The sequence below is a fragment of the Candidatus Doolittlea endobia genome, from assembly GCF_900039485.1.
Taxonomy (GTDB): domain Bacteria; phylum Pseudomonadota; class Gammaproteobacteria; order Enterobacterales; family Enterobacteriaceae; genus Doolittlea; species Doolittlea endobia.
Genome location: NZ_LN999833.1, coordinates 403699 through 634384 on the forward strand (window position 1 = coordinate 403699; position 230686 = coordinate 634384).

The 230686-nt window shown below is 44.3% G+C and carries 131 protein-coding genes, 19 tRNA genes, 3 rRNA genes, 1 other RNA gene and 17 pseudogenes (2 of these 171 running past the window's edge); 85 read left to right on the forward strand and 86 right to left on the reverse strand.

Annotated elements, in window-relative coordinates; genetic code table 11:
* Nucleotides 1-320, reverse strand: the 5' portion of a protein-coding gene (gene rsmC, locus A4A68_RS01445; RefSeq protein WP_067565759.1) for a 16S rRNA (guanine(1207)-N(2))-methyltransferase RsmC. It extends 727 nt beyond the left edge of the window; 320 of the gene's 1047 nt are visible here — the first part of the coding sequence; its start codon is at nt 318-320; its stop codon lies beyond the left edge, outside the window.
* 1328 nt (nt 321-1648) lie between these two features.
* Here rsmC and rnt point away from each other — a divergent pair.
* The 3 genes from rnt to A4A68_RS01460 all read left to right on the forward strand — a co-directional run bounded on the left by rnt (nt 1649) and on the right by A4A68_RS01460 (nt 5943).
* Nucleotides 1649-2353: a ribonuclease T gene (gene rnt, locus A4A68_RS01450; protein ID WP_067565762.1), complete on the forward strand. Its 705-nt coding sequence runs from the start codon at nt 1649-1651 to the stop codon at nt 2351-2353.
* Between the two features lie 1294 nt (nt 2354-3647).
* Nucleotides 3648-5054, forward strand: coding sequence for a replicative DNA helicase (gene dnaB / locus A4A68_RS01455; RefSeq protein WP_067565765.1), 1407 nt, complete (start codon nt 3648-3650; stop codon nt 5052-5054).
* 361 nt (nt 5055-5415) lie between these two features.
* Entirely contained in the window at nt 5416-5943 is a 528-nt protein-coding gene (locus tag A4A68_RS01460) for a single-stranded DNA-binding protein (protein WP_067565768.1), read from the forward strand.
* A gap of 1003 nt (nt 5944-6946) precedes the next feature.
* On the opposite strand, the gene lapB is transcribed toward A4A68_RS01460, so the two are convergent.
* The 7 genes and pseudogenes from lapB to panB form a co-directional block, all read right to left on the reverse strand.
* Nucleotides 6947-8110: a lipopolysaccharide assembly protein LapB gene (gene lapB / locus A4A68_RS01470; RefSeq protein WP_067565771.1), complete on the reverse strand. Its 1164-nt coding sequence runs from the start codon at nt 8108-8110 to the stop codon at nt 6947-6949.
* Nucleotides 8104-8295, reverse strand: coding sequence for a hypothetical protein (locus A4A68_RS03680; RefSeq protein WP_231938064.1), 192 nt, complete (start codon nt 8293-8295; stop codon nt 8104-8106). The genes lapB and A4A68_RS03680 overlap by 7 nt, the downstream gene beginning before the upstream one ends.
* Nucleotides 8296-8646: 351 nt before the next feature.
* The gene (gene pgpB / locus A4A68_RS01480; RefSeq protein ID WP_067565774.1) at nt 8647-9396 is read right to left on the reverse strand and encodes a phosphatidylglycerophosphatase B; all 750 of its coding nucleotides are present in this window, start codon (nt 9394-9396) and stop codon (nt 8647-8649) included.
* Nucleotides 9397-10024: 628 nt separating this feature from the next.
* Nucleotides 10025-10858, reverse strand: a complete 834-nt coding sequence (gene truA, locus A4A68_RS01485; protein ID WP_067565777.1) for a tRNA pseudouridine(38-40) synthase TruA — start codon at nt 10856-10858, stop codon at nt 10025-10027.
* 389 nt (nt 10859-11247) lie between these two features.
* A pseudogene (locus tag A4A68_RS01490) lies at nt 11248-12251 on the reverse strand (DUF3410 domain-containing protein).
* A gap of 710 nt (nt 12252-12961) precedes the next feature.
* On the reverse strand, nt 12962-13819 hold the full coding sequence (panC, locus tag A4A68_RS01495; RefSeq protein ID WP_067565780.1) for a pantoate--beta-alanine ligase: 858 nt from the start codon (nt 13817-13819) through the stop codon (nt 12962-12964).
* A 16-nt stretch (nt 13820-13835) separates the two neighbouring features.
* A pseudogene (gene panB, locus A4A68_RS01500) lies at nt 13836-14621 on the reverse strand (3-methyl-2-oxobutanoate hydroxymethyltransferase); the annotation flags it as partial.
* A gap of 363 nt (nt 14622-14984) precedes the next feature.
* Here panB and A4A68_RS01505 point away from each other — a divergent pair.
* The 6 genes and pseudogenes from A4A68_RS01505 to ruvB all read left to right on the forward strand — a co-directional run bounded on the left by A4A68_RS01505 (nt 14985) and on the right by ruvB (nt 20000).
* Nucleotides 14985-15056, forward strand: a tRNA-Arg gene (locus tag A4A68_RS01505).
* Nucleotides 15057-15812: 756 nt separating this feature from the next.
* A pseudogene (gene gloB / locus A4A68_RS01510) lies at nt 15813-16563 on the forward strand (hydroxyacylglutathione hydrolase).
* Nucleotides 16564-16925: 362 nt separating this feature from the next.
* Nucleotides 16926-17672 (forward strand): YebC/PmpR family DNA-binding transcriptional regulator, encoded by a 747-nt coding sequence (locus A4A68_RS01515; RefSeq protein ID WP_067565784.1) that lies wholly within the window; start codon nt 16926-16928, stop codon nt 17670-17672.
* Nucleotides 17673-17713: 41 nt separating this feature from the next.
* Nucleotides 17714-18235, forward strand: a complete 522-nt coding sequence (ruvC, locus tag A4A68_RS01520) for a crossover junction endodeoxyribonuclease RuvC (RefSeq protein ID WP_067565787.1) — start codon at nt 17714-17716, stop codon at nt 18233-18235.
* A gap of 107 nt (nt 18236-18342) precedes the next feature.
* Nucleotides 18343-18945, forward strand: coding sequence for a Holliday junction branch migration protein RuvA (gene ruvA, locus A4A68_RS01525; RefSeq protein WP_067565789.1), 603 nt, complete (start codon nt 18343-18345; stop codon nt 18943-18945).
* 8 nt (nt 18946-18953) lie between these two features.
* Nucleotides 18954-20000, forward strand: a complete 1047-nt coding sequence (gene ruvB / locus A4A68_RS01530; RefSeq protein ID WP_067565792.1) for a Holliday junction branch migration DNA helicase RuvB — start codon at nt 18954-18956, stop codon at nt 19998-20000.
* A 962-nt stretch (nt 20001-20962) separates the two neighbouring features.
* Here ruvB and A4A68_RS01535 read toward each other — a convergent pair.
* Nucleotides 20963-21877 carry an endonuclease/exonuclease/phosphatase family protein gene (locus A4A68_RS01535; RefSeq protein ID WP_082800150.1) on the reverse strand — a complete coding sequence of 305 codons (915 nt, stop codon included), beginning with the start codon at nt 21875-21877 and terminating at the stop codon, nt 20963-20965.
* A 581-nt stretch (nt 21878-22458) separates the two neighbouring features.
* Between A4A68_RS01535 and fpr the strand changes: the two genes are divergently transcribed.
* Complete coding sequence (fpr, locus tag A4A68_RS01540; RefSeq protein ID WP_067565795.1) at nt 22459-23205, forward strand: ferredoxin--NADP(+) reductase; 747 nt, start codon at nt 22459-22461, stop codon at nt 23203-23205.
* A 1927-nt stretch (nt 23206-25132) separates the two neighbouring features.
* On the opposite strand, the gene A4A68_RS01550 is transcribed toward fpr, so the two are convergent.
* A tRNA-Ser gene (locus A4A68_RS01550) sits at nt 25133-25222 on the reverse strand.
* Between the two features lie 1494 nt (nt 25223-26716).
* Between A4A68_RS01550 and tusD the strand changes: the two genes are divergently transcribed.
* A complete protein-coding gene (gene tusD, locus A4A68_RS01560) occupies nt 26717-27109 on the forward strand; it encodes a sulfurtransferase complex subunit TusD (protein ID WP_067565800.1) in 393 nt (130 codons plus the stop codon).
* A gap of 124 nt (nt 27110-27233) precedes the next feature.
* Here tusD and argS read toward each other — a convergent pair whose 3' ends face one another.
* The 4 genes from argS to A4A68_RS03685 all read right to left on the reverse strand — a co-directional run bounded on the left by argS (nt 27234) and on the right by A4A68_RS03685 (nt 34036).
* Nucleotides 27234-28964, reverse strand: coding sequence for an arginine--tRNA ligase (gene argS, locus A4A68_RS01565; RefSeq protein ID WP_067566548.1), 1731 nt, complete (start codon nt 28962-28964; stop codon nt 27234-27236).
* An 879-nt stretch (nt 28965-29843) separates the two neighbouring features.
* Complete coding sequence (gene dnaJ, locus A4A68_RS01570; protein ID WP_067565804.1) at nt 29844-30950, reverse strand: molecular chaperone DnaJ; 1107 nt, start codon at nt 30948-30950, stop codon at nt 29844-29846.
* A 115-nt stretch (nt 30951-31065) separates the two neighbouring features.
* Nucleotides 31066-32979, reverse strand: coding sequence for a molecular chaperone DnaK (gene dnaK / locus A4A68_RS01575; RefSeq protein ID WP_067565807.1), 1914 nt, complete (start codon nt 32977-32979; stop codon nt 31066-31068).
* 904 nt (nt 32980-33883) lie between these two features.
* A complete protein-coding gene (locus A4A68_RS03685; RefSeq protein WP_320409011.1) occupies nt 33884-34036 on the reverse strand; it encodes a polyprenyl synthetase family protein in 153 nt (50 codons plus the stop codon).
* A gap of 701 nt (nt 34037-34737) precedes the next feature.
* On the opposite strand from A4A68_RS03685, the gene ygfZ reads away from it, so the two are divergent.
* Together ygfZ and glyQ are read left to right on the forward strand one after the other, a co-directional pair.
* Nucleotides 34738-35724: a tRNA-modifying protein YgfZ gene (gene ygfZ / locus A4A68_RS01585; RefSeq protein WP_067565813.1), complete on the forward strand. Its 987-nt coding sequence runs from the start codon at nt 34738-34740 to the stop codon at nt 35722-35724.
* Between the two features lie 693 nt (nt 35725-36417).
* The gene (glyQ, locus tag A4A68_RS01590; protein ID WP_067565815.1) at nt 36418-37344 is read left to right on the forward strand and encodes a glycine--tRNA ligase subunit alpha; all 927 of its coding nucleotides are present in this window, start codon (nt 36418-36420) and stop codon (nt 37342-37344) included.
* Nucleotides 37345-37949: 605 nt separating this feature from the next.
* Here the strand turns inward: glyQ and rpoC are convergent.
* From rpoC to A4A68_RS01655, 13 genes are all read right to left on the reverse strand, one after another.
* Nucleotides 37950-42209, reverse strand: coding sequence for a DNA-directed RNA polymerase subunit beta' (rpoC, locus tag A4A68_RS01595; protein ID WP_067565818.1), 4260 nt, complete (start codon nt 42207-42209; stop codon nt 37950-37952).
* 86 nt (nt 42210-42295) lie between these two features.
* Nucleotides 42296-46324 carry a DNA-directed RNA polymerase subunit beta gene (gene rpoB / locus A4A68_RS01600; RefSeq protein ID WP_067565821.1) on the reverse strand — a complete coding sequence of 1343 codons (4029 nt, stop codon included), beginning with the start codon at nt 46322-46324 and terminating at the stop codon, nt 42296-42298.
* Nucleotides 46325-46644: 320 nt separating this feature from the next.
* Nucleotides 46645-47007, reverse strand: coding sequence for a 50S ribosomal protein L7/L12 (gene rplL, locus A4A68_RS01605; RefSeq protein ID WP_067565824.1), 363 nt, complete (start codon nt 47005-47007; stop codon nt 46645-46647).
* 59 nt (nt 47008-47066) lie between these two features.
* Nucleotides 47067-47564 (reverse strand): 50S ribosomal protein L10, encoded by a 498-nt coding sequence (gene rplJ, locus A4A68_RS01610; protein ID WP_067565827.1) that lies wholly within the window; start codon nt 47562-47564, stop codon nt 47067-47069.
* A 226-nt stretch (nt 47565-47790) separates the two neighbouring features.
* Nucleotides 47791-48495: a 50S ribosomal protein L1 gene (gene rplA, locus A4A68_RS01615; RefSeq protein ID WP_067565830.1), complete on the reverse strand. Its 705-nt coding sequence runs from the start codon at nt 48493-48495 to the stop codon at nt 47791-47793.
* A 1-nt stretch (nt 48496) separates the two neighbouring features.
* Nucleotides 48497-48925 carry a 50S ribosomal protein L11 gene (rplK, locus tag A4A68_RS01620; RefSeq protein WP_067565833.1) on the reverse strand — a complete coding sequence of 143 codons (429 nt, stop codon included), beginning with the start codon at nt 48923-48925 and terminating at the stop codon, nt 48497-48499.
* A gap of 118 nt (nt 48926-49043) precedes the next feature.
* On the reverse strand, nt 49044-49589 hold the full coding sequence (gene nusG, locus A4A68_RS01625) for a transcription termination/antitermination protein NusG (protein ID WP_067565836.1): 546 nt from the start codon (nt 49587-49589) through the stop codon (nt 49044-49046).
* A 1-nt stretch (nt 49590) separates the two neighbouring features.
* Entirely contained in the window at nt 49591-49974 is a 384-nt protein-coding gene (gene secE / locus A4A68_RS01630; RefSeq protein WP_067565840.1) for a preprotein translocase subunit SecE, read from the reverse strand.
* A gap of 916 nt (nt 49975-50890) precedes the next feature.
* Entirely contained in the window at nt 50891-52075 is a 1185-nt protein-coding gene (gene tuf / locus A4A68_RS01635) for an elongation factor Tu (RefSeq protein WP_067565843.1), read from the reverse strand.
* Nucleotides 52076-52185: 110 nt separating this feature from the next.
* Nucleotides 52186-52261, reverse strand: a tRNA-Thr gene (locus A4A68_RS01640).
* Between the two features lie 4 nt (nt 52262-52265).
* Nucleotides 52266-52340 (reverse strand) — tRNA-Gly (locus A4A68_RS01645).
* A gap of 169 nt (nt 52341-52509) precedes the next feature.
* Nucleotides 52510-52591 (reverse strand) — tRNA-Tyr (locus A4A68_RS01650).
* Between the two features lie 8 nt (nt 52592-52599).
* Nucleotides 52600-52672: transfer RNA gene (locus tag A4A68_RS01655), tRNA-Thr, on the reverse strand.
* Between the two features lie 352 nt (nt 52673-53024).
* Here A4A68_RS01655 and A4A68_RS03555 point away from each other — a divergent pair.
* A pseudogene (locus tag A4A68_RS03555) lies at nt 53025-53746 on the forward strand (hypothetical protein).
* Between the two features lie 373 nt (nt 53747-54119).
* On the opposite strand, the pseudogene A4A68_RS03690 reads toward A4A68_RS03555, so the two are convergent.
* The 4 genes and pseudogenes from A4A68_RS03690 to A4A68_RS03695 form a co-directional block, all read right to left on the reverse strand.
* Nucleotides 54120-54918 (reverse strand): annotated as a pseudogene (locus A4A68_RS03690) (ornithine carbamoyltransferase); the annotation flags it as partial.
* A 490-nt stretch (nt 54919-55408) separates the two neighbouring features.
* A complete protein-coding gene (locus tag A4A68_RS01670) occupies nt 55409-58264 on the reverse strand; it encodes a valine--tRNA ligase (protein ID WP_067565853.1) in 2856 nt (951 codons plus the stop codon).
* Between the two features lie 22 nt (nt 58265-58286).
* A pseudogene (locus A4A68_RS03215) lies at nt 58287-58655 on the reverse strand (DNA polymerase III subunit chi).
* 152 nt (nt 58656-58807) lie between these two features.
* Nucleotides 58808-59253: pseudogene (locus A4A68_RS03695) on the reverse strand (M17 family peptidase N-terminal domain-containing protein); the annotation flags it as partial.
* Between the two features lie 249 nt (nt 59254-59502).
* On the opposite strand from A4A68_RS03695, the gene lptF reads away from it, so the two are divergent.
* The gene (gene lptF / locus A4A68_RS01675; RefSeq protein ID WP_067565856.1) at nt 59503-60588 is read left to right on the forward strand and encodes an LPS export ABC transporter permease LptF; all 1086 of its coding nucleotides are present in this window, start codon (nt 59503-59505) and stop codon (nt 60586-60588) included.
* Nucleotides 60588-61658 (forward strand): LPS export ABC transporter permease LptG, encoded by a 1071-nt coding sequence (gene lptG / locus A4A68_RS01680; RefSeq protein WP_067565859.1) that lies wholly within the window; start codon nt 60588-60590, stop codon nt 61656-61658. The genes lptF and lptG overlap by 1 nt, the downstream gene beginning before the upstream one ends.
* A gap of 352 nt (nt 61659-62010) precedes the next feature.
* On the opposite strand, the gene glyS is transcribed toward lptG, so the two are convergent.
* The 5 genes from glyS to envC all read right to left on the reverse strand — a co-directional run bounded on the left by glyS (nt 62011) and on the right by envC (nt 68022).
* Entirely contained in the window at nt 62011-64083 is a 2073-nt protein-coding gene (glyS, locus tag A4A68_RS01685) for a glycine--tRNA ligase subunit beta (RefSeq protein ID WP_067565862.1), read from the reverse strand.
* Nucleotides 64084-65114: 1031 nt separating this feature from the next.
* Nucleotides 65115-65191: transfer RNA gene (locus A4A68_RS01690), tRNA-Met, on the reverse strand.
* A gap of 118 nt (nt 65192-65309) precedes the next feature.
* A tRNA-Gln gene (locus A4A68_RS01695) sits at nt 65310-65381 on the reverse strand.
* Between the two features lie 22 nt (nt 65382-65403).
* Nucleotides 65404-65485 (reverse strand) — tRNA-Leu (locus tag A4A68_RS01700).
* Nucleotides 65486-66726: 1241 nt separating this feature from the next.
* Nucleotides 66727-68022 (reverse strand): murein hydrolase activator EnvC, encoded by a 1296-nt coding sequence (gene envC, locus A4A68_RS01705; protein WP_067565865.1) that lies wholly within the window; start codon nt 68020-68022, stop codon nt 66727-66729.
* Nucleotides 68023-68999: 977 nt separating this feature from the next.
* On the opposite strand from envC, the gene pitA reads away from it, so the two are divergent.
* Complete coding sequence (pitA, locus tag A4A68_RS01710; RefSeq protein ID WP_067565868.1) at nt 69000-70562, forward strand: inorganic phosphate transporter PitA; 1563 nt, start codon at nt 69000-69002, stop codon at nt 70560-70562.
* A gap of 391 nt (nt 70563-70953) precedes the next feature.
* Here the strand turns inward: pitA and cydX are convergent, their stop codons facing one another.
* From cydX to cydA, 3 genes are read right to left on the reverse strand one after another with little or no spacing between them, the layout of a single operon-like run.
* On the reverse strand, nt 70954-71052 hold the full coding sequence (gene cydX, locus A4A68_RS01715; protein WP_067565871.1) for a cytochrome bd-I oxidase subunit CydX: 99 nt from the start codon (nt 71050-71052) through the stop codon (nt 70954-70956).
* 17 nt (nt 71053-71069) lie between these two features.
* Nucleotides 71070-72209 (reverse strand): cytochrome d ubiquinol oxidase subunit II, encoded by a 1140-nt coding sequence (cydB, locus tag A4A68_RS01720; protein ID WP_067566549.1) that lies wholly within the window; start codon nt 72207-72209, stop codon nt 71070-71072.
* Nucleotides 72210-72256: 47 nt separating this feature from the next.
* Nucleotides 72257-73780 (reverse strand): cytochrome ubiquinol oxidase subunit I, encoded by a 1524-nt coding sequence (gene cydA / locus A4A68_RS01725; protein ID WP_067565874.1) that lies wholly within the window; start codon nt 73778-73780, stop codon nt 72257-72259.
* An 857-nt stretch (nt 73781-74637) separates the two neighbouring features.
* Between cydA and gap the strand changes: the two genes are divergently transcribed.
* The 7 genes from gap (at nt 74638) to efp (ending at nt 83050) form a co-directional block, all read left to right on the forward strand.
* Complete coding sequence (gene gap / locus A4A68_RS01730) at nt 74638-75636, forward strand: type I glyceraldehyde-3-phosphate dehydrogenase (RefSeq protein ID WP_067565877.1); 999 nt, start codon at nt 74638-74640, stop codon at nt 75634-75636.
* A 1792-nt stretch (nt 75637-77428) separates the two neighbouring features.
* A 16S ribosomal RNA gene (locus tag A4A68_RS01735) occupies nt 77429-78970 on the forward strand.
* 70 nt (nt 78971-79040) lie between these two features.
* Nucleotides 79041-79117: transfer RNA gene (locus A4A68_RS01740), tRNA-Ile, on the forward strand.
* 329 nt (nt 79118-79446) lie between these two features.
* Nucleotides 79447-79522: transfer RNA gene (locus tag A4A68_RS01745), tRNA-Trp, on the forward strand.
* Nucleotides 79523-80032: 510 nt separating this feature from the next.
* Nucleotides 80033-80326: a co-chaperone GroES gene (locus tag A4A68_RS01750; RefSeq protein WP_067565880.1), complete on the forward strand. Its 294-nt coding sequence runs from the start codon at nt 80033-80035 to the stop codon at nt 80324-80326.
* Nucleotides 80327-80371: 45 nt separating this feature from the next.
* Nucleotides 80372-82021: a chaperonin GroEL gene (gene groL / locus A4A68_RS01755; protein ID WP_067565883.1), complete on the forward strand. Its 1650-nt coding sequence runs from the start codon at nt 80372-80374 to the stop codon at nt 82019-82021.
* Between the two features lie 462 nt (nt 82022-82483).
* Nucleotides 82484-83050: an elongation factor P gene (gene efp / locus A4A68_RS01760; RefSeq protein ID WP_067565886.1), complete on the forward strand. Its 567-nt coding sequence runs from the start codon at nt 82484-82486 to the stop codon at nt 83048-83050.
* Between the two features lie 258 nt (nt 83051-83308).
* On the opposite strand, the pseudogene A4A68_RS01765 reads toward efp, so the two are convergent.
* The 4 genes and pseudogenes from A4A68_RS01765 to gyrA all read right to left on the reverse strand — a co-directional run.
* Nucleotides 83309-84284: pseudogene (locus tag A4A68_RS01765) on the reverse strand (NAD(P)H-dependent glycerol-3-phosphate dehydrogenase); the annotation flags it as partial.
* Nucleotides 84285-84322: 38 nt separating this feature from the next.
* A complete protein-coding gene (gene secB, locus A4A68_RS01770) occupies nt 84323-84793 on the reverse strand; it encodes a protein-export chaperone SecB (protein WP_067565889.1) in 471 nt (156 codons plus the stop codon).
* A gap of 266 nt (nt 84794-85059) precedes the next feature.
* On the reverse strand, nt 85060-85491 hold the full coding sequence (locus tag A4A68_RS01775; protein WP_067565892.1) for a rhodanese-like domain-containing protein: 432 nt from the start codon (nt 85489-85491) through the stop codon (nt 85060-85062).
* A 560-nt stretch (nt 85492-86051) separates the two neighbouring features.
* Entirely contained in the window at nt 86052-88697 is a 2646-nt protein-coding gene (gyrA, locus tag A4A68_RS01780; RefSeq protein WP_067565896.1) for a DNA topoisomerase (ATP-hydrolyzing) subunit A, read from the reverse strand.
* 707 nt (nt 88698-89404) lie between these two features.
* On the opposite strand from gyrA, the gene nrdA reads away from it, so the two are divergent.
* From nrdA to kdsA, 3 genes are all read left to right on the forward strand, one after another.
* On the forward strand, nt 89405-91684 hold the full coding sequence (gene nrdA, locus A4A68_RS01785; RefSeq protein WP_067565899.1) for a class 1a ribonucleoside-diphosphate reductase subunit alpha: 2280 nt from the start codon (nt 89405-89407) through the stop codon (nt 91682-91684).
* 48 nt (nt 91685-91732) lie between these two features.
* Nucleotides 91733-92863 carry a class Ia ribonucleoside-diphosphate reductase subunit beta gene (nrdB, locus tag A4A68_RS01790; RefSeq protein ID WP_067565904.1) on the forward strand — a complete coding sequence of 377 codons (1131 nt, stop codon included), beginning with the start codon at nt 91733-91735 and terminating at the stop codon, nt 92861-92863.
* Nucleotides 92864-93050: 187 nt separating this feature from the next.
* Nucleotides 93051-93905 carry a 3-deoxy-8-phosphooctulonate synthase gene (gene kdsA, locus A4A68_RS01795; protein WP_067565907.1) on the forward strand — a complete coding sequence of 285 codons (855 nt, stop codon included), beginning with the start codon at nt 93051-93053 and terminating at the stop codon, nt 93903-93905.
* 660 nt (nt 93906-94565) lie between these two features.
* On the opposite strand, the gene A4A68_RS03700 is transcribed toward kdsA, so the two are convergent.
* Nucleotides 94566-94745, reverse strand: coding sequence for a hypothetical protein (locus tag A4A68_RS03700; RefSeq protein ID WP_231938050.1), 180 nt, complete (start codon nt 94743-94745; stop codon nt 94566-94568).
* Between the two features lie 785 nt (nt 94746-95530).
* On the opposite strand from A4A68_RS03700, the gene sufA reads away from it, so the two are divergent.
* Genes sufA through sufE form a run of 6 tightly spaced genes read left to right on the forward strand, consistent with a single transcriptional unit; the run spans nt 95531 to nt 101130 of the window.
* Nucleotides 95531-95905, forward strand: coding sequence for a Fe-S cluster assembly scaffold SufA (sufA, locus tag A4A68_RS01805; protein WP_067566551.1), 375 nt, complete (start codon nt 95531-95533; stop codon nt 95903-95905).
* A gap of 13 nt (nt 95906-95918) precedes the next feature.
* Complete coding sequence (sufB, locus tag A4A68_RS01810; RefSeq protein WP_067565913.1) at nt 95919-97418, forward strand: Fe-S cluster assembly protein SufB; 1500 nt, start codon at nt 95919-95921, stop codon at nt 97416-97418.
* Nucleotides 97419-97463: 45 nt separating this feature from the next.
* Nucleotides 97464-98204 carry a Fe-S cluster assembly ATPase SufC gene (gene sufC / locus A4A68_RS01815; RefSeq protein ID WP_067565915.1) on the forward strand — a complete coding sequence of 247 codons (741 nt, stop codon included), beginning with the start codon at nt 97464-97466 and terminating at the stop codon, nt 98202-98204.
* Nucleotides 98185-99471 carry a Fe-S cluster assembly protein SufD gene (sufD, locus tag A4A68_RS01820; protein WP_067565919.1) on the forward strand — a complete coding sequence of 429 codons (1287 nt, stop codon included), beginning with the start codon at nt 98185-98187 and terminating at the stop codon, nt 99469-99471. The genes sufC and sufD overlap by 20 nt, the downstream gene beginning before the upstream one ends.
* A complete protein-coding gene (gene sufS / locus A4A68_RS01825) occupies nt 99468-100694 on the forward strand; it encodes a cysteine desulfurase SufS (protein ID WP_067565922.1) in 1227 nt (408 codons plus the stop codon). Before sufD ends, sufS begins: the two co-directional genes overlap by 4 nt.
* Nucleotides 100695-100713: 19 nt before the next feature.
* Nucleotides 100714-101130, forward strand: a complete 417-nt coding sequence (gene sufE / locus A4A68_RS01830) for a cysteine desulfuration protein SufE (RefSeq protein WP_067565925.1) — start codon at nt 100714-100716, stop codon at nt 101128-101130.
* A 118-nt stretch (nt 101131-101248) separates the two neighbouring features.
* Here the strand turns inward: sufE and A4A68_RS01835 are convergent, their stop codons facing one another.
* Nucleotides 101249-101485 carry a major outer membrane lipoprotein gene (locus A4A68_RS01835; RefSeq protein WP_067565928.1) on the reverse strand — a complete coding sequence of 79 codons (237 nt, stop codon included), beginning with the start codon at nt 101483-101485 and terminating at the stop codon, nt 101249-101251.
* A 2114-nt stretch (nt 101486-103599) separates the two neighbouring features.
* Between A4A68_RS01835 and A4A68_RS01840 the strand changes: the two genes are divergently transcribed.
* Together A4A68_RS01840 and A4A68_RS01845 are read left to right on the forward strand one after the other, a co-directional pair.
* Nucleotides 103600-103673, forward strand: a tRNA-Cys gene (locus A4A68_RS01840).
* Between the two features lie 16 nt (nt 103674-103689).
* Nucleotides 103690-103772: transfer RNA gene (locus A4A68_RS01845), tRNA-Leu, on the forward strand.
* A 504-nt stretch (nt 103773-104276) separates the two neighbouring features.
* Here A4A68_RS01845 and thyA read toward each other — a convergent pair.
* The 3 genes from thyA to grxD all read right to left on the reverse strand — a co-directional run bounded on the left by thyA (nt 104277) and on the right by grxD (nt 109160).
* Nucleotides 104277-105071 carry a thymidylate synthase gene (gene thyA / locus A4A68_RS01850; RefSeq protein ID WP_067565931.1) on the reverse strand — a complete coding sequence of 265 codons (795 nt, stop codon included), beginning with the start codon at nt 105069-105071 and terminating at the stop codon, nt 104277-104279.
* A 6-nt stretch (nt 105072-105077) separates the two neighbouring features.
* Nucleotides 105078-105944, reverse strand: coding sequence for a prolipoprotein diacylglyceryl transferase (lgt, locus tag A4A68_RS01855; RefSeq protein WP_067565934.1), 867 nt, complete (start codon nt 105942-105944; stop codon nt 105078-105080).
* Between the two features lie 2874 nt (nt 105945-108818).
* Nucleotides 108819-109160, reverse strand: coding sequence for a Grx4 family monothiol glutaredoxin (grxD, locus tag A4A68_RS01860; RefSeq protein ID WP_067565936.1), 342 nt, complete (start codon nt 109158-109160; stop codon nt 108819-108821).
* Between the two features lie 787 nt (nt 109161-109947).
* Between grxD and tsaD the strand changes: the two genes are divergently transcribed.
* Nucleotides 109948-110970, forward strand: a complete 1023-nt coding sequence (gene tsaD, locus A4A68_RS01865) for a tRNA (adenosine(37)-N6)-threonylcarbamoyltransferase complex transferase subunit TsaD (RefSeq protein WP_067565939.1) — start codon at nt 109948-109950, stop codon at nt 110968-110970.
* A 173-nt stretch (nt 110971-111143) separates the two neighbouring features.
* Here the strand turns inward: tsaD and hns are convergent, their stop codons facing one another.
* Nucleotides 111144-111551, reverse strand: a complete 408-nt coding sequence (gene hns / locus A4A68_RS01870; RefSeq protein WP_067565942.1) for a histone-like nucleoid-structuring protein H-NS — start codon at nt 111549-111551, stop codon at nt 111144-111146.
* A 1181-nt stretch (nt 111552-112732) separates the two neighbouring features.
* On the opposite strand from hns, the gene ybeY reads away from it, so the two are divergent.
* Together ybeY and lnt are read left to right on the forward strand one after the other, a co-directional pair.
* Nucleotides 112733-113215 carry an rRNA maturation RNase YbeY gene (gene ybeY, locus A4A68_RS01875; RefSeq protein ID WP_067565945.1) on the forward strand — a complete coding sequence of 161 codons (483 nt, stop codon included), beginning with the start codon at nt 112733-112735 and terminating at the stop codon, nt 113213-113215.
* A 345-nt stretch (nt 113216-113560) separates the two neighbouring features.
* Nucleotides 113561-115099 carry an apolipoprotein N-acyltransferase gene (lnt, locus tag A4A68_RS01880; protein WP_067565947.1) on the forward strand — a complete coding sequence of 513 codons (1539 nt, stop codon included), beginning with the start codon at nt 113561-113563 and terminating at the stop codon, nt 115097-115099.
* Nucleotides 115100-116147: 1048 nt separating this feature from the next.
* Here the strand turns inward: lnt and uvrD are convergent.
* From uvrD to A4A68_RS01910, 6 genes are all read right to left on the reverse strand, one after another.
* The gene (gene uvrD / locus A4A68_RS01885; RefSeq protein WP_067565950.1) at nt 116148-118310 is read right to left on the reverse strand and encodes a DNA helicase II; all 2163 of its coding nucleotides are present in this window, start codon (nt 118308-118310) and stop codon (nt 116148-116150) included.
* Nucleotides 118311-118524: 214 nt separating this feature from the next.
* Complete coding sequence (gene zur, locus A4A68_RS01890; protein ID WP_067565953.1) at nt 118525-119046, reverse strand: zinc uptake transcriptional repressor Zur; 522 nt, start codon at nt 119044-119046, stop codon at nt 118525-118527.
* A gap of 279 nt (nt 119047-119325) precedes the next feature.
* Nucleotides 119326-119402 (reverse strand) — tRNA-Asp (locus tag A4A68_RS01895).
* Between the two features lie 92 nt (nt 119403-119494).
* A 5S ribosomal RNA gene (gene rrf, locus A4A68_RS01900) occupies nt 119495-119610 on the reverse strand.
* A 183-nt stretch (nt 119611-119793) separates the two neighbouring features.
* Nucleotides 119794-122714, reverse strand: a 23S ribosomal RNA gene (locus A4A68_RS01905).
* A gap of 305 nt (nt 122715-123019) precedes the next feature.
* Nucleotides 123020-123095, reverse strand: a tRNA-Glu gene (locus A4A68_RS01910).
* A gap of 1479 nt (nt 123096-124574) precedes the next feature.
* Here A4A68_RS01910 and A4A68_RS01915 point away from each other — a divergent pair.
* Nucleotides 124575-125930: an Nramp family divalent metal transporter gene (locus A4A68_RS01915; RefSeq protein WP_067565957.1), complete on the forward strand. Its 1356-nt coding sequence runs from the start codon at nt 124575-124577 to the stop codon at nt 125928-125930.
* 392 nt (nt 125931-126322) lie between these two features.
* Here the strand turns inward: A4A68_RS01915 and mepM are convergent, their stop codons facing one another.
* On the reverse strand, nt 126323-127648 hold the full coding sequence (gene mepM / locus A4A68_RS01920) for a murein DD-endopeptidase MepM (protein WP_067565960.1): 1326 nt from the start codon (nt 127646-127648) through the stop codon (nt 126323-126325).
* An 815-nt stretch (nt 127649-128463) separates the two neighbouring features.
* Nucleotides 128464-130923 (reverse strand): glycerol-3-phosphate 1-O-acyltransferase PlsB, encoded by a 2460-nt coding sequence (gene plsB / locus A4A68_RS01925; protein ID WP_067565963.1) that lies wholly within the window; start codon nt 130921-130923, stop codon nt 128464-128466.
* Nucleotides 130924-131189: 266 nt separating this feature from the next.
* On the opposite strand from plsB, the gene lexA reads away from it, so the two are divergent.
* The 4 genes and pseudogenes from lexA to rppH all read left to right on the forward strand — a co-directional run bounded on the left by lexA (nt 131190) and on the right by rppH (nt 135601).
* Complete coding sequence (lexA, locus tag A4A68_RS01930) at nt 131190-131783, forward strand: transcriptional repressor LexA (RefSeq protein ID WP_067565966.1); 594 nt, start codon at nt 131190-131192, stop codon at nt 131781-131783.
* Between the two features lie 406 nt (nt 131784-132189).
* Nucleotides 132190-132360 carry a hypothetical protein gene (locus tag A4A68_RS03610; protein ID WP_197651226.1) on the forward strand — a complete coding sequence of 57 codons (171 nt, stop codon included), beginning with the start codon at nt 132190-132192 and terminating at the stop codon, nt 132358-132360.
* A pseudogene (cgtA, locus tag A4A68_RS01940) lies at nt 132357-133424 on the forward strand (Obg family GTPase CgtA); the annotation flags it as partial. The gene A4A68_RS03610 and the pseudogene cgtA, both read left to right, overlap by 4 nt.
* A gap of 1646 nt (nt 133425-135070) precedes the next feature.
* Nucleotides 135071-135601, forward strand: a complete 531-nt coding sequence (rppH, locus tag A4A68_RS01945) for an RNA pyrophosphohydrolase (RefSeq protein ID WP_067565971.1) — start codon at nt 135071-135073, stop codon at nt 135599-135601.
* 675 nt (nt 135602-136276) lie between these two features.
* Here rppH and A4A68_RS01950 read toward each other — a convergent pair.
* The 4 genes from A4A68_RS01950 to A4A68_RS01965 form a co-directional block, all read right to left on the reverse strand.
* Complete coding sequence (locus A4A68_RS01950; protein WP_067565974.1) at nt 136277-137074, reverse strand: metal-dependent hydrolase; 798 nt, start codon at nt 137072-137074, stop codon at nt 136277-136279.
* Between the two features lie 18 nt (nt 137075-137092).
* Complete coding sequence (gene holB, locus A4A68_RS01955; protein ID WP_067565977.1) at nt 137093-138088, reverse strand: DNA polymerase III subunit delta'; 996 nt, start codon at nt 138086-138088, stop codon at nt 137093-137095.
* A complete protein-coding gene (gene tmk / locus A4A68_RS01960) occupies nt 138085-138726 on the reverse strand; it encodes a dTMP kinase (protein WP_067565980.1) in 642 nt (213 codons plus the stop codon). The genes holB and tmk overlap by 4 nt, the downstream gene beginning before the upstream one ends.
* A gap of 932 nt (nt 138727-139658) precedes the next feature.
* Nucleotides 139659-139733: transfer RNA gene (locus A4A68_RS01965), tRNA-Gly, on the reverse strand.
* 521 nt (nt 139734-140254) lie between these two features.
* Here A4A68_RS01965 and asd point away from each other — a divergent pair.
* The 5 genes and pseudogenes from asd (at nt 140255) to recB (ending at nt 154680) form a co-directional block, all read left to right on the forward strand.
* Complete coding sequence (gene asd / locus A4A68_RS01970) at nt 140255-141142, forward strand: archaetidylserine decarboxylase (RefSeq protein ID WP_067565983.1); 888 nt, start codon at nt 140255-140257, stop codon at nt 141140-141142.
* Between the two features lie 2759 nt (nt 141143-143901).
* A pseudogene (locus A4A68_RS01975) lies at nt 143902-145517 on the forward strand (class I adenylate cyclase); the annotation flags it as partial.
* 438 nt (nt 145518-145955) lie between these two features.
* The gene (gene lptM, locus A4A68_RS03890; protein WP_408605382.1) at nt 145956-146123 is read left to right on the forward strand and encodes an LPS translocon maturation chaperone LptM; all 168 of its coding nucleotides are present in this window, start codon (nt 145956-145958) and stop codon (nt 146121-146123) included.
* A gap of 1185 nt (nt 146124-147308) precedes the next feature.
* Nucleotides 147309-150701 (forward strand): exodeoxyribonuclease V subunit gamma, encoded by a 3393-nt coding sequence (gene recC, locus A4A68_RS01985; protein WP_067565989.1) that lies wholly within the window; start codon nt 147309-147311, stop codon nt 150699-150701.
* A gap of 430 nt (nt 150702-151131) precedes the next feature.
* Nucleotides 151132-154680 carry an exodeoxyribonuclease V subunit beta gene (gene recB / locus A4A68_RS01990; RefSeq protein WP_067566552.1) on the forward strand — a complete coding sequence of 1183 codons (3549 nt, stop codon included), beginning with the start codon at nt 151132-151134 and terminating at the stop codon, nt 154678-154680.
* A gap of 297 nt (nt 154681-154977) precedes the next feature.
* On the opposite strand, the gene serS is transcribed toward recB, so the two are convergent.
* The 6 genes from serS to bamD form a co-directional block, all read right to left on the reverse strand.
* Complete coding sequence (gene serS, locus A4A68_RS01995; protein WP_067565991.1) at nt 154978-156270, reverse strand: serine--tRNA ligase; 1293 nt, start codon at nt 156268-156270, stop codon at nt 154978-154980.
* A 373-nt stretch (nt 156271-156643) separates the two neighbouring features.
* Complete coding sequence (gene lolA, locus A4A68_RS02000; protein WP_067565994.1) at nt 156644-157255, reverse strand: outer membrane lipoprotein chaperone LolA; 612 nt, start codon at nt 157253-157255, stop codon at nt 156644-156646.
* Nucleotides 157256-157943: 688 nt separating this feature from the next.
* Nucleotides 157944-158020 (reverse strand) — tRNA-Met (locus A4A68_RS02005).
* A 50-nt stretch (nt 158021-158070) separates the two neighbouring features.
* A tRNA-Leu gene (locus tag A4A68_RS02010) sits at nt 158071-158157 on the reverse strand.
* 52 nt (nt 158158-158209) lie between these two features.
* Nucleotides 158210-158503 carry a preprotein translocase subunit SecG gene (gene secG, locus A4A68_RS02015; RefSeq protein WP_067565997.1) on the reverse strand — a complete coding sequence of 98 codons (294 nt, stop codon included), beginning with the start codon at nt 158501-158503 and terminating at the stop codon, nt 158210-158212.
* 606 nt (nt 158504-159109) lie between these two features.
* Entirely contained in the window at nt 159110-159841 is a 732-nt protein-coding gene (gene bamD, locus A4A68_RS02020; protein WP_067565999.1) for an outer membrane protein assembly factor BamD, read from the reverse strand.
* Between the two features lie 124 nt (nt 159842-159965).
* On the opposite strand from bamD, the gene rluD reads away from it, so the two are divergent.
* The gene (rluD, locus tag A4A68_RS02025; protein WP_067566001.1) at nt 159966-160940 is read left to right on the forward strand and encodes a 23S rRNA pseudouridine(1911/1915/1917) synthase RluD; all 975 of its coding nucleotides are present in this window, start codon (nt 159966-159968) and stop codon (nt 160938-160940) included.
* Between the two features lie 351 nt (nt 160941-161291).
* Nucleotides 161292-161849, forward strand: a pseudogene (locus A4A68_RS03895) (aminotransferase class V-fold PLP-dependent enzyme); the annotation flags it as partial.
* Nucleotides 161850-162827: 978 nt separating this feature from the next.
* On the opposite strand, the gene cspE reads toward A4A68_RS03895, so the two are convergent.
* The gene (gene cspE / locus A4A68_RS02030; protein WP_067566004.1) at nt 162828-163037 is read right to left on the reverse strand and encodes a transcription antiterminator/RNA stability regulator CspE; all 210 of its coding nucleotides are present in this window, start codon (nt 163035-163037) and stop codon (nt 162828-162830) included.
* A 23-nt stretch (nt 163038-163060) separates the two neighbouring features.
* Nucleotides 163061-163196: pseudogene (locus A4A68_RS03490) on the reverse strand (DUF2627 domain-containing protein).
* A 1122-nt stretch (nt 163197-164318) separates the two neighbouring features.
* Here A4A68_RS03490 and recA point away from each other — a divergent pair.
* The 3 genes and pseudogenes from recA to A4A68_RS03900 form a co-directional block, all read left to right on the forward strand.
* Nucleotides 164319-165386, forward strand: a complete 1068-nt coding sequence (gene recA / locus A4A68_RS02035) for a recombinase RecA (RefSeq protein WP_067566007.1) — start codon at nt 164319-164321, stop codon at nt 165384-165386.
* A gap of 1305 nt (nt 165387-166691) precedes the next feature.
* The gene (gene accD / locus A4A68_RS02040; RefSeq protein WP_067566010.1) at nt 166692-167612 is read left to right on the forward strand and encodes an acetyl-CoA carboxylase, carboxyltransferase subunit beta; all 921 of its coding nucleotides are present in this window, start codon (nt 166692-166694) and stop codon (nt 167610-167612) included.
* Between the two features lie 194 nt (nt 167613-167806).
* Nucleotides 167807-168286: pseudogene (locus A4A68_RS03900) on the forward strand (bifunctional tetrahydrofolate synthase/dihydrofolate synthase); the annotation flags it as partial.
* Nucleotides 168287-168574: 288 nt separating this feature from the next.
* On the opposite strand, the gene A4A68_RS03495 reads toward A4A68_RS03900, so the two are convergent.
* Nucleotides 168575-168748: a hypothetical protein gene (locus A4A68_RS03495; RefSeq protein ID WP_158648177.1), complete on the reverse strand. Its 174-nt coding sequence runs from the start codon at nt 168746-168748 to the stop codon at nt 168575-168577.
* A gap of 1142 nt (nt 168749-169890) precedes the next feature.
* Between A4A68_RS03495 and A4A68_RS03715 the strand changes: the two are divergent.
* Nucleotides 169891-170710, forward strand: a pseudogene (locus tag A4A68_RS03715) (amidophosphoribosyltransferase); the annotation flags it as partial.
* Nucleotides 170711-171449: 739 nt separating this feature from the next.
* Here A4A68_RS03715 and A4A68_RS02055 read toward each other — a convergent pair.
* Nucleotides 171450-171671 (reverse strand): YheU family protein, encoded by a 222-nt coding sequence (locus tag A4A68_RS02055; RefSeq protein ID WP_067566553.1) that lies wholly within the window; start codon nt 171669-171671, stop codon nt 171450-171452.
* A 1199-nt stretch (nt 171672-172870) separates the two neighbouring features.
* A complete protein-coding gene (gene glnS / locus A4A68_RS02065; protein WP_067566021.1) occupies nt 172871-174538 on the reverse strand; it encodes a glutamine--tRNA ligase in 1668 nt (555 codons plus the stop codon).
* Nucleotides 174539-176481: 1943 nt separating this feature from the next.
* Here glnS and A4A68_RS02070 point away from each other — a divergent pair.
* Both A4A68_RS02070 and kdsB read left to right on the forward strand, forming a co-directional pair.
* Nucleotides 176482-176664, forward strand: a complete 183-nt coding sequence (locus A4A68_RS02070; protein WP_067566554.1) for a Trm112 family protein — start codon at nt 176482-176484, stop codon at nt 176662-176664.
* The gene (kdsB, locus tag A4A68_RS02075) at nt 176661-177416 is read left to right on the forward strand and encodes a 3-deoxy-manno-octulosonate cytidylyltransferase (protein ID WP_067566024.1); all 756 of its coding nucleotides are present in this window, start codon (nt 176661-176663) and stop codon (nt 177414-177416) included. Before A4A68_RS02070 ends, kdsB begins: the two co-directional genes overlap by 4 nt.
* 91 nt (nt 177417-177507) lie before the next feature.
* Here kdsB and tadA read toward each other — a convergent pair whose 3' ends face one another.
* The gene (tadA, locus tag A4A68_RS02080) at nt 177508-178020 is read right to left on the reverse strand and encodes a tRNA adenosine(34) deaminase TadA (protein ID WP_067566027.1); all 513 of its coding nucleotides are present in this window, start codon (nt 178018-178020) and stop codon (nt 177508-177510) included.
* A 667-nt stretch (nt 178021-178687) separates the two neighbouring features.
* On the opposite strand from tadA, the gene A4A68_RS02085 reads away from it, so the two are divergent.
* Nucleotides 178688-180028 carry a glycoside hydrolase family 10 protein gene (locus A4A68_RS02085; RefSeq protein ID WP_082800152.1) on the forward strand — a complete coding sequence of 447 codons (1341 nt, stop codon included), beginning with the start codon at nt 178688-178690 and terminating at the stop codon, nt 180026-180028.
* Between the two features lie 589 nt (nt 180029-180617).
* A tRNA-Met gene (locus tag A4A68_RS02090) sits at nt 180618-180691 on the forward strand.
* 791 nt (nt 180692-181482) lie between these two features.
* Here A4A68_RS02090 and A4A68_RS03905 read toward each other — a convergent pair.
* On the reverse strand, nt 181483-181587 hold the full coding sequence (locus A4A68_RS03905; RefSeq protein WP_408605383.1) for a hypothetical protein: 105 nt from the start codon (nt 181585-181587) through the stop codon (nt 181483-181485).
* Between the two features lie 1065 nt (nt 181588-182652).
* Between A4A68_RS03905 and A4A68_RS02100 the strand changes: the two genes are divergently transcribed.
* The 13 genes from A4A68_RS02100 to nuoN all read left to right on the forward strand — a co-directional run bounded on the left by A4A68_RS02100 (nt 182653) and on the right by nuoN (nt 197624).
* Complete coding sequence (locus A4A68_RS02100; protein WP_067566033.1) at nt 182653-183090, forward strand: NADH-quinone oxidoreductase subunit A; 438 nt, start codon at nt 182653-182655, stop codon at nt 183088-183090.
* Between the two features lie 16 nt (nt 183091-183106).
* The gene (locus tag A4A68_RS02105; protein WP_067566036.1) at nt 183107-183781 is read left to right on the forward strand and encodes a NuoB/complex I 20 kDa subunit family protein; all 675 of its coding nucleotides are present in this window, start codon (nt 183107-183109) and stop codon (nt 183779-183781) included.
* Between the two features lie 75 nt (nt 183782-183856).
* Nucleotides 183857-185656 carry an NADH-quinone oxidoreductase subunit C/D gene (gene nuoC, locus A4A68_RS02110; protein ID WP_067566039.1) on the forward strand — a complete coding sequence of 600 codons (1800 nt, stop codon included), beginning with the start codon at nt 183857-183859 and terminating at the stop codon, nt 185654-185656.
* Nucleotides 185657-185682: 26 nt separating this feature from the next.
* A complete protein-coding gene (nuoE, locus tag A4A68_RS02115) occupies nt 185683-186189 on the forward strand; it encodes an NADH-quinone oxidoreductase subunit NuoE (protein ID WP_067566557.1) in 507 nt (168 codons plus the stop codon).
* On the forward strand, nt 186186-187529 hold the full coding sequence (nuoF, locus tag A4A68_RS02120) for an NADH-quinone oxidoreductase subunit NuoF (protein ID WP_067566042.1): 1344 nt from the start codon (nt 186186-186188) through the stop codon (nt 187527-187529). Before nuoE ends, nuoF begins: the two co-directional genes overlap by 4 nt.
* A gap of 68 nt (nt 187530-187597) precedes the next feature.
* Nucleotides 187598-190327 (forward strand): NADH-quinone oxidoreductase subunit NuoG, encoded by a 2730-nt coding sequence (gene nuoG / locus A4A68_RS02125; protein WP_067566045.1) that lies wholly within the window; start codon nt 187598-187600, stop codon nt 190325-190327.
* Entirely contained in the window at nt 190324-191301 is a 978-nt protein-coding gene (nuoH, locus tag A4A68_RS02130; protein WP_067566048.1) for an NADH-quinone oxidoreductase subunit NuoH, read from the forward strand. Before nuoG ends, nuoH begins: the two co-directional genes overlap by 4 nt.
* 13 nt (nt 191302-191314) lie before the next feature.
* Nucleotides 191315-191857 carry an NADH-quinone oxidoreductase subunit NuoI gene (gene nuoI, locus A4A68_RS02135; RefSeq protein WP_067566051.1) on the forward strand — a complete coding sequence of 181 codons (543 nt, stop codon included), beginning with the start codon at nt 191315-191317 and terminating at the stop codon, nt 191855-191857.
* Nucleotides 191858-191867: 10 nt separating this feature from the next.
* Entirely contained in the window at nt 191868-192365 is a 498-nt protein-coding gene (gene nuoJ, locus A4A68_RS02140) for an NADH-quinone oxidoreductase subunit J (protein ID WP_067566054.1), read from the forward strand.
* 21 nt (nt 192366-192386) lie between these two features.
* Nucleotides 192387-192689, forward strand: a complete 303-nt coding sequence (gene nuoK, locus A4A68_RS02145; protein ID WP_067566057.1) for an NADH-quinone oxidoreductase subunit NuoK — start codon at nt 192387-192389, stop codon at nt 192687-192689.
* Complete coding sequence (nuoL, locus tag A4A68_RS02150) at nt 192686-194530, forward strand: NADH-quinone oxidoreductase subunit L (RefSeq protein ID WP_067566061.1); 1845 nt, start codon at nt 192686-192688, stop codon at nt 194528-194530. The genes nuoK and nuoL overlap by 4 nt, the downstream gene beginning before the upstream one ends.
* Nucleotides 194531-194632: 102 nt before the next feature.
* A complete protein-coding gene (nuoM, locus tag A4A68_RS02155; protein ID WP_067566065.1) occupies nt 194633-196150 on the forward strand; it encodes an NADH-quinone oxidoreductase subunit M in 1518 nt (505 codons plus the stop codon).
* Between the two features lie 19 nt (nt 196151-196169).
* Complete coding sequence (gene nuoN, locus A4A68_RS02160) at nt 196170-197624, forward strand: NADH-quinone oxidoreductase subunit NuoN (protein ID WP_067566068.1); 1455 nt, start codon at nt 196170-196172, stop codon at nt 197622-197624.
* Nucleotides 197625-198046: 422 nt separating this feature from the next.
* Here the strand turns inward: nuoN and aspS are convergent, their stop codons facing one another.
* From aspS to ftsY, 5 genes and pseudogenes are all read right to left on the reverse strand, one after another.
* Nucleotides 198047-199846 carry an aspartate--tRNA ligase gene (aspS, locus tag A4A68_RS02165; protein WP_067566071.1) on the reverse strand — a complete coding sequence of 600 codons (1800 nt, stop codon included), beginning with the start codon at nt 199844-199846 and terminating at the stop codon, nt 198047-198049.
* Between the two features lie 711 nt (nt 199847-200557).
* Nucleotides 200558-201412 (reverse strand): annotated as a pseudogene (gene rpoH / locus A4A68_RS02170) (RNA polymerase sigma factor RpoH); the annotation flags it as partial.
* A gap of 360 nt (nt 201413-201772) precedes the next feature.
* Nucleotides 201773-202018 (reverse strand): hypothetical protein, encoded by a 246-nt coding sequence (locus tag A4A68_RS03720; RefSeq protein ID WP_231938052.1) that lies wholly within the window; start codon nt 202016-202018, stop codon nt 201773-201775.
* A 52-nt stretch (nt 202019-202070) separates the two neighbouring features.
* Nucleotides 202071-202313: a permease-like cell division protein FtsX gene (locus A4A68_RS03725; protein ID WP_231938053.1), complete on the reverse strand. Its 243-nt coding sequence runs from the start codon at nt 202311-202313 to the stop codon at nt 202071-202073.
* A gap of 460 nt (nt 202314-202773) precedes the next feature.
* Nucleotides 202774-204246 carry a signal recognition particle-docking protein FtsY gene (gene ftsY / locus A4A68_RS03230; RefSeq protein ID WP_082800153.1) on the reverse strand — a complete coding sequence of 491 codons (1473 nt, stop codon included), beginning with the start codon at nt 204244-204246 and terminating at the stop codon, nt 202774-202776.
* 212 nt (nt 204247-204458) lie between these two features.
* On the opposite strand from ftsY, the gene rsmD reads away from it, so the two are divergent.
* Nucleotides 204459-205076: a 16S rRNA (guanine(966)-N(2))-methyltransferase gene (gene rsmD / locus A4A68_RS02190; protein WP_067566076.1), complete on the forward strand. Its 618-nt coding sequence runs from the start codon at nt 204459-204461 to the stop codon at nt 205074-205076.
* A gap of 248 nt (nt 205077-205324) precedes the next feature.
* Here the strand turns inward: rsmD and A4A68_RS02195 are convergent, their stop codons facing one another.
* Together A4A68_RS02195 and tusA are read right to left on the reverse strand one after the other, a co-directional pair.
* Entirely contained in the window at nt 205325-205645 is a 321-nt protein-coding gene (locus tag A4A68_RS02195) for a DUF1820 family protein (RefSeq protein ID WP_067566559.1), read from the reverse strand.
* A gap of 317 nt (nt 205646-205962) precedes the next feature.
* Nucleotides 205963-206217: a sulfurtransferase TusA gene (gene tusA, locus A4A68_RS02200; RefSeq protein ID WP_067566079.1), complete on the reverse strand. Its 255-nt coding sequence runs from the start codon at nt 206215-206217 to the stop codon at nt 205963-205965.
* 1255 nt (nt 206218-207472) lie between these two features.
* Between tusA and A4A68_RS02205 the strand changes: the two genes are divergently transcribed.
* Together A4A68_RS02205 and pta are read left to right on the forward strand one after the other, a co-directional pair.
* Entirely contained in the window at nt 207473-208675 is a 1203-nt protein-coding gene (locus A4A68_RS02205; protein ID WP_067566082.1) for an acetate kinase, read from the forward strand.
* Between the two features lie 74 nt (nt 208676-208749).
* On the forward strand, nt 208750-210894 hold the full coding sequence (pta, locus tag A4A68_RS02210) for a phosphate acetyltransferase (protein WP_067566085.1): 2145 nt from the start codon (nt 208750-208752) through the stop codon (nt 210892-210894).
* An 89-nt stretch (nt 210895-210983) separates the two neighbouring features.
* On the opposite strand, the gene topA is transcribed toward pta, so the two are convergent.
* Nucleotides 210984-213578, reverse strand: coding sequence for a type I DNA topoisomerase (gene topA, locus A4A68_RS02215; protein ID WP_067566088.1), 2595 nt, complete (start codon nt 213576-213578; stop codon nt 210984-210986).
* Between the two features lie 365 nt (nt 213579-213943).
* Between topA and dcd the strand changes: the two genes are divergently transcribed.
* From dcd to A4A68_RS02240, 5 genes and pseudogenes are all read left to right on the forward strand, one after another.
* Nucleotides 213944-214543, forward strand: coding sequence for a dCTP deaminase (gene dcd, locus A4A68_RS02220; protein WP_067566090.1), 600 nt, complete (start codon nt 213944-213946; stop codon nt 214541-214543).
* Between the two features lie 451 nt (nt 214544-214994).
* Nucleotides 214995-215258, forward strand: coding sequence for a DUF493 family protein YbeD (gene ybeD / locus A4A68_RS02225; RefSeq protein WP_067566093.1), 264 nt, complete (start codon nt 214995-214997; stop codon nt 215256-215258).
* A gap of 11 nt (nt 215259-215269) precedes the next feature.
* Complete coding sequence (gene lipB / locus A4A68_RS02230) at nt 215270-215938, forward strand: lipoyl(octanoyl) transferase LipB (RefSeq protein ID WP_067566096.1); 669 nt, start codon at nt 215270-215272, stop codon at nt 215936-215938.
* 84 nt (nt 215939-216022) lie between these two features.
* Nucleotides 216023-216990, forward strand: a pseudogene (lipA, locus tag A4A68_RS02235) (lipoyl synthase).
* Nucleotides 216991-217145: 155 nt separating this feature from the next.
* Complete coding sequence (locus tag A4A68_RS02240) at nt 217146-217772, forward strand: riboflavin synthase (RefSeq protein WP_067566099.1); 627 nt, start codon at nt 217146-217148, stop codon at nt 217770-217772.
* A 92-nt stretch (nt 217773-217864) separates the two neighbouring features.
* Here the strand turns inward: A4A68_RS02240 and lolE are convergent, their stop codons facing one another.
* The 3 genes from lolE to lolC are packed head-to-tail and all read right to left on the reverse strand — an operon-like array spanning nt 217865 to nt 220996.
* Nucleotides 217865-219109, reverse strand: a complete 1245-nt coding sequence (gene lolE, locus A4A68_RS02245) for a lipoprotein-releasing ABC transporter permease subunit LolE (protein ID WP_102135084.1) — start codon at nt 219107-219109, stop codon at nt 217865-217867.
* 2 nt (nt 219110-219111) lie between these two features.
* The gene (gene lolD / locus A4A68_RS02250; protein WP_067566102.1) at nt 219112-219801 is read right to left on the reverse strand and encodes a lipoprotein-releasing ABC transporter ATP-binding protein LolD; all 690 of its coding nucleotides are present in this window, start codon (nt 219799-219801) and stop codon (nt 219112-219114) included.
* Nucleotides 219794-220996 (reverse strand): lipoprotein-releasing ABC transporter permease subunit LolC, encoded by a 1203-nt coding sequence (gene lolC, locus A4A68_RS02255; RefSeq protein ID WP_067566567.1) that lies wholly within the window; start codon nt 220994-220996, stop codon nt 219794-219796. The genes lolD and lolC overlap by 8 nt, the downstream gene beginning before the upstream one ends.
* Nucleotides 220997-221210: 214 nt before the next feature.
* On the opposite strand from lolC, the gene mfd reads away from it, so the two are divergent.
* The 3 genes from mfd (at nt 221211) to A4A68_RS02270 (ending at nt 226290) form a co-directional block, all read left to right on the forward strand.
* The gene (mfd, locus tag A4A68_RS02260; protein ID WP_067566105.1) at nt 221211-224669 is read left to right on the forward strand and encodes a transcription-repair coupling factor; all 3459 of its coding nucleotides are present in this window, start codon (nt 221211-221213) and stop codon (nt 224667-224669) included.
* Between the two features lie 310 nt (nt 224670-224979).
* A complete protein-coding gene (gene orn / locus A4A68_RS02265; RefSeq protein WP_067566107.1) occupies nt 224980-225525 on the forward strand; it encodes an oligoribonuclease in 546 nt (181 codons plus the stop codon).
* A 441-nt stretch (nt 225526-225966) separates the two neighbouring features.
* Nucleotides 225967-226290: a PTS glucose transporter subunit IIA gene (locus tag A4A68_RS02270; protein WP_067566110.1), complete on the forward strand. Its 324-nt coding sequence runs from the start codon at nt 225967-225969 to the stop codon at nt 226288-226290.
* Between the two features lie 945 nt (nt 226291-227235).
* Here A4A68_RS02270 and dolP read toward each other — a convergent pair.
* The gene (dolP, locus tag A4A68_RS02275) at nt 227236-227811 is read right to left on the reverse strand and encodes a division/outer membrane stress-associated lipid-binding lipoprotein (protein WP_067566114.1); all 576 of its coding nucleotides are present in this window, start codon (nt 227809-227811) and stop codon (nt 227236-227238) included.
* Between the two features lie 726 nt (nt 227812-228537).
* On the opposite strand from dolP, the gene rsmI reads away from it, so the two are divergent.
* The 3 genes and pseudogenes from rsmI to A4A68_RS02295 all read left to right on the forward strand — a co-directional run.
* The gene (gene rsmI, locus A4A68_RS02285; protein WP_067566120.1) at nt 228538-229404 is read left to right on the forward strand and encodes a 16S rRNA (cytidine(1402)-2'-O)-methyltransferase; all 867 of its coding nucleotides are present in this window, start codon (nt 228538-228540) and stop codon (nt 229402-229404) included.
* Nucleotides 229405-229482: 78 nt separating this feature from the next.
* Nucleotides 229483-229861, forward strand: an RNA gene (gene rnpB, locus A4A68_RS02290) — RNase P RNA component class A.
* A gap of 580 nt (nt 229862-230441) precedes the next feature.
* Nucleotides 230442-230686: pseudogene (locus A4A68_RS02295) on the forward strand (FoF1 ATP synthase subunit A); it runs 525 nt beyond the window's last position.

The window sequence follows — 230686 nt, forward strand, 5'->3', positions numbered from 1 at the left end:
CAGCCCAACGGTAGCAGCGACAACAGATTAGTTAATTGAAACAGCGCTTCTAGCTTGTTTTTCGGCCAGTAATAGATAAGCGTATCGCACCCGCCGACCAGCTCGGTGTCAGCCACTGAGCTGAATTGTACCGCCTGTTCTCCAAGCGTGTTCACCAGAATTTGGTAATGATGATACCAGGTAGTATGCACTTTAACACTTCTTGCCTCGAGGCGGATAGGTAGAAAATCCTGTAAGTCACCTGCAATCACGACCCGTTTATTTGAAAGTGTATCTTGATGCCGGACTAAAAGTTCAGTGGCATGAGTTAAAGCAGGCATGCGACAAATGTTCCTCATTAAATCGAGCAAAATGCTTTACTGACCTGAATTCGATTGGTTTAATAGTATAACAACACAATAATGATAACAACAAAGCGCACCTGACAATTACAACAGCTTGGCATGGCACAATGCCTTTCCGGCGTCCAACGGTAATTTCAAGGAAAAGTTGCGATCAAATTATTGTAAATTCGTTTGTTGCTGGTGACTGACTTGATTCCGCAGGTGGAACATCCCTTTGTCGTCGATGTAGTGCGCAACATATCCTGAAGCAGCGCAACTATATGGGCTGACGCTAGCGCAGGTGATAACGCTACCGAGCAGCGTTCGTTGCCATTGCTGACGGCTTGGTCCTAAAGACACGCAAACAGACAAATCTTTTCATACGCCACTGCTGGTAGCGCTCTTGCAGAACGCTGACGCGAAACACCACTTATGGCACAGGATAAGTGATTCCGTATTACCAATGCTGATTGCTTCATCCGAAGCCTAGCGCATTGCACAGGCCAACTATGTGAAGCACCAAAACTTTTTTTTGGCCGTCTGATTCAGACAGTGCTAACTTGTCGCAAAAATTGACACAATTCCGCTTGGCGCGGTGCAAAGTTTCGTCAGTTATAAATCACTTTTTTATGCAATTATTAAAAAGCTGATTGGACACATGACTCTAAAATAGTCGCACTGCGGAGGAACAGAACGACAACGTTGTACTATCGGTTAATCTGAAATGGAGCGTTGCTGAAATCATCGGTATTTTGCAGACGTTACTGCTGGCGTTAAAAAATAGATGTCCATCGCAAATAATACGCCGATATTTGTCATGAGTGTTAACCATAACGCTTATGAGCTCCTTTTTTAGCACCAACTGTCTGGTTTTAGTGGTTGACATTGTCAATGACAACTTCGGAATTACTCTTACATTCTCGGCACGTCTCCTCCTCCATGGGCTGACAAAGTTATGATTCGCAATTAAGCTAATCCCGAACTAAGCCGTAAATTGATTGGCATATATTTCCGCGTGCCGACGCCGAACGATTCAGTGATCGCTCTGATCGCGTGTCTAAAAAACCGGCTTGCTATAAAAAGCATATAAGCAAAACTAATCAGATTAGTGTCTACTGATTTCAACGGCAATAAGCTAACCTCTGTATTCGATATCATAGCACATGGTACTTGCATGGTAAGTTTAACAACTTGGTAGCTTAGTCAGAACGGCCGGCACCCAAGAGTTCACGTCTGTTTTTCCGTCCCGACTGCACAACTCCACATGCAAGACGTGCCAAAATTTGCCATAATAGTTAATAAATTTGATGAACCCAAGAATAGGCATGGCTGCGCAAGACGATTTAACTACTCTCCGAGCCCGCTTTCGCGGCTTTTATCCTGTTGTTATTGATGTAGAAACCGCAGGCTTTAACGCTGCGACTGATGCTCTGTTGGAAATTGCTGCTGTAACCTTAAAGATGGATAACAGTGGCTGGTTGCAGGCTGACTCTACTCGGCATTTTCACGTCGATCCTTTTCCCGGCGCGCTGCTGCAGCCGGAAGCGTTGTCCTTTAACGGTATAGATCCGCATAATCCGCTCCGTGGCGCAGTTAGTGAGTATGAGGCTCTGCATGAAATTTTTAAAATGGTACGTCAGGGGATTAAAGATCAAGATTGCAACCGCGCCATTATCGTTGCTCACAACGCCGCCTTCGATCATGGTTTCCTAATGGCTGCAGCCTCACGCGTTGGTTTAAAGCGTAATCCTTTCCATCCTTTCGTTACTTTTGACACTGCGGCACTAAGTGGCCTGGTGCTTGGACAGACTGTATTGGCCAAAGCTTGCGCCGCGACCGGTATCGCCTTTGACAAAGGTGAAGCACATTCTGCGTTGTATGATACAGAACGTACCACAATACTATTCTGTGAATTAGTTAATCGTTGGAAACGTCTTGGCGGCTGGCCACTCGCACTATCCGAACAGGGCGACATCGGAGAAGAGACAATTGACGCACAAAATCACAAAAATTCGACTCTCGATTTATAGCGTCTCAGTTCGGTAATATTGCAAGCAAGAACTATCTGAAGCGTTGAATAGCTTTTTGTAGTGGTTAAGAAATTTGTATCGCGTTTATTATACGCTAAGTGCCGGATCACGGCCTGTGCTTGCTACAGGTTTTTACTAATCATAGCGCATGGACATGAACAAAATATTTAATATGGATCTTTATCCGCTGAGTATTTTGTTCACTCTCCGACTTTTAAGTTAAAGAAGACCTTATAAATGAATATGCATAATTACTAACAGTATTAATCATTTCTGTAGTGTCTATGAATTTCTTGCTCTAAAATATATACAAAGGCGCATTACCTGATTCAATTATAAGCATGGAATAATCAACGGCTCATTACATACATCAAACCATGCCTTCTCTATTTTAGAGCAAATCATAACTGCACCATTAGGGGCTATTATGACTTACAGATAGATTATAAAAAATCACCGTGTATCTTATGAAAGACCATTATAGAATGTAAGCTTAAAACAAGATTTTACTTATGTTTTGATAATTAATGCATAATCTATTTATAAGGTTTTCTCTGACTTAAGTGTCAGAGAGTGAACAAAATACTCAACTGGTATAGCGGTATAATTTGAATTTACATACCAATATCAAACGTCTTGGTTGTAAAATATTGCATAATTATACTAGTATTCAGGATATGTCGTGGTGTTTCATAGGACAAAAGGTAAAAAGAAAAAATTAAGAATAAGAGTCTACATCAATGATGACAATAAGAAACAGTAACATTACGAATTCCTCTTCACGCATATGCTCAGTGGGACATCCTTTTCGTCAAGCGCTGCGTGAAACGCTAAGCGTAACTAGGCAGCCCAGTTTTATGGGAAAACCTACCAAGTAGTAAGAGCGGAAATTATCGGGAATGGAAAGGATATCTCAGCCATTGAGCTTCTCTATCAGAGTCGAGAGAGCATCAATCGTCTGTGCGCGGCCTCGCGCTTACAATACTATCTAGTAGCGTGATAAGTACAGACTTTACAGAAAATCGCGCAGGGGATGATCCTGGCTGCGCTTAAGGTATAGAAATCACCGCACTAGCACCAACACTGGTATTAGTGCGAATTGAGTGAAAACGGCGCTGATATCTCAAAACCTGCGATCAAGTAAATTGTCACTTAATAACTCCTTCATTTCTCGAAAATGGCTAAATACGTTTATTACGTTCTCTTGAAATATTTTAATAATCATAAGCCTGCTGCGTAGTTTGCAAAGCACATAGGATCTTGACGGACTTTTAGATAGGTAAAGTATTCTTGCATGTCAGAAAAAAATCCGTTTAATAACGAAAATTTTGCCAGAGATCGCCAAGCTGAAGGCTTGAAGATGCCGCCTCATTCGCTGGAAGCAGAGCAGTCGGTGTTGGGCGGTTTGATGTTGGATAACGAACGTTGGGATAATGTTGCCGAACGGGTAACTGGCAATGATTTTTTTAATCGCCCCCATCGCCTTATCTTCGGTGAGATGCAGCGTTTATTGGAGCTGAATAAACCTATTGATCTGATCACGCTTTCGGAATCTCTGGAACAAAAAGGGAAACTAAATGCGGTCGGCGGATTCGCCTATCTGGCTGAGCTATCAAAAAACACCCCTAGTGCCGCTAATATTTCCGCTTATGCCGATATTGTGCGCGAACGGGCTGTAATACGAGAAATGATAAGTGTTGCTCATGAGATCGCAGATGCTGGTTATGATCCTCAGGGACGAAGTAGTGAAGCTTTGCTTGATCTGGCGGAGTCGCGAGTATTCCAGATAGCAGAAAATCATGCCAGCAAGGATGAAGGCCCAAAGAGCATCGACCGTGTTCTTGAGGATACAGTGGCACGCATTGAACAGCTTTATCAGAAGCCGCATGACGGCGTGACCGGCGTATCTAGTGGTTATCTCGATCTCGATAAAAAAACTGCCGGACTGCAAAAGTCGGATTTGATCATCGTAGCCGCACGCCCCTCCATGGGGAAAACGACCTTCGCTATGAACCTGTGCGAAAACGCCGCGATGACAGAGGCTAAACCAGTACTTATTTTCAGCCTAGAGATGCCTAGCGAACAGATTATGATGCGTATGTTAGCGTCGCTTTCACGTGTCGATCAAACTCGGATTCGTACCGGTCAGCTGGACGATGAGGATTGGGCGCGGATATCCAGCACCATAGGGATTCTTTTGGAAAAACGCAACATGTATATCGATGACTCATCGAGTCTAACCCCGACAGACGTGCGCTCTCGCGCACGACGGGTATTCCGCGAACATAATGGTTTGAGTCTGATTATGATAGACTATCTTCAACTGATGCGAGTGCCGTCGCTATCTGACAACCGCACGCTGGAAATAGCAGAAATTTCTCGTTCGCTAAAGGCGTTGGCTAAAGAACTGCAGGTGCCAATGGTGGCGTTGTCCCAATTAAACCGTAGCCTAGAACAACGAGCCGACAAACGTCCCGTCAACTCCGATCTGCGCGAGTCCGGTTCTATCGAGCAAGACGCTGATCTGATTATATTTATCTACCGTGATGAGGTCTATCACGAGAATAGCGATATGAAAGGTATTGCTGAAATTATTCTCGGTAAGCAGCGAAACGGTCCCATTGGCACCGTGAGACTAACCTTTAACGGACAGTGGTCACGATTCGACAATTATGCTGCTCCGAAATATGAAAATAGGTGATTATACTCGACGCTTTTCCTACGTTTTTATTAACTAATTTCATTCAAATCTCTTTATGTGATATTATAATGAGTAACATGAGAGAGTCATATTTTTGACAAAATGTTAATATGCTTCATATCCGATTTTCCATTAATGACGGAGATAGGCGAAAAGCGATACAACATAAGCAATTGTCTTTGTAGTTAACAAAATCGTACAGGGGGAGACGATAAACTAATATACATCTAGTATTGATTGAAGCAATCTGCTGCACAAGCTTTAAGATGATTAGTCCAAGTTGTAAAACTTGTTCTTTAAGCGTTACTAATAGTAGACTTGAACAATTAAACTTAGCCGTTCATCTTATCAGGAGACCCTCATGGCTAGCAGAGGCGTTAATAAAGTGATTTTAATCGGCAACCTTGGCCAGGACCCAGAAGTTCGCCATATGCCTAATGGTGGTGCGGTAACCAACATGACGCTAGCCACGTCAGAAAGCTGGCGTGACAAGCAGACCGGCGAAATTAAGGAGAAAACGGAATGGCACCGCGTGGTACTATTTGGCAAGCTAGCCGAGGTAGCAGGTGAATATGTGCGTAAAGGGTCTCAAGTATACATCGAAGGATCGTTGCAAACCCGCAAATGGCAAGACCAAAGCGGTCACGACCGTTACACTACCGAAATTGTGGTCAATATAGGCGGTACCATGCAAATGCTTGGAAGACGTCAGGACGTCGCGGTGTCCAGTAGAAGCCAGCAGAGCGGATGGGGCCAGCCTCAGCAACATCACAATCATAATTCACAATTCATCGGTAGTCATGAATTAGCGTCTCGCTGCACACAGAACAACGCTCCGGCGATCAGCCAGGAGCCGCCAATAGACTTTGATGACGATATTCCGTTCTGAAGTTAAGTGTAGAACTACATCCTTAGATTTTTTCTATACAATCCAGTCGTAAGTCAAATTTATTAAAAATGCAAACAGCATATCCTTTATTTATACTAAGACCGATGACGTTCGATATCTCATTCGGCCATCGAAAGCTTAATTTAATATCGTATTTTTTATTTTAGTTCAATAGTTCAATAGCAAGCGACTGGGACATCTCAATTTCTCAATCAAAGCTGATAAGCAAAACACACCTTTGACACCCGTGTCAAAGGTGTGTTTCATCCTCACCGCCAGTGCGGCAGCAGGATCGGTGACTTGGGCAATCGGATTTCAGATCAACATATAAGTCTGCACCTGCGTGCTTATCTGTAACGGTGTCATCACCCGTCACTGATCCCTTGCCTCGCTACTGGCGAGGTGGATACTCGACGTCACTACGAGGTTTTCAGATGCGCAGTTTCCAAGGAAGAACATACCGCCAGTATGGTCAGATACATACATCATGGTCCGCCGGTAATGTTTATCCCAGAAGATCCTCATCGTTCATACTAGCGAGTACTGTGACTGTGATGAGCGCAGGCGCGTCAGATATAAACAGTTTCAGCGCTTCCCTCGCCGCTTCCATCATACGTTAACCCCCGATGGGTATGACATTAATCATCTTACCACGAGTTCTGCTGCCGCGCTGACCGCTTTGGCTTACCTATAGAGGAGATCGTGAAACTTAAAGTCTAGAAAATTGTGAAACCATAGTGCTGGTAGGTCGCGCATCAGCGCCGGTCCAGCTTGGGTAGACATTTGCCGATTTTCAGCCGGCACTTGGAGGTTTCACACGGTCGGTAAACGCTAGCCAGTCAACATAAGCCAGCGATACAATCACAGGCTAAATAGCTTGTTTCGGGCAGGAGAAGATAACGCGTCATGAGACCTCTCTAGTTGGCAGTCAGTTAGCTCAGCCCTGTTAGGATTGAGACAGGGCAACACCATTTGACACTAATGAAGATTTACACTACCAGAATTACTGGCCGTCTAGACCGCGTATGGGTTTGACAGAAGCCCAGGATTTACACGACGGACAACGCCAATACAGGCTATGGGAGGTAAAACCGCATTTCTGACAGCGGTAACGAGGTTTGGTATGGATCTGTTCACCGACCATATCGCGTAGTGTCTGCAGACTTTCTTTAGCGCGACCGTCTTCCACCTCGATAAGATGAAAATTTATCAGCCGGTGAAACATACGCATTGTCGGATGTTGGCGCAACTGCTGGTTGATATAGCACTGAGCGATCTCCGACCCCTGTTCGCGCTCAATAATATCAGTTAACAACAGCTCTGCTGTCGAGCCGACATTTTCTTCTACGCAGAGTTTGAGAAATTTCACCCATTGTGCAGGTTGATCCAACATTTGATAACATTCCTGCAGCATCGGCAGCGTTTCGCTGACCATTTCACGATCTTGACTCAAGACCTGTGTAAGTTCTCTGACCGCGCCTGCATAATTTCGCTTCACCATGTAGATTCTAGCGAGCATAATAGACACCCGCGCGCTGTTTTTGTCAGCAGCCAATCCTTTTTGCAGCAGCGCAATGGCACGATCCATATCGTCACTACCTATTGCCTGTAGGGCCAGCTCACAGTAAAAATGTGCTATTTCCAGTCGGTGGTGCTCTTTACCGAGTTTAACCAGTTTTTCCGTAACGTCTATCGCCTTCGACCATTCGCTGGTTGCCTGATGGATTTGCAAAAGCAGATTCAATGCGCTCACCCGGAAATCATCTTCGTTCACTAATTGGGTAAACATATCTTCAGCGCGATCGTAAAAACCGGCTGCCATATAATCACGACCCAGTTGTTGAATGGCTAATAACCGCTGTTTTAGGGTTAACGACGTGCTTTCCATTAATGCCTGGTGGATGCGGATAGCGCGATCGACTTCTCCTCGGGCACGGAACAGATTGGATAGCGTCAGATGTGCTTCAAATGTGTTGCTGTCCTCCTTGTCAAGGAAAAGATTCACCGTCTCATCCTGCTGATTAGATAATAGAAAATTTGCTCCGGCGTCTTTCTCTCTAGAAAGACGATTTTCTGCCTGCTGTTTATCTTGCTGCACGTCTTTGCGCCCCATATGCCAGCCATAGACGACAGCTACTGGCAGCAACAAAAACAGCAATTCTAACATAATACGTTATTCCTTAGGCGCAACAGCAGAAATTCCTGCTGTTGCGTGATGGTCGTCGTGTCCAATTGTTTCACCTTGCGTTCAGTCCGCATTAGTAGAACGCGCAGGCGTAGCTTGGATAAGCCATAGGTGACCAAGCCGATGACAGGGCTAGCAGCGAATAATGAAGTGAATAAGGTCGACATATGACTTTGCACAAGAAAATAGTTGAAAGTCATCACTTGATTATTGTGCGCACCAAAGGCAACTTAGGTAATAAAAATCACTAACACTAGTAAAATTATCAGAACATATTTCACATGATTTCCTGCAAATCGTGTTAGTTGTATGTTTTAGACGTTTATTGCATCTGACATCAATGAAAACAATGCCCCTTTCCCTGTGAGAAATGACAGGTCCTCCGACGGAATACTTTGTTGCGGCGGTGAATATCTTGCGCACGCTGAATATAGATACTATAGGGGCGCTGAAGGGAAAACCCAACCTCGGCGGTACTTTCTCTTTGCAGGTCGAGTGCAAGGAACGCTTGGTCCTCTTTAACTGTAAGATCCGATATTCGTCCTTTCTTCCGGTGTTAGCGTGCCTATCCAACGCTGCACCAACCAGCACCCGAGGATTATTACTAACCAACTAACGGCGATACTCATGACTATATCCAACGGCCAATGCATACCGAGCACCATTCGGCTGACCATCACACCGTTAGCCCAAACCATCAGTACTACAGTGGGGATTATATACTGACGTGACCAAAGTAATCCCACAGCCAACAACGCCCAACTGGCGGCAAATATCGTGTGACCAGAAGGAAACGAAAAATAAGTTTCATTCCCCCAATGCTTTTGCAGCCAGGGCGGAATCATCTGCTGCTCTTTCAGCTTCCGTTTCATCGTCACGCTCCGATCTTTTTGTGGCATTGCGGAAAACACTTTAACGTCGATCGCATAATGTTTTTCCATCCATATTACGTAGGGTCTAAGTGTTTGCACCTGTTCTTTGATGAAAGATTTTATGCTTTGCCCGATAAGTAAGATCGCGGTTAAAATCACCACCAACCTCAAAGCTGACTTAAGACGATAACGCAAGCACCAGAGAAACAAGCTTATCAGCAGCGCGCTAGCCAAAGCTCCACATGTAGATGTAACGGTTTGCGTTATCCAATACCACTCTTTTAGCCAGCGGTAATTATTTTCCGCCCGCCACTTCCAGCCGCTAGCCCAGAGCAGTAGCGGAAATACCATCAGCATTAGCGCGCCTATGCCGGTGCGTTTTGCAATTTCAGCCATTGAATTTCCTTTATCTATGGATTAGCTTTTATGGCACGCAACGGCCGAAAGCAAGCTTAACAGAAAGCTCCTTAACATGGAAAATGGTGTGTTATAGGGTAATTTATGACATAGTATCGTTGCTTCCTGTCAGTTCAAATGTTCTCCCAACTATTCATCCTGCACTGCAAGTGCGGTTTCACCAGATTGCATTCTCCACCGGATATCGACATTCTGATACAAGCCAGAGGCATTGTATCGCTTGACACCAAATTTCAGGACATCATCTATTCACTGAACATAGAGCATATTGAGATCAGAGTTAATAGATACGCTCAAAGCTTCCGATAGTCATAGTTTTGACTTTTCGCCGCCTCATTGCGTCGTGACCAGCAGGAATTCCGTACTTATACCGTACTGCTGCAAGTATTGATGTAGTATTCCTTTGATAAACGACATCAGGATGATATAAGTTCCGATTACCGGATAACACAATACTAACCTATAAGATCGCAGGCCTTAATGGCTACTGCTTTAATGATTGAACAAGCACGGCACTCTCTCAGTCTATTAGCCATTGTAATATATAAGTCAGTGCCGACGAATCGATGTAATCACAACGCTAATCGATAAGAATAAACGTTTAATCTTAAAAACATAATGGCCCCGACGACGACGTGGGCAAGATGAAACGCGACGGATAATCTATCCCAACTAAGTACAGCCCCTCTGCACGGGCGGTGGGGCCAGCCTGTGTTCGGTCTCGGTATGCTAGCAAGTCGGAGACCCAATTTTCTGACTGGTTTCCAGATCCTACTATTAGTAGACTGCCTACAATATTACGAACCATATGATGCATAAAAGCATTAGCTTTGATATCGATCACGACATAGTATCCCTGACGCGTAACGTGCAGATAGTGCACGTTACGCCAAGGGCTAGTCGATTGGCACTGCAAAGAACGAAAAGATGTGAAATCGTTTTCGCCTAATAAACACTGGCCTGCACGCGCCATCGCCGGTGCATCGATCGGGTAATAACAATAGGTTAACCCGCGACTGAGTAGCGCCGAGCGCAGGGGATGATTATAAATAATATAACGGTAACGCCTAGCAGTCGCGCTGAAACGTGCATGAAAATCGTCCGGCACTGACGTTACCCAACGCACGGCAATATCAGCCGGCAGATTGGCATTAACACCGAGCGCCCAAGCGGCATATGATCGCCGAGATCGGGTTTCGAAATGAACGACCTGCCCCGTGGCATGCACACCGGCGTCGGTACGGCCGGCGCCATAAATCGAGACAGTTTCATCAGCGACAGTTGATATTGCATGTTCTAGGCACGCTTGTACGCTCGCAAGTTCTTTCTGACGCTGCCAGCCGTAATAAGCGCTACCATCATATTCAATCCCAAACACTAGCTTCATCGTTCCGTCATTATCTGTTACCGGCAATGCTACATCGCGCCGAAAGAGAGGCATCGTTTATAGTGTCATTATGCGCTGGTTTTGGCTGTTAAGTTCTCTGAGGTAAACACCGATATCGGGGTGACGCTAAAGCTAGTATTATCCACCACCGACCTCAGAATATCTGCTACCTCAATCATGTTGCAGTTACGGTAATCGAAAAGTGCGTCATTATTCACGCCAAGCACGTTCGTCAGAGTACACAAGCCGCTAACATCAACTGCCAGGCAGTTGATGAACGAAGGCTACAAAACATACAACACCAGGGCCTACATGCTGATGACACCGTTTCGCCGAAGTTGCACTTGCTAGACAAGCAAAAGCTTTTTGTTTTTATTGCTTGTGAACGGCCGAGTCTGGAACTCTAACTGTTGCAGTACATCCGCGCCAATGCTGTTGTCGGTTTACACGCACAGTAACGACCATTCTCTGCGCTGACAATAATTTTTGCGCAAGCGATCGACTACCATGCAGTCCAGTTATGCAGCGTAACTACATTTTATCTCGCCGAACATATAGACTAGATGTACCAATAGACGCAGCGCTTCTTCATCAATTGCTCCCAGCAAACGGATACGCTCCACCTCCGGTGGAGGCAATAGTTGCGCTAGGCGCGCGCTTATCATTGCCGATATAAGCGCTGTAGGCATCAAAAATCTGCGTTATACCGCATGACTTGCCTTCCAGAGTATATCGGCGATTGGACGATTCCAATATCAACGCGGCTAGCAGCGGCAACGACAGCGCTGGCTCTGCCTCCCAGACGTCCAGCACAACACTTAGCGATTTACCGCCTTTAGTGCCCGCAGTAATGCGACGGTATCCACTACCGCGCCTCGGCAATCGTTGATGATAATACGGCCGGCCGAAATAGCCACCAATAAAGCTTTATCTACTTGATGCAGCTAGCAGTCAGCCAGCACGCATGAAAGGCGTATGGAGCGTCAGCTCATTCGCCTCAGCCACTAGCGTTTCCAACAGTTTCCAGTTACCTGAGCGCCGGTCTCCGCCAGCGGCGGATCGTACAGTAAAGTGCGTACGGAGGCGTCGTTGTAGTAGACAGCCGCCGATATTTTCAGCATTCACAATACCGAAGGTTTTGTCGCGTAGAGAGAAACCGTCTCGCTGCACCGCCAGAGTAACGCAAAGGACATACTCTGCTACCGAAATGGTATTACAGATAGGGGCAAAAACCAATCCCCGCTTGTGCTAACCAGTCCACATCTTACATCCACATGATCGCTAACAACGGTAGCACCGTACCAACAAATTTCACCTGACTACCATTGAGTAGGGTGCTATCGACACGAATTACCAAACGCACTATTAGCGCGCCGGCCAGTGCCGGCGTAAAAATCCCTCTGCCAACCATAGTCTGTACGTTGTTAATACGCCCAAATAGCGTCACAGCATAAGGCGAATTTCATCCATCACATTGAATTCCGTCAGTACAATTCCATCAGGCGTTAAATGAAGGACCATAAGGTATTCCAGTTTATTATATACTTCACTTCATCATCGTTGGTATAAACTTGTTATTAAGCTCCCCGTTAGTGTCGCTCTCCTGGCGTTGCCTGACTTGCACTGTCTGTTATCCTGCCATGATGTGATAAAGATTGATGTGATCTGCCTTTATTGTAGTAGATAGAACGCAATACAATAATGATCATTCGGTATCGGGAGTGTAACTCTACGCCTGTACGAAGTGAAATTTTCCCTATGGAGGGCTTAAACTAAACAACATCATACCGTCAATATGACCTAGATGGTTCTAAATGCAGGGATTCTATCGAACTATCGATCATGCTTTCTATATTTCCGTGGTGGTATTACAATCTGTATTTTAGATTATTACCATGCTCTCAGTCTTCTAAAAAAATAGTTTGCATTTAATTCCTTGAGAAAATACAGAACGACTATTACTTAAGTAATAATAACCATAATGAAAGGCATATTAACAGTCAGATGCAGTTTTCCATTGTCGTGGTAGCAACTCAGCTATTACTGATAGTAATAGATGATTTTATGCTAACCAACAAGCTTTTAATGCATCGATCCTGATTAGGTGCAAGCCGTTTACTGTAGATACGTTTAAATCAGCTGAGTATGTTTCGCTTACTATTTCATTTGCCTTATGAAATAAGCGTTATCAAGCAACCGAACCTTACCAAGCCAGGCGGTGAATAGCACCACCACTCGCCGACTATCGGCCGTCAGAGGCTTTAGAGTCCGCGCGTCGAGAATGACTAGCGTGTCTGGCCTGAAGCCGATTTGATACAATTCTTTTTCCGCAGAGGTCAACAATGAATTGATGTGGTGTTCACCTTCGCGCAACTGCGCTACTAGTCGCATGAGCACCTGATTAAACTGTGGCGCCCGATAGCGTTCTTCAGCGCTCATATAACTGTTACGAGAACTAAGCGCCAACCCATCAGCGTCGCGCATTGTCGGTATGCTAATAATGTCGATGTCATAGCTCATGTCACGTACCAAGTGGTGAATAAGCGCGAGTTGCTGAAAGTCCTTCTCGCCGAAGCAAGCCACGTCCGGCTGAACCAGATTAAAAAGCTTGCTGACAATAGTAGCGACACCGCGAAAATGGCCCGGTCGGCTCTTACCTTCCAGAACATTGGCGAAACGGAGTACATCAACGACAGTCTGGTTTGAGAGACCGTCTGGGTAAACTGCCGACGTCGCAGGCGCGAACACCATGTCTACGCCGCGCCTTATGAGTCGTTCACAGTCTGCTCGTAGCGTACAAGGATAGGCCGCCAGATCTTCCGGCCGATCGAACTGCATTGGATTGACGAATACACTGACTACAATTTTATCTGCTAGAGCACGCCCTGCGTCAATCAGCGCCATATGCGCTTCATGCAAATTGCCCATGGTCGGGATTAGGGCAATGCGTTTATGTTCCTGACGCCACTGTTTGATCTTCTGACGTAGCGTTGGTGGCGTTTTGATAATCAGCACGGGAGTCTCCTTCGTAATTAAAGCTATGTTCAGACGCAGGAAACTGTCCAGTTTCCACCTCTTGGACGTAGAGGCGTACGGCAGTAGCAATATCCCCGCCTGCTGCCAAAAAATCTTTAGCGAAAGAGGGGGCGCTATTACCGGTAATACCGAGTACATCCTGCATGACCAAGATCTGGCCATCAGTCATAGCACCGGCGCCAATACCGATAACCGGAATGTTTAGCTCATGTGTCACGAGTCCTGCCAGCGTGGCCGGTACGCATTCCAGTACCAACAACTGGATGCCTGCCTGTTCCAGAACTTTCGCGTCGGTCAATAGCTGGTCTGCACCAACCGCATTGCGTCCTTGAATTTTATAGCCGCCGAAGATATTCACCGATTGCGGAGTCAAACCAAGATGACCGCAGACTGGCACTCCCCGCTCTATCAGAGCGCTAACAGTATCAGCCAGCCACGCACCGCCTTCAAGCTTAACCATATTGGCGCCCGCGCGCATTAGCGCTGCTGCATTATCAAAAGCCTGCGATGGCGTCGCGTAACTCATGAATGGCAGATCAGTCAGTAAGAGGCACGAGGGTGCGCCGCGGCGCACGCAGAGGGTATGATAAACCATATCTTGCATAGTGACAGGCAGCGTCGAGTTACGACCCTGGGTGCTCATACCTAGGGAATCGCCTACCAGCATCACCTGAATTCCCTGTTCATCGAACAGTCGGGAAAATGCAGCATCGTAAGCGGTAATAGAAGCGAATTTGTGTTTTTTCTGTTTCCATTGTCGTAAATGAAAAATCGTTGTCATGGTGTACAACCTCTGATAGAAGCGGCCGCTTCAGATTAAAGAACAACAAATTATTTTAATAAAAACTTTACCGTAAATATAGTATTTATCGTACAAATAAGGGAAACATTGCTGTCACGAGAGACACCTTATAAAATCGCAAAATAATTTTACTATAAAATAGTAACATAATAAAGATATAGATACCTATGTTTTAGGAATCGAACAAAGCTTCTGATTCTATTGTATGACTCACTCACAATAAAGCGAGACTTTTCTTCAAAAAACTGACCGCGCCACTTGTTTGATCAGGAATTAAGCAAAGTCGTCATCATATACTTACTTTTGTAGCTAAATAGGCTATAATAGTTTATTGTCTAGTGTGTCTCCGTAGTTAAACGGATATAATAAGCCCCTCCTAAGGGCTAGTTACAGGTTCGATTCCTGTCGGGGACGTTACCATAAAGAAATCTATCAAGATTCATAGCTGTCGTTATGAGTTAAGGGCGAAGGTTTTACACGTAAGACCCTGGTCTGTATACATTAACCGAGACTCAAGTTTAATGCATATAGCGAAAATCTTTTCCTTAAAAGATGTAATCACAACCTTGTTATAGTGAAGCCGAACATAACATTCATTTAACATCGTGACCTCCCTCGACATTACATCTGCAAGCAGATTTTGGAAAGCATTCCCGCTTTATTTGCGCTATGAGACGCTCATAGCTATCGTGAATATGGTAATACATGATTTTGATGCATTCTTGGCACGAATATTAAGAATTCTTATATAAGAAATGGCCGTTTTTGTGTTTTATTATGTTTTGAAGCAAGACAGGCACAAACAATAACGCCCGTTTATCAGTGGCAAACGGTAGAGCGGTATTTACGTACTTACATCAACCATCCTGACTTTCAGCAGGATTTTATGTTGAAAGCTAATTCCCAATATTCGTGCCAACACTACATCAAAATCATGTATTACCATATTCACGATAGCTATGAGCGTCTCATAGCGCAAATAAAGCGGGAATGCTTTCCAAAATCTGCTTGCAGATGTAATGTCGAGGGAGGTCACGATGTTATAGTAATTGCATCACTCTTTGTTAAAAGATCGATAAACATGAGCACATATTAACCATTGCCTACTTCTGACTCATAAAGAATATCACATCTTCACATTTTATGACAGCTAAAAATAACGAGATTACGATGAATCTTATTAGTATTCCCGCATTAGTGGATAATTACATTTGGGTTTACACAATAATGATAGGCGGTGCTTAATAGTCGATCCTGGTGCTGCAACACCAGTATTGCAGGTATCAGCCGCCAACCGTCTAACCCCTGTTGCTATTTTATTAACTCATCATCACCAAGACCATATTGGCGGCGTTAGGGAGTTGCTGCAGCATTTCCCAGTGCCTATCTATGGCCCAGCAGAAACCTGTTTTAAAGGGGCTACGAAAATAGTTAACGAAGGTGATAAGCTAACATTATTAAACTATACCTTTAGCATAATGGCGTTACCTGGTCATACGCTAGGTCATATCGGATTTTATAGCGCACCCTGGCTTTTTTTGCGGAGACACGATTTTTCCCGCCGGTTGCGGCCGCCTCTTTGAGGGTACCACCAAGCACATGTATCAGTCTTTTCAGAAGATCAATCAGCTTCCGTCAGATACTCTTATTTGTGCCGCGCATGAGTACACTTTAAGTAATTTAAACTTTGCTGCTGCCTTGCTACCACGAGATAACATTATCGCTGATTATCAGCGTAAAATTAAAGAGTTACAGTTGCAAAAAACCAAGTCTGTTGACAAAACTGTATTTAGAGCGACAAATTAATCTTTTCTTACGTTGTCATGACGTTGATTTACACAATCAATTAAGTATTCATCCTTCTCCTGGCGAGGAATGGCGCATTTTTGCGGCATTGCGCGAAAAAAAAGATCTTTTCTGAAGATTTAAAAGATATCGTCAATGCATTATAGACATTAGTTAATTGTTTACAAGGTCTTATTGAACTGAACTGACTATTTAATAAACAAAATATACTCTTTGAGTTGGATAACGTGGCTTAACTTGAATGCCACTACTTGAACAAACGTTTTTTTAAAAAACCATGTTTTACATAGCTATTAGCAAATATGAGTAATTGTATTCTAGACTTTAGATTATATTAAATTGCGCATCATGCTGGTATAGTTCTGCATCTAGATCTTAAATGTATTATCGATGTTTTCATCTTGTGACGACAGTCGCTAAAATAAGCGAGCAATTTCGTTATTCATCCGGCTTGAAAGGCTTCTTTCGGAGAGAAATATGGCAGGTCATAGCAAGTGGGCCAATACTAAGCATCGCAAAGCTGCACAGGATTCCAAGCGTGGGAAGATCTTTACTAAAATCATCCGCGAGCTGGTCACCGCTTCCCGTTTAGGTGGGGGGGATATTGACTCAAATCCTCGTTTACGTGCGGCGGTAGATAAGGCATTAGGCAGTAACATGACGCGCGACACTTTAAACCGCGCTATCGCCCGCGGCGTAGGAAATGATGATGATGCACAAATGGAAACTATCATTTACGAGGGATACGGCCCTGGAGGTACCGCGATCATAGTGAAATGTTTAAGCGATAATCGCAATCGTACCGTTTCTGAAGTACGACACGCCTTTAATAAAACCGGTGGAAACTTGGGCGCCGACGGCTCTGTATCATATTTGTTCACCAAACGAGGGATTATCTCCTTTGCGCCGGGTCTGAACGAAGACACGATCATGGATGTGGCCCTTGATGCCGGTGCCGATGACATTATCACTTATGATGATGGAGCAATTGACGTATATACCACGCCTGAAACATTTTACGATGTAAGGAACGCGCTGGAAACAGCTAAGTTGACGCCGGAAACGTCAGAGGTGACGATGGTACCATCAACCCGAACCGACCTGGACGCCAAGACTGCACCGAAATTACTACGTCTTATCGACATGCTAGAAGACTTTGATGATGTGCAGGACGTCTACCACAACGGAGAGATCTCCGACGAGGTAGCGGAAACCCTGCAATGACCGCATTCCCGCCTTATTTCATCTGCTTGGCTGTGTAAGGTATGACTATGATTCTAGGCATCGACCCCGGTTCTCGCATGACCGGATATGGTGTCATACAGCAGGAAGGGTGCAAACTGACTTACCTAGGAAGCGGCTGTATCCAAAGCAAAATCGACGATTTTCCCGCGCGGCTAAAACTGATTTATTCCGGTGTCAGCAAAATCATTATACAGTTTCAGCCAGATTGCCTGGCGATAGAGCAAGTTTTTATGGCTAAGAACGCGGACTCGGCGTTAAAACTGGGACAGGCGCAAGGCGTGGCTATTGTGGCAGCGATGAATCTAGATCTGTCAGTGTTTAAATATGCGACGCGGCAGGTTAAACAAACAGTAGTAGGCGATGGTGCAGCGAAAAAATCTCAGGTGCAACATATGGTGCGCACTCTTTTAATGTTGCCGGCTAACCCGCCGCCGGATGCCGCTGATGCGTTGGCTATTGCCATTACCCATTGCCATATTAACCAAAGTGCTTCACGCATAGGAAAAGGTGTGCTCAATCTAGTTCGCGGGCGTTTGCGTTAGCGGTTAGTATTAGCGTGTTAGTCTTAAGGCTGGATATCCATCCAGCCTTAATCATGTTATAAAGATAATCGTCATAAGAACTACCTGAGGGATAATGGAAGGTTAAGGTGATCGGACGTCTCAGAGGTATTATTTTAGAAAAGAAGCCACCGCAGGTGCTATTGGAGACTCATGGTATAGGATATGAGGTTTTTATGCCGATGACCTGTTTCTATGTCTTGCCGGAAACTGGCCAAGAAGCGATCATTTTTACCCATTGTTTAGTACGTGAGGATGCTCAGTTGTTGTTTGGCTTTATTCATAAGGAGGAACGCGTCCTATTTCTCGAGCTTATTAAAGTCAATGGAGTCGGACCAAAACTAGCACTGACAATTTTATCTGGCATGTCAGCGCAACAGTTTTTTAGCGATGTGAAACGTCAAGAAATCAACACTCTAATGAAATTGCCTGGCGTTGGTAAAAAAACTGCGGAACGACTGATGGTAGAAATGAAAAATAGGCTCAGGGGTCTGTCCAGCGTATCACAGGACGCGGAAGAGATACTTTCGGCTGCGCCGGCCATGTCTGACGATCCTGAAAGCGAAGCAGTAGCTGCTTTAGTGGCGCTGGGTTATAAGCCACAAGAAGCAAGCCGGATGATCAGTAAAGTAACTAACGCCAGCGCTGATTGTAAAATTCTAATCCGTGACGCGCTGCGTGCCGCACCGTGAGGTAAAGGATGATAGAAGCAAATCGACTGATGAGTAGTGCCATTGCGGTGACTGAAGAAGAGGTCATTGACCGTGCTATTCGACCGAAAAAACTGAAAGACTACATTGGTCAGCCGCACGTATGCGAGCAAATGAAGGTTTTTATTCAGGCGGCGAAAATGCGTGGTGATGCACTCGATCATCTGTTGATTGCTGGACCGCCTGGGTTGGGTAAAACTACGCTGGCGAATATTGTTTCTAATGAGATGGGTGTTAATTTGCGCACTACCTCGGGTCCAGTGCTGGAAAAAGCTGGCGATCTAGCGGCCATGCTAACTAATCTTGAGCCTTATGACGTTTTATTTATCGATGAAATCCACCGACTATCACCGATGGTGGAAGAAGTGCTATATCCAGCCATGGAAGACTACAAACTAGATATTATGATAGGCGAAGGGCCGGCTGCCCGCTCAATCAAGATTGAGCTACCGCCCTTTACGTTGGTGGGTGCTACTACTCGTGCTGGCTCGTTGACACCGCCGCTGCGTGATCGCTTTGGCATTGTGCAGAGACTAGAGTTTTATCAGACGGGGGATTTGCAGCATATCGTCAGCCACAACGCCGCCCGTTTGGCGCTAAATATTACTGAGGGTGGCGCACGGGAGATCGCCCGTCGGGCGCGAGGAACGCCTCGCATCGCCAACCGTTTGCTACGTCGGGTCCGTGATTTCGCCGAAGTGCAAGCTGCAGGCCTCATCACTGACGATGTGGCAGTAAACGCACTAAACATGTTGCATATCGATACTGAAGGGTGCGATTTTATGGATCGTAAACTTATGCTGGCTATTATTGATAAATTTGTCGGTGGACCAGTCGGGCTGGATAATTTGGCAACGGCGATCGGCGAAGAGCGAGAGACAATAGAGGATGTACTGGAGCCTTTTTTAATTCAGCAAGGCTTTATCCAACGCACATCGCGTGGACGCATCGCCACCGTGCATGCTTACCACCATTTCGGGCTCAAAGGACACGGTGATGATCCTGTATCGTGTCATTGGCCTGCGAGGACAGAGTGATCGGTGTCTTGCTGCGCAGTATAAACAACAGATTTTTCTGCATGAACGAATAGAACTAATTCTTTTTAAGACATTTATTGCTAAAGTTAGCAAGCAAGCAGAATAACGACTGTTTACCATCAAAACACGGGCGTTGATTGCAGAACTGACATCATCGGCGTGTCGACTGATGCTTTACAGAATTGATCGCGACTAGAAACTGCCATCAACTGGTACAAGTATCACGCCTGTTCTAAGTTTAATCAGGGTAATACTTTCTATTACGTCATACTGAAGACTCAAATAAAATTGAGGATATTGCAAAATTGTTGCAAGCTAGGTTTATCATGGTTAGTTCGCTCATTCACGGATCCGTTACGGGTTTTTTAGAGTGCTTTGTACTTAGGAAAAGTGTTCAGTTTGCTGCGTATCAAAGCATTTGAGAAAAGCCATTGCTTTTCCTCACATGAGACTTATATGCTGGATATTATGAATAAAGCTATACGAATTAGTAAGAATTTTTCTTTACAAGATAACCAAGAACTAATTTGATATTTCAAGAGATCTGTTCACTGCGACCGCATTAAAAATATTTACTCAATTCGCCAGATCAAGCGAAATTCCGCTCATAGAATGCAGCATGGGATTGGTACCGGCATTATCTTAAGCTATTATCAAGTCTAATATGACGATCACGACAATCAGTATGATTGTCATAAGGGGGACTCTATCTGCAACCTAGAGCTATTTGAATAAACGCACAGATCTAGAGTCGTGTGTAATTTTGCTAATAAAAGTGTAACACTAATTTGCGAAGCAAATGGTTCGATACGGGCACATTACATAATGTACTCTATCATCTAATACGGCTTTATTATAAAATAAATTGTGAACAATTTGTTACCGGAACTTAGTTTTGCGTTGTTCTTTAAATCAACACTACTCAAGGTAGTGTTGATCGTTTCCAGCAAACGCTATAACGTCTACTTTTTACATTCCATTCCACCTTCTATATCCTTCGATAGTATTGGAATATAGGCATTCATACGCTGAGAGCGTAAGTATCGATACCGACGATCTTCTGTTCCACAGAGTGGCGCCCGAGACGGAGAGGCAGATTCAAACTCGACGAGCAAGGGATTATGATCCGAAGCTTCGGTAACTAACACAGACGCTTCGCAGACGTTCATATCGCGGTAAAAAACAAAATCTAGCGGACGGCCAAACGCCCGTCGACGCTGATCGTTGATAAATCTCACTTCGTCTAAGCCCATTCGTTCTGAAAAACGGTAAAGTGCTAACATACGCTGTCGGCTCCAGGCATTAAAGTCCCCTGCCATAATAACCGGACCGCCATGATTATAGATTTGTTCTCCGATAGAATCTAATTGCTTACTATATACATCAATACCAAGACTGAAATTCACCGCATGAACATTGACCACCATTAGTAATTGGCCATTATAGATTGGATATACGGTAACAAGAGCCGATTTAGCTAACCGTAACAATGGTTCGCGTTTACGAAGAGGACAACAGTAGACAGGATGAACCGCGGATAAAGTCATGACTCCAGATGAATGCTGTGGGAAAATTAATGCAGGAACCTGATCTGTCGATAAGTAATGAGAAGTTGCAAATCGGACCAATTCAGGAGTCGTTTGCGCTTCCTGTAGCAAGACGAGTTTGGCTTCTTTACTAAATTCTTTCAAAGCAGATAGCCAATTGGCGCGCTGCTGTTTGAAAATATTCCATACCATCACTCTCAAAATACGCAAGCTTGGAAGAGCTTTTCCCGACGGGAACTCTTGACCTGATTGCCTAGAGGCAAAAGGTGGAAAAATATGCTCAACTGGCCGGCCAGCGATATACCTGACGGCATATGTTTTTTTTGGCACGCTTACCACCTTTATTCTCAAATTTTTACTCGTAGCAGTTGTTTGACGTTTTGCGTTCACAAGCACCTTACGGTCTTATGCGGTTATATGCTCTCCGACAGGCAACATATCACATATTCAAATACAGCTTGACTTAACTTTAAGACTAGTGACGTTCTGTATTATCCGTTATCGTAACTGTCTTTATGAGTTAAAGACAGGCATTGATTGCCCTTTTTAGGAAAAACAAATGCAAAAGGTAGCAGAACACCTTAAGTGTGATTAAATTACTCATCATGCTAGTATAATTCTGATCAAAAATTTTGATTTAAGTATACTATTTTCGATATTTTTGTTCTTATGACAACAGTCTCTAATGTCTCGTAAACGGACGGGGTAAATTTTTTTATGAAGAACCGTTTTAGGCTGCGGACTGGATGCGTTGATAAAATTAGTCAATAATGAATTATTTAAAGATAAGGGATATGGACTGTACTCTGCATACCGATGCGCCCTGAAAGATAATTTCAGCCGCTGTAATAGCACTAGGATAAATGCATGTTGTGAAGAACAAGCGCTAGGATCAAAAGGAGTTAAATATTATGGTTAAATGGGTAGCTGGTAACGTGGTGCAAGTAAAGCATTGGACTGACAGTCTCTTTAGTCTTATTATCCATGCTCCTATCGCCCCATTTACTGCCGGACAATTTGCTAAGATAAGACTGGAGATCAACGGAAAAAATATTCAGCGCGCCTATTCTTACGTCAATGCGCCAAAAAATAATAATCTTGAATTTTATCTGGTCACAGTGCCGGAAGGAAAAATCAGTTCGTTGCTACATAGGCTACAGCCCGGCGATAATCTAATGGTAAGCAAAGAAGCGGCTGGTGTCTTTGTGTTGGATGAGATCCCGCCTTGTGACAATTTATGGATGTTAGCGACGGGGACCGCGTTAGGCCCCTATTTATCAATTCTTGAACAAGGCGAAGGATTAGTGCGTTTTAACAAGATCGTTCTGGTGCACGCAGTGCGCTTTTCTCGGGATTTAAGCTATTTATCACAGTTACTGGATCTTCAGCAACGCTTTAGGGGAAAGCTTCGCTGCCAAACGGTGATAAGCCGAGAAAAAGCCCTCGGGTCGCTCACCGGCCGGGTGCCCACCCTTATCGCCGATGGTTCGCTGGAAGCGGCAGTAGGTGTCAAGTTAGAAAAAGCAAACAGTCACGTTATGTTATGCGGTAACCCGAAAATGGTGCACGATACGCAGAAGTTGTTAAAAGATACCCGCGGCATGCAGAAACATTTCAAGCGCAAGCCGGGTCATATGACTAGCGAGCACTATTGGTAAAGGTGATACAAAAATAACGACTGACTAGTCGCTGCATTTAATAAAGGAACTGGAAAATGAACTTTCTTTCGGTAGAAAGCGCAAAGAAGCAGGCCGTTTTTGCGAACGCTATTGCCTATATGAAATGACAACGCTCTTGCGTGAGTTTAAGCTAAAACAATACGCCATGTTTTTAGCAACAGCAGTTTCCTTTGTGATGTGATGATAGATAATTACAAAAGCCTGAATCCAGCAAACCTGTGTTAGCTAAGTCATAATTCATGCACGATCGATAGCAGAAAAACAAATCTATCTTAAGATCTGTAACTAATAAAAAGATGGCTATACACTTTAGGTTTGATTAACTCACTCATTCCCTATACTAGGGCATGGTGCAGTTTTATGTGTCTTAAATGTAACTACACTCCTATCTTTTAAGACAACGAACTCTTACTCATATTTTCGGTGAGCAATACACAGATGCTACAAGGTTAGGGTGTTGTCTTGTCGTTTTCTTTTATGCTACTTGATCTGCAAGTAAGCACACAGAAAACTGCACATAACGGTCGACGCATGCGATATGTTGCTCACAACAATACATACAGTTGCTCCGATGTACTCAAGCAGTTCACTGAATATTATTAGTTAGCCAGTTGTAGCTAGGTTCGATAGTAATTTTTTATAAAAGTTGCTATCTGGTAACCGCTGAAATTTGCCGGCCGCCGTTTGAGTCGAGAAGCGCGTCAGCCGTTGCCAACATTGATCACGACATTGATCGTCTGGCGGCTTTGGTTGAATAAGATACAACTTATCAAAGTCAAAAAAAGCTAGAAGTGATGCATCGAGCCTGTAAAATTCTCGTCTTGGCGCGCATCCAAAATAATAGTCTCTAGACCTGCATAAATATCTGTTACCGCATCAGTATTACTTGTCGGCATAGTGCGCTGTCTATGCGTTCATTCAGACGATGCTTAACTATATGTTTGAGCTCGGTGACATAGGCAATAAACATTCTATCGCCGTGCTCGGGAGACTAAGACAAATTAACACGCCTATGTCTGTGATAAGGATGACTATCGCTATTTTCGTCAGAAATATGCTCAGCGAGATGCTGGCGTTTTCTCTCAGACGACAGAAAACCATGATTATCCTGGATTTGATGCTCGCGTTATTGTCTTGTTACATGGCTCAATATCATTAGCTGACTGTCATTGGTTTTTGGCCAGCGTTGGCGTTTTGCCCCTGTTATTATCCAGATAGAGATAAGTGAATTCAGATCGCAATCGAAGATTATCGGTTACCAGCGTTGGGCATATTGTGAAGCTGTATGCAGCCGGTAAAAACCGTTCAATCTGCTGTGCGAAGTATCCGCATACGGCTGCATTGTCCAGCGATGACTTACGTGTCTCTTAGTCGTGAGCATGAGGGTGTGAGGATTATCCACCAATGCAGCTACGCACTGATACAAGGCACAGTGGCCTATGGTCCCTTTGGGGTTAGTAGGGAATTTGCATATATCTTGCATCTTATCCCTGATCATGGATGTAACTTTTCGTACTGTTTCGCCGGCATCGTCAGATGGATCAGACAGCTACCATTGGCTTCACCGACGGATTGGTCCGTCTGTTTCGACCAACTGTTACCTACTGTAAGTGGTTAGCCATATAGTCATAGCTCATATGCTATCTTTACGCGATGCCATAATACGCAAAATGCTGATTTGGTAGCTAGATGATCCTATACTCGTGTAATGTGATCTTGTTGCGCCTTAAATAGCAAAAACGAAGCTGAAATATTTTCAGCTTCTAATACCAAATTATCTTTATTACCAATCGGCTTCATACAACAAGGGCATTTGCTTTTTAAAAACAAAAGCGGAAAATGAGACACAACATGACAAAATTATCAAAGATGTATATAACACATCAGCAAGTCTAAGTCACGGAAATGGCGGAGAGACAGGGATTTGAACCCTGGAAGGGATTGCTCCCTTAACGGTTTTCGAGACCGTCCCGTTCAGCCGCTCTGGCACCTCTCCTTTTTTTTGAGGTTACTATTGTGCCTTGTTTTATAGCATTTTAACAGTACCAATCTGTGTCTCTAAAATTCAAGTGATGACTTATTGAGCAACATGATGATCGAACGGAATAGAGTACTTTAAAAAAGAAAATCGCGCAGAAAGATTAGTTCTTTATCAGAATCAGTATTAGTTGCATAGCAACAAGCACGAATCGTGTTAAGGGTTTCCTGGCATATGTCATGCAGTGTAAATAAATTGGAACAGTATTGAGAGGCTAATGCTCAATACTCCTATTATATCCCTACATTTAACATAATTCTATGTTAGATCGACAATCGTCTAGTCTATGTTTTGTTATAACGATAAAAAGGTAGAAAATCGATAAATTAAGTTACTGCTAGTATTAAACAAAAATAAATAAAAGAAAACTGCATATCTTATGGAGTATCATCGCAATAAAGTGATAAAATAGAAGGATTAGCTTTATTACACCGACACGGTATTTTGACTGTAGTCCTTAAATACTCGTTATCGGTTCGCTTTAAGCTGTTTAATCGCGGCCAGTTATAATGAGCGAAGTTGTTAATGACTTAATCCACCATCGCGCTGATCTGCTCGTTACTGCTTTCCACTTCGCTAAGCCATGTGCCAATCCAAAAATTGCGGAAATAGACTTTGCTACAGCAAAGCTTCTAATTATAAATAAGCATAAGCATCTCATATTTACAATAGATACCTGTATATCTCATGCACTACAAATGCGTGCATGAGTTGGGTTATTCTTTTACTTTCGGAGATATAAAAATAAGCATGGTTGGCGCTTTATCACATGACTAAACAGTTTACGCTGAACGTACAGAGGGTTATCACATTTTAAAAATGTTGAGTTTCATTCGCCCGATAAATTTACGGCATCATTTAGCGCAATAAGAGTAATTTTGTTATCACATTATTGATGGACGTTTTTGATCGCGGTTGGATAAGAGTCTTATCTTTACTGCTTAGTAAAAAAGTAAATGTGTTTCAAATATCTTTTTCAAATGTTTTGAAATCTAATAACAGGGCTTTCGGAGAAACTTGCATTTGATAACTACGGAAAAATACTCACTGTCGATTTTATCGTTAGGAAATAAGATATATGGGTACAGATTCTTAAAAATCTAACACATAGAAGATATAAATGGTCATGTTAAATGTAACTACATCTTCAGATATCAAATCTGTGGAACATTACATAAATCATTCGCTCGCACCGGCAAACGCGACACTAGTCAGACCTCAAAATAATAAAAATTTTTATCAAATACACGAACAGTATTTACTGGATTTGCTAGACTGACACCTAGTTCATAAGAACCCAGTAAGTGCTATCTTGCAGATTTACAGATACGGTCGGTATTGTTCTTATGTGTGCATCTTGTTTCGTTTTCATATTGATGCAGGCAAGCTAGCTTTTAAGCACACGGTGCATATCCATCAGTTTAAGAACAGTGATTTCGTTAGCAGGGGAAAATGGCTTTGGACTATTGTCTGATGGTCACAGGACCGGCTTATGGCAATCAGCGCGCTAGTAGCGCGCTGCAGTTCTCCCGTGCGTTGCTGGCGTGCGGTCACCGTCTAGGTACGGTGTTTTTTTACCAAGACGGCGTACATAACGCCAACCGCTTGACTTCACCCTCCAGCGATGAAGTGGATTTAGTACGTGCCTGGCACGAGCTAGCACAGCAACATCAGGTAGCGATGTATGTTTGTGTTGCTGCTGCCCTGCGTCGTGGCGTAATTGACTCCTTACATGCGTCACTGCTTAAGCTTAATGGAGAAAATTTTCAGCCAGGCTTTGAGGTGAGTAGCCTTGGAAAGCTGGCGCAGATGGCGCTTAGCTGCGATCGATTTATCCAATTCTGAAATCTATAATTAAAAATCAAAGACACACATTAATTTGTTCTTTTTGTCGCGTGACTCTTAAATCTGAGCACAACTTTACTTATGTTTTTGACGACAGCACCTACTTTCAAATATTGAGCGTTAACTACATCCGTTCCACGGTTTGAATGCCCAGTAGATCTAAACCTTGTTTTAGCGTACGTGCAGTAAGCAGTGCCAATTGTAAGCGACTTTGACGTTTCGCCATACTTTCAGCGTTCAAGATAGGGCAGTGTTCATAAAAAACGGAGAACAAGACGGCCAAATTGTACAAATAGGAACAAAGAACATGCGGTGTGCCATCTCGTGCCACGATCTCAATGGCTTCCTCCAGCTGTAACAAACGAACTGCCAGCTGGATTTCTTGTTTTGCTTCTAGATAAATGTCGTTGGTGAGCTGATGCTCACTCTGACCGCTACGTTTGAAAATCGAGGTGATGCGGGTATAAGCATATTGAATATAAGGCGCAGTGTTGCCCTCAAAACTTAACATATTTTCCCAGTTAAAAACATAATCAGTTGTACGGTTTTTCGATAAATCGGCGTATTTTACAGCACCGATCCCTACAACCTGTGCTAGTTTTGCTAATTCCTCAGCGTCCATAGTGGGGTTTTTAGAAGCAACTAGATGGCGTGCGCGTTCCAGTGCTTCATCCAGCAACTCCGTTAATTCAATAGTACCGCCGGCGCGGGTTTTAAACGGTTTACCGTCTTTGCCTAACATCATTCCGAACATATGATGTTCAAGTGGAACAGATTCAGGAACATAGCCAGCCTTGCGTACAATAGTCCAAACCTGCATCAAGTGCTGATGCTGACGTGAATCGATATAGTAGATAATCCGATCTGCCTTCAGCGTCTCATAACGGTATTTGGCGCAGGCGATATCAGTAGTAGCATATAGGTAAGCGCCGTCTTTTTTCTGGATGATTACACCCATGGGCTTACCTGCTTTATTTTTGAATTCATCGAGAAACACCACGGTGGCGCCTTTGCTTTCCACTGCCAGCCCTTTTGCTTTTAAATCCGCTACGATATTGGGCAGCATATCGTTGTACAATCCCTCCCCCATGACGTCCGCATGCGTTAACGTTACGTTAAGCCGATCATAGATTTTCTGATTCTTTGTCATGGTGATATCTACCATTTTTCGCCACATGTGTCGACAATACTCATCCCCGTCATGTAACTTCACCACATAGTTTCGGGCACGCTCGGCAAACGCTGGATCCTCGTCGTAATGCCGTTTAGCGGCGCGGTAGAAGCTTTCTAGGTTTGAAAGTTGCATTTCCGCTTTATCACTGTTCTGTACTTTTTGTAAATAGGCAATTAACATACCAAATTGTGTTCCCCAGTCACCAATATGATTGGCCCGAATAACCTTGTGACCCAAAAATGACAACGTGCGCACCGAAGCATCACCGATGATTGTTGAACGTACGTGACCGACATGCATTTCTTTGGCGACGTTAGGCGAAGAATAATCTACCACGATGGTTTGCGGCGCTACGCTTACAATGCCTAGTCGTGGAGAGGAAAGAGCCGTGAAAAGATGTTTTGCTAACCAACTCGCTTCAAGAAAAATGTTGATAAAACCGGGCCCCGCAATGTTGACTTTAGAAGCGATGCCGTCCAATTGCAGAAAACCAACGACATTTTCCGCTAGATTGCGAGGCGGAAGACCTAATTCTTTAGCAATCGCTATGATGCCATTAACTTGATAGTCGCCGAACTGAGCCTTTGTCGATTGACGCACTTGCGCGTCGAAATCGGCGGGCGCGCCTGCAGCCACTAGCGCCTGATGAATTCTTTCTGAAAGAAGGGTGTGGACGTTCACTGGCATACCTTTTATTATATGGATGAGAAGCAGGTAAGAGCACTGACATTTCCTGGAAATTGAACTACGCCACCGTAATCGGCAGACTCGGTGGTTAAACCCGATGATTATACCATAATTGGTAGCAGGAGCCAGTAGAGCGAATTTTATCGAAATATACACCAGTCTATAAAATGCATGATTCTCTGGATGCAGAGATACCGCACAAGTATTATGGTTTAGGCTTGCTCTAGTACATTGTAAAGAATTACACTAAAGCAGATTGCTGGTTAAATGAAGCTTAATGTTTGCAGTATCTCTGCGAAGCGGGCAAAACAGTCTCTTGTGCATCATAAGATGCATACCAACTTTTTAAAGCGAGATAAATATTGATGTCATTGCTGGAACAGCGCGCACCCACTATTCCAGCACACCACGCTGGTCGATGTACATAGCCGTTATCCACCATTATGTTATTGGTATTTTCTCCCATATGTCTGTAATTCAGCGATGCTATTGATTTCCAGCTAGCGTCCGTCGCGACAAAGCAAACCTGTGCGCTGATCTATCCAACGCTATACGCTCCGTATAGCTCCTTAAGCTTGTCTTGTAGCCTTCAGGCCTTTACTAGCCTGCGCTGCAAAGGCGCGGTACTTATCGAGCAAGGGGTAGCGTTTGTCTAAAACGCGCTTTATACCGCCAATTGAGGATATTTTTCCGAAGTTCTCTTTAAGAGAACAAGACCACGATAATTTTTTTTGTAGCATCTATGCATGTATTTTCTGTCTACACACATCAGTAAAGACTCATTTTTTTAGCTTTACATTTTCGATGATATCTACCTAAAATAGTGCGGCACATATATCGTCAATACCGTAAACATTTATAAAATCGTGTTGACTAATGGGTTAAATCGTCGAAGAATTTTTTTACTCCGTCGAGAAATCTTTTCGAGCGCGGGCTGTTCTTATCGCCGCTCGGCCCTACAAAACTCCTTTCTAGCTCCCGTAGAAGCTGTTTCTGACGCTCATTAAGTTTCACTGGCGTTTCCACCACCATCCGACATAAAAGATCCCCTTGCGATCCGCCGCGTACTGATTTTACGCCTTTGCCGCGCATGCGAAAAAGTTTCCCGGTTTGAGTTTCCGCCGGCACTTTCAGTTTTATTCGACCATCGAGTGTTGGCACTTCAAGCTCACCGCCCAATGCCGCCGTAGCAAAGTTGATCGGCACTTCACAACATAAATTGTTTTCTTCACGTTCAAAGATAGGATGTTTTCGTACCTGCACCTGCACATAGAGATCTCCTGCGGTCGCTTCGCCCGACAACCGGATACGATCTCCAGTATCCACGCCGGATGGAATTTTCACCGATAGCGTTTTATAATTTTCTACTTGACCATGGCCCTGGCACTTTATGCAGGGATTTTTTATGATTTTACCCTGTCCATGACAAGTAGGACAGGTCTGTTGAACTGCGAAGAAACCTTGACGCATCTGAACCTGACCCTGGCCATGGCATGTCGGACAGTTGACTGCCGATGTTCCTGGCTTTACGCCGCTGCCATGGCAAGTATCGCACTCTTCAAGTGTTGGAACGCGGATTGTGCGTGTTACCCCACGCACTGCTTCCTCAAGTGAAAGCTCCATGTTGTAGCGTAAATCCGTGCCCCGGTTGGTGCGCTGACGCCGGTTGCTTCCAAAAATATCGCCAAATACATCACCAAAAATATCACTAAAATCTGCGCCGTTAGTTCCTCCGCTGAAACCGCTGCTGCCCTGTTCAAATGCCGCATGACCACACTGATCGTAAGCGGCGCGCTTTTTCGGGTCAGTCAGTACTTCACAGGCTTCCTTAATTTCTTTGAATTTCGCTTCGGCTTCAGTATTTCCTGGGTTCCGATCTGGGTGGAATTTCATTGCTAAGCGTTTATAGGCCTTTTTGATTTCACGCTCTTCCGCATCCCGGGAAACGCCCAAAATCTCATAGTAATCTGATTTCGCCATCGTTGCCTTTTCCTGCCTTCAAAACGCCCGCACGGGCGCAGAGCGTCTCCGAGACCCGTGCTTGTTGCACGCCGGCGGGGTAAACCATACCCAGCGCTGTGTCCGTTTAAGGCGATTATTTTTTATCTTTAACTTCTTCAAATTCGGCGTCGACAACATCGTCGTCGACCTTGGCGCTGCCGTTCGCGCTACTTTCGCTCGCCGAGCGAGCCTTTTGCTGAGCCGCTTCGAAAAGTTTTCCGGACACCTGAATAAGCACTTGTATTTTTGTTTCAATGTCGGCTTTATCCTCACCTTTTAAAGCGGTGTCCAAATTTTTCAAAGCGTCTTCAATAGCAGTTTTATCATCAGTCGGCAGTTTGTCAGCCTCAACTTCTGATAACTGCTTACGGGTGCTGTGCATCAAATGGTCGGCTCGATTACGGGTCTGGACAAGATCCTCGAACTTACGGTCGAATTCAGCGTTTGCTTCTGCTTCTTGCACCATCTTTTGGATTTCCTTTTCGCTCAAACCAGAGGAGGCCTTAATCGTAATCTTCTGTTCTCGGCCACTATTCTTGTCTTTAGCGGAAACGTGTAGAATACCGTCGGCGTCGATATCGAACGTCACTTCAATTTGCGGCGTGCCGCGCATAGCTGGCGCAATGCCGTCCAGGTTGAACTGACCCAGTGATTTATTATCACCGGAACGCTTCCGTTCCCCCTGCAACACGTGGATAGTAACGGCGGATTGATTATCTTCTGCTGTAGAAAACACTTGGCTGTGCTTGGTCGGAATGGTCGTATTTTTAGCAATTAGCGGTGTCATTACGCCACCCATGGTTTCGATACCTAGCGACAGCGGGGTCACATCTAGTAGGAGCACATCTTTCACGTCACCGGCCAGTACACCGCCCTGCACTGCAGCGCCGATGGCTACCGCCTCGTCCGGGTTGACGTCTTTACGTGGCTCTTTGCCAAAGAAGTCGGTAACTCTCTTTTGCACGAGCGGCATACGAGTCTGCCCGCCAACTAGGATAACATCTTTGATATCGGAAACCGACAGGCTTGCATCTTTCAAAGCCACTTTAAGCGGTTCAAGCGTGCGATTGACGAGTTTTTCCACCAGAGACTCTAGTTTAGCACGGGTTACTTTTAAGTTCATATGCTTAGGACCAGAGACATCGGCTGTAATGTAGGGCAGATTGACGTCACTTTGCTGCGCGGAAGACAGTTCAATCTTGGCTTTTTCAGCCGCCTCTTTTAAGCGCTGCATCGCCAGAGAATCGTTGCGCAAATCAACACCCTGATCTTTTTTAAACTCATCGACTAAATAGTTAATAAGACGACTGTCGAAATCCTCTCCACCTAAATGGGTGTCGCCGTTAGTAGCTAGCACTTCAAAGGTTTTCTCACCTTCGACATCGTCGATTTCGATAATCGAAATATCAAAGGTACCACCACCTAAGTCATAAACCGCGATGGTACGATTACCAGTTTCTTTGTCCAAGCCATAGGCTAACGCAGCTGCGGTTGGTTCGTTAATGATACGCTTAACGTCCAGACCGGCGATACGGCCGGCGTCTTTAGTGGCTTGGCGCTGCGTATCGTTAAAATAGGCCGGGACGGTGATGACTGCTTCCGTGACAGACTCACCAAGATAGTCTTCCGCGGTTTTTTTCATTTTCTTCAAAATTTCAGCGGAAATTTGTGGCGGCGCCATTTTCTGGCCTTTGACTTCCAGCCAGGCATCGCCGTTGTCAGACGCGATGATTTTGTACGGCATGATGCTGACATCGCGCTGTACTTCTTCATCTTGGTAGCGACGACCAATCAGGCGCTTGATGGCGAACAACGTGTTTTTCGGATTAGTGACGGACTGACGTTTAGCCGGTTGGCCAACCAGAATCTCACCATCCTGCGTATAGGCAATGATAGAAGGAGTCGTGCGATCGCCTTCGCTGTTTTCAAGTACGCGAGGCTTACTACCTTCGATAATTGCGATGCAAGAGTTGGTCGTACCCAAGTCGATACCAATGATTTTTCCCATCTAAAACATCTCCACTAGAGTTCAATTTTGTTGTGGTTGTAAATCTGATGTGCGGTTGAAAATTACCTTTTCAAGTTTTCGCTGCCCAATAATTTTCCAGGTTTAACAATGTTGAATTCAAAGAAGATGGGGTCATGCCGTCCTTGCATCAAGGGGTCACGGCAAAAAAAACGACGTATTAGATAATGCATGTCATTATTAGTTAATTTTAACTTAATATGCTTAAAGTCAGGCGTTTCTTCGAAGGGAAGTTTTACAAAATCCTTGTCGGATTTGCATACGCTATCCATCTTTTTGAGAACACAGGACTCTATGAATCGCTCTGCGTCTCTACATGGGATAAGCTTTCCAGCGCATTACGATAAAATGATAAAGACAAGCAGTGAAAACAGACAAACAGGCGATAACTTTATTCACTTCTCCTTCTGTACAGCGACAAGTGTAGCGTAAAGAACCGCGTTGGTTCATCGTTTCTAAGGCTGTTTTTAGCAAGCAACGCCCATTATTCCCGTTCAATGATCTAACGGACCAGCGCTATCTATTCCGACATGCCGTTACACATGACGTGTAAACAAAGGAAGCGTTGACTTGTCTTCGTTAAGATTATCACCGATATCTTCCCTATCATTTTATTGTCTGTGCTATAATTCAGAAAATTGTTAATTAATTGAAAGCAGCTCCTAGATAGCGATCATAGTCGGCATAGTGGCGCTTCTTGGCGAACATCGGCTCCAGATAAAATAGTAGAAGATTGTGACGCCTATTCAAATAGGCGCACGGTTTTGCTGTAAATGATCCACATGTAGCTGTTAATTGTAATACCCGGATCGTTGTAGTTCATTAATCGTAAAACTTCGCCTTCAGAGAAAATATTAACTGCATTGGACATTAATTTTATCATCATCTAAAAAGTACAGGTGTAAATGAAACTACCGACCAACAACACACTAGCAGTGTTGCTGACATCTGCGTTAGACGTTGTTTTTCCACGGCGCGTATCAGATTTGTCTACTACATCGTCATACAGCAGAGTTATGATTACGAAGTCATATTTTATCCGCTGATTGCACTATTTTAATTTTACATATCATAGGTACGCACATTCAAGTAATATTGCTCTATCCGCTAAGTCTTTTTTCTTACGACGTGACTGAAGAAGAATGTGTCGAACTTGATTGATAGTATTAATAATTCTTGTTGTATCTATTCATTCTTGTGCTAAAACATAAAATGACCAGCTAGGGCTTGCTCCACAGCAGCACAACTTCAACATTAGACCTTATTAGACTCTGCTATCAACAATAGCAACCTGCTAGACGTTCTTTAAAATGTAGCAGAATAGTATTGAAGCTAGGATCCCTGCATCCAGCCCCATCCGAACAAAAATCCATCTGATCACTATTTATTGTTCGGATGGGGCTGGATACTCTCTGTAATGTAGTAAGACGTTAGACGTCGCTTACAAACGTTTATAGACGCCTATAAAGCAGTAGCTCTTTGGTATCATTATCGCCGGCATATTTTATTCTACAAGCAGTACAATCATAATAATTCTCCGTTTGACTGGGTCAATGTCGCTTAGCAGTTTGAAAAAAGCACCACAGGTAATTCAGAGAGTTAAAATCATGTTCAGATAATATAGACCTTAATATTCATCTAATCACCGATATACACACAACTTAACACATCTAAGTTACATTCTGTTCTATTTATTACATAATGGCAGATTGTTTTCAGAATCCTGATAAGGATTATCACATGTTATCTCAGATTCCTTTCTCTTCACGCTTACCCTCTCCTTCCAGCCGTCTGCCGCTGACGCTCATTTCTCTGGAAGATTGGGCATTGGTAACGCTAAACGGTGCGGACACCGCACAATATTTGCAAAGGCAGTTGACCTGCGATGTCGTTTCATTGGAGGCTGATCACTTCAGTTTCGCTGCCCATTGCGATCCTAAAGGCAAAATGTTCAGCCATCTGTGTGTATTTCATCATCATGACGGGATGGCATTTATCGAACGACGCAGTGTGCGAGACAAACAAGTCGCTGAACTAAGAAAATATGCTGTATTTTCTAAAACGGCCATCGTTGCCGACGATAACGCGATTTTATTAGGCATAGCGGGCTTTCAAGCACAGGTGGCGCTGAACGGACTTTTTACCAGTGTGCCGAATGCGGCTCATCCGGTTGTGCATCATCAAAGCACGACGTTGTTATACTTTAATCTGCCGGCGCCGCGCTTTTTATTGATAACAACGCCAGCTATACGCGGCGTTTTGCAGTTCAAGCTAAAAAATTATGCCCATCTTAACGACAGCCAGCAATGGCTGGCGCTAGATATCGAGACAGGCTATCCGGTGATTGATAGTGCTAACAGTATGCGATTTATCCCTCAGGCGGCCAATCTACAGATGTTGGATGGTATCAGCTTTAACAAAGGATGTTACATAGGCCAGGAAATGGTGGCGCGTGCAAAATATCACGGTGCAAACAAACACGCCTTATATTGGCTGGCAGGCAAAGCCAGCAAATCTCCTTCCGCCGGCGAAGATTTAGAACTCAAAATGGGAAATAATTGGCGGCGAACCGGTACGGTGCTGGCGGCGTGTCAGGTAGAGGACGGCAGCGTCTGGGTGCAAGCGATTTTGAATAATGATTTGACGCCAAACAGCCTACTGCGCGTGCGAAACGACAGCGTCGGCGCGTTATCTATTCAGCCGTTACCGTACGTTATTAACACATAAGCAATACGTGCAAGTGTCAACGGGGTTGAGTTGTGGTTTGCCATCTGCCGTGGTTATCTCTTAAAATCGCACTCGGCAATACGAATGCAGTTCCAGACTTGCTCTTCGTCTATAAGAGATAGCGATAAGCTTGCTTCGGTTTAAATGACAAACAGGAAAATCACCAGAAAGTGGTAAATGCTTCCTCCCAATATGAGTACAAAATGTTAAATTACTCTGCATTGAGTCTTTTCATATCAGCCTTATTGTCATAAGATGTCGAAATAGTATTTTAAGGCTTACACGATGGATCGTGACTTAAATATAATGATAACATCTATGTTCATTTTTGGCTCTACTGATACTTTATGCGCTGTACTACATACAGGTTTGTCTGAGCAAAAGTAAGATGACGCATAAACAATTTACTGTTTGCTAATCTGCCGAACTTGACGTGTGTTTATCTGTGCTTAAACACATCCTGTCTGTTGTGATCTGAGTTATGATAGTACTTAAGGTATACGGCTACGCATTATACTCTTCTATAGAGTAATGTTGTAACTAGTCTATAAAGACTTGTTGGACTCAACATGTCATATAATGAACACAGCTCGTAAAACTATTCGTCTTGCAAGATCAAAACCATGTATGAGAAAATTGGCTTAATTCTCATGAGGAGATTAAGTGCGGCGATAATTATCGTAATGAAATCTTATGCAAAAGTTTAATCCCAAGACTTTTCAGGGCCTAATTCTTGTGCTTCAAGATTACTGGGCGCGCCAGGGTTGCACTATCATCCAGCCGCTTGATATAGAAGTCGGCGCTGGAACGTCTCATCCCATGACCTGTCTGCGCGCGCTTGGCCCGGAGCCTATCGCTTCTGCTTACGTACAACCATCACGCCGTCCCATGGATGGTCGCTATGGTGAAAACCCAAACCGGTTGCAACATTACTATCAGTTCCAGGTTATCATCAAACCCTCTTTGGATAATATCCAGGAATTATATCTCGATTCGCTGAGAGAAATTGGTTTAGATCTCACTATTGAAGATATTCGTTTCGTGGAAGATAACTGGGAAAATCCGACGTTAGGCGCCTGGGGACTGGGTTGGGAAGTCTGGCTGAACGGAATGGAAGTGACGCAATTTACCTATTTGCAACAGGTGGGCAGCTTGGAATGCCGGCCGGTCACAGTGGAAATTACCTATGGGCTTGAGCGTTTGTCAATGTATCTTCAGGGTGTCGACAGCGTTTATGATTTTGTATGGAGCGATGGGCCGCTAGGTCGTATCACCTATGGTGATGTTTTCCATCAAAACGAAGTCGAGCAATCCATTTATAACTTTGAATATGCCAATGTGGATTTTCTGTTTACCTGTTTTGAACAGTATGAAAAAGAAGCGCAAAATCTACTTGCTCTGAAAAAATCGTTACCGCTGCCAGCTTATGAGCGTACGCTGAAGGCGGCGCATAGCTTCAATTTGTTAGATGCTAGAAAAGCTATTTCGGTTACTGAGCGCCAGCGCTATGTCCTACGGATCCGTAGGTTGACTAAGGCCGTAGCGGAAGCGTACTACGCTTCACGCGAAGCGTTGGGCTTTCCGATGTGCAAAAACATGAGAACTAAGAAGTCGCTATGACACGTGGTTGAGGAATTTGTCACAAGAATGTAGCGTGAGATAACAGCTAATACAAGATTTGGTCATGTGCTTATCGTTGGCCGCGTGCCAACCGATCTTGAAATAATATCCGCCGAGAGCACACAATAACGCTTATGCTAAGCAATAGCGTCATTATTTGGAGATGTGCTCAGCATTTTCGCCGATTGCATCGTACGCGATCATCCTGGAGCAAGCTATTCAGTATTTACTAAATTATCTTCGCTATCTGTTTATGCTTATATGAAGTGCAATACGTTATTGACGCTGCTATGCACCTTGCCAGGCAAGGTGCGTCTTTGAACTTAGTAGTACGTCCGATTAGCATGGGTTGAATAAAGAGATTTTAGCAAATAACAACGGCAAATTAAATAAGTTAATACAGGCATTCTGGTGTCAGGTTCCCCAGGTTTATGTGATGTCGTTTCGTTATAAGCAAACAGCTTCTATCTGAAGTCGCTTTAGTCGCTTTGTTTGCCTCTTTATATGTCAAATCTCTTCTCAATAACCGCCCGTTTCTGTCGAAGGACGCGAATAAACGAAACCCTCTCGATGGTTAACCGGCTAACAGCACATTTTTATACATACTAGGTTATAGGCGATGTGGAAAGATCTGGAACGCAAAGTTGTCCCTTGTTACCGCCCAGCCTTGCATTTAGCAATTCAGACAAGTTTGCAGAAGCTTCATCGGCAGTAATCTGCGGCATGGCCGGAACTTCACTTTGCTGACGATGGCATGTGCGTTTCTGATGATAAGCATAACCGGTACCTGCTGGGATCAATCGTCCGACAATGACGTTTTCTTTCAGGCCGCGTAGTTCATCGCGTTTTCCGGCTACAGCGGCTTCAGTTAGGACACGCGTGGTTTCTTGGAACGACGCTGCAGAAACAAACGACTCCGTAGCTAACGAGGCTTTGGTGATACCCAGAAGCTCGCGCATATAGGTCATCTTTACCTTACCATCGCTTTTCAACTGACGGTTAGCAATTTTGATGCGTGAATATTCCGCTTGTTCACCTTCCAGAAACTCCGAGCTGCCGCTGCTTATGATCGTTGCTTTACGTAACATCTGACGAACGATAACTTCAATATGTTTATCGTTGATCTTCACTCCCTGCAGACGGTAAACATCTTGGACTTCGTTGACGATATAACGGGTTACCGCATGGACGCCACGCAGACGAAGGATGTCATGTGGTGATTCCGGACCGTCAGAAATTATATCACCGCGCTCCACGCGTTCACCTTCAAATACGTTGAGCTGACGCCATTTCGGAATCATCTCTTCGTATGTGTCACTTCCATCCACCGGCGAAATAACGAGGCGACGTTTACCTTTAGTATCTTTACCGAAGGAAACGATACCGCTGATCTCAGCTAAAATCGCTGGTTCTTTCGGACGACGGGCTTCAAAGAGATCAGCAACGCGAGGAAGACCACCGGTTATATCCTTAGTCCCGGTGGTCTCCTGCGGTAAGCGCGCCAATATATCACCACCGGTGATTTTTGCCCCATCTTCCAGATGCACGATCGTTTTCCCCGGAAGAAAGTACTGTGCCGGTACGTCAGTACCTGCCAACAGCATATCGTTACCGTTAACGTCGACAATGCGCAGTGCAGGACGCAAATCTTTTCCTCCGCTGGTACGCTCCGCGGTATCCAATACAACGATAGAGGATAAACCGGTTAGTTCGTCGGTCTGACGAGTAATGCTCTGGCCGTCAACCATATCGACGAAGCGGACAAAACCGTCAACTTCGGTAATAACCGGCATGGTATGCGGATCCCAGTTGGCAACAGTTTCTCCGCCCATAATCTCCGCATTATCACCTTTGGCCATCACGGCGCCATAAGGCACTTTATACGTTTCCTTAGTACGGCCGAATTCGTCAATCAGCTTTAACTCCGTATTACGCGAAGTAATTACTAGATTACCGCTGCTGTTCACTACGAATTGCGCGTTAATAAGACGGATAACCCCTTTGTTTTTCACCTGAATGCTAGATTCTGCCGCAGCACGGGACGCAGCCCCGCCGATATGGAATGTACGCATAGTTAACTGCGTGCCGGGTTCGCCGATAGATTGTGCGGCAATAACGCCGATGGCTTCGCCTTTATTCACTAGATTTCCACGCGCTAGATCGCGGCCGTAGCAGTTGGCGCACACGCCGAAATCGGTGTCGCAAGTCACGACTGAACGCACTTTAACGCTGTCGACAGAATTTTCTTCCAATACATCACACCACTGTTCATCAAGAAGAGTATTACGTTGAACTAAAATATCTTCTGTGCCTGGTTTCAGGACATCTTCTGCCGCGACACGGCCTAAAACACGCTCGCGTAGTGGCTCTTTAACGTCACCGCCTTCAATAACTGGTGTCATTACGATACCAGTAAAAGTGCCGCAATCGTCCTCAGTCACTACTAGATCTTGCGCTACATCAACTAAACGGCGAGTTAGATAACCAGAATTCGCGGTTTTCAGCGCAGTGTCCGCCAGACCTTTACGTGCACCGTGAGTGGAAATAAAGTATTGTAGTACATTCAGACCTTCACGAAAGTTCGCGGTAATCGGTGTCTCAATGATTGAGCCATCGGGCTTGGCCATCAGGCCACGCATACCAGCCAGCTGACGAATCTGTGCTGCTGAACCACGTGCGCCAGAATCGGCCATCATAAAGATGCTGTTGAAAGAAACCTGACGCTCTTTCTCTCCGTCACGGTTAATCACATCTTCAGTAGACAGGTTGTCCATCATTGCCTTAGCGACACGTTCATTAGCCGCGGCCCAAATATCGATCACTTTATTATAACGTTCACCTGCAGTAACCAGACCCGACTGAAACTGCTCCTGGATCTCGGCAACTTCAGCTTCGGCCTCATTGATAATTTCGGCTTTCTTTTCCGGGATTACCATATCGTCAATGCCGACTGATGAGCCGGAACGGGCGGCATAGGCGAAACCGGTGTACATAATCTGATCGGCGAAGATGACGGTTGATTTCAAGCCCAACACACGATAGCAGGTATTAAGCATTCTAGAGATAGCTTTTTTGCCTAACGCCTGGTTTACCAGCGAGAACGATAGCCCTTTCGGTACGATCATCCACAGGATAGCGCGGCCAACGGTGGTGTCTACTAGATTAGTATTTTCTATCCATTCACCATTATCAAGTTTTTGGTGCTCGGTGATACGCACTGTAACTCGGGCATGTAGTTCAGCCACGCCGGTGCGATAAATACGTTCTGCTTCTTTCGGCCCGGTCAGCACCATGCCTTCACCCTTACCGTTAACACAGTGGCGAGTCATATAATACAAACCCAGCACAACGTCTTGAGACGGTACAATAATCGGCTCGCCGTTGGCAGGCGACAGGATGTTATTGGTTGACATCATTAAAGCACGTGCTTCCAGCTGGGCTTCTAGCGTCAGCGGCACATGGACCGCCATTTGGTCGCCGTCGAAGTCGGCGTTATATGCTGCACACACTAGCGGATGCAGCTGAATAGCTTTACCTTCAATCAGTACCGGCTCAAATGCCTGGATCCCCAGGCGGTGCAGAGTCGGCGCACGGTTCAACATGACCGGATGTTCGCGGATGACCTCATCAAGGATATCCCACACTGCTGCTTCTTCGCGTTCGACCATTTTCTTGGCCGCCTTTATGGTGGTTGCTAAACCACGCATCTCCAGTTTGCCGTAAATAAAAGGCTTAAACAACTCTAGCGCCATTTTTTTCGGCAAACCACACTGATGTAGGCGCAAATATGGACCAACAGTGATAACTGAACGGCCAGAGTAGTCGACGCGCTTACCAAGCAAGTTTTGGCGGAAGCGACCTTGCTTACCTTTGATCATATCGGTCAGGGATTTCAACGGACGTTTGTTAGAACCGGTAATGGCACGGCCCCGTCGGCCGTTATCCAGCAGCGCATCGACCGCTTCTTGCAGCATACGTTTTTCGTTACGCACAATGATATCCGGCGCGGCTAAATCCAATAAACGCTTCAATCGGTTGTTACGGTTGATTACCCGTCGATACAGATCGTTGAGATCCGACGTCGCAAAACGACCTCCGTCCAACGGTACCAACGGGCGTAGATCCGGTGGTAGCACCGGCAGCACTGACAGGATCATCCATTCTGGCTTGTTGCCAGATAGCACGAAGGCTGACAGCAATTTAATGCGTTTAGTCAGTTTCTTACGCTTAGTTTCAGAGTTAGTTTCTTCCAGTTCTTCGCGTAGCTGTTTGCATTCTTGTTTCAAATCCATGTTTTTTAACAGATCCTGGATCGCTTCAGCACCCATTTTGGCCTCGAATTCGTCACCGAACTCTTCCAGCGCGTCTAGATATTGCTCTTCGGTCAGAATCTGACGGCGTTCAAAATTAGTCATGCCGCTTTCAATTACGACATAGGATTCAAAATACAGTACGCGTTCAATGTCGCGCAACGGCATATCCAAGAGCAAACCAATACGGGACGGTAGCGATTTCAAAAACCAGATATGCGCAGTTGGCGAAGCTAACTCGATATGACCCATACGCTCACGGCGCACTTTAGTCTGTGTCACTTCAACACCGCATTTCTCACAGATAACGCCGCGGTGTTTCAAACGTTTGTACTTACCGCACAGGCATTCGTAATCTTTGACCGGGCCAAAAATACGGGCACAGAATAAACCATCACGCTCCGGTTTAAAAGTTCGATAGTTAATAGTTTCCGGTTTTTTTACTTCACCGAACGACCAGGAACGAATCATATCTGGCGAGGACAGAGTAATTTTGATCGCATCAAACTCTTCGGTTCTAGTTTGCGTTTTCAGAAACTTAAGTAAATCTTTCACGGATTGGCTCCTGTCGGAGTTAGAGCTGTTAGGCCTTTGAAAGGCTCAGGCGCTTATTGCCAGTGCGAATTGCCATGGACGGGAAATTAGTCTTCTTCCAGATCGATATTGATGCCTAGAGAACGGATTTCCTTTAACAAGACGTTGAAAGATTCTGGCATACCTGGTTCCATCATGTGATTATCATCCACGATGTTTTTATACATCTTGGTGCGACCATTAACATCATCCGATTTAACGGTAAGCATTTCCTGTAAGGTGTAGGACGCGCCGTAAGCTTCCAACGCCCACACTTCCATTTCCCCGAAGCGCTGGCCGCCGAATTGCGCTTTTCCGCCTAGCGGTTGCTGGGTAACCAGGCTGTAAGAGCCAGTAGAACGCGCATGCATCTTGTCATCAACGAGATGGTTTAGTTTTAGCATATACATATATCCCACCGTAACCTGGCGCTCGAATTGTTCGCCAGTGCGGCCATCAAACAAGGTAATCTGACCGGAAGTCGGCAGGCCACCAAGCTGCAGCAGCTCCTTAATTTCTTTTTCTTTGGCGCCGTCAAATACCGGCGTGGCGAGCGGTAGACCTTTCTTTAGATTTTCCGCTAAACGTAGCACTTCCTCATCGGAAAAAGTATTAAGATTTAATTTCTGGCGAATATCGTCACCTAAGTTGTACGCCTTCTGAATAAACGCGCGTAATTTTGGCACCTTTTCGTGCTGCTTTAGCATGGCGTTAATTTTATCGCCGATACCTTTTGCCGCCATGCCTAAATGGGTTTCTAAAATCTGTCCGATGTTCATACGAGACGGTACACCAAGTGGGTTCAAAACGATATCCACCGGCACACCATGTTCATCGTAAGGCATATCTTCGATCGGGTTGATCTTGGAAATAACACCTTTGTTACCGTGACGACCTGCCATTTTGTCGCCTGGTTGAATCTGACGTTTCACAGCTAGATACACCTTAACAATTTTCAACACACCTGGCGCCAGGTCATCTCCTTGAGTAATTTTATGGCGCTTTGCTTCTAGTTTCTTTTCGAATTCGCGTTTAAGTTCATTATACTGCTCAGCAAGCTGCTCAAGCTGGTTTTGTTTCTCTTCATCGACCAGGCCTAGTGCCAACCAGCTCTCTCGAGTCAGCTTATCCAGCTGCTCTTTTGCTAGGCCGCCGGAAATCAGTACATCGTGAATACGGGCAAACAAACCGGTTTCAAGAATCTGTAGTTCTTCGGTGAGGTCTTTTTTGGCCTGCTTAAGCTGCATGTCCTCGATTGCCAACGCCCGCTTGTCTTTCTCCACGCCATCGCGGGTAAATACCTGCACATCAATAACGGTACCGGAAACACCATTTGGTACACGCAGAGATGAATCTTTCACGTCGGAAGCTTTTTCACCGAAGATAGCGCGCAGCAGTTTTTCTTCTGGCGTCAGTTGTGTTTCCCCTTTCGGCGTCACTTTGCCTACTAAAATATCGCCGCCGGTCATTTCTGCGCCAACATAGACGATACCGGACTCATCCAGTTTGGAGAGCGCGGCTTCACCTACATTCGGGATGTCAGCGGTAATTTCTTCAGGGCCTAGTTTTGTGTCGCGAGACACGCACGCTAGTTCCTGAATATGCACAGTGGTAAAACGATCCTCCTGCACTACGCGTTCGGAAACTAGCATTGAATCTTCAAAGTTGTAGCCGTTCCACGGCATAAATGCGATACGCACATTCTGCCCCAGCGCAAGTTCACCCAGATCGGTAGACGGACCGTCAGCTAGCACGTCACCACGCTCGACTGGCTCACACAGCGAAACGCAAGGCGTCTGGTTGATGCAAGTGTTTTGGTTAGAACGGATATATTTAGTCAAGTTGTAAATATCGATGCCCGCTTCGCCAGGATACATCTCATCTGCGTTAACGTTAATCACAATACGCGAGGCATCCACGTACTGCACCGTTCCGCCGCGTTTCGCTACGACGGTAACGCCGGAATCAACGGCGACCGCACGTTCCATACCTGTTCCAACCAGCGGCTTGTCGGTACGCAATGTTGGTACCGCCTGACGTTGCATGTTCGCGCCCATCAAGGCGCGGTTAGCGTCGTCGTGCTCCAGGAATGGAATCAGCGAAGCACCGACAGAAACTACCTGCTGAGCGGAAACGTCCATATAATCAATCTGATTTCGGCTGAATAGACTCGATTCGCCTTTACTACGGCATGTCACCAAATCGTCAATGAAACGGCCATTGTCTCCGAGGTTAGTGTTGGCTTGCGCGATAACAAAGTTACCTTCTTCAATCGCCGACAGATAGTGAATTTCGTCAGTAACTACGCCGTCTTGCACGCGACGGTAAGGTGTTTCTAGGAAACCGTACTCGTTGGTTTGTGCATATACGGACAGCGAGTTGATCAGACCAATGTTCGGCCCTTCCGGAGTCTCAATGGGACAAACACGTCCGTAATGAGTCGGATGCACGTCACGCGCTTCAAATCCCGCGCGTTCTCGGGTTAAGCCACCTGGTCCTAACGCGGAGATACGACGCTTATGGGTAATCTCGGACAGCGGGTTGTTCTGATCCATGAACTGAGATAGTTGGCTCGAACCAAAAAATTCTTTCACTGCTGCTGAAATTGGTTTAGAATTGATCATATCCTGCGGCATCAAAGTATCTAGAGCACCTAAAGACAGACGTTCTTTTACCGCACGTTCCACACGAACTAGACCGACGCGGAACTGGTTCTCCGCCATTTCACCCACCGAACGAATACGGCGATTGCCCAGGTGGTCAATATCGTCGATTTCACCTTTCCCATTACGGATATTGATGAGTTTTTTTATCACTTCAATGATGTCGTTTTTGTTGAGGATACCGGAACCTTCAATGTCTTCACGCATCAGCGAACGGTTGAACTTCATTCGGCCAACTGCGGAAAGATCGTAACGTTCTTCCGAAAAGAACAGATTTTCAAACAAATTTTCGGCCGCTTCGCGAGTCGGTGGCTCACCGGGACGCATCATACGGTAAATTTCCACCAACGCGCTAAGACGATCGTTAGTTGGATCAATACGCAGCGTCTCAGAAATATAGGCACCGTGATCCAAATCGTTTGTGAACAATGTTTCAATATGTTTGTAGCCAGCCTGTTTCAGCTTGTCCACTAGATCTAATGTCAGCGCCATGTTAGCTGGAACGATAAGCTTGCCAGTCTTCTCATCAAAGTAATCTTTTACCACTACTTTGCCAACAATATATTCGACAGGCACTGTGATCTGTGTAACGCCGCTTTTTTCCAATTGTCGAATATGACGCGCGGTGATGCGACGGCCTTTTTCGACATAGACGATGCCGTTAGCTTCAATATCAAATGAAGCGGTTTCACCACGCAAGCGCTCAGGCTGCAGATCCATCTGCAGCTTGTTATCGCAAATTTCATAAATCACTTTCTCGAAGAATGTATCCAAGATCTGACTGGTGCTGTAATTTAACGCACGCAAAATGATGCTCGCCGGTAATTTTCGGCGGCGGTCGATACGGACGAATAAGTGGTCTTTTGGATCAAACTCGAAATCTAGCCAGGAGCCGCGGTATGGAATAATACGCGCATTGTATAACACTTTACCTGAAGAGTGCGTTTTACCCTTGTCGCTGTCAAAAAATACGCCAGGACTGCGGTGTAACTGGGAAACAACAACACGTTCTGTGCCATTGATGACAAAAGTGCCGTTATCAGTCATAAGCGGGATTTCTCCCATATAGACTTCCTGTTCCTTGATGTCTTTTACTGTACCTTCTGGCGCTTCGCGTTCGTAAATAATAAGGCGCAATTTGACGCGCAACGGTGCGGAAAACGTCACACCGCGGATCTGGCATTCTTTGACATCAAAGACAGGTTCGCCAAGGCGGTAACTAACATATTGTAGTTCAGAGTTGCCGCTGTAGCTCTGTATTGGGAATACGGAACGGAAAGCCGCTTCCAGACCGTACTGACCTTCAGGATCTTGCTCAATAAACTTCTGAAACGAGTCAAGTTGGATGGATAGGAGATAGGGAACATCCAAAACCTGCGGACGTTTTCCAAAGTCCTTACGAACACGTTTTTTTTCGGTATAGGAGTAAACCATAGGGTTCCTCAGCTAGCTGACAAGTTGACTTACTCTATCCGCCCTACTAGGACAGTGCATGCAACGCTATTTATCACGATCGGAGAATCTAATTCTCTTCGTAATACTTGATGCTTGTTGCTATTATTATTGAATCATTTCGCTGAACTTTTCTAAACCTGGAAGACATCAGCAAGCGATGCAGAATATTAAGTCGTCGATGGAAAATATCGAAGTAATCAGTGACTCAATGGTGCCTAATCCCTACAGACAAAAAGGCTGATGACGACCTAAAAGTCACCAGCCACTAGCCTAATTCAGGCTGTAAATTTAAAGGTAATTTATTTAACCTCAACAGAAGCGCCTGCTTCTTCAAGGACTTTCTTCAGTGCATTGGCGTCATCTTTACTCACACCTTCTTTCAAGGTGGCAGGTGCGGATTCAACCAAGTCTTTAGCTTCTTTTAAGCCAAGACCAGTAGCGCTACGCACAGCTTTAATGACAGCAACTTTATTTACGCCGATTGCGCTCAAAACAACGTTAAACTCAATTTTTTCTTCTTCAGAGTCAGCTGAGCCACTTGCAGCAACGGAAACAGAGGAAGAAACGCCGAACTTTTTCTCCATCATGGAGACCAATTCAACCACGTCCATGACAGACATTTTGGCAACTGCGTCTAAAATTTTTTCTTTAGTGATAGACATAACAAGTGTTCCTAGTATTTATGTACTTGCAAGCAATTGCATTAGGATAAAGACGGCGATTATCCCGTTTCTTTCCGATTTTGCATTGCAGCCAGCGTGCGGACCAGTTTACCTACAGAGGCATCCTTCATAATCGACATCAGTCGTGCGATTGCTTCTTCGTAAGTTGGCAGAGCAGCTAAAAAGTCGATCTGCGACGCTGATATTACTTCGCCTTCAAAGGCTGCAGCTTTAACTTCAAAATTAGCATTGTCTTTAGCAAAAGACTTAAATAAACGAGTGGCCACACCCGGGTGTTCATGAGAAAATGCAATCATAGTTGGCCCGACAAACGCATCTTTCAGGCATTTGAAAATAGTACCTTCAACGACACGTTGCATCAACGTATTGCGAACAACACGCATGTGAACACCGGCTTCACGACCTGCTTTGCGCAGTTTAGTCATTTTATCTACCGGTACACTACGGAAACTTGCAACAACGGCAGATATAGCGTCTTTGGCTACTCCGCTGACTTCATCAACAATCGCTTGTTTGTCTTGAAGATTTAATGCCACTAATTTGTACTCCTGGATTTGACCCGGGTATCCCGGAACTCACTTCATACACTATCACAGCAACGGTAAGCGTTGACATATGGTGAACAAAATACAGCAAATAAATAAGTACTTCTACTACTTTCTGTCTCCGGCAGAGGCTTTAATATGCCCAAAAAAGAAACCTTCCCGATAAAACTTTGAGCGTTGGATTTTAGACAAACCTAACGCCTTCGTAAAGTAATAATTAAGCGGTTGTAGCAAATAGGACCCCTTGATCTATTGCAATACCTGGTCCCATAGTGGTGGACAGGCTGACTTTTTTGATATAAACGCCTTTAGCTTGCATTGGTTTAGCTTTTTTCAGCGCGACTAGTATAGCTGCTAGGTTTTCTTTCAATTTGTCAGACTCAAAATTCGCTTTACCAATAGTGGTGTGGATGATTCCATTTTTATCGTTGCAATAGCGCACTTGACCGGCTTTCGCGTTTTTAACCGCGTCAGCAATATTCGAAGTTACAGTGCCGACTTTCGGGTTGGGCATTAAGCCTCGTGGACCGAGAATTTGTCCTAGATGACTGACAATGCGCATCGCGTCAGGAGAAGCGATAACTACGTCGAAATTCAATTTTCCCTTTTTGACCTGATCTACTAGATCATCCATGCCTACAAGGTCTGCACCGGCGGCTTTCGCTGCTTCCGCGTTGGCACCTTGAGTGAAAACAGCGACACGTACGCTGCGACCCGTGCCGTGCGGCAGCACAGCAGCACCGCGGACGTTTTGATCTGATTTACGGGCATCGATGCCAAGATTGATGGCGACGTCGACGCTTTCAATGAATTTGGCAGTGGCGAGTTCTTTCAGCAGCGCTACAGCTTCGCTGATATCGTATTGTTTGCTAGAATCAACTTTATCGCGGATGACGCGCATGCGCTTAGTCAGTTTGGCCATTTTAACCCTCCACTACCAAGCCCATAGAACGTGCAGTGCCCACAATAGAGCGGGACATTGCGTCCATATCGGCACCGGTCATATCATCTGCTTTGGTCTTCGCAATTTCACGGATCTGTTCAGTAGTCACTTTACCGACTTTGTCTTTATTTGGATTACCGGAACCGGATTTGATGCATGCAGCTTTTTTCAGCAATACGGCGGCTGGCGGAGTTTTGGTCACGAAAACAAAAGAGCGGTCTGAATACACAGTAACAACAACCGGAATCGGCAGCCCTTTTTCAATGTTCTCAGTTTTAGCATTATAGGCTTTGCAGAATTCCACAATGTTAACGCCATGCTGACCAAGGGCCGGGCCTATCGGTGGACTCGGATTTGCCATGCCTGCAGCAACCTGCAACTTGACATAGGCTTGTATTTTCTTAGCCATGTCATTTCCTCGAATTGGTGCTAGCGCCGTTAACGTAAGGCTCTAGGTCTTATACGTAAAAACGCATCAAAAAGAAAACGCGGAATTATAAATTAATTTCTTGCCTAAAGCAACCATGTTAACCTTTTTCGACTTGACCGAAATCTAATTCTACCGGTGTAGCACGACTAAAGATCGAGACCGACACCTTCAATCGACTTTTTTCGTAATCTACCTCTTCCACGCAGCCATTGAAATCAGCAAACGGACCATCGTTAACGCGCACCAGCTCGCCCGGCTCAAAAAGGGTTTTCGGTCTTGGCTTGTCGCCAACCTGCTGTAGTCGACTCATAATAGCGTCGACTTCTTTATCGCTAATAGGCGCAGGCCGCTCCGAGGTTCCGCCAATAAAACCCATAACGCGCGGTATGCTACGTACAAAATGCCAGCTTGTGTCGCTCATCGCCATCTCCACCAGGACGTAGCCCGGAAAAAACTTGCGTTCACTTTTATGACGCTGTCCGCCACGCATTTCAACTACCTCTTCTGTCGGTACTATAATTTTACCAAACAGCTCTTTCATATCATGAAGATTAATATGTTCGCGAAGGGACTGAGCTACTCGTCCCTCAAAACCGGAAAACGCCTGCACAACATACCAGCATTTCTTTAGAACTTTGGGCATATTAGAACCTCAGACCAGTAACGAACGATACTACGCGAACTAGGATACCATCCAGTCCCCACAGAATCAGTGACATCACAGCGGTTACCGCAGCGACGATTAACGTAGTGCGTAAAGTTTCCTGACGGGTCGGCCAAATCACTTTACGTATTTCTGTACGTGCTTCACGTGCAAATGCAACAGTGGACTTGCCTTTTGTTGTCATCATGGCTACACCGATCGCGATAGCGATAATATGTACAACAGCCAGCGCTCGTAGCAGTAAATGGTAATGCTGGTAGTAATAATTACCGACGATAGCTACGACTAACAGAATCATGACGACTAACCATTTACCCGCTTCCAGACTGCGTCCGCTCTTTTGATTTTCGGTATTCGCACTCATAAAAAACCTGTTAGATAGGATTTAGACAAACAATTTCTCAGACCCGCAAAGCGCGTAAAATTACCAATTGAAGTATGCTCTGTATAAGCAACATTGTATAAGAACACTACCTAAAAGTTTTACATCTTAGAATAAGAATCTCTTTTATCAAAGATGATACTTTAAAATTTCAAAGTAATAGGTTTTTATCACGGAGTAAAGGGCGTTAAGTGATGCCCTGTAATCGGGTCGTAACTCAAATGTTCACGTTATATTTTAAAAAAAAATATATGGTAGCGTTATTTGTCCACGTTGAATCAAATTCGATGGAATTTGATGTAACAATCATTTGGCATCGAGAGCTTAACACTACATCTATTTGTCTGTTTAAAACGTTCCAATTACGTTATATGAGAGACACTTAGCAGATATACATTGTCGATATGACAATAAACAGTTTTAGATACAGAGATATCGCAAGATTATTGAGAATTATTACCTCAATATTGTTTTGCCATAAAAAATTATGCCAAAGTAGGATGCTGATATCGTTGGGCTTAATGCTGAAATACTTTTACATACGTAAAATGCTCAAAGTAAGCAAACTCACTCATATTTTTTATAATGAGCAACGTACAGGTGTCACAGAAATTAAGCTATTACAGCAAAGCTAACATAGCATGCTACATGACTCATGTATGACCCGTTTATAACGATCCTATGGTATACCAGTCATGTAGTAAGCATATTCATTAGGGTAAAGCGCATCGCTTTAATATTTTATTCGTAAAATATTTTCTTTTAAATGCTTTTCAAAATCAGCAATGGTCCATGACAAAACATTAAGCCCATACACTACTGTCAGTAACTCTAATTCATGCCCATTCACTGAACCGCATATTGCGTCGGAAAATATAATTCGACGACATTTCTCAGCTCAGGTAATAATTTTAGCAACAACGCCGGCGCCAACGGTACGACCACCTTCTCGAATCGCAAAACGCAGCCCGTCGTCCATGGCGATTGGTGCAATTAATTTAACAACCATCTTGATATTATCGCCAGGCATGACCATTTCGACTCCTTCAGACAGTTCAATAGTACCGGTCACGTCAGTCGTACGGAAGTAGAACTGCGGGCGGTAGCCCTTGAAAAAGGGCGTATGGCGGCCGCCTTCATCTTTACTTAAAATATAAACTTCTGCTTCAAACTGTGTGTGTGGCTTAATTGAGCCGGGTTTGGCTAGAACCTGACCACGCTCCACATCGTCACGCTTAATACCGCGTAGCAGAACCCCCACATTCTCACCGGCACGGCCTTCATCTAGCAGTTTACGGAACATTTCAACGCCGGTGCAGGTAGTTTTAATGGTGTCTTTAATACCGACGATTTCCACTTCCTCACCCACTTTGATAATGCCTCGCTCTACACGACCGGTAACAACGGTACCGCGTCCGGAAATTGAGAATACATCTTCAATCGGTAATAGAAACGGCTTGTCAATGACGCGTTCTGGTTCCGGAATATAGTTGTCCAGAGCTTCTGCCAGTTCGATAATTTTGTCGGTCCAAACTTCATCGCCTTCTAGCGCTTTCAACGCTGAACCGCGGATAACTGGCGTGTCGTCGCCAGGGAAGTCGTACTGAGATAGCAGTTCACGTACTTCCAATTCAACTAGTTCTAACAGTTCTTCGTCATCGACCATGTCACATTTGTTCATGAATACGACGATATACGGTACACCGACTTGGCGACCCAGAAGGATATGTTCGCGTGTCTGCGGCATCGAGCCGTCTGTCGCGGCAACCACCAAAATAGCACCGTCCATCTGCGCTGCGCCGGTAATCATATTTTTTACATAATCAGCATGTCCTGGGCAGTCTACATGCGCATAATGTCGGGTAGGAGTATCGTATTCAACATGCGATGTGTTGATGGTAATGCCACGAGCCTTTTCTTCCGGTGCGTTGTCGATTTGATCAAATGTGCACGCGTTCCCACCGTAAGTCTTGGCCAGAACAGTAGTAATAGCGGCGGTTAGAGTCGTTTTCCCATGGTCAACATGGCCAATAGTACCGACGTTAACGTGTGGTTTTGTGCGTTGAAACTTTTCTTTAGACATTCATTGTCCCTCTAAGACACAAATATATCGGTGATATCACCACATCAACCAGGCAACATGCCTGCTGAATTTGCTTTTTACAGAAAGGGCGCCAGGAGGAAGACTAGAAGTGGTGCTAATAGGCAGATTCGAACTGCCGACCTCACCCTTACCAAGGGTGTGCTCTACCAACTGAGCTATATCAGCACATTGGAGCGGGCAGTGGGAATTGAACCCACATCATCAGCTTGGAAGGCTGAGGCAATAGCCATTATACGATGCCCGCATCTTGAAACTCGGCTACCTGGTTCTATAAGAACATGCTTTTTGGACTGATGTTACACATCCTTGTCTCGCTTTACGCAACCCAAATCTTGGTTGAAGGTTCTTATCTGCCACTTGTTGAGCTTTATTGTTTTACAACAAAGTGTGTATCGTACTTGATACAAACTTTGTGATGGGGGAAGGATTCGAACCTTCGAAGTCTAAGACGGCAGATTTACAGTCTGCTCCCTTTGGCCGCTTGGGAACCCCACCAGATTTTGTGCCGACAGAAGGAGTTGAACCTTCGACCTACTGATTACAAATCAGTCGCTCTACCAACTGCGCTATGCCGGCATTAAGTGCTTGCATTCTAGATAGAGCAGATGCCTTATGCAACAAAAAAATCGCGTAATTTGCACTTTTGATTAAAAATTGCTCGATTGCACGACGGTATGCGCAAAACTAACGATTATTCATTTTTGAAGAAATGCAAGCTTATGCTTTCGCCGGCATGATATCGCTATCAGCGAAATAGTACATCTAGCGTAGTTCTGTTTACTTATCAAGAATCTACACCGATAACATCCATGGCAACGGTATCCGAGGGTTGCACATCAGCCCACAATTCCTCACTTGCGTCAGAAAAATATTCTACGCCTCTTGTCATTTTATGCCTTGAATAGAATGTACAACAAGCAGCTTCGTTATGATTAATAACGTACAATCTCCTTCACGCCATACTTATTCCACAACTTACCTGTGCTTCACCCGAAAACAGTGGCCACGTTGCGTTATTCTGTTCGTTGATTCTCAGAATCGGACACTGTTAAACTCAAAGGAATAAATGAAGATTTATCCCTTGAAGCAAGAAAGGAAATTTGTCTGCCGATGTCGCGTTTGCTCAACTTTTATATCAGTTCCAATCTGCACCGCCAGATCGTACTCAAGCAGTTCTTTGGTACCAACAAACAGATAACGTTATTCCCTATATTATCGACATTTCTGGTGGCGTAGCAGTAAAAAAAGTACACCACGGCGCGCGTACTACAAGGCGTTGTTGAGCTTCTTACCCTAAATACCGCACGGTAGAACTAGTCACGATTGACAATTTTTACATCCTACCGGAATCCTATAACATCCGCGATTTGTTGTCTTGAAAGCGATCTTTCATCTATGTCGATGCGCCTGAGACGTTATTACAAAACTAGTATATAAATAGTTTTTTAAAGTTTCTCCAGAGTCATCTTCTAATGCCGACTCCTATTTTACTGTTATTCTCAACTTTCCGAGAAAGAGATAGTTGCAGTCATCTTTGAAATTCATGGTCGTAATCTGCACTAAAACATTTTGACTACCTGCTATCTCGCAAATCTTATTTTTAGCAAAAGCACCAATCATTCGGTAAAGAGAGTCCAGCTACGAAAATAGGGTTGCCGAGACTGAGAAAGAGCACCTTACTCCGTTGCCGATATCGGAAACAGCGCTGTATCTTTACGATACCTACTAAACATGCTAATGCGTTTTGTCATTTATGCTACTCCGCTTATTTCGACAGATGTTCTCAAGCATAATATGTCATCGATCACCTTCCAAGCAGCAAAAGCTGGATACGGACAATCATAGCAACCCGAAGTAGACTTTTATCTTATCTGCCGATATCAAGTAATACTATTGTAAGTATAGACATCTATATCGTGATATTATTTCACAAGATAGTTTTGTGAGCATTTTACTGATAGTGATATTCGTTACATACCATCTGCGGCCTAGAGTCCAATGACCGCAGTTTATTGGTCACTGCCTACGACGCATAGATTACATAGCTGACGGTAGTGCGAGTGTCGCTATTATCCACAGCTTTGATCGTATACAGGCGATTTTCCGCCTGATTGAAGACCACGCTATGGCGGGACTAAAAAACCTCATTGGTTACTTCCATACCGATAAACAGGCCGTATTGTGTTGCTATCTGCGCGACAAATTTAGTCTGATTGTTATGAAACGCAGGAAAGTAGTGTCCCTTGTGGACTACCAGTTTGGTGAAACAAGTCCATTTTTACTTGATAGGCATGCAGCAGCGCGATATTTTCTTATCATGCCTCTTTGTCTCCCCTATGAGACCCATACATCGGTATAAACAAAGTCCACGGCTTTTATTCCGGCAACAATACCTTCAATCACGGTGATATCACCGCCGTTTTGTTGCACTAAACAGCAGCAGACAGTCACCAGCTCCTGATTTGGCCAACAGGCAACGGGACGACTAACCGCAAATCGAGATCGGTTAACGCCTCTGCCTCCAGCAGCGTGTTACCTATTTTATTGTTTGTATCTTCGATGTAAGCCAACTTCATTTGCTGAAAATCCTTTTCAGGTAAAGATTCCTCCATAGTTAGCAGATCAGCTAATAACTGAGTCGGATGAAACTCAGTTATCAGCCCATTCAACACTAGCACGCTAGCGTAGCGTGTGCTAGCATTTTAATATTTTTCTAGAATTCCGTCATATATGCGACTCAGTACTCTAGCAGTATCTTTAATGGATTCTTTATAACTAATTTGGCTTCCGCTTGGCTTCAAATAGGTCACGTGAGCGCCCTGTATATTTTGAACATTTCGATGGTAAAATAGATAAGATGACAAAGCCGACTCGGCACACCATACTGACTGTAGCAGTTAGCTGAAAAAGGGCATCAATTAGGCATGGGAAAGCTAGCTGTGTACAGCTTAAGGGCTAGCATTGCAGTTCAGAATGCGATAAAGCGCATCTGAATGCTCGCTAGATAAAGAAGACGCTTTATTACACAGCAAGTCGCCATGTTTTTATTACTGCTTAATGTAAATACACACTCACGTATTTTGTAGAGACCACGATCAACCTTTCGGTAATGCCTACTGTATTTTCATAATAACAGGCTATCTTTCCTATTCTTCGGTTTGTAGGTAACACTGTATGGCATACAACAGATGAAACCCAAACCTGTTGGGTGCTGATTCCAGCTAAGGCATGACGGCGTCTGATAATCCATGGCAGTCGATGAGTAACATGTGAGCATGCATAGTAATGCTTGCTCCCGTTGTGACATGCTCATTATAAACTAACGATAATCGCCTGTTGTTTTAGCAACCTCTCTCTAGATTGCTGATAACTTGCTAATTTCTTCCGCTCTTGCGCTATCACTACCTCCGGTGCGTGGCCAATAAAGCCTTCGTTAGCGAACTTGGCGGTAATACGATTGATTTCGCTGTCGATGCGCTCGATTTCTCTCTCCAAACGGTTCTGTTCGGTGTCTTTATCGACCAACCCCGCCAGTGGAATCAGCAATTCAGCACCGTCGATAATCTGGATGATGGAAACTGGCCCCTTATTGTCCGATGGCAGCAAGGTAATACTATCAAGCCGCGCCAAGGTGAGTATAAAATTTAGATTTTCTTTGACTCGACGCACTACTGTAGGAGACGCCTGGCGAAGTAGTACCGCCAGCGGCTTGGCTTTGGGGATGTTCATCTCGGCGCGAGTGGTACGCACTGCGATAATCGCTTGTTTGATCCATTCTAAATCAGTAAGCGCACTAGCATCCGCCAGCGCCGCATCGTAGGATGGAAACGATTGAAGCATCAAGGTGTCACCCAGGTTACCTGTTAGGGTTTGCACCTGCTGCCAGATGGTTTCTGTGATAAACGGAATAATCGGATGTGCTAATCGCAGCAGCGATTCTAGCACCGTAATTAGAGTATGGCGGGTACCGCGCAGCTCGGCTTCACTGCCGCTGCTCATTACCGGTTTGGTTAGCTCCAGATACCAATCGCAAAACTGGTTCCAGGTAAACGTATATAAAATGTTAGCTGCTAGATCGAAGCGATAATTATCCAGCGCTTCTCGGAACGTCTTCACCGTCTGATTAAACTCTGTCAAGATCCATCGATCCGCGAGCGACAACACTTTGTTACCATAGTGCAAACCACAATCCTGTTCCTCGGTGTTCATTAATACAAAACGGCTAGCATTCCACAATTTATTGCAGAAATTACGATACCCCTCTAGACGTTTCATGTCCCAATTAATATCACGACCGGTTGAGGCTAACGCTGCAAGCGTAAAACGCAGGGCATCAGTACCGTGCGGCTTGATGCCGTTGGGAAACTGTTTCTCAGTGCGTTTACGGATTTTGTTTGCCAGATGCGGCTGCATCATGTTTCCGATACGTTTTTGGATTAAATCAGCTAACGAGATACCATCTATCATATCCAGTGGATCAATGACATTCCCTTTGGATTTGGACATCTTTTGTCCTTCTTCATCGCGAATTAAACCGGTTATGCAGACTGTTTCGAAGGGGACCTGCGGCTTACCGTTGTCATCTTTGACAAGATGCATGGTCAGCATAATCATGCGCGCAATCCAAAAGAAAATAATGTCGAAGCCGCTTACCACTACGTTAGTGGGATGGAAAGTACGCAACGCATCAGTGTTTTCCGGCCAACCGAGAGTAGAAAAGGTCCAAAGTCCGGAAGAGAACCAAGTATCTAGAACGTCGTCGTCTTGGCGTAGCGTCACGTCATCTCCTAATTGATGCTGCTGACGTACTTCGTCTTCGTTTCGGCCCACATAAATCCGCCCTGCGGTATCATACCAGGCCGGTATACGACAACCCCACCACAGCTGGCGAGAAATGCACCAGTCCTCAATGTTGCGCATCCAGCTGAAATACATGTTTTCATACTGCTTCGGCACAAACTGAATCTCGCCCTTTTCTACTGCTTCTACTGCCACTTTTGCGAGAGGTGTTGTGTGGATGTACCATTGGTCGGTTAGCATCGGTTCTATGATTACGCCGCTGCGATCGCCGAAAGGAACGATTTGATCGTAGTATTTAACCTCGGCTAACAGGCCAAGACGATCGAATTCCTCCACGATTGCTTTGCGGGCGGTGAAACGTTCAAGGCCACGGAAAAGCGCCGGAATTTCGCCTGATACAACGTCGCTAACCTCGCCAAGAGTATTGAATACCTCGCCGTTCTGACGGATATTTCCGTCAAAAGTAAGGATGTTAATCATCAGCAGAGTGTGGCGTTTTCCGACCGCATAGTCGTTAAAGTCATGTGCCGGCGTAATTTTAACACATCCCGTACCTTTAGTTATGTCGGCGTACGTGTCGCCGACAATTGGGATGCGGCGGCCGACCAGCGGAAGAATGACAAATTGACCTATTAAATGGCGATAGCGCAGATCTTCTGGATTTACTGCCACACCGGTATCACCGAGCATCGTTTCCGGTCGCGTAGTGGCGACCACCAGATAATCTAAACCTTCGGCGGTACGCGCTCCATCAGCAAGGGGGTAATGCAGGTACCACATAGCGCCTTTCGACTCGCGGTGCTCTACTTCGAGATCAGAAATTACAGTGCATAATTTCGGGTCCCAATTCACCAGGCGTTTCCCGCGGTAAATTAAATCTTCTTGGTACAGGCGTACGAATACTTCTTTCACTGCGTTGGAAAGCCCTTCGTCCATGGTAAAACGCTCGCGTTCCCAGTCCACAGAGTTGCCAAGCCGGCGCATTTGATGGGTAATTGTGTCGCCGGATTGCGCTTTCCACTGCCAAATCTTGTCGATAAAGGCATGGCGGCCGTAATCGTGCCGGGTTTTGCCCTCTTCAACAGCAATTTTCCGCTCTACTACCATCTGCGTTGCGATGCCGGCATGATCGGTACCCGTTTGCCACAGAGTATTTTTGCCCTGCATACGCTGATAACGAATCAAGGTATCCATAATAGTCTGCTGGAAGGCATGCCCCATATGCAAGCTGCCGGTCACGTTGGGTGGGGGAATCATGATGCAATAACTATCCTGCAGGGTATTATTGTTCGGTTTAAAGTAGCCCTGCTGCTCCCAACGCTTATACAACGGCTGCTCGATATCTTTTGGATTGTATATTTTGTCCATGGATGCATCGTTAATCACTACATTACGGCACGGCCGTAATCAATTGAAAACTGACGTTGCGATATATTTTATAACGATCGCGCGCCAACTATTTTAAAGGATCTTCATCTGGGACGAAGTCTATCACTTCATAGAAAGCAGAAGCAAAATTCCGGTAGCAAGTTAATTAGTAGATCCCGTGACAAATTACCGCGTCGATGTGGCCAGCAAAGCTCTATCGGTGCACTGTAGTATGAACCTTTCCCCGCTAGGTTGTGAGGCGCAAACGCATTAGGGATTGTGTACCAATAGAGCATCATCAAACCTGATCGTTTGTATATCGTCTTCATAAGCGATAAGCTCCCGTTTTCCGCCATTGATTAGCCGCCAAATCGCAGGCAAGCTGTTTCATGACGGTCAACCATCGTTAATAGCATGTTGCTTGTGGAAAGTTGCGCCTTCATGTGCAGTTAAGTTAACAAAGGGTTACAGAAAACAGCGAACGGCAGCAATATCTTTTATGATTGCTTGTCACCGTTAAGTCCAGTGCAGTTAAACAAAATCGCGCGCGCCACTGTTCATCTCGCGTCGCGTTGGCACATTGAATACTATTTCGCGTAGCGATCGGCGTAGTTTGATTTTATTGCTTTCAGCTGATCGTATGTATAAAACGTCTCTTACGTCGTTTCACCACCTTTTAACGTGTAGATCTGTCAAAAAGCACACAGCCTACATGGAGCCCGATGTTATTCAGCGTTTGATAGTTTTGTTAATGACCGCTTATATTGTCATTCATCTGGTTCGCGCTCTTTACCGCAGCCGATAAGCTCGTTCAAACAATACATTCGAAATATGCTTCAAAAGCAGCGTTTGGCGGACTACCTTGTCTTCTAATGCACCACGGAGCAGCAGCATACTGATATATAACCATCGCTAATTTTATCGAGTTGTTCGATAATTAGAGGCAAACAACGTGGCTCAGATACCCCTCGATACAGGCTATACGTTATTTTTCTAAGCTACTACTTCTATATTTAACTTGCTATACACTCTCCTAAAAGACAAAGATGTCATTTAAGAAAAATAACCTTTCCGTCACCGTCTCGCCTTTATATTGGCTATATGTATTAATCTGGATGACGCAAAGGACTTAGTGTTGTTATGTTTTATCTAGCGATCGAAGTGACTATTGATCCGTATTAATAAAAGATAAGTAATGAAATCATTCCTCTAAAAACAAGTTTTAAGGCGAAATAAGCGTGATAATCACTAGATATCTTATTCGGGAGACTCTTAAAAGTCAGTGCGCCATTCTATTCATCCTGTTTGTGATTTTTTTCTGTCAAAAGCTGGGGCGAATCCTAGGTGCAGTCGTGAATGGTGATATCCCGATTAACCTGGTTTTATCTTTACTCAGCTTTGGTGTGTCTGAAATGACGCAACTAATCTTACCCCTGAGTCTCTTTTTAGGATTGTTGATAACTTTGAGCCGTATGTATATCGGAAGCGAAATTATAGTTATGCACGCCTGCGGGTTAAGCACAAGCACATTGATCCGTGCGGCTCTGTTACTTAGCCTATTTACCGCAATACTGGCGTCGGTAAACGTGGCATGGCTATCACCCTGGTCGTCGCACCATCAGGATATGATTATATCAGAAGCTAAAGCTAATCCTAGCATGGCAGCGTTGGTCAAGGGGCAATTTAAATCGGCAGAAAACGGCAATTCAGTGCTATTCGTTGGCAACGTTAAAGATAAAGGTTTTGAACATTTGTTCCTCGCACAGCTTAAGCCAAACGGCAGTGCACGTCCTTCCGTGGTAATGGGGAATAGAGGTCATATGAGTCAGCGGCCGGATAGATCGCAACTGGTTATTTTGGATAGAGGCACTCGCTATGAAGGAACCGCACTGCTTCGCGATTTTCGCATTACTGATTTTACACAATATCAGGCGATTATCGGTCACAAGGCAGTAGAAGTAGATGGCACCGACGCTGAACAGATGTCGTTGCGCCAACTATGGCACTCCGGAAACGCTGAAGCGCATGCTGAACTGCATTGGCGATTGACGCTGGTAGTCTCAGTGTTGATTATGGCGATAATGGTCGTGCCGCTTTCAGTAGTCAATCCAAGACATGGACGGTTGCTTAGCATATTGCCTGCTATGTTGCTGTATCTGATTTTCTTCCTACTACAAAACTCGTTACGTGTCAACGGCGCCAAAGGCAAGCTTGATCCGATGCTGTGGATGTGGATAATCAATGTCGCTTATCTGGCGCTGTCGCTAGTACTAAATTTATGGGACAGCGTACCGGCAAGAAGACTTCGAAGAAGTTTACATTAATGTTTAGTGTGTTAGATCGCTATATCGGTAAAACGATATTCAATACCATCATGATGATCCTGTTCATTCTGGTATCACTATCGAGCATTATTAAATTCGTTGAACAACTGCGCAAAGTTGGCCAGGGCGGCTATTCAACGCTAGGCGCGTGGTTGTTTACCCTGCTCAGTATATCCAAGGATATTGAGCTTTTTTTCCCGATAGCGGCGCTATTAGGCGTGCTTCTTGGGCTGGGTTCGCTGGCGACACATAGTGAACTGACGGTAATGCAAGCGTCCAGTTTCAGCCGTATACAGGTGGTTGGCTCGGTGATGAAAACCGCTATTCCTCTGGTTCTTCTGACTATAGCTATCGGTGAGTGGGTAGCGCCGGCAGGTGAGCAAATGGCTTACAATTATCGTACTCAAATGATTTACGGCAGCTCTATGATTTCAACCCAGAATGGGCTGTGGGCCAAAGACGGTAATACTTTTATTTTCATCGAGCGAGTAGTGGACAGCAATGAACTGGCCGGGGTTAATATTTATCATTTTGATAACGCGGAACGGCTAAAATCATTGCGCTATGCTGCTACGGCTACGTTTAGCAACGATCGTTGGAAATTGTCACAGGTAAATGAGTTAGATTTGACTGACAACAAGCAAATCACCTTTAAACAAATCTTAAACGGCGAATGGAAGACTAATCTTACGCCAAATAAACTGGAAGTTGTCGCGCTAGAGCCGAATTCGCTGTCCATTTCTGGACTGTACAATTATGTTAATTATCTTAAGAAAAACGGGCAGGAATTTAACCGTTGCCAGCTAAATATGTGGAAAAAGATTTTCTCACCGTTCTCGGTAGCGGTGATGATGCTCATGGCTTTGTCGTTTATTCTCGGACCGCTACGCAGCGTTTCTCTTGGAGTAAGAGTACTTACAGGGATAAGTTTCGGATTCTTTTTTTACGTTTTAGATCAAATCTTTGGACCGCTGAGTCTATTCTACAACATACCACCTGTGTTCGGAGCATTGATACCTAGCATGATATTTCTCATTATTAGCATTGTCATGCTGTTACGACATCGATGAGGCACTCGATATTACCTAGCAAGGCCTGTTATGATTCAGGCCTAAGGCAGATAGATAGAGCGACATCGCGAAGGATAACAGATTATTTTTTAACGCAGTGTTTTGGGTTTTAAACATGCTCTCTCTATGGAAATCTGTTGATTAATTATAGCGTCATAAATTAACGCTAAATCAGCAAGCTGTATTTGAAAACATTTCAACTTTATTTTCGCTATCGAAACACTCAGCCATACATGTATGTAATTGTGTCAAATGCTTTGCTCGCAACAAACCATTCGCTTTTCAAAATTAAACACGACATACACTTATATGCTGCTTATCTGACTAGCAAAAACCGTTAGCAATGCGTAGCCTATTGCAATAGTGAGATATCCGCGACCTGCAAAAATAACTTACGCAGTTGTACAAGCAATGTTAAACGGTTAATCCGAACCTGTGGATTATCCGCCATCACCATAACGCCATCAAAAAAAGCGTCCACCGGTTCCCGCAGAGAGGCTAGCGCTAGCAGCGTGTCCTGATAGCGACCAGCTTCAAATAGCGGTTTTAGTTTTCTGCGCAACACCACCAAATGATTTGCCAAGGTAATTTCCAGTGGATCCAGCAGCACTGATACCTGAAAGTCCTCATGGATTAGACCGTCAGCTTTAGCTAGTATGTTTGATACTCGTTTGTTAGCTGCTGTCAGTGATGCAGCTTCCTCCAGGGTGCGAAAATAGCTTACTGCGCGTACCCGAGCATCGAAATCCGCCGGACGAGTCGGACGTCGTGCTAGAACCGCTTGGATAGTATCGACGCTATGTCCCTGCTCCTGGTACCAGGAAGGAAAACGACCGAGCATAAAATTGATGATGTCATTTATCACGGCATTATTGGTCAGTTTCTCGCCGTAGAGACGTACTGCTTCTTCCGTTAGTGTCTGCAGGTCGAGCGTCGCAAGCTTTTTTTCCACAATAATACGTAACACACCGAGCGCGGCACGGCGCAGGGCGAAGGGATCTTTATCTGGTTTAGGATGCTGACCGATGCCAAAAATACCGGCAAGCACATCCATCTTATCGGCAATAGCAACTGCGCAAGACACCAACGTTGTGGGGAGCACATCTCCGGAAAATCGCGGCTGATATTGCTCTTTTTGCGCCAAAGCCACCGTTTCCGACTCTCCGTCGTGACGAGCGTAATGCATACCTATTACGCCTTGAGTATCGGCAAATTCGAATACCATATTAGTCATCAGGTCGCATTTAGACAACAGCCCAGCGCGGGCAGCCTGGGGTACATCCGCGCCAATCTTCCCAGCAATCCAAGACGCCAGAGCTTCGATCCGAACACTTCTGTCACGGAGCGTACCGAGTTGTTTTTGAAACAACATCGTATTTAACTGAGGCAGGCGATCTTCCAGCCGCTGCTTTCGATCAATATTAAAAAAGAACTCTGCATCAGATAAGCGTGAACGCACGACCTTTTGATTTCCGGCGATAATCTGCCAAGGAGATTTCGACTCGATATTTGCCACGAAAATAAAGTGCGGAAGCAGGTTACCTGCTGCATTGTAAACTGGGAAATATTTTTGGTCACACTTCATGGTACAAACCAGCGCCTCTGCCGGCACCGATAAAAACTTCTCTTCAAAACTGGCAGTCAATACTACTGGCCATTCCACTAGAGAAGTAACTTCTTCCAGAAGGGCTTCGTTCAGATCGGCTGTGCCGCCTAAACGTTTGGCAGTCGCTTCCACATTTTGGCGAATGTTTTCTTTACGCTGTAAATAGTCCGCCATCACTCGGCCTCGATCTAACAACACCTGCGGATACTGATCAGCGTGCTCCAGGCTGATTTCCCGTTCGCCCATAAAACGGTGACCACGCACAACGCGATCAGCCTTAATGCCAAGGATATTACCCGCAATGACTCTATCGTTTAGCAGCAGTGTTACGGTGTGTACCGGTCGGATGAATTTGGATTCATGATTCCCCCAACGCATTATTTTCTGAATCGGCAGTTTGTCCAGCGCGCGGCTGACTATAACGCACAGTAGCTCTTGCACCGGCAACCCCTTTACGCGAGCGCGATAAACTAGCCATTCTCCTTTATCGCTTGCAAAGCGTTCGGCCTGTCTGACCGTAATGCCGCAGCTGCGCGCCCAGCCTTCTGCCGCTTTGGTGGGATTGCCGGCGGCGTCAAACGCTTGTGCGATGGCGGGGCCACGTTTTTCCACATTGATGTCAGCTTGTGCACCACCGAGTGCGGTGATTTTGACCGCCAGTCGGCGAGGAGAAGCAAACCAGCTGACTGCGCCGTGGCGCACCTTAGTCGTATCGAGTGTAGCGCTAATACAGGAAGCAAATGCTTCAGATAACACGCGCAGCATCTTGGGCGGCAGCTCTTCTGTGCCAATCTCTACCAGAAAAGTGTGTTGCGTCATAGCTGACTCTTAGTTTTCATTTTTTGCACACCGGAAATCCAACATTTCGAATGAAGCATACTAGGTTTTCTCATTACAGCCTTAGTCAACCTGTGGATTCAAAGGAGATAGCGTGGCCCTCCTCCATAACCGAAATGTATTTGCAAGTGTTGAGCAGATTAAAGCTCTGCTTTCAGAATGCCTTATAGGTCGACAAGACCGTAAGTAGTACGATCCAACATCTCATTGCTTACATTAATAAACTCTCTCCACCAATCTACTACAAATAAGTAATATTGTGTCACTTTTATACTGTGTAACCAGACAGTTCAACCCATCCACTAGGCGCTCAATGTTATGTTTCCGGTTGCTCTCCACGAAACAAATACCTTGAATAGTGAAATTCAAGCCAATCGCTCTTAACGAACCGAAATATAATTTCTGAATATTATCTGGCGAAGCTTTGACTATAAGCGGGAACTAATAGTAAAAATGTTACAGTCAGTTGGACTTGTTACCATAGCGTCCATCTTTTGGATAATGTCGTACACAGCACTAATAAGTTTATAACAAAGTGCAGATAGGTTAACTGACGCCAATAGCCATTCAGCGACTAAGTGCAAATATACAGCCAAGATCTGGCAACAACTGCAGATATATGCCGCAAATTTAATCAAAAATGTCAGCGCCGCGTTAACTCAGGAGGCTCATAACGCCGATTTAATGATGGTCATATACCATTCAATAGATCTTATCTTAAAAAAATTGTTCGTCTGCTTCACGTTAATCTCTAATTGATAAAGAAAATACTCTTGCAGATTTCAGGCTATAGAAAAAATCATATGAGATAGTGAAGATTTTGCTATTAACGATATATATGATTAAGTTAAGTAAGGCGTCATCAACTTAATGTACTGACTTTATTGTCAGTGTTTCTTAGCGAGTTGGCTGAATGCAAGATTCACTCAGTGATTCGATAACCGGTGTGCAAGTTACGCGGTAAAGAGGCTGTTTATGCAACTACCTTACCGCTTTGGTGATACCTCAAAATATGGTGGCTACGACGGGAATCGAACCTGTGACCCCAGCATTATGAGTGCTGTGCTCTAACCAGCTGAGCTACGCAGCCATATCTTAACTAACTACTTTACAATAAATTGCGATATAGAGAATGTTATTTAGTTAGAACTCTCGGCTGTTCCCTGGAAACAGGGAGACTAATGCCTGATTATATCCACGCAGTTGAACTGGGGTACCAGGATTCGAACCTGGGAGTGGCGGGATCAAAACCCGCTGCCTTACCGCTTGGCTATACCCCATTTGCTATTCACCGAACGAGAGTGCGGGAGGCGAGACTTGAACTCGCACACCTCGCGATGCTAGAACCTAAATCTAGTGCGTCTACCAATTCCGCCACTCCCGCAAAATACACAAGCTACGATACAACCTTAACATTATCTAACTAGCTGAGCTACGCAGATAACTTTCCATATGATCTATATACTGAATTGCGAATTATATTATGCGAAGTTGGCGAATTTCAGTCAACCTTTTTTCGCTTTGGGTCAATAGGAAAGATTGCCAAAATGGCACCCCTTGATCAGCATAATAAAGAACGTCCGGCGAAAGCATGCTTAACGCCGGCGCCCCACAGAAACGAGGTTCTCATAACGATTTACCATCATGCCTTTAGCATTGCTAATCGAAAGCCAATATCTACGTCCTGTGACTATGAAGTCAGGTTAGGATTACGTCCGAGACACTCAATAGGACGTCGTGTACGCTTACTGTGTAACAAGAGAAATCGTCCATTTATTGAACAATGCGATGGCCTTATTGAAGGAGCAGGCAACAGACAGGATTTTAATACACACTCCTCAACGTTTAGTAGCAAAATAGCTCAAAATTTTCTAATATGGTATCTTCTTTTGACGTCTGCATTTTATAAGAAACGCGGCAGTGGTGTTGCCAACTGTTAAGTGTTAATTTCCTCTGTGATAACAATTTGCAGGCTGTTAATCTTGATGTATCTTATACTGTCAAAACACTGTTCCTTCTGTTGACAGCCAACGCTCTTCTAAAAATAATTGGCAAAGTACTTGCTAGTATGTATTTCTAAATTTTTACATATTGTGTCCTGTGGTTAAATACTGCATCCTGAGTGCAGGATAAGCATGGTTATTTCCTTTTGGACAAGAGCAAGGATTCTCTTTTAATATCAGGTCAGCATCTTCCTTTGACGTAATGTCTCGTTCATTTTGTGAAGTGCTCGATAGCGCAAATACAGTTGGAAACTTTTTTAAATTACCGCTTCGAGTTAAGTTCCTGACGCCGAATCAGCATCACATAAGATTCTGTTAGCTTACTACAATGACATCAGATAATATTCTATTCTATATGTATTTTAAAATAATAAAAGGATTAAACTGGTAAATTTAAACCATGAATCTAGACGCTATAGAAGTTATTAACTGATTAATAACTTGAAGATAGTATTCTGCCATTTATTAAGTCTTGTTAAAATTGACTCGTAATATAATAGGATAAATTTATGTACTTACATCAGACGTTTTTCTCATAAAGCCTTTTACTTTTCAAAAATCAAAAAAAAGATGCATGACAAAATTATCGATTAGCAAATATAATAACTCATTATAACAGCTTTTACTGTTTTAGCCAAGGTATGGGATTGACCGCCTGGCCCTGACGGCGAATTTCAAAATAAAGCGACGACGTGCCATGACTACTGTTAGCCCCGACCAGTGCAATAGGTTGCCCAGCTTTGACCTGATCTCCGACGTTAACCAACGCGCTTTGATTATAACCATATAGACTCATATCACCACTACCATGCTCGATAACAATCATTAGGCCGTAACCTTGTAGCCAGTCGGCCATCAGCACACGGCCGGCAGCAATAGTCTTCACTATTCTACCTTTTGGCGCTGCAATAACTAGTCCTTTATAGCGCAATTCGCCTTGCTGCAGTTCGCCAAAACGATGTAGCATGCGGCCCCGCACAGGCCAAGAATCCTGCCCTGTCGGTTGATTAAGTCCACCAATGTGGGAAACCAACGCACGCTTGCTTGTACTAAGTTTATAGGTACTACCGTAATTATTTTCTTGATTTTCTAATCTTCCCATGCGCTGCACCTTATGCTTTTCCTGTTTCGCACAGGTTTGTGCTTTTCGATTAGTGCAGGTGATAGTATCGCGTAATCGTCCCTTGTTTTGATAAATTTCCACTAAGCGTCGTTTGTTTTCCACGATAGATGAATGTAGGTGATTCAAGGTTTGTTGACATGCGGAACGGATACTTTGCAAAGTTTGTTGTTGCTTTTTTTGAAAGTGTAGCACTTGCTGCTGTTGTTGTTTCTGTTGTTGTTTTCGCTTTCGCTTCGTCAGAAAATCGATCCGGTTTTGCCGCAGGTCATTAATGGTTTTGGTGCGTACTTCGCTTAAGTAATTGAAATAGGCTAGAATACGTTCGTTGCGCAGGCTTTCTTCGTTATTGAAAATTAATGGCAGTTCGGAGTATCGTCCATAACGAAAAGCGGCGTTCAATTGCTGCGCTAGTAATTTCTGCTGCGCAGCTTGAGGGTTTTGTAAATGATGCATGGAACGTGTGAACTTATCAATATTACTTTGTAGTGTTTCTAGGCTACGCTGTGTATCCCGTAAGGCATAGGTCGAATGAACAATAGACTGTATTTGTTCTTGTAACTGGCTGAGTAAATCAGCGTGTTGTTTTTGCTGCTGAACGTTTTTTTCTTTGGCTAAAATAGATTGTTGCGCCGTTTTAAGCTGTTGTTTGTCATCCACATTGTGACCTTCAGCGGACAATGGCAGAATTGCGGCGCAAAACATGCTGACAAAAAGATAAAACCTGAATCCAGTGACGCGATACTGAGCACTTGCACGCGTAGGACATGGGTATTTTAAGGGTGCCTGTTTCCTCATGGCGGCGATTATTTCACGTTGAATAGCGGTTTACTAGTCATCTATTAGATGCATTGTCACTCAATGGAAATATTGTAAGTATTCTTGGCATTTTATATTAGGAGATATAACATTATTTGGTTGTGACCGAAAGTTACTAACAGTAGTATATGGTCACATGCTACTCAATGATCTTGTATCGTTTCTGATTTTATGTTGAAAACTCCAGTGGAGCTTAGTCTCCTTTCTTACTATATTGACTAATTAAGTTTTGCCATTGATTATATAAATAATATGTCAAATTTGATTAAAATATTAATTATTTCTGCAGCATCTGTGCATATCTAGTTTGAAAGTTAAACTTTCATAGATAAGAATTTTAGTATTAGGCCTGATCCTATCGGCAACTTGTTTGGTAAAATTTTTTCAATGTAACCAGAACAGTATTGAGAGCATTTCGGGTGAAAGTGAAGCTGAAACTTTTCTAATATCATTAGTAGATACTCTTAAACATCAAACTTCGTCAGCTTCATTACAACAAAATTTGATAACATCAATCTTTGTCATGTCAATTTTCAAATAAAGGATTGACAATCAATAAATTTAAGTTATGACAGAAATATATAAACACGGAAATTATTAATGCTGTTAATGAACATAACATATTCTTTTACACGACTGATGTATAGATCGTTCATCAGATTTTGTGGAATAATGTAAACACTCAACTAATAAAGTCGCGTTACTTAAATTTACGTATTTATATCAAATTTTTACTTATAAACCATTTTCTCTTCAAAATGAGTCTAACTGGACAAGCCTATGGTAACAAAATACTGGATTAAGTAAAAACGTATCTTGCTGTATTTGCAAGTTTACAGAAATAAATGCATGCTTGTCGGCGGCAAAATATTAAAAGGTCATATTTTCCTTTTTCCCCGCCCTTCTTGTCGCAGATAATGCGACCCGTTCATGTCCAAATAATGGCGTAACCCCCTATGCTACATCTATTTACTGCCCTAGAATGTCATACTGGTTTAATGTTGGCTCTTACATTAATTTTTGTTCTGGCTTATGAAGCCATTAACGGCTTTCATGATACGGCTAACGCCGTGGCAACTGTCATTTACACTCGAGCACTACGCTCCCAACTGGCGGTCGCCATGTCTGGAATATTTAATTTTCTCGGTGTTCTAATGGGTGGCTTGAGCGTGGCTTATGCTATCGTCCATCTCTTGCCAACTGATCTCTTGCTCAATGTCAGTTCAGCTTACGGTCTTGCAATGATGTTTTCTATGCTTTTAGCAGCAATTTTCTGGAACCTGGGCACCTGGTATTTTGGCCTGCCCGCTTCCAGCTCGCACACTCTTATCGGCGCAATTATTGGTATCGGCCTGACAAACGCGTTAGTAAGCAATAGCTCGCTAGTTCAAGCGCTTAATATTCCCAAATTGATTGAAATTTTCCTATCGCTAATTCTATCTCCGATAGTTGGTTTATTGCTGGCAGGCGCAATGGTGCTTGTTCTGCGCCGTTATTGGAGTAGCACAAAAAAGTGCTACCGCATTCATCTGACGCCGGCAGAGCGTGAAAAAAAAGACGGCAAGCGTAAACCACAGTTCTGGACGCGTGTTGCTTTGATTTTCTCCGCCGCCGGCGTAAGTTTTGCTCATGGAGCTGATGATGGGCAGAAAGGGATTGGACTTATTATGTTGTTACTGATAGGCGTTGCGCCGGCTGGATTTGTGGTAAATATGAATGCTAGCGGCTACGATATCAGCCGCACCCGCGATGCGGTGAATCATTTTCAGCAATATTATATGCAACATCCTGGCGCGTTTAGTCACGTGCTTAGTCAAGATGAACGACTTCTTCCTTCGTCTGAAGGACACGCCGTCTTCCTTTCCCCTATCAGCGCGCCGATAGAAAATAGCCAGAAGCGGATTCAAGGAGATGAGCCTTCACCACACGAGCCGCATTGTCACCTGTCTCAAACGCTGTCCGCCATTAATCGCGTATTGTTGTTATTAGACAATTTGAATAGCTATAAAACGCTTAACGCCGATCAGCGTTTGCACGTAAGACGCTTGTTGATATGTATTGCCGACACCGTTTATAAAGTAGCGAAGCTGCCTGAAACCGATTCTTCGGATAAGTGCTTTTTGAAGAACTTGCGCCGGGATCTACTGTATACAGTAGAGTATGCGCCGACATGGATCATTATCGCTGTAGCGCTAGCAATTTCGCTGGGAACCATGGTAGGCTGGCGCCGAGTGGCTACAACCATTGGCGAAAAAATCGGTAAGAAAGATATGACCTATGCCCAGGGCCTATCGGCACAGATAACAGCGGCAGTGTCCATCGGAGTCGCCAGCTATACCGGCATGCCAGTTTCTACCACCCACGTGCTGTCATCTGCGGTCACCGGCGCCATGCTAGCGGATGGCGGTGGCGTACAGGGAAAGACCGTGAAGAATATACTCTTGGGCTGGGTACTGACGTTGCCGGTAGCGATTTTTCTAGCCGGTAGTTTTTATTGGCTAGCGCTGAAATTGATTTAGCCGGCCGTCCGTATTATCTATCATCTACTGATAGATAACTAGAGTGATTAGTCTGTTATGATTAGACATACATAATGTGCCGGACAATATAAGTTGTTTACGCACACACTTACAACTACGGGACCGATTATATCATGCTATATTATCAAAGTGTGTACGATAAAACATAATAACAAACTATATTGGAGGCGGTAGTCACGAATTAAAATAGACATCAGTTGCTCTTGTTTTAAGCAAAATGCGTGAGAAAATAATTGTGTTGCCTTATAGTGTTATCATTCATCATTATAGTATTAATCTGAATGTACTAAGATTTATATCTTAAAATTATGCCAGATCTGTTTTTAACTTGCGAAGTCTTTATAAAACGAGACGCCTTAACCTTATCACTTCATGGTAAGGTTTTTTCCAGATGTTCAAAGGTAAGCGCGCTAATGATACCGAAGGTACAGGCCAGAAGCGTTCCTAAAATCCACAAAAAATACCACATCATTAATCTCCTGAAACTCAGTACAGAGAATGCGTGTTTTGTTCAATATGTTCTTTCGTGATACGACCAAACATTTTGTAGTAACACCAAATAGTATAAAGCAGTACAATTGGTACGAAAATTATTGCTACCACGGTCATGACTTTCAGCGTCCTCAGGCTTGAAGTCGCATCCCACATGGTCAAGCTAGCATTAGGCATTGTGCACGATGGGACAATGAACGGGAACAACGTAATTCCTGCAGTCAGAATTACGCAGGCCACAGTCAATGAAGAACAAATAAAAGCCCAAGCGCTGCGTTTTACACGGCTAAAAACAATTGTCATCAGAGGCAGTACTACGCCTAGCGCCGGCACGACCCATAATCTCGGACAAGCATGATAATTGTTTAGCCATGCCCCTGCCTGATGTGCTACTTCTTTATGCAGCGGATTCGACTGCGCGGTTCGATCGATAATAGAGGTAACCGTAAAGCCGTCGATGCTGTAAACGACCCAAATGCCAGCCAGTAAAAAGGTTAGCGCCGTTACCATCGCTGTAAGCTGGGTAATGCTGTACATTCGTACTTGCAAATCACCTCCGGTACGCATTTGCAAATAGGTGCTCCCTTGAGTCAGGAACATCGCCAAGCTGATAATACCCGACAACAAACCAAACGGATTCAGTAGCTGGAAGAAATTTCCGGTGTAATATAGGCGAAAATCCTCATCAACGTGGAATGGCACGCCTTGGAGCAAGTTACCGAATGCAATTCCTATGACTACCGGCGAAATAAAGCTACCAATAAAAATTCCCCAGTCCCATAAATTTCGCCAACGAACGTTATCGATTTTCGAGCGGTAGTCGAAACCGACCGGACGGAAGAATAACGAGGCCAACATTAGAATCATAGCGATATAAAAACCGGAAAATGCAGCAGCATACACCATGGGCCAGGCGGCAAACAACGCGCCGCCAGCAGTGATAAGCCATACCTGGTTGCCGTCCCAGTGCGGAGCGATGGTATTGATCATAACGCGACGTTCAACGTCGCTACGGCCAAACAAGCGCATCAGCATACCAACACCCATATCAAATCCGTCTGTGATAGCGAAGCCAATGAACAGTACGCCGATTAATACCCACCAAACAACTCGCAATACTTCGTAATCAAACATAGTCATTTGCTCCCATACTATCGTGTGTTCACCTAGGAAAGGGATGATTACCCAGTTTTCAGACTGCTCGGCCCCAATCTCGCGAATTTAAACATCAAATACATTTCTGCTACCAGAAATAACGTATAAAGCCCGCAGATCAAGCCCATCGAGAAAAGAATATCGCCAGCAGTCAAGGTTGAATGGGCGACAAACGTCGGCAAAATTTCATTAATAGCCCATGGTTGACGGCCATATTCAGCAATAAACCAACCTGACTCGATGGCGATCCAAGGGAGAGGAATTCCATATAGCATCGCTTGGTGCAACCAGCGTGGTTGACCGACGCGATTACGCAAAACAGTCCAAAAACAGGTGGCAATTAATCCTAGCATCAGTACACCACAGCCTATCATGATCCGGAAGGAGAAATATAGCGGTGCCACACGTGGTATAGAATTTCTAGTTGCTTGGCGAATCTGTTGCTCGTTGGCCTGAGTAATATCGTTTGTATAGCGCTTCAAAAGCAATCCATAACCCAGATCCTGCTTACTGTTGTTAAACGCTTCGCGCACAGCATGATCAGTGCTACCTTCGCGTAACTGTTGCAGTAGGCTATAGGCTTTTATTCCATTACGAATACGTACCTCATTTTGCGCCATCAAGTCTTTCAAGCCAGTAATCTGACGATCCATAGAACGGGTCGCAATTACGCCTAGCGCATACGGAATACGCACCGCAAAGTGATTAGTTTGCTCTTCTTGATTTGGTAGACCAAACAAAGTAAAGGAAGCCGGTGCAGGCTCGGTGTTCCACTCTGCCTCAATCGCCGCAAGCTTAGTTTTTTGGACGTTGCCCATTTCATAACCAGATTGATCCCCCAGTATAATAACTAACAGCACCGCCATCATGCCAAAAGAAGCAGCTATAGAGAAAGAGCGTTTAGCGAAGGCTAGGTCTCGCCCTTTTAATAGGTAATAAGAACTGATACCGAGTACAAACATCGCGCCAGTGCAGTAGCCCGCAGCTACAGTATGCACGAATTTCACCTGTGCAATTGGATTAAGTACCAGGTCAGCAAAACTAACCATCTCCATGCGCATAGTTTCGTAGTTGAAATCAGCCGAAATAGGATTTTGCATCCAACCGTTAGCCACCAAGATCCAGAGTGCAGATAAATTGGAGCCAATTGCCACCAGCCAGGTAACCGTCATATGCTGAACCTTACTCAGGCGATCCCAACCGAAGAAGAACAGGCCAACGAAAGTGGATTCTAGGAAAAAAGCCATTAACCCTTCAATGGCCAGCGGGGCGCCAAAGACGTCGCCGACGTAATGAGAGAAGTATGACCAGTTGGTACCAAACTGAAACTCCATGGTAAGACCGGTAGCTACGCCAAGGGCAAAGTTAATGGCGAATAACTTTCCCCAAAACTTAGTCATATCTTTATAGATCTGTTGACCTGATAGAACATAAACTGTTTCCATAATGGCTAGTAAAAACGCTACACCTAGCGTTAGAGGCACAAATAGGAAATGATACATTGCCGTTAAAGCAAACTGTAATCGTGATAATTCGACGACATCAAACATGATGACTCCTTGTTCTTCGCAGAAAGAATCCTACACCACCACGGCTGTCTTTCATGATTGGTTAGCCGGAACGGCACGGTAAGTAACAAAGGTTTATAGTGATCTTTAACCGTTTGTATCTTCTACCTTGAAGGGAGAAAAGCAAAACGGTGCTGCAAACAGCTTAACAGCATATCAACAGATCTGGTTGAAAATGCTCGTATAGTACCCTTCAAATTCTGCCAGATAAATATATTTTAGTAACGGGATGGCGGAATTGCCTCATGAGTAAATACAGGCACGTACTCTTTATGAGACATAATTATGATAATGAGATGACAGGTTAATTTCGTTAGTATATTATTTACACGACATTTTTGATTGCTGTTGAGAAAGAACCGAGCCTCCCAGTCCTGATAGAAAAAGCAAATTTGGCAGCGTCGTGAAGAATAAGAAACAACACATTTAAAACTCAAGTTCTAATTAACAATTATACAGAGCCTTACTCTTATGATGAGTAATTTTATCCAACATCATTAAGATAATCATCTACCTTTTGCTTAAAAAAGACTTAGCTGTCTTCAGCCTATGACAGATAACATGCAATTAATAATATTTCAGACGGTTTGCCATATACCTTGCAAAAAGGCATTTCGATGTGATGTCAATCACATCTTTTAACTGTCTACATTTATATTAGACATTACCGTCCCCATACAAGAGGTGATTGCGTCGACCTCAGTTACGTGCATATTGCACGTTGAGAGGAACCTAGATGAATCTGTCGAGACAATTGACACGACGTCGCTTGACGTTACGTAAGGTTTTATAAATTCACAAGTAATGTTTATTCATTTATTAGATAATTGGTAAAATATATGACTATCAAAGTAGGTATTAACGGTTTTGGCCGTATCGGCCGTACTATTTTCCGTGCTGGGCAAGAACGTCAAGATATTGAAATCGTTGCTGTCAACGACCTTTTAGATGCTGATTATATGGCTTACATGCTGAAGTATGACTCGACCCACGGTCGCTTTCACGGTACTGTCGTCGCAAAAGATGGTCATTTAATGGTTAACGACAAAATTATCCGTTGTACTTCTGAGAAGAATCCAGCTAATCTCAAATGGGACGATGTTGGTGTAGAGGTTGTTGCTGAAGCAACTGGCATTTTTCTAACAGACGAAACAGCGCGCAAACATATCACCGCTGGTGCCAAAAAAGTAGTACTGACTGGTCCATCGCAAGATAACACACCAATGTTTGTCATAGGAGTGAACCATAAAGCCTATGATGGCCAGGATATTGTTTCCAACGCCTCCTGTACCACCAATTGTCTGGCGCCGCTGGCCAAGGTTGTCAATGATAACTTTGGTATCGTAGAAGCCTTAATGACCACCGTTCACGCCACCACGGCTACTCAGAAAATTATTGACGGTCCATCTTATAAAGACTGGCGCGGCGGCCGCGGCGCATCCCAAAACATCATTCCCTCCTCTACCGGTGCAGCTAAAGCCGTTAGTAAAGTGATTCCAGAGTTAAGCAGTAAGCTGACTGGTATGTCCTTCCGCGTACCAACGCCAAACGTTTCAGTAGTCGATTTAACCGCGCGTATTGAAAAATCGTCTTCTTATGAAGACATCTGTGCCGCCATTAAAAAAGCTACACAAGGTGAGTTAAAAGGCGTGATGGGCTATACCGATGAAGCTGTGGTGTCCGCTGATTTCAATGGTAACAAATTAAGCTCTATATTTGATGCCAAAGCAGGCATTGCTTTGAATGACAAATTTGTCAAATTGGTAGCCTGGTATGACAACGAGACGGCTTATTCCAGTAGGGTGTTAGATTTAATCTTCCATATTACCGATAAATAAGCGTAGTAACCCGGATGACGCAAGGGCGGATGAATATCGCCCTTGCCGCCTTTGTTTAAGGGGCTGCTACAAAATGCAAACGTCAAGAGTAATATATTGAAATTCAAAACAAGATCAACATGGTAAATCGTGCTTAAAGTCTACCGATGGTGATTAAAAACAATCTACGTGAGTTATTCTAGGCTTGTGGCGTAGAATACCATTTTACATAGCTGACGCAAGATCTGCTACTAGCCTGTGGTAAGAAAATATACTTAGCGGATAAGTAAATTGATCGCGCGTGCCAATATTAAACGTCCTGCTCTTGTGAAATCATTCGCTTTTTTAAAGCCAGAAACAATACACTGGGAAAGTAGATATGCACATCGAAGCACGCAATATCACTTCATATATATAAATAATGTATAATTTTTATTACTTTCTGATTAAATAATACAGAAAATAAAGCTCAGCTTATGCCAGCGGAAATCACTGATCTGACGTATTGTATCGGTTATAAAAATTGCTTATCCACTGAGGTCACAAATTTTAATGAATGTAATAAATGACCTTTAAATAAAAAGATCTTTTTGAATTACTGTATCTCTATAGTAAACAGATAGAGTTCGACAATTTATTTGTGCTATTAAAGCGCATAACCAGACATATACTAAACCATTTCTGATATAGAAATATCAGTCTTTAGATACAGGAAACACTGTACAAGCATTAGCAATTAGCTTTAGTGTTGTTCTTGTATATCGAAGCACTAGTAAATAGTAAGTCAAATTTAATTCTTCATGCATCGATTCTGATTTTCGTAAATCACGCACACTCAAATCATGCGGCTATATTCGTTAAGTATATTTCTTGCTATACGAATAATTGAATCCAATAAGACCTTATACACGGACTATATGTTAGTCATGTCAAGGATATGTCTTAAACAATGTTGTCTGTAGTGTCTATGTATTTATCGTTTTTAAAAACATAAATAAGTACTCGTTTTCTTATAGGATCACATCGTATAAAATAGACAGGTAGATTATTTCCGATTACGTAAAATAAGACCATTGTGCCTTACCTTTACGACAGGTAAGGATATCAGTCGATGTAAGATCAAATGAATACTGTAGTACGACTTTAAAAAGAAAACAGATTATATCGATTTACCATGTGCTCTATTGAATAAAAAGATAAAAAATCAAGAAATTTAATTTATAATCTATAAATAAATTTCCGATAGCATAGAGTCCGATACTGAAGTTTCATTGTCTGTTTAGAGTTAAGATTGTATCAAAACAAGTGCTTGATTATATTTTGATCCGAAAATACATAAATAAAATTATTAACGTTATTAAGGCATGATCGGTGCAAAACCGTAAGGTATTGCTTAATGAGCAAAGAATTGTTTTAAGTAATCTATTGTACAGATAGATCTATAACGTTTTTCCCATATTCCATAAAAATTTAATGATGTTGTTCTATTTTATCGATTTTCCGAAACATAAATTAATTAGACCTTTTGCAATAGCGCTTATCATCAGCCGTAAAAGCTCCATAATGTCCTTTGCTGACCTGGAGAGGCTCGTTGCAACTTTACGACTTAGTCAGCAGCAGACTACTTGCGTCAAGTAAATAAAAGCTTGACTCTATAATAGAAAAGTGTAGTATACGATGATGAGTACGGCGAAGGTCGCCTCTCAGATACGTTCTTTAACAATATTCAGATAATCTGTGTGGGCACTTACAAGACGATATCGAAATGTCAAGTCTTGAAGAATGTAGCTTAATTCTTTGAGCATCAAGCTGTTAATTGAAGAGTTTGATCATGGCTCAGATTGAACGCTGGCGGCAAGCCTAACACATGCAAGTCGAGCGGCAGCGGAAAGAAGCTTGCTTCTTTGCCGGCGAGCGGCGGACGGGTGAGTAAAGTCTGGGGATCTGCCTGATGGAGGGGGATAACTGCTGGAAACGGTGGCTAATACCGCATAACGTCGAAAGACCAAAGTGGGGGACCTTCTGGCCTCACGCCATCAGATGAACCCAGATGGGATTAGCTAGTAGGTGAGGTAATGGCTCACCTAGGCGACGATCCCTAGCTGGTCTGAGAGGATGATCAGCCACACTGGAACTGAGACACGGTCCAGACTCCTACGGGAGGCAGCAGTGGGGAATATTGCACAATGGGGGAAACCCTGATGCAGCTATGCCGCGTGTGTGAAGAAGGCCTTCGGGTTGTAAAGCACTTTCAACGGGGAAGAAAATGAAAGCATAAATAATGCTGTCAATTGACGTTACCCGCAGAAGAAGCACCGGCTAACTCCGTGCCAGCAGCCGCGGTAATACGGAGGGTGCGAGCGTTAATCGGAATTACTGGGCGTAAAGCGTACGCAGGCGGACTGTTAAGTCAGATGTGAAATCCCCGGGCTTAACCTGGGAACTGCATTTGAAACTGGTAGACTAGAGTCTCGTAGAGGGGGGTAGAATTCTAGGTGTAGCGGTGAAATGCGTAGAGATCTGGAGGAATACCAGTGGCGAAAGCGGCCCCCTGGACGAAGACTGACGCTCAGGTACGAAAGCGTGGGGAGCAAACAGGATTAGATACCCTGGTAGTCCACGCTGTAAACGATGTCAATTTGAAGGTTGTGGCCTTGAGCCGTGGCTTTCGGAGCTAACGCGTTAAATTGACCGCCTGGGGAGTACGGCCGCAAGGTTAAAACTCAAATGAATTGACGGGGGCCCGCACAAGCGGTGGAGCATGTGGTTTAATTCGATGCAACGCGAAGAACCTTACCTACTCTTGACATCCAGAGAGCTTAGCAGAGATGCTTTGGTGCCTTCGGGAACTCTGTGACAGGTGCTGCATGGCTGTCGTCAGCTCGTGTTGTGAAATGTTGGGTTAAGTCCCGCAACGAGCGCAACCCTTATCCTTTGTTGCCAGCGATTTGGTCGGGAACTCAAAGGAGACTGCCGGTGATAAACCGGAGGAAGGTGAGGATGACGTCAAGTCATCATGGCCCTTACGAGTAGGGCTACACACGTGCTACAATGGCGCATACAAAGAGAAGCGATCTCGCGAGAGTCAGCGAACCTCATAAAGTGCGTCGTAGTCCGGATTGGAGTCTGCAACTCAACTCCATGAAGTCGGAATCGCTAGTAATCGTGGATCAGAATGCCACGGTGAATACGTTCCCGGGCCTTGTACACACCGCCCGTCACACCATGGGAGTGGGTTGCAAAAGAAGTAGGTAGCTTAACCTACGGGAGGGCGCTTACCACTTTGTGATTCATGACTGGGGTGAAGTCGTAACAAGGTAACCGTAGGGGAACCTGCGGTTGGATCACCTCCTTACCTAAATGATACGTTAAGTGATGTGCCCACACAGATTGTCTGATAGATAAGTGTAACGAGCAAGTGCTGTAGGCTTGTAGCTCAGGTGGTCAGAGCGCACCCCTGATAAGGGTGAGGTCGGTGGTTCAAGTCCACTCAGGCCTACCAGTTCTTCTGATATTCATAATTTCAGCAATATGATTTTAGAGCGTATTGAAGTGCGCTGAGAAATTCCCCTCTTTAGGGAAAGACATCGGAAGAGAAGTAGACCTGATGATGTTAAAGGTTGACGGGAGACCTGAGGGTCGAAGATTGACAGACGACTTGTACTAGGCTAAATAATGCCTGACTGTCAGAGAAGTTAGAACTGGACAGGCTGAGCGTATGAGCGCGCTAAGTTTACTATTTATTTTTCCTTCAGCTCATATCTGTTTTTATCGTGACGAAATAGATTAGCTCATTTGGCTGAAATACTTTATGTTATCCGACCCCAACTTAGGGGTGTAGCTCAATTGGTAGAGCGCCGGTCTCCAAAACCGGATGTTAGGAGTTCGAGTCTCTTCACCCCTGCCAGCCTATCCCATGGAGTTGCCATCGATTTAAATGCGTTAAATATTTTATTGATTGTATGGCGTTTACGCTATATCTGTAAATCAGTTTTACTCGAATTTACGTGTCACATCAAACGCCTTACTTGAGAATCTGAGTCTCTGTCAAGGTTTTTCAATACAACTTTGAAGCGTCGAAGTTCCTATGCTGCATGGATACAACGAGAGCAAAGTTAAGCATGCAGTAAGCATGCCGTCTTATCGCTGGACTAGGGTTATTGGCATTGTTGTATGCTTTCCAACTGGTCGTTTGCCTATCTGTTTATAGCCATGTTAGCAATATTCCTTAGATAAGGAAGCTCGACGTGTTTATTTATGGAGAGAAGTTGATCGCTTAAATGAAAAAATTGTTTTCATCCTCTTGAAGCTTCATCGAATACCCCCATCTTATATATCGTGAGGCCGAGCATGATGTTATGCTGGCATTCATCCCAGAAAAACTGATACGGACTTTCTTAAGGAAGGAGAGCTATCAATGAAAATTCGTCCATTACATGATCGCGTTATCGTCAAACGTAAAGAAGTTGAAGCCAAATCTGCGGGCGGCATCGTGCTGACTGGTTCCGCGGCAGGCAAGTCCACACGCGGAGAAGTACTAGCTGTGGGCCATGGCCGTATCCTAGAAAACGGCGAAGTGAAAGCGCTAGACGTCAAGGTAGGCGACATTGTGATTTTCAATGACGGATATGGTGTAAAGTCTGAAAAGATCGACAACGATGAAGTACTGATCATGTCTGAAAGCGACATCTTAGCCATTGTTGAAAAATAATTCACGCGTAATCATCTGAACTGAACGAATTTAAAGGAAATTAAAATGGCAGCTAAAGACGTAAAATTCGGTAATGACGCTCGCGTAAAAATGCTTCGCGGCGTGAATGTTTTAGCCGACGCGGTAAAAGTGACACTAGGGCCAAAAGGCCGTAATGTAGTTCTAAATAAATCCTTCGGGGCGCCGGCTATCACAAAAGATGGTGTTTCGGTTGCACGTGAGATCGAATTGGAAGATAAATTTGAGAACATGGGCGCCCAGATGGTAAAGGAAGTTGCATCTAAAGCAAACGATGCTGCGGGAGATGGTACCACTACCGCGACGGTGCTAGCTCAATCTATCGTCAACGAAGGCTTGAAGGCTGTTGCCGCCGGCATGAACCCGATGGATCTAAAGCGTGGCATCGATAAAGCTGTTATTGCTACTGTAGAAGAGCTAAAAAAACTGTCTGTACCTTGTTCTGATTCTAAAGCTATCGCTCAAGTAGGTACTATTTCCGCCAATGCCGATGAAACTGTTGGCACCCTAATTGCCGAAGCCATGGCGAAAGTAGGCAAAGAAGGGGTTATCACCGTTGAAGAAGGTTCCGGTCTACAAGACGAACTAGACGTGGTGGAGGGTATGCAGTTCGACCGTGGTTACCTTTCCCCGTATTTCGTCAACAAGCCAGAAACAGCTACTATCGAACTGGATAGCCCGTTTATTCTTCTTGTCGATAAAAAGATTTCCAATATACGCGAGATGCTACCAGTTCTGGAAGCCGTTGCCAAGGCAGGCAAACCGCTGTTGATCGTTGCTGAAGATGTTGAAGGTGAAGCATTAGCGACGTTGGTGGTGAACACTATGCGTGGCATTGTTAAAGTTGCTGCTGTCAAGGCACCGGGCTTCGGTGATCGCCGCAAGGCTATGCTGCAGGATATTGCTGTTCTAACCGCGGGTACTGTTATTTCTGAAGAAATCGGCCTTGAGCTAGAAAAAGCTACCTTGGAGGATATGGGTCGAGCCAAACGTGTCGTGATCACAAAAGACACCACCACTATTATTGACGGCGAAGGCAATAAAGCGCTGATTGATAGTCGAGTTGCGCAAATTAACCAGCAGCGAGACGAAGCTACCTCTGATTATGATCGTGAAAAACTGCAAGAACGCGTGGCTAAACTGGCAGGTGGCGTTGCGGTTATCAAAGTGGGTGCTGCTACCGAAGTTGAAATGAAAGAGAAAAAAGCACGCGTTGAAGACGCTTTGCACTCAACTCGCGCTGCAGTGGAAGAGGGTGTAGTTGCAGGTGGTGGTGTGGCGCTAATTCGCGTAGCCAACAGCATTGCTGAACTGCGTGGCGACAATGAAGATCAGAACGTCGGTATCAAAGTTGCGCGCCGTGCAATGGAAGCGCCGTTGCGTCAAATCGTCGCTAATGCTGGTGAAGAGCCGTCCGTTATTGCTAATAAAGTCAAAGCGGGCGAAGGTAATACCGGTTACAATGCGGCCACTGAAAAATACGGTAATATGATCGATATGGGTATTTTGGATCCGACTAAGGTAACCCGTTCTGCGCTGCAATATGCAGCTTCTATAGCCGGTTTGATGATCACTACTGAATGTATGGTGACCGATCTTCCGAAGGAAGATAAGCCTGATCTAAGTGGTTCAGGCAGCATGGGTGCTGGCATGGGCGGTATGGGCGGTATGATGTAATACCTTAGCACCGCTAGTCACTCTGAAACCCCCGGAGAAACGGGGGTTTTTTTTGGTAAAAAGTATTTGAGTATTAAGGAATGCCGGCAAGAGTCTTGAAAATTCTGCACTGTTTTATGTATTTTAATAAAATTACGTAAAATCAAGCAGCTGTTATCATAGCGCTAAGTGCTATATAACCTTAATTTTTTTCTGTAATTCTCGGAGAAGAAATGCGCAAACACTACAAAATCATTAATTCAATTAAACAAATTGCGTTATAAATTTGTATAGATTTATAAAGTTTCATTTGTTTATTTGCAAAAGATTGTTTGTAAAAATATATGCTTTCAAAATCAGAAAAGATATATGATATCGGATCCTATATAAACCTGAGTTACAATCCAAAATCCAGTACATTTTAAAAAGTAATAAGCAACGCCTATCTTTAATTTCTTATAACAATCCCTAAGGGAAGCAGCAATGGCATGCTATAGCACCAATGCATTCCGTTCCGGTCTTAAAATCATGCTTGATAACGAACCGTGCACGATCATTGAGAATGAATTCGTAAAGCCCGGAAAAGGTCAGGCCTTCAACCGGGTCCATTTACGCAAGCTAGTTTCCGGTAAAGTTCTAGAAAAAACCTTTAAATCCGGCAGCGTGGTAGAAGCCGCCGATGTAATGGATATCAACCTAACGTACCTATACAAAGATAGTGAATTTTGGCATTTCATAAATAACACAAACTTCGAACAGATGGCCGCCAGTGCTAAAGCAGTAGGAAGTAATACTAAATGGATAGTAGAGCAGGTCGAATATGTGCTAACCTTATGGAATGGTCAGCCGATTATCGTAACACCTCCTAACTTCATAGAGCTAAAAATCAAGGAAACCGATCCGGGCCTAAAAGGTGATACTGCTGGCACCGTCAGTAAATCAGCCATACTAACCACAGGCGCGATGGTGAAAGTACCGCTGTTTGTGCAAATTGGCGACGTGATTAAAGTCGATACACGCTCCGGCGTGTATGTTGCTCGGGTTAGATAACGCGGAAAATATTCAATCGTTGCGGAAGTTGCCGAACGAATAATCAATGAGCTCATTAATGATTAGATAGCATACGAACAGACATGTATGCTATCCGCTCTTTCGAGTCTGGTCTCGCCATTTTTTAAGGACCAATAATGGCGCACTGAATTTCTTGGATAGCATCAATGCGTTTCTTGAGTTCTTTATTGTTTTTGGATAGGACTGTATAAAAATACTTAGCAGTATGGCACAATCAGCCAGCAATCGCGCTTTGATTTAATATATTACGCTCATTTCATCTTTCTGAGCGCGACCAAGCAGCGTCAGCGTCGCCTGATGCGTGTTTTGCTTTGATAAAGCACCACTGCTCGGTAATAAGCGCCTCTACCCCGTAGCGGCCGGCCAGCGATAATACTTCTTTAGTATTGCAATATCTTTCTACTATCTGTCCGATCGTTTTCTGTGTCGCTTCGACGCCACCGCCTTGTCCAAGCAGTTTATCGAAACGACAATTACGTGACTGATGATCGGTACAGGTAAGTACCAGATCTTCCAATCCATACATACTCGTGAAGGAGCTTAGCTCTGCGCCCATCGCTGCTGCGCCTAAGCGCGGCATTTCAGATAAATCGAGGGTAATCAATGCAGTGTGCGCATTATCTCTAAAACCAATGCAATGCCGGCGCCGATGGCGATCACGTTCATTACTTCACCTAGCCAATTGGACGCCGATGAGATCGTAATTATTGTAAACTCGGAAATTTTTACTGCAGTGCAAAAGACTCTGTAAATCAGCACTAAACGTGGTGTCACGTATCCGCTAGCGCAACGACGGTGGCAGCCTGGCTGTTAGCTCACGCGAGAAAGTCGTCCCAGATAAAACAGCTATCGGTATCTGATCGTCTAGTACGTTCATCGCCACCTCTTTTAATAGCTTGCCGATTTTAATCCATTATTTGGCCAAGGCAATGCGAGCATCGCGGTACAAATGCGGTTTAAAATTAGTAAGCACAGATCTTAGTCATCTCAGATCTGACGTGGCTAGCAGCACTACAAGCACGTTTCGGCTAACAGAGCCAGTGCTGCTGGCCTCGGTGTCTCTAAACGCAACGTCTGTAAAGGGGCGTCTGGGGAGAATCTTGATTCAAACGCGTTGTTTCTAGCGCCTGAATATGAGCCATATTGTGTCTCACAGCAATGCCTTATGACCATTACACACTAGAGTGATAGCTCTAGGTCGTGTCGTCGAGCCGCACCAATAACAATCATTAAAACATTGCTAGGCATAGTTTATACGTCCTGATCCGACAGGCTACCTGTGCCGTCGGCTTGCCGACGCAGGTAATTCATGAACAGTGTGTCGAAATTGACCGGCGCTAGATTTAGCTGTGGGAAGGTACCGCGGGATACCTGGCTGCTAATGCATTCTCGAGCGTAGGGGAACAAAATATTCGGGCAGCACACACTTAGGCAATGCGCGATTTGTGTGCTATTAATGCCAGAAATGGTGAATATAGCCGCCTGCTGGACTTCACACAGAAACGCGATATCTTCGCCTAACGTAGTCGTCACGGTGACTCGTAGTACGACCTCATAGAGGTTTTCTGCCAACTGACTAGAAGCAGTGTCTAGATCTAGTTTAATTTTAGGCTGCCATTCCCATTTGAACACTTTGGGTGTATTCGGTGCTTCAAACGAAATATCCTTGGTATAAATGCGCTGAATTTGAAATACTATTTCGGCATCATGTTGTGCTGACATTGAAAATCCTTTGATTAAAGTTCCATATTCAAGCTGAAGCGCAGTCTGTCTCCTCTAATCTAGGTAAATGTCGTCATACACATTAAGCACATGCAAATTGTTCACCTATGTGCTTGCCATGAATTTGGCACTGGGATTCGGTTGCTGCGTTTTATCATCTCTTCGAGCAAATCCATATGTCATTAAGGGAATTACTTAAAAGTGACCCTGTCTTCTAGCTATGCATTTCAATATTAGCTATGTTTTTGCTTTTTGATGTAAATTAGTTATTTATCCTGAATCAGCGGTAAATTTTCTTTATTCCATCCAGATATCCCTTCTTTAAGAATATAAACCCGTTCAAAGCCGATTTTGATCAGATTTTGCGCCGGACCTCGCGAGAGGGTGCCGATAGAACAGACAATGATAACCGGTTTATCTTTTGTTTTTTCTAATACACCAAGTTTGCCGCATCTGATGTCTTCCTTTGTCAGATTTAAGCTGTTGATGATATGTCCTTGACGGTAATCATCTTGGTTGCGCAGATCAATAATCATCGCATCTTCCTTGTTAATTAATCGAATAGCTTCATCTCTAGTGATGTTGCCTAACTTGGAGAAACGACTTTGGCAAGTGATAAAAATTAAGGTACCCGAAAGGACTATCCACAGCAGAATAAGCATAGGATGATTACCAACAAATTGTATAATTTCTTGCATTGGAAAGAAGGTTCCTTATTAATAAGCAACCTAACGTCAAAGAGTTCAAATATATATTGCTCTACCATAAGAAACTGACGGGAATGTTCGTCACAGCGTCAAATCTCGAACCAACGTCGTCCGAATCAAAACGGACATTGGTTTTTCTTTTTTTAGGCAAAACAAATAGAAAAGAAACGCTTTCCGTGAGGTTGTGACTTATGATATCGGTATACAATCATATATTATCTGCATCAGTTGTATAAAGTTGTATAAAAGGACAGTGACTCGGCAAATCTAATTCTAGGCTGATAATTATATTTAAAGCACTGGATAGAACGAAATACTCTTACTTCCATTAGATATAAATTTAGCGAAGAGTTTATATAGGTTGTTAGCACGCGACGTGAAACGCTTAGTCGTAACAAGAAACGCGCTTCTCTAAAACGAAGAACATACTAGCGGCCTCGATTTCATCGCGCATCACACTTTAAAAGATATTAAAAGAAAATCAGCATGCAATAAAATGCAACCGCGACAGCTTTTAAATTACCGCGTTACTCGCCCGCCGACGCGATGCATTATGTATCGATATCACTATCCTCGACGCTATTATCCGCATTATTAGTCTCATCAGTCTCTGCGAGACTATCATTCACTGACGCGTTACAATTTTCCACCGGATTTAAATCATCATCAACCGGTTCGACTACACGTTGTAGACCCACTACGTGTTCGTTTTGTGCGGTACGAATAAGTGTTACGCCATGGGTATTACGACTTACGATGCTTACCTCAGAGACCCTAGTGCGCACCAGTGTACCGGCATCCGTTATCATCATGATCTGATCGCAATTATCCACCTGTACCGCGCCGACTACTGTACCGTTGCGTTCACTCACCTTAATAGAGATAACCCCGTGGGTAGCACGGGATTTAGTCGGATATGCTGCCTGCGAAGTACGTTTGCCGTAGCCATACTGTGTCACTGTTAATATTTGCCCCTCGCCACGTGGCACGATAAGAGATACCAGCCGATCGCCATCAGCTAGATTGATACCGCGTACACCGATCGCGGTCCGTCCCATATTACGCACCTGACTTTCCGGGAAGCGTACTACCTTACCGTAAGCGGAGAATAACATGATCTCGTTGTTACTATCGGTTAAATCCACACCAATCAGCTCATCTCCATCGTTAAGATTGAGGGCAATGATACCAGCACTTCGAGGACGACTGAATTCAATCAGTGACGTTTTTTTCACTGTGCCGTTAGCAGTTGCCATAAAAACATAGCGTCCTTGTTCATACTTACGCACCGGTAAAATAGCGGTGATACGTTCGTTAAGATCTAGCGGCAACAAATTGACTATCGGCCTCCCACGAACTCCGCGGCCAGCTTCTGGTAATTGATAAACCTTCATCCAGTACATCCGTCCTAAGCTGGAGAAAAGTAAGATAGTGTCGTGTGTATTCGTCACTAGCAGGCGGTCGATAAAGTCCTCATTCTTGATGCTGGCCGCCAATTTCCCTTTACCTCCGCGGCGCTGCGCCTCATAGGCTGTCAGCGGCTGATATTTCACGTAACCTTGATGGGACAGAGTAACAATAACATCTTCTTGATTGATCAGGTTTTCAGTATTGATGTCCGCCGTATTGTCGGCAATCTCAGTGCGACGCGGATCGTGATACTGATCTTTGATGACCGCCAGTTCTTCGCAGATCACTTCCATTAAACGGTTAGGGTTCTGCAGGATACAGGTAAGCTCAGCTATTTTTGTCAACAGCTCTTTATATTCATCTAGCAATTTTTCGTGCTCTAACCCAGTTAGTTTTTGTAGGCGCAAATCCAAAATCGCTTGAGCTTGCTGCGCGGTCAAGTAATATCGCCCATCGCGAATACCGTACTGCGGTTCTAACCATTCTGGACGCGCCACGTTGTTTCCAACACGCTCCAGCATAGTAGAGACAGCGCCTAGCGCCCATAAACGGCCAACTATGGCGGCTTTCGCTTCCGCTGGCGTTGACGCCTGGCGAATCAGCGCAATGATCGAGTCAATATTTGATAGCGCCACCGCGAGTGCTTCCAAAATATGCGCGCGCTCGCGGGCATTGCGTAATTCAAAAATTGTGCGTCGGGTTACCACTTCACGGCGGTGTTGCACAAAAGCAGATAAAATATCTTTCAGCGACAGGATCTTCGGCTGCCCTTGATGCAACGCCACCATATTAATACCAAACGATACCTGTAGCGGGGTCATAGAGTAAAGATTGTTGAGTACCATCTCTCCTGCTGCGTCTTGTTTGATTTCAATGACAATCCGCATGCCGTCCTTATCGGATTCATCGCGCAGAGTACTGACGCCTTCGATGCGCTTTGTTTTTACTAGGGAAGCAATTGTCTCAATTAAACGGGCCTTATTTACCTGATAAGGAATCTCATGCACAATAATTGTTTCCCTGCCAGACTTTGTATCCATTTCTACTTCGGCGCGTGCACGAATATGAATTTTCCCGCGTCCGGTGCGGTAGGCTTCTTCTATGCCGCGTCGGCCATTAATAATGGCGGCGGTCGGGAAGTCTGGCCCAGGAATGTATTTCATTAGGCCTTCGACGCTGATGTTCTCATCGTTGATATAAGCCAAACAGCCATCAATAACTTCTGAAAGGTTGTGGGGAGATATATTGGTAGCCATTCCCACTGCAATACCTGAAGAACCGTTGACTAACAGATTTGGGATCCTAGTAGGCATGACATCGGGGATTTGTTCAGTACCGTCATAGTTCGACACGTAATCGACGGTTTCTTTTTCTAGATCTGCCAGTAACTCGTGGGCGAGTTTGGCCATACGCACTTCGGTATAACGCATCGCCGCGGCAGGGTCACCGTCAACGGAGCCGAAATTACCCTGACCATCTAGTAGCATGTAACGCAACGAGAAAGATTGTGCCATACGCACGATAGTATCGTAAACAGCGCTATCCCCGTGGGGGTGATATTTACCGATGACGTCACCGACAACGCGCGCCGATTTTTTATAAGGTTTATTCCAGTCATTACCGAGTACTTTCATTGCGAACAGAATACGACGGTGCACGGGCTTAAGCCCGTCACGCACATCCGGCAACGCACGTCCAACAATAACAGACATAGCATAATCCAGATAAGAACGTTGTAACTCTTCTTCAATATTGACCGGTATAATTTCTTTGGCAAGGTCGCTCATGGAGCCGCTATCCTTCTGCTAATGAAGCTTTTACCCTGACTTGAAAATATTAAAGAATACCATCTTTTTTGCAAAATGGCACCATCACGTTAAAAGGCACGGTGGAATTATTTTATATCGTGGCAAGCGCTTTACAAGCGCGACATCGTTTCCGGAAAACAGACTGTCGAACGATCAAGTTGCGCGTATACTCGGCTGATCAATGGATATTTTGCAACGTTGATGTCCATGATATGTGTGCAACACGCGACGCAGACGAAAGGCGTCACGTCGCCTGAAATAATTAATGAAAAATATGCTGCAATGATCGCCGTTTTGATTGCCCTGTCGGTAATATCTGATTCTTAGCTCTGTCGCTTGATATGGCCGCAGTGATTCTTTCCTACCAAAACTATTTGTTTATTTGCCCTTATTAACAAATTCAGCAATTCCGTCTCCTCTGGCAACGATCGTGGTTACTGTCAGTAATTTTCATTCTTGCAAATTGACAATGGTGAGTGACTGCACTGTTTGGTGATAGTTTATTCACAATGTTATCCGCAAAACTAAGCTAGTTGCTCACTTGCATTGTACGGGTTTTGTCACTATCTTGTTCCCAAACTAACAAAAGACCCTATATATAAAGTGATTGCCATTTAGCAAGGCACTGTTTTGCTTACGCGTCAGTGCGGGGTAGTTGCGGGTCACTTAGACAGGTATATTGCTACATGAACCAGAGTCTGTTCGTTACAAAGCGCAATGGACGTAAAGAAATCATGAACCTTAATAAGGTCCACCAGGTTATCGACTGGGCGGCTGAGGGTTTGAAAAACGTTTCCGTTGAACAAGTAGAATCACGTTCCCATATTCAATTCTACGATGGCATCAAAACCGCCGATATTCATGAAACTATCATCAAAGCCGCAGCGGATTTAATTTCACGTGAAGCGCCAGACTACCAATATCTCGCCGCTCGGCTAGCCGTATTTCGTTTGCGTAAAAAAGCCTATGGACAGTTTGAGCCGCCAAAACTCTACGATCATGTGTCGCGGCTGGTTGCCATGGGCAAATATAATAAACATTTGTTGACAGACTACAGCGTTGAAGAATTCGAACAAATGGACGAATTTATCGATCATCAGCGCGATATGAATTTTTCTTACGCTGCCGTCAAACAGCTAGAAGGAAAATATCTGGCCCAAAATAGGGTGACCGGAGAAATCTATGAAAGTGCTCAATTTTTATATATGCTGATCTCGGCCTGCTTATTCTCCAGTTATCCGCGTACGACCTGTCTAGATTACATCAAACGATTTTATAATGCCGTTTCGACATTTAAAATATCCCTGCCTACGCCTATTATGTCTGGCGTACGCACTCCAACTCGTCAGTTCAGTTCCTGCGTGTTGATCGAATGTGGCGACAGCCTCGCTTCTATTAATGCCACTTCTAGCGCGATTGTGAAATATGTGTCCCAACGCGCCGGAATAGGCATCAATGCTGGCCGCATTCGTGCACTAGGCAGTCCGATTCGTAATGGCGAGGCTTTTCATACCGGCTGCATTCCGTTCTATAAACATTTCCAGACCGCAGTCAAGTCTTGTTCTCAAGGTGGCGTACGCGGCGGTGCAGCCACGTTGTTCTACCCTATGTGGCATCTGGAAGTCGAAAGCCTGCTAGTGTTGAAAAACAACCGTGGCGTAGAAGCTAACCGGGTACGACATATGGATTATGGCGTGCAGATTAATAAACTGATGTATCAGCGTCTGGTCAATGGCAAGGAGATAACCCTGTTCAGCCCTTCCGACGTGCCAGGGCTGTATGACGCCTTCTTTGCCGATCAAGACGAATTCGATCGGCTATATACCCTGTATGAGCAGGACAGCAGCATCCGCCAACGTCGCATCAAGGCGGTTGAGATCTTCTCACTAATGATGCAAGAGCGCACTTCCACCGGTCGCATCTATGTACAAAACGTCGATCATTGCAATACCCACAGCCCATTCGATGTTGCAGTAGCGCCGATTCGGCAGTCTAACCTATGCTTGGAAATCGCCTTGCCGACCAAGCCATTAGAAGACATCAACGACGATAGCGGCGAAATTGCCCTATGTACCCTGTCGGCTTTTAATCTTGGAATTATTGATAAGCTTGACGACCTGGACGAACTGGCTACGCTTGTAGTACGCGCTCTTGATGCATTACTCGACTATCAAGATTACCCAATCCCAGCCGCTAAACGCGGCGCTATCGGCCGCCGTACGCTCGGAGTTGGCGTAATCAACTTCGCGTACTATCTGGCCAAACATGGTGTACGCTACTCTGACGGCAGCGCCAACAATCTGACGCATCGCACGTTTGAAGCTATGCAATATTATCTGTTGAAGGCGTCGAATAATTTGGCCCGTGAGCGCGGTGCCTGCCTGTGGTTTAATGAGACCACTTATGCAAAAGGCATTTTGCCTGTCGATACCTACAAAAAAGCTCTCGACAGCATCGTTAGTGAACCCTTGCATTACAATTGGGAAGAGCTGCGTGTAGATATCAAGCAATATGGTTTGCGTAACTCTACTCTGTCGGCTCTAATGCCTTCAGAAACGTCTTCGCAGATTTCTAATGCCACCAACGGCATTGAACCGCCACGCGGTCTAGTAAGTATCAAAGCATCTAAAGATGGTATCTTACGCCAAGTGGTGCCGGATTCTATCCCGTTACAGAAAGCCTATGAGCTGCTGTGGGAAATGCCTAGCAACGACGGCTATCTGCATTTAGTGGGTGTAATGCAGAAGTTCGTCGATCAAGCTATTTCCGCCAACACAAATTACGACCCCTCCTGTTTCCCTGCCGGTAAAGTCCCAATGAAACAATTGTTAAAAGATTTACTTACCGCGTACAAATTCGGGGTAAAAACCTTGTATTACCAGAACACTCGCGACGGCGCAGAAGACGCGCAGGAAGACCTACAGTTGCAGCAAGACGATTGCGAAAGCGGCGCCTGCAAGATTTGAATATGGACGCGGTGGTAACGATGCCGTCCGCGTGTAACGGGAGCTACCATGGCCTATACTACCTTTTCACAAGTTAAAAATAATCAACTTCTGGAGCCAATGTTTTTTGGCCAGTCGGTTAACATTGCGCGTTTTGATCAGCAAAAATACGGTATATTTGAAAAGCTGATTGAGAAACAATTATCATTTTTCTGGCGTCCGGAAGAAGTCGATGTGTCGCGTGATCTTATTGACTACCAGGCACTTCCTGAACACGAAAAACATATCTTTATCAGCAACCTTAAGTATCAAACGCTGCTAGATTCCATACAGGGCCGAAGCCCTAATGTCGCGCTATTGCCACTGATCTCGATACCGGAACTAGAAACCTGGGTGGAAACTTGGGCATTTTCCGAAACCATACATTCGCGTTCCTACACTCATATCATCCGTAATATTGTCAATAATCCGTCACTGGTGTTCAACGATATCGTTACTAATGAAGAAATCTTGAAACGCGCTACGGATATCTCCAGCTATTACGACGAACTTATCGAGTTGACTAGCTATTACCATTTGGTTGGCGAAGGTACTCACCAGGTCAACGGTAAAACGGTGATAGTGAACTTGCACGAGCTAAAGAAAAAACTTTATCTTTGCCTAATGAGCGTCAATGCGTTGGAGGCAATCCGCTTCTACGTCAGCTTTGCTTGTTCTTTTGCCTTCGCTGAGCGCGAGCTGATGGAAGGTAACGCTAAAATTATCCGCTTTATTGCCCGCGATGAAGCTCTGCATCTAACCGGCACTCAGAGTATGTTGAATTTGATGCATTCTGGCGATGATGATCCAGAAATGGCTGAGATCGCCCAAGAATGTCAGCAGGAAAGCCATAATTTGTTTATGCGGGCGGCGCAGCAGGAGAAAGAATGGGCCAACTATTTATTCCGCGATGGCTCTATGCTCGGCTTGAACAAAGATCTCTTGTGTCAATATGTGGAATATATCACTAATATCCGTATGAAGGCGGTAGGCTTGGATTTACCTTTCTCAACCTTTTCAAATTCTATTCCGTGGATTAACTCATGGCTGGTATCGGATAATGTACAAGTAGCGCCGCAAGAAGTGGAGGTCAGTTCCTATTTAGTAGGTCAGATTGACGCTGAAGTTAATAGCGACGACCTGATCGACTTCCAATTGTAATATGCAATAACTTTTTGTAGTGCTTATCACCTGCTCTTGCTGACGGGTAAAATGAAAGACTACTAGGAGCTGCTAGCCTTTGTTGGCGGCGAAAAATCTAACTTCTGTTGCCTGTCGATTGATTTACATTAATCAATGACAAATGTTTGTCGACAGTTTCCGGATAATTTTAATTAAAAGGTGAAACATGAAACACTTTGTAGTTAATATTGACAAAATCGAAGTAGCGAACCATTTAGCCTTCGTGCTATTTGGAGGAATGAATGTGTTAGAGTCGCGCGATTTAGCGATGCGCATTTGCGAACATTATGTCAGCGTGACGGAGAAACTAAGCATTCCTTACGTGTTCAAGGCATCGTTTGATAAAGCCAACCGCTCCTCCCTCCATTCCTATCGTGGACCGGGTTTAGAGGAGGGGCTAAAGATCTTCGCCGAGCTGAAAGCACAGTTCGGTGTGAAAATAGTAACCGACGTGCATGAAGCTAGCCAGGCACACATCGTGGCAGACATAGTGAATGTCATTCAGTTACCAGCATTCCTTGCTCGCCAGACCGATCTGGTTGAAGCTATGGCTCGTACCGGCGCAGTAATCAACGTAAAGAAGCCGCAGTTTATCAGTCCGGGGCAGGTCGGTAATATTGTCGATAAGTTCCGAGCAGCCGGCAATCATCAAGTAATCTTATGCGATCGTGGCAGCAATTTCGGCTATGACAATCTAGTCGTTGACATGCTCGGCTTTAATGTAATGAAACAGGTTTCAGGAGGATGTCCGGTGATTTTCGATGTAACACATGCTCTGCAAACCCGCGATTCGTTTAGCACCGTTTCCGGCGGGCGCCGAGCACAGGTGAGCGCATTGGCCCGCGCCGCTATGGCGGTTGGCATTGCTGGCCTGTTCATCGAGGCACATCCAGATCCGGCGAACGCCAAATGTGATGGTCCCTCGGCCTTGCCTCTTGCCAAGCTAGAGCCGCTCTTGCGCCAGCTGAAAGCGATTGATGACTTGGTTAAGTCCTTTCCCGAACTCGATACCAGCTCTTAACGTCATCTCAGTATATTGTGCCGTACAATCTCTTAATGGTCTTTTGCTTTCTCCCGTATCGGTAACTAGTATTTAAACAAGGTCACGCGCTATAGGCGTTAATACATAGTATCACTGGTTCTGTTTCGGGTGCAGGCGGCGCTAGAAAGCGTGCCAGTGCTGTAGTAAAGTGATGCGAAATGATACCTGTAATTGTCCGATTATTGACATGCGCCATCTGTGTCAATAGCCAATAATACGGTGGCTTGGTTACATGAATCACGCGAGTGATGCGGTCTATAATTGGGAACTACACCTGAAAGACAGATATTGAGTATGTCGAACCTCAATTATGTAAGCAGGTTCTGTAGATTAACAGCGTGCACAATGTTTGTACATTCACGCATCAGATCCGGGAGGGAAATACGATGATGTAGTTCGGCTTACTCCACTATCAAATTCGCATTCCAATTGGTGCTATCTGAAATAACCATATTAATACTGCCGATAGATCTATTACTGCTAATAGGATAATAAGTGCGTTTATTTACCTGAAGTCTCGTTAGCGTCCTACGCTACCGCGTAAGCGGAGTCGCCTAAGCCTATTCAGTGAATTCAAGGAAATCTAATCGTTTTCCCGCGGCGACGAGCAGCTATCATATATCAGATTTAACTAACCTGTTATCTGAGTATGAAAGAGTTGACAGTAAAAACTAAGATCTCCGCCACCATAACGTTATCCTGCGTTAGGCCTTTAAAATCAAACGACTGTGTGTCGCTCAGATGCGAATACACTGCGGTTCGTATTGTGCGAAACAGCACCTCGCTACGGTCTTGGTAACGTTGATCCCATTTGCGCAACACATCGTTGATAATCTGATACTACAGATTAGATTATGATCCGCACAGATTACGCGGAATAATTAGAAATTGCGTACCTTTTAATTTACTTCTGTAAAGAATACTCAAAAACAGAATTTAGAAAATATTGCAGATGGTGGCCGAAGGCTATCCGCGTAGCGCTTAGTTCTTGACAATGCGGTAAAGAATTCCTTGACGCAAATTGAAAATAATGAGCAGATAGTTTACTGTTAGAAATTTTATCTTTGATAATGCGATAGATGTCTTCTATGCGGATTGCATCGCACACTCAGACAATACATGCAAAGAAGAATCTGGTTGTTTCTAGTTTTGATTCACGGTAATTAAAGACAAATTAACCGGTATTCTTTTTGTAAATGACATAAAATTTAAAGTAATATATAGTTATATTTGTACTTAATTGCTTATGAATAAGATATTGCTATGGTAAATTTTACCGTATATATTTTTTAAAAATATGTATAGAAAATCTACAAATCTGAGTCACGCTTATTTATTCATATGAATATTCGCTTTAGTCACGGGGAAGAAAGTTTTAATATTATGAAAACAATTTTTATGTGTATAGAAACTCAGATGTTAGCAGTGAATAGCCACAGAAAAAAAGCAATATAGCTATTTTACATAGCACTTGCCGGTGATAATCATAGTCATTACTTGCAAAACAAGCCTGTTCTCTCATAAGAGTTAAAGGAAAAGACAATACAACGTTTAAGACGGAACATTTCCTGAATATCAGCTTGTAACATCATTAGATGAGCCTAATGCAAATAGATAATAAGGTTGAGGCACTCTCACTGAAAAAGAACCTCTGGCGAGGCTTAACAATAACCGATTCCGCTGCCCATCAGATTCTTCGCCTAATTAAGAACGATCCTGCCATGCTAGGTTTACGTTTGAGCGTGAAACAGTCTGGCTGCGCCGGAATCACTTATGTGATGGAGAAGGTTATACATGTTGATGACGGTGACTGCGTCTACGTACATAACGGCGCCAGGCTATATGTGCCGATAAAAGCTATGCCGTTTATTGACGGCACGGAACTTAATTATGTACAAGAAGGGGTAAACCACATGTTTAAATTTAACAATCCCAAAGCTAAGCACGCCTGCGGGTGCGGCGAAAGCTTTGGACTTTGAGTGATACATCATTATGGGACGAAGCAAGACTGATACCTCCGAGGTAATTAACACGACGCAATTTTGGGTTAAAAATAAGCGTTACAAGGAAGGCTTCTTTACCCAATTGGCCACAGAAGAACTGACACACGGCATCAGCGAAGACGTAGTGCGCACTATCTCAGCAAAACGCGATGAGCCAGAGTGGATGCTGGAATTTCGTCTCAATGCTTATCGCGCCTGGTTAGAAATGGACGAACCACATTGGCTAAAAGGCAAGTATAAGCCACTCGACTATAACGATTACAGTTACTATTCGGCACCATCATGCAGCTCCTGCGACAACACATGCGACTCGCAGTCCAACGCTACGCAGCAATCCGGCACAAAAGAGGCAAGAAACTACCTTACCAATGAAGTAGAGCAGACGTTCAACCAACTCGGTGTTCCAGTACGCGAAGATAACGAGGTCGCGGTCGATGCGATTTTCGATTCTGTATCGGTTTCTACTACTTATCGCCATAAGTTGGCGGAGCATGGCATTATATTCTGCTCTTTCGGTGAAGCTAACCATACGCACCCTGAATTAGTACGCCAGTATTTAGGCAGCGTAGTACCCGCTAATGATAATTTCTTTGCCGCACTCAACTCAGCTGTCGCCTCTGACGGGACATTTGTTTATGTACCGAAAGGTGTGCGTTGCCCAATGGAATTGTCGACATATTTTCGTATTAACGCTGCCAAAACTGGCCAATTTGAACGAACGATCTTAATTGCTGATGAAGGCAGCTATGTCAGCTATATTGAAGGTTGCTCAGCACCTGTGCGCGACAGTTATCAGTTGCACGCGGCAGTGGTAGAGGTCATTGTCCTGAAAGATGCCAAAGTAAAGTATTCTACGGTACAAAATTGGTTCGCCGGCAGAGAGAGTGGTATTCTCAATTTCGTTACTAAACGCGCGCTGTGCGCGGGTGAAAATGCCAAAATGTCCTGGACGCAGTCCGAAACCGGCTCGGCTATTACCTGGAAATACCCGAGCGTGATTTTGCGCGGTGATAATTCGATTGGCGAATTTTTCTCGGTCGCGCTGACAAACGGTCGCCAGCAGGCGGATACCGGCACAAAAATGATTCATATTGGCAAAAATACCCGCTCGACTATTATCTCAAAAGGGATATCTGCTGGCCAGAGTGAAAATACCTATCGCGGGCTAGTAAAAATTATACCAACCGCTACCAACGCACGTAATTTTACACAGTGTGACTCCATGCTTATCGGCAGCGAATGCGGCGCACATACGTTTCCTTATGTGGAAGTGCGTAATAATACCGCGCAATTAGAACATGAGGCAACAACATCACGCATTGGAGAAAATCAGCTATTCTACTGTAGACAGCGCGGGATTAGTGCAGACAATGCAATCGCAATGATCGTCAACGGCTTTTGCAAAGACGTTTTCTCCGAGCTACCGCTGGAATTTGCCGTAGAAGCCCAAAAATTACTGATGATCAACCTTGAACACAGCGTGGGCTAAGTCCGTACTACCCGGACAGCTCAATAAGTCGGGTAAAGGCAAAAGATGTTATCGATTAAAAATTTGAACGTCAGCGTGGAAGAGAACGTTATCCTTAAAGGACTGAATCTAGAAGTGAAACCTGGCGAAGTCCATGCCATTATGGGGCCGAACGGCTCCGGCAAGAGTACTTTATCTGCAACGATTGCCGGGAGAGAAGATTGTAAGGTTTCCTCCGGAGAAGTTATATTCAAAGGCCGCGATTTGCTGGCACTGAATCCAGAAGAGCGCGCTGGCGAAGGTGTGTTTATGGCATTCCAATATCCAGTAGAAATTCCGGGCGTCAGCAACCAATTTTTCCTGCAGACAGCAGTCAATGCCGTGCGCAAGTACCGCAAACAACCGACGCTTGACCGCTTTGATTTTACTGATTTTATCAACGTCAAGATTAAATTATTGAAAATGCCGGTCGATCTGCTGACCCGGTCAGTAAACGTGGGATTTTCTGGCGGCGAGAAAAAACGTAACGATATCCTGCAAATGGCAGCGCTGGAGCCGAATCTATGTATTTTAGATGAGACAGACTCTGGTCTAGATATCGATGCGCTAAAGATTATCGCCCACAGCGTAAATATTTTACGTGACGGCAAACGTTCTTTTATTATCGTCACCCATTATCAACGCATTCTGGAATATATTCAACCAGACCACGTTCATGTGTTATATCAGGGCCGCATTGTGAAATCTAGTGATTTTTCCCTAGTGAAACGGCTCGAGGAGAAAGGTTATGGCTGGCTTACCGAATAATAGTAACATCTGTGCACTGAGTCAATGGCGCCAATTGTTCGCCAGTCAAAGTACAGCGCGTTCCGTCGAAGCTTACGCCCATTGGCAAGCTGTTGAACGCCTAGGACTGCCTACCTGTCAAAATGAATACTGGAAATATACTCCACTTGACAAACTGTTGGCACATCGCTTTGCGTATGTCACCACCCGTGCGGTATCCTCTACCGTGCGCGATACTCTCAGTCTGACTATGGATGCCTACCGATTAGTATTTATCAATGGCCGTTTTGCACCGGCGTTAAGCGATAACGATACCGGGTTGTGGCAAATTAAGATAGAAGAAGGGGCTACCCGTCGCGCGTTGTCTGCACCTATTCAGACAGAGGTGTTTTTGCATTTAATTGAAAGCCTCAGTCAGGAGACCACCCGCATTCGCCTTCCAGCTGGCAAGATGGCGAAGCGCCCGCTGTATTTGCTACATATCAGTCAGGGTAGTGAGGATAAAGAAGCCTTAAACACATTGTATTACCGTCATCATATTGATATCGAGTCTTGTGCGAAAGGACAAATCATTGAACATTTCACTAGTATTGATTCTCAGAAACATTTCAGTGGTGCCCGTACCACTTTTTCGGTCGGTGATAATGCGAACCTGACCCAAATTGAATTAGCTTTTGAAAGCTGCGCAAGCTACCACTTTAGCCATAACGATATCATCATAGACCGGGATGCGACGGTGCGAAGTAGCACGTTTATTCTCGGTGCAGAATTAACCCAACATCAAATTAGCGCACAGCTGAACGGTGAGGGTTCTAATCTTACAATAAACAGTTTACTGTTGCCGTCAGGGAAGGGCATCAGTGATATCCGCACCTATCTTGAGCATAATAAGGGTCATTGTTTAAGTCGACAACTACATAAAATAGTTGCTCGCGATCGTGGTAAGGGCGTGTTCAACGGCTTGATTAAAGTAGCCAAGCATGCGCTTAAAACTGACAGTCAGATGGCAAATAATAATCTTCTGCTAGATCGTCTGACGGAAGTGAACACCAAACCGCATCTGGAAATTTATGCCGATGACGTCAAGTGTAGTCATAGCGCCACTGTGGTGCAAATCGATGAAAAACAGATGTTTTATCTGCGTTCACGTGGCATCACTTACAAAGATGCCCAGCAGATGATTATTTACGCTTTCGCGGAGGAAGTAACAGAAACGATCGGACACGAAGGGGTACGCAATATAGTACTGGCGCGTATCACCGATGCTTTAGATGAGGGGGTGACATGACTTATCCAATTGTACGAATTCGGTCTGAATTTCCCATGTTGGCACGGAAAATAAACGATAAGCAGCTGACCTATCTTGACAGTGCAGCGAGTGCGCAGAAGCCTAACGTCGTGATCGATTGTGAAAGCGACTATTATCGTAAGGGATACGCAGCTGTGCACCGCGGTATTCATACTTTAAGTAACGAAGCCACGACCCGCATGGAAAATGTACGTCAACAGGTGGCGCGTTTTATCCATGCTGCTTCGGCGGATGAAATTGTATTTGTTAAAGGTGCTACCGAGGCTATCAATCTAGTAGCTAATAGCTGGGGTTGTCAGTATCTTCAATCCGGCGATAATATTCTTATCACCGAGATGGAACATCACGCTAATATTGTGCCCTGGCAAATGTTGGCTGAAAAGAAACACTTGTCGCTGCGTTATATTCCACTGCTGCCCGACGGCACACTCGACATAGCCAAATTGCCGGTGTTAATTGATGATCGCACGCGTTTATTTGCCGTCACCCAGATATCCAATGTTCTTGGTACCCCTAATCTGCTGTCGAAACTTATTTCTGAAGTACGTACAACCAACGATGTTATGGTGCTAGTTGACGGCGCGCAGGGCGTCATGCATCAGAAAGTGGACGTGCAAACGTTGGATTGCGACTTTTATGTTTTTTCAGGTCATAAGCTCTATGGTCAGACAGGTATTGGCGTTCTCTACGCTAGAAAAGCGTTACTGGACATTATGCCGCCTTGGGAAGGCGGTGGTGCGATGATTCAATCTGTCAGTCTAACCGAAGGCACTACCTTTAACAAAGCGCCTTGGCGTTTTGAAGCAGGATCGCCTAATACCGCCAGTATAATAGGGCTAGGCGCTGCAATTGATTATATTGAACAAGTGGGACTAGACAGTATTCAAGCCTACGAGCACGAGTTGATGCGCTATACGCTCGAAGCGTTGCAACAGGTGCCGGACTTAATTCTGTATGGACCTGCCCATCGCATCGGCATTATCGCTTTCAATTTAGGGAAACATCATGCTTATGATGTTGGCAATCTCCTTGATCAATATGGCATCGCCATTCGCACTGGTCACCACTGCGCCATGCCACTGATGGACTATTTTCAAATAACAAGTATGTGCCGTGCATCACTTGCGATGTATACTAATCGAGATGATATTGACCGACTAGTGGCTGGTCTTGTGCAAGTGCAGCGTTTATTAGGATCATAGCCGACAGGAGCACATAACGATGGCAGATCTTCCTGATAAAGATAAGTTGCTGCACAATTTCTCCCGCTGTGGTAATTGGGAAGAGAAGTATTTATATATCATCGAATTAGGCGGGCAATTACCGATGCTCTCAGCAGAGATGCGTACGCCGGCTAATTTAATAGCCGGCTGTCAAAACCAAGTATGGATTGTCTTGTCGATTCAAGCTGATGGCAGCGTCCAGCTATACGGCGACAGCGATGCGGTTATTGCAAAAGGACTTATCGCTATGGCATTTATCTTTTATCAAGGACTAACGCCAGAAAAAATTGTTGTCTGTGATGTACGGCCCTTTTTCGACGCGCTGGCTCTTAACCAGCACTTAACACCCTCTCGATCGCAAGGGTTGGAAGCTATGCTCCGGAGAATTCGCGCTCTGGCTGCCATGCATCAGTAACCGTGCTCAATGTTTGCTAACGTACGAATGAGAGAGGGAAATCAGGCGTTAGTAGCTTTCGTTGAACAAATAAAAATGGCGCACTTTGTGCGCCATTCCCAATTCGAGACCGGCACTCTTACTTTCGGTAAGAAGTAGCTTGGTTGTCCAGACGTTGGTTAGCACGAGCTGCGTCGTCTTTAACGGACTGTAGGTCGGAACGCAAAGCATTCACGTCGTTGCTGCTCTGGTCAACTTTGGCGTTCAGAGTCTGAACATCGGAGGACAGCTGATCGATTTTAGCGTTGCTAGAGCAACCAGCCAGCAGAGTGGAACCCAGAATTATCGCGCTCACTACCAGTTTAGTACGATTCATTATTAATATCCTCTAGATTGAATGAATTTCCATGTAGCATGACAAGTATTACACAAACTATTTTCTAATGAGAATAAATTTTGCGAATAAAACGATTAAATGTAATCGACCGCTCAAAGAAGCATCTTATTTTACAAAGTGGTGAAACGGACTAAGGACCTTGGTGACATAAGATTACTTCTGTTAGAGTCAGTGTTATTGATTTTCAATCTTCCCTATTTTTTAAACGCACATAGCAAAGATAGATATTATCTAAACCGATGAGTTTGATAGTCATTTGGCATCGAACACTTAATGCTGCATTAACAAGCTGCGTGTTATTTTATTTATTATACAAAAGTAGATTGTCGATAGTATCAAACTTAATCTTGTCATGCATCGATTCTGGTTTAAAAACCAATGGCTTTACAATAAAAACGTTTGCTGTGAGTACGTAAATTTAAATGATCCGTTGTTACATTAGTTATATAGCGAGGGCTTATGTGATATAAGATTGTCCTTTAAGATCAACTTTTACGTCATTTCCTTAAATGTACTTTATATAGTTTGGTTGTATGTTTGCTTAAGCGCCTCGAAACACCGTTTGCAGATGTAATAGCTAAAATAGCTTCACTCCTATCTTGCAACTTAAAGATTAATTCCGAAAGTTAACGATAGGTAGTGATCGTTGAATCTTGTTATTTGATGTATCCGATAAAATTTATCGGAGTTCACATTCTTTTTTGTTCGCTTACACTTGAACAATTAGGCGGCATTTAAAATTTGGTCATCATAATATTTTTCATCACGCTGCACCATTTAAATAAACACATCGCGAAATACGATGACCTTACTGTAATGCAAGTACATTCAGGTGATTTTATTGAGCTAGGAAAACTGATTTGACACTCACAAAAGCGCTAATTAAAATGTTAGCCTTTCCAGGCGAACTATGGGCCTGATGTTCTTTAATGGTTCATCGGGATGCACGAGACGCTTTAGAAAATTTAGCACTCCTCCTTGTACGATAAAAGAGAGGATGAAATCACGCTTCTCATCGGAGAGTTACCGATGAATTTCGTTCCAGGTAGCCGACGTTTCTTGTGGAGAGTATGAACACTCTATCTAGTTGGTTCTTAAGGTAAGCGTTTTCACTATACCTCAACTATTTTGCCGAGTACGCCTTCGCGCTATCTCTTCTTTTGCAAACCTTCCTCTCTAGCCCTCCGATTTTGTCCTTGTCGTGTTTTTGGTAAACCCTGTCCCAATCAATTCATGCGTTTCCGTTACGCTATGACAATAGTATTGCACGTATAATATTATCTTAACGCTAATTATAACCCAAAACGTATTGGATCAAAGTTAGCATTAAAAAATAAAAGTAATGTCAGTAATTGTGACTCGGATTTACTAACAATGATACCATTCAATGATTGTATTATGTATTGTTTCGATTTTGAAAGTAAATAAACTTACGAGGAAACCTTTGATGTGGTACGTAAATTTAAGTAATGTCGTTCTATTCGCTGAATATCTTTTGACTTACTATATAGCTGCTTGAGCCCAAACATATCTTATAAATAAGCTATGCATTAGTCATATAGAAAGTTATATTTAATACACTTAATAGTATTAAGTATTTTTATATTGCATGTTTTTCATGCTGGTATATAAATGGTGGGAGTAGAGAAGGACTGTGACATGTAATCAGATGCTATCTATAATCTGAGATCCGTCATTTTTTGCCTGTGCTTCATTGATGATAACAGCCATGGTGATACCGTTGTTACCAACGGTAGTATAGTGAGCACAATCCTTCGTAACGAGTAAAGATGACGCTTCCTGAGAGGGACTGTTTTAGCGTGTCTTCAACCGACGAATTTCAAAGTTGGATGCGCAGTTTCAAAAACTGATGGATTTTCCGGAATAGGCAAATGCGAGATTAAGTTAGTTGTGATTTAATCATCTAAACATCATACTAAGAAGAGCTTGCCATCGTTGTTCAAGACGGCGATAATTGCGTCCATTCCGAAATACAGAATAAGTACATTATTTTATGATCAGTGAGTTGCAAGGTGCTGATTAATGAATTTTTCAATAAAACGGCTGTAGCGTGAAGACAAGTGATGAGATAAGGCGCGTTGGCAGAGTGGAAATGCAGCGGATTGCAAATCCGTCCACCTCGGTTCAACTCCGGGACGCGCCTCCAGTTTTGGTTTTGTGACACCCGGGTGGTGGAATCGGTAGACACAAGGGATTTAAAATCCCTCGGCCTTTGGCTGTACGAGTTCAAATCTCGTTCCGGGTATTAATGCAAAAAAATTAATAAAGTAATAAGCCGTCTTATTGATTGTTTTTACTATTCAACAAAGGCTCGATTTTTCTAACAGAAATCAAGCATTTTGACATTGTAAGCTTAATACTACATTTACGAGCTGTATTTAAAAAACGTTCTTGCTTTATTTTCGCTATTGAGATGTCTTTTAATAATGACTCTGGATGCAAGTATATGGCACGAATATTGGAAATTAGACTCGCTATACTATGTTATTTATATTAAAGCAGGATTTTGCTTACAACCGCATTAGTAAACGAGTTTTTATGTTTTAAAGCAATAAATGCATAAATGCTATAAAATTATTAATACTTAAAACAGCATATTTTTATGACACCAATATCAAATATTTTATTCGTAAGATTATTCGAAACAAAACGATACACGATAAGATCAATGGCACATAATCATGCATCCTTCATGTTAAAATAATATTGCCAGAGCTAGGTGCACTCCACACTAGCGCGTCGTAGCAACTTAAACGGCTATCGGCGCTTTGATCACTGGATATGGATTATATCCTATAAGCTCAAAATCTTCGAAACGGTAATTGAACAATGTCTTTGGATAGCGCTTAATCTGCAGTTTCGGCAACGACAACGGATTACGTGTTAGTTGCAAGTCCGCCTGTTGCAAATGATTACTGTAAAGATGAGTATCACCGCCCGTCCAGACGAAATCGCCGACTTGCAAATTACACTGCTGCGCCAGCATATGTACTAGCAAGGCATAGCTGGCTATATTAAACGGCAGTCCGAGAAAAATATCGCACGAACGCTGATAAACTTGACATGACAAAGTGCTATCGGCAACATAAAATTGGAACAATGTATGACACGGGGGTAAGGCCATCTTGTCCAGTTCGCCGACGTTCCAAGCAGAAACTATGATGCGACGAGAATCCGGGTCTTGCTTAATTTGACGAACCACTTCTTCTAACTGATCTATTTGGCGGCCGTCGCAAGTGCTCCAAGCGCGCCACTGGCGTCCATATACCGGCCCTAAGTCGCCGTTGTCATCTGCCCATTTATCCCAAATGGAAACGTTATTCTTCTGCAAATAAGCAATATTAGTGTCGCCATTAAGAAACCACAGTAACTCATGGATGATTAGCCGCAAATGACAGCGTTTTGTAGTCACCAATGGAAATCCCTGGCGTAAATTAAAGCGCATCTGATGGCCAAATATTGATAGGGTCCAAGTACCAGTACGGTTTGCTTTTGGCGTACCTTGTATACGCACTTTACGCATTAAATCTAAATACTGTTGCATAATATCTCAAAGAGGCTGTCGCTGGGAGCGACAGCGGTAAGCCCAGATCATGATAATTATACCGGCCAGAATCATCGGTAGCGACAGAATCTGCCCCATGCTAATGATGTCGCTAAATAAACCTAATTGAGCATCTGGCTGGCGGAAAAACTCAACGAAAACGCGAAATGCGCCGTAGCAAATCAGAAACAAACCGGAGACGCTGCCAATAGGTCTCGGCTTACGGATAAACAGATTAAGAATAATAAATAGCACTATTCCTTCAAGGAACAACTCGTAGAGCTGAGATGGGTGACGGGGTAACATTCCGTAGCGCTCAAATAGCACTTGCCACTTCTGATTACTCGTCAGCAGTGCTATATCCTCTTTCATGGAGCCTGGAAATAGCATCGCCCATGGCACTGTGGTCACCCGCCCCCACAGTTCGCCGTTAATAAAATTACCTAAACGACCCGCTCCTAATCCGAATGGCACCATTGGCGAAACAAAATCAGCTACTTGGAAAAAATGACGGCGAGTACGGTAAGAGAACCACAGCATTATCACTATCACACCAATCAGACCACCGTGGAATGACATACCACCGTTCCAGACTCGAAATAGATAAAAGGGATTATCGAGAAATAGAGATAGGTTATAAAACAAGACATACCCGATACGTCCACCGAAAAAAACTCCCCAAAAACTGGCATAAAGGAGGCTTTCGACTTCTTGCTTAGTCCAGCCACTACCGGGATGATTTGTACGCCGTACTGCCATCCACATGGCAAATATAAAGCCCACCAGATACATCAGACCGTATAAGTTCAAGGAAACCAGGCCAAAAGAAAAGAGCACTGGATTAAATTTGGGGCAGGCCAGATAATGGATCATTATACATTATCGCTACATCATTGTTTTTGTTGTTGGCTGTCAGATACGGAGGCGACCGCTGTGTATTTCGCAGACACTTGCTTAGTGAAACGTAAGGTAGCTTATCACATTGTATCAGCCTGATGTCAAGAGTCAGGATATCTAAATAAGCGTCGGCAGATGTAACATGCTTTGCTCAACGTTCGCGCAGAAGTGGGTAGATTCAACCATATGCGACAATACTATTTATATGTTAGCAACCTACTCCGCTAAGCCATGTGCCTCACTCATCGTTACATTGTGCAATAAGGAATTGTGGTACGGTATAAGTCTGATGCTGACCATCTAATTCTCGATACACTATTCATATGCCAATTGTTTCAGATTATCTTACGCCGGACGTGCAAGCATATGTTTCTGATACTTCTGCAGAAAATCACAGCGTTGATGATATCAACGCGCAACATTGTCCATCAGTTTATCTTACGTTACAATTCAATAATCATTAAATTATAATGCAGTCGCTGTCATTCAAGTAAAACAGCAGCATCTGGCGATGGTAAACAAGTTGTCGGCGCGTTTCCATAAGTAATTATTGCTTAAAGCACGCAATACAACGTTCAAGCATCAGCTTCGCCACACTATTTAGGCCGAGTTGTCGTCAAGTTCAATGTATAAATTGCGCTCGATAGCGTGCTGCTTCTTGTTCAGGTCGTAACGCCAGCTGTAAAACCAAATGCACACGTACTTTCCGTATGCAACGCGGGTAATTTAGTCTGCACTTCTCATCAAACCTTGTGCATTAATAACCACATCATAGCGCTCACATTTTAGCTGGCATTTGAAGTCATAGCGTTCTTAGTGTGTTGCCGGATCGGCCTAGTTTTTCACTAAAAGCAGAATCGTTATCGGATCATCTGCACTGTCAGATGTTAGGTAGGGATTTGAGCAAGATTCTCTTCGAGAACCTAGTTAAAACGGATTCTTGCATTGTACATGTCACACCGATCAGCTCGAACACAATACTTCACTAATTGAAATATTGGGAAGCTAATAATAGCTATAGTTACATACGAGAAGTTAAATCGCGATCAGGCTCTGATGAATAGCCTTGTTCGTCGTTACATTTATGAATTTTTGGTAATCACTTATTACATAAATCACCCGCGCTTGATGGGAAAGCGCTGGGCAAGACCCAAGACTACTCAGTCCGTGTAGCGGACAAGAGAACGATCTAGCGTGTTGGCACGTGCATTAGTTTAGAACCGTTATTAGTGAAGTCTGTCCGGCAGATTATAACAATGGCTACGTGCGCACCTTCGGTCCGGTGACAACAGCTTTACAGACAACTTGATCTTTAGCGGAGCCGAACAATGTTATTCGATACCCTAGGTGGATAAACTCTCCGACCAATGCCGAAGTTGAAAATCTCGTATTTTCCATAACTATAGATTTACTGCTGTAACGTTGTTACATGTTTTCTTCCAGAAACAATTACTGATTTTTCCCGGCGTTAATTTGGTTGTTCAGGTGAAAGCTGCCCTAAAATGTGCCGTTCTGTCGCTGTAAATTTCCGCGGAGTTATTATCAATCATATAATTGCCGTTCTACTCAGTCGTGCAAGAACAGGCGCTTCATGAAATACAACATCAATATCGCTGAAATCAGCGCTGTTGACAATGCTAGAGGTAAAATTTTCTTTATCTATATAACCAAAGATATTCATTTACATATCTAGTGTCATTTTTAATACATCTACCATAAAAATATCGTTACTACCGATAAGACTTACACCGGTACCCTTAAGATTCAAGGTTGCCGGCACAACATCGACCTTTGATAATTTTCATCTGACTGTAAACGAGATAATGCCGCGACATTATCACAAAATCAAAATAATAAAAGAGTATATTTAAATTACGATTACAATTCGCCAAGAACCCATATTAGCATGATAAGTGATTTCAAAAATCTAGGGGGCCGTTGTCACGCGTAAACAAGCATTGGTTGTTCTTATTAATTGGAAACAAATGAAACAAGGTAGCCGTACATTTTATAAAATATCAGCGCAAGCTATAAGGTTTGCGAATTATTTAAAATGGTCACTGATGGAAAGAAGTCATTACTTCTTTAGTAGAACAAATAAAGAGAATAGTGCTGAATAACAGAATATTTATTTAGTATTTTGAATCCCGTCGATTTTACTTTGATTAAGTCAAAGTGTAAGCATCGATTATTAAAAATCTTACTTTCAAATCAGATATGAAAAGATTGAGATTGATGCATACAGAAGAGTATGCCACTTAGAAATTTTTTAACATTTAATACAGTGGCTTGTAGAGTTCTACAGACTTGCCAAAGGAGTCAACTGCAAACCAAAATATGGTATGCACATGCAACTCCACCAGGAAAACAGTAACTTAGAATTACTGAGTTTTTGGTTTTTTAAAAGGCATATGATCAAATCAATGTGATCTCACCTCATTGTAGTGGAGCTAGAGGAGTGCGATGTAATTATCCTTTGATATAAGGAGTGCAACTCTACATATATAGGCTGTATTTATAAAATATTACAATGTCGCTTTAGCAATAAATAGTTTTTGATGCATAACAACGCAAGTTGTTGATAGTAACTGCTATGATGTACTTAAAAAGGACAATTGTTATTGTCTATTTGATGTTGATAATCACATATCAGTACTTAGTATTGAAGTTAATTTCTAGCACTATTCATTACAATGACGATTATCTAATGTATGTCTAGTTGAGCACCTTGATAGCATAAAATAAAAATTGAGCTTTTGATGTCGCACATGAACATTACAGAAAACTTCATTAGTTTTAATACAAATGCAAAAAGATAACATCCGAAGGATAAATTCAATAAATATTACTTTATAATCTGGATCGATAACTATATTTTACCGCAGTTTCTTTAATAAGTGGCCGCAGTTCACCACATTTATGCATTTCGATAATGATATCGCATCCTCCGATGAGCGTGCCATCTACCCACAATTGTGGGAAGGTCGGCCAGTTGGCGAATTTCGGAAGTTCCTCGCGGATATCCAAATGTGTCAGCACATTCACATAGGTGTAGTGTTCGCTACAGGCAGACAACGCCTGTACTGCCTGAGCTGAAAAACCGCATCCAGGTAATTTTGGCGAACCCTTCATGTATAGAAGAACTGGATTATCGGCAATCTGTTGCTGAATTTTTTCGATAGTCGTAGTCATTGTTTCGTTTCCTAAAGACCGTGATAATTTTTAGCGTGTACCTAAGCATTGTCGTCACAAGACGATAACATCATTATTAGCTTAAAGATAAAGTTGATTCAAACAAATAGAACAGCACAACCATGTTTTTTATAAAAGATTACTATAAAATATAAAATGATGATATTTCTTTACAAGAGGATATTTTGTGAGCACATGTACTGACATGACTTTTCTGATCGCTGTTGGCAAAGAACAAATCCTGGTTTCTTATAGCTGTTAGAAAGATAAATATGTATCAACATCAGTTTTGAAAGTTTTACCTACGAAATCGATATAACATACTTGATGATTCTGGTATTAAAGGTGTCAGGATACTTATTGCCCAACTAAGGCAGTCGTGACTAAAAGTAAATAATTTCGTGAGAAAGACGCTTGACGTTATGTTAAATATAACACAGCCAGTGAGCTTTGTCCTTCTTACGTACGCAAGATCATTTTTCGTTTATTTTCAGTAGATACTGATTAAAGTATGAGATTCGATACTATCGACAACTTGCTTCAACGTAATTTATAACGAATATCCAAGACTTGTGCAATGTATTGTCATATCGACTACAATCTGGTGTCTATTTAGTAGAGCGTCTCTCCGAGATAACCTTTAATAGCAATTGAGCTCATGATACCAAATAACTATTATATGGACTGCATCGGCTGAGAGCAGATAACATTAATCTTTAATCTTTGCTGCATGCATCTCAAAACAAAAGATAGAAAATTAATAAATCTAAATAAGGTAGTAAAGATTATGCGTGTCTTAGGCATTGAGACGTCATGCGATGAAACCGGCGTGGCAATTTATGATCGACAACAAGGTTTATTGTCTAATCAACTTTATAGCCAAGTAAAACTTCACGCCGATTATGGTGGCGTAGTGCCAGAGCTGGCGTCCCGTGATCATGTCCGTAAAACCGTGCCGCTTATTCAAGAAGCTCTAGCTGAAGCGGGCCTGCAGGCGTCGGATATTCATGGGATAGCCTATACTGCCGGTCCCGGACTGGTAGGCGCATTAATGGTTGGGGCTACTATCGGTCGTGCGTTAGCCTATGCCTGGGGCATACCAGCTATTGGTGTTCACCATATGGAGGGACATTTGCTAGCACCGATGTTAGAAGCAAATCCACCAGCATTCCCGTTCGTGGCACTGTTAGTCTCTGGTAGTCATACTCAGCTTATTGCTGTGACAGGTATTGGTGAATATCAATTGTTGGGGGAGTCTGTCGATGATGCTGCCGGAGAAGCTTTTGATAAAACAGCCAAGCTGCTTGGACTCAGCTATCCTGGTGGCCCGATGCTTGAACGTCTAGCACAGCAAGGCGTGCCGGGACGTTATAAATTTCCACGACCGATGACCGACTGTCCTGGACTGGAGTTCAGCTTTTCTGGATTGAAAACCTCTGTTGCTAACACAGTCGTGTACACCGATGCTAATAATTACCAGACGCGCGCTGACGTGGCGAGGGCATTTGAGGAAGCGGTTGTAGAAACGCTCATGATAAAATGCCGGCGGGCGCTCGATCTAACCGGATTCCAGAGGTTGGTGATGGCCGGAGGCGTGAGCGCCAATCAATTGCTACGTACGAGTATGGACGAAATGATCCGCCAACGTGGCGGAGAAGCATTTTACGCCCGTCCTGAGTTTTGTACAGATAACGGTGCGATGACCGCTTATGTTGGCATGGTGCGGCTACAGGTTGGGACTCAGGCGAGTTTGGCGGTGACAGTACGGCCGCGTTGGCCGCTGGAGGAATTGCTAGCTCTGGACGCTTAAGTTAGTAATCACTTTCTTTGTCGACGTCGTGGTGGCACAAAATAACTAAATAAACCAGCTTCCCCAATTGGGAAGGTTAATTGCGGTTTGAAACACAAACGTAGGTAGGAATGAGCGATCAAAGCGATAACAAATAGACTTACTTCGGACGTACCTTATAGGTAAGTAGGCGGTTACAGCAAAAAATCCTCAAGTGTTTTGCCTTCTTCATCAATCGCTTTTTTAATTACAATAGGGGTGCGGCCTTGACCAGTCCAAGTTTTAACGTCGCCGTTTTTATTGGTGTACTGATATTTCGCCGGACGAGCGGCACGTTTTTTTTTACTATCGGATTTAGAAAAACTTGTCGACTGCAGCAACTCATTCGGGTTGATCCCATCGATAATTAACATTTCACGATATTGCTGTAATTTACGCATACGCTCCTCAATTTTAGCCCGAGCTTGATTATCTTCTTCACGACGTTCACCGACAATAACCTTTAGTTTTTCCAGCATGTCTTCAAGAATTTCTAAAGTGCATTCCTTGGATTGTGTGCGTAAAGTACGGATGTTATTAAGGATCTTGAGTGATTCGCTCATCGATTAAATCTCAAACATTATAAAGAAAGTATTCTAGTAATAGTAGAGAGCTAGTTTCTTTTCTGCAATACCCAAATGATGATTCTTTATAAATATTTACAATAGTAAAATTATAAATATATTCTGTTTGTCAGGTAGATAAAATGATTTATCAAACGTCTTTTTTATTGGCATTTTATGAACGCAGTTGTGATTCAATATTATTGATATTCTATATATTTATTTTTTAAAATACATATTTTAGAGGTTAACATTATCTTTGCTCATCGCAGTCTTGACTCATACTTAATGATAATGGTGTGTTATATCATTTAACAATTTTACCATGTATTGTTTTTTAATTTTAAAAAACAAATAGTTTTACACAAACATTTAATGTCAGTACGTAAATTTAAACGATGTTGTTCTATCTTCTGAGTATATTTACTTACAACATAACTAGTAGAGTTCAACAGGACTTTGTTAAATTTATTTAATAGTATTAATAATTTTATAGCATCTGTATATGTCTCGCTTCGACAGTGCTTGTTTGCTTGTGTGATCATTAGCATAAGTAGTTAGCAAGAATCATCTATGCACATAAGATCATTGTTTATCTGTTTTACAGCGGATATTGAAAAGTTACTTTGTCATAATGTTTACATATACTAGAATAGTATTGAGGTTAATGTAATAATACTCAGCATCATTGCGTTCACAACCATTTATTACTACATTAAAAAGCAGTTTTTGTATATCCGGTTAAGTGCCTCGATAACGAACAGGAGTTATAACGTGTTATAAACACAACCTGCAGGTACAGCTTTACATCACACTTTACTACAATATAACATAGACTTACATAACTTATGCGTGGCCTGTTTATATAGTCCTATTGTACTTAATCAGTTATACAGTTGCTTTTTAAGATTAAAATCGACACATAATAAAATTATTTAATCATATCTATTAATATATAGATGCTCGTTTCGCTTATTCCAGACCCGCATCGGTTCTAATATCAACGCGATTATCACCGGTAAGGTGATTCATATCACATGATAAAAGCGCTGGCAGACGTGAAATTTCAAAGACACGATACGCAGGAGCGTGTCTATTCAAAAACGCAAACGAGAGCGCTTGGGACAAAATACTGTCCTGTCAAAGTTTATTATTTTTAGTGAGTCTAGTGAGACTGATGCATGAGCAACGTTATACTTGACCTGCAGTTAGCCTGCGATAAAACACATGGTTTGCCTACAAAGATGGTTTTTTTGCGCTGGCTGCAAAGCGTACTACCGCTGTTTCTCGACTATTCGGAGATCACTATACGCCTTGTAGACGAAGCAGAGAGCCAGAAGTTTAATATGATTTACCGCAAAAAAAATCGTCCCACCAATGTACTTTCCTTTCCTTTTCAAGCACCACCGGAAGTGGCACTGCCGTTTCTGGGTGATTTATTAATTTGTCGTCAGGTAGTGGAGCGTGAAGCACAGCAACAAGAGAAAACGCTAGAAGCCCACTGGGCACATATGGTTATTCACGGTGCGTTGCATTTGTTAGGACATGATCATATCCATGATAAAACAGCCCTAAAAATGGAAACGCTAGAAATCGGGATAATGCAAAAGCTCGGTTACCAAAATCCATATCTTGCGGATAAAGAGGCGAATTATACTATCTAACGAAACCTAAAGCAGATGGCTATCTTTCATGTATTGTGCTTAAAAAATAATTTATGCTTTTCTTTAACTTATGCGACAGTCTTTAGAAAGTAAAACTGACTAAACGTTATGAGCAACGATTCAGTTTTAAAAGGTCTTATACCTCATGCTAAATCAGCGAAGATAAGATCCATGAGAAAATTCTGCGCTTGGCGGGTCCGTAGTGCCGACGGAAAGCAAACGGTATGCTGAAAGCATTCTGTGCCAAACGTTGCTATAATGTGGCAAGTAGCCAATAGTCAACGTATGATTACGTTATAATATCTGAAAAATCACCGTATCTTATCATGGAAGATTTATCCCTCCATGACTATCATTTTGTTGTCTATATGCTATCGCTTCCGCGCACTGCTAGCGCTTATTACTGGTGCCTGCGGTACTTTAGCATTTTCACCTTACGATTTCTGGCCTGCTGGTATAGTTTCGCTGGGTGGCTTGCTAGCTGTAACGCTTCATTGCAACACCTGGTGGCAAGTCGGCCGGTTGGGCTTTATATGGGGCTTCGGTCTGTTCGGCACCGGTATCAATTGGCTTTACGTCAGCATCGCTCAGTTCGGTGGTTTGCCTAGCTTAGTCAATGTGGCGCTGGTGGTGGTGCTTATCACCTATCTGGCGCTTTATCCCATGCTGTTCTCCGTCTTTCTAGCAAAGCTATGGCCACGTACCAATCTATGGCGGTTATCGCTTGGCTCACCGGTTCTGTGGTCGGTCACTGAATTTTTACGCGGATGGGTACTGACCGGCTTTCCTTGGCTAGGATTCGGCTATAGTCAAATAGACGGCCCATTAAAAGGCATTGCGCCCCTCTTCGGCGTACAAGGGATCACGTTCATGCTAATGATGATAAGCGGGGTGGCGGTCTATGGGCTAGCGCGGCGGCGCCTATTGCCGGCTGTTGCCGCGCTAGCGCTGCTGTTGCTGCCATGCTTACTTCCGCATTCACTATATTGGTATCAGCCACAGCCAGAGCGGGCCATTAACGTTGCATTAGTGCAAGGTAATATTACTCAGTCGATGAAATGGGAGACGAATCAAGTGGCACCGACGCTGGATATTTATTCACAGCTCACTCTGTCAACGCTTAATGAGGCGCAGATGGTTATCTGGCCAGAATCGGCTATACCTGATAATGAAATTGCCCAAAATGCCTTTTTGACTCGGTTTGATGAACAGCTCAGACGAAGACATACCCGGTTAATTACCGGTATTATCGACGCGCGGCCTACCTTACACAGTTACGATTACTACAACAGCATTATTGTGTTGGGTGAACCCACACCCTATCGATATCTCTCTAAAAATCGCTACAACAAGCATCATTTAGTACCTTTTGGTGAGACCGTGCCGTTGGCATCTTTACTACGGCCGCTAGCACCGTTATTCAATCTGCCGATGTCATCACTCAATCAGGGGAATTATTTACAACCACAGCTACAAGTGGCCGGTATGAAACTCACTGCTATCATCTGTTATGAGATTATTTTAGGTAGTCAAGTGCGGGATAATTTCCTCCCCGATACCGACTTCCTGCTAACAGTGTCAAACGACGCTTGGTTCGGGCATTCTATTGGCCCATGGCAGCACTTCCAAATGGCGCGCATGCGTGCCCTGGAGCTTGGACGGCCACTACTGCGTAGTACTAATAACGGCATTACTGCGGTTATTAACGCCGACGGAACGCCGCAAGCGCAATTGCCGCAATTTACTCGAGACGTCCTCAATATTCGAGTAACCCCGACGAAGGGGATGACCCCCTACGCCCGTACCGGCTCCTGGCCGCTATGGATTGTAACGCCACTAGTCGGACTGATTGCATTGGTTTTCGATCGTCGTAGAGGCATCTGAAGCAATAGCACGCTGCTGGAAGCGTTATTTGCAAAGGGTTTCAAACATTCAGTTTCGAACTGTTCATACACTTTCCTATTATGTATTTCCCTAAAAAGAATCACTAACATTTGTGTGATTTAGGCGGAAATCTTGCAACAACAGCATCTAAAGAGTATCGACCAGAAATATAAAATAGAACTCTGCCCCATTAGGGGTATATAATTGCTTTTGATCGAACAATGCACAAAGGCTATTACATAGCATAGGTTTTATTCAATGAAAGTATATTTATCTAGGTTTCGGCGTTTCTTGCCGCAGGTAGCCTGGCTATGTATGAATTAAATACAAGTACGATACACTAACTGGATGAAACTAAGATCGGCGATAGAAAAATCACCGATTTTGCCGTCTGCACCAAAATAGTTCAATTTTTGAATAAAAATTCGTTATGGGAAGCAACGACTCTCTACGTAGCACCTCTTACACTTGCTTTAAGCTCAGAGAGCATGGAGAGCGTATTATAATATTCATTGCTAATGTCCATTCATGATGACTAGACTTAACGTTTCTAAGTCACTATAAATATTTTCAATTTTATCTGCAAATTGCTTGATTTTGTTTGAATGTATCCAGTAGCGGTTACAGTCGAAATGCCGACGGTTCACATTCGCATAGACTGTAAAACCAACTATCTAAGATAGCAAATACACGGCGGCGTTGCCGCATGATCGTCATCATCGGCATAAAAAAAGAATGGACAGACTCGATAAGATAGACCTGCAGCGCACCTTAGGTGTATCGCGTCTTATTAATCAGCGTCAAGACGCGATAAACGATGGTTTTCCAAGTGAAAATGTTAAGCATCGTTTCCTTTCCTTCACAGTAAACAACGCATTGGAGCAGAGAAATATGAAGTAAGGAATTTTGCTAAGTGCAGACTACTAAAGAGCGAGAGCTGCGAAAGAGTAGACGCTCTAACAATTGCGTACACGCCGAGAAAAGGCTGTAAATAAAAAATCGTTTATCCAGTTTTTGTACAAAAGAAAGCATGACGCATGTCAGCTGGTCAAATGGTTTCCAGTCGGGCGTAATCCGCCACTAACCATTTAAAAACCTGGCCTTGAAATGCAATTTGCAGACGGATATGTTTACCGCTTCCCTCTAGATTAACTACCGTACCCTCGCCAAATTTTGGATGACGCACTCGCTGTCCAAGGGTAAAATCCTTTTCGTTTAAAGGTACACTAATGTGTAGTCGGCTAGTCAGGCGGGTTACATTTGAACGCAGTTGTAGTTCTTCAACACAAGCTGTCGGCAGTTCGCTAACGAAACGCGATGGTCGGTGGGAAACTTCTTTTCCGTATAGCCAGCGGGTTTTCGCATAAGTAATGGTTAGCTTATCTATCGCACGGGTAACGCCGACATACGCCAGACGGCGTTCTTCCTCCAAACGCTCATCGTCGTCTAGCGACATCTGGCTGGGGAAAATGCCTTCTTCCATACCAACAATAAACACTTGAGAAAATTCTAATCCTTTGGCGGCATGCAGCGTCATTAGATGCACTGCATCCTGATAGGTGTTGACCTGGCCTTCACCAGCCTCCAGTGCGGCGTGAGATAAGAACGCTTGCAACGGCAGAAAATCTGACTCTTTATCGTTATCGTTATGACTAAACTGACGGGTAGCAGTGACCAATTCTTTCAAGTTCTCGATACGCACTTGATTTTTTTCGCTTTTTTCCTGTTCATACATGCACCATAGGCCGGACTTTTTTATCACTTGATCGGTTTGCACACACAATGATAGCCCCGCTGTCTCTTTTTCCAGTGTATCAATCAGCTCTAAAAACCGTTGTAGAGCGCCGGCAGCGCGACCGACTAGCACGCGCTCTGCGAGTAGAGCTCGACTCGATTGCCACAGCGTAATCTGACGGTTACAGGCGACTTGTCGTACCCTATCTAGGGTACGATCTCCAAGGCCACGCGTAGGCGTATTGACCACTCGCTCATAGGCAACGTCGTCGCTGCGATTAGCGATAAGGCGCAAATAAGCGATCGCATCCTTGATTTCTTGACGCTCGAAAAAACGCACACCGCCATAAATTCTATAAGGCAACCCAGTTTGCAGCAACGCCTCTTCCAGCACGCGCGACTGAGTGTTGTTACGATAGAGGATGGCGAAGTCCTTGAGCGCCCGACCCTGCTCCTGACCCACCTTGATGCGATGAACCACAAAGCGCGCTTCATCCGCTTCGTTAAAGGCACAATAAAGAGTGATCGGTTCGCCTGAAGCGACTTCGGTCCACAGATTTTTCCCTAGCCGGCCATCGTTATGGGAAATAAGGGTATTAGCGGCTTGTAAGATATTGCTGGTGGAACGATAATTTTGTTCCAATAGAATGGTCTGCGCGCCGGGAAAATCATCCAGAAAACGCTGAATATTTTTTATCTGTGCTCCACGCCAGCCATAAATCGCCTGATCATCGTCTCCGACGATCATCACATTACCATTATCGCCGGCGAGCATGCGAAGCCAAGCGTATTGGATTTGGTTAGTATCCTGGAATTCATCCACAAGGACATTGGTAAAACGTTGGCGATAGTAACATAAAATATGCAGCTTGTTCAACCACAATTCATGAGAACGCAGCAACAGCTCAGCGAAATCTACTAGCCCGGCGCGGTCACATGCTTCCTGATAGGACAGATAGATGCGTTGCCAGGTCGCCTCAACCGGATTGCTGTAACTTTCCGCATACTGCGGACGAAGTCCCTTGTCTTTTTTGTCTCTAATACACCACATTGCCTGGCGCGATGGCCACTGTTTTTCATCCAGATTCATGGCACGGATAATGCGCTTTAACAAGCGCAGTTGATCTTCACTATCAAGTATCTGAAAATCCTGCGGCAGATTAGCGTCCTGATAGTGGACACGCAATAAGCGATGAGCCAACCCATGAAAGGTACCGATCCACATGCCGCTCTGGCTAGAGCCCATCAGATGTTCGATACGATGGCGTATTTCAGCCGCCGCTTTGTTAGTAAAAGTGACTGCCATTATCGAATAAGGTGAGCATTTTTTCACCGATAGCAGCCAGGCGATACGGTGCACCAGTACTCGTGTTTTTCCACTTCCAGCACCGGCCAGAACTAACAAATTACCGCGCGGCGCCGCTACAGCTTCTAGTTGTTTGTCGTTTAGGTTGTTGAGCAAATCAGAAACATCCATAGTTGGCCTTTAGCGAAGAGCCAGCCAGGTGCTGGTTATTTATATAAAGCTGGCGCTGATTAGATCAGTCATCAGGGATGACAATCACAAGAGGGACAACAGACATGCATCTGCTATCACGGTTGTTTATCTAGCATGTATTCTTTTCCATAATGTGTATGGCTGCTTTCTCCCATTTTTTTCTACAAAAGCACAACTAGCGCCTGTTTTTAACTCATAACGATAGGCTTTTAGTATTTTTTATTACTTTGTGGTCATGTGTACAGACGTTAGGATATTGGCATGCTTTCACTTCGCTACATTTTGGACAAAAACCATGCGCCTCTACCACATTATGGGAGAGAGTAAAATCGTCGGACGACGCCATATGCTGTAAAATTTCATCTATGCCTTGTGCTATTTGCTCTGTCACTTGACCACAGCGGTCGCAGATAAAGAAAACGGAGGCATGGGATAACTCAGAAAAATGATGGCATAGCACAAAGCTATTGGTGGACTCGACGCGATGAACAAAACCTTGCTCAAGCAAAAAATCCAGCGCACGATAAATGGTCGTGGGTTTCGCCTGTGGTTCAGATTGACGCAATAAATCTAGCAAATCATAAGCACTTATCGCACCGTTTTCTTGAGACATCAGCCGTAGAACTTCTAGTCGTTGCGGTGTCAGACGAACATTGCGCTGTTCGCACAATTTTTCGGCTCGGCTAAGAAGAGGGTGTTCGGTTGTTGTTTTCATTATATTCCCGGTTGTGATTTTTTACTACTTATGCAGACATAAAAATCACGATCAAAGCTCCCAAGCCATGGGGAATGTGTTAGCTTCACAGACTCGATCAAGGTGAATTAAATTAACCAAAATAAGCTTACCTTGTTATACATAAAACCATAGTAAATCTTTTTAACAGCAAAAACGACTGCAGCATCTACATTGTAACGTTTGATCGTTTTTAAGTCAGAGACAGAGACTTGCTCGATACCAGGAAAACCTGAACATTGATTCAGGTTTGTTACTAAATGGCGGTGCGGACGGGACTTGAACCCGCGACCCCCGGCGTGACAGGCCGGTATTCTAACCAACTGAACTACCGCACCAGCGAATCACTATATACGCCAGATTAACCTAAGCAAGGTCAGACTTCTAACCAATATATACCGAAGCTCGCGCTATCTATTTATATAATAATGCCTGGTAGTTCCCTACTCTCGCATGGGGAAACCCCACACTACCATCGGCGCTACGGCGTTTCACTTCTGAGTTCGGTATGGAATCAGGTGGGGCCACCGCGCTAGTGCCACCAGGCAAATTTATTTTCCGCACCGCTTGCGCCATGCAGACTGTTCTTACGTGACTGTTTAGTCTTATCCGGAACTTCGCTAATATTGTCTCATACTATCTGTATCATGCTCCAACCCTAAGGGATTGATCTTTCCAGAATTTTCGCTTTCTCTCTCGTTGCACGCCTTCAAACAGCTCAGGTGTTGTGAGGTTAAGTCTCACGGATCATTAGCATCGGTTAGCTCAACGCCTCGCAGCGCTTACACATCCGACCTATTAACGTCATCGTCTTTAACGTTCCTTCAGGAGGCTTTAAGCCTCAGGGAAGACTCATCTTGAGGCAAGTTTCTCGCTTAGATGCTTTCAGCGATTATCTCTTCCGCACATAGCTACCGGTCAATGCCATTGGCATGACAACCCGAACACCAGTGGTGCGTCCACTCCGGTCCTCTCGTACTAGGAGCAGCCCCTCTCAATCTTCCAGCGCCCACGGCAGATAGGGACCGAACTGTCTCACGACGTTCTAAACCCAGCTCGCGTACCACTTTAAATGGCGAACAGCCATACCCTTGGGACCTACTTCAGCCCCAGGATGTGATGAGCCGACATCGAGGTGCCAAACACCGCCGTCGATATGAACTCTTGGGCGGTATTAGCCTGTTATCCCCGGAGTACCTTTTATCCGTTGAGCGATGGCCTATCCATACAGAACCACCGGATCACTAAGACCTGCTTTCGCACCTGCTCGAGCCGTCACTCTCGCAGTCAAGCTAGCTTGTGCCTTTGCACTAACCTCACGATGTCCGACCGTGATTAGCTAACCTTCGTGCTCCTCCGTTACACTTTGGGAGGAGACCGCCCCAGTCAAACTACCCACCAGACACTGTTCTCGGCCCGGATAACGGGCCTGAGTGAGAACATTAAACATTAAAGGGTGGTATTTCACGGCTAGCTCCATGCAGACTAGCGTCCACACTTCTAAGCTTCCCACCTATGCTACACATCAAGGCTCAATGTTCAGTGTCAAGCTATAGTAAAGGTTCACGGGGTCTTTCCGTCTTACCGCGGGTACGCCGCATCTTCACGGCGAGTTCAATTTCACTGAGTCTCGGGTGGAGACAGTCTGGCCATCATTACGCCATTCGTGCAGGTCGGAACTTACCCGACAAGGAATTTCGCTACCTTAGGACCGTTATAGTTACGGCCGCCGTTTACCGGGGCTTCGATCAAGAGCTTTTCCTTACGGATAACCCCATCAATTAACCTTCCGGCACCGGGCAGGCGTCACACCGTATACGTCCACTTTCGTGTTTGCACAGTGCTGTGTTTTTAATAAACAGTTGCAGCCAGCTGGTATCTGCGACTGGCTTCAGCTCAGAGAGCAAGTCCCTTTACTTACGTGCCAGCGTGCCTTCTCCCGAAGTTACGGCACCATTTTGCCTAGTTCCTTCACCCGAGTTCTCTCAAGCGCCTTGGTATGCTCTACCTGACCACCTGTGTCGGTTTAGGGTACGATTCGATATGACCTGGAGCTTAGAGGCTTTTCCTGGAAGCGTAGCATTAATTCCTTCACCACCGTGGTGGCTCGTTATCACGCCTCAGTGTTGCAAAAGAGCGGATTTTCCTGCTTTGCCACCTACACGCTTGAACCGGGACAACCGTCGCCCGGCGAACCTAGCTTTCTCCGTCCCCCCTTCGCAGTCACACCTAGTACAGGAATATTAACCTGTTTCCCATCGACTACGCCTTTCGGCCTCGCCTTAGAGGTCGACTTACCCTGCTCCGATTAACGTTGAACAGGAACCCTTGGTCTTTCGGCGAGCGGGTTTTTCACCCGCTTTATCGTTACTCATGTCAGCATTCGCACTTCTGATACCTCCAGCAGCCCTCACAGGCTGCCTTCGCAGGCTTACAGAACGCTCCTCTACCCAACGGACATATCACAAAACCGATACGTGCCGCTGCCGCAGCTTCGGTGCATGGTTTAGCCCCGTTACATCTTCCGCGCAGGCCGACTCGACCAGTGAGCTATTACGCTTTCTTTAAATGATGGCTGCTTCTAAGCCAACATCCTGGCTGTCTAGGCCTTCCCACATCGTTTCCCACTTAACCATGACTTGGGGACCTTAGCTGGCGGTCTGGGTTGTTTCCCTCTTCACGACGGACGTTAGCACCCGCCGTGTGTCTCCCGTGATAACATTCTACGGTATTCGCAGTTTGCATCGGGATTGGTATCCGGGATGGATCCCTAGCCGAAACAGCGCTCTACCCCCGTAGATGATTCACGAGGCACTACCTAAATAGTTTTCGAGGAGAACCAGCTATCTCCCGGTTTGATTGGCCTTTCACCCCTAGCCACAAGTCATCCGCTAATTTTTCAACATTAGTCGGTTCGGTCCTTCAGTTAGTGTTACCCAACTTTCAACCTGCCCATGGCTAGATCACCGGGTTTCGGGTCTATATTCTGCAACTCAACGCCCAGTTAAGACTCGGTTTCCCTGCGGCTCCCCTATAACGGTTAACCTTGCTACAGAATATAAGTCGCTGACCCATTATACAAAAGGTACGCAGTCACATCCATAAGGATGCTCCCACTGCTTGTACGTACACGGTTTCAGGTTCTATTTCACTCCCCTCGCCGGGGTTCTTTTCGCCTTTCCCTCACGGTACTAGTTCGCTATCGGTCAGTCAGTAGTATTTAGCCTTGGAGGATGGTCCCCCCATCTTCAGACAGGATAACACGTGTCCCGACCTACTCGTTGAACTCACAACAAGCGCACCTTCGGATACGGGGCTATCACCCTCTGCCGCCGGTCTTTCCAGATCGTTCTCCTGATGCGCAAGCTGATGGTAGCTCTGGGCTGTTCCCCGTTCGCTCGCCGCTACTGGGGGAATCTCGATTGATTTCTTTTCCTCAAGGTACTTAGATGTTTCAGTTCCCCTGGTTTGCTTCGTCAAACTATGGATTCACTTGACGATGATGCAAAAAATTGCATCGGGTTTCCCCATTCGGACATCGCCGGCTGATAACGCTTCATGTCAGCTCCCCGGCGCTTTTCGCAGATTAGCACGTCCTTCATCGCCTCTGACTGCCTAGGCATCCACCGTGTACGCTTAGTCACTTAACCCCACAACCCTGAGATGTTTGCTGTTTTTCGGTTGGCTGGACGCTGTTATAATTGCGTTACACAGTACTTAACAGTGGACAGAAGTTCACTGTGGGTCTGTGTAACGTGCGCTTTGCCACGTTACGGGTACTTCACCCCACGCCTACCGTAGTCCTTGCAGATTACGATAATGTTTATGCGCTATCTCGGGTTGCTTATTTTATTTGAGAGACTCATGAATAAAATTCTCAAGCTTGTTCCGGATTGTTAAAGAGCGATATTTCGCAGCACGCTTTAACCAACGTGCTCTGAAATAACAAACAAAGTGGCGTCCCCTAGGGGGTTTGAACCCCTGTTACCGCCATGAAAGGGCGGTGTCCTAGGCCACTAGACGAAGGGGACACGAAACCGTACATAGGCGCCGTCGACTGCTTTACTCAGTAACAGCTATCATATAATCCGTACAAACACATCACTTAACGCTTGTGAGATTCAGACTTTAGTCTGAATTACGAGTATGAGCCTGAAAGATCTTTCCTGTGTATGTCTATTATGACATATCTGTATTTCATTTTGTAAAAGACACGACCTTAGAGGGTGAATTCTGCCATGACCATGCGACATTAACTACCTACTCAGCCTTGTCGCTTACTAGAATTAGAATTCTAAGTAAGAATTTTAATTCTAGTATTGTCTTGCGTGTGCTCGCAAAGATTATCTGATAAGTTGTTAAAGAACGCAACCGATATAGCATATCCCTATCGGCACGGATGGTATATTTTACGTTTCCTTGTTGTATAGTCAAGCTTTTATTTGCTCGTCGTGATTCGCCTGCTTTTGACTAAGCTGATTAATCATAAGGACTGTAGTTTAAAGAGCTCGAAAATGTTTGAAAAGCAAATTGCATATATGGTCGTATTCCAACACGCTTGTTGCGTATTGTTTCTAGTTTTGAAAAGTAAATGATTGTATGAGCAATACGTTTTATGCAGATATGTTAAGTTACTCACTACATGAGTTGTTCAATCTAACAAGACCCTATAAAAGATGCTGTTGCTTAAAGGCATGAGCAAGATCTCAATTTTTATGCCGTCATAAGCATAGACAACGACGTACATAAAACCATTGTTCGTTTCCGCAGCAGATACAGCATTAAACCCTATGTCATCCAACATCATTCATTACAATATTAATAACTAGTCTATGACTGGTTGAGCACCGCGATAGAGAAAATGCAGATGTAATATCTTTTTACACAGCTTGCTGATATGATATACCATCTAGCACTTAATGTCAGGTATATATCGAATTATAATTTATTCCTTATACGCACTTAAACAACAAGTATCAAATTTGACGAGCTTGAATTCTCTCATGTGGACATTGCCAATCCGTACAGTGGATCAGCCTATTAGCGCAAAAGCTTCATCTTATCAGGTTAACCTTAAAATAGCAGACGCCCTGTTTATGAATTGAGCACGTCATAAATCTTTCTGCCTTATACAATCTGATACACTACTGTTTCCATGAAAAGCCCATGTGCGGAGTTGTCGGTTCCCATGCTCTTTACGCTTTTCTGCAAAGAATTCCAGACACTTCTAAGTCTGCCCTGACCGCTGGCAGAAACTTCAACCTTTTTTAAACCGCCCAGGATAATTCCCCTCGCCTTCTTTATATACTCATTATTATTGTAATGACGTCACATCGGAGGCATCGAAACCTGAGTGTCGCTATGCCGTGATAGGTTACACGTATGTCGCTGCTGCAACAGCATTCGCTGCGTGCAAAGTGCGTCCTGCACTTACCCGTAGTACATCAAAACTCAATGATCATAATTGATAATAAATCTCATTAGTCTGGAATAGAAATTTGGAATAAAATATGGAAATAGTCAGAAAAAACAGTCTCGAAGAAATCAATTCCACAATTCCCGTACCGACGGGAAAAGGTAGAATTTTTAGGAAACTGTTTGCGTTTTCAGGACCAGGCGCGTTGGTCGCGGTAGGGTATATGGATTCAGGTAACTGGGTCACCTCACTTCAAGGGGGAGCTCTTTATAGCTATCTTCTGCTATCAGTGATTTTAATCTCTAGTCTTATTGCTATGCTGTTGCAGGTTATGTGCGCAAAACTAGGCATTGTGATGGGGATGGATTTAGCGCAAGCCACGAGAGCTCTGGTCGGCAAGCGCACTGCCATCGTGCTCTGGATCACTACTGAATTAGCAATTATCGCGACAGAGATCGCTGAAGTTATCGGTAGTGCTATTGCTCTAGATTTGTTATTCAAGATTCCACTATTGCTTGGAGTTATAATTACTGTACTGAACGTTTTTTTACTCTTAGCTTTGATGAAATTCGGCATCAGAAAAATCGAGGCGCTGGTCTTTATCTTGATCGTCACTATTTTTATTATTTTTACCTATGAAGTAGCGTTAGCTAATCCCGATCTGGGTCAGATCATACACGCGTTTATCCCGCAAAGTGATATCCTGACTGCAAAAGTGGCAGGTGGCGATTCTGCTTTTTGTATCGCATTAGGTATCATTGGTGCCACCATGATGCCGCATAATTTGTATCTACACTCTTCCATTATTCAATCGCGCCAATACGATCGTCACGATGAACGGGCACTGAAAGAAGCGATCCGCTATGCGACCATTGATTCCAATGTGCAACTTGGGTTCTCATGCATCATTAATTGCCTGCTTCTTATCCTTGGCGCCGCGCTATTCTTCGGCAAAAATCCAGAGGATATTGGTCGATTCGCTCAACTTTATGAGGTCTTACAGAATCACACTATGGTCGGCACGATTACTAGCTCCACCTTGGCTACATTATTCGCGGTCGCGCTGCTAGCCTCCGGTCAGAATGCCACTATCACGGGGACCTTAACTGGGCAAATTGTCATGGAAGGGTTTATTAGTTTCCGGATGCCGGTGTGGCAACGGCGTATGATTACCCGCTTGCTTGCTATTACGCCGGTTGTAGCGTGTATATATTACTGGGGAAATAAAGGGGATGTGGTTGAAAAACTGCTAGTTTATACCCAAGTTTTTTTAAGTATCGCCCTACCAATTTCAATGGTGCCGCTACTGTATTTAACGTCCTCTAAAAAACATATGGGTAAGTTTGTTAATTGCATACCGTTTGTTATCATCGGCTGGCTGGCAACTGCGGTGCTAATCGTATTGAATTTTCAACTCATTATCGAAACAGTACAATTGTTGCTCAATTAAGTAAACAGCACGACGGCAGGATATTGCCTAGTCTCTGATTATGCGAGATTCAGCTCCTATTCGAATGGATGGAATATAGACTTTCAAAACGACGACCGGGTTTTAAAGAATGTCACCACTTACAGATTCGAGCGAACTAATAGTCCCATTGTTTTTGTTTTATTTATGCACCGCCACACGGTGGCTTTATCGGTGTCCGTGAGATTACCATCGACGAAGAAATATGGTTTGATCATCATAAAGTGAGAATAACGGAACGTTAGTAGCACGGCAGACTTTTGTTAGGCAGCGAAAAATCAAAAAATGGCTTCCTCTGCAGGAGGTTGATTTCCGACAGGCAATAGGCCAAGGTTGACGCGGAAAAACGCCTTTTGTAGGCATTTTGCCTTATATTAATTTAACTGCAGCTGTGGCAACATTTGTTTCACTTGAGCAAGATACTCGGTGCGATAACGGCCCGTCAAAATTTCAGTGCGCGGTAGTTTAGCTGTCAGTGGATTGACCGCTTTCTGGTTGATCCACACCTCATAATGAAGATGGGGGCCGGTAGAACGTCCAGTATTTCCAGACAGAGCGATACGATCACCGCGCTGCACTTTCTGTCCTGGTTTTACCAACAGTTTTTTCAGATGCATATAGCGAGTCATATACTGACGAGTATGACGGATAGCCACATAATTTCCAGCAACGCCGTCGCGTTTGCTGACCATCACCTCACCATCTCCTACCGCTAATACCGGTGTACCGATAGGGACAGCAAAATCAACGCCGTGGTGGGGCGCAATACGCCCGGTAACAGGGTTAATTCGGCGCGGGTTAAAATTAGAAGAAACACGGAATTGTTTTACGGTCGGAAAGCGCATAAAACCTCGCGCTAGCCCAGCGGCATCCCGATTATAAAATTTACCGTCATCTGCACGGAAGGCATAATAATCTTTACCTCCACTACGTAAGTGCACGCCAAGTAATTGGCTTTGAGCGTTTTTTCTGTCTAGCATTTCCCTTAAAGTTAATACTGAGAACTGATCACCTTTGCGCAGTTTTCGAAAATCCAGTTGCCACTGCAGAGCTTTGATTGCCGTATTGATATCGTTTTCAGTTAGGCCAGCGGCATGAGCGCTGGTAATAAAACTGCCGTCAAGTTGGCCTGTCAAAGTCGTATTGCGCCATTCACCGGTCATGTTGACAATCCTTTCCCTGAAGATACCGTCAATGCGGTTATAGATTCGCGTTTCACGTCGGGAAACATCCCAGGTTAAGCGCTGCAAATCACCGTCAGCGACCAACGCCCAGGAGAGGGACTGACCTATTTTCAAATTATGCAACGCGGGATTTTGCCGGGATAGTGCGGTGATGTTAGCAATATTAATGCCGTACTGGGTGAGAATGCTACTTAGAGTGTCTCCAGTAGAGACGATGTATTCATGTACGCCCACTTCCCCTTCTGCGCGTTCATTTAGTTCATCTTTTGGAATATCTTCGTCGCTGTCCGGGGATATTTGATCGAAGGGTTCGCTAGCCTCCAGCGCCAATTCGTGCCATTGGTGTTTTTCCGACGGAATAATACAGCTATTAGGTTGTTCTATAACCGAGAAACAGCTATGAGGTCGCCAGACAGCGACGGTTAGTGTAACGATGGTTAACGACTCTACCATGAAACGATAGGGTCGCGGCAGATGATTAAACGCCAGGGCGAAAGAGCGGGCTATCTGCTGCACTAATGACTATCCTCATGTGTTCTTTTTTAAGCAGCGCATGTTATTAGCTCGACAGTGACATATTTGTTCAAAGCGATATCTCTTTCTAATGCGACCAGAGTGCTTATATATACGTTCGTTCCGTGGAAAATAGTAGGCCTAAATTATAGCTTAGCACAATGCAGATTTCTTTTTGTTCAAGAAATTATGTTCTGATTTATGTAAAACTTACGCGTCGCTATATTTCAGAGTTAACATTGACAATGTTAGAAGTCATGGTTCATATTTACTGATAGTAATATGTATGGCTATATGTTTTTATGAGCATATTTTGGTATGTAAATTCAAGTTTTGTTTTTTAATGTTTTTTATCTTACACATAACTAGTAATGTTAAGAAGATCTTATAGACGAGCCCTGCATCAGCAATCTAGATGGTTGCGTTAATTCTGCACATTGCTCGCCTTAAAAACGTGAGTTAAAGCTCGTTTGCTAATGTGATCATAAGCACAAAAAAAGTAGTTAGCGAAGATTATCTTTGTTACGTAGAGGACAGCTTCAACATTAAGCCAGAGCCAGATATTATCGATAACCTGCTTTGATATAATGTTTTAAACGTACCAGAACAGCATTGAGGGCAAATCCAATACTACGGTCGTACCTCTGCATCCGAAACCACGCATGCCAAATCCACGATAATCTAGTGGAAACTGAAACGCTTTCAAACACAGTTGCAAATGCAGGATTATACTCTTGGTGCAACATAAACATTGAACTTTATTGTGCCATAATATTTTTAAAAACAAGTGCATACAAGTGGGTGTAATAGCGTAAGTACTATTTCACCGACAATGCTGCACATTCTGGCTCATTTTCTAATACACTAAAGATTTCAATGGTTCGCAGAACGTCTGGAGTAATTAAATTACTGAGAATATTGCACATTTCACTAACTTTTTCGTCGATGGCATCGCCGGTATCGCTGATATATTCTTCGGCACGCATCGTCGCCACTTGTGTTGAAAATACCGCTGTATCAAAAAATTCCAGCGTGTTAATGTCGTGCAATATTGATAGCCTCTGAGCTATAACCCCACTTTTTTTTGCCAGTGTTCCGCGGTTAATCTGCGGATTGGAACGTAATAAAAAAAAAGTAATAGTATATCGTTGTAGTGTCTCTCTAACAATTGCGGCCAATAGTTGAAGAACACGCAAACGCGTTGGAACTAGATATAGTCGCGTTTCCTGCGTATCTACCAGTCCCTGACGCGCCAATTCGGCAATGAGGCTGTCGATAAGCGGTGGTAACTCTTTCTTGCTATACCGCATAAACAGCTCTGCCTTTAACAGCGGATAAAGTAACGCAATCCGCTTTTGTAACTGAGCGCGCTCGATCCCTGGATAGCCGAAGATGATATTTGCTATCAGCGACGGCAGAATGAAGAGATGTTGAATATTGTTGCGATAATAACTCATCAGCACGGCTTGATCATACGACAAGCAGATAATATCATTAACCGCATCGTGCTTAACAGTAAGCTGATTCATCGCCAACGCATGAGCTAACAACGCTTCTGGCGTTAAATCGGGAACCGTGATGTCCGGTGCATAAGGCACGTTTCGCAATAGCTCAAGATAACAGGCTAGTTGCACCAACAGCTGTGATCTGGTGAGCGAACACTGGCGTGAGGCTAGCAGCACACTGGAGCACAAATTGATAGCATTAACTGCAGCGGCGTTGTTGATCCGAACCATGAGAGTGACAGCAATCTTATCTACCGCCGTAGCCAGCCAGTCTGGGCGCTGTGTTTCTATCAACTCGACAGAATTACGCCACTGCGGCACTTGCTGTGATAACCAAGTCGCCAAGGGAAGGGGGTCGCCAAAGTTAACATAACCCTGACCGAGATTACGTAGTTTGCGTAATCCACGTATCATTTGCCAAAGTCCTTCTTTTTTTTTGACAGCACCACGCAATTCTTTAGCATATGTCGCTACTTCCATCACATGTTCATAGCCGACGTAAATCGGCACCAGCGTAATAAGGCGATTGCTGTTGCGTAACATAGCTTGAATGGTCATTGTTAATGTGCCAGTTTTTGGCTCCTGCAGTCGTCCGGTACGAGAACGGCTGCCTTCTATAAAATATTCCACTGAATAGCCCCGGCTGAATAGCTCTACTAGGTATTCTCGAAAAATTGTAGAATAAAGCTTATTACTTTTGAAAGTGCGACGAATAAAAAATGCACCTAAGCGGCGGAAAATCGGTCCCGCCGGCCAGAAATTGAGATTAATGCCGGCGGCGATATGTGGTGGTGCTAGCCCTTGATGGTAAAGCACATAAGAAAGCAGAAGATAATCCATGTGGCTTCGGTGACAAGGAACATAAACGATCTTGTGGCCCTCTTCAGCTAGCTGACGTATCAGTTCGGCGTTATGTGCGTGCAATCCTTGGTAAAGTCGGTTCCAGGTCCAACTCAGAATCCGGTCGGAAAGACGGATCGCTTCATACGAGAAGTTAGCGGCAATTTCTTCCATAAGTTCCATAGCGTTCTTCCGCGCCTTTTTTCCCGAAATTTTCTTACTACGTTCCTCATCTTTCACTGCTTTTTTAATAGCTTTAGATGCCAACAGCTTATTGAACAAATCCTGTCGTACAGGTAGGCTCGGTCCAACCGATACTAGGCGCTGCCGGGCAAAGCGCATGCACACTACCCTGGCTAGTTTTCTGGCGCGAGACTTATCGGTACCGTGCTCGTTGGCAATATAGCGTAACGATAGAGGCCGCAAAAAACGCACGAAACTGTCACGTCCGAGCCATAATACCGTGAAAAATTTTTTAATACCGTTTAGCAAATGCAACTGTGATGCTTGCTTGTCGGCTTGAGACTCCCGACCGGGTGAACGGCCAAACATGACCGATACCGGAACCAATTGTACATCCAAAGTAGGATTGAAGCGGTGCAAATCAAGGTAGTTGCGAAATAGAGACGCGGACCGTGGTTTCTTTGTATACCATGTTTGCATGTGTGGGCCATCATGTATAAAAACACAACGTGGCAAGGTGACACCGTTGATATCAAGCGATGCCAGTGGATCTGGTAAACCCTGCTTCAAGCATTGTATGCGAAGGGTAAGTAAGTCCATTTTAGAGTTATAATGCAGCACATATACTATAGGCCCCCGGAGATTGAGATCAGCTTCAGCGCGCGGATCAGCCGGAAGCACTTTACTTTTTACTAGTAACTTTAGTGGTAAATTCAACAAGATATAATAAATTCTACGCCAACCTGACATGTCTCTGTGCAGCCCCTTGTTAGCAATGCAACGCAAGCATACCAGAAACTGTATAGTTGATCTTTGGCGTTGCTCTTGTTTGAAGTCATGGTATTAGCGGTTGCAAGTATTTCGCACAAAAATAATGCCTGTCAGATTTGAGTTTTTGGTACTTACTAGTAGTTTTTGGGCATGAATGACGCTCTATTTCGCGTGTTTTAGTTTTCAATGAAGAATAACCTGTATATACTCTCATAAAACTGTATAAACAAACAGGAAATAATGGAATGAAAGCGCTAACTGCTAGACAGCGAGAAGTTTTTAACCTGATTCGAGATTATATCACGCAAATTGGCATACCCCCAACACGTGCAGAGATTGCGTTGCGTTTAGGATTTCGTTCACATAATGCGGCGGAAGAACATTTGAAAGCTTTGGCACGCAAGGGGGCCATTGAAATTATCCCCGGCGTGTCACGCGGCATTCGGTTAATGACAGAAGAAAAAAGCAATTTGCCACTGATCAAGTGCGTGACTACCAATAATTCCTTGATTACAAGGAACTGTCAGATTGGTCCTGCCCTGTTTGAACCTCATGCAGACTTTCTGCTGCGAATGAGCGGCATGTCAATGAAAGATATTGGCATCATCGACGGCGATCTTTTAGCGGTACATAAAACGCAAGACGTCCGCGATAGCCAAGTTATTGTGGCACGTATTGATAATAATATCACAGTCAAGCGGTTAAAACGCCAGGGTCACATAGTGAAACTATTACCGGAAAATAATGAATTTTGTCCAATTATAGTAGATCTACGGCATCAAGAGCTGATTATTGAAGGGCTAGCAGTTGGCGTAATACGCAACAGGAATTGGCTTTAATACGTTCACTGCAAGAGGAGCGTAATGTTTTTCTGTTTCACTTCAAACTCCATATTTCACTTTAAGATCCATATTTATAACCTTGATTTTTTCATCAAGCAAAATGCGCCGTTGGATTTTTATGCGTCTATTGCATATGAGTGTTTTCTAGGCACTTTCAGGACTATATGAAAACATCGAGACTAGTATATTAAGACAAAATTATAATTAAATTCACTTAAACCATGCCAGAATTGGTCAAATTTAAGTGTGTAGCGTTGAGCTCCTGATGCTGAATGACAATCACATTGAACTCCATTGTAAATGTATAAACAACTAATACATTAAGCATGATTTTGAATTGTTGAACGGCAATGGCAAAAGTATTGTTCTGCTGCTGTATATTTTTTGTATAAAAGCGCTAACGATGGTAGCAAAACCTCTGACGCTTCTGCAATTAACCGGAAGCAACTGGCTTGTCTATTATTCTTGCGCCCTGAATGCCTTGATGGAACACGCGGTACTATCGGAAGTGATACGCTTTGCAGCGCAACGTTTATCAAGTCGTCGGCAAATCAGTTTTGGAGAATTAGCATGAAGTTTATTGATGAAGTCACCATTCTAGTAGCGGCGGGTGACGGCGGTAATGGGTGCGTCAGTTTCCTCCGGGGGAAATATATCCCTCGAGGAGGACCAGACGGTGGTGATGGTGGTAACGGTGGTGATGTATGGCTGTTAGCGGATGCAAACCTGAACACTCTCATTGATTACCGTTTTAAAAAAAACTTTTACGCTGAGCGCGGTCAAGACGGTCAAAGTCGTCATTGTACCGGAAAGCGAGGCAAAAACCTCATCATCAAAGTACCAATAGGGACCTGTGTACGAGATTTTGACACTAATGAAGTCATAGGCGACATGACTCGCCACGCACAGCGACTGATGGTGGCTAAAGGTGGCTTTCACGGGTTAGGCAATATGCGATTTAAATCATCGATCAATCGGGCGCCGAGAAAGAAAACAGATGGCACTAAAGGCGAGGTTAGGAGGATTCAGCTGGCGCTAATGCTTTTAGCAGATGCAGGTATGCTCGGTTTGCCAAATGCCGGCAAGTCTACGTTTATCCGGGCAATATCGTCGGCTAAACCTAAGGTAGCTGATTATCCGTTTACTACGCTAGCGCCGAGTTTAGGTGTAGTTCGTATGAATAACGAACAAAGCTTCGTAGTGGCGGATCTTCCAGGGCTTATCGAGGGTGCGGCTGATGGGGCAGGTTTGGGGATACGCTTTCTTAAGCATTTGGATCGTTGTCGGGTGTTGCTGCATCTTATCGACCTCGCTCCGATGGATGAATCCGATCCGCTGGAAAATGCCCGAATCATAATTACTGAGCTAGAACGCTATAGTGAAAACTTAGCCGTTAAACCGTGCTGGCTAGTGTTTAATAAAATAGATTTACTTAATCCGAAGGAAGCAGCTTCGCTTGCTAGTGCTATCGTAAAAGGGCTTGGCTGGAAAGAGAAATACTACTTGATTTCCGCTGCTAATCGTGACGGCGTGCAGGCATTGTGCTGGGATGTGATAACATTTATTAATGCCTGTTCTAAAGAACAAGCGGAGTTAGAAGCCGCACCGGAAAAAATCGAATTCATATGGAATAATTACGGAAATTGAAGTAATGTTGGATGATGATTAAGATGAAGACGATGTAAAACCATCAATTTTCTTCTTGCTTATAAATGATGAGGTTTCTATATAGTATGAGTGAACTATGACTGGCAATAGTTGCTTTTCCGGCACGCCATAACTGCTAACTCTAGCAGACTTACTATGCGCTGTTGCTACTCGAATGTTTTTCGGTCCACAAGATGTTTTTGGCGATTCCCTCACAGCAATTTTCTTACCTTCGGTTCTGCTTGGACCTCCTGTGTTTCAGGTTGCTGTAACGGTTTTTATAGTACCGGATCACTTGATCTGCGCTGCATAATATATTATTTCATTGTAATTAATTCGAATATCAAGATTGGTTCACCTACTCTCAATAATAATCATCACTTAAATACTAATCCTCTTTCTTGTTACGATGCAGTTCGACGTCATGGTCGCTTTGTATTGAAAGTTAAACGCTTACATCTGTAAATGATATTTGAAAACGTTCTAGTTGCATTTTCGCTATTAAGGGGCTCAACAAAATATCCATCTCCGTTATGGCAATAAATAATTCTGGACACAAAGATATAGACCAAGCATTGGAAATGCCTGTAATGGTGGTAATGCTATTTTTGTATATTAAGGACATTACGCCACAAGTAAGTAGCGAATAGCATCAGCCTAATGCAGAAACAGTAATCTGTTGTAAAGCAGACAATAACTTTAGCATTAATGGATGTCGTCACGAATTAAACGCAGACAATTAATTATTCTTTTTTTTGGTCATGATTTTGTCGATAGCTAACAAACGAAAATACAATCATCACAGCCAATGTCACGCCAGTAGTTGATCGGTGCAGTTTTCAAGTAAAATCACGAAACATAAGAATCGGCTGGCCAAATTTATATGGTAATCATGCACGACTATTGACAATTTTTGCCGTCGTTGCAGAGTACTTTGTTATGGTTAACGGTGATCTATTTGATTTTTGCTAATATGATTAGACATATATCAATTCTTTCCAGTCATGTCGTAGCCGTAGCTCTTCCTCCGAGTCTGGACGCCACAATAGCGGCATTTTAATATGATAATATACTAGTGGGATCGTTCATTAACCTTCAATCAGCTCCAGAACATCCGAGCTGATTTGCAGCGTAGGTATCTGCTTTCTCAAGTTACGCCACGATTGCCAGTCAGTGACGCTACATAGATAAAGTAATTTCTAACAGCTAGTTGTCTACGTGTGTTTATCGAAATAGGTTTTAACTCAACACTGATAGTGACAAAATCTTGCTCAAGCTTACTGCCGGTGCTAGCACCGTGAAAGTGCTTTATAGATTGGAAATAGTACAAGATAAACACAATTTCTATTGACAGCTTTGTCGACACCATTGTAGCTAATATATCCATTATTTTGAGGCGCAGATCTGTTATGCATGGATAACAGTTCCAACACTTAATTCATCTCATCTAGATTTTCGCACATATCTATTATCTATAGATATGTGCATAAAGTGATTAGTGATGCCATTATCTTTTTTATAAGCTTGGTGCTACAAAGGCATATTCGCCTATACTAAGTAAAAATCAGTAATTTATCCTATACAAAGAGATTGAAACAATTGGAGCATCTTATATTTTATGTAGCTGAGGTAGTCCGGTGATCGATGATGATGGCTATCGCCAAAATGTTGGTATTGTAATTTGTAATCTCGACGGACAGGTGCTGTGGGCCAGGCGCTCTGGGCAACATTCTTGGCAGTTCCCACAAGGCGGTATCAATGCTGATGAGACCGCAAAACAGGCGATGTACCGCGAGTTATTTGAGGAAGTCGGCTTGAGTCGCAAAGATGTACGCATTTTGGCTTCGACGCGAAACTGGCTGCGGTATCAGATTCCCAAACGACTCGTGCGTTGGGACACCAAGCCGGTATGTATTGGTCAGAAGCAAAAATGGTTTTTACTACAGATTTTATGTTCGGATGCTGATATCAATATGCAGCGCGGAGGGGTCCCCGAATTCGACAATTGGGGCTGGGTTAACTTCTGGTATCCAGCACGTCAGGTCGTTTCTTTTAAACGGGACGTTTACCGCAGGGTAATGAAGGAATTTTCTTGTGTGGTGATGTCACTACACAAAACTGCAGCGCAACGTACCATATTGCCATATTATAGACGAAAAAGAGGCTAAATCACGAAAATTATGCTTTCGCGTTTGCGAGGAATCGTTGAACAAGTGTAACTGTGCTATGTTTCCGGATGTACCAAAAATTCTAGATAATAAAGTCTGTCAAACAATGACATCTGATCGGTGCGTTTAACCAATCAATGACGCTAACTTTTTCTTAGGAGATTATCGGCCTAGTCAATGGTCAACTGAGCTAATTAATATCATATATACCTACTTCAAGTTGAATTGCATTCCGGCGTGAAAGAAGAATGCTTCTGCTTTTTGTCTATTTTATCACCGCCAGTTGTGCGGTTTATTGGCGGGCGGTACATCAGCATATGAAACTCGTTTCAGTATCTAGATCCAAAACACTACCTTAATAAAGAATCTGTTATTCTTCGCGACACCGCTCCGTTCTTTTTTTCTATCAGAAACTAAGGGGCGCTTCTTGCCAAACAACATCGTATTGACGATGTGTTGACATTAACAAAACCTGTTATTTTAAAGCAATACCATGGTATTGCATCCTTCGTTAGTTTTTGACTTTTGACGACAGCCTGTCAAGATTGACTGATTTTTGCAAGTGAGCAAAATATATTCACAATATTACTCTTAAAGTACGTAAACTGGCGGACTCTGAAAAAGAAAGCACTCAGGATAAACTGATATTTAGAGCTGATGAGATCATTAATTGCACTAACTGGCATTAATGTATGGCTGCATATCGACATGGAACAAACGACCGAAATTATCGGTAGTAGCAACCGCTACCTGGAGCAAGGAGACGCCTTTTAGCATTGCTATATATTCCGCCACATCACGCAGGTAAGCCGGCTGATTCTCTTTGCCTCGATAAGGTACAGGCGCTAGATAGGGAGAATCGGTTTCTATTAGTAATCGATCTAGAGGAACAAAGCGCGCTGTTTTGCGTAGCGCTTCGGCGTTGCGAAAGGTAATGATTCCGGAGAACGAAATATAAAAGCCCAGGTCCAACAGCGATTTGGCTGTCGCGCAATTTTCAGTGCAGCAGTGCAATACGCCGCCGCACTCATACGCATGTTCTTCGCGAAGGATAGCGAGCGTATCTTCGCGCGCGCTGCGGGTGTGCACGATTACCGGCTTATTCAGTGCGCGGCCTACGCGGATATGTTCGCGGAACACCGCCTGCTGCTGCGTCTTATTATCCTGCTGATAATAATAGTCTAAGCCCGTTTCACCAAGTGCTACTACACTCTCTCCCGCTGCTAAACGCCACAGTTCAGCAGAATCGTAAGGCTCATAGAGATTCAAGGGATGAATGCCACAGGATAGCAGTACATCATCTCGGTGGCCGATCATTGTCGTCATGACATGAAAGCCTGAGAGCGTAGTACATACCGACAGCATCAATTTCACAGCACGCGCGCGGGCCTTATCTGCGATATCGGCCACATCCCGGTGCAGAGTTTGGTAATTCAGGCTATCGAGGTGACAGTGGGAATCGACTAGAAACATAGTGAGATCTTTTCTGCATTATAAGGTCATGCGAACGTCTGCTATACCTTGTTCCCAATTGAGCAAATAGTGGGTCAGTAAGAGTTCACGATTGACACCGCTTATTTCTTGCCACTGACGAAGACATTGCGACCATTGTTGCCACTGTGCGTGCAATACCCCTATCGTCCAACGCGCGGACAGCATAGCTATCAGATCCGTCATGTCTGCGTTGACCAAAAAACCCTGAGCGCCCTGTTGCCATTTAAGCGCATCGCTTATCAAGCTGAGCAGCCAGTGTAGTGGACTATCATCTTTATCCCGGTTCAACACCGACAAAAGCGTTAAAAAGTCGCCACTGTCGTGCGCTTCATATAACGCCTCGCGTAGTGCCAGCCGCTCTTGCCAACGTTTCGGCTGAAGTAATGCTTCTGCCGCTACCGGCGCGTTAGTACACAGCCGCAGTGCGGTACAAGCAAACAATAGATTAGTAAAACCCGCCTGTTGTAACCAGCGTAGGCCTATCGCTGTGTCAGGGGTCGGCAGTAGACAATAGAAACAACGGCTTCTAAGCGTCGGCAATAAGCGTGACGGTGTCTGGCAGACTAGCAGGAAATAAGTATCTGCCGGCGGCTCTTCTAAAGTTTTCAATAGGGCGTTAGCCGCCTTTTCGCTGAGTAGCTCGGCCTGCGGCAACCATACTACTTTTACCCCGCCCAGACGCGCGCGACCATACACGCTGTCGATAATAACGCGAATATCATCTACCCCAAGACTTTGACGGCCTTTTTCCAGCTCCAGCTGATAAAAATCAGGATGATTGCCAGCTATCATAAGTCGGCAGCTATGGCAAACACCGCAGCTCTTGATGCCGTTCGGATGTCGGCATATCAGCCAGCGGCTCAGCGCATAGCGTAACGACGCCTCTCCGTTGCCAGGCTGGCTGTGCAACAGTAAAGCATGGTGCCCGCTTGCTTGTTGATAGCACGTCAGGATCTGCTGATAAGGACTGTTTAACCAAGGATACCATTTCATGAAGACAACGCCTGTGCTCGTAACCATTGCATAAGTTGATAACGAAGAGCAGTGCTCACTGCGGCAAGCGGCTGCGTAGCGTCAAGAGTGACGATCCGATCGTCTTCCGCCGCCAGCGCTCGATAACGTGCGCGAATGCGGCCGAAAAATGCCAGCGATTCCATCTCAATACGATCTAGCTCACTGCGGGCGCGGGCGCGTGCTAAACCTAACGCGGGAGGAATATCTAGATACAGCGTTAAATCTGGGCGAAAATCCCCCAATACCGCATCGCGCAAAGTTTGCAACAAATGCGCATCTATACCGCGTCCCCCGCCTTGATAAGCTTGGGAAGAAAGATCGTGTCGATCTCCCACTACCCAGGCGCCTCGTGCCAGCGCTGGCTTAATAATACTTTCCACCAGCTGTGCTCGTGCGGCATAGAGCATAAGCAATTCTGCACGGTCGGTTACAGGTTCTTTACGCACTCCGTTTTTGATAAGCATACGCAGCGCCTCCGCCAGAGGCGTGCCGCCTGGCTCGCGGGTAAAAACGATATTGTGAATACCCTGCTCCCGAAGGACATTAACCACCTGAGTGATAGCGCTAGTCTTACCGGCGCCTTCCATCCCTTCAATCACGATGAATTTACTATTCATAATTTTCCTTCTCATTTTACCGTTGCCGATATTATTGCCCTGATGACGGCTTGCCAGTGTACTCGTTGGCAACGAAATAGAGATAGGTGCCTCTTTCCAGACGCGCAGAGATTTTTAAATTAGATCGATATAATTTTATTTCGGTATGTAGCCAATTGATAAACACCGAGATTATCCGCGCTCGTTCTTTTGTCAGTAAATATCCGCCTGCGATGAGGTGTCGGCAGCCCTTTGGCTTGTCATCCCTAGCAAATTTCGCTACGAGTTCTTTGTGTGTTGGCGCGTTTGAAAAACGCACTATCACGGGTTGCCTTACGCTATCCAGTATTTTACAGCCAATATTTTCGGAATAACGCTCTGCGGCGCTTGTTGCAAATAGAGCACGTGTGCAAGCACATTAACCATCTTGAGATATCGACCCTAAAGCGGATGCAATCGCAAAAAATCACATACCGCGCTTTCAGCTTTAGTTGATAAGTGCCGATTTAGCAGCACAAACCTTGGTTTTAGGTTTATCAACTAGAACAATTAGCCAACATGCCACAGTAAATGCTACTGGCAGTATCTTTTCAGGCCATTGTGTTTGATATCAACTAGCAGTAATTGTTTATTACTTGCAAAGCAATAACTTTACAGAGAAGTAAACAATAGACAGTCGGCGCAAAAGGACCAACTAATGGTAGTGTTCTATTATCAAGTTTTGCCCTTCTAATTCAGCCATGCTAAGCGGCTACAACAACGTCTTGTCGCCTGGCGTTTCTCAATAGCAGAAAAGCTACAGGTGTAGGTTAGTGTGAATACCTTGCCGCCGTTGCCTGAGTATTTTTGGACCAACTGCGACCCCCACAAAAGTACGATGAAGCGGGCTTCAAAAGACTCGAAAGTGAGCACCTGTAAGAAACAGGCGACATAGAAACATTTAGAATAAGAATTGGAGCGGGAAACGAGATTTGAACTCGCGACCCCAACCTTGGCAAGGTTGTGCTCTACCACTGAGCTATTCCCGCTTTGACATAACACAGAGATCTAACGTCACCGGATAATTATAACGGAAATTGTGCACCGTTGCAAGTCTTTCAATGTTTTAAAACTGTTTGTTGTTGAGATTGACTTAAGATTACTGATATACAGTTTTTCTACCTAGGACTTACAAGCAGATATAATTCTCGAGATAATGGGCAAGTTTTGCCAACGATAATTATTCTTTGGAACCATAAGTGTTGTAGTACTGGCTTTGTGTACATGCCGACGTAAATGACATCTAGTGCGCGAATTGAGTCTGCAGTATTTGGTGCCGGAACGACAGCGCTCCGCAATTTTATTAAATTTTATGAAGTATCTAATAATCTACAAATTCCGCGCTTACTGTCATGATACCGATTCCGGATACACACAATGCAGTATGCAGTGGAAGATCTCCTCAATAATGATTATTGCGTTAATGTCAGCATGTCATTCTTTGCTTGCAATGCTGTTGCCGCTACAATGTAGTCTATTTTGATCACACACATAAAAAGAACGAGGTCCCATGCTAGAGAGGGTAAAGATAGCTTTACAGCCTTTACTGCCTAAACGTTGGCTGACAGAGTTGGCAGGTTGGGTGGCTGAACGCCGTGGCGGCTGGCTAACCTACGGGTTCATTATGCTGTTTGTCCGATGGTATAAAATTAACATGCAGGAAGCACAACAGCCGGATATGGCCGCCTACCCAACTTTTAATGCGTTTTTTGTTCGGCCGCTGCGTGATGAAGTTAGACTCATTGATGCTGATCCCACCGTGCTAGTTTTGCCGGCGGATGGGATTATTTCCCAACTCGGTTCTATTGAGGGCGAGAAGATATTTCAGGCAAAAAGACATTATTATAGCTTGGAAGCGTTGCTGGCCGGCAACAAGCCCATGATCGCCCGATTTTGCGATGGCAATTTTATCACCATTTATCTTGCTCCATGCGACTATCATCGCGTGCATATGCCTTGTAATGGTGCGTTACGCGAAATGTTATACGTGCCGGGGACATTGTTTTCTGTAAATCCACTGATGGCCGCGAATATCCCTAATCTGTTCGCCCGCAACGAGCGGGTTCTCTGCCTTTTCGACACCGATTTTGGTTCGATGATGCAGATTCTGGTCGGGGCAACCATTGTTGGTAGTATTGAAACTGTATGGGCAGGGACAATTACGCCGCCACGGGAGCGAATTATCAAGCGCTGGCGCTATCCTCAGGCAAACGCCGACGGGGCGGTAGTGCTTCTAAAAGGCCAGGAAATGGGACGTTTTAAGCTGGGTTCTACCGTTATCAACCTCTTTTCTGGTAAAAATGTGCAGCTAGGTGAACATCTGTATCCCCGATACGTCACCCGCGTCGGTCAGCAATTGGCTCGCGGCATTGTGCAAACTGATAGCCCGCTGACTTGATGCATCTAGGTGATTGCTAGTTTTCCTGCGTTTATCCGTTAGCTCTGTGTCGAAAAGACGACGAATCAGATATTGCTTCGACCTAGACTTTTCAACGATGCATTACATCAGCGGTTCTTTCGACCAAGCATCGAACATACATTAGACTGTCGTCGATACAGCAATGCATACCTCTGGATGTAGAGGTGCACTTACACGACGAAAATCTGCTTAATAACAATTCAGTACTCACCATAAACAAATTACTGATCACAAATATGGATGCTGCTTAGCATAAGTGTAATGTCTGATACTGCTGATTGCAGTAGTCGCTTTAGACGTACTCAAATAGTTAATTGCAGACTATTTGCTGGCCTGACCGGGCAGTAATAGTAATTACATTCTTAAATAAGATACAACATAAAGGGAATACAGCTTGTGATTTTACTACAAAAAAAGTAAAAGCATTATCATAAGTTCAATAGTAATTGTTTTACGAAAATTTAGTAGTGCGATACATTACAATTCTGTCTTCCAAAGTGCGTCCTCTTTTTTGGCAACCATTTAGATTCGATTTATTATGACATAAGCTCTTTGTGACGGCAGCACTCAGAATATATATAACTATTGTTTCGTTTTTCCTAACAAAAGAACTTAATGCCTATCTTTAAATTATAAACAGCCATAGCCGAGGTCAGAGATCCTAAACAAGTCTCACTTGCGGCGTTACTTGCTTAATAATGAAGGCACATCCTCATTTTGCGAGATAATGATTAAAATGTTTTTGCGCATAATCTCTCTAATAAGAGGTTCAATTGCTTTTTTAGCCACTTGACATCACGCTAGTAAGTCACTATCGCCTAATTCAGGCTATCGTAACTTTCCTGTATAATTCCGCGTCATGTCCTTTTCTGTCAAGTGTTGTACTGCTCCTATTCCGCGATTACCTCATACGAAAAACTTTAATAAATTTTATTCTTACGACAATCGCTCACACAAAAAGCATCTGTAGGCGCGATATCCAACTTGGGAACAATAAAATTGAATTATCAGGAAACTTTATTGAAAAGTATTAGAAAATATAAGGTGTTGGAGTCATCAGTTAGCAATCAGTATTGGTTATTGGTTTTAAAAAACAAAAGATAGAAAACTAGAAGTTTTGAATCACGACCAGTAGTTGTGAGAAGTAATCTCTGGCGAGATCTTTAGCCGCAATAACAAAAAGAGACGCAGCATCATATTGCTATTTGACTAGTGTCTAATACTGACGGATCAAATGAGAGGTAGTCCTGCCAATAGGTGATTGAATCATGCGGATATAAATTTCACGGTTGCCAAAAGTATATTGGCCATCGTCTAACTACGTGACCTGATTATGGAGTGACGCTGAGAAAGCAAAATAACAAGAAATTTGCTAGGCTAGCGTTATTTTTAATTATTTGCTATTTATTTTACTAAATTCACCTTTTATGACCATGAAAAGTAGGCGCTCAAAAGTTTGTACAGAATGCACGTATTTTCTGATACATTTGATTTATAAGATCTTTCAACAATGTTATTATATTGCTCTTATTTTTTAAAAGAGACTGACTTTAGCGCTTTATATTAAAAGGTGAATCGATAAAAACAAGCTAAAATCTCAGCTATCAACCACATTACCCTCTTTTATATCCGATTTTAAACAGAAGATACTAATAAATATTGTTGACTATCTTATTGATAGTCAGGGTATTTTCCGGAATAATTTTAAAAGCAATACATAATCTATTGTGCAAAAAGAAACCATGTCTGTGTCGGTCAGCGAGGAGCCTGTTTTTTTTGACGGAGTGAATGTGCAATATCATTCCAATGAATGCGCCACCTTGTAGCTTTAAGCTGTGCTGTAAGGGTAACCATTGCTTAATCTATCTATCCCGGCACTTTCGACCCGTTGACTAATGGTTATTTAAGTTTGGTGATTCGCACCGAAAAACATTTGATGTTATCGTACTGGCGATTGCAGTTAATTATAAAAAGCACCCGCTTTTGGTTTAGGTAAAACGAATCTTTTTAGCAATACAGATTACCGCTCACCTACTCAATGTAATAGTCACAGACTTTAGTAATCTGATAGCTGACTTCGTTCGACAGCAGTAGGCGAATATCTACACTCTCGGCGTGTGACAATGACGGATCTCGATCATGAAATGCAGCTAGAGAAAATAAATCGTCATCTGACGCTGGCGATAAAAATGGTGTTTATGCTACCACTGAGGCCTGGTCTTATATTTCTCCCATCTTGATGAAAGATGTAAGCGCTACACGGCAAAGATGTAGACCACTTTCTTCCTGCATTTGTTGCTAAAAAAGTTCGAGTGTGGCTGCAATATGAGCTTGTGTTCCTGCCTCAACTACGTGACTGCAGTAGAACTCATTTATAAGATTTTGTTAAACTGAAGTAGTTACATAAGTAAAAATGATCACAATAATTGAAGTATTATGGCCCATACGAGGCCTGTACTTAGAATGTTTATGCTTCAAAAAAGAACAACTAGTGCTAATGCTCGTCTTTAACTTATAACGCGACCTAATACCGATAGTGAAAATTGTCAGTTTGCTGTGTCGGGGAAACGAGATTGTAAAAAAGAATAACAAGTTTCCGTTGTAGAAAGTATTATAATTACTGAGTTGCGTAACTTTCTTTGCGGTCAATCAGTAATGTTAACTTCTAGTATTTACCGACTAAAAACTTAGTCGGGTGGAGCAACGGGTTTTACACCAGGATAATCAGGCGAGACGTCTTGTACTTTTACATCGAGATCTTGAAACAGAGGCTGGACGCAATTAACCAACTACGGGTTAGTCGCGCACTAGCGGCTATGAGGCCGGATTTTCAGCACGTATACAGTCTGCTACCAACTTTACTGCATTTTCATCATCCGATGCTTCCTGGTTACCTGGACAGTATCGTGCCACACGGCATTTGTTTTTATGTTCCCGATGAAACACAGCGCACCTGGCTTAACGATATCGGGTGTCAGCTCGGTGCGGCAATAGCGATACTAAACAACGGCGAGCAGCCGATTACCGGCGTTTATTCTATGGGTAGTGCTTCCTCCATAGGCCAGAATGCTAACTCCGATCTCGACATTTGGATGTGTCATCAGTCTTGGCTGAACGATGAAGAGCGCGCTCAACTACAGCGTAAATGTCGTCTACTGGAACAGTGGCAAATCGATGGGGTATGGACGTTAATTTTCGTAATAACAAAAACAGTAGCCTCGGAGAAAAAGATTACGGCTCTACCCAGCGTATCCTATTGCTAGATGAATTCTATCGTACCGCCGTGCGTATGGGCGGTAAGCGCATCCTATGGAATATGGTGCCAGGCAGTGAAGAACATACACTACGATGAATATGTTCTATCGCTGTACGCCCGTGGTGCGCTGACGCCCAACGAGTGGCTAGATCTAGGGAGTCTCTGCGCCCTATCTGCAGAAGTATACTTCTACGCCTGCCTATGGCAGTTGTATAAAAGTGTCGATTCTCCTTACAAAGCAGTACTAAAAGTGCTACTGCTGGAAGCCTACTCCTGGAGTATCCCAACACCGAACTGCTAGCGACAACAATTAAACAGCAGTTGCACAACGGCGAAATCGTTTCCTTTGGCCTCGATCCTTATTGCATGATGCTAGAGCGGGTGACTTACTATCTGACGAAGATCAACGATATGATTCGACTGGATATAGCACGTCGCTGCTTCTATTTAAAGATATGCGAAAACCTATCACAAAATGTGGTGGGTCGCCTTGGCGACGAGAGATCTTAACACAGATGATGACAAGCTGGGGCTGGAACGATACGCGACTGAAGGTGCTAGACAATCGTGCCAACTGGAAAGTTGGACAAGTGCGCAAAGCGCACAATGAGCTTCTAAACGCCATGATGCAAAGTTATCGCAATTTGATCCGGTTTGCCCGCCGCAATAACTTAAGCATCCGTGCGAGCCCCAAGATACTGAAGCGCTGACTCGCAAGCTATATGCCTTCGAGGCGCTGCTAGGCACAGGAACTGTTCTTAACCCACAGATTCTGTCTGCGGATTTGTCAGAGTTGCATCCTATATCTCACAGAGTCATACCAATCGTATTGGATGATATTTATACACAACATCGCTAGGTGCTAGCATTAATCATCAGTTTCTACGATACAATCGCTTATCTTAATAAATTGGTGACTTTGGCCTGGCTTAGCAAGTTGCTGATACGGTCAGACTGTAAGTGCATATTAATGGTATCAATACTTGTTGCTCAGCTAATTCGCATGAGCATATTGTCAATGTATCTGGCTACTTCCTTCTGCGGATACCGTCGCAGACGTATAAGACGTTTTTGCGGGATTGTCCGCACTTAAGTATAGCAACTGAGGACACGGTATGATTAAAAGTGGTGCATGTGGTGGACAAGGTCCAGGTATTTCGATTGCCTAAATGTTTCAGTGCAGAAGCTGGAAACACGATAGAGTTTACTTGCTCAGATGAAGACCGATCAACTTCGCTTTCTGCCGTTTGTGAACGGATTCATCAGCGAAAGCATTATTTAGTTCTTTATTAAGGTCACTATTGACAATAGCAGTTTCAATGTCTGTATATTCGATGCAATCAATGTGTAACGTTAGCAAGTTTCTTCAGTTCCATAAATGCAGGTCGTATTGTTTATGTGCGCGTCATTTTCTAATGACGCGCCTCTGCAACGGGATACGCTTTTCATCCGCTGCGTTGCTTGTTAACGACAATTACTTTGTTTTTCATATGCAAAAGTGTGAGATGAGCGGATATACAATAGATCATGACTAAAATGATACACCGTACGGTGTTGGGATTGATGCTAGTAGGACTTTACGGCTGTGGACTAAAGGCTCCCCTTTATTTTCCGCCAACGGATACAGTGGACAAAAAAGAACAGCGGTGTCAATTAACAACTACTTTGAGTTCATTTGTACAGACTCGCCTTTCTCGGGGATAAGGGTAGCAATATACTGTCGAAACTAAATACCTGTAATCGGATAATGCAGTCGCTTCTTGCTGTCAAGTAAGGCTATAACAGGCTATTGTCTGCTTTTAGTGGCGTGAAATATGCAGTTCTCCAAAATGCACGACTCGACTTTATGGTTGTAGATGCTATATTGCGACGTAGGATTTAGCCAATTATTGGTGGCAGAAAACCTTATGGTTTCGTATTTTTAGCGCTGACGGTAACGAAATGGCGTAATGCAGTAACACTGCTCGATGTTTTGCCCGTTTTGTACACACAAAAAATTTGATCAGTAAGTGCGATATCCATGTCATCAATTACATATTCCGTTAACTGTCAATAAGGATGCTTCGATACGTGTCCAAATTTTAATCCGCAGCAGATGTTGTTTCATGCGACCACAGCTGAAAACCTATATGATATGCGTGTGTCTAAGGAAAGAGTGCTTTGAGCGTGGTGTCTATGGGCAATCCGCACTGCGTAATCGTGGTAGATGAGCATAAACAACATTTGGTCGCAATTCTTGAACCAATATTAGAGAGCTGTGAGCGTTTCCCGGAATGAACTATTTATGCAAGTGTTGAACCGCGGCCATATCCGCCTCTGGTTTACGAAGGCGGCACGGGAAAACCTAATCCTACGGCATCAGCGCTTGTGCAGCAATCGAGGTAAGAATCTTGTAAGGTTGGCAGCTAGCGGAACAAGTACAGGTGGAATTCATGCCATCAGTTGGTTCAGACTAGAGTATTCGCTGTATACGACCGGTTCAGTCACCCATATCTATAACCGGATTGTTTTGTCTATAAAACAAGTCGGCGAATAGGTAGATGGCGCGCAAACACTGGATAATGAACAAATTGTACAATATCTGCTGAAGCACTCGGATATCTTTATCCACAATGCATCAAAACAGTATTAATGTTTATCCCTGCATCCAGAACCATTTATTCTATATCGGCAATAGTTATGTGTATGTTTTGGTAGAGCGCTCCAATAGCAGAGAAGATCAAATATAATCTGCACGTAATAAGTAATTTAATCAAACGTCAGCTATCCTTGTTAGCTGTTTACGTTTATGATCACATATGCCGAAGAAGTTATGACAACTAGTCATGCTGAATATATTCAGCAGATAGCATAAAATAACTTGAACTTTATGTATTCACATCTAAGTTTATGTTTACCATTTATCATTCGAATCAGCTGGATCTGCTGAAAACACTTGCTGCTAAACTGATCGCAGGGCGGCCGCTGCGCGATCCGTTCCAGCCAGAAATCATTCTTGTGCAAAGCCATAGTATGGCGCAATGGATGAAGATGGAATTAGCGGCACAATTAGGCATTGCGGCTAATATCGACTTTTTACTGCCCGACAGCTTTATCTGGAAGATGTTTGCTTGCGTTTTGCCAGATATTCCCGATAAAAATGCGTTTGCAAAACCGATAATGACCTGGCGATTGATGGCACTGTTAACGCGACTATGTCAACACCCTGATTGCGCGCTGGTAAACGACTATCTGCGCGACGATGAAGACAAGCGTAAAAGTTTTCAGTTCGCAGCCCAAATAGCCGATCTGTTTGAACAATATCTGGTATACCGACCTGACTGGCTTGAAAGTTGGCAACACGGTGAATTGATTGACGGAATGGGCGAGACACAACGATGGCAGGCTCTGCTTTGGCAGACACTGGTAGCAGGGGAGCCGCTGTGGCAAAATCGCGCTAATCTTCACCAGTATTTTGTCAAAACTTTGACGAAAAGTCATACGCGTCCACTAGGACTGCCAGATAGGATATTTATCTTCGGCATTTCGTCGCTACCGCCTACTTATTTGCAAGTGCTTCAAGCACTAGGCCGTCATATTGATATTCACTTCTTATTCACGAATCCGTGTCGCTATTACTGGGGAGACATCCACGATCACACTTTTCTCGCGCGCTTGATGCGTCGCCGCCGACAGCACTATCAGCAGAAAACTGAGCAGGCGCTGTTCCGACAGCCTGAGCAAGCTGATGCGCTTTTCAATGAGCTGGGAGAGCAGCAAACAGGTAATCCTCTGCTTGCCTCCTGGGGCAAGCAAGGGCGAGATAGCCTTTACCTGTTAGCGCAGGTAGACGATATTGCGGAGGTAGATGCGTTCGTTGAGCCAGTGACAGTTAACCTTCTGAGCTTACTGCAGCGTGATATTCTAATGCTTGAGGACCACGCCGTGATTAGCATGAGCTCTGAGATACACAAGCACGGCGACAGCAAGCGTTTGCTACAGCTAGATGATCGATCATTAACCCTACATATCTGTCATAGCCCGCAGCGGGAAGTTGAAGTGCTACACGATAGTTTACTGGCTATGATTGCTGAGGATCCTACATTGCGGCCGCGAGATATCATCGTTATGATGCCCGACATCGACTTCTATACTCCGGCAATTCAGGCAGTGTTCGGTAACACCTCTGGAAATCGCTATTTGCCTTTTGCTATTTCTGACCGTCGAGCACGGTATTTCCATCCACTTCTTCCGGCGTTTCTTAGTTTGCTAGACTTACCACGTAGTAGATTTTCCGCTGAACAAGTTCTAGCACTGCTAGAAATACCAGCGATAGCGGCTCGCTTTTCAATTAACGAACAGGGACTACAAATGTTCCGCCAGTGGGTAGCGGAATCTAATTTCCGTTGGAAATTGGGCGATGATACCTTACATGAATTAATACTGTCTACTACCGGAAAGCAAACTTGGCAATTTGGGCTTACGCGCATGTTACTAAGCTACGCTATGGACAGCCACAGCGGTGACTGGCATGGCAGTGTGCCCTATAACGAATCCAGCGGTCTGAAAGCCATGCTGGTCAGGCAGTTAACTACATTTCTAATGCGGCTGTGTCAGTGGCGTAACCGGCTTATCCACCCCCGCTCCCTGGATGCCTGGTTAAGTTGTGCTCGTGAAATAAGTGAGGATTTCTTTACGCCAGACGCCGAAGCAGAATCGGCGCTGACGCTGTTGAAAAATCAGTGGAAACAATTGTTAGAGGACGGGTTACAAGCGGGATATGACCAACTAGTGCCGGTGACACTTTTGCAAAGTGAACTGGCTGAGCGTCTAGAAAAGAAGCATATTAACCAGAGTTCCCTAGACGGGACGATCAATTTTTGTGCGCTGATGCCAATGAGCTCTGTTCCGTCCCGAGTAGTATGCCTGTTGGGCATGAATGACGGTGTTTATCCGCGCACACTGCCACCAACGAAATTTGACCTGATGGTGCAGCAGCCACGACGTGGAGATCGCAGCCGACGTGATGATGACCGATACCTGTTCTTGGAAACGTTGATGTCCACGCAGCAACGGCTATATATCAGTTTTATAGGTCGCGCCATTCAAGATAATACATTACGCTATCCGTCGGTACTGGTGAGCGAGCTGAGCGATTATATCGCCCAAAGTTTTTACCTGCCTGGCGATGAGCACGCTAATACTGCAAGTAGTGCCGATCGGGTGCGCGCACATCTCTGGAACTGGCATAGCCGCATGCCTTTTGATCCGGAAAATTTTCTGCCAGATAACGAAAATCAAAGCTTTGCTGACGAATGGCTACCGGCTGCCTGTTCCAGCGGCAAACCTCAGCCAGATTTTGTTGCTCCCTTGACGACTCTGCCTCGTAAAGCGCTGTCGTTGAATGAACTGCTGCATTTTTATCGCCACCCGGTTCGTGCCTGGTTTGTGCAACGTTTAATGATATCTTTCCACCAAACGTCGCTTGAGCTAGCTGCGAACGAACCATTTGTTATTAATAGCTTAACTCGTTACCAGCTTAATTGTAAATTAGTAAATACGCTCATCGACGGGGAAAGCACGGATCATCTGTTTAGACAAGTATGTGATGCCGGCCTGTTGCCTTATGGCACCTTCGGTGAGCTGTATTGGGCCAAACAATGCCAGGATATGACGAGACTGGCTGAACAGGTACAGACGTGGCAATTGCCAAAAACATATAGTCTTAAGGTCGAGCTAAGTTTAGAGGGCGTGACACTTTCCGGTTGGTTGCCTCAGGTGCAGCAGAACGGTCTGCTACGCTGGCGTCCCGGCACGTTATCAGTCCGAGACGGCCTGTTATTATGGTTAGAACACCTGGCGTACTGTGCTATGGGCGGTGAAGGTGAAAGCCGAATGTTCGGTATTCACAGCGAGTGGCATTTTGCTCCACTGTCTTCCGCGCAGGCAAAATCGTTTTTACTTTCACTAATTTCAGGCTACTGTCAGGGGATGACAACTCCTCTTCTTCTATTACCGCATTCAGGGGGAGCATGGTTAAGCCACTGTTACGACCGAACGACGCAGCGTATCGATCGAGACGAGAATCGGCAACGGCAGGCGCATGATAAGCTTATACAGGCCTGGCAAGGGAATACATATGTTCCAGGAGAGGGAACAGATCCTTATCTTCAACGATTAATACGCCAGTTAAATCAACAATATCTTGAGAAGATCCTCTCGACCACCGAACGGTATTTTTTACCGTTCTTTAGATTGAATTTAGCGCAAACTAAGCCTGCGGGGAAGAGAAATAAAGCCTGAGAAAAACTTTCAACGTCCGTCTATGGCAATGGATAGAGAGCGTAACGTTTGATTTTCAAGCGAGTGTTGCCCTAAGAATATAGCAGAAACGTCCGCAGAACGGGTATCGGATCTTTCTCTGACCGGTGTGAAAAGCCATACAAAAAGCAAATCAGGATTTAGTGGTTGTCGTTACGAGTTCTAAACAGGTTGCCTGATAGCAAAAGCAAATTGGGCGATGTAACAAAAAATAATGGATTATTTGTTGCGTGTTTTTTCTTACAAACAACTCTCTCGGAGAGTTTGGCTGCCTGATTATGTTATTGGAACGTACCAACATCGCTTTTGTCATCAAACAAATAAGGCGAAAATCTGATCTAAAAGTATGAATTTAAGCCGACGCATCTCTTACCTCAGCGCTGTAAAAGCGCTGATAGCGCAACATAAAGGAATGAACTTATTGAAGACCTTAGAAAGCCTTGACCCCATGTTCTTACCCCTTCATGGGGTTCGCCTTGTCGAAGCGTCGGCGGGTACGGGAAAAACTTATACTCTTGTTGCGCTTTATCTGCGTTTGCTTCTCGGACTGAGCGGTGAGACAGCATTTCCTCGACTTTTAAGCGTCGAAGAAATATTGGTAGTAACCTTTACTGAAGTCGCCGCAGAAGAGCTACGGGCCCGTATTCGTGACAATATCCGTCGCCTTCGGCTAGATTGCATGCGAGGTAAAAGCGAGGACCCGCTACTGGCGGTAGTATTAGATCGGCTTGATAACTATAAGCTTACCGCTCTGCATTTGCTGGCGGCGGAGCAACAAATAGACAGGGCGGCAATATTTACTATTCATGGATTTTGCCAGCGTATGTTGAACTATAACGCCGTCGAATCAGGCATGCTGTTTCAGCAGACTCTTCTGAAAGATGAAACACTCCTTCGCCAGCAAGTAAGTGCTGACTTTTGGCGCCGTCATTGCTATCCGTTGCCGCTAGAGGTTGCGCGTATAGTACAGCAGTACTGGGAAGGGCCGGAAGACTTACTGTCGGAATTAGTGCCCTATTTGGAAGGTGAGTTGCCGGAAGTATGCGATCCACCAGCGTTAAGTGAGTCTATCCTGGCACGGCATGCGCGTATCATTGCCAGTATTGACAACCTGAAGCAACAATGGCGCGCTGCAACAGCGAAAATCTCAGCGAGCTTTGACACATACAAACTCGACCGTCGTGTTTATAACAGCAAAAATCTGTCGTCTTGGCTAGCGAAAATCAATTTTTGGGCGGAGCAGCCTACAGTCGATTATCAGCTTCCTGATGAGCTTGAACGGTTTACAAGTGCGGTATTGGTCGAAAAAACGATCGCCGGCGATCCGCCTCGCCATGCGCTATTTTCTGCGGTGCAGACTTTTTGTCAGAACAGGACGTCTTTGCGCGATCTGATATTCATGATGGCTCTGGCAGAGATACGTCAGGCGCTTGAACAGGAAAAATGGCGGCGGGCGGAGCTGGGGTTCGATGACTTGGTAAGTCGTTTGGATCGGGCGCTAACCGGACGTAGTGGGGCAGCTTTAGCTAAATCGGTGCGCTTACGTTATCCAGTAGCGATGATTGATGAGTTTCAGGACACCGATCCTCGACAATATCGTATTTTCCATCGTGTGTACAGCGGCAAACAAGATTGTGCTCTACTGTTGATAGGCGACCCGAAACAAGCGATCTACGCGTTTCGCGGCGCTGACATTTTTACTTATATACGCGCCAGAAGAGAAATAGATACTCACTATACCCTTAATACTAACTGGCGCTCAGCTCCAGGGATGGTCAATGCAGTGAATCAGTTGTTCCAAAGTGTGCCGTCTCCGTTTATTTTCAGCGCGATCCCCTTTTTTCCGGTAACGGCTGCGGAAAACAATACCCGTTTGCGGTTAGTCGTTGAACAACAATCACAGCCGGCAATGCGCGTCTGGCTACAACCTGGAGCCGGCGTTAGTGTAAGTGAGTATCAACAGTATATGGCGCAGCAGTGCGCCACTAGCATCCGCGATTGGCTTCACGCCGCGAGTGAGGGAGAAGCCTGGTTGGAAAGCTGTCGAGAACGACAGCCACTACAGGCGTCGGATATTACGGTGTTAGTACGCAACCGCTACGAGGCGGCATTGATACGCGATGCGCTGGCGATGCTGACGATCCCGTCGGTGTATCTTTCTAATCAGGATAGCGTTTTTAACACACAAGAAGCGCGTGAACTTTTATGGATCTTGCAGGCAGTGTTGACACCAGAAAAAGATACAGTGCTTCGCACTGCGTTGGCCACTAGCCAGCTAGGTTTCGACGCTGTCGCTATTGACACACTGAACAAAGACGAACGACGTTGGGAAGAGCGCGTTGTGGAATTCGTTGGATATCGTGAGCGCTGGCAAAAAAGCGGAGTATTACCAATGCTGCGTCAGATGATGAAGAACTACCATATTGCGGAAAATTTTTTGGCAAGCCAAGGTGGAGAACGCCGATTGACTGACTTGTTGCATTTAGGTGAATTGCTGCAGCAAGCTTCCACACAGTTAGGAAACGAATATGCACTTGTCCGCTGGTTCAGGTTGCAAATAGCTTCTCCTAACCTGCAAATGGAAAATCAGCAATTACGGTTACAAAGTGATCGTCAATTAGTGAAAATTATCACAATACATAAATCAAAAGGGATGGAATACCCATTAGTTTTTTTGCCGTTTATGGCCGATTTTCGCATACAAAAGCGGCCGCTGTTCCACGATCGTGAAACTTACGTGGCATGGCTAGATCTTCGCGTAACGCAGGATAGCTTAAGGCTAGCGGAAGAAGAGCGATTGGCGGAGGATTTGCGGCTGCTGTACGTGGCGGTAACACGCTCTATTTATCATTGCAGTTTTGGTATTGCTCCACTGTGTCGCGGTAACCGTAAAAAAACCGGCGCTAGCAATTTACATCTCAGTGCTCTGGGATATTTAATCCAGCAAGGCCAGAGTGGTGACGCCGATAATTTACGTAAATGCTTAGCTGAGCTGGTAAACCGCGCCGATGGCGATATTATGTTGTGCGAAGCGCGGGTCGCAGCGGGGAAACCGCTTACTCCTGCAGCAGCGCCAGCGCAAGCGCTAAGCGCTCGCCACTTTCCTGAACTGCTGCACGATCCATGGCGGGTTAGCAGCTATTCCGAATTGCAACGTCATAGTAGCTCGGCGGTGATGGAATTACAGCCGTTGTTAAATATTGACGCTGCATGGAAGGACAATCAGCAGAAAATGCTACAGCTAACTCCGCATAGCTTTCCGCGCGGTGTGGCACCGGGAACATTTTTGCACGGTTTGCTTAAAACCTTAGATTTTAATCAGCCACTGGATCTGCAATGGCTTAACAAACAACTAGCACAACAGGGTATCGATGCTGTTTGGTTGCCAGTAATAGCAGACTGGATGGAAAAAATTATCACTATACCACTGGACGGTAACTCGTTCTCTCTCGTGCAGTTGACACATGACAGCCGACAGGCTGAACTACAATTTTATCTTTCCATTGATGCTGTAGTGCAGGCACGCGATCTAGATCAGATCTGCAAGCATTACGATCTTTTATCGGCGCGTTGTTCGCCACTGGATTTTCCCCAGATCAAGGGAATGTTACAAGGGTTTATTGACTTAGTTTTCCGTTGGCATGATCGATATTATTTAGTAGACTATAAATTTAACTGGTTGGGAGAAACGAGTGCCAGTTACACACAATTGACAATGGAGCAGGCTATGGTTGCTCACCGATATGATTTACAATATCAGCTATATACCCTAGCGTTACACCGCTATCTACGTCACCGTCTGGCAGATTATTATTATTCGCGCGATTTCGGCGGCGTGTATTATCTGTTTTTGCGCGGTATTGATGCGACACGGCCGGGAAATGGCGTTTTTTACTGTCGCCCGGACAGCGCCCTAATCGACGAATTAGATGCCTTATTCACTGGCGCATGCAACCAGTAATAGAGAAAGAGCCGGTATTACGTACAAAAGGCCATTAAGGTCATTAAAACCTCAGTATTAGGCTTTGTTTTACTAACAACCTGTCTGAACGTGATTTTTTCAATATACCGAAAAGCTTTGAAGTTCATGCCTGCTACTTTTATGTAGCATCCCTGTATCCAGAACCATGTATTAGATGGCATCGGTGAAAAATGAAGCTAGAATGTTTTGAGCACAACCTTTAAATATATAGCGTCGCTAATACTAAATAGTCATTGACTCCCATCGCCGTCTATGATCCCTATTGTAGGCGATCACTTAACCGATATGTGTTAAGCCTTTCATATATGGCTGCAGTACTGCCGGTATGGCAATGTGCCCATTAGCAATCTGATGGTTTTCTAACACCGCTACCAGCGTACGGCCAACCGCTAGACCGGAACCGTTGAGTGTATGTACGAGTTGCGGTTTTTTGTCCGTCCGACTACGATAACGTGCCTGCATCCGCCGCGCCTGAAAATCACCGATATTAGAGCATGAGGAGATTTCACGATAGGTCTTTTGGGATGGTAGCCATACTTCTAAATCGAAAGTTTTACAAGAGGCGAAACCTAAGTCAGCAGTACACAGTAACACTTTTCGATACGGTAATTGCAGCAATTGCAGCACTTTTTCGGCATGGCTGGTCATTTCTTCCAGCGCCTGCATCGACTGTGCCGGGTGCACTATCTGCACCATCTCCACTTTATCAAATTGGTGCATACGAATAAGCCCGCGGGTGTCGCGTCCGTAAGAGCCGGCCTCGGATCGGAAACATGGCGTGTGAGCGGTCATCTTCATCGGCAACGCATCTTCATCGATAATTTTATCACACATCAAATTGGTCAGAGGTACTTCTGCGGACGGAATTAACGCATAAGAACTAGTGTTCGTTACCTCGCTCAGGGGATGAGTATGGAATAGATCTTCTGCAAATTTAGGTAACTGCCCTGTACCATACAGGGAAGTATGGTTAACTAAGTAAGGTAAATAATACTCCACATAGCCGTGCTGTTCGGTATGCAAATCTAGCATGAACTGAGTTAACGCGCGGTGCAGACGAGCTATCTGACCACGCATTACCACAAAGCGTGCTCCGGTCAGCTTGACTGCCGCAGCAAAATCGAGTCCGCCAGAGAATTCACCGAGCTCCACATGATCACGGATGGGCAAATCGTACTGCCGTGGTTCACCCCAACGTGAAACTTCCAGATTATCGTTTTCATCCTGCCCGTCAGGCACTTCATCGTCGGGTATATTTGGCAGAGAAAGTACATAATCTCGAATATCATTCTTGATGATGCCTAATTCGATTTTAGCGGCGCTTAAGCGTTCACCTAACTGACTAGCTTTTTTGCGCATCTGTCCAATGTCTCCACCGAGAGATTTTACAGCTCCGATCGTTTTAGAGCAGGTATTGCGTTCAGCTTGCAAGTTTTCGGTTTCTACTTGAAGTGCTTTGCGACGCTTTTCCTGTTGGAGCAATAATGCCACATCTAGTGTAAATTTTCTGCGAGCTAACTTTTCAGCGACTGCGTTGCACTCGTTACGCAGTAGATTAAGATCGAGCATGCTAATCCTGTGATTATTTTCTGCACGTTTACAACCTAGCGGCACTCTAGGTGAAGCCACATCATGAATTCAAAACACTAACCTTACCGTAAGATTTTGGTGATCGGTAGAGTTTCTAGCTATTCTATCCATTATAGCCTAGTTGATCATCAAGCAAATAGCTTGAGTTGTCAAACTCTGCAACAAATAGACCCTGGCACAAACTCAATTTAAAAGAAGAGCGCTCGGTTTTGACCCCAATCAAAAGGTGAAATCATATTCTCTTTATGGCTTCTCGGTATAGTACTAAAGTATAGAGCTAAAGTGTTGACGGATGCATATGCGTTGCCAGAAGTTGAAATGCATTTTGGAAAAGTCCAGAATGCCAGTATCTTCACTGGCGTTGGTCGTCTAACGTCACGCCCTTCGGTAAGATAAAATAGAATTTGGCGCTGTCCACTTGGCCGTTCTTCTGGTTTTTTAGGTAATAAGTACTGCGCTTTCCATCCTGCTCTACAGCGGTAAATCCGGTAATAATGCCATTACCGGCGACATTAATCATAATCTGTTTTAGATTATCGTTATCTTCTTTCGGCAATAGAGTAAAACTGTCACCATGCTGTTTCACATTATACCGACCCCAGTCGGCGGCGCTGTTGCGGGTGATTAGCATGAATGGCGTGTTTTCGGTTACGTTATTTAGCCAATTAGCAGTCGCCTGTTCAACAAAAGAATTATAAAACCAAAGAGTTTTACCATCAGACACTAGCACATTTTCATCCGGCGCGATCATATGCCAATTAAATAGATTCGGCCGTTTTACCCATAGTTCACCTTCGCTTTCTTGCACCGCGTCGCCTTCTACTCCGCTTACACGCTGAGTGAAGCTAGCATGGAAACTGTTGACCTGATTCAAACGACTTTGCAACACACCGGCATCGTCGGCAAACGCCGATGTCGCCAACACGGCGGTGAATAAACAAACGGTTATTAACCGTTGTTTCATTCTTGCACTCCTTGAGAAAATAAATCCACGCACGCCTGCCTGAGGCGTAAATAATTAACCTTTACCAAAGCCAGCTTCTTGCCGATGTCGGTCGGCAGCGCCGTTCTTGCCTTCCTTTGTTGCTCTGAACTTATTTAATCATCGATCACTGCATGCACCTTATCGCACATAGCTGTTTTTCTGCACGAAGCTATACAGGAGAACTATGTCCCGTTACTAGTTACTTAAACACGCTCTTGTTCTCTATGCTCAAGGTCTGCTAGCCAGATGGGTAATTCAAATGCCCGACGGTGGTAGAGAACGCAGCACGTATTGTCGCGTTTATTGCGCAATGTTCTTTCAAAACAAGAAGAGTACAACATAGGCAATAGATCTGAGAATAGATTATTATCAGAAAATCTGAGTAAGAGCACATTTAATATCCACTACCCTATATAACAATCGTATGTTTAAAATTTAAATATAACCACATATTAGCGTGATAAACCTTTTGTCTAAAAACAAGAACAATCAATATCTATTTAACTTAATGTAAAAGACTATCTACAAAGATTCACCATAACTGTAGTGAAACGAAAATCTTAAAAAATTGATGCGTTAAGCAACTGGATCCTATGAACTGCAAATGGTTTTAAGACTATTTTAAAAATTATTTTCGCACGCTTGCGACGGCATAGACAAAAGAATATGGTTGCGGAGGTCGGATTTGAACCGACGACCTTCGGGTTATGAGCCCGACGAGCTACCAGACTGCTCCACCCCGCGCCTGAAAATGGAACGATAAGAAACCCCTAACAGCAAGTTGCCTCCGGGATTGGTACCGAGGACGGGACTTGAACCCGTAAGTCCAATTGGACACTACCACCTCAAGGTAGCGTGTCTACCAGTTCCACCACCTCGGCACTTGCTATCAAATCTTATGCTTTGATCGTTGTCCTGTTTGGCAGGCAACGTTTACTGCGGAATATCACTACCCTGTTTTGCTAACGCTTTATCCGTTTGACCGTCTTTCTGACAATGATTACTGCTCAGATTACTCATCACCAGGCTGAGTACAAAAAACACCGTTGCTAGTATGGTTGTCAGACGAGTTACAAAATTACTGGAATTACCTGAACTGAACAGGGCGCTAAAAGCACCTGAACCGAAAGAGGCTCCCATATCAGTGCTTCTATCTTGTTGGTGCAAGATCAACGCAACTAAACAGACTGCTACTAACAGAAATATGACTAATAAAGCTTGGTACATAACATTTCAATACCCTTGCGGTAACCATTGCATATTGTCTCAGATCCAATATAGCACATGAGACATCGACCGAAACTGGTTTGAATGTTAACTAAAGCGCCTCTCATGTGCAAGGATATTTTATAACTAATTGATTGTTTGCAGGAAAATTGCAAGTACCGCTTACCACTTAGATATCGCTGCAGGTCGGCGATACCGATCAACACTACAGCAAATGTCAATACTCAATTAATAAATAAGGATTTACATATCAGAGAAATGAATCAGTGCTTTCAGATTACATTTTGATAATTTCTTATATTTAGCAAGATAAATAGAGTAACTAAGCTGAATTTTTACAACGGTGATTTTGCAGAGATCAATACAATAATGCTCTTTGTGTTTTCACAGTAAAATTATAACCTGTATCCCTTGTTCTTCAACAGAATGTAAGAGGCATCATGATAAAGCACGCTAAGTGTTCCGTTAAACATACTTAAGATGCTCTTAATCGCACGTTACTGCGACTGTTTGAATCAGTACATATACACTGAAGCAACGTTACCAGGTCAACTTTTTAGAAACAGCGGCGGAAACTATCGTTCATAGCATGTTTTTGCCACAACATTAGGCCGGATTTGCCGTTTTGATTTTCGACACTTTATCCGCCTGGCCAATCAATTGCAATTTCCGGTAGGCTTTTTCCATATAGAGCAACGCTTGGCGCGTCGCTTGTGTGTCGGGGAAGTCACGCAGCATTTTCTCCACTCGATTAGCCACCGCGACATAAGCGCCGCGTTTGTCGTAGTATTTCACCACGGATAATTCATGCTTAGCTAGACGATTTTTGAGATACACTAGACGTTTAATGGCATCTATGATATAGTTACTTTTTGGGTAGGCTCGAATTAATTCTATGAAATCATGAAATGCCGTGCAGGCACGTTCTGGACTGCGATCGGAACGGTCAACGCCAAAAAATCCTTGCAGTGCGTTGTCATCTAGCGACATATTAATCAAACCCCGCATGTAAAGAACATAATCGATATTCGGATGATCTGGATTCAGCTTCAGAAAACGATCGATAGAGGCTTGCGCCAGTTGTAGATCGGTAGATCTGTAATAAGCAAAAATCAAGTCAAGCTGAACTTGCTGCGCGTAGAAACTAAACGGATAACGGCTGTCCAGTGCTTCAAGCTCCTTAATTGCGCTATTGTAATTACCGTCCTGCAATTTTTGCTGTGCAGCACCATAGATCTCACAAAGGGAATTGTTGAGAACGACATCTTTTTTATTAACACAACCCGTTAGCACTAGGCCAAGTGTGGCGCAAATGACCAGATCTTTCATGCTCGTCATAACGTTTTGCTTATCCTTGGAGGGATAGACTATCCCTTTAGCTCCTGAATGATACTACCTACAATAGAGTGCTGTTTTAAACGGCATTGCCGTAAAAACTTCACCTTAACGAAAATATCTTATTATGGCACAGTATCAATACCTCACTGCAACTGTGAACACATCACCACTTGGGCGATCTTTAATGCAGGTTTTGTCAGACTTGTTCCCTGATTATTCGCGATCGCAAATAAAAACCTGGATCCTTAACGGCTTGGTAAGAGTGAATGGACAGGTTACGGCAGTCCCCAAAGAAAAAATACTTGGTAGTATATCTGTTGAAATACAATTACGTATCGAAGAATCTCCGCGTTTAGAAGCACAATCTATACCGCTAGATATTGTTTATGAAGATAACGATATTCTCGTCATTAATAAACCGCGTGATCTGGTCGTGCATCCCGGAGCTGGTAATTTTAATGGCACTGTGTTAAATGCGCTGCTGCACTATTTTCCGCCTATTGTAGATGTTCCACGTGCAGGCATCGTGCATCGTTTAGATAAAGACACAACCGGCCTAATGGTGGTGGCTAAGACCGTGCTGGCGTATACACGTTTAGTGCAAGCGCTACAGGTGCGGGAGATTACCCGTGAATACGAGGCAGTTGCTATCGGTACCATGACAGCTGGAGGCACAATAAAACAGCCGACTGCGCGCCACGCTATTAAGCGGAAGCACATAACGGTGCATCCGATGGGCAAGTTGGCAGTGACCCATTATCGTGTAATGGAACGCTTCCGAGCTCATACTCGCCTGAGATTGCGTTTAGAAACCGGACGAACGCATCAGATTCGCGTGCATATGGCGCATATCAAGCATCCGCTTGTGGGCGATCCGCTCTATGGCGGCCGCACGCGACCCTCAAAGAGAGCTTCTGACGAATTCAATGAACTACTGTGCAATTTTAATCGCCAAGCGCTGCATGCCACTCTCCTTCGACTATGTCATCCCATTACATTGATTAAGATGGAATGGCATGCACCGTTACCGCAGGATATGGTTACGCTGATAGCAGCGCTACAAGTTGATGCAAAACTATTCAAAGATAGCGCGAATTAGCAATAAACGATTTGTTCTTTCCGATTAAATCCTGGCTTGCAGCATAACCTGATAGAGTGGTACGAATCGCGAATTTTAACATGCGCTAAATGTAAACAATCATGTTAATGGTAATCAGGAGGTTGTATCGTTGCTAGCTACGCTGTTTAATCAAGGCGCTTGATGTAATTGCGCTTGGATAATATTTTGCCGCCATCACTGATTAGTGATACGTAGTGATCCACTCATTGGCACCCAAAAAGGTCTGCGCCGTTATTACTAACGATGCAGTCTCTGCAGTACATATCTAGGGTGTATATTCTCTCCTGGCTGGGACGGCTAAGCAGTCATGAACCGCTCTTGACGCGAACACGTGCGCAATTCGCCGTGATACCGCTGGGCCTTCTAGGAGAAGGCTACCCGTGCTGATTATATCAATACTGGTTATTTTTGAGCACAGTGCTATAAAGGAAGTGCAAAAAATATTGCAATCCGTAAGTGATAAATGTCACTACTGAAATTAACGGTTTATGCGCGATTAAACCGATGTGCGACTGTGCATTATCAACCGATAGCGTTTATTTACATTATTGTCAAAACGAAACTATATTGATGGTATAGTCATCAATGAACCGCCGGATTTCGGTGACAGAATAGTAGTGGCAGATTTCTCTTCTTATTATTTTGTCGCACCAGCTGGATGTCAGTCGATTTAGAGTAATTTATGCAGGAGTGCAAAAATATCGAGCTGGCCGAGCTAACCGTAGTCATCGTGCGCGAAGATCTGCTTGACCACGTGAGAACAGCGCCGCCATCCATTCTGGACTACAGTATGTTAACCGAAATATGCCGCCTACATTCGCCTGGTATCTATCTGAACTGATGCTCAGATGGTTGAAAGCTCAGGCCGGGCCTGTGGAAATGGATAAATGAAATCAGGCAAAAATGCCTTTGCTGTGTCGCAGCATTAATGAGAATGATTTTTATTACAAATAGGCACTGGTGGATTATACTCGACTTTGCCGTCGCCATGGGTAGCGTTTTCCGTACTTCCGTCGAACCAACGCGGTGGCACTTATCGGATTGGCTATTGTGTTGAGCAACTGTGTTGAGCAACGACCGATCTTATCGGTCGTTAATAGCGCATTAGTTTTTTGTTATAAAATAAAATTAAATAAAATACGGGCAAGGTTTAATTACTTACTTCTTGATAAAAAACCAAATGTGGCGTCACCATGAATGAATGATGGTTAAACTTCTTTTATACAGAACAGACTTTTGACGTCATCAAAATAAACGTTCCCGTATCTAGGGAGGGTTTTCGGCGCACAGACGTGCATGAGATCTAATCAAACCTATCCATTGTCACCGTTAGATTGCAGCAAAATTTCCGTTTTATAAACATCCACTTGCGTCCAGTTGTATTTAAACTGAGCCTGCATCTGTGCAGGCTCACACTGCTATACAGGCGAGGGACCAAGATGGTCGGCGTATTGCGCACGCAGACCAGTAGTCATTAAAAAATTTTCCGAAGACTCTTAAGTGGGTCTCGCTGACTAAACTCACGCCTGTACCGTGTTGTACATCGAAGTCAATTAAGCACTAGTAAAACAAATTTACGCAAATAGTCATAATTCTTGCTGAGGTTATTGTTCAGTGTCTACGCACCTGGATTTTTCAGCTATTAGCAGTAATAGGGCTAATCTGAAATAATAAACAAAAACAGTTGGAACAGGACTTATCATTCTTCCAATTAGTGGTTGGAACCAGCGCAGTTGGTTTACAAGAAATAAAAAGACGCATGCAACAGCGAGAACCTCGAACGCCAAAGTTACCCCCTACTGACATAAGCCAAAGGGGGGAACTTGGATGCCATCCATCAGTCAAAGAACCATGCAGTAATCTGGATTACAAAGCAATTACGTTAACTGCTGAAGGGCCTTTCTGGCCATCCTGGATTTCAAATTCAACATTCTGACCTTCAGTTAGTGTTTTGAAACCATTACCCTGAATAGCAGAAAAGTGAACAAACACATCTTTGCTGCCATCAGCCGGAGTGATGAAACCAAAACCTTTAGACTCATTGAACCACTTCACTTGACCTTTAATCTTTGCCATCTTGCATATTTCCTTGAGAGTGTTTAAATCGCCTTTGAGCGACACAGAGACAAACTGGAGTCGTTACTGCTTGAGGCACTAAGATAAAGATCGGCAGAGAAGCGGTGTGCAATCGAAATTGTTTACACGCAAAACTTCTTTACTGAAAATGCCACTCATATACAGAACTGTACCTCGTTTTAATCAATTATGTTATCACATATTCTGTAAACAATGGCAAGCCATTTTTAATCAGGACCGAATATGCCACATAATTAAAGTATTTGGATGCCGCAGCAATGAAGTGCAGGAGTCTCTCATTTGAGACTAGGTTATAGTGTTACGACCTACCGTTCTGTCGGTTAAGTATGTTTTTTACTACATGTCTGGTTGTGTACAACAAGTCCTTATCAACGGCATACAGCAGTCATTAAAAATATAAGCATAGAAAATTTTATGCGATCATAAGCATAAACAGGCAACAAGGATTGTTTTTATTGGCATTAGATCTGATGCTATCGGCATCCTGCTTTAGGGTAATTGCTTTAAAATTTACTAGAACAGTACTGAGGCTAATACGTCATTCAGAACCATTCATTGCCATATCAACGAGAGTCTAGTAGATAGTGAAATGAAGCAGGAACGTTCGTAACCACAATTTTAATATATAGCGTTGAGCTCTCGATGCTGAATGGCTATTACATCGAACACCATCACCTTCACTAAGCGCATCACATCAACCTTTGCTATATTTAAAAAAACAAGAAGATAAAATCAATAAATTTAAGTCATAATTAATTAATGTGTGATCTACCAATAAATCTGAGTCATTACCAACTTTTCATCTAATATTGAAATACTGATCTATTACAGCAGGTGAACGATAGTCTACAATCTATGGCTATATTTTTGAAGCCGAAATGTACAGATACTACAAAAGTGTTAACACAAAATTAAAAACAATGCGTGACAAAATCATTGGATGATATATGACTGTACACTCTTATTAGTAAATATTAAGTCACTATCCACGTATATTGTAAGTTTGATTATATCGCTTATCATACTGATAAGGTTTGATAAGTTGTGTACGTTGGTATGTTCGTCTTGTGATGATAGTCCAGATTGGAGAGAACACATCATCAGATGATGTACTTTATGCTGATCATATCACTTGTCACTTTTTCTAAAAAGTTACTTGATACTGTACAATAATACAGTATAATTAGCACTCGATATCGCTGATATATATTATTTGGCGCAAAAGGGGGCAGTGTCGCTTCCAGCTCGATGGGAGTTAGAATGGCTATTGATGAAAATAAACAAAAAGCGTTAGCGGCAGCATTAGGGCAGATTGAAAAGCAATTTGGCAAGGGCGCAATCATGCGCCTAGGTGAAGATCGCTCCATGGATGTGGAAACAATCTCTACAGGTTCTCTGTCTCTAGATATTGCGTTGGGTGCAGGTGGGCTTCCTATGGGACGCATCGTTGAAATCTACGGCCCAGAATCATCTGGTAAAACGACCTTAACCCTGCAAGTAATTGCTGCGGCGCAGCGTGAAGGTAAAACCTGCGCTTTTATTGATGCCGAACACGCCTTAGACCCCATCTACGCTAAAAAGCTGTGCGTCGATATTGACAATTTACTATGCGCTCAGCCGGATACAGGCGAACAGGCATTGGAGATTTGTGACGCTTTGACCCGCTCTGGCGCCGTAGATCTTATCATTGTCGACTCTGTTGCGGCGTTGACTCCGAAAGCGGAAATTGAAGGTGAAATCGGCGATTCTCACATAGGGTTAGCCGCCCGCATGATGAGCCAGGCAATGCGGAAACTAGCGAGCAACTTGAAAAACACTAATACACTTCTAATTTTCATTAATCAGATCCGTATGAAGATTGGCGTTGTGTTCGGCAATCCTGAAACCACTACCGGCGGTAATGCGCTTAAGTTTTACGCATCGGTTCGTCTTGACATCCGCCGCATCGGCTCGGTAAAAGAAGGTGATATAGTGGTGGGCAGCGAAACCCGTGTTAAGATCGTAAAGAATAAAGTTGCCGCGCCGTTTAAACAGGCTGAATTTCAAATAATATACGGAGAAGGTATCAATATTTTCAATGAATTGGTTGACTTGGGTGTTAAACACAATCTGATTGAAAAAGCCGGTGCCTGGTACAGCTATAATAGCGAGAAGATCGGCCATGGCAAAGCCAATGCCTGTGGCTTCCTCAGGGATCACCCAGAAGTAGCGGCTGATCTGGACAAAAAGCTACGTAATATGTTGCTGTATAGCTCTGAGGGTAATAGTCTGGTTGGAGACGTAGAACGTGAAGATGAAATTGTCAGCAAAAACAATGAAGAATTTTAACCTACCGACAGTGAAAACGGGTAAGTCTGACTGCTACACGCAGTCACGAACAAACGCTGACCTCCCTTTTGAGTAGGCTTTAGGCTGTTGCTCCTTCGAGATGTGGCTTGTGTTCTCGTAATGGTAAACATCTCGGTTGACTTCTGATGGGCACATTGTAGATTAAAATCAAACTAGAGTACTATCTTCTCTCCCGCCGGCTATTTAAAAAAAGAAGCATAGAAGATCAATAAATTTGAGTCACAACTACAAATGAGTTCTGGCGCATGTTTGTAACGCGAGAAATACATCGTAAAATTATTTACTTTTAACATTAAAACGATACATGACAAAATTATTAAATAGCGTATAACTCTATGGGCTCTGGAGATAGAAGGCGCAGTCGTCAGCTAGAAATAATAATTGCATATTTGTGAGTAAAATATAGCTTTATTGAAAGCCGCGATATTCGCGAAAGCTTTATTACAAAATTGTTACAAAAATATTGCTATTGTGGATATAAAGCTACTATAGCTACGCTATTTGCAGTTTTGCTACGAACGACAACACCGGCATTTGCCGGCGTTATGCGTTATTCACAAACAAGTAAATTTACTTTTGGCGCAGCAAAAAATTCACAACATCAGCGTATCGTTTAAACTTTCACTGACAACATGTTCCAGTATTTTCATCGTATTATTTTCTGTTGACAAACATCGCTGTTACGCCAAGTAGCCGTAAATCAATGTATAATTATCCTGCGTCAAGAAGATGTTCGTCACAAATTAATGGAAAACATTCAATGTACTTCTTTAGGCAAAAGACATGGAAGAGGTAACGCCTTATTGGAGACTAAGATTTGCTTGATATTAGTATATGGTCATATACTATTCAATGAGCTTGTCATGCATCGTTTCTAATTTTAAAAGGCAATAAGTCTTATGGGTAAGACGTTTATGTAGGTATCAAATGATACCTCTCTATCCGTTGAACATTTGTTACATAACTGATTGACTCTAACAAGATATTATGGACTATACATTGGTCATGTAAGAAGCTGTGATGGTAGAATCATCTAGGATAATATTTGCACGATGAGTGATAAAATCAAACTTTATCTTTCCATGTATTTAAAGAATAAGCCGTGTCTGTCTTTAATCTGTGACAGAGTAAAAGTTAGACCAATGTGAATTAAGCACAGAGTTTTCTGTGCCAAGTCGCTAATCATTATGGCCTAATAAGCGATTTTTGTTCGACGTTTCAAGGGCAAACAGATATAGCGAACTGTCGAGTAGCAAATACCCGGTTCAAACAGAAAGGTTATCGATGAGCTGGATTAAACGCATTCTCAATAAGAGTACTATTGCCACGGCACACAAGGCGAACATCCCAGCAGGGATCTGGACTAAGTGTGATAGCTGCGGCCAAGTACTATATCGCGCGGAGCTAGAACGTAATCTAGAGGTCTGTCCAAAGTGTGATCATCACATGAAGATGGCCGCACGCGTGCGGTTGCACGCTTTTCTGGATAAAGGAAGTGAATTCGAACTTGGTAGTGAACTAGAACCTAAAGATATCTTGAAGTTCAAGGACTCAAAAAAGTACAAGGATCGCTTAGTAGCAGCTCAAAAAGTCACTGATGAGAAAGATGCGCTGGTAGTAATGAAAGGCGAGTTATACGGCATACCTATGGTAGCGGCTTCATTCGAATTTGCTTTTATTGGCGGTTCGATGTCCTCAGTTGTTGGCGCACGTTTCGTCCGCGCGGTCGAACAGGCGCTTGAGGACAGCTGCCCTCTTGTATGCTTTTCAACTAGCGGCGGTGCGCGCATGCAAGAAGCGCTAATCTCGTTGATGCAGATGGCTAAAACTAGCGCCGCTTTAGCTCGCCTCCGTGAACGGCGATTACCCTATATTTCTGTGCTGACCGACCCCACTATGGGCGGGGTTTCTGCTAGCCTAGCAATGTTAGGCGATTTAAATGTTGCTGAGCCGAAAGCCTTAATTGGCCTCGCTGGCCCACGGGTTATAGAACAGACGGTACGAGAAAAACTGCCTGCCGGTTTTCAGCGTAGTGAATTCCTGCTGGAAAAGGGCGCTATCGATCTCATCGTGCGCCGTCCAGAAATGCGACTGCGTTTAGCCAACCTGCTAGCAAAACTGACTAATCGGCCACAGCCGCAGGATCCATTGCCGAACACGCTACTTCTTGATACAGCTCAAGAAGGATCTCTTGACGAAATATAAAAGCGGTGCTAGCGCTGCTTGCTAGCATTAAACGAAACGGAGCTAGCTTATAGGGGCTAGCATCTCAAGATGAGAATATCGACAATAGTATATTTAAGAGTCCAAATTTCTTCAGAGTTTATCAAGATCATATCAGTACGTCATTTTGCTTTTATTTAAAAAATAATAATGTTTCTTTTATAAGAGACAGCCCTTTGCATATCAACCCCATCGATTTGAGACTAGAGAGGATGCGCCATGTGGCGACCGGACTGAATCTACTGCGTCCAGCCACATGGGCTATTATTGTTAGCGGCATCAACGATAAAGGTACTATTTATTAGCTACTGGAACTGATTTTTCTGGCAAGTGGGATACGTGTCGGCGTCTATAACTCTCCGCGTTTGTTATGTTATACTGAACGAGCGCTTCTTCAAGGTGAAGAATTACCGGAAGTCGATTATAGCAAAGTGATGGCGATTATCGAAGCCGGCCGTGGCACGACGCCGTTGAGCTATTTCGAGTTTGGTACGTTGGGAGCGTTGCAACTTTTTTCAGTGCTGGATGTAGTGATTCTTGAGGTTAGACTAGTGGACGGTTAGATGCAACTAATATCTGTTGATACCGACGTTACCATAATCACTTCTATCTCCTTCGATTATGCCGATTGGCTAGGGCTGGACTGTGCTAGTATCGCGTAGGAAAAGCTGATATTTCTGTCGTGAAAAACCAGCGGTAGTAAGGTGAGCCTGTTGGTGGTGTTGACAGAACGACGGCAGCACTGGTGTTAGTGGAATAATGTGTACGCGCGACCGGCCATTCTTCTGGAAAACGCAGCTACAGAGCTGACTGCTATTGTCCGCTTGCCGTTCGCGGTACCGAAAGCTGCTGTGTGCTAGAGGCAGCGCTGAGGTATTGCCCAGGGATGCTTTTGATGTGCCTACCAGGTTCCTCTGATCATTTTGATCAGCCGGCTACTTAGCTCAGCGTTTATCGGCGCTGTCCCGCACTGGCAAAGTCCGGACTCTAGTCGGTAGACTAGTGGATAAAATATTACCAGAGCGCTTATCCGCCGCGCGGTCAGATAGATGTTTAGTATTGCGTATCGCCTGAGGATTGGGTATGTGATAGTATTTGGCTTTTCTATACCGTTGCATTGGTTCTAGCTATGACTGAAATAGAAACATATTATATCACAATACTGTCTGCTAGGCCCCATTATCCTTATCACCTGCAGATTTTCTGCTATCCCGATAGTACAAAAACTTAGCAACAGTGATGGCTAGACGCGGCAAGGCCAGGCAATAATTAGCAAGCTAGCCAACGAAAAGGTCGGTAGCATAAGTAGCACAGTCCAGCCGCTAGTTGGCTGCTGGCTTCGATACTACTAGTAGTGGTATCCGTTAGCCGTCAGCGCCGGCATGTCGGATATCAAAGCACTCCGCCCGCATTTGCTAAACCGGCAATCAAACCGACTATGCGGATTGAGAGCGGATAGTGTCCAACTTACAAATGCCAAAAGTCAAAATATTCAAAGATCTGACGTTAAAAGGACAGGTACGTAATTGGCTGATGGTTATTTGACTATCGCGTCTATATCTCTTCACGTCCCTAGTAAAAGGCTCGATTGCTCGGATTGTTTTCGATATGTATACTCACCGGAATAAGCTGTAAATCGTATTTGACTTTGCCAGTTGAGCAGTTTTAACGATCAATTACTCCTATAAGTGCACGCTGAACATCTATACAGAACAGGTTGTTCAGGATTTTGATCATACTAAACGGGCGCCTTGCAGGCGGTTTGTGTATGAGGTATCGCTATTTTTCTGCGTCGGTGAACCTTTCGCTTATTGTAATTTATTTAAAATTGCTATAAATACACCAACCGGGTAAACATTTCTTCTATTAAAATTCACCGGGAAATGATCAAGAAAGGAGTACAGATATAATTGGTTGATTACGTCATTATTACGTCATTATTTTGTCCGCCGTTTTAGTAATTTAATTCTCAGGTTTGCGCGTGAGACACTATTTTACAAACCCTAGTCTGTGTAATTTTTTGTTGTTAGCCATTACTATAAGTTATTTGCGATATATTTGATTTGAAGAGCAGATGGCTTAACGTAGGTATTCTATTTCTGCGCGTTACGCGGCGTTTTAGCTGTATTGGTGGTATTATTCTTTCCGGATACGTATATCATCTTTCAAAGCAGGAGTGAAAGTGTTCCAATTGATACTGCAATTTAGTAATATTATCAGATGGTATATGTTCTAGTAAGCTGATCACGAGGAAATACCGATATGTGCGGTATTGTCAAATCTCGGTTTCATAACGGTAAAACAGTCTATTTATGATTGTGGCTCAGCACCGTGGAAAGGATGCGTCATACAGTATCACCATTGATGCCTTAAATTTTTTTTCTGCGTAAAGCCAATGGACTAGTTAAGGATGTTTTCGAAGCTCACCATACGCAGCAGCTGAAGGGCAGTATGGGCAGGCCACGTCCGTTATTTGATGGCCGGCAGCTCCAGTACTTCCGAGGCGCAGCTGTTTTACGTTAATTACCTTTTCGGGGTCACCTTGGGGCAGAAGGTGCAACTTGAAACTAATACCTACGTAAAAGCTTTTTAAAAGACGATATCATGTAAATACCACTTTTGATTCGGAGAACCTGCTAAAGTTTTGCCGCTGAGCTAGATCGCTTTCTGAATTATCTTCTAGAGGCGAACGATATTTTGTGACGGCGTCGGCGATACATTAGCAAATCCGCGGTGCCTACTTCTGTGTTGGCATGATTATCGGTCATGATTTATTTGCTTTTCGCGATCTTAATGGTATCGCACCCACTAGTTATCGGTAAGCGCACGCTAGAGGACGGGTATCATGTATATATTGTAACTTCCGAAAGTATGGCGCTGGATACGCTAGATTTTGATTGCCTGCGCTATCGCACCCGGAGAAACTGTATACGTCACGGGGAACAGCTGTTCACCCGGCAATGCGCTGAGAATACTAGGCATCAGCTCTGGTCTGTTGAATATTTCTGGATTCGTTCATTGACAAAATTTCAATCTATAGAGCACGTGCACAATTGGCTAAATGCTGGGTAAAAATCGCCAACGGAAAGCCAGAGATTTGCAAAATAGGAGGCTCTGTCCTTGTTATAATGATCATTCAGTATCTGAATTTTAACATTGTATCTGCAAGCGATGTTTGAAAATTTTTGATTTACATTTTTTATTGAAGCGCTCAATCAGATTATCGTCGATATGGAAATAAATAATTTTGATGTAAGGATACGGCGTGAACACTGGGCTGCAATATTATTAAGTGTTGCGTAAATCACGCAGTAACAAGAAATTGCAATTTGACACATCTTCAACAAGATTTTATAAACGGGCTATGATCTATGTAAACGGCTATTTTCTGCAGTGGTTATTGATTGTGATGCTGATGGTAACGATAAAGCTATTCATTTTCCAAAACATAAGTTAGACTCTTTTTTTAAAGAGTATGGCTACCCTTCATGTATTTTGCCTAATACAGAACAACCATTGTATAAGAAAATAAACTCTTGTCTATCTTTTAGACTGAGACATACATAAACATTATAGAAATTATTAATATCATTTAATAAATTAATAAACTAAATATAGTTTTACATGACTTCTGCAAGATCTGCTTATAAAGTCTTATTGGATCAACCAGTCATGTAGTAAAAAATATTCTCTTTCAAAGTTTAAAACAATATACAATAAAATTATTTAATAATATATGACTATATACCATTAGAACTAAATATTAGTCAAAATAGGATACAAAGCAATAACAGGCATTGGGATAAATGTGTGGCTCTTCTAATCGAAACGATATTGACTACGCAATATAATATTGATACTTTCATGCGATTCCGACCACACTAGCACCGCTTCACCGACTTGTACCTGGCGTAACACATCGGCGACTTTTTGCTGCAGTTTTTTTTCTTGTATACCATAATCCGTGCCTTCGCGCAGTACGAAGGATTCGATCACATTGTACAGAGTGATGGAATCAATCTGTTGCCAAGGAATAATCATGATCGGCATGTCTCCAGTGGTTGGCGAGCCGGTGACGTGACTTAATTTCACCGACAATTCGCTTGTTAAATCAGTACCGTGTTTGTTAATGCATATGCATCGTTGTTGATGATAGGCTTTCTTTAGGTTGCTACTATAATGCTCTTAAAATATGCTGCTTACTACCTTGTTCGCCCATTTCGGATTTTTGGCGTTCCATATCGCATGATACTAGGTATTATGTTCGGCATGTCGCTGCTAATGATACCTATCAGCATCGGTTAGTTTGATTGCACTTTTCCTACATTTATTTAATAGTAAAATTTGCATTGTCACTGACCGATTTTTAAAACCTGTCGTTACGAGTAAAAGAAAAGCATTGGTGTTTTAGCTAAAAACAAATAAGAAAATGACTATGCATCTCAATTAAATTACTCAGCGTTAATATAATTCTAGATGCATTCTAATTATAATTTGAGCATTGATTAAAAATTACTGATAATGATATATAGTCATATAGCCCTAAATATTGTCTGATTTTGGTTTTGAAAACAGTTGAATCTGCTGAGTATTAAGGTTTCCTATGAAATTTATGTGTTTATCGGCTTAAAAAGATAACTAGAGTTTATGTTCTTATGAATTAACAGAATAAAACCGCCAGCCAAGATTGTCTTTTACATACATAAACATGTTTATCTGTTTTACAGAAAATTCAGTCTTAGGGTCTAAGCTATCGGCAACCTGATTGAGCATTATGTTGTAAAATGCACAAGAATAGTATTGCTCCCCTACCTTGAAATCATTTTTTGTCATACCAAAGCTAATTTAGCGCATTTCTGGTAGAAAATTTCATAGCGAACAGCAGCAAGTCTGATTCAGGACTATAATTAAAGCTTTAAGTATGTTTTATCTTATCGATCTTGTAGCTAACGAATTGACTCGGTATCGCGAGGATCTCATCCCGTACAATCACGTACTAAAACATTAGCGTCGAGACATTGATTGACGCTGAAATGATTCATCGCTCCAGTATAAAATTGGACAAAATCCGGTGGCAATATATAGAATAACTATTCTATAAAGTAGCGTAACCACCAGTGTTTCAAACATGAAAACTAAAACAACCTAACGAAGTTTTTCGCTTACCCAGCTAACATTTGCAAAGCCATCTCCTTCATGGCAATAAACGATGCGCTTGGATGGTTAGTATCGAAAAGCATTTACATAACGGTTTGTGCAGACCAAACGTCGCGCAATCCCACTGTGCGGTTAAACACTAGATGCGTGGAGCTAGAACAGCGACTGTCGGCGAAAAAATAGCCTTCACGTTCAAACTGAAAAGGTTTACCCATATTAGCGACTAGTATGCTGGCTTCGACAAATCCCTGACGGATAACTAATGAATTGGGATTTAGCGTAGAAAGAAAATCCGTCGCCGCCGCTGGGTTGGCTGTGCTGAACAAGCGGTCATATAAACGGAACTCCGCGACGAGGCTACGGGTGGCTGATACCCAGTGAATTACACCTTTTACCTTACGCTCGCCCGTGGAATCTTCATTCCTGATATCAGGATCGTGACGGCAAAAAATCGTAGTAATTTGTCCCTGAGGACCTTTTTTCACACGTTCTGCTTTGATTACAAACGAATGGCGCAAGCGCACTTTCTTACCTAATACCAGCCGCTTGTATTGCTTGTCGGCTTTTTCGCGAAAGTCAGCTCGATCGATATAAATTTCACGGCTGAACGCCACCTGACGTGTTCCCATCTCTTGCCTATTGGGATGGTTTGGTATTGTAATATCCTGTTCATACCCCACAGGCAAACTTTCGATGACCACTTGCACGGGGTCAATCACTGCCATAGCGCGCGGCGCGCAATCGTTTAGATCTTCTCGTATGCAGGCTTCTAGTGCGGCCATCTCAACATTGTTAGCTTGCTTAGTTACGCCGATACGATGGCAGAATTTACGAATCGAAGCCGCCGTATAGCCGCGACGGCGCAGACCGGAAATGGTTGGCATGCGAGGATCGTCCCATCCTTCGACAATTTGCTTCGTAATCAGAAGATTGAGCTTTCTCTTAGAGAGAATAGCGTATTCGAGGTTGAGTCGAGAAAATTCATATTGCTGTGGATGTTCGTCGATTGTAATATTATCCAGTATCCAATTATACAACCGGCGGTTATCCTGAAACTCCAGTGTGCAAAGTGAATGGGTAATCCCTTCTAATGCATCGGAGATGCAGTGGGCAAAGTCATACATCGGATAGATGCACCATTTTGTACCGGTCTGATGGTGTTCGGCGAATTTAATGCGGTATAGCACAGGGTCGCGCATTACCATAAACGGAGAAGCCATATCGATTTTTGCCCGCAGACATGCGCTGCCTTCAGAAAATTCGCCTTGGCACATGCTGGCGAATAATTCCCGGTTTTCTTCCACGCTTTGATTCCGATAGGGGCTATTTTCACCAGGACGCGTCAATGTACCGCGATAATCGCGGATTTGATCCGGCGATAACCGATCAACATAGGCCAACTTCTTGTCGATAAGCTCAAGCGCGTAGTCATGCAGCTTATCGAAATAATCGGAAGAGTAGTGAATATCACCGCTCCAGTTAAAACCCAGCCATTGCACGTCGTGCTTGATAGAATCGACATATTCGATGTCTTCTTTGACCGGATTAGTATCGTCGAAACGCAGATTGCATTGGCCTTGATAATCCTGGGCAATGCCAAAATTGAGGCAAATCGACTTAGCATGGCCGATATGTAAATAGCCATTTGGCTCTGGTGAAAAACGAGTGTGTACTAATGTATGCCTCCCAGAAGACAAATCCTCATCAATGATTTGACGAATAAAATTCGTTTGGCGTAATGCAGCATCCATGTTAGTGCTCCTCTATGCATAAGCGTGATGTCTATCACGCCTATATTCCAAGATGCCATGATAGGAATAATCGTTTGTTAAAGAAATTTTTATTTCGGTATCATCGTGCTATGATTTAGTATTTTGTTAAGCACCGGCAAGGTGGCATTACAGGCTACATCCCCCCCTTTTTTATCTTCTCTTATGATTGAATTCCTATCATATAGCTTCGGTCGATTAGAAAATAATCTGAAGTTAACTCTTTGAGTTAGTCTGAATCAACTACTCCACACTATAAAATTGCCTGAAAAGTATCCCGTGCACATTGATAGCAGGTGCAGTGCACTGTGTGAGCCTTTTATAAATTTTACTGAGTAATTCTATATCTGCTGAATAGGTGAGATTTTCAAGATGGAATCCAACATTAATAAATAATCTACTATCTTTCGCAACACCATTCCATTTGTCTTTGTGTTGATGATATGCTAACTAAATAAATTTTCTATTCTATATTTTATTCCACAGAAGGCGCGGCCCTCTTTTTAAAAAAAAGAGATATCTCAAACTTTAGATAACAACTCCTAGTTCAATTTAATCACTGATTATACTATTATTCCTTTATAATAACAGCCTCTAAGTGCACATAGTAAGTCTAAACAAATTATTAGGGGAAAATGTCGCTAGTTATTCTAGCGACGTTTCGGTGACAGACGTGAATGCTTAGTTTTTCTCGCCAATTTCGTGTAGTGGTATGTCACTAGATTACGTTTAATATGTTCAAGCGAAACATTTTTGGTTGACGCAATCAGCATTATAATCAATCACGATAAACTAACACTAAGCAGATAAGTTAGTAGAGATAGCATAAGTGCTGTCAAAATCGCCCCTTTCAGGGGGATATATTGCAGAGCACAAGATCCAAATTGTCGAGCTGGCATCCATGTCAAATTGACAATAAACAGAAAGCAGTGCGCTCAACACGTCTGTGTTGAGCGTCATAACTAAAAACCGAGTTTCAGCGTTTATTTACTGTTATAGCACTCTACCACCAGCCATATAAGTAATAAACGTCGCAAGTACACATAGTTAGTGGTGACGCTAAAATTAGCCAATGTCAACATAAAACAAACAAAAATAAAACGAGTATGAACCTAACGAGGTTATGCAGTAGTCATAATACTTCCGTGCTACCGCGTCGATACCATGGTATAATATGTCATATATAATTTCCAGAATCACATGCTTTTACGAGAAAGATGTTTAATGTAGACATGTAAATTCGAATGATGCTACTCTATATCAGTTGAGCACATTTTTTTGACTACATGCTTAGTCTTCTCAAAGAAGACCGTTACAAACGGTCTATGCGTTAGGCATGTAGAGCGGCGAAATAACTGTAAAATTATCCTTGTTGCGTATAAGTCATTGTTCGTCTACTGAACAGTAGATCATGACTTGAACTAAGTGCTATTTTATCAGCAACCTACCTTGGCGCAATTTTGCCATATCGGCAATAATCTGGTTGTATGTTTGGATAAACGCTTCATAACGGAGCTCGAAGATACTACATTCGATATCAACCATCACATTAATATGTTCTGTATGAAGCTCAGTTATAATTTAGATTTTTCATGAAAACAGCTTTTAAGGCGTTGCATTTACGGTATAAGCTTTCCGAGCTATAATTTGATCTGGGATAAAACACATCAGCGTTAGATCGCTATAAAACGATACGCTGATAAAAATATTAACTTATTTAATGTAAAAGTGGATACTGGAAGGTTATGCAGGTAACTGTCGTGACGACAAAAAGACTAGCATTTTCAAAATTATTTCTTTATCACAAAAATAAGGTATTAGTTATTGGATTACACCAATAATTCGCAGCGACGGCTAAAAGGCCGGATATAACGCTGCAACTTCAATATCTGACCTCAGATGTCGAATGCGTTCATATGGGAATCATGGATCATCGTTTGTTGAAAATAGTTGCTTGTCCGGTCTGTAACGGAAAGCTTTATTATAAAAAAGAACGTCAAGAACTGATCTGCAAATTCGATGCACTAGCTTATCCTTTGCGTAAAGGCATCCCGGTACTGATAGAAAGTGAGGCACGCGTTATTACATTGGATGAAATCAAGTCATGAGTTTTGTTGCTATTATTCCAGCCCGTTTCGCCTCCAGCCGCCTTCCGGGCAAACCGTTAGCCGATATTAACGGCAAACCCATGATAGTCCATGTTATGGAGCGGGCACAGGCGTCTGGCGCCGACCGGGTCATTGTCGCGACCGATCATCAAGGGGTGGTCGAGGCGGTTAAGCGCACCGGCGGTGAAGTGTACTTAGCTCGTCTCGAGCATCGGTCTGGCACTGAGCGGCTACAGGAGGTAATTGATCGCTACGACTTGCCTGACGATCGAATTATCGTCAATGTACAGGGAGACGAGCCGCTCATTCCACCACAAATCATCCGCCAGGTGGCGGATAACCTGTCAGGGTCAGAGGCTAGCATGGCTACATTGGCAGTGCCTATTACCACCGCGAAAGAGGCTTTTAACCCTAACACTGTAAAAGTAGTGGTGGATGTGCGCGGTTATGCGCTGTATTTTTCCCGTGCAGCCATCCCATGGGACCGCGAAGGATTTTCCTGTAGCTGCGTACACCTTTCTCACAGTTTGCTACGACATATTGGAATTTACGCTTATCGCGCTGATTTTATACGTCGTTACGTCGACTGGTCTTCCAGTACATTAGAACAAATCGAGTGCCTAGAACAACTGCGCGTTCTGTGGTACGGCGAAAAGATTCATGTCGCAGTAGCGAGCGTCACGCCAGGTATAGGCGTGGATACACCGGAAGAATTGGCACAGGTTCGTTTTCTACATCAACAACTAAATTAATCCATCGTGCACCGGTTTCTCGATTTTGTTTACTCTAAAGCTACCATCACAACAGTATTAGAGATTTTCACGCAGATTTACTGATATAATCTTAGTGTTCAATGTCGTTAACAGGGTTATTTGTCGGTTTCAGTAACTGTCGCTGCGCCCGGCGGCGGCGGAAAAAATTGTTAATCTGAGCAGCACATACCTGTGCTGATACATCGCCGGTAATTTCAACCTGGTGATTAATCCGTGGATGACTGAATACATCCGTGATAGACCCTGCGGCGCCGGTTTTCTCATCCCGTGCACCAAATACCAGACGGCCAATACGAGCGTGGATCATTGCACCTGCGCACATTACGCAGGGTTCCAGAGTCACGTATAAAATCGCTTTTAATAAACGGTAATTACTTATCTGCGCCCCCCCCTGGCGCAACGCTATAATTTCGGCATGAGCAGTAGGATCATGATGGCCGATAGAACAATTCCAGCCTTCGCCGATAATTACACCATTTAGCACTAGGACAGCGCCGACTGGTACTTCGCCTTCGGCTTCAGCGCGTCCTGCTAACATTAGGGCATGACGCATCCAAACTTCATCGCTGCAGCGCTCGCTCATGATCTCTTTCCTTACTGACAACCGCTGCAGATTATACAGGCCTAACAAAAGAGAAGGAAACAGAATTAATCTAACTACTTGAGCTAGCTATTGTATGTTACACGTCAGCGATATTAGTTAAAATAACACTATTGCTATAGCAGCTGTATAATTTCAATGGTATGCCAAATTGCACCCACGCCATCTCCGGAGACATACCGCATCGCAGTAAACTTTCCCATTAGGGAAGTAGGGCGGTCGTTACAAATTAAAGATAAACATTAGTTGTTCTTTTTTTTAGAAAATATATGGAAAAGAAGCGATTAGATTTGACGAACACAGAAGTTAAAATAACAAATTGTAATTGCGACGCCTTTATTCTCGGTATATGACCTTGGATGCTTGTGTTATGCGGCGGCATAAGAAAAGCGCATAATTTATTCATCCCTGTGCATACCTTATAAGGCTGATAATTATGTTGCAAATGTTAACTCCGTTATCGTCACCTATTCTTATTATGTCTACGATGACGTTTGGAAAGACATGTATGCTCTTGCTAGCCGAAATCTTAACGGAGCAACGTTACTACAGGGAAAACTATAGGCTCAAAAAAGCAATGCTAGCACTGTATCAGTGCTTGTGTTGCGATTACTGATTTCGGAATCTATTTTAGAGAGACAACAATGTGATGTTACAAAGAAATAATTTTTGGTTAACGTTCTTAATTATGTTGGTGGAACTTACCGGTTGTGGGCAAAAATGCGTGGTAGAATGTCTATTACCGCCACCTCTTCAATGTCAGGCGCTCGAGATGCGCGGCGTTTGGTTGAGCACAGCTTATGGACTTGATTGGCCCACTCCCTCAAGAATTGAGGGACAAAGCGATACGCAACGAATCCAGCAACAACAAAGTACGCTCGTCGCAAAGTTAGATAATCTCGTAAGAGTAGGTATTAATACGGTGTTCTTTCAGCTCAAACCAGACGGCACTGCCCTCTATCGTTCCACCATGTTGCCATGGACAGAAGTCCTTACGGGGACGATTGGTCGAGATCCAGGTTACGATCCTCTGGCATTTCTGTTAGCCGAGGCCCACAAAAGAGGCTTAAAGGTCCATGCTTGGCTCAACCCCTATCGAGTCACATTGAACACCAGACCTGAAATTACTGTAGCGTTGAAGGCTACGCTACGCACATCGCCTGCTAGCGTTTATGCATTACATCCCGACTGGATCCGCATTGCTAACGGACGTTATGTCCTCGATCCAGGCTTGCCTGATGTACGTCGATGGATCGTTAACGTAGTGACCGAACTAATTAAAAATTATCCTGTTGATGGTATTCAGTTCGACGATTATTTCTACAATGAAACTCCAAATTCCTGTCTGGATGACGATACCACTTATCGCCTTTACGGTCATGGATTTTCCGACAAAGGCGATTGGCGACGTCATAATACCTTACTTCTGGTCCAGGAAGTGTCTAAGGCGATAAAATCGTTTAACGCGCAGATTGTTTTTGGTGTTAGCCCCGTTGGAATTTGGCGCAACGCTGCAGATGACCCTCGGGGCTCGGCTACCCAAGGCGGAGGGCCTTCGTATGATACCGCTTACGCTGATACACGGCTGTGGGTTAAAAAAGGTCTGCTGGACTATATTGCCCCTCAGCTATATTGGCCTGTGGGACGCCAGGCTGTACGTTATGATGTACTTGCGAAATGGTGGGGAGAGGTGGTTCGTCATACCAATACTAGGCTTTATATTGGCGTAGCGTTATACAAAATAGGCAGTTCCATCAAAACAGAACCGGATTGGAGCGTAGCAAATGGGATCGCTGAGTTGAAAAAGCAATTAGATATTAACGAGGCCGTACCTAAGATCAATGGCACCATTTTGTTCAGTGAGTCCTATCTCAGCCAGCCACAGACTGCCGCGGCTATTAACTATCTACAGCGCCGTTGGACGACGTCAAATCGAGGTAATCAAAACATGGGTGGTCCGGTAGGGGTCAATGCTGAACAGGGAAAATAGTAGTTGTAGAGTGTATTGATACAAAACCGCGGCACTAGAGTTGTGTAGTAAAATGGGAGTTATAAAAGAGGCTCAACAGTAAATCGCATCTTACATGGCAAATTTGAACGTCCAGTAGGTAACTCAGATTTACTAATGGTAGTATATTATCATATGTCAGATAATCGTTGCAGATTTATAGTGTTTCTGATATCGTAATAGGAATAGTTTGACGAATAAGCCGTTTAATGTGCATGCATAAATTTGGTTTGCAAGAAATATACAGATATTGCGAAATTACTAATCCTGTTAATTAAATTTAACGTTTTAGTTATGTAGTAAGTAAACTTAGCTTATAGAGCAGTATAACTTAAATTTACGTACCCACATCACATATCTTTCTTATAAAAGTATTTGGTTTAACAAAAGCATTAAATGATATTACGCTATTACTAGAAAAGCTGAGTTAGTGCTTAACTGACTGATTAAATCAAATCTAATATATACCGCTGTCTTTTCTATACCTATTCTTAACTCATAAGAACTTACCATTCCAAAAAAATAACTTGTTTTTTTGAATTATCAGCGTATCATATCCAGTGCTTTCAGATGCGGGGTGGAGCAGCCTGGTAGCTCGTCGGGCTCATAACCCGAAGGTCGTTGGTTCAAATCCGACCCCCGCTCTTACTGTTGTTATTAACGTTCACTTAGAACTATGATTTATCTTTAATTAGTAACAACGGTGTCCTTTTAAATGATGAGAAGATAGGAATCAATAAGTTTAAGTTGTGATCTGATAAGTGATACTAAATTTACGTACTCATATTAAACGTCTTTCTTTTTAAAGAATTTTCTTTTTAAAATTAGACGGCTGATTTTTCCAAATCCAAAACACTGCATTATCGACAATTGTTCTTCTTGACTCAGCACCCTTTTCTCTTTACGACAGGAGAAGGTGCGTTTCATATTCAGCGGCAATCTCAGAAGTTTCGTATCGACGACTTCCATTATTTTGTAGTGTCATTTATTTTCCGTTGTAGTAAAGCCGATAGAATTCGATGCGCTGATCATTCAGTATTTGCAAGTATAGTCAATTGGCGCATAAAGCTGCAGAAATTCCGGCTTCGTCTATATACCAATGAATACTGAAAGCGTTCATTGCACTCTGCTGCATTGAAAAATTACGCTACAGAAGTTTATTGATAGAGTAGAGCCTGATACTAAAGTTTGTTATACGCTGTGAAATAGACAAACAATGCGTTGCTTTGCGTAACAAGGATAATCCGACGCTAACTGTTTATGCTTACAGCCACATAGTAAGCAAAATATGTTCCGTAGATAGTGGTATAATTTAAATTTATGCGCCGACATCAAACGGCTTTCTAGTTTAGAAGCAGAATCAATGCATAACAAGATTATTAGAATATACATGATTGATTCTGTCAAATCGCAAGTGCTCAATACCGGTAGGTAAGTTACCGAAGTAAAAGAGTCTCAATAACGCCATTCGCAATAACAAACGCGTAGTTATCCAAAAGTGCGCCTCCGGCATAAGCACCGCTGTTAGTTAACATATACATAGTCAACTTCTGGAAGTTAATCGGCGGCGTTGGATTGTCTTGTTCTAGTTCATAGAAGTATTTAACTGTTTAGGTGATTAACGCTACCTTCCGTATCAGCTTGCTAAGTGTAGGCTCTTATTTTGTCTTATCACCAAGTTATCACCTCGTCTACATTAAACAGCGCACCGACGCCACCGTGAGAGTGTAACAAGGTGCCTGCTCAATATCATTGTCAAAAAGCGTGCGAAGGGCGTCCTAGATGGGACTTTTGATGCACGTACATGAAAAAAATTTTGCCGTAAGATTTGATCTTCTCTTCAGAAAGCCTTGTCATTAAGAAGATTGATATTTCACAGATTAAAAATTATTAAACATGAATGAATAAGTAGTTTTGGGATGTGTGGTGAGTAAGCTCCATATTTGAGGTCACTAATGCATAAGTTGACTTAGCCTACTTTATGCGTCTCAACCAAGCTATTGTAGGCCGCCAATGGCGTACTGTCAGCTGGCAGATCGTTAATATAATTAACGATATGACGTGACGTACCTGATCGGTAGTGTTTAATGAAATTGTTTCTTAACATATTACGATTGTATTGTGTGATTATGGAATTCGATGTTTTCTTCATTCGAAGCAATTACGAGTTAATTTTTACTTAAGTTAAAAGGGTGTCGTTATAAGGTAAAATACCGAGAGTAGTATATTTAGGCCTTACATTATGATTAAAATGCTGTCGTGACTCAAAATTACAGATCTTTATCTTCTAATTTTCAAATACAGAAATGGAGCAAAATTTACGCACCTATTCTATTGAAATGCAAAACGATTTACTGCTTATACTGACACATAATTTTCTTAAAATGATATCACTGGCTGCAGTTGTTAATAACTTAGGATAGTGTTTGACGACCAACATGATTGATAGGCAATCCTTGTGAATTGATCTTTGCAGGTGTAGAGTAAAATGGAATTTGTGATATCTAAGCCGGATCATTCCAGTAAATCTATAATAGATGTATAAAACTGCTAAAAATTCATGGAGCATGCTTACAAGCTGTCACTTTTAATAAATACTACAGAGAATGTCGATAACCACTGAAATTACCGCTCGTCACTGGGCTTTCGCTATATTCCTTCTTGGGGCGTTGAGTCTGTGCGTTCTCATTCTAACCGGCAGTTGCTTGCTTGGCACTCGAGCTCGGGGACGCTCGAAAAATATGCCATTTGAATCTGGAATCAACCCGGTCGGTACCGCAAGATTGCGCTTTTCAGCTAAATTTTACCTTGTGGCAATGTTTTTTGTTATTTTCGACGTTGAAGCCCTCTATCTTTATGCCTGGGCTGTCGCTATTCGAGAAGCGGGCTGGATAGGCTTCATTGAAGCAACCGTTTTTATTCTTATTCTATTAACGAGTTTAGTTTATCTAGTTCGTATCGGCGTCCTTGATTGGGCGCCGAAGCGCTCCCAATATTTGCGCCAAGAAGATTTTATTGACGTTTCCTACCGTCATCAAGAGTAAACAATGAGGAAGTAAAATGGATTACACTCTCATCCGCGCGGAATCGGATGATAACAACCAGCGGTATCCTATGCAGAAACAGGAAAACGTGGCTGATCCGCTTGAGCGTCACGTCCAGCGAAATGTATACCTAGGTAAACTTGAGCGAGCTATGCACAATGCGGTGAATTGGGGACGAGGTAACTCGCTTTGGCCTTACAATTTCGGCCTTTCCTGCTGCTATGTTGAAATGACTACTGCCTTTACTGCTGTGCACGATGTGGCGCGCTTCGGCTCGGAAGTTATCCGCGCCTCACCGCGCCAAGCGGATTTCATGGTGGTAGCAGGGACGCCTTTTACCAAGATGGCGCCTGTTATCCAACGTCTTTATGATCAGATGCTAGACCCGAAATGGGTTATTTCTATGGGAGCTTGTGCCAATTCCGGCGGCATGTACGATATCTATTCTGTTGTACAGGGTGTTGATAAATTTCTGCCGGTGGACGTTTATATTCCCGGTTGTCCACCGCGCCCTGAAGCTTATATCCAGGCGCTGCTTTTGCTGAAAAAGTCTATCAGAAAAGAACGCCGTCCGCTTTCTTGGGTAGTGGACGATCAGGGCGTCTATCGCGCCAATATGGAGTCGGAACGTCAACGTAAGCACGGTGAACGTATCGGGGTTACCCATCTGCGCACCCCCAACGAAATTTAACGCGCGGATACGCATACTGGTCAAAGCTGATAACGCGGCGGCATGTGCCATGCATAGCCAATGATAAAGATAACTATGATAGAGTTGATGACAGAAAATTCCGCCCTGCCAGCCTGGCAATCACTAAATCATTTTGATGATCCAGTGATTGATGAGTTACGTGACCATTACGGACCGGACGCGTTTAACGTGCAGCCGGCTTTTACCGGCATGCCGGTCGTTTGGGTGAAGCGCGAACAAATCCTCGAGATACTGACCTTTCTGAAGACACTGCCAAAATCATACGTAATGCTTTATGATTTACACGGAGTAGATGAGCGTCTACGTACCCACCGTCGTGGCTTACCATCAGCGGATTTTACCGTTTTCTATCATCTGATTTCCATAGATCGAAATCGCGACATTATGCTGAAGGTAGCGCTGTCAGAAAATGATTTGCATCTGTCTACTTGCACTCGTATTTTCCCAAACGCTAATTGGTATGAGCGTGAAACTTGGGAGATGTTCGGTATCACCTTTGACGGCCACCCTAATCTGACCCGTATCATGATGCCGAAAAGCTGGGAAGGGCACCCGTTGCGCAAGGATTATCCTGCACGTGCCACCGAATTCGATCCTTTCGTCCTCACTAAACAAAAAGAAGATCTAGAAATGGAAGGGTTGACCTTCAAACCGGAAGAGTGGGGCATGAAGCGCGGCACAGACAATGAAGACTTTATGTTTCTCAACCTCGGGCCAAACCATCCTTCTTCACATGGTGCGTTCCGAATTATTTTACAGCTAGACGGTGAAGAGATTGTCGATTGCGTGCCTGATATCGGTTATCACCACCGCGGCGCAGAAAAGATGGGCGAGCGTCAGTCCTGGCATAACTATATTCCTTATACCGACCGTGTCGAATACCTTGGTGGTTGTGTTAACGAAATGCCTTACGTTCTGGCAGTAGAAAAGCTAGCTGGCATCGTGGCACCCGATCGTGTTAATGTAATTCGGATAATGCTGTCAGAGCTATTCCGTATCAATAGTCACTTGCTGTACATCAGTACTTATATTCAGGACGTAGGCGGGATGACCCCAGTGTTTCTAGCGTTTACCGACCGTCAGAAAGTTTATGATGTAGTCGAAGCGATTACCGGTTTTCGTATGCATCCGGCCTGGTTCCGGATTGGGGGCGTGGCGCACGATTTGCCGCACGGCTGGGAAAAATTGTTGCGCGAATTCCTCGCCTGGCTGCCGAAGCGTTTGGACATCTATATCAAAGCAGCACTCCGAAACAGCATACTACGCGCTCGTGCTGAAGGCATCGCTGCCTATGGTGCAAAAGAGGCTCTAGACTGGGGCGTAACCGGCGCGGGGTTGCGCGCCACCGGAATTGATTTTGATGTGCGCAAATGGCGTCCATATTCTGGTTATGAAAACTTCGATTTCGAGGTGCCAGTGGGTTATGGGGTGAGCGACTCTTATAACCGCGTAATATTGAAAGTGGAGGAGATGCACCAAAGTTTACGTATTCTTAAGCAGTGTCTAAACAACATGCCGGCAGGTCCCTTCAAAGCCGATCATCCACTGACTACACCGCCGCCGAAAGAACGTACTTTGCAGCATATTGAGACGCTTATCACGCATTTTCTGCAGGTCTCGTGGGGTCCGATAATACCTGCTAACGAATCATTTCAGATGATTGAGGCCACTAAAGGTATCAATAGCTATTATCTGACTAGCGATGGTAGCACAATGAGTTACCGGACGCGTATTCGAACGCCTAGTTTCCCTCATTTGCAGCAAATCCCATCAGTTATTCGCGGCAGCCTAGTGTCGGATTTAATCGTATATCTGGGTAGTATTGATTTCGTTATGTCAGATGTAGACCGTTAATTATGCAGCAACAGAAAGATACCCTCATGTATCCGACGGCAGAATTGGACGCTACTACCGAAATGTTTGAGCTGAGCCAAGAAGAGCGCGAAGCCATCGAACATGAAAAGCGCCATTACGAGGATGCGCGTGCCGTCTCGATTGAAGCATTGAAAATCGTACAGAAGAATCGCGGTTGGGTGCCAGACGAAGCCATTCCAGCCATCGCTCAAGTATTAGACATTCTCGTCAGCGACGTTGAAGGAGTGGCTACGTTCTACAGCCACATTTTCCGTCATCCGGTAGGCCGCCATGTTATCCGCTATTGCGACAGCGTAGTTTGCTATATTACCGGTTATCAAAGCATCCTGTCCGTGCTAGAGCATTCTCTGAATATTAAGTCGGGACAAACTACGCCAGATGGTCGCTTCACCTTGCTACCCACCTGCTGTCTAGGCAATTGCGACAAAGGACCGATCATGATGGTAGATGACGACACTTACGTGCATTTGACGCCAGAAGGAATTAGTTCGTTGTTGGAACAATATCAATGATTAAAACCATTCTCCGCTTGGCGGAAACACATCCGCTGACCTGGCGGTTGCGCGATGACCATCAGCCGGTATGGCTAGACGAATATCAGAATAAAAACGGTTATGTTGGCGCACGCAAGGCGTTGAGTATGGAGCAGGACGATGTTGTTACACTTGTGAAAAATTCTGGCTTGAAAGGACGCGGAGGAGCCGGCTTCTCTACTGGCCTGAAGTGGAGCTTGATGCCAAAAGATTCCGACATGAATATTCGCTATTTGCTGTGCAATGCTGATGAAATGGAGCCTGGCACCTATAAAGACCGTTTGCTAATGGAGCAATTGCCGCATCTGCTAGTTGAAGGGATGCTGATCGCCGCCTTCGCGCTGAAGGCCTATCGTGGATATATTTTCCTGCGCGGCGAGTATATTGAGGCGTCAACGAACTTGCGCCGCGCAATAGTCGAAGCTACCGAAGCTGGTTGGTTGGGCAAAAATATTTTGGGTAACGGCTTTGCCTTTGAGCTTATCGTTCATACCGGCGCCGGGCGTTATATCTGCGGCGAAGAAACTGCACTGATTAATTCCTTAGAGGGGCGCCGTGCTAATCCGCGCTCGAAACCGCCGTTTCCTGCCAGCGCCGGCGCCTGGGGTAAACCAACTTGCGTTAACAACGTTGAAACATTATGCAATGTGCCAGCCATTTTAGAGCATGGAGTCGACTGGTATCGAAGCATTACTGCCGGCAAGAGCAACGACGCCGGCACCAAGCTAATGGGTTTCTCCGGTCGGGTGAAGAATCCCGGCCTCTGGGAATTACCGTTCGGCATCACCGCACGCGAAATCCTAGAGGATTTCGCCGGTGGCATGCGAGATAACTTAACACTGAAAGCTTGGCAGCCCGGCGGGGCTAGTACAGACTTTCTGACTCGGGATCACCTGGACTTTCAGATGGATTTTGAGAATATCGAAAAAGCAGGCAGTCGGCTCGGCACTGCACTGGCGATGGCAGTAGACAACAACATTAACATGGTGTCGTTAACTCGCAATTTGGAAGAGTTTTTTGCCCGAGAATCTTGCGGCTGGTGCACGCCTTGCCGCGACGGCCTGCCGTGGAGCGTTAAGCTCCTACGTGCGCTAGAGAACAACAAAGGTCAGCCCGGGGATATTGAAATACTGGAAGAATTGTGCCGCTTCCTTGGCCCAGGTAAAACCTTCTGCGCGCATGCACCTGGAGCAGTAGAACCGTTGCAAAGCGCGATTAAATATTTCCGCCCCGAGTTTGAAGCGGGTATTAGCGTTGAATATTTTGGCAATACGCGTGCCATTGCTGGCGTGCAGTCTAATTTATTTAAAATGTGCTGATAAGCGTCCAATACGATACGTATTTTTGATAACACTACCGTTGGTGGGTTCACCTGAGTATTCTGACTATGACTACTATTCATATAGACGGCGAAATGTACGAAGTTAACGAGTCTGACAACCTGCTAAAAGCCTGTCTGTCTCTCGGATTCGATATTCCGTACTTTTGTTGGCATCCGGCGCTAGGTAGCGTCGGCGCTTGCCGCCAATGTGCTGTCAAGCAATATCAAAACGCCGAAGATGCCCGTGGCCGACTGGTGATGTCTTGTATGACACCAACTGCTAACGCTAGCTTCATCTCTATCACCGACAATGAAGCAAAACAGTTCCGGAAAAGCGTAGTAGAGTGGATGATGATCAATCATCCGCACGATTGTCCAGTCTGCGAAGAGGGTGGGAGCTGTCATTTGCAAGATATGACGGTCATGGCCGGCCATACTATCCGTCGCTACCGTTTTACTAAACGTACTCACCGCAATCAGTATCTTGGCCCGTTTATTTCCCATGAGATGAATCGTTGTATCGCCTGCTACCGTTGTGTTCGTTACTACAAAGATTATGCCGACGGAAATGACCTTGGCGTATATGGCGCCCATGATAATGTCTATTTCGGCCGTTCTGAGGACGGGGTATTAACGAATGAATTTTCAGGAAACTTAGTAGAAATCTGTCCAACCGGTGTATTCACTGACAAAACACATTCTAAACGCTATAACCGTAAGTGGGATATGCAGTTCGCACCGAGCGTTTGCCAGCAGTGCAGCATTGGCTGCAATACCAGCCCTGGTGAGCGATATGGCGAGCTACGCCGCATTGAAAATCGCTACAATGGCAGCGTCAACCATTACTTCTTGTGCGACCGCGGCCGTTTCGGCTACGGCTACGTCAATCTTAAAAACCGTCCACGTCAGCCTCTTCAGCGCCGTGGTGAAGGCTGGGTTACGCTTAACGCCGATCAAGCTATGCAAGGCGCCGTCGATGCGTTACGCCAAGCACATAGAATGATTGGCATCGGCTCACCGCGCGCGAGCATCGAAAGTAACTTCGCCTTGCGCAAACTGGTAGGTGCTGAGAACTTCTACACCGGTATCGACAGCAGTGAACAAAACCGATTGGCGTTGATGCTCAATGTTTTGCGAAATGGTGGTATTCGTACACCATCGTTGCGTGAAATAGAAGGTTATGATGCCGTACTGGTGCTAGGAGAAGATTTAACTCAGACCGGTGCACGCATCGCGCTAGCGGTACGACAGGCCGTGAAGGGCAAGGCGCGTGAAATGGCCGCGTCGCAGAAAGTGGCTGACTGGCAGATAGCAGCCATTATGAACATTGGCCAGCGCGCCAAATACCCGTTGTTCGTCACCAACGTTGACCGAACTTGTCTGGATGATATCGCCGCCTGGAGTTATTATGCGCCGGTAGATGATCAGGCGCGTTTTGGTTTCGCCATCGCCCACGCGTTGGATGAAATGGCGCCAGCGGTGACTGACTTAGATGACGCGCTTAAGGGTAAAATCGACGTGGTGGCACAAGCGCTAGCTGGCGCTCGTAAGTCACTTATTATCTCCGGCAGCAACGCTGGGAACGAAGCGATGATTGCCGCTGCTGCCAATGTTGCGCGCGCCTTAAAGGTCAGGGGCAGTGATGTTGGTATTAGCTTTATTACCGCCAGTGCCAACAGCATGGGCTTGGCAATAATGGATGGAGGTAGCCTAGACGATGCACTTGACGTGCTGGAGCGGGGTTCTGCGGATAGCGTAATTGTGCTAGAAAATGATTTGTATCACCATGCCACGACCGCGCGTATTGACGCTGCGCTAGCTAAAGTCAATAACCTCATCGTACTAGATCACCAGCGCACTCCCTTACAAGATAAAGCCCACCTCATCCTGTCGGCGGCGAGCTTTGCTGAAAGCGATGGGACAATTATTAACCAGGAGGGCCGAGCGCAACGTTTCTTTCAAGTCTATTATCCGGCGTACTACGATGATCAGGTTATCATGCTTGAAAGTTGGCGCTGGCTGCATTTACTACACTCAACCTATTTAAATCGCCAAGTAGACTGGACGCAGCTCGATCACATTATTGATGCTGTAGCCGAGGCGCTGCCGCAGCTTTCGGGGATTAGAAATGCCGCGCCAAACGCTCGCTTCCGAATTCACGGCTTGAAACTAGCGCGAGAGCCTCACTGTTACAGCGGTCGTACCGCGATGTGCGCTAATATTAATGTGCACGAACCTCGTGCACCACAAGATGTGGATACCATGTTCGCCTTCTCCATGGAAGGTAACAATGCTCCACAAGCGCCGCGTCAACAGATAGCGTTTGCCTGGGCGCCAGGCTGGAACTCTCCACAAGCTTGGAACAAATTTCAGGACGAAATAGGCGGTCATTTGCGCCACGGCGATCCCGGCGTACGGCTATTAGAAGCAAGTGAAGATCAGTTGGATTACTTTCGCGCCATTCCGTCTGCGTTTAAGCCGACTCTGGATGGAAGTTGGCGTGTTGCACCATATTGGCACTTGTTTGGCAGTGAGGAGACATCGCAGCGTTCTCTTGTTATCCAAGAGCGGATGCCGGCGCCTTATGTTATGCTGAACCAGGCCGATGCCGCTCAGTTGGGCGTTAAAAGCGGGACTCTGCTCGCCTTTAGCTGCGCGGGAGTAGAACTACGTTTACCTGTGCAGTTCAGCCATCACTTAAGCGCCGGGCAAATCGGACTGCCTCTAGGGTTTCCAGGTATTCCTCGGAATCTGACAGGACAATACGCTAAAAATTTACGGGAGGTCACGCCATGAGTTGGTTGACACCGGAGGTTACCGATATCTTCTTGACGGTTGTGAAAGCGGTCGTTATCCTGCTGGCGGTGGTTACTTGCGGTGCTTATATGAGTTTTGCTGAACGTCGCCTGCTGGGGTTATTTCAAAACCGTTATGGTCCGAACCGTGTTGGTTGGGGCGGTTCTCTTCAGCTTTTAGCCGATATTTTGAAGATGATGTGTAAAGAGGACTGGATTCCACCATTCTCCGATCGAAGCATTTTCACCTTAGCGCCCATCATTGCCTTTACCTCGCCGCTGATTACGTTCGCTATCGTTCCAGTAACTCCGACTTGGGTAGTTGCCGATTTCAATATCGGCGTACTTTTTTTCTTGATGATGGCTGGGCTAGCAGTGTATGCCGTGCTGTTCGCCGGCTGGTCAAGCAATAACAAATACTCACTTCTAGGGGCTATGCGCGCCTCGGCGCAGACCTTAAGCTATGAAGTGTTTCTCGGTTTATCGTTAATGGGCGTGGTGGCGCAGGCTGGTTCATTCAATCTCGGTGTGATCGTTGAGTCACAAGCGCATCTGTGGAACGTTGTGCCGCAATTCTTCGGATTTATCACCTTTTTGCTGGCAGGAATCGCAGTGTGTCACCGCCACCCTTTCGATCAGCCGGAAGCGGAGCAGGAACTAGCCGACGGCTACCATATCGAATACTCTGGAATGAAATTCGGCCTGTTCTTCGTCGGTGAATATATTAGCATGGTTACCATCTCGGCACTGATTGTGACGCTGTTCTTCGGTGGCTGGAAAGGACCATGGTTGCCGCCGTTTATCTGCTTCGCTATTAAAACTGCTTTTTTTATAATGACGTTTATTCTAATCCGCGCGGCGCTGCCACGTCCGCGTTATGACCAAGTAATGACGCTAGGTTGGAAAATTTGCCTTCCAATAACATTGCTCAATCTGTTAGCGACTTCAGCGATCATCTTATACAACGTGCATTAGGGATGCATGAATCATGACATTAAAAGAGTTAGTGATCGGCTGCGGCACCATACTACGTAGCATCTGGATGATTGGCATACAGGCGTTAAGCAAGCGTGAAACCCGCATGTATCCAGACGTGCCGGTCAATCCTTCACCGCGTTTTCGCGGGCGGATCGTTCTGACGCGCGATCCTGACGGCGATGAGCGCTGCGTGGCCTGTAACCTGTGTGCAGTGGTTTGTCCGGTCAGCTGTATTTCGCTACAAAAGGCAGAGACTAAAGACGGTCGCTGGTATCCGGAATTTTTCCGTATTAATTTCTCTCGATGCATTTTCTGCGGTCTGTGCGAAGAAGCTTGTCCCACCACTGCCATCCAACTGACACCGGATTTCGAAATGGGCGAGTTTAAACGACAGGATCTAGTCTATGAAAAAGACGATTTACTAATTTCAGGACCGGGGAAATATCCGGAGTATAACTTTTACCACATGGCAGGGATGGTAATTGCTGGCAAGAACAAGAGCGAAACAGAGAACGAAGCTAAACCTATCGACGTAAAAAGTTTACTACCCTAAGGAGACTGGCATGGAACTGGCGTTTTATCTTTCCGGTCTGGTGGCGGTGTTGTCGACGTTGCGCGTTATCACTCATACCCATCCGGTGCATGCGCTGCTGTACCTGATTATTTCGATGTTAGCCATCACCTGCGTGTTTTTCTCTCTTGGCGCTTACTTTGCCGGTGCGCTGGAAATTATTGTTTACGCCGGTGCTATCATGGTGCTGTTTGTGTTTGTTGTGATGATGCTCAACATAAACGTCGGCCGCGATAAGCAAGAGTGCACCTCTATATGTCTGAAAGACTGGATCGGTCCATCTCTTATGTCGCTAGTGCTATTAGTGATATTAGTTCACGCCTTAGCCGACGCGGGAGATCACGGCATCTCGGGTGACTTGATTACGGCAAAAACTGTAGGCATCGCGCTGTTTGGTCCTTATGTATTGGCGGTGGAACTAGCTTCCGTGTCGTTACTTGCAGGACTAGTAGTCGCCTTTCATCTTGGACACGACGATCGACCCCTTTAAGAAAAGAAGAAAGGAACAAGCATGATCCCATTATTACACGGTCTCATCCTAGCTGCTAGCCTATTTATATTGGGCCTGACGGGGATGATTATCCGTCGCAATCTACTCTTCATTCTACTGGGTCTAGAAATCATGATTAACGCGTCGGCGCTAGCGTTCGTGGTAAGCGGCAGCTATTGGGGCCACGCGGACGGGCAGGTGATGTATATCCTAGCGGTCACATTAGCCGCCGCCGAGGGCAGTATCGGCCTAGCGTTGCTACTACAACTATATCGCTGCCGCCGGACCATGGATATCGATTCAGTCAGCGAGATGCACAGATGAGCCTACTCTTTTTAACTCTAGTTTTTCCATTGGCAGCGTTCCTGCTCCTAGCATTTTCTCGTGGTCGCTGGACAGAAAATGTCGCTGCGACGGTCGGCGTCGGCAGCGTCGGGCTAGTAGCATTGACAACCTTTTGGGTAGCGCTGGATTTTCTCGATGCTCGTGGCGATGGTGCGGCCGTGTATACCCAGATTTTATGGAACTGGATGGCGGTAGGTGCTTTTCAGATTCCACTGGCCCTCAGCCTCGACGGCTTGTCGCTGACGATGTTGTCGGTAGTCGCCGGCGTTGGCTTTTTTATTCATCTTTATGCCTCTTGGTATATGCGAGGGGAAAAGGGCTATTCGCGTTTCTTCGCCTATACTAACCTGTTTATCGCCAGCATGTTAGTACTAGTGCTGTCGGATAATATGTTATTGATGTATCTCGGTTGGGAAATGGTAGGACTTTGCAGCTATCTGCTAATCGGATTTCATTATACTGAGTCGAAACATGGTGCAGCTGCTATGAAAGCATTTATCATCACCCGCATCGGGGATGTACTTCTAGCGTTTGCGCTGTTTATTCTTTACGACCAGTTCGGAACATTAAACTTCTACGCTTTGACGATACAGGCGCCGCAAAAACTGGCGGAAGGTTCTCCATCTATCACATGGGCAACGCTAATGCTGCTTGGCGGTGCAGTCGGCAAGTCGGCACAGTTGCCGCTACAAACCTGGCTAGCGGATGCCATGGCCGGTCCGACCCCGGTTTCGGCGCTGATCCATGCCGCGACTATGGTAACTGCTGGCGTGTATCTTATTGCCCGTACCCACAAGTTGTTCTTGATGGCGCCGGAGGTATTGCATTTGGTGGGGATTGTTGGCACAGTAACGCTGGTATTGGCTGGATTCGTTGCATTGGTGCAAACCAATATTAAGCGTGTGCTCGCCTATTCTACCATGAGTCAAATAGGCTATATGTTTTTGGCACTAGGCGTACAGGCGTGGAATGCGGCTATTTTCCACCTGATGACCCACGCCTTTTTCAAGGCACTACTTTTCTTGTCTTCTGGTTCAGTAATTCTAGTCTGTCATCACGAGCAGAACATCTTTAAAATGGGTGGTCTGCGTAAGTCAATTCCGCTAGTCTATATCTGCTTTCTGGTAGGAGGAGCGGCGCTATCAGCGTTGCCGGTGGTCACAGCTGGCTTCTATTCCAAGGATGCAATTCTCTGTGGCGCGCTGGCCAATGGCAATAGCACATTGACGATAGCCGGCTTGGTAGGGGCGTTCCTCACGTCTGTCTATACTTTCCGTATGATCTTTATCGTGTTCCATGGCGAGGCGAAGGTTAACGCCAAAACCTGTGGAAAAATCAGCCATCATTTGCCCCTGATAGCGTTGTTGGTGCTTTCTACGTTTATCGGTGCCTGGATCACGCCACCGCTAACGGGGGTTCTTCCGGCCAACAAGTTCGACCATCATGGTAGGCTGGTGCTAGAAATTATTTCAGGAATGGCCACCATCATAGGTATTTGTTTGGCAGCCACTTTGTGGCTAGGTCAGCGACGCTTGGTGAACACCGTAGCCGCCAGCGCACCTGGGCGTTTCCTAAAAATCTTGTGGTTCCACGCTTGGGGATTCGACTGGCTTTACGATAAAATCTTCGTCCAACCTTACTTGGTCATTACACGACTGTTGGCATGCGATCCGCTCAACGCGGTGATGAATTTTCCCGCGCGCTTAACGAGATGGGCCGGACGTGGATTGACAGTGAGCGCAAACGGGCAATTTCGTTGGTATACAGTGTCGATGGGACTGGGTGCTGTGATCGTGGTAGGGCTTTTGTTATTCCTCTAAACAACCTGATCTTCTTTTTCGGCTTAGATCGGAGCGGTAAGTAACATATGACTCCGATGACATGTAAGTTTATTGATTTTAGAATTAGGAATGTAAAACGCCATGTTGCTACCTTGGCTAATTCTTATCCCCTTTATCGGTGGTCTGCTATGTTGGCAATGCGGCCGTTTCGGCTCCTATGTACCTCGCTGGATAGCCTTGATTGCCATGGGGTTGACGTTGGCACTTTCATTGCTGTTGTGGAAGCAAGGAGGATATGCTTTAGAAACGTCAGAAGGGCTGCTGCAATGGCAGGTAAAGTATTTGATTTCCTGGATTCCGCGCTTTGGCATTAGCATTCATCTAGCACTGGATGGCTTGTCACTGCTGATGGTCGTACTAACTGGGCTACTCGGAATGCTGTCTGTTCTTTGCTCCTGGCGTGAAATCCAGCGATACCAAGGGTTCTTCCACCTCAATTTGCTGTGGATTCTCGGCAGTGTTATCGGCGTCTTCCTAGCTATCGATATGTTTCTTTTCTTTTTCTTTTGGGAAATCATGCCGGTACCTATGTATTTTCTTATCGCGTTATGGGGGCATAAGTCGTCCGACAGTAAAACACGTATTACTGCTGCAACTAAATTCTTTATTTATACACAAGCAAGCGGTTTATTAATGTTTGTAGCTATATTTTGCCTGGTGTTGCTGCACTATAACGCTACTAGCATCTGGACTTTTAATTATGAAGACTTGCTACGCACGCCGATGTCGGAATGGATGGAATATTTGCTAATGTTAGGCTTTTTCTTAGCCTTCGCGGTTAAAATGCCGGTTGTACCACTACATGGTTGGCTGCCGGATGCCCATAGCCAAGCGCCGACCGCTGGTTCAGTGGACTTGGCGGGAATTTTGTTGAAAACTGCGGCTTACGGGATGTTGCGTTTTAATCTACCTCTATTCCCCCATGCGTCGCATCAATTTGCGCCAATTGCTATGTGGCTAGGTGTGGTAGGCATTTTATACGGAGCTTTGATGGCGTTTTCACAAAATGATATCAAGCGTCTTATCGCATATACCAGCGTATCCCATATGGGTTTTGTTCTGATTGCCCTCTACAGCGGAAGTTTGTTAGCCTATCAGGGCGCGGTGGTACAGATGATCGCCCACAGTCTATCGACTGCCGGTATGTTTATCATTTGTGGCCAGTTATATGAGCGTTTACACACACGAGATATGAGGCTGATGGGTGATCTATGGACCCGCTTGAACTTTATTCCAGCGTCGTCGCTATTCTTCGCCATTGCAACGCTCGGGTTGCCGGGCACCGGCAACTTTATTGGTGAAATTACCATTTTATTCGGTAGTTTTCCGGCAGTACCAGTGATCACGATCATTGCTACATTCGGTCTAGTGTTCGCGTCGGTTTATTCGCTTATCATGATTCAGCGCGTTTATTATGGCCAGGGCAAATCTACCGAGCTGCTATTGGACATAACGTTGCGCGAACGGCTAATTATTTTGTTGCTAGTACTGCTACTGCTGTTATTAGGATTTTTCCCTCAGCTGATATTTGATACCTCAGCTACCGCTATGAGTAACATTCAGCACTGGTTTCCTCCGACGCCGGTTTCACAATTTTAACGACAAGGCATAATTCTCTGTGAGAATAACTTTTCAACAACTGATTGCACTATTACCTCTGTTAATAGTCGGATTAATGGTAGTAGCCGTAATGTTGTGCATTGCGTGGAAACGTAACCACTTTATGAGCGCTACCCTGATGATTATCGGGCTTAATCTAGCGCTGCTATCGCTGTGTTTTGTAATGCAACATAGCCCGATAGATGTAACACCCCTGGTACGCATCGATAGATTTTCTATATTCTATATCGGTCTGGTGTTAGTGGCCAGTTTTGCGACCAGCATATTAGCTTACGCTTGGCTAGCGGAATATCCAGGCAACCGAGACGAGTTTTATCTGCTAGTTCTGCTTGCCGCGATGGGTGGCATTTTCCTAGTCAGCGCCAATCATCTAGCGGCGTTGTTCCTGGGCATTGAACTAATTTCGCTTCCGATGTTTGGCATGATTGGCTATGCGTTGCGCCAAAAGCATTCGCTAGAAGCTAGCATCAAATACACGCTTCTGTCCACGGCAGCATCATCTTTTTTGCTGTTTGGTATGGCGATGGTGTACGCTCAAACCGGACAGTTGTCTTTCTATTCCCTCGGGACGTTTCATGACACTACGCTGTCGCGGCCGCTGTTACTAGCTGGTTTAGGGATGATGATGGTCGGTTTTTGTTTCAAGCTGTCGCTGGTTCCTTTCCATTTGTGGACGCCGGATGTTTATCAAGGCGCGCCAGCACCGGTGTCAACTTTTTTAAGCACCGCTAGTAAAATAGCGGTTTTCGCGGTCGTTATGCGTTTATTTTTATATGTACCTGTAACATGTAGTGATACAGTTCAGCTGGTGTTAACGATTATCGCCTGCGCCTCTATACTATTCGGCAACCTAATGGCTCTGAATCAAAATAACATTAAACGAGTACTGGGTTATTCCTCCATCGCTCATTTTGGCTATTTACTGATAGGGATAATTACGGTTCAGGACCAAACATTAGCGTTGGAAACTGTCGGAATTTATTTGGTAGGATATCTTTTCGCCAGTCTTGGGGCGTTCGGCGTCGTTAGTCTGATGTCTAGCCCTTATACCGGCGAGGATAAGGATTCTTTGCATTCTTACCGAGGTCTGTTTTGGCATAAACCGTTGCTGTCATTTATATTGACTGTGATGATTTTGTCGTTAGCGGGAATTCCTATGACCATTGGGTTTATTGGAAAGTGCTATGTCATTGCATTGTGCATAAATAACCACTTGAGCTGGTTAACCGGCACAGTCATTGTTGGTAGCGCCATCGGTCTGTTTTACTACCTGCGTATCATAATTAGTCTATACTTATCTCCGACGGAAAATCTACGCCGAGATACGCCCCCCAACTGGATACTGACTGCCGGCGGGGGAGTACTACTGATCTTCTCGATTTTGGTGTTGCTACTTGGTTTGTATCCGCAGCCGCTCATTACTCTGGTGCAATTATCGAAACCTGTTTTCTAATTCAACAAAGTTTGCTTTAGTTAGATATCTTTGATCAAATATCAAAACATGAAGACAATATAACGCTCTCTTAGAATACTTCACTAATAATACACGCCTTGCCTGATAGGCATAGCAGATTACAAAGGTGCTCAATACTGGACGCCATAAAAATGGCGTGAAGGAAGACGTTATTTTGCTTATTTTTTTTGCAAAGCAAATCAAACTTCTTTGAATTAGCTGGTCTATTCCAAGCATAGCTTGATTGACTTATGACAAGTAAATGGTTTACGATCAGGTCATTTGATATGAACACCTTCGTCTGATATACTCGGCGCGTTGGGCACGCTGATACTGGGGTTTTGTGCTCACTCTTCCTGCTGGAACCCATCTGCTATGTTGGCAGAAATAGAGATAACGCTAGCGCTGCTGAAAGCGGGTGTTTATAGGATATTATAGGCGCCACTTTCAGTGGTTTCCCGATCTTTACCGATAACCGTAATCGACAGATCGGAGAGTGTGTCGGCATTGCTGAAACTAGGCGCTTCGGTCATCAGGTCTGAAGCTGTAGTAGTTTTCGGGAACGCAATAACATCACGGATATTATCGGTACCAGTCAGCAGCATTACCAACCGGTCGAGGCCAAAGGCCAAACCAGCATGCGGCGGCGTGCCGTATTTTAACGCATCGAGTAAAAAACCGAATTTCTCTTTCTGTTCTTGTTCGTTAATACCTAAAATACTAAACACCGTTTCCTGCATGTCGCTACAGTGGATACGTACCGAGCCACCGCCGACCTCACAACCGTTAATCACCATGTCATAAGCATTGGCTACCGCCGACGTTGGCGATGTGGCAAGCGTGTGAGCATCGATATCCTTGGGTGCAGTGAACGGATGATGCATGGCGGACAAACCGCCTTCCCCGTCCTCTTCGAACATCGGAAAGTCGACGACCCATAACGGCGCCCAGCGGTCGGTAACCGTAAGTTGCAAATCTAGGCCCAGTTTTAGACGTAATGCCCCTAGTACATTAGTGACAACGTTTTTGCGATCCGCGCTGAAGAAAATCATATCTCCATCAGCGGCATCAGTACGCATCAGGATCTGTTCAATCACTCGTGGCCCAAGAAATTTCGCTATTGGGCCTTTCACCCCTGCTGCTCCGGCGGTACGCTGGTTGATCTTCATCCATGGTAGCTCTTTAGCGCCATACATTTCACTATATTTAGTATATTCGTCAATCTGTTTGCGACTCAATTGCGCACCAGCAGGTACGCGCAATGCCGCAACGCGACTCTGGCTGTTGTTACCAGGAATTGAAAATATCTCCAAATCTACGTCCTTGATCAAATCTTTTACGTCTACTAATTCCATTGGATTACGTAAATCCGGCTTGTCTGAACCGAAACGGCGCATAGCATCAGCATAGGTTATTTGAGGGAAAGTGCCCAGATCAAAGCCGGCAATCTCACGCCATAAATCGCGAATAAGCCGCTCCATTACCTCTCGTACTTGGGTTGCAGTCATAAAAGAGGTTTCAACGTCTATCTGAGTGAACTCAGGTTGACGATCGGCGCGTAAGTCTTCATCGCGAAAACATTTTACAATCTGGTAGTAGCGATCGAACCCAGATATCATAAGTAATTGTTTAAATAGTTGCGGCGACTGCGGCAAAGCGTAGAATTTACCTTTATGTATCCGGCTGGGAACTAGATAGTAACGTGCACCCTCCGGTGTAGCCTTGATCAGCATCGGTGTTTCGATATCGAGAAAACCTTCTGAATCCATGAAGTTACGAACAAAACTGGAGATACGTGCCCGTGTTTTGAGACGTTGCACCATAACTGGTCGACGCAAATCAAGGTAACGGAATCTGAGCCGTTGCTCTTCGGTGTTATTCTGCTTGCTATCGAGACGTAAAGGTTCAGAACGATTAATGATGGAAAGTGCGGTAGCTAAAACTTCAACGGCGCCGGTCGCCATGTCGTTATTAACTTGGCTGTCAGGGCGGGCACGCACAATACCGGTCAACTGCAGGCAGAATTCATTACGCAGTTCGGCAGCACGCACAAAGGTATCCTGAAGAGCTGGATCAAAAAATACTTGCACTAGGCCTTCCCGATCGCGCATGTCGATGAAAATCAGATCGCCAAGATCTCGACGGCGGTTAACCCAACCACATAATGTTACTTCCTGGCCAATATAGGACTGGTTCAGATGTCCGCAATATACAGTACGCATTAAGATGTCCTTAAAAATGCAGTCCGTTACCGAGTGAAGTCCTGACTCAAAACGAGCTGTTATTTATTAATTGACGGCTGTGCCGGCATTACTGGTCGGTTAGTATCCTACACAGACGGAAGTTTTAAAAGTGCTCTATATTATAGAGATTTAGCTACACCATAAGTCGATCTGCATTACAAGCACGCCAACCGAATTAGACTTAAAGATAGGAATCGATTATCTTGACTTAAATTTTCGTATTTAAAAATACATTGTGCAAAGATTGATGCTATTTGGCTTTATTGTGCAGCGAAGACGATGGTGTTTGATAGCATGGCTATGCGGCATTGTAAGCTCAATCCTACACATGCATTCCAACTTTATTTTCGCTATTGAGGCATTAAACCTTAACAAAGTGCGCGTAATTGCGCACTGTATTTCTTTCGTGCTACCCTGTAAAATCACAAATGCTTTATTTGGATCCTGAAAGCACTTTACACTGGAAAAGATTAAAGTCTCCTGACGATAGACAGGGTGATGGTTTCAATTTCCGGGATCCGCTTAATCTGGCAAAGATTTTGCCTTTGACCTATCGTAATGAGCTGTAGAGGACATGCGTTTAGTCAACAAAACTTCTGTTTTATGCTCGGTATCAAACTGAATAAGCTATTGCTGCATAGAGCAATGAAGTCTATGAGACGCGGCGGTAGGTCGAGGGACTACCTTTAACGCCTCGATTGACAGGCGCATTGTTCTCATAGCGTTTTTTTCAAGCTGTCGCACCCGCTCTGCGGAAACGCCGTATCGATCGGCCAGTTCTTGTAACGTACTTTTGTTATCTTCATCCAGCCAGCGCGCACGAATGATATCTTGACTGCGCTTATCGAGACTGTTTAGCGCCGCATTCAACTTGTCGGCAGCGTGATCGTCCCAGTTATCCTCTTCAATGCTGTCAGCAAAATCAGACGACTTATCCTGTAAATAAAGAATTATCGCCATCGGTTGTCCTTCACGAGCGTCGTCTTCGGGCATCGGATCAAATGTCATGTCCTGTGCAGCCATGCGGGACTCCATTTCACGGACATCATTGCTGGTCACACCAAGCTCCTTGGCTACCATTTCCACTTCATCTTGGTTAAACCAACCCAAGCGCTGCTTGGTTTTGCGCAGATTGAAAAATAGTTTGCGCTGCGCTTTAGTAGTCGCCACTTTTACGATACGCCAGTTACGCAGCACGTATTCGTGTATTTCCGCCTTAATCCAGTGAACTGCAAACGACACCAGTCGCACACCTACTTCAGGATTAAAGCGACGGACGGCCTTCATCAAACCGATGTTGCCTTCTTGAATCAGGTCAGCCTGCGGCAGGCCGTAACCGGAATAGTGATGCGCAATGTGAATAACAAAACGCAAATGGGACAGAATCAGCTGTTTAGCTGCTTCTAGATCACCCTGATAATGCAGCCGTTCAGCAAGTGCTTGTTCTTCCTCTGCCGTGAGCATCTGATAGGCATTGGAGGCTCTGATATAGGCTTCTAAGCTACCCTGTGGAACATAGGCTAAAACTTGCATATCTTTGATCATCATGCATGACCTCTCGTTAGAAACTTAGCCGCCGTCCAAGAGCATGGCTCGAATCAGAGTGCGATCTCTTGCCATTAGCAATTGATAACATGATCGCTATCTAGTCCGGGAGTTTAGCAACTACGATACCCCATCCCAACATCATATCAAAAAAATGTTAGTCAGGTGTAAATCGGTGTAAATATTGTATTATTGTTGGGCATGCCGCAAACCACCAGGTTATAATCGAAATCAGTAGTAACAGGATGGTTACATTCCAACTGAGACAATGCAGCACGAATGTGATGCCAAATACCACTGCTACGTTCTCTACCACCGATTCAAATTGCCAAACTAGCGCGCTGATCAAGATAAGTGACATCATCGCGCTAGCCATCCCAAAAACGCCGCCTTGCTGGTAAACACCAGCAGAATGAATTTATCGGTAACGCCAATTGATTTTATCATGTTAATAATGTTGCGTCGGCCGCAAATGTTCAGACATATACTCTGACTAATAATCAGAAACACCGCAATAATGATCAGAATTTCTATCATGGCAGATACTTTACTGATCAAAGCAATCAGCATCGCCAGACGGGTAAACCAACTACATTCGTGCCTCACACCCCGAGCTACAGCGACAAGGTCGCAGTATCTTAAGTGTGTTGATTTTCTGTCAATTGACCTTTGGCTTAATAATAGCAACCGCAGGTAATGGATTATCTTCTAGCATATCCATAGCACCATCAAAGCCAGACCAGTTTCGAAACTCGCCTATCGTCTCTTTACGATAAAGATAGTGGCCCTTGTCAGTCCCGTATTCTTGTTTGAGCACATCTATCATTTTTAGAGTAGCATTGTCATCTAACGCTTTATCAAAATACACAGTCAGCTGGAACGTTGGATACCACTGTTGCAACGCCTATCTAGTATTTTCCCATACTAGATAAGATAAACCGAGTAACGTAAACGAAGTACAATTACCATGATAGTCAAAACGGCGTAATCAGCGGATAGTGATACATGCCAACGTATCTATTTAGGCACAGTGCCACTGTTGCTTCCAACCTCCGTGTATTACCATGAACTCATTTGTCGCTTTCGCCTATTTGGCCGTTTGTTCTCGCGGCGGTTTTACCTACTTATTCACTAAATTAGGATAGCTAAATTTCTTCATCATGAATGATGACATAATTGAACTTTAAGATATGGTAATTTAGGCTCGCTAAATAGATGTGATATGCTCTCAGAGAGCGTATAGCATTAGAGTACCCGTCGACTTAGTCACGGTTTATTGAGCTAATTTCTGGTGAAGTTGATGTGTTATTGCTCCTTGTTTGATGGACTATATTAGAAGGGAGCATCCTTGCATCATCCTCTCATGCAAAAAGCGCTTTTATAAAATCGTCGGCTTTAAAGGGCTGCAAATCTTCAATCGTCTCTCCAACACCTATAAATCGAATTGGGATGCCAAAGTGATTTGCTATGGGGAAAATTACTCCACCCTTAGCGGTGCCGTCTAATTTGGTCAGGGTAATACCAGTCAGTCCTATCGCATCATTGAATAAGTTAACCTGATTAACGGCATTCTGCCCGGTGCTGGCATCTAGGGTCAACATAGTTTCATGAGGAGCATCAACGTCCAACTTTTTTATTACTTTAACAATTTTCTTTAATTCATCTATTAAATGGGCTTTGTTCTGCAGTCGCCCGGCGGTATCCGCAATCAGCACGTCAATGCCGCGCGCTTTTGCCGCTTGGATAGCGTCGAAAATGACTGAAGCAGAATCGGCACCAGTCTGTTGTGCTATCACTGAAATATGGTTACGCTCACCCCACACTTGCAATTGTTCGACCGCTGCCACGCGGAACGTATCTCCCGCTGCCAGCATAACGCTTTTCCCTTCAATCTGATAACGATGCGCGAGTTTACCGATAGTAGTGGTTTTTCCTACGCCGTTAACGCCAACCATCAAGATAACAAAAGGCGCTTCGCCCGTCATTTTTATCTGCCTTTCTACATTGATAAGAATAGTTGCCATTTCCTTACGCAATTGATTATACAACGCTTCAGCGTCTTGAAAATGGCGGAGATCGGCGTGGTCAATTAAACTATCTATTATTTTTCGAGTAGTTTTCACACCTACATCGGCCATCAGCAGTTGCTCCTCTAATTTCTCGAATAGATCATCATCAATTTTCTTTCCGCAGAATAATCGGATCAATCTAGATCCCAGATTCTGTCGTGTCTTGACAAGACTATTTTTTAATTTGGTAAAGAGTCCTGCACGCTCAAAGGCTTGCAGTTTTTTGTCTTCTTTGTTGCTCTGAAAGCTTCCCGCCGCCGCGTCTGCATTCTCTTCAGACGTTACAGGAGCCCCGATGTTTTTCTGAAATGGCATGCCGCCGTTGTGCCCGAGCTGGACCAAAGCAGAAGCGCTGCTGGTTTTTGACCTACGTTTACTATCAGAGACGTTATCCTGCGACGACGTGACTTTTGCAGTAAGAGAAAAAGCGACTTTCGTTATTATACGATTCGCTTTGTGTACCTTAGCGTCTACGGATAATGGGGGCTCATCACTTTTCGGAATCCTGTTAGAGATGGGATTTTTCATTTGTGAAGACGGTGTTAACTTCGGAGAAGCGGTGAAATTTTTCGCTGATACAGGAAAAGCCGATGAATGATTCGCATTCGGTCTTTCCACGCGCGCCTGAAGTACAGGCTTTGAAGTGTCAGTTTTACCTCTTATTACACTAAAGTCGTCGGTCTTCTGTGCGGTTTGTAGCTCGCTGCCTGCGTCATCGCTCTGATGATAAAATCTTACCAAGGAAAAGAAACTATCTTTTGCCATTTACGACTACACTCCTCGTTCAAAAAAGTAATAAATAATCTGTTCAGCAATATACAAAGTGAACCGCTGTACTAGGACGGACAACATGTGCTACAGTGAAGTTTTGTTTCAAATAATAAAGCAAATATAAAATACTGTTTCCAATCTCCCTTTGCTCGCTAGAATGTACTTTCGTTGTAGTTTTGTGCGTTTGGACTCGTTAAGATCTATCTATGATACACAATAATATAGCTCGTTTAGCCGGCCACATCCGTATTATAGGAGGCCGATGGCGAGGCCGTAAGCTACCAGTACTAGACAATCCGAGCTTGCGGCCGACGACAGACCGCGTGCGGGAAACGTTATTCAATTGGCTTGCGCCGGTCATACAGGGCGCGCGCTGCTTGGATTGTTTTTCAGGCAGCGGTGCTTTAGGTCTTGAGGCACTCTCGCGTGCCGCTGCCAGCGTTACACTCTTGGAACAGAATCGTGCTGTCAGCACGCAGCTTTCCCGTAATCTACTAGTGTTACAAGCGCAGCAGGCTGAGGTCATTACTACCGATAGTTTACTTTGGCTTACGAAATCAAACGCTGTTTTCGATATCGTTTTCATCGATCCCCCTTTTCGTCACGGGATGATAATATCTACGGTGATAGCTTTAGAGCAATACCGACATTTGGCTGACGGCGCCTGGATTTATATTGAAACCGAAATAGAAAACTCCGCTACCAGAGTGCCGGCCTATTGGAAGTTACATCGGGAAAAAATTGCTGGTCAAGTTGCCTATCAGCTCTATATCCGTCAAATCACGCCAGACAAGAAAGATAATATTCGTTGTTATTTAACCTGATAACAGTCATGTAATTGCTGAAATATTTTTCTATATTGATCTAATTTATTATGGTAATGATACATACGTTGTATCTTTCAGGCTGCTGAAAGCCATACTAACCATCAAACGCGGTGTTTCCTTTTCGGCATATTTAAATCGCCTGGTAGAAAACGCAGCAGATTAACACCTCTCTGACGTAACCGTTGAACCGCCCTGCGTTCTCGCCTGCGTAGCAATAGGCCTAGCGGCGGGTATAAGGACTACTATCAGGGTTTTTTGCCAGGCAAATAAGGAAATATCATAACGTTATCGCCTAAATCGGAAATGCAGGCGCTGCCATTTTCAGTTACGACGTCAATGCGTATGACAGCTTGTAGTGGGATGTAACTTCGGCTGACGCCGCTGAACTCCGTCTTTAGCTTTTCTTCAGAAGGATCGACTACTAAATTACTGTGACTGTTGAATACAAAATTGCCAATTTCAATAAATCCGAATACTGGACTTTGACTTAATTCACGTACAAATAGCTGATAATTTTTACCATTATTAATAAATTGAATGCGATAAATAGGCTGCCCGCTACTCATAAATCTGCTGTCTCCCGCAATGTTTACGCATGAACTGCGCAGGAAAAAAGTGGCGCTAACATAGCATGAAGGTTGGCAACGCGCATCTGCTTCGACCGAAATGTTAACATTAGGACATGTAAATTCCGTCAGTAACGGTACGAGACTGCCGGCATTGTGGATTTCATTGCCGAGATCAACTGGCTTGTTGAAAACGCTGGATGGCAGCATGTTGTTAACGTTATTAATGAACGACTATTTTACGTTGTCGGCATTTTTTCTGTTATGACGTTGGTAATATTCTTCAACTTTTTGTTGCACATTGCGACAGGACGAAATTATGCCACCGTTCGCCCTTTACGCAACAAATAACGGTAAGGTAACTGTTCCGTAGCCTGCACCAATAAAGTATGTTCCATGAACCAACAGAAGTCAGGAATATCGCGGATAGTAGACGGATCGTCGGCAATAATTAGCAATGTTTGACCATCTTCCATATAGCGTACGGTTTTACGCAGTATCATAATTGGTTCAGGGCAGCGCAGGCTACGAGCGTCTAAGGTTTGATCTGCGACGACAAAAGCATCATGCATACAGAATTCCACGTTAATTGTTTAAAGAGTCGGATTACTAAGAGCTATAGTCACACGTTAAAAATAGGCATTGGTTGTTCTTTTTTAGGCAAAGCAAATAGAAAGTAGCTCACACCATATGCTGATATGATACTAGATGATTCGTAATATCAATCATCTTGTGACGACAAGGTTTTAATTTGCTTCAGTCAATGACTGCAAGAGAGACAGTAAATTAAATGATTTCTCTGTTGAGTCGATGGACAAAAAGTATTACGCACAATAGTGGTTATAAGTCTTGCAACACCAGTATGCTACTTAAACATCTACCAATGTAATCTCGGATTGCGCCGTCTGAGTTAATTTATCCTCTCTATCTATATGCTAGCAATGTTCCTACGCTTTAAAGCGTAGCTTGCAGCGGGAAATGTTATATTTTTAGTATTAATTCAATCAGCCAATGCATTTTAAAGCGCAGAAATAACCAATGGACGTCACTTTGATGCCATCCTTGTTTGTCGTCTCTACTGATCATCACCCTTTCGACGAAGGGGTGCGATGGGAAATAACATCAAACCGATAAATGATACATTGCAGACAAATAATATTCATATTTCTCCAGGGCTAAAGCGCTGTTGTAATGACTGGAAAGCGATTCACATATCTGCAAATCCACATTTGCAATTTATCACGAATAAAGCAATGTATTGTTGCATGCCTATCATCGCAACGGGAGAAAGGCCTATCAACGGTTGCGTTAGGTGCAATCTACCTTCAGGTTACTTTGTTGGCGAATAATTAACTACAAACCTAGACTCTGCGATAAGTACCCTCAGACGTTGACGTTGAAATAATCTTATTGATCCAGCACGGATTGCACACAAAAATCATCACGTGTTAAACCTCAATGCAGTCGGCGCGTCAGGATGACGCCTCCATTGCTTCGTAGTTGCATCTTTGTTGATTCCGAGAGAGTCACACGTATTACTAGCCAAATATTCAGATACGATTTTTGTAATTTAGGTTAAAATTCGCCTGTCTTTAACTTGTGACGACAATCTCCAAAGATATGCTACTGACTGTTTTGAGTCGACTATAAAAGCAAAATGTAAAACCACTTAAGATAACGTTTTAGAGCCACGTGAGCGCATTATCAACATCATAACCGAGAAATCATCTCATCTATGATGTTAATCATAAATATCGCTAACGGAATGCATTAAGATTAAACTCTGATTGACGAATTATTAACCACCTTTAACAAGCGGGTACTTCTATGTCGAGTAAGTTAGTACTGGTTCTAAACTGTGGCAGTTCATCTTTAAAATTCGCTATTATCGATGCCGCTAACGGTAAAGAGCATATCTCCGGTCTCGCCGAGTGCCTCAATCTGCCGGAAGCGCGTATCAAATGGGAAATGGACGGCGTCAAGCAAGAAGCAACGTTAGGTGCTAGTAGTGCGCAAAGTGAAGCGCTGCGTTTTATCGTTAATACTATTTTGATACAAAAACCGAAATTGTCAGCCCAATTAACAGCCATTGGACACCGCATCGTGCATGGTGGTGAGCGCTTTACCCAATCCATCATTATCGATGACAATGTGGTAAAAGGTATTGAGGATTCCATTCCATTCGCGCCTCTGCATAATCCTGCTCATCTTATCGGCATCCGTGAAGCTTTAAAAGCATTTCCATCGTTAACACAAAAGAATGTAGCGGTTTTTGATACTGCTTTCCACCAGACAATGCCAGAAGAATCATATCTTTATGCCCTCCCATATTATTTTTATCAGGATCATGCTATCCGCCGCTACGGTGCACACGGCACTAGCCATTATTATGTCAGCCGTGAAGCGGCCAAGCTGCTTGCTAAACCAATTGAGCAGCTGAACGTTATTACCTGTCATTTAGGAAATGGAAGCTCTGTTTCCGCTATTTGTAATGGTCGATGCGTGGATACCTCTATGGGTTTGACGCCATTGGAAGGCTTGGTTATGGGCACACGCAGTGGCGATATCGATCCGGCCATCGTTTTTTATTTGCATGATGCCCTAGGCATGTCTGTCGCTCAAATCAATACGTTATTAAACAAAGAGTCCGGCCTGCTAGGTCTGACTGGCGTGACCAGCGATTGCCGCTATATCGAGAGTAATTATCGCGAAAAATCAGACGCCCGTCGTGCTATGAATGTGTATTGTCACCGTCTTGCTAAATATATCGGATCCTATAGCGCATTAATGGAGGGCCGGCTAGACGCGGTGATTTTTACCGGAGGTATCGGTGAAAACGCTGCGATAGTGCGCGAGCTATCATTGAAAAAACTTGCTCTGTTGGACTTTGAAGTGGATCATGAACGCAATCTGGCCGCCCGTTTCGGACATGGCGGGGTGATTACCACCGACGATAGCCACCCTGCCATCGTCATTCCAACCAACGAGGAACTAGTTATCGCACAGGACGCTGCTCGTCTGACAGCATAGTTCTTATCTTCCTTGCTGGCTTTTCCAGCGGAGCTGTTTTCGTTTAACGAGCAACCGTTAAAAGAGGTTTATTCATGTCCCGTACAATCATGTTGATTCCTACCGGCACAAGTGTCGGTCTGACCAGCGTCAGTCTCGGCGTTATTCGAGCCATGGAACAAAAGGGCATAAGCCTGAGCGTGTTTAAACCTATCGCGCAGCCCCGTTCCGGTAAAAACGCCCTCGACGCCACCGTTCTTATTATCCGCGCTAATTCTAGCATTTCTTTCTCTGAACCGCTGTCCATGAACTATGCTGAATCACTACTCGGTTCCAGCCAGCAAGATGTACTGATGGAAGAAATCATAGCCCGCTATCATAGCAATACACAAGAAGCAAACGTGGTGCTAGTGGAAGGCTTAATTCCCACACACAAACATCAGTTCGCCACTGCGCTTAATTACGAAATCGCCCGAACGCTCAACGCCGAAATTGTCTTTGTGCTGGCGTTGGGACAAGATTTGCCGAATCAGCTTAAAGAACATATCGAACTGGTGCGTTCAAGCTTTGGTGGTAGAAAAAATAAAAATATCATCGGCGTCATTATCAACAAATTAAATGCACCAGTAGATGAACAAGGTTACACCTGCCCAGATTTGTCTGAAATTTTCGATGCTTCTAGCAAGGCACGCGCCAATACTGATCCAAGCCTGCTATTTAAAAATAGCCCACTGCCAGTGCTGGGCTGTATTCCCTGGAATGTCGATCTTATCGCTACGCGCGCCATCGATATGGCGAGCCATCTAGATGCGACGATTATTCACGAAGGAGAAATTCAAACCCGTCGCGTGAAATCCGTTACATTTTGTGCGCACAGTCTACCAAATATGCTAGAACACTTTCGTCCAGGAGCACTGTTAGTCACCTCCGCTGACCGTCCCGATGTATTGGTCGCTGCCTGTCTCTCCGCGATGAACGGCGTAGAAATTGGAGCGGTATTGCTGACCGGTGGCTATGATATCGATCCGCGCATTCAGCAACTGTGTAAACCTGCCTTCCAGACAGGCTTACCGATGTTTACCGTGCAGACAAACACTTGGCAGACCTCTCTCCTCCTGAAAAGCTCCAGCCTGGAGGTGCCGGCTGATGACCACGGCCGAGTGGAAAAACTGCGAAATTATGTTGCTGAACATATTGATAATGCTTGGATCGAATCGCTGTCCGCAAACTTTGAACGTCCGCGCCGTCTGTCACCGTCGGCGTTCCGTTATCAGTTGATCGAACGAGCACGCCAGGCGGGTAAACACATCATCCTGCCGGAAGGCGAAGAGCCGCGCATCGTAAAAGCGGCATCTATTTGTGCCGAACGTGGCATTGCTCACTGTGTCTTGCTGGGAAACCCTGATGCAATTCAACGCGTTGCCGTGACACAAGGCGTGACGCTCGGTGATGGTATTGAAATTATCGATCCGGAAATAGCGCGCGAGAAATATGTTGCCCGTCTGGTTGAACTACGAAAAAGCAAAGGTATGAGCGAAATGGTAGCCCGTGAACAGCTGGAAGACAATGTAGTGCTAGGCACACTCATGCTGGAACAAGACGAAGTGGACGGACTAGTGTCAGGTGCGGTACATACCACTGCAAACACCATCCGCCCACCGCTGCAACTTATCAAAACTGCCCCTGGCAGTTCTCTCGTATCGTCGGTGTTCTTTATGCTGCTACCTGAACAGGTCTTGGTGTACGGCGATTGCGCCATCAATCCAGATCCAACCTCAGAACAATTAGCTGAGATCGCTATCCAATCGGCTGATTCCGCTACTGCCTTTGGTATCGAACCGCGCGTGGCGATGATTTCCTACTCCACGGGCAACTCCGGCGCCGGCAGCGACGTTGAAAAGGTGCGCGACGCCACCCGGCTGGCGCAGAAAAAACGTCCGGATCTAGTCATTGACGGCCCGCTACAGTATGATGCTGCTATTATGGCTGATGTTGCGTTATCAAAAGCGCCTAACTCTCCCGTGGCTGGTAAGGCAACAGTGTTTATTTTCCCGGATCTGAATACCGGTAATACGACTTATAAAGCTGTACAGCGCTCAGCAAATCTGATTTCTATCGGTCCGATGCTGCAGGGGATGCGAAAATCGGTCAATGATCTCTCTCGCGGTGCACTGGTAGATGATATCGTCCATACCATCGCCTTGACTGCTATTCAATCGAATCAGGCGAAAGTTGATTAAGGGTTGAAACATTAAAAACGCACAAATTTGATTATTGTGCATTACCAAAAATAAGGGGCAAAACTAACCGACAGGTTAATTTTGGAACGTTAGCTTTTATTTTTCATCACCTGCCATACGCCATTAATGTGGAAAGATGTCCAACCGGTGACCTTGCCGTATTTTTCTGATACAATATATTGTTGTTTGGTTTTACGGCTAAAGCGCACTGACGTGCTATTATCTTCGTCATCCGTAACGGGCGCATCGGCTAAATAGCGCAGCTTTTCCGGCAGCCGATCGCGGAAACGAACCAACTCAGCTACTAACGGCGCACGGGTTTCTCGGGATTTCGGAAACGTGTTAGCGGCTAGAAATACTCCCGCCGCCCCATCGCGCAGTACAAAATAAGCATTTGACTTCTCACACAGTAGTTCAGGCAGTGGCACTGGATCTTCTTTTAGAGGCGCAACATTTCCATTACGAAGGATTTTGCGGGTGTTCTTGCAGTTGTCGTTGGTGCAGGCCATGTATTTACCAAAACGTCCCAACGTCAAATACATATTGGCACAGCACTTTTCACACTCTACGATCGGACCATTATAGCCTTTGATGAGAAACTCTCCCTGTTCAATATCATAGCCTTCGCATAGCGGGTTATTGCCGCATACGTGGAGTTTATGTCGACTATCGATAATATAACTGTCCATAGCTGTGCCGCATTTCCCACAGCGACAGCGTGCGCGCAAGGCATTGGTTTCTGCATCGTCCCCTTCTAGCACGTTCAGGGTCTCTGCTTCAGATATTAAACTGATAGTATTTTTACAGCGTTCTGTCATCGGCAGCGTATAGCCAGAACAGCTGAGAAACACGCCTGTGCTAGCAGTACGAATCCCCATCTTACAGGCACAAACTGGGCAGTTGATGCTAGTTATCACCATCTGATTAGGCCGCATGCCGCCGTCTTCCGGATTTTTCTTGGCGTTTTCCAACTGTTTACTGAACTTCTGGAAGAAAGTATCTAGAACCCGTTTCCACTCTTTCTGATTAGTTTCCACCTGATCGAGGGTATCTTCCATCTTGGCAGTAAAATCGTAATTCATCAGATCGCGGAAGTTTTCTTCTAGACGATCGGTAACGATTTCCCCTATTTTTTCCGCATACAAACGGCGGTTTTTCGCATGGACATAACCGCGATCCTGAATAGTCGAGATAATAGAAACATAGGTTGACGGCCGGCCAATCCCTCGTTTTTCTAGCTCTTTCACTAGCGAGGCTTCACTGTAGCGGGCAGGCGGTTTAGTGAAATGCTGACTAGCCAGCAATTTGATAAGCGTGAGTGTCTGGCCGACTTCCACTTCCGATAAAGCCTGGCCTTCTTCGCTTTTGCATAGCACCGGCATGACCTTGGTCCAACCGTCAAAACGTAAGGTGCGGCCACTGGCGAGCAGCTGAAATTCACCTGTAGTGACGGTAAGCTTCGTAGAAGCATATTGTGCAGGCGCCATTTGACAAGCAATAAACTGACACCATATGAGTTGGTAAAGTTTCTGCGCATCAGCTGCCATGTCTTTTAGTTGTTCCGCTAAAACGCTAACGTCAGAAGGACGGATAGCTTCATGTGTTTCTTGAGCAGTATTTTTATTAGCGTAGTCATTAGCCTGTTTCGGCAAGTAGGAACTGCCGAAAGATTCGCTGATGTAAGCGCGAGCCATATTAAGCGCACTCTGACTCAAGCTTGTGGAGTCAGTACGTATATATGTGATATGTCCAGCTTCATATAAGCGCTGCGCTAGGATCATAGTTTTTTTTATGCTATAGCTTAGGTTCGTGCTGGCCGCCTGTTGTAGCGTCGATGTAGTGAATGGTGCTCCTGACTTGCTGCTAGTCGATTTATTGCTACGAGCGCTGACCACATAATTCGCGTTTTCAAGCTTGTCTAGAGCCGCCTGAATTTGCTGGTAATTCACGGGCTTAAAAGGTTTCTCCTTTTGGGAAATTATCTGCATGAGCAACGGCGTTGCCTGCTCCGTTTGCAAGTCGGCATGAAGTTTCCAATACTCTTCGGGAATAAACGCTTTAATTTCCCGTTCGCGTTCTACAACAAGTCGGACCGCAACCGATTGGACACGTCCAGCCGATAGACCACGAGCAATTTTCTTCCACAACAACGGTGACACCATATAGCCAACAATACGATCCATGAAACGCCGCGCCTGCTGGGCATTGACCCGATCAATATTCAGTGTACCCGGCTTCTCGAAAGCCTTGGTAATGGCATTTCGGGTGATTTCGTTGAACACAACACGGCTGAAACGTTTATTATCACCACCAATTACTTCGCGTAGATGCCAAGCGATAGCCTCCCCTTCTCGGTCAAGATCGGTTGCGAGGTAGATTCGATCAGCTTTTCCCGCCAAAGCTTTCAACTCGGTCACTACTTTCTCTTTATTGGGTAAAATCTCATACCGGACTTTCCAGCCATGATAAGGATCGATACCCATCCGATTGATTAATGCAAGTTGCGGGTCCAGTTTACTTGCTTTCTTTTTACTGGCATTGGTGTTCTTTTGACTTGTTGAACCGCTGATTGGCAAATCGCGGATATGGCCAGCGCTGGACTTAACCACATAGTCTTCTCCTAAATATTTACTAATCGTTTTGGCTTTGGCTGGTGATTCAACAATAACGAGAGCTTGACCCATTTACCTTTACCTGAGTTATATCTTCTACAATCAAAAGGCTTCAGCGCCAGACCATGACTGGGTGACCCTCTTCATATTGTGGTAGCGCCGCTAAAAATCAACCTCTTTTATCGCACTTTCCAAACGGGACAGGAGAGTACTAAGTCGGTTTTTTATCAGGAAAAGTTATCTAATTTTACACGCAGCTTGCACAGACAGAGCATTAAACTTCCGATGCTGAACGACTATTACATTAACTTGCATCGACTTCATGAGTTATGACCCGAAAATCAGTTATTTTTCAAATAATTCCCCGTGTAGTATTTGAAACCTGACTTATTACCGCTACAGCGATTAACCTACATGTTTTGAGGATAAGACAAGCGATGAGATTGTGCGATCGTGATATTGAAATTTGGCTAGATGAAGGACGATTAGACATTGTGCCGCGCCCGCCGACGGAAAGGATTAACGGAGCGACGGTGGATGTGCGATTGGGTAATCAGTTCCGGGTCTTTAGTGGGCATACTGCAGCGTATATTGATCTCAGTGGACCAAAAAATGAAGTGACCGCTGCGCTAGACCGAGTAATGAGTGACGAAATCCAACTGGACGAAGGTGAAGCGTTTTTTCTGCATCCTGCTGAACTAGCACTGGCTGTCACTCTGGAATCAGTTACGCTACCTAATGATCTGGTCTGCTGGCTAGATGGACGTTCTTCCCTAGCGCGCCTTGGTCTCATGGTGCATGTGACCGCACATCGGATCGATCCCGGTTGGCAGGGTAAAATCGTGTTGGAGTTTTATAATTCAGGTAAGTTGCCTCTGGCGCTCCGACCCGGTATGCTAATAGGTGCTTTGAGCTTTGAGCTACTGAGCGGTATTGCAGCCCGCCCTTATAACCGACGTACAGATGCCAAGTACTGCAATCAGCAAGGCGCCGTAGCCAGCAGAATTGCCAAGGAGTCAATCGCTAAAAACCTGTAGTGTTTAGTGGTGACCGAACTGACAGCTACAGTGACGCTCATAAATTCTGCTATTAAGCATCCCGTGTAGACGGGATGCTCTAGTCAGGGGCAGAGCATATCGATGGTCGGTAAAACCGATATTGTTTCAATATATGGTAAAGAACAATAAAGATGCTCTATTGATAATTTTAATTTTTTCTGATGTTTTGAAGCTCAGTTGGAAATCTGAGCGTCCGCTTCCTGAAAATCGCCGCGCCTCTTATAAACAATCAGCGGGTAGGCACTATTAGTTGATAGCTAGCAAATATAGTGGTCCTGAGTGAAGTGAAAGCAGGCAACTTTTAACCGCATGGTCAATTATGTTGCTTTGGTTAGATTATACGCCCTTTTCAAGGGCGTATCCGCGTTTCTATAATAACCTTTCTTAGCGGAAAGCTTGCGTCTTTCGTTACTGGTTACCGGGAGTCATGATGAAAACTACATTCAATCAATTGCTCGAAGTTCCCTGCCTTTTTACTTATAAGGTGATAGGGATTGCCCAACCGGAGTTAGTTGATCAGGTAACGGAAGTTGTGCAGCGATACGCTCATGACGATTACTGCCTTCAAGTTAAATCCAGCAATAAAGGGCGTTACTATTCCGTTTCCATTACTATTACTATTACTCACATCGAGCAGATAGAAATACTGTATGAAGAACTGCCTAAAATCGATATTGTACGCATGGTGCTTTAATCCGGGAGGTAATTGTGTCAGATAGCTTGGTTGTACGCCAGCTTGGACTTCAACCTTATCAGAAAGTTTTGTTGGCGATGCGCTACTTCACAGATACGCGTAACACCGCTAGCGCTGATGAAATTTGGCTGGTACAGCACCCGCAAGTCTTTACCCAAGGTCAAACCGGTAAAATCGAACATCTATTGCATCCGAGCACTATTCCGGTGGTACAAAGCGATCGCGGTGGTCAAGTGACTTTCCACGGTCCGGGCCAGCAAGTTATGTATGTCCTTTTGGATCTGCGTCGTCGCCAGCTTGATGTGCGCTGTCTTGTCACCCTGTTGGAACAAACAGTCGTCTCAACCCTAGCACGCTTTTCAATTAGCGCCTACACCCGAGGCGATGCGCCGGGTGTCTACGTTGGGGCTAGTAAAATCTGCTCGCTTGGTTTACGTATCCGAAAAGGTTGCTCATTCCACGGTTTGGCGCTCAACATCGCCATGGATCTCTCGCCTTTTTTGTGTATCAATCCCTGTGGCTATACCGGTCTACGTATAACGCAAGTAAGCGATTTCTTACCCGATATCGATATCGACGATGTCTCGTCGGTATTACTTGCAGAATGTCTTCGTCTGATGAAGGTCACCTCTTGCGAGATTCAGAAATGGGATCCAGCGCATTATGCACTTGAACGGTAGCTCAAATTTTCTGATATTTACTTAAAATTCACCTAACAAGTTAATATATCTGTTTTTCAACTGTGGGATTGGACCTGCATTATTATGAACAAATCGATACAGATGGAACGGGGGTTAAACACCGTAAGGCTAATAAAATGGCTGTAATTCCTATCAAAGCCATTTCTGTGGAACGCCAAGAAATTTTGCGCAAGCCATCCTGGATAAAAATCAAATTGCCAGCCGACTCGACCCGTATTCAGAACATTAAGACGGCAATGCGTAAAAACGACCTATACTCGGTATGCGAAGAGGCCTCCTGCCCTAATTTAGGGGAATGCTTTAACCGCGGCACTGCAACCTTTATGATTTTAGGAACCATCTGCACCAGGCGTTGCCCCTTCTGCGATGTCGCGCACGGCCGTCCCATCACGCCTGATGCCAATGAGCCGGTGAAACTGGCGCAAACCATCGTTGATATGAAGTTGCGTCATGTTGTGATCACCTCTGTCGATCGCGACGACTTACGCGATGGCGGCGCTCAGCATTTCGTCGATTGTATCAGTGCTATTCGCGCCAAAAATCCTAATATCCGGATCGAGACACTAGTGCCCGACTTCCGAGGCCGTACGGATCGTGCGTTGAAAATCATTAACACCGCGCCACCAGATATTTTTAATCATAATTTGGAAAACGTGCCACGTTTATATCGTCAAGTACGTCCCGGCGCTGATTATCATGGGTCGCTTAAGCTTCTGGAAAACTTCAAAACGGCTAATCCGCAGTTGCCGACCAAATCTGGTTTAATGGTTGGATTAGGGGAAACTAACGCCGAAATTGTTGATGTGATGCGTGACTTACGCCGTCATGGCGTCACCATGTTGACGCTGGGTCAGTATTTGCAACCCAGCTGCCATCATTTACCTGTCAAGCGTTATGTTAGTCCGCAAGAATTTGATGAGATGAAACAAGAAGCGTTAGCGATGCGCTTCACCCATGCTACCTGCGGACCTTTTGTACGCTCATCGTACCACGCGGATTTGCAAGCTGACGGGATAGAAATTAATATATAATCATATATCATCAAATGATTTTGTCATATATCATCAGTGATGATAGCAGGACAACGACACTACACCCACTATTACGTCGTGTCAATATTGAAATATATCATCATTATAAGATACAATGAGTATTATGACGTTTGGTGTAGCCAAATGAGGAAAGCATGTTTACTGGAATTATTCAAGCTGCCGTGCCTATTATCGCGATTAAAGAAAAAGAGCATTTTCGCACTCATTATATTCGCCTGCCGGTAGCGCTGTTGCCGGATTTAGTCGTTGGTGCTTCAGTAGCTCATAACGGTTGTTGTCTGACGGTAACCAGCATCACAGATGACGTAGTCAGTTTCGATTTAATGGAAGAAACTCTTAAGCTGACCAATTTGGGGGTGCACACGGTTGGAGATGAAGTCAATGTAGAGCGGGCGGCAAGCTCGCAGGCGGAAATAGGTGGTCACCTAATGTCCGGACATATTATGTGTACCGCTGAACTGAGCAAAATTGTCGCATCAGAAAATAGCCGTCAGATTTGGTTCACCATAGAAGAACATACGATGATGAAATATATTTTGCATAAAGGTTATATTGGCGTCGACGGTGTCAGTCTGACGATTGGAAAAGTATTGGGAAACCGTTTTTGCGTACATTTAATCCCTGAAACGTTAACGCGCACTACCCTCGGTAAAAAACGGCTAAGCGATATCGTTAATATCGAAATCAACCCACAGACGCAGGCTATTATCGACACCGTGGAACGGGTATTGGCGTCGCGTCAAGCGCTTTATCAAAATTGAATATTATGGCATGATTTTTGAATCCAACAAGTCCTTATATTGTATCGATCATCAACCATGCACAGGTAAGCTTTTAAAAATTGAGACTCCTTTTATAAACCGCTTAAGATCCGAACAGGATGAATATTGTTTGCACGCTGCGCTGGATACAAGCTCGCCAGCAAACTCAGTAAGAGTGCTGTTGTCAGCACGCCGATTACGTCCATCCAGTGCAACTCGGTAGGTAGAAAATCGATAAAATAAATATCGCCGGACAATAACCGCTGTCCCAGCACTTTCTCCATTCTCTTCACAAGCGAAGTTAGATTGAACGATATCAGTATACCGATCGTCGAACCGAAAATTGTACCGGTCAAGCCAGACAGAAGGCCGTACCAAATAAAAATAGCACGGATCAGCCCATCTCTAGCTCCTAGAGTACGTAAAATCGCGATATCGACGCTTTTGTTTTTTACCGCTATCATTAACGTAGAAACGATATTGAAACAGGCGACACTTATTACTAATATAACCGCTAGATACATAATGATGCGAATCATTTGAATGTCGCGATACATATAACCGTAAGTGTTAATCCAGCTGCGAATTTTAACGTAGACGTTGGTAACTTCACCTGCATCTCGCACTAGCTTATTAGCGATAAAAATATCGCTGACCTTAATAGCGATACCGCCCACATTCTCACCGAGCTGCAAATAGCACTGAGCGTCCGCTAAAGGCACCATTGCAAAACTGCGATCTAGATGACCATTTAAGACCAAAATTCCGCCGACTTGCAAGCGGATACGTTTTGGCTGCAGCAATTTCATTTGAGCATTACTGTTGTGGATCATTAGCGTCAGCCAATCGCCGGGCTTGACTCTTAATCTATCAGCAACTCCTTTCCCCACTATTATTTTCTGTTGACCAGCCTGAAAATGCACCCAAGCATTATCTTGAACGTAGCGCGGTAGTGCACTTAGCCGCATTTCCAGCGCCGGGTCGACACCTTTGACCTGTATTGCCTGCAATTTATCGTCACGTTCGACCAGGGCGGTGAAATTTAAATAAGGCGCGGCAGCGAGGATACCCGGCACCTGTTCAATGTGTTTTAACATGCTCTGCCAATTAGTCAACGGTGGATCTACAGGCTCGATTTCACCGTGCGGCACTACCGCCAATATACGGTTATTAAGTTCGCGCTCAAAGCCGTTCATGGCGCTAAGATCGATAATTAAGACTGCCACGCCGATGGCGATTCCAATGATGGAGATCACTGAAATTAACGATACCATACCTCCTCGCTGTCGCCGGCGGCTGAAGCAAAGCGCGATCTGTAAAGATAACGGCATTTTTATTGTCATTGAATGGATTCCAGTAATACGCCGTCGCGCATTTCCAACTGCCGATGCAGCCGCTGCGCCAGTTGACGATCGTGGGTCACGATCAGAAAAGCAGTACCCTGACGCAAATTTAGTTCGTTTAGAAGTTCAAAAATACTGTTGGCAGTGTGTTGGTCCAGATTGCCAGTCGGTTCGTCGGCCAACACAAGCGTTGGATGATTCACCAGCGCGCGGGCAATCGCTACCCTCTGCCGCTCGCCGCCAGATAGTTCCGCCGATCGATGATGGCCGCGTTTCTGAAGGCCTACCGCTGCTAGCATTTCCCACGCCGTTTCTTTTGCCTGTGCTGAACGAGCGCCACCGATCAGCAGCGGCATCGCCACATTTTCCAGCGCGCTAAAGTCCGGTAATAAATGATGAAATTGATAAATAAATCCTAGCTTTCGATTACGCATCATAGCGCGCGCCGCCGATGAGAGCTTATTTATCGACTGTCCTTCAAATATCACCTCGCCACCGGTCGGTACATCTAGACCACCAAGAAGGTGCAACAAGGTGCTTTTACCAGAACCGGAACTACCGACAATCGCTGTCATCGAACCACGCTTTATCATGAAACTGACATTACGTAATACTTCAGTGTACAACTTACCTTCCTGATAATGTTTGCTGAGTTTAGAACTGTGTAACAAAGGAGCTTCATTCATAGCGTAAAGCCTTAGCAGGATAAACAGCGGCAGCACGCCAGGAAGGATATATCGTTGAAAGCAGCGCCACCAGCATAGCAGATAGTGTAATGATTGTCACCTGAAGAGGTTCAATAGCGACCGGTATCCCGGTACCGTGAAGCAACACTCCTAGTGCCGGCATTAGCCAGTTTAGCTGGCTAGCCAATAGCACCCCAAGCCCTGTTCCCAATAGCGCACCAACAATACCAGCGCTAGCGCCTTGTACGATAAATATCAGCATTACATGCCGACGGGTTAGTCCTTGGGTTTGCAAAATTGCTACCTCGACCTGTTTTTCCATCACTCGCAGTCCAAGTGAGGTGATAATGTTAAACGCCGAAACGGCAACGATAAGGCTTAACAGCAGGCCCATCATGTTTTTTTCCATCCGCACGGCCTGGAACAATTCACCTTTACGTTCACGCCAGTCATGCCACATCAGCCCGCATGGCAAAGACTGGACGCTTAATTTATCTATTGCGAGCGGATGCTGTAGCCACAAACGCCATCCGGTGATATGATCGGCAGGATAACGCATCAAGCGCGATGCATCCTGCTGATTGACTAGCAGTTGATAACTATCCACTTCACTATTGGCGGCGAAGGTGCCGGCTACAGTAAAGAGCCGATAGTTTGGAATCCTGCCCATCGGGGTGAATTGACTAGCGCAGGGTACCATCAGTCGTACTGTATCTCCGCGTTTTACACCGAGCGCTGCAGCCAGCGCATCGCCAAGAATCACTCGATATTTGCCGGTCAAAAGGTCATCCCGACGCGCATCTACCAGATAATGGAACAAGGGTTCTGGATCGGTCTGGTTTACGCCTAGCATGACGCCAACCGCCACGCTACGCGCGCTTTGTAGCATCACATCACTGGTAATCAGCGGCGCTACATGCATCACGCCTGTAAACATGCTTGTCACTGAAGCTGGAATACGTTTAGGGTCTAGGCGCCCATCGGTGCTGCTCAATAGCACCTGAGGCATCAACCTGAGAATGTTGTTTTCTAATTTATGCTCGAAACCGTTCATCACCGATAATACAGTCACCAATGCCATAACACCAAGCGTGATGCCAATGGTGGAAAACCAGGAGATAAAACAGTTGAAGCGGTCCCCTACATGACCGCGCATATAGCGCAGGCCAATACATAATATAATAGGTTGATACATTAATTTCTTGTCTGGACGCAGTTGCGAAAGCAAAATTATCAGGGATAATAAAGAATTGTATAGCATTATAGAACCATTAAGTTCCGCTATGTCTGCTTTTATTCTTGAAAGCGCGTATTTTTTGGCCATCGTCCGCCCCTGCTTCTGCAGAGCTCAACAGCAGGCTGTGCTGCGATGGGCCCCGTGATGTGAGAAAAGAGATTTATCAGTGGCTATGTCAGAGCGCAATCTTTATACTTTACCTACCAAAGCCGGCCAGAATCTTTTTCTGGGTTGCCTGACCGGCGCTGCCGTATCCGTCGAATGTGCTTCCATCGTTGACCGTTATGCTGGACCGGTGCTGCTTATTACAACTGATAAGAAAAGCACGCTGCGATTACACGATGAGATTCTGCAATTTACCCGTCTTCCAGTATTAACAATGCCGGGCTGGGAAACCTTGCCTTACGACAACTTTTCTCCTCATCAAAAAATTATTTCTGATAGAATTGCCACTCTATACCGGCTACCTTTGCTTACACGCGGCATCATTATTTTGTCAGTGAACACTTTGATGCAGCGGGTTTGCCCGCGCAGTTTTTTTCATCACCACACGCTGTTGATAACCAAAGGCCAGCATCTATCCCTGGAAACATTACGTGCGAAGTTAGAGCAAGCTGGCTATCGCAGTGCCGATCAGATACTGAGGTATGGTAACTTCGTTACACACGAAGCTCTACTGGATTTGTATCCTATAGGCGCCGAAGAGCCTTACCGCATCAAATTTTTAAATGATAAAATTGAAAGCTTGTGCATTTTTGATGTCGAGACACAGCGTACATTACAGGAAGTACGCTCCATCAATTTACTTCCGGTGAACGAATTTCCTATCGATAAAGCTGCTATAGAACTGTTTCGCAGCCAATGGCGCGAGAAGTTCGAGGAGTGCCGAGATATTGAGCACATTTACCAGCAAGTGAGTAAATGGACGCTGCCGGCCGGCATCGAATATTGGCAGCCGTTATTTTTCAGCGAACCGCTGGTGCCGCTGTTTGATTATCTGCCGGCAAATACGCTGGTAGTCAGCATTGGTAATCTTGAGGATATTGCTGGTTATTTTTGGAAAGACGTCTGCGCGCGGTTCGATAAGCACAACGTGAATCCTATGCGCCCGCTGCTGGTACCTACAGCACTCTGGCTGCAAGTGGATAATTTGTTTGCCGAACTTCAATGCTGGCCGCGCGTGCATCTTAGTGCGCAAACGCTATCGGAAAAAGTTGGCCACTATAATATGGATTACCAGCCTCTACCGGATTTAGCGATAGAGACGCAGAGCAAAGCGTCCATAGATAAGCTTCGCCGGTTTTGCGAGCAATTTAACGGTCTAGTGATTTTCTCGATGGAGAATGAAGGGCGGCGAGAAATTTTGAAAGAGCTGCTGGCGCGAGTGAAAATGCTGCCGACACTGATAAATCGCCTAGAAGACGCCGTTGAACCTGGCGTTTATCTCGCCATCGGTGCCAGCAAATGCGGTTTTATCAATGTTTCTGGCGCACTAGCGCTGATTTGCGAAAGTGATCTATTCGGTAAACGAGTCAATCGACATCGAAAAGAAAATCGCCACACTATTTACACTGACACCTTACTTCATAATCTAACTGAACTGCATGAAGGTCATCCAATAGTCCATCTGGAACACGGTGTTGGCCGCTACGCTGGTATGACTACGCTGGAAACATGCGGAATTAAAGCCGAGTATTTGATCCTCATCTATGAGGGTAATGACAAGTTGTATGTCCCAGTTTCCTCCCTACATCTTATTAGCCGATACGCTGGTGGTGCTGATGAAAAGGCACCACTGCACAGGCTCGGCGGCACCGCTTGGACGCGGTCGCGGAAAAAAGCGGCCAAACAGGTACGGGACGTAGCGGCGGAGCTTTTAGATATTTCTGCCAAGCGTGCGGCGAAAAGCGGCTTTGCTTTTCGCCGCAACTGGGAAAATTATCAGTTATTTTGTAGAGGATTTCCGTTTGAGCTCACCGTAGATCAAAGTCAGGCAATTAACGCGGTTCTGAGCGACATGTGCCAACCGCTGGTCATGGATCGTCTAGTTTGTGGAGATGTAGGTTTCGGCAAAACGGAAGTGGCAATGCGCGCCGCTTTTCTAGCCATCGAAAATCATAAGCAGGTGGCCATTCTAGTGCCGACTACCTTACTTGCACAGCAACATTTCGACACTTTCCGCGACAGGTTTGCTAATTGGCCGATACGTATTGAAATGGTTTCTCGTTTCCGCAGCGACAAAGATCAGGTGCAAGTGCTGGAGCAGACCGCCAAGGGGAAGGTGGATATTTTAATCGGTACTCATAAACTCCTGCAAAGCGAAGTCCAATGGCACGATTTGGGTTTGCTTATCGTCGATGAGGAGCACCGTTTCGGTGTGCGACAAAAAGAGCGCATTAAAGCGATGCATGCCGATATTGACAGCTTAACTTTGACTGCTACGCCTATCCCGCGCACGTTAAATATGGCAATGAACGGCATGCGCGATCTGTCGATTATTGTCACCCCGCCCGCACGGCGGCTTGCGCCGAAAACTTTTGTGCGTGAATACGACGCGTTGATAGTACGTGAAGCCATCCTGCGCGAGGTGCTCCGCGGCGGTCAGGTGTATTATCTTTATCATGATGTGGAAAATATTGAGAAAGCCGCCTGTCGTTTGAAAACACTGGTGCCAGAAGCACACATCGCTATCGGTCACGGTCAACTGCACGAACATGAATTAGAACGAGTGATGAGTGATTTTTATTATCAACGGTTTAATGTGCTGGTGTGCACTACTATCATCGAAACAGGCATCGACATCAGCAATGCTAATACTATTATCATTGAGCGGGCGGATCATTTCGGTTTAGCGCAGTTACATCAATTGCGTGGTCGGGTCGGTCGCTCACACCATCAAGCTTACGCCTACTTGTTGACTCCGCCGCCGAAAGAACTAAGTCTAGATGCCCTTAAAAAGCTGGAGGCGATCACATCATTAGCGGATCTTGGTGTAGGCTTCGCGTTGGCGACGTATGATCTAGAAATTCGCGGAGCTGGCGAGTTGCTTGGAAAAAATCAAAGTGGCCAAATAGAAACGATTGGCTTTTCTTTATATATGGAGCTTTTGGAAAGTGCAATATACGCCCTTAAAAGCGGACGCGAACCTTCGCTAAACGATCTTACCCGTCAGTTGAGTGAAGTGGAAATGCGGATGCCAGCGCTACTTCCGGAAGAGTATATCCCAGATGTTAATACACGCTTGTTGCTGTATAAACGTATTGCCAGTGCTGTCGACGATCGCGAAATCGAAAAGCAAAAAATTGAGTTGATTGATCGCTTCGGTTTACTGCCCGATCCGGCGCGCTATTTGTTGGAAATAGCTGGCCTGCGACAGCAGGCGAAAAATCTAGGAATCAGGCGTATCGAGAGCAACGATAAAGGGGGGTTTATCGAATTCAGCGATACGAATCGCATAGACCTTTCCTATCTTACAGGTCTGCTTATGCATGAATCGGGAACTTATCGATTAGACGGACCAACCCGTTTGAAGTTTATTGGCGACCTGTCGGACTACAAGACGCGGCTCCAATATGTTGATGGGCTGTTGCGGAAATTACAGAAGCATACGCTAAGCGCTCAATATGAATAAATGTCATGCTAAGGTAGCAGATCTAGCGCGGCATTACAGAGTTTTAAAATTGCAATTAATTACAACTGGTTATCGCTTAATTAGGTAATTTGCCGATCTGTTTCAACAGAATTTCGATGTGCTCAAAATCTGATTGTATAGCGCCTGTTGCTCCTTATTCGCAGGGTATACTGTACTAGCGCTGCTGTAAAAGGTGCTGATGATTGGTTTTGTAGTCGGACAACTCTTGCCTTTTAGGCTCTGTATTGCCTATCAACATACAAAGCTATTCTATCAGATAAGCTGCACAATTCCTTGCTACGAGAAAATTATGCCAGTGAATGATAACAATCTGATTTGGATCGATTTAGAAATGACCGGGCTTAATCCCGAATACGATCGCATTATCGAGATAGCAACGCTAGTCACCGACGCTAATCTGGTTATTTTGGCAGAAGGTCCGATATTAACTATACACCAAAGCGACGCGCAGCTAGCGTTGATGGACAACTGGAATATTCGGACCCATACCGCCAGCGGGCTTGTTGGTCGAGTACAGAAAAGCACGCTTAACGAAAAGGAAGCGACAGAGCAAACCCTAGCCTTTCTCGTTGATTGGGTTCCCGCCGGGAAGTCGCCGATTTGTGGCAACAGTATCGGTCAGGATCGACGTTTCTTATCACGTTATATGCCAGAGCTTGAGTCGTATTTTCACTACCGTTACCTAGATGTCAGTACGCTGAAAGAATTGGCGCGCCGTTGGAAGCCAGAAATTTTGTCCGAGCTGAAGAAAAACAACACCCATCAGGCGATGGACGATATCCGCGAATCGGTAGCGGAGTTAGCTTATTATCGCGATCATTTTATCCGCCTTTAGAGGCTGTCGTTGCAAGTTACGTTGCTGATATTGAGATACAGCACAAGTATTGAGAGTTAGGTTTAAGACTGTTTTAATATATTTTTAAAATTAAACTAAAGCAGGTTTCCAGCAGGATAGGAATTAACGCGGTAGTCCTTATCTATTTATTCAGCAGACGAAGAAACAGGCTAGTCAAAAAACAATCCTCATTGGCTATTTTATAATTTATAATTATAAAAAGTGAGAGGAATGCATAAATGTTGCAGCAATTATGAGTACTTTGTACATGACTGATATAGGGCTCGTTTATGTAGTAAGTAAAATATACTCAGCGAATGAAGAGGTATCACTTTAAGTTAAAGACAACAAATGGGCGCTGTTAGTGTTAGCTGCCAGTAAAAGTCATATTAATAGAAAGTGAACATATTCAGTTGCCTGTAACAAACAGGACGGGCACTGATGATCCAGACGACTATACTGTCTACCGCCGCTATTTTGATAGCGGTAATCTCGCTAATAACTGGCAATGTGGTACTAATGGAACAAGTGCCGGATAAAGCTTTCGCCAATCGCGCTGTTGAAGGTATAACAATATACCCTATCGACACAGTGATGTTGTGGCCGGCGAACAGTGCACTAATTAAAGTCTTTAATGCTCATCATGTTTTATGCTTGGAAAGCAACGAAGGCGATGAAGTTGCACTATGTGTTGGTATTGATACCGTAGCGCTTAATAAGCAAGGTTTGACCTTCCTGGTAACAAAAGGGACTAAAGTGACATAGGGGCAGCCCATTCTAGGGCTGCATTTAACTACCTGAATGTCAATAAGTATTTAATGCTTAATAAGGTGTCGCGAGTAATATGAAAGAGTTTGTCGCAACTTCTATCGCCGCCCTGAACCTGGTAGCAGGGAAAAGCTGATTTTAAAGATTATCGTCAAACAAATCACGTCTTTTATGCGATTGACAACGAAGCCCACAGACGTAATATCTGCCATGACGCAAGAGGTTTTCAATGCAATGTATGTCTTGATAGCTCTAGATTCGCTGGAAAGAGAAACCTAAAGTGGTTTTTGAAAGACTTAAAGATGTAGTCACAAGTGCAATACAGGCGTCTTTGTTAGGTAAAAGAAAATGGACAAAGTAGATGTACATCTTAGATTTAATTAAATCATTCATCATGATGGTATGTTTAGGTGCATTTTGCTTTCTTGTAAGGAACAGGATTTCTTTAATCAGTTGTGTTCAGGAAGTGCTGATTACGTTGATTTGATATTATTGTAATAATATGGATGATGGGATAAATACTTTCACATCAAGAAGAAAACAAAAGTAACTCTTGTTAAGTTAGTTCTTCCAGACTACACTCTGGTGTATTCGAGCTAGCAAAACTAAATCATTCTCTATGGAATTTCTCTTGCGGCTGCTATATCAAAACATAAAATATACTTGTTATTGCAAACTGAGATAGTACGGATAGTGTATAGCAGCTTAAAAATGATTTAATATTTTCAACGAATTTCTCGCCGAGAATCTTACATACTTGAAAGTAGCTTTTCACTGTATCACCAAAATCATTTGTAAGCCAAACAACAATCAATCTGGCAGAGATGGTGCTGCTAAGCCTATTAGCTTACGCTACAACACCTCCAGTACCTATGTCTGATAAAAGCAACCTGGATCCTGCTTGAGATGCACTAATGTAGACCGCTTTGCCTTAAAGCAAGACTACTGTAAGTAAGTGAAAGCAGTGGTGACGTGCTTCACGCCGTTTACTTTGCTAGCCACTTCGGTTGCAGCTTTTCCTTCAGCGTTAGTTACAAGCCCTAAAAGGAAAACTTCGCCGTTCTCGGTGGTCAGTTTTATGTTGAACGATTTGACTACATCTCTAGCCAGCAGCTGCGAACGAATCTTTATAGTGATCCAGGTATCTATAGAAGTGCGTCTAAGCGATATCGGCTGCCCCTGACGAATTTCGTTATATACCTCGGTTACGCTGTCGACGTTCATCGAAATCTGTTTAGCGTGTTCAGCAAGCTCTGGAGTTAGAGCTTGACCTGTCAGAAGTACTTTGCCTTGATAAACAGTATTAACGATACGTGTATCTTTCTTTAATTGCTGATCTTTAGTCAGCGCATTGGCGACACGTACTTTAATAATGCCGTCATCGACTTGTGTACCAATGGTACGTGGATCGGTAGCAATTTTAGTGGCGATTGCAGCAGTGCCGATCACCATTGCACCAACGCATCCTTGCAGGATTAAGGTGGTACACAGCAGGAAAACAAGTGGATGTATCTTCATCTGGATTCCTTGATTGGAAAACAGCTTATTATTAAATCCGTCACGCTACTTGGAAGGTGGAATTCAGTGTTGTCGGAAAATAGAAAAACAATCCTCCTTGCAAGGATGAGGAATAGTTTTACACATGATTAAACGGTGTAGGTAATATTTCTTCTCCGAATTTTGCAGATAGCAGACCTGCTAGCTTTTAATGGCTATCTGAGCAATAACATGAAATCCTACCGATTATCCTAGTATATGCACAGCATATCTAGCCAGTCCTGCAATATGTTGTCATTAGATTTATTGAAACAGGAGTGGCACTAACGTTTGCCAAATTTTTTTATTTTTCTGGCATGCTGTCGAATCAGTTAGGCGCTTGGCAACGTAAGTACAAACCAACTTTGGCAGGTATCATATATCGCCTAAATGCAACGTTGAAGTTGCGAAGCAACAGCGCTCTGCAGGCACACGTGTGCTCTTTTTTGATCAGTGCGCAATAATTAGAAGGTATCATTGCTACTTTCCTGCATCTTCTGTGGATAACAGTAAGCATTGGTGTTTACTAAAATAACCGAACGGTTGGTTAGGTTTTCGGACCATTAGCGTGATGCTTAGAATCGATAAGCCCAGCACGATAGGAAACAGTGTCATAATTTAAAATTCAATACACCAGAAGACATCATACTGTATTCAGTTACATTTTTCTAATATAGTCAATATTAAATCAGCAATTTGGACAAAAGAATGAATCAATACCAACAAACGGATATTTCCGCATCAACACTGTATGTGGTACCAACTCCCATCGGTAATCTGGAGGACATCACCCATCGGGCACTGTTTATCTTGCAGGGTGTTGATCTTATTGCCGCTGAGGATACTCGTCATACTGGTTTATTTTTGCAACATTTTTCTATAAATACGAGGCTATTCACGTTGCATAACTATAATGAACAGCAAAAAACAAACATTCTACTAGCGAAGCTACAGGACGGACAGAGTATAGCTTTGGTGAGTGACGCAGGAACGCCGCTTATTAATGACCCTGGCTATCATTTAGTACGCCGCTGCCGAGAAGTCGGTATTCGTGTAGTGCCGTTACCGGGTGCCTGCGCGGCTATCACTGCACTATCGGCTTCCGGACTACCATCTGATCGTTTTTGCTATGAAGGTTTTTTGCCGGCGAAACGCAAAGCACGTCTCGATTCTCTCCAAGCATTGAAAAAGGAACCACGTACGTTGATTTTTTATGAGTCAACTCACCGACTATTGAAGAGCCTGGAAGATATGATGAATGCCTTTGGCCCTCTTCGCTATGTAGTGCTGGCGCGGGAGCTAACTAAAACATGGGAAACGCTTTATGGCACGACGCTTGCTAAGCTTCTGGCTTGGGTGCAGGAGGATGAGAAGCGTCGTCGTGGAGAGATGGTACTTATTGTCGAGGGCTATCACGTACCGGAGGAACGCCTGCTGCCCGAAGCTTTGCATACTTTAGCGTTTTTGCAAGCTGAGTTGCCGCTGAAAAAAGCAGCGGAGCTGACGGCGAAGTTCCACGGTGTCAAAAAGAATACGCTGTATCGTTACGGCCTCAATCAGCAACACAAAGCATAATGTGGCGCACTAAACCATTATTATTTATAGCACAGATCGTAGCTGACAAGCGCTGGAAAAGTCTTTATACTCCGTTTTGGAGTTGACAAGATAGTCGCCGCTTCATCGTCGTCCATGCAAAGGGAAACAGGTGGGGGGGAGGAAAGTCCGGGCTCCATAGGGCATGGGTGCCAGGTAACGCCTGGGGGGTGCAAATCCACGACAAGTGCAATAGAAAGCAAACCGCCGATGGCCCGTGTACACAGGATCAGGTAAGGGTGAAAAGGTGTGGTAAGAGCGCACCGCGCGACTGGTAACAGCTTGCGGCACTGTAAACTCCACCCGGAGCAAGGCCAAAGAGGGGTTCATTGGTACGGCCCGTACTGAACCCGGGTAGGCTGCTTGAGCTAGCGCGTGAGTGCTAGCCTAGATGAATGACTGTCCACGACAGAACCCGGCTTAACAGTCAGCTCCATTTTTACGTTGATCAACATCTATCTTAGGCGTTTTACCTTTTGTGTACGCTGATTAATACAGCGGTTCATCATAAGCAAATCGCGATAAATTAAATACGAATCCTTGCTAGAAAATAAGGACACTCTTTTGCATATGGCACATTGAGTCGCCATTCCTTGCTGCAGCTTAATTCTTTTGTAAAGACAACAAGAAGACAGCATATGGAACACAACCATACACCACATGTCAATAAATCTGAATTTGACTTTTTTAAAACAACCAATGTTTTAGCTTGTAATGACAATGCTTCAGTCGTGAGTGTGATGCATTTAAAATGCACTGTGATGTATATATTTACAGAAGATACTTGGTGAAGTATTGAAAATTTTACTAATAAATTGAATTTGCAGTACTGATACGTATAATTTGCACGTTTTGCACAGCTTGACTAATTTTGACAAAGACAATTTATACTTACGACTCGTTATGCGCTATCGGAAACTTGAAAATAATGATAACGACTGTCTGTATTTCTTCGTCGCGCTTGGCATGTTTAAAGCTACGTTTGTCCCATTTAGCCTAGCTATTTATCGGTACGGATTATGCAAACATTGACAACGGCCATAATTCTGCCTGCACCAGGAAAAATTTCTACTGCACAAGAATATATTGGCCACCACCTAAAGTCCCTTCAGCTAGACCTGCGTACTTTGAATTAATTAATCCTCATACTGCGTCATCTTTCTGGATTCTAAACATTGATTCCATGTTGTTCTCGCTACTGCTTGACGCAGCTTTCTTGCTGATATTTCGCCACATCGCCAAAGGCGCAACTAGTGGCATACCC

Excerpts from the sequence above, each read along its gene's own strand:
- sufD (WP_067565919.1), top strand. The coding sequence starts at position 98,185 with ATGGCTGGCTTACCGAATAATAGTAACATCTGTGCACTGAGTCAATGG.
- nuoJ (WP_067566054.1), top strand. The coding sequence starts at position 191,868 with ATGGAACTGGCGTTTTATCTTTCCGGTCTGGTGGCGGTGTTGTCGACG.
- accD (WP_067566010.1), top strand. The coding sequence starts at position 166,692 with ATGAGCTGGATTAAACGCATTCTCAATAAGAGTACTATTGCCACGGCA.
- rsmI (WP_067566120.1), top strand. The coding sequence starts at position 228,538 with ATGAATCAATACCAACAAACGGATATTTCCGCATCAACACTGTATGTG.
- sufS (WP_067565922.1), top strand. The coding sequence starts at position 99,468 with ATGACTTATCCAATTGTACGAATTCGGTCTGAATTTCCCATGTTGGCA.
- kdsB (WP_067566024.1), top strand. The coding sequence starts at position 176,661 with ATGAGTTTTGTTGCTATTATTCCAGCCCGTTTCGCCTCCAGCCGCCTT.
- A4A68_RS01750 (WP_067565880.1), top strand. The coding sequence starts at position 80,033 with ATGAAAATTCGTCCATTACATGATCGCGTTATCGTCAAACGTAAAGAA.
- grxD (WP_067565936.1), bottom strand. The coding sequence starts at position 109,160 with ATGACTACGACTATCGAAAAAATTCAGCAACAGATTGCCGATAATCCA.
- tusD (WP_067565800.1), top strand. The coding sequence starts at position 26,717 with ATGGCTTTGGACTATTGTCTGATGGTCACAGGACCGGCTTATGGCAAT.
- ybeY (WP_067565945.1), top strand. The coding sequence starts at position 112,733 with ATGAGCAACGTTATACTTGACCTGCAGTTAGCCTGCGATAAAACACAT.
- dolP (WP_067566114.1), bottom strand. The coding sequence starts at position 227,811 with ATGAAGATACATCCACTTGTTTTCCTGCTGTGTACCACCTTAATCCTG.
- lptM (WP_408605382.1), top strand. The coding sequence starts at position 145,956 with ATGATACACCGTACGGTGTTGGGATTGATGCTAGTAGGACTTTACGGC.
- A4A68_RS02100 (WP_067566033.1), top strand. The coding sequence starts at position 182,653 with ATGTCGATAACCACTGAAATTACCGCTCGTCACTGGGCTTTCGCTATA.
- nuoL (WP_067566061.1), top strand. The coding sequence starts at position 192,686 with ATGAGCCTACTCTTTTTAACTCTAGTTTTTCCATTGGCAGCGTTCCTG.
- ygfZ (WP_067565813.1), top strand. The coding sequence starts at position 34,738 with ATGTTATCTCAGATTCCTTTCTCTTCACGCTTACCCTCTCCTTCCAGC.
- rplA (WP_067565830.1), bottom strand. The coding sequence starts at position 48,495 with ATGGCCAAACTGACTAAGCGCATGCGCGTCATCCGCGATAAAGTTGAT.
- A4A68_RS01515 (WP_067565784.1), top strand. The coding sequence starts at position 16,926 with ATGGCAGGTCATAGCAAGTGGGCCAATACTAAGCATCGCAAAGCTGCA.
- ruvC (WP_067565787.1), top strand. The coding sequence starts at position 17,714 with ATGACTATGATTCTAGGCATCGACCCCGGTTCTCGCATGACCGGATAT.
- envC (WP_067565865.1), bottom strand. The coding sequence starts at position 68,022 with ATGAGGAAACAGGCACCCTTAAAATACCCATGTCCTACGCGTGCAAGT.
- secE (WP_067565840.1), bottom strand. The coding sequence starts at position 49,974 with ATGAGTGCGAATACCGAAAATCAAAAGAGCGGACGCAGTCTGGAAGCG.
- gyrA (WP_067565896.1), bottom strand. The coding sequence starts at position 88,697 with ATGAGCGACCTTGCCAAAGAAATTATACCGGTCAATATTGAAGAAGAG.
- asd (WP_067565983.1), top strand. The coding sequence starts at position 140,255 with ATGCTAGAGAGGGTAAAGATAGCTTTACAGCCTTTACTGCCTAAACGT.
- A4A68_RS03495 (WP_158648177.1), bottom strand. The coding sequence starts at position 168,748 with ATGCAACGGTATAGAAAAGCCAAATACTATCACATACCCAATCCTCAG.
- nrdB (WP_067565904.1), top strand. The coding sequence starts at position 91,733 with ATGGCCTATACTACCTTTTCACAAGTTAAAAATAATCAACTTCTGGAG.
- ybeD (WP_067566093.1), top strand. The coding sequence starts at position 214,995 with ATGAAAACTACATTCAATCAATTGCTCGAAGTTCCCTGCCTTTTTACT.
- A4A68_RS02205 (WP_067566082.1), top strand. The coding sequence starts at position 207,473 with ATGTCGAGTAAGTTAGTACTGGTTCTAAACTGTGGCAGTTCATCTTTA.
- lnt (WP_067565947.1), top strand. The coding sequence starts at position 113,561 with ATGACTATCATTTTGTTGTCTATATGCTATCGCTTCCGCGCACTGCTA.
- secB (WP_067565889.1), bottom strand. The coding sequence starts at position 84,793 with ATGTCAGCACAACATGATGCCGAAATAGTATTTCAAATTCAGCGCATT.
- bamD (WP_067565999.1), bottom strand. The coding sequence starts at position 159,841 with ATGACGAGCATGAAAGATCTGGTCATTTGCGCCACACTTGGCCTAGTG.
- rplK (WP_067565833.1), bottom strand. The coding sequence starts at position 48,925 with ATGGCTAAGAAAATACAAGCCTATGTCAAGTTGCAGGTTGCTGCAGGC.
- pgpB (WP_067565774.1), bottom strand. The coding sequence starts at position 9,396 with ATGGCTGAAATTGCAAAACGCACCGGCATAGGCGCGCTAATGCTGATG.
- tuf (WP_067565843.1), bottom strand. The coding sequence starts at position 52,075 with ATGTCTAAAGAAAAGTTTCAACGCACAAAACCACACGTTAACGTCGGT.
- sufE (WP_067565925.1), top strand. The coding sequence starts at position 100,714 with ATGGCAGATCTTCCTGATAAAGATAAGTTGCTGCACAATTTCTCCCGC.
- rplL (WP_067565824.1), bottom strand. The coding sequence starts at position 47,007 with ATGTCTATCACTAAAGAAAAAATTTTAGACGCAGTTGCCAAAATGTCT.
- pta (WP_067566085.1), top strand. The coding sequence starts at position 208,750 with ATGTCCCGTACAATCATGTTGATTCCTACCGGCACAAGTGTCGGTCTG.
- rpoB (WP_067565821.1), bottom strand. The coding sequence starts at position 46,324 with ATGGTTTACTCCTATACCGAAAAAAAACGTGTTCGTAAGGACTTTGGA.
- nusG (WP_067565836.1), bottom strand. The coding sequence starts at position 49,589 with ATGCCCAAAGTTCTAAAGAAATGCTGGTATGTTGTGCAGGCGTTTTCC.
- kdsA (WP_067565907.1), top strand. The coding sequence starts at position 93,051 with ATGAAACACTTTGTAGTTAATATTGACAAAATCGAAGTAGCGAACCAT.
- pitA (WP_067565868.1), top strand. The coding sequence starts at position 69,000 with ATGCTACATCTATTTACTGCCCTAGAATGTCATACTGGTTTAATGTTG.
- lolC (WP_067566567.1), bottom strand. The coding sequence starts at position 220,996 with ATGTATCAACCTATTATATTATGTATTGGCCTGCGCTATATGCGCGGT.
- gap (WP_067565877.1), top strand. The coding sequence starts at position 74,638 with ATGACTATCAAAGTAGGTATTAACGGTTTTGGCCGTATCGGCCGTACT.
- A4A68_RS01460 (WP_067565768.1), top strand. The coding sequence starts at position 5,416 with ATGGCTAGCAGAGGCGTTAATAAAGTGATTTTAATCGGCAACCTTGGC.
- A4A68_RS01775 (WP_067565892.1), bottom strand. The coding sequence starts at position 85,491 with ATGCAAGAAATTATACAATTTGTTGGTAATCATCCTATGCTTATTCTG.
- sufB (WP_067565913.1), top strand. The coding sequence starts at position 95,919 with ATGGGACGAAGCAAGACTGATACCTCCGAGGTAATTAACACGACGCAA.
- A4A68_RS01950 (WP_067565974.1), bottom strand. The coding sequence starts at position 137,074 with ATGTTTCTAGTCGATTCCCACTGTCACCTCGATAGCCTGAATTACCAA.
- A4A68_RS03905 (WP_408605383.1), bottom strand. The coding sequence starts at position 181,587 with ATGTATATGTTAACTAACAGCGGTGCTTATGCCGGAGGCGCACTTTTG.
- glyS (WP_067565862.1), bottom strand. The coding sequence starts at position 64,083 with ATGACGCAACACACTTTTCTGGTAGAGATTGGCACAGAAGAGCTGCCG.
- tadA (WP_067566027.1), bottom strand. The coding sequence starts at position 178,020 with ATGAGCGAGCGCTGCAGCGATGAAGTTTGGATGCGTCATGCCCTAATG.
- cydB (WP_067566549.1), bottom strand. The coding sequence starts at position 72,209 with ATGTTTGATTACGAAGTATTGCGAGTTGTTTGGTGGGTATTAATCGGC.
- holB (WP_067565977.1), bottom strand. The coding sequence starts at position 138,088 with ATGAAATGGTATCCTTGGTTAAACAGTCCTTATCAGCAGATCCTGACG.
- lapB (WP_067565771.1), bottom strand. The coding sequence starts at position 8,110 with ATGTTAGAATTGCTGTTTTTGTTGCTGCCAGTAGCTGTCGTCTATGGC.
- lolA (WP_067565994.1), bottom strand. The coding sequence starts at position 157,255 with ATGAAACAACGGTTAATAACCGTTTGTTTATTCACCGCCGTGTTGGCG.
- glnS (WP_067566021.1), bottom strand. The coding sequence starts at position 174,538 with ATGGATGCTGCATTACGCCAAACGAATTTTATTCGTCAAATCATTGAT.
- secG (WP_067565997.1), bottom strand. The coding sequence starts at position 158,503 with ATGTACCAAGCTTTATTAGTCATATTTCTGTTAGTAGCAGTCTGTTTA.
- A4A68_RS01835 (WP_067565928.1), bottom strand. The coding sequence starts at position 101,485 with ATGAATCGTACTAAACTGGTAGTGAGCGCGATAATTCTGGGTTCCACT.
- dcd (WP_067566090.1), top strand. The coding sequence starts at position 213,944 with ATGAGATTGTGCGATCGTGATATTGAAATTTGGCTAGATGAAGGACGA.
- sufC (WP_067565915.1), top strand. The coding sequence starts at position 97,464 with ATGTTATCGATTAAAAATTTGAACGTCAGCGTGGAAGAGAACGTTATC.
- lexA (WP_067565966.1), top strand. The coding sequence starts at position 131,190 with ATGAAAGCGCTAACTGCTAGACAGCGAGAAGTTTTTAACCTGATTCGA.
- nuoK (WP_067566057.1), top strand. The coding sequence starts at position 192,387 with ATGATCCCATTATTACACGGTCTCATCCTAGCTGCTAGCCTATTTATA.
- A4A68_RS02105 (WP_067566036.1), top strand. The coding sequence starts at position 183,107 with ATGGATTACACTCTCATCCGCGCGGAATCGGATGATAACAACCAGCGG.
- A4A68_RS02270 (WP_067566110.1), top strand. The coding sequence starts at position 225,967 with ATGATCCAGACGACTATACTGTCTACCGCCGCTATTTTGATAGCGGTA.
- nuoC (WP_067566039.1), top strand. The coding sequence starts at position 183,857 with ATGATAGAGTTGATGACAGAAAATTCCGCCCTGCCAGCCTGGCAATCA.
- ftsY (WP_082800153.1), bottom strand. The coding sequence starts at position 204,246 with ATGGCAAAAGATAGTTTCTTTTCCTTGGTAAGATTTTATCATCAGAGC.
- tmk (WP_067565980.1), bottom strand. The coding sequence starts at position 138,726 with ATGAATAGTAAATTCATCGTGATTGAAGGGATGGAAGGCGCCGGTAAG.
- dnaJ (WP_067565804.1), bottom strand. The coding sequence starts at position 30,950 with ATGGCGAAATCAGATTACTATGAGATTTTGGGCGTTTCCCGGGATGCG.
- A4A68_RS02195 (WP_067566559.1), bottom strand. The coding sequence starts at position 205,645 with ATGAGTAGCGGGCAGCCTATTTATCGCATTCAATTTATTAATAATGGT.
- rsmD (WP_067566076.1), top strand. The coding sequence starts at position 204,459 with ATGATACACAATAATATAGCTCGTTTAGCCGGCCACATCCGTATTATA.
- mfd (WP_067566105.1), top strand. The coding sequence starts at position 221,211 with ATGTCAGAGCGCAATCTTTATACTTTACCTACCAAAGCCGGCCAGAAT.
- ruvB (WP_067565792.1), top strand. The coding sequence starts at position 18,954 with ATGATAGAAGCAAATCGACTGATGAGTAGTGCCATTGCGGTGACTGAA.
- nuoH (WP_067566048.1), top strand. The coding sequence starts at position 190,324 with ATGAGTTGGTTGACACCGGAGGTTACCGATATCTTCTTGACGGTTGTG.
- A4A68_RS01670 (WP_067565853.1), bottom strand. The coding sequence starts at position 58,264 with ATGGACAAAATATACAATCCAAAAGATATCGAGCAGCCGTTGTATAAG.
- tusA (WP_067566079.1), bottom strand. The coding sequence starts at position 206,217 with ATGCATGATGCTTTTGTCGTCGCAGATCAAACCTTAGACGCTCGTAGC.
- recC (WP_067565989.1), top strand. The coding sequence starts at position 147,309 with ATGTTTACCATTTATCATTCGAATCAGCTGGATCTGCTGAAAACACTT.
- A4A68_RS03610 (WP_197651226.1), top strand. The coding sequence starts at position 132,190 with ATGGTAGCAAAACCTCTGACGCTTCTGCAATTAACCGGAAGCAACTGG.
- topA (WP_067566088.1), bottom strand. The coding sequence starts at position 213,578 with ATGGGTCAAGCTCTCGTTATTGTTGAATCACCAGCCAAAGCCAAAACG.
- lgt (WP_067565934.1), bottom strand. The coding sequence starts at position 105,944 with ATGATCCATTATCTGGCCTGCCCCAAATTTAATCCAGTGCTCTTTTCT.
- uvrD (WP_067565950.1), bottom strand. The coding sequence starts at position 118,310 with ATGGATGTTTCTGATTTGCTCAACAACCTAAACGACAAACAACTAGAA.
- A4A68_RS03680 (WP_231938064.1), bottom strand. The coding sequence starts at position 8,295 with ATGTCGACCTTATTCACTTCATTATTCGCTGCTAGCCCTGTCATCGGC.
- cydX (WP_067565871.1), bottom strand. The coding sequence starts at position 71,052 with ATGTGGTATTTTTTGTGGATTTTAGGAACGCTTCTGGCCTGTACCTTC.
- cspE (WP_067566004.1), bottom strand. The coding sequence starts at position 163,037 with ATGGCAAAGATTAAAGGTCAAGTGAAGTGGTTCAATGAGTCTAAAGGT.
- orn (WP_067566107.1), top strand. The coding sequence starts at position 224,980 with ATGCCAGTGAATGATAACAATCTGATTTGGATCGATTTAGAAATGACC.
- plsB (WP_067565963.1), bottom strand. The coding sequence starts at position 130,923 with ATGTCAGGTTGGCGTAGAATTTATTATATCTTGTTGAATTTACCACTA.
- dnaB (WP_067565765.1), top strand. The coding sequence starts at position 3,648 with ATGTCAGAAAAAAATCCGTTTAATAACGAAAATTTTGCCAGAGATCGC.
- nuoI (WP_067566051.1), top strand. The coding sequence starts at position 191,315 with ATGACATTAAAAGAGTTAGTGATCGGCTGCGGCACCATACTACGTAGC.
- hns (WP_067565942.1), bottom strand. The coding sequence starts at position 111,551 with ATGAGCGAATCACTCAAGATCCTTAATAACATCCGTACTTTACGCACA.
- aspS (WP_067566071.1), bottom strand. The coding sequence starts at position 199,846 with ATGCGTACTGTATATTGCGGACATCTGAACCAGTCCTATATTGGCCAG.
- nuoG (WP_067566045.1), top strand. The coding sequence starts at position 187,598 with ATGACTACTATTCATATAGACGGCGAAATGTACGAAGTTAACGAGTCT.
- cydA (WP_067565874.1), bottom strand. The coding sequence starts at position 73,780 with ATGTTTGATGTCGTCGAATTATCACGATTACAGTTTGCTTTAACGGCA.
- lptG (WP_067565859.1), top strand. The coding sequence starts at position 60,588 with ATGTTTAGTGTGTTAGATCGCTATATCGGTAAAACGATATTCAATACC.
- groL (WP_067565883.1), top strand. The coding sequence starts at position 80,372 with ATGGCAGCTAAAGACGTAAAATTCGGTAATGACGCTCGCGTAAAAATG.
- dnaK (WP_067565807.1), bottom strand. The coding sequence starts at position 32,979 with ATGGGAAAAATCATTGGTATCGACTTGGGTACGACCAACTCTTGCATC.
- zur (WP_067565953.1), bottom strand. The coding sequence starts at position 119,046 with ATGAAAACAACAACCGAACACCCTCTTCTTAGCCGAGCCGAAAAATTG.
- tsaD (WP_067565939.1), top strand. The coding sequence starts at position 109,948 with ATGCGTGTCTTAGGCATTGAGACGTCATGCGATGAAACCGGCGTGGCA.
- A4A68_RS02085 (WP_082800152.1), top strand. The coding sequence starts at position 178,688 with ATGTTACAAAGAAATAATTTTTGGTTAACGTTCTTAATTATGTTGGTG.
- nuoE (WP_067566557.1), top strand. The coding sequence starts at position 185,683 with ATGTATCCGACGGCAGAATTGGACGCTACTACCGAAATGTTTGAGCTG.
- truA (WP_067565777.1), bottom strand. The coding sequence starts at position 10,858 with ATGCCTCTCTTTCGGCGCGATGTAGCATTGCCGGTAACAGATAATGAC.
- rnt (WP_067565762.1), top strand. The coding sequence starts at position 1,649 with ATGGCTGCGCAAGACGATTTAACTACTCTCCGAGCCCGCTTTCGCGGC.
- efp (WP_067565886.1), top strand. The coding sequence starts at position 82,484 with ATGGCATGCTATAGCACCAATGCATTCCGTTCCGGTCTTAAAATCATG.
- recB (WP_067566552.1), top strand. The coding sequence starts at position 151,132 with ATGAACTTATTGAAGACCTTAGAAAGCCTTGACCCCATGTTCTTACCC.
- lolD (WP_067566102.1), bottom strand. The coding sequence starts at position 219,801 with ATGAATGAAGCTCCTTTGTTACACAGTTCTAAACTCAGCAAACATTAT.
- sufA (WP_067566551.1), top strand. The coding sequence starts at position 95,531 with ATGCAAATAGATAATAAGGTTGAGGCACTCTCACTGAAAAAGAACCTC.
- glyQ (WP_067565815.1), top strand. The coding sequence starts at position 36,418 with ATGCAAAAGTTTAATCCCAAGACTTTTCAGGGCCTAATTCTTGTGCTT.
- nuoM (WP_067566065.1), top strand. The coding sequence starts at position 194,633 with ATGTTGCTACCTTGGCTAATTCTTATCCCCTTTATCGGTGGTCTGCTA.
- nrdA (WP_067565899.1), top strand. The coding sequence starts at position 89,405 with ATGAACCAGAGTCTGTTCGTTACAAAGCGCAATGGACGTAAAGAAATC.
- A4A68_RS01915 (WP_067565957.1), top strand. The coding sequence starts at position 124,575 with ATGGAAATAGTCAGAAAAAACAGTCTCGAAGAAATCAATTCCACAATT.
- serS (WP_067565991.1), bottom strand. The coding sequence starts at position 156,270 with ATGCTCGATCTTAATCTACTGCGTAACGAGTGCAACGCAGTCGCTGAA.
- rluD (WP_067566001.1), top strand. The coding sequence starts at position 159,966 with ATGGCACAGTATCAATACCTCACTGCAACTGTGAACACATCACCACTT.
- fpr (WP_067565795.1), top strand. The coding sequence starts at position 22,459 with ATGGTTAAATGGGTAGCTGGTAACGTGGTGCAAGTAAAGCATTGGACT.
- A4A68_RS02240 (WP_067566099.1), top strand. The coding sequence starts at position 217,146 with ATGTTTACTGGAATTATTCAAGCTGCCGTGCCTATTATCGCGATTAAA.
- A4A68_RS02070 (WP_067566554.1), top strand. The coding sequence starts at position 176,482 with ATGGATCATCGTTTGTTGAAAATAGTTGCTTGTCCGGTCTGTAACGGA.
- A4A68_RS02055 (WP_067566553.1), bottom strand. The coding sequence starts at position 171,671 with ATGATTATTCCTTGGCAACAGATTGATTCCATCACTCTGTACAATGTG.
- nuoF (WP_067566042.1), top strand. The coding sequence starts at position 186,186 with ATGATTAAAACCATTCTCCGCTTGGCGGAAACACATCCGCTGACCTGG.
- recA (WP_067566007.1), top strand. The coding sequence starts at position 164,319 with ATGGCTATTGATGAAAATAAACAAAAAGCGTTAGCGGCAGCATTAGGG.
- thyA (WP_067565931.1), bottom strand. The coding sequence starts at position 105,071 with ATGCAACAGTATTTAGATTTAATGCGTAAAGTGCGTATACAAGGTACG.